The organism is Phytobacter cepae, from assembly GCF_054165735.1.
The window spans coordinates 3,667,725-3,893,276 of the sequence record NZ_CM135107.1 but is presented as its reverse complement, the minus strand read 5'-3'; the positions used below and the strand labels follow the sequence as shown (position 1 = coordinate 3,893,276).

General features: G+C 53.9%; 229 protein-coding genes, 1 tRNA gene and 1 pseudogene (2 of these 231 running past the window's edge). 116 read left to right on the top strand and 115 right to left on the bottom strand.

The window, feature by feature from the left end:
- Together ACUY4Q_RS18420 and tesA are read right to left on the bottom strand one after the other, a co-directional pair.
- On the bottom strand, positions 1-12 hold the 5' portion of the coding sequence (locus tag ACUY4Q_RS18420; protein ID WP_458044155.1) for an SDR family oxidoreductase. 756 nt of this gene lie to the left of the window's left edge; only the first 12 of its 768 coding nucleotides appear in the window; the start codon lies at positions 10-12; its stop codon lies off the left edge, out of view.
- Between the two features lie 28 nt (positions 13-40).
- Positions 41-664 carry a multifunctional acyl-CoA thioesterase I/protease I/lysophospholipase L1 gene (tesA, locus tag ACUY4Q_RS18415; protein WP_505335119.1) on the bottom strand — a complete coding sequence of 208 codons (624 nt, stop codon included), beginning with the start codon at positions 662-664 and terminating at the stop codon, positions 41-43.
- Here tesA and ybbA point away from each other — a divergent pair.
- The 6 genes from ybbA to ACUY4Q_RS18385 all read left to right on the top strand — a co-directional run bounded on the left by ybbA (position 635) and on the right by ACUY4Q_RS18385 (position 7,903).
- A complete protein-coding gene (gene ybbA, locus ACUY4Q_RS18410) occupies positions 635-1,321 on the top strand; it encodes a putative ABC transporter ATP-binding protein YbbA (protein WP_458044153.1) in 687 nt (228 codons plus the stop codon). The genes tesA and ybbA overlap by 30 nt on opposite strands.
- Positions 1,318-3,735, top strand: coding sequence for a putative ABC transporter permease subunit YbbP (gene ybbP, locus ACUY4Q_RS18405; protein WP_458044152.1), 2,418 nt, complete (start codon positions 1,318-1,320; stop codon positions 3,733-3,735). The genes ybbA and ybbP overlap by 4 nt, the downstream gene beginning before the upstream one ends.
- Positions 3,736-3,914: 179 nt before the next feature.
- Positions 3,915-5,060 (top strand): porin, encoded by a 1,146-nt coding sequence (locus ACUY4Q_RS18400; RefSeq protein WP_458044151.1) that lies wholly within the window; start codon positions 3,915-3,917, stop codon positions 5,058-5,060.
- 280 nt (positions 5,061-5,340) lie between these two features.
- Positions 5,341-6,177 carry a MetQ/NlpA family ABC transporter substrate-binding protein gene (locus tag ACUY4Q_RS18395; RefSeq protein ID WP_458044150.1) on the top strand — a complete coding sequence of 279 codons (837 nt, stop codon included), beginning with the start codon at positions 5,341-5,343 and terminating at the stop codon, positions 6,175-6,177.
- A gap of 57 nt (positions 6,178-6,234) precedes the next feature.
- Entirely contained in the window at positions 6,235-7,251 is a 1,017-nt protein-coding gene (sfbB, locus tag ACUY4Q_RS18390) for a virulence-associated ABC transporter ATP-binding protein SfbB (RefSeq protein ID WP_458044149.1), read from the top strand.
- Positions 7,244-7,903, top strand: coding sequence for a methionine ABC transporter permease (locus ACUY4Q_RS18385; RefSeq protein ID WP_458044148.1), 660 nt, complete (start codon positions 7,244-7,246; stop codon positions 7,901-7,903). The genes sfbB and ACUY4Q_RS18385 overlap by 8 nt, the downstream gene beginning before the upstream one ends.
- A 127-nt stretch (positions 7,904-8,030) precedes the next feature.
- Here ACUY4Q_RS18385 and purK read toward each other — a convergent pair whose 3' ends face one another.
- The 4 genes from purK to ppiB form a co-directional block, all read right to left on the bottom strand.
- Positions 8,031-9,098 carry a 5-(carboxyamino)imidazole ribonucleotide synthase gene (purK, locus tag ACUY4Q_RS18380; RefSeq protein ID WP_458044147.1) on the bottom strand — a complete coding sequence of 356 codons (1,068 nt, stop codon included), beginning with the start codon at positions 9,096-9,098 and terminating at the stop codon, positions 8,031-8,033.
- The gene (gene purE, locus ACUY4Q_RS18375) at positions 9,095-9,604 is read right to left on the bottom strand and encodes a 5-(carboxyamino)imidazole ribonucleotide mutase (RefSeq protein ID WP_458044146.1); all 510 of its coding nucleotides are present in this window, start codon (positions 9,602-9,604) and stop codon (positions 9,095-9,097) included. The genes purK and purE overlap by 4 nt, the downstream gene beginning before the upstream one ends.
- Before the next feature lie 166 nt (positions 9,605-9,770).
- Positions 9,771-10,493 (bottom strand): UDP-2,3-diacylglucosamine diphosphatase, encoded by a 723-nt coding sequence (lpxH, locus tag ACUY4Q_RS18370; protein WP_458044145.1) that lies wholly within the window; start codon positions 10,491-10,493, stop codon positions 9,771-9,773.
- Positions 10,494-10,495: 2 nt separating this feature from the next.
- The gene (ppiB, locus tag ACUY4Q_RS18365; protein WP_458044144.1) at positions 10,496-10,990 is read right to left on the bottom strand and encodes a peptidylprolyl isomerase B; all 495 of its coding nucleotides are present in this window, start codon (positions 10,988-10,990) and stop codon (positions 10,496-10,498) included.
- Between the two features lie 173 nt (positions 10,991-11,163).
- Here ppiB and cysS point away from each other — a divergent pair, with 173 nt between their 5' ends.
- A complete protein-coding gene (cysS, locus tag ACUY4Q_RS18360) occupies positions 11,164-12,549 on the top strand; it encodes a cysteine--tRNA ligase (protein ID WP_458044143.1) in 1,386 nt (461 codons plus the stop codon).
- Between the two features lie 474 nt (positions 12,550-13,023).
- Here cysS and ACUY4Q_RS18355 read toward each other — a convergent pair whose 3' ends face one another.
- The 5 genes from ACUY4Q_RS18355 to folD all read right to left on the bottom strand — a co-directional run bounded on the left by ACUY4Q_RS18355 (position 13,024) and on the right by folD (position 17,685).
- Positions 13,024-13,548 (bottom strand): metal-dependent hydrolase, encoded by a 525-nt coding sequence (locus ACUY4Q_RS18355; protein ID WP_458044142.1) that lies wholly within the window; start codon positions 13,546-13,548, stop codon positions 13,024-13,026.
- A gap of 208 nt (positions 13,549-13,756) precedes the next feature.
- Positions 13,757-14,773: a Mal regulon transcriptional regulator MalI gene (malI, locus tag ACUY4Q_RS18350; RefSeq protein WP_458044141.1), complete on the bottom strand. Its 1,017-nt coding sequence runs from the start codon at positions 14,771-14,773 to the stop codon at positions 13,757-13,759.
- 91 nt (positions 14,774-14,864) lie between these two features.
- Positions 14,865-16,364: a PTS transporter subunit EIIC gene (locus tag ACUY4Q_RS18345; protein WP_458044140.1), complete on the bottom strand. Its 1,500-nt coding sequence runs from the start codon at positions 16,362-16,364 to the stop codon at positions 14,865-14,867.
- A gap of 240 nt (positions 16,365-16,604) precedes the next feature.
- Positions 16,605-16,817 carry a ribosome-associated protein YbcJ gene (gene ybcJ, locus ACUY4Q_RS18340; RefSeq protein ID WP_458044139.1) on the bottom strand — a complete coding sequence of 71 codons (213 nt, stop codon included), beginning with the start codon at positions 16,815-16,817 and terminating at the stop codon, positions 16,605-16,607.
- A 1-nt stretch (position 16,818) separates the two neighbouring features.
- On the bottom strand, positions 16,819-17,685 hold the full coding sequence (folD, locus tag ACUY4Q_RS18335; RefSeq protein ID WP_458044138.1) for a bifunctional methylenetetrahydrofolate dehydrogenase/methenyltetrahydrofolate cyclohydrolase FolD: 867 nt from the start codon (positions 17,683-17,685) through the stop codon (positions 16,819-16,821).
- 221 nt (positions 17,686-17,906) lie between these two features.
- Between folD and ACUY4Q_RS18330 the strand changes: the two genes are divergently transcribed.
- Positions 17,907-17,983 (top strand) — tRNA-Arg (locus tag ACUY4Q_RS18330).
- A 15-nt stretch (positions 17,984-17,998) separates the two neighbouring features.
- On the opposite strand, the gene ACUY4Q_RS18325 is transcribed toward ACUY4Q_RS18330, so the two are convergent.
- The 18 genes from ACUY4Q_RS18325 to ACUY4Q_RS18240 all read right to left on the bottom strand — a co-directional run bounded on the left by ACUY4Q_RS18325 (position 17,999) and on the right by ACUY4Q_RS18240 (position 27,375).
- A complete protein-coding gene (locus tag ACUY4Q_RS18325; protein ID WP_458047384.1) occupies positions 17,999-19,156 on the bottom strand; it encodes a tyrosine-type recombinase/integrase in 1,158 nt (385 codons plus the stop codon).
- Positions 19,039-19,374 (bottom strand): helix-turn-helix domain-containing protein, encoded by a 336-nt coding sequence (locus tag ACUY4Q_RS18320; RefSeq protein WP_458044137.1) that lies wholly within the window; start codon positions 19,372-19,374, stop codon positions 19,039-19,041. Before ACUY4Q_RS18320 ends, ACUY4Q_RS18325 begins: the two co-directional genes overlap by 118 nt.
- 552 nt (positions 19,375-19,926) lie before the next feature.
- Positions 19,927-20,871, bottom strand: coding sequence for a hypothetical protein (locus ACUY4Q_RS18315; RefSeq protein ID WP_458044136.1), 945 nt, complete (start codon positions 20,869-20,871; stop codon positions 19,927-19,929).
- A gap of 282 nt (positions 20,872-21,153) precedes the next feature.
- The gene (locus ACUY4Q_RS18310) at positions 21,154-21,567 is read right to left on the bottom strand and encodes a hypothetical protein (RefSeq protein WP_458044135.1); all 414 of its coding nucleotides are present in this window, start codon (positions 21,565-21,567) and stop codon (positions 21,154-21,156) included.
- The gene (locus tag ACUY4Q_RS18305) at positions 21,564-22,322 is read right to left on the bottom strand and encodes a hypothetical protein (RefSeq protein WP_458044134.1); all 759 of its coding nucleotides are present in this window, start codon (positions 22,320-22,322) and stop codon (positions 21,564-21,566) included. Before ACUY4Q_RS18305 ends, ACUY4Q_RS18310 begins: the two co-directional genes overlap by 4 nt.
- On the bottom strand, positions 22,319-22,834 hold the full coding sequence (locus ACUY4Q_RS18300) for a hypothetical protein (RefSeq protein WP_458044133.1): 516 nt from the start codon (positions 22,832-22,834) through the stop codon (positions 22,319-22,321). The genes ACUY4Q_RS18305 and ACUY4Q_RS18300 overlap by 4 nt, the downstream gene beginning before the upstream one ends.
- Positions 22,831-23,004, bottom strand: coding sequence for a DUF2737 family protein (locus ACUY4Q_RS18295; RefSeq protein ID WP_458044132.1), 174 nt, complete (start codon positions 23,002-23,004; stop codon positions 22,831-22,833). Before ACUY4Q_RS18295 ends, ACUY4Q_RS18300 begins: the two co-directional genes overlap by 4 nt.
- A 12-nt stretch (positions 23,005-23,016) precedes the next feature.
- Positions 23,017-23,223: a hypothetical protein gene (locus tag ACUY4Q_RS18290; protein ID WP_458044131.1), complete on the bottom strand. Its 207-nt coding sequence runs from the start codon at positions 23,221-23,223 to the stop codon at positions 23,017-23,019.
- Positions 23,204-23,782, bottom strand: a complete 579-nt coding sequence (locus tag ACUY4Q_RS18285) for a hypothetical protein (protein ID WP_458044130.1) — start codon at positions 23,780-23,782, stop codon at positions 23,204-23,206. The genes ACUY4Q_RS18290 and ACUY4Q_RS18285 overlap by 20 nt, the downstream gene beginning before the upstream one ends.
- Positions 23,782-24,603 (bottom strand): PD-(D/E)XK nuclease-like domain-containing protein, encoded by an 822-nt coding sequence (locus ACUY4Q_RS18280; RefSeq protein ID WP_458044129.1) that lies wholly within the window; start codon positions 24,601-24,603, stop codon positions 23,782-23,784. Before ACUY4Q_RS18280 ends, ACUY4Q_RS18285 begins: the two co-directional genes overlap by 1 nt.
- A complete protein-coding gene (locus tag ACUY4Q_RS18275; RefSeq protein ID WP_458044128.1) occupies positions 24,600-24,896 on the bottom strand; it encodes a host-nuclease inhibitor Gam family protein in 297 nt (98 codons plus the stop codon). The genes ACUY4Q_RS18280 and ACUY4Q_RS18275 overlap by 4 nt, the downstream gene beginning before the upstream one ends.
- A 91-nt stretch (positions 24,897-24,987) precedes the next feature.
- Positions 24,988-25,134, bottom strand: coding sequence for a host cell division inhibitory peptide Kil (gene kil, locus ACUY4Q_RS18270; RefSeq protein ID WP_458044127.1), 147 nt, complete (start codon positions 25,132-25,134; stop codon positions 24,988-24,990).
- Positions 25,125-25,253 (bottom strand): protease FtsH-inhibitory lysogeny factor CIII, encoded by a 129-nt coding sequence (locus ACUY4Q_RS18265; protein WP_458044126.1) that lies wholly within the window; start codon positions 25,251-25,253, stop codon positions 25,125-25,127. Before ACUY4Q_RS18265 ends, kil begins: the two co-directional genes overlap by 10 nt.
- 85 nt (positions 25,254-25,338) lie before the next feature.
- On the bottom strand, positions 25,339-25,611 hold the full coding sequence (locus tag ACUY4Q_RS18260; protein WP_286583339.1) for a hypothetical protein: 273 nt from the start codon (positions 25,609-25,611) through the stop codon (positions 25,339-25,341).
- Between the two features lie 44 nt (positions 25,612-25,655).
- Positions 25,656-25,820: a hypothetical protein gene (locus ACUY4Q_RS18255; RefSeq protein WP_458044125.1), complete on the bottom strand. Its 165-nt coding sequence runs from the start codon at positions 25,818-25,820 to the stop codon at positions 25,656-25,658.
- A gap of 14 nt (positions 25,821-25,834) precedes the next feature.
- On the bottom strand, positions 25,835-26,086 hold the full coding sequence (locus ACUY4Q_RS18250; protein ID WP_458044124.1) for a transcriptional antitermination N peptide: 252 nt from the start codon (positions 26,084-26,086) through the stop codon (positions 25,835-25,837).
- A gap of 394 nt (positions 26,087-26,480) precedes the next feature.
- Positions 26,481-26,726, bottom strand: coding sequence for a hypothetical protein (locus tag ACUY4Q_RS18245; RefSeq protein WP_458044123.1), 246 nt, complete (start codon positions 26,724-26,726; stop codon positions 26,481-26,483).
- A 16-nt stretch (positions 26,727-26,742) separates the two neighbouring features.
- Positions 26,743-27,375 carry a LexA family protein gene (locus ACUY4Q_RS18240; RefSeq protein ID WP_458044122.1) on the bottom strand — a complete coding sequence of 211 codons (633 nt, stop codon included), beginning with the start codon at positions 27,373-27,375 and terminating at the stop codon, positions 26,743-26,745.
- Positions 27,376-27,468: 93 nt separating this feature from the next.
- Here ACUY4Q_RS18240 and ACUY4Q_RS18235 point away from each other — a divergent pair, with 93 nt between their 5' ends.
- The 44 genes from ACUY4Q_RS18235 (at position 27,469) to ACUY4Q_RS18020 (ending at position 57,369) form a co-directional block, all read left to right on the top strand.
- Positions 27,469-27,696: a transcriptional regulator gene (locus ACUY4Q_RS18235; protein WP_458044121.1), complete on the top strand. Its 228-nt coding sequence runs from the start codon at positions 27,469-27,471 to the stop codon at positions 27,694-27,696.
- A 109-nt stretch (positions 27,697-27,805) separates the two neighbouring features.
- Positions 27,806-28,087 (top strand): CII family transcriptional regulator, encoded by a 282-nt coding sequence (locus tag ACUY4Q_RS18230; protein WP_458044120.1) that lies wholly within the window; start codon positions 27,806-27,808, stop codon positions 28,085-28,087.
- Between the two features lie 34 nt (positions 28,088-28,121).
- Positions 28,122-28,922, top strand: coding sequence for a ParB/RepB/Spo0J family partition protein (locus ACUY4Q_RS18225; protein ID WP_458044119.1), 801 nt, complete (start codon positions 28,122-28,124; stop codon positions 28,920-28,922).
- Positions 28,919-29,047, top strand: a complete 129-nt coding sequence (locus ACUY4Q_RS18220; protein WP_458044118.1) for a hypothetical protein — start codon at positions 28,919-28,921, stop codon at positions 29,045-29,047. Before ACUY4Q_RS18225 ends, ACUY4Q_RS18220 begins: the two co-directional genes overlap by 4 nt.
- On the top strand, positions 29,040-29,846 hold the full coding sequence (locus ACUY4Q_RS18215; protein WP_458044117.1) for a replication protein: 807 nt from the start codon (positions 29,040-29,042) through the stop codon (positions 29,844-29,846). The genes ACUY4Q_RS18220 and ACUY4Q_RS18215 overlap by 8 nt, the downstream gene beginning before the upstream one ends.
- Complete coding sequence (locus ACUY4Q_RS18210; protein WP_458044116.1) at positions 29,843-31,216, top strand: replicative DNA helicase; 1,374 nt, start codon at positions 29,843-29,845, stop codon at positions 31,214-31,216. Before ACUY4Q_RS18215 ends, ACUY4Q_RS18210 begins: the two co-directional genes overlap by 4 nt.
- Positions 31,213-31,554: a DUF7740 domain-containing protein gene (locus tag ACUY4Q_RS18205; protein WP_458044115.1), complete on the top strand. Its 342-nt coding sequence runs from the start codon at positions 31,213-31,215 to the stop codon at positions 31,552-31,554. Before ACUY4Q_RS18210 ends, ACUY4Q_RS18205 begins: the two co-directional genes overlap by 4 nt.
- 20 nt (positions 31,555-31,574) lie before the next feature.
- Entirely contained in the window at positions 31,575-31,862 is a 288-nt protein-coding gene (locus ACUY4Q_RS18200) for an XkdD/Y8K6 family phage-associated protein (RefSeq protein ID WP_458044114.1), read from the top strand.
- Positions 31,859-32,245, top strand: coding sequence for a phage protein NinX family protein (locus ACUY4Q_RS18195; RefSeq protein WP_458044113.1), 387 nt, complete (start codon positions 31,859-31,861; stop codon positions 32,243-32,245). The genes ACUY4Q_RS18200 and ACUY4Q_RS18195 overlap by 4 nt, the downstream gene beginning before the upstream one ends.
- A 226-nt stretch (positions 32,246-32,471) precedes the next feature.
- Positions 32,472-32,711 (top strand): hypothetical protein, encoded by a 240-nt coding sequence (locus ACUY4Q_RS18190; protein WP_458044112.1) that lies wholly within the window; start codon positions 32,472-32,474, stop codon positions 32,709-32,711.
- A 206-nt stretch (positions 32,712-32,917) separates the two neighbouring features.
- Positions 32,918-33,355: a DUF551 domain-containing protein gene (locus ACUY4Q_RS18185; protein WP_458044111.1), complete on the top strand. Its 438-nt coding sequence runs from the start codon at positions 32,918-32,920 to the stop codon at positions 33,353-33,355.
- Between the two features lie 10 nt (positions 33,356-33,365).
- Entirely contained in the window at positions 33,366-33,815 is a 450-nt protein-coding gene (locus ACUY4Q_RS18180) for a DUF1367 family protein (RefSeq protein ID WP_458044110.1), read from the top strand.
- 222 nt (positions 33,816-34,037) lie between these two features.
- Positions 34,038-34,226 carry a NinE family protein gene (locus ACUY4Q_RS18175; protein ID WP_458044109.1) on the top strand — a complete coding sequence of 63 codons (189 nt, stop codon included), beginning with the start codon at positions 34,038-34,040 and terminating at the stop codon, positions 34,224-34,226.
- Complete coding sequence (locus ACUY4Q_RS18170) at positions 34,204-34,593, top strand: hypothetical protein (protein WP_458044108.1); 390 nt, start codon at positions 34,204-34,206, stop codon at positions 34,591-34,593. Before ACUY4Q_RS18175 ends, ACUY4Q_RS18170 begins: the two co-directional genes overlap by 23 nt.
- Positions 34,580-34,768, top strand: a complete 189-nt coding sequence (locus ACUY4Q_RS18165) for a protein NinF (protein ID WP_458044107.1) — start codon at positions 34,580-34,582, stop codon at positions 34,766-34,768. The genes ACUY4Q_RS18170 and ACUY4Q_RS18165 overlap by 14 nt, the downstream gene beginning before the upstream one ends.
- On the top strand, positions 34,746-35,027 hold the full coding sequence (locus tag ACUY4Q_RS18160) for a hypothetical protein (RefSeq protein ID WP_458044106.1): 282 nt from the start codon (positions 34,746-34,748) through the stop codon (positions 35,025-35,027). The genes ACUY4Q_RS18165 and ACUY4Q_RS18160 overlap by 23 nt, the downstream gene beginning before the upstream one ends.
- Positions 35,024-35,386, top strand: a complete 363-nt coding sequence (locus ACUY4Q_RS18155; RefSeq protein ID WP_458044105.1) for a RusA family crossover junction endodeoxyribonuclease — start codon at positions 35,024-35,026, stop codon at positions 35,384-35,386. The genes ACUY4Q_RS18160 and ACUY4Q_RS18155 overlap by 4 nt, the downstream gene beginning before the upstream one ends.
- A complete protein-coding gene (locus tag ACUY4Q_RS18150; protein WP_458044104.1) occupies positions 35,383-36,048 on the top strand; it encodes a metallophosphoesterase in 666 nt (221 codons plus the stop codon). The genes ACUY4Q_RS18155 and ACUY4Q_RS18150 overlap by 4 nt, the downstream gene beginning before the upstream one ends.
- Positions 36,045-36,230: a protein ninH gene (locus ACUY4Q_RS18145; protein ID WP_458044103.1), complete on the top strand. Its 186-nt coding sequence runs from the start codon at positions 36,045-36,047 to the stop codon at positions 36,228-36,230. The genes ACUY4Q_RS18150 and ACUY4Q_RS18145 overlap by 4 nt, the downstream gene beginning before the upstream one ends.
- A 1-nt stretch (position 36,231) precedes the next feature.
- Positions 36,232-36,408: a hypothetical protein gene (locus ACUY4Q_RS18140; protein WP_458044102.1), complete on the top strand. Its 177-nt coding sequence runs from the start codon at positions 36,232-36,234 to the stop codon at positions 36,406-36,408.
- The gene (locus tag ACUY4Q_RS18135; protein WP_458044101.1) at positions 36,408-37,031 is read left to right on the top strand and encodes an antitermination protein; all 624 of its coding nucleotides are present in this window, start codon (positions 36,408-36,410) and stop codon (positions 37,029-37,031) included. The genes ACUY4Q_RS18140 and ACUY4Q_RS18135 overlap by 1 nt, the downstream gene beginning before the upstream one ends.
- Before the next feature lie 287 nt (positions 37,032-37,318).
- Positions 37,319-37,612, top strand: coding sequence for a hypothetical protein (locus tag ACUY4Q_RS18130; RefSeq protein ID WP_458044100.1), 294 nt, complete (start codon positions 37,319-37,321; stop codon positions 37,610-37,612).
- Positions 37,599-37,898 (top strand): hypothetical protein, encoded by a 300-nt coding sequence (locus ACUY4Q_RS18125; protein WP_458044099.1) that lies wholly within the window; start codon positions 37,599-37,601, stop codon positions 37,896-37,898. The genes ACUY4Q_RS18130 and ACUY4Q_RS18125 overlap by 14 nt, the downstream gene beginning before the upstream one ends.
- 7 nt (positions 37,899-37,905) lie before the next feature.
- Positions 37,906-38,376 (top strand): glycoside hydrolase family protein, encoded by a 471-nt coding sequence (locus ACUY4Q_RS18120; protein ID WP_458044098.1) that lies wholly within the window; start codon positions 37,906-37,908, stop codon positions 38,374-38,376.
- Positions 38,373-38,582, top strand: a complete 210-nt coding sequence (locus tag ACUY4Q_RS18115) for a DUF7940 domain-containing protein (RefSeq protein WP_458044097.1) — start codon at positions 38,373-38,375, stop codon at positions 38,580-38,582. Before ACUY4Q_RS18120 ends, ACUY4Q_RS18115 begins: the two co-directional genes overlap by 4 nt.
- Positions 38,575-38,862, top strand: a complete 288-nt coding sequence (locus ACUY4Q_RS18110) for a hypothetical protein (protein ID WP_458044096.1) — start codon at positions 38,575-38,577, stop codon at positions 38,860-38,862. Before ACUY4Q_RS18115 ends, ACUY4Q_RS18110 begins: the two co-directional genes overlap by 8 nt.
- A gap of 154 nt (positions 38,863-39,016) precedes the next feature.
- A complete protein-coding gene (locus ACUY4Q_RS18105) occupies positions 39,017-39,295 on the top strand; it encodes a DUF2829 domain-containing protein (protein ID WP_458044095.1) in 279 nt (92 codons plus the stop codon).
- A 34-nt stretch (positions 39,296-39,329) separates the two neighbouring features.
- Positions 39,330-40,034, top strand: a complete 705-nt coding sequence (locus ACUY4Q_RS18100; RefSeq protein WP_458044094.1) for a hypothetical protein — start codon at positions 39,330-39,332, stop codon at positions 40,032-40,034.
- A 9-nt stretch (positions 40,035-40,043) separates the two neighbouring features.
- Positions 40,044-40,208, top strand: a complete 165-nt coding sequence (locus tag ACUY4Q_RS18095; protein WP_458044093.1) for a hypothetical protein — start codon at positions 40,044-40,046, stop codon at positions 40,206-40,208.
- A gap of 27 nt (positions 40,209-40,235) precedes the next feature.
- Positions 40,236-40,799, top strand: coding sequence for a terminase small subunit-like protein (locus tag ACUY4Q_RS18090; RefSeq protein WP_458044092.1), 564 nt, complete (start codon positions 40,236-40,238; stop codon positions 40,797-40,799).
- Entirely contained in the window at positions 40,768-42,213 is a 1,446-nt protein-coding gene (locus ACUY4Q_RS18085; protein ID WP_458044091.1) for a phage terminase large subunit family protein, read from the top strand. The genes ACUY4Q_RS18090 and ACUY4Q_RS18085 overlap by 32 nt, the downstream gene beginning before the upstream one ends.
- A 3-nt stretch (positions 42,214-42,216) precedes the next feature.
- Positions 42,217-42,465: a hypothetical protein gene (locus tag ACUY4Q_RS18080; protein ID WP_458044090.1), complete on the top strand. Its 249-nt coding sequence runs from the start codon at positions 42,217-42,219 to the stop codon at positions 42,463-42,465.
- 1 nt (position 42,466) lies between these two features.
- On the top strand, positions 42,467-44,119 hold the full coding sequence (locus ACUY4Q_RS18075) for a portal protein (RefSeq protein WP_458044089.1): 1,653 nt from the start codon (positions 42,467-42,469) through the stop codon (positions 44,117-44,119).
- 10 nt (positions 44,120-44,129) lie between these two features.
- Positions 44,130-44,447, top strand: a complete 318-nt coding sequence (locus ACUY4Q_RS18070) for a Bbp19 family protein (protein ID WP_458044088.1) — start codon at positions 44,130-44,132, stop codon at positions 44,445-44,447.
- Positions 44,440-45,141, top strand: a complete 702-nt coding sequence (locus tag ACUY4Q_RS18065) for a hypothetical protein (protein ID WP_458044087.1) — start codon at positions 44,440-44,442, stop codon at positions 45,139-45,141. The genes ACUY4Q_RS18070 and ACUY4Q_RS18065 overlap by 8 nt, the downstream gene beginning before the upstream one ends.
- A 19-nt stretch (positions 45,142-45,160) precedes the next feature.
- Complete coding sequence (locus tag ACUY4Q_RS18060; protein ID WP_458044086.1) at positions 45,161-46,165, top strand: major capsid protein; 1,005 nt, start codon at positions 45,161-45,163, stop codon at positions 46,163-46,165.
- Positions 46,166-46,177: 12 nt separating this feature from the next.
- Positions 46,178-46,633, top strand: a complete 456-nt coding sequence (locus ACUY4Q_RS18055; RefSeq protein WP_458044085.1) for a Bbp16 family capsid cement protein — start codon at positions 46,178-46,180, stop codon at positions 46,631-46,633.
- Positions 46,634-46,670: 37 nt separating this feature from the next.
- A complete protein-coding gene (locus ACUY4Q_RS18050) occupies positions 46,671-47,276 on the top strand; it encodes a phage connector family protein (protein ID WP_458044084.1) in 606 nt (201 codons plus the stop codon).
- Positions 47,277-49,580, top strand: a complete 2,304-nt coding sequence (locus tag ACUY4Q_RS18045) for a phage tail protein (RefSeq protein WP_458044083.1) — start codon at positions 47,277-47,279, stop codon at positions 49,578-49,580. It begins immediately after the preceding gene.
- Positions 49,577-50,008, top strand: coding sequence for a hypothetical protein (locus tag ACUY4Q_RS18040; protein WP_458044082.1), 432 nt, complete (start codon positions 49,577-49,579; stop codon positions 50,006-50,008). Before ACUY4Q_RS18045 ends, ACUY4Q_RS18040 begins: the two co-directional genes overlap by 4 nt.
- Positions 49,996-50,505: a hypothetical protein gene (locus tag ACUY4Q_RS18035; RefSeq protein WP_458044081.1), complete on the top strand. Its 510-nt coding sequence runs from the start codon at positions 49,996-49,998 to the stop codon at positions 50,503-50,505. The genes ACUY4Q_RS18040 and ACUY4Q_RS18035 overlap by 13 nt, the downstream gene beginning before the upstream one ends.
- Before the next feature lie 3 nt (positions 50,506-50,508).
- Positions 50,509-53,118 carry a transglycosylase SLT domain-containing protein gene (locus tag ACUY4Q_RS18030; protein WP_458044080.1) on the top strand — a complete coding sequence of 870 codons (2,610 nt, stop codon included), beginning with the start codon at positions 50,509-50,511 and terminating at the stop codon, positions 53,116-53,118.
- 1 nt (position 53,119) lies between these two features.
- A complete protein-coding gene (locus ACUY4Q_RS18025) occupies positions 53,120-54,823 on the top strand; it encodes a hypothetical protein (protein WP_458044079.1) in 1,704 nt (567 codons plus the stop codon).
- Positions 54,823-57,369 (top strand): hypothetical protein, encoded by a 2,547-nt coding sequence (locus tag ACUY4Q_RS18020; RefSeq protein ID WP_458044078.1) that lies wholly within the window; start codon positions 54,823-54,825, stop codon positions 57,367-57,369. Before ACUY4Q_RS18025 ends, ACUY4Q_RS18020 begins: the two co-directional genes overlap by 1 nt.
- Here the strand turns inward: ACUY4Q_RS18020 and ACUY4Q_RS18015 are convergent.
- Positions 57,366-57,518 (bottom strand): hypothetical protein, encoded by a 153-nt coding sequence (locus ACUY4Q_RS18015; protein ID WP_458044077.1) that lies wholly within the window; start codon positions 57,516-57,518, stop codon positions 57,366-57,368. The two genes, ACUY4Q_RS18020 and ACUY4Q_RS18015, sit on opposite strands and share 4 nt — an antisense overlap.
- A gap of 110 nt (positions 57,519-57,628) precedes the next feature.
- Here ACUY4Q_RS18015 and ACUY4Q_RS18010 point away from each other — a divergent pair, with 110 nt between their 5' ends.
- Positions 57,629-60,109, top strand: coding sequence for a peptidase G2 autoproteolytic cleavage domain-containing protein (locus tag ACUY4Q_RS18010; protein WP_458044076.1), 2,481 nt, complete (start codon positions 57,629-57,631; stop codon positions 60,107-60,109).
- 247 nt (positions 60,110-60,356) lie between these two features.
- Complete coding sequence (locus tag ACUY4Q_RS18005) at positions 60,357-60,743, top strand: HumD family translesion DNA polymerase (RefSeq protein WP_458044075.1); 387 nt, start codon at positions 60,357-60,359, stop codon at positions 60,741-60,743.
- 613 nt (positions 60,744-61,356) lie between these two features.
- Here ACUY4Q_RS18005 and ulaA read toward each other — a convergent pair.
- From ulaA to tkt, 4 genes are read right to left on the bottom strand one after another with little or no spacing between them, the layout of a single operon-like run.
- Positions 61,357-62,724, bottom strand: coding sequence for a PTS ascorbate transporter subunit IIC (ulaA, locus tag ACUY4Q_RS18000; RefSeq protein ID WP_458044074.1), 1,368 nt, complete (start codon positions 62,722-62,724; stop codon positions 61,357-61,359).
- A 40-nt stretch (positions 62,725-62,764) separates the two neighbouring features.
- Positions 62,765-63,037 carry a PTS sugar transporter subunit IIB gene (locus tag ACUY4Q_RS17995; protein ID WP_458044073.1) on the bottom strand — a complete coding sequence of 91 codons (273 nt, stop codon included), beginning with the start codon at positions 63,035-63,037 and terminating at the stop codon, positions 62,765-62,767.
- A gap of 40 nt (positions 63,038-63,077) precedes the next feature.
- A complete protein-coding gene (locus tag ACUY4Q_RS17990) occupies positions 63,078-63,539 on the bottom strand; it encodes a PTS sugar transporter subunit IIA (protein WP_458044072.1) in 462 nt (153 codons plus the stop codon).
- A 33-nt stretch (positions 63,540-63,572) separates the two neighbouring features.
- Entirely contained in the window at positions 63,573-65,567 is a 1,995-nt protein-coding gene (gene tkt, locus ACUY4Q_RS17985; protein WP_458044071.1) for a transketolase, read from the bottom strand.
- Between the two features lie 444 nt (positions 65,568-66,011).
- Here tkt and ACUY4Q_RS17980 point away from each other — a divergent pair, with 444 nt between their 5' ends.
- Positions 66,012-66,746: a GntR family transcriptional regulator gene (locus tag ACUY4Q_RS17980; RefSeq protein WP_458044070.1), complete on the top strand. Its 735-nt coding sequence runs from the start codon at positions 66,012-66,014 to the stop codon at positions 66,744-66,746.
- A 622-nt stretch (positions 66,747-67,368) separates the two neighbouring features.
- Here ACUY4Q_RS17980 and ACUY4Q_RS17975 read toward each other — a convergent pair.
- Together ACUY4Q_RS17975 and ACUY4Q_RS17970 are read right to left on the bottom strand one after the other, a co-directional pair.
- On the bottom strand, positions 67,369-70,443 hold the full coding sequence (locus ACUY4Q_RS17975; RefSeq protein ID WP_458044069.1) for an autotransporter outer membrane beta-barrel domain-containing protein: 3,075 nt from the start codon (positions 70,441-70,443) through the stop codon (positions 67,369-67,371).
- Positions 70,444-70,649: 206 nt separating this feature from the next.
- Positions 70,650-70,964, bottom strand: a complete 315-nt coding sequence (locus ACUY4Q_RS17970) for a putative periplasmic lipoprotein (protein WP_458044068.1) — start codon at positions 70,962-70,964, stop codon at positions 70,650-70,652.
- Between the two features lie 179 nt (positions 70,965-71,143).
- Here ACUY4Q_RS17970 and ACUY4Q_RS17965 point away from each other — a divergent pair, with 179 nt between their 5' ends.
- The 5 genes from ACUY4Q_RS17965 (at position 71,144) to ACUY4Q_RS17945 (ending at position 78,072) form a co-directional block, all read left to right on the top strand.
- Positions 71,144-71,776 (top strand): LuxR C-terminal-related transcriptional regulator, encoded by a 633-nt coding sequence (locus tag ACUY4Q_RS17965; protein ID WP_458047383.1) that lies wholly within the window; start codon positions 71,144-71,146, stop codon positions 71,774-71,776.
- Positions 71,773-73,554, top strand: a complete 1,782-nt coding sequence (locus ACUY4Q_RS17960) for a hybrid sensor histidine kinase/response regulator (protein ID WP_458044067.1) — start codon at positions 71,773-71,775, stop codon at positions 73,552-73,554. Before ACUY4Q_RS17965 ends, ACUY4Q_RS17960 begins: the two co-directional genes overlap by 4 nt.
- Before the next feature lie 204 nt (positions 73,555-73,758).
- Positions 73,759-74,595, top strand: a complete 837-nt coding sequence (locus tag ACUY4Q_RS17955) for a PRD domain-containing protein (RefSeq protein WP_458044066.1) — start codon at positions 73,759-73,761, stop codon at positions 74,593-74,595.
- A 95-nt stretch (positions 74,596-74,690) separates the two neighbouring features.
- A complete protein-coding gene (locus ACUY4Q_RS17950; protein ID WP_458044065.1) occupies positions 74,691-76,583 on the top strand; it encodes a beta-glucoside-specific PTS transporter subunit IIABC in 1,893 nt (630 codons plus the stop codon).
- A gap of 61 nt (positions 76,584-76,644) precedes the next feature.
- Complete coding sequence (locus ACUY4Q_RS17945; protein WP_458044064.1) at positions 76,645-78,072, top strand: 6-phospho-beta-glucosidase; 1,428 nt, start codon at positions 76,645-76,647, stop codon at positions 78,070-78,072.
- A 61-nt stretch (positions 78,073-78,133) separates the two neighbouring features.
- On the opposite strand, the gene ACUY4Q_RS17940 is transcribed toward ACUY4Q_RS17945, so the two are convergent.
- Positions 78,134-79,027, bottom strand: coding sequence for a LysR substrate-binding domain-containing protein (locus ACUY4Q_RS17940; protein ID WP_458044063.1), 894 nt, complete (start codon positions 79,025-79,027; stop codon positions 78,134-78,136).
- Between the two features lie 153 nt (positions 79,028-79,180).
- On the opposite strand from ACUY4Q_RS17940, the gene ACUY4Q_RS17935 reads away from it, so the two are divergent.
- Positions 79,181-80,050: an MBL fold metallo-hydrolase gene (locus ACUY4Q_RS17935; protein WP_458044062.1), complete on the top strand. Its 870-nt coding sequence runs from the start codon at positions 79,181-79,183 to the stop codon at positions 80,048-80,050.
- An 838-nt stretch (positions 80,051-80,888) separates the two neighbouring features.
- Here ACUY4Q_RS17935 and ACUY4Q_RS17930 read toward each other — a convergent pair.
- The 4 genes from ACUY4Q_RS17930 to ACUY4Q_RS17915 form a co-directional block, all read right to left on the bottom strand.
- On the bottom strand, positions 80,889-81,917 hold the full coding sequence (locus ACUY4Q_RS17930) for an NAD(P)H-quinone oxidoreductase (RefSeq protein WP_458044061.1): 1,029 nt from the start codon (positions 81,915-81,917) through the stop codon (positions 80,889-80,891).
- 27 nt (positions 81,918-81,944) lie between these two features.
- The gene (locus ACUY4Q_RS17925; protein ID WP_458044060.1) at positions 81,945-83,150 is read right to left on the bottom strand and encodes an MFS transporter; all 1,206 of its coding nucleotides are present in this window, start codon (positions 83,148-83,150) and stop codon (positions 81,945-81,947) included.
- Between the two features lie 110 nt (positions 83,151-83,260).
- On the bottom strand, positions 83,261-84,181 hold the full coding sequence (locus tag ACUY4Q_RS17920) for a LysR family transcriptional regulator (RefSeq protein ID WP_458044059.1): 921 nt from the start codon (positions 84,179-84,181) through the stop codon (positions 83,261-83,263).
- 84 nt (positions 84,182-84,265) lie between these two features.
- Positions 84,266-85,828 carry a sensor domain-containing diguanylate cyclase gene (locus ACUY4Q_RS17915; protein WP_458044058.1) on the bottom strand — a complete coding sequence of 521 codons (1,563 nt, stop codon included), beginning with the start codon at positions 85,826-85,828 and terminating at the stop codon, positions 84,266-84,268.
- A gap of 426 nt (positions 85,829-86,254) precedes the next feature.
- Between ACUY4Q_RS17915 and ACUY4Q_RS17910 the strand changes: the two genes are divergently transcribed.
- Complete coding sequence (locus ACUY4Q_RS17910; protein WP_458044057.1) at positions 86,255-87,586, top strand: putative bifunctional diguanylate cyclase/phosphodiesterase; 1,332 nt, start codon at positions 86,255-86,257, stop codon at positions 87,584-87,586.
- Between the two features lie 7 nt (positions 87,587-87,593).
- Here ACUY4Q_RS17910 and ACUY4Q_RS17905 read toward each other — a convergent pair whose 3' ends face one another.
- Complete coding sequence (locus ACUY4Q_RS17905; protein WP_458044056.1) at positions 87,594-88,745, bottom strand: MFS transporter; 1,152 nt, start codon at positions 88,743-88,745, stop codon at positions 87,594-87,596.
- Positions 88,742-89,887: a serine hydrolase domain-containing protein gene (locus tag ACUY4Q_RS17900; protein WP_458044055.1), complete on the bottom strand. Its 1,146-nt coding sequence runs from the start codon at positions 89,885-89,887 to the stop codon at positions 88,742-88,744. The genes ACUY4Q_RS17905 and ACUY4Q_RS17900 overlap by 4 nt, the downstream gene beginning before the upstream one ends.
- A 111-nt stretch (positions 89,888-89,998) precedes the next feature.
- On the opposite strand from ACUY4Q_RS17900, the gene ACUY4Q_RS17895 reads away from it, so the two are divergent.
- The 3 genes from ACUY4Q_RS17895 to ACUY4Q_RS17885 all read left to right on the top strand — a co-directional run bounded on the left by ACUY4Q_RS17895 (position 89,999) and on the right by ACUY4Q_RS17885 (position 92,782).
- Positions 89,999-90,898, top strand: coding sequence for a LysR family transcriptional regulator (locus tag ACUY4Q_RS17895; RefSeq protein WP_458044054.1), 900 nt, complete (start codon positions 89,999-90,001; stop codon positions 90,896-90,898).
- A 128-nt stretch (positions 90,899-91,026) separates the two neighbouring features.
- Positions 91,027-92,079, top strand: coding sequence for a fatty acid desaturase (locus ACUY4Q_RS17890; RefSeq protein ID WP_458044053.1), 1,053 nt, complete (start codon positions 91,027-91,029; stop codon positions 92,077-92,079).
- Positions 91,991-92,782 (top strand): phosphate/phosphite/phosphonate ABC transporter substrate-binding protein, encoded by a 792-nt coding sequence (locus tag ACUY4Q_RS17885; RefSeq protein WP_458044052.1) that lies wholly within the window; start codon positions 91,991-91,993, stop codon positions 92,780-92,782. Before ACUY4Q_RS17890 ends, ACUY4Q_RS17885 begins: the two co-directional genes overlap by 89 nt.
- Before the next feature lie 691 nt (positions 92,783-93,473).
- Here ACUY4Q_RS17885 and ACUY4Q_RS17880 read toward each other — a convergent pair.
- The gene (locus ACUY4Q_RS17880) at positions 93,474-93,878 is read right to left on the bottom strand and encodes an H-NS family histone-like protein (protein ID WP_458044051.1); all 405 of its coding nucleotides are present in this window, start codon (positions 93,876-93,878) and stop codon (positions 93,474-93,476) included.
- A 371-nt stretch (positions 93,879-94,249) separates the two neighbouring features.
- Here ACUY4Q_RS17880 and ACUY4Q_RS17875 point away from each other — a divergent pair, with 371 nt between their 5' ends.
- Positions 94,250-94,648, top strand: a complete 399-nt coding sequence (locus tag ACUY4Q_RS17875; protein ID WP_458044050.1) for a hypothetical protein — start codon at positions 94,250-94,252, stop codon at positions 94,646-94,648.
- A 5-nt stretch (positions 94,649-94,653) separates the two neighbouring features.
- Positions 94,654-95,196 carry an RNA polymerase sigma factor gene (locus ACUY4Q_RS17870; RefSeq protein ID WP_458047382.1) on the top strand — a complete coding sequence of 181 codons (543 nt, stop codon included), beginning with the start codon at positions 94,654-94,656 and terminating at the stop codon, positions 95,194-95,196.
- Positions 95,197-95,245: 49 nt separating this feature from the next.
- Here ACUY4Q_RS17870 and ACUY4Q_RS17865 read toward each other — a convergent pair whose 3' ends face one another.
- The 9 genes from ACUY4Q_RS17865 to ACUY4Q_RS17825 form a co-directional block, all read right to left on the bottom strand.
- On the bottom strand, positions 95,246-95,467 hold the full coding sequence (locus tag ACUY4Q_RS17865; RefSeq protein WP_458044049.1) for a cupredoxin domain-containing protein: 222 nt from the start codon (positions 95,465-95,467) through the stop codon (positions 95,246-95,248).
- Positions 95,468-95,955: 488 nt separating this feature from the next.
- Positions 95,956-96,342, bottom strand: coding sequence for a 4-amino-4-deoxy-L-arabinose-phosphoundecaprenol flippase subunit ArnF (gene arnF / locus ACUY4Q_RS17860; RefSeq protein WP_458044048.1), 387 nt, complete (start codon positions 96,340-96,342; stop codon positions 95,956-95,958).
- Positions 96,342-96,677 (bottom strand): 4-amino-4-deoxy-L-arabinose-phosphoundecaprenol flippase subunit ArnE, encoded by a 336-nt coding sequence (gene arnE, locus ACUY4Q_RS17855; protein ID WP_458044047.1) that lies wholly within the window; start codon positions 96,675-96,677, stop codon positions 96,342-96,344. The genes arnF and arnE overlap by 1 nt, the downstream gene beginning before the upstream one ends.
- Positions 96,674-98,335: a lipid IV(A) 4-amino-4-deoxy-L-arabinosyltransferase gene (gene arnT / locus ACUY4Q_RS17850; RefSeq protein ID WP_458044046.1), complete on the bottom strand. Its 1,662-nt coding sequence runs from the start codon at positions 98,333-98,335 to the stop codon at positions 96,674-96,676. Before arnT ends, arnE begins: the two co-directional genes overlap by 4 nt.
- Positions 98,332-99,231, bottom strand: coding sequence for a 4-deoxy-4-formamido-L-arabinose-phosphoundecaprenol deformylase (arnD, locus tag ACUY4Q_RS17845; RefSeq protein WP_458044045.1), 900 nt, complete (start codon positions 99,229-99,231; stop codon positions 98,332-98,334). Before arnD ends, arnT begins: the two co-directional genes overlap by 4 nt.
- On the bottom strand, positions 99,228-101,210 hold the full coding sequence (arnA, locus tag ACUY4Q_RS17840) for a bifunctional UDP-4-amino-4-deoxy-L-arabinose formyltransferase/UDP-glucuronic acid oxidase ArnA (protein WP_458044044.1): 1,983 nt from the start codon (positions 101,208-101,210) through the stop codon (positions 99,228-99,230). The genes arnD and arnA overlap by 4 nt, the downstream gene beginning before the upstream one ends.
- Positions 101,207-102,190, bottom strand: a complete 984-nt coding sequence (arnC, locus tag ACUY4Q_RS17835; protein ID WP_458044043.1) for an undecaprenyl-phosphate 4-deoxy-4-formamido-L-arabinose transferase — start codon at positions 102,188-102,190, stop codon at positions 101,207-101,209. Before arnC ends, arnA begins: the two co-directional genes overlap by 4 nt.
- Positions 102,191-102,192: 2 nt before the next feature.
- Positions 102,193-103,332 (bottom strand): UDP-4-amino-4-deoxy-L-arabinose aminotransferase, encoded by a 1,140-nt coding sequence (arnB, locus tag ACUY4Q_RS17830; RefSeq protein WP_458044042.1) that lies wholly within the window; start codon positions 103,330-103,332, stop codon positions 102,193-102,195.
- A gap of 527 nt (positions 103,333-103,859) precedes the next feature.
- Positions 103,860-104,540, bottom strand: a complete 681-nt coding sequence (locus ACUY4Q_RS17825; protein ID WP_458044041.1) for a DUF2076 domain-containing protein — start codon at positions 104,538-104,540, stop codon at positions 103,860-103,862.
- Positions 104,541-105,245: 705 nt separating this feature from the next.
- On the opposite strand from ACUY4Q_RS17825, the gene ACUY4Q_RS17820 reads away from it, so the two are divergent.
- From ACUY4Q_RS17820 to ACUY4Q_RS17810, 3 genes are all read left to right on the top strand, one after another.
- Entirely contained in the window at positions 105,246-105,560 is a 315-nt protein-coding gene (locus ACUY4Q_RS17820) for a PTS sugar transporter subunit IIB (RefSeq protein ID WP_458044040.1), read from the top strand.
- A gap of 306 nt (positions 105,561-105,866) precedes the next feature.
- The gene (locus ACUY4Q_RS17815) at positions 105,867-107,312 is read left to right on the top strand and encodes an MFS transporter (protein ID WP_458044039.1); all 1,446 of its coding nucleotides are present in this window, start codon (positions 105,867-105,869) and stop codon (positions 107,310-107,312) included.
- Positions 107,313-107,585: 273 nt separating this feature from the next.
- Entirely contained in the window at positions 107,586-108,890 is a 1,305-nt protein-coding gene (locus tag ACUY4Q_RS17810; RefSeq protein ID WP_458044038.1) for a sensor domain-containing diguanylate cyclase, read from the top strand.
- A gap of 231 nt (positions 108,891-109,121) precedes the next feature.
- Here the strand turns inward: ACUY4Q_RS17810 and ACUY4Q_RS17805 are convergent, their stop codons facing one another.
- A complete protein-coding gene (locus ACUY4Q_RS17805) occupies positions 109,122-109,568 on the bottom strand; it encodes a winged helix-turn-helix domain-containing protein (RefSeq protein ID WP_458044037.1) in 447 nt (148 codons plus the stop codon).
- A 674-nt stretch (positions 109,569-110,242) separates the two neighbouring features.
- Here ACUY4Q_RS17805 and ACUY4Q_RS17800 point away from each other — a divergent pair.
- The 4 genes from ACUY4Q_RS17800 to ACUY4Q_RS17785 all read left to right on the top strand — a co-directional run bounded on the left by ACUY4Q_RS17800 (position 110,243) and on the right by ACUY4Q_RS17785 (position 116,137).
- Positions 110,243-111,040 (top strand): fimbrial protein, encoded by a 798-nt coding sequence (locus tag ACUY4Q_RS17800; RefSeq protein WP_458044036.1) that lies wholly within the window; start codon positions 110,243-110,245, stop codon positions 111,038-111,040.
- Positions 111,041-111,180: 140 nt separating this feature from the next.
- Entirely contained in the window at positions 111,181-111,813 is a 633-nt protein-coding gene (locus ACUY4Q_RS17795) for a fimbria/pilus periplasmic chaperone (RefSeq protein WP_458044035.1), read from the top strand.
- Positions 111,814-111,880: 67 nt separating this feature from the next.
- The gene (locus ACUY4Q_RS17790; RefSeq protein WP_458044034.1) at positions 111,881-114,541 is read left to right on the top strand and encodes a fimbria/pilus outer membrane usher protein; all 2,661 of its coding nucleotides are present in this window, start codon (positions 111,881-111,883) and stop codon (positions 114,539-114,541) included.
- A 363-nt stretch (positions 114,542-114,904) separates the two neighbouring features.
- Positions 114,905-116,137: a fimbrial protein gene (locus ACUY4Q_RS17785; RefSeq protein WP_458044033.1), complete on the top strand. Its 1,233-nt coding sequence runs from the start codon at positions 114,905-114,907 to the stop codon at positions 116,135-116,137.
- A gap of 10 nt (positions 116,138-116,147) precedes the next feature.
- On the opposite strand, the gene ACUY4Q_RS17780 is transcribed toward ACUY4Q_RS17785, so the two are convergent.
- From ACUY4Q_RS17780 to ACUY4Q_RS17735, 10 genes are all read right to left on the bottom strand, one after another.
- Positions 116,148-117,386 carry an EAL and HDOD domain-containing protein gene (locus ACUY4Q_RS17780; protein WP_458044032.1) on the bottom strand — a complete coding sequence of 413 codons (1,239 nt, stop codon included), beginning with the start codon at positions 117,384-117,386 and terminating at the stop codon, positions 116,148-116,150.
- A gap of 284 nt (positions 117,387-117,670) precedes the next feature.
- Positions 117,671-118,957, bottom strand: a complete 1,287-nt coding sequence (locus ACUY4Q_RS17775; RefSeq protein WP_458044031.1) for a Zn-dependent hydrolase — start codon at positions 118,955-118,957, stop codon at positions 117,671-117,673.
- 25 nt (positions 118,958-118,982) lie between these two features.
- Positions 118,983-120,431 carry a dihydropyrimidinase gene (hydA, locus tag ACUY4Q_RS17770; protein WP_458044030.1) on the bottom strand — a complete coding sequence of 483 codons (1,449 nt, stop codon included), beginning with the start codon at positions 120,429-120,431 and terminating at the stop codon, positions 118,983-118,985.
- Between the two features lie 152 nt (positions 120,432-120,583).
- Complete coding sequence (gene preA, locus ACUY4Q_RS17765) at positions 120,584-121,888, bottom strand: NAD-dependent dihydropyrimidine dehydrogenase subunit PreA (protein WP_458044029.1); 1,305 nt, start codon at positions 121,886-121,888, stop codon at positions 120,584-120,586.
- On the bottom strand, positions 121,881-123,284 hold the full coding sequence (locus ACUY4Q_RS17760) for an NAD(P)-dependent oxidoreductase (protein ID WP_458044028.1): 1,404 nt from the start codon (positions 123,282-123,284) through the stop codon (positions 121,881-121,883). Before ACUY4Q_RS17760 ends, preA begins: the two co-directional genes overlap by 8 nt.
- 236 nt (positions 123,285-123,520) lie before the next feature.
- Entirely contained in the window at positions 123,521-124,177 is a 657-nt protein-coding gene (locus ACUY4Q_RS17755) for a TetR family transcriptional regulator C-terminal domain-containing protein (protein WP_458044027.1), read from the bottom strand.
- Between the two features lie 39 nt (positions 124,178-124,216).
- A complete protein-coding gene (locus ACUY4Q_RS17750; RefSeq protein ID WP_458044026.1) occupies positions 124,217-125,233 on the bottom strand; it encodes an ABC transporter substrate-binding protein in 1,017 nt (338 codons plus the stop codon).
- Between the two features lie 38 nt (positions 125,234-125,271).
- Complete coding sequence (locus ACUY4Q_RS17745; protein ID WP_458044025.1) at positions 125,272-126,345, bottom strand: ABC transporter permease; 1,074 nt, start codon at positions 126,343-126,345, stop codon at positions 125,272-125,274.
- Entirely contained in the window at positions 126,342-127,223 is an 882-nt protein-coding gene (locus ACUY4Q_RS17740; protein ID WP_458044024.1) for an ABC transporter permease, read from the bottom strand. Before ACUY4Q_RS17740 ends, ACUY4Q_RS17745 begins: the two co-directional genes overlap by 4 nt.
- Positions 127,213-128,052 carry an ABC transporter ATP-binding protein gene (locus tag ACUY4Q_RS17735; RefSeq protein WP_458044023.1) on the bottom strand — a complete coding sequence of 280 codons (840 nt, stop codon included), beginning with the start codon at positions 128,050-128,052 and terminating at the stop codon, positions 127,213-127,215. The genes ACUY4Q_RS17740 and ACUY4Q_RS17735 overlap by 11 nt, the downstream gene beginning before the upstream one ends.
- 357 nt (positions 128,053-128,409) lie before the next feature.
- On the opposite strand from ACUY4Q_RS17735, the gene ACUY4Q_RS17730 reads away from it, so the two are divergent.
- From ACUY4Q_RS17730 to accC, 3 genes are all read left to right on the top strand, one after another.
- Positions 128,410-128,922, top strand: coding sequence for a cupin domain-containing protein (locus ACUY4Q_RS17730; protein WP_458044022.1), 513 nt, complete (start codon positions 128,410-128,412; stop codon positions 128,920-128,922).
- Positions 128,923-129,484: 562 nt separating this feature from the next.
- Complete coding sequence (accB, locus tag ACUY4Q_RS17725) at positions 129,485-129,952, top strand: acetyl-CoA carboxylase biotin carboxyl carrier protein (RefSeq protein WP_458044021.1); 468 nt, start codon at positions 129,485-129,487, stop codon at positions 129,950-129,952.
- Positions 129,953-129,962: 10 nt separating this feature from the next.
- Positions 129,963-131,312 (top strand): acetyl-CoA carboxylase biotin carboxylase subunit, encoded by a 1,350-nt coding sequence (gene accC, locus ACUY4Q_RS17720; protein WP_458044020.1) that lies wholly within the window; start codon positions 129,963-129,965, stop codon positions 131,310-131,312.
- 33 nt (positions 131,313-131,345) lie between these two features.
- Here accC and ACUY4Q_RS17715 read toward each other — a convergent pair whose 3' ends face one another.
- The 4 genes from ACUY4Q_RS17715 to ACUY4Q_RS17700 are packed head-to-tail and all read right to left on the bottom strand — an operon-like array spanning position 131,346 to position 134,311.
- Positions 131,346-132,110: a GGDEF domain-containing protein gene (locus tag ACUY4Q_RS17715; protein WP_458044019.1), complete on the bottom strand. Its 765-nt coding sequence runs from the start codon at positions 132,108-132,110 to the stop codon at positions 131,346-131,348.
- On the bottom strand, positions 132,104-132,520 hold the full coding sequence (locus ACUY4Q_RS17710; RefSeq protein WP_458044018.1) for a DUF1987 domain-containing protein: 417 nt from the start codon (positions 132,518-132,520) through the stop codon (positions 132,104-132,106). The genes ACUY4Q_RS17715 and ACUY4Q_RS17710 overlap by 7 nt, the downstream gene beginning before the upstream one ends.
- Entirely contained in the window at positions 132,513-133,094 is a 582-nt protein-coding gene (locus tag ACUY4Q_RS17705) for a SiaB family protein kinase (protein ID WP_458044017.1), read from the bottom strand. Before ACUY4Q_RS17705 ends, ACUY4Q_RS17710 begins: the two co-directional genes overlap by 8 nt.
- Positions 133,095-133,099: 5 nt before the next feature.
- Positions 133,100-134,311: a SpoIIE family protein phosphatase gene (locus tag ACUY4Q_RS17700; protein ID WP_458044016.1), complete on the bottom strand. Its 1,212-nt coding sequence runs from the start codon at positions 134,309-134,311 to the stop codon at positions 133,100-133,102.
- Between the two features lie 388 nt (positions 134,312-134,699).
- Here ACUY4Q_RS17700 and ACUY4Q_RS17695 point away from each other — a divergent pair, with 388 nt between their 5' ends.
- Positions 134,700-134,999 (top strand): chorismate mutase, encoded by a 300-nt coding sequence (locus ACUY4Q_RS17695; protein WP_458044015.1) that lies wholly within the window; start codon positions 134,700-134,702, stop codon positions 134,997-134,999.
- A gap of 152 nt (positions 135,000-135,151) precedes the next feature.
- Complete coding sequence (locus ACUY4Q_RS17690) at positions 135,152-135,769, top strand: hypothetical protein (RefSeq protein WP_458044014.1); 618 nt, start codon at positions 135,152-135,154, stop codon at positions 135,767-135,769.
- 173 nt (positions 135,770-135,942) lie between these two features.
- Here ACUY4Q_RS17690 and ACUY4Q_RS17685 read toward each other — a convergent pair whose 3' ends face one another.
- The gene (locus ACUY4Q_RS17685; protein WP_458044013.1) at positions 135,943-136,344 is read right to left on the bottom strand and encodes a winged helix-turn-helix transcriptional regulator; all 402 of its coding nucleotides are present in this window, start codon (positions 136,342-136,344) and stop codon (positions 135,943-135,945) included.
- 99 nt (positions 136,345-136,443) lie between these two features.
- Here ACUY4Q_RS17685 and ACUY4Q_RS17680 point away from each other — a divergent pair, with 99 nt between their 5' ends.
- Positions 136,444-137,175: an SDR family NAD(P)-dependent oxidoreductase gene (locus tag ACUY4Q_RS17680; RefSeq protein ID WP_458044012.1), complete on the top strand. Its 732-nt coding sequence runs from the start codon at positions 136,444-136,446 to the stop codon at positions 137,173-137,175.
- Between the two features lie 145 nt (positions 137,176-137,320).
- Here the strand turns inward: ACUY4Q_RS17680 and ACUY4Q_RS17675 are convergent, their stop codons facing one another.
- Positions 137,321-138,172, bottom strand: coding sequence for a nitroreductase family protein (locus tag ACUY4Q_RS17675; protein ID WP_458044011.1), 852 nt, complete (start codon positions 138,170-138,172; stop codon positions 137,321-137,323).
- A 129-nt stretch (positions 138,173-138,301) separates the two neighbouring features.
- Between ACUY4Q_RS17675 and ACUY4Q_RS17670 the strand changes: the two genes are divergently transcribed.
- Complete coding sequence (locus ACUY4Q_RS17670) at positions 138,302-139,195, top strand: LysR family transcriptional regulator (protein WP_458044010.1); 894 nt, start codon at positions 138,302-138,304, stop codon at positions 139,193-139,195.
- Positions 139,196-139,382: 187 nt separating this feature from the next.
- Positions 139,383-140,003, top strand: a complete 621-nt coding sequence (locus tag ACUY4Q_RS17665) for a LysE family translocator (RefSeq protein WP_458044009.1) — start codon at positions 139,383-139,385, stop codon at positions 140,001-140,003.
- Positions 140,004-140,238: 235 nt separating this feature from the next.
- Here ACUY4Q_RS17665 and ACUY4Q_RS17660 read toward each other — a convergent pair whose 3' ends face one another.
- The 4 genes from ACUY4Q_RS17660 to ACUY4Q_RS17645 all read right to left on the bottom strand — a co-directional run bounded on the left by ACUY4Q_RS17660 (position 140,239) and on the right by ACUY4Q_RS17645 (position 142,640).
- On the bottom strand, positions 140,239-140,613 hold the full coding sequence (locus tag ACUY4Q_RS17660; RefSeq protein WP_458047381.1) for a cell envelope integrity TolA C-terminal domain-containing protein: 375 nt from the start codon (positions 140,611-140,613) through the stop codon (positions 140,239-140,241).
- Between the two features lie 331 nt (positions 140,614-140,944).
- Positions 140,945-141,439 carry a glutathione peroxidase gene (locus ACUY4Q_RS17655; protein ID WP_458044008.1) on the bottom strand — a complete coding sequence of 165 codons (495 nt, stop codon included), beginning with the start codon at positions 141,437-141,439 and terminating at the stop codon, positions 140,945-140,947.
- A 225-nt stretch (positions 141,440-141,664) separates the two neighbouring features.
- A complete protein-coding gene (locus ACUY4Q_RS17650) occupies positions 141,665-142,213 on the bottom strand; it encodes a GNAT family N-acetyltransferase (protein WP_458044007.1) in 549 nt (182 codons plus the stop codon).
- Positions 142,214-142,304: 91 nt separating this feature from the next.
- Positions 142,305-142,640, bottom strand: coding sequence for a nuclear transport factor 2 family protein (locus ACUY4Q_RS17645; RefSeq protein ID WP_458044006.1), 336 nt, complete (start codon positions 142,638-142,640; stop codon positions 142,305-142,307).
- A 448-nt stretch (positions 142,641-143,088) separates the two neighbouring features.
- Between ACUY4Q_RS17645 and ACUY4Q_RS17640 the strand changes: the two genes are divergently transcribed.
- Entirely contained in the window at positions 143,089-143,574 is a 486-nt protein-coding gene (locus ACUY4Q_RS17640; RefSeq protein ID WP_458044005.1) for a hypothetical protein, read from the top strand.
- An 87-nt stretch (positions 143,575-143,661) separates the two neighbouring features.
- Here ACUY4Q_RS17640 and codA read toward each other — a convergent pair whose 3' ends face one another.
- The 7 genes from codA to ACUY4Q_RS17605 form a co-directional block, all read right to left on the bottom strand.
- Positions 143,662-144,900: a cytosine deaminase gene (gene codA / locus ACUY4Q_RS17635; RefSeq protein WP_458044004.1), complete on the bottom strand. Its 1,239-nt coding sequence runs from the start codon at positions 144,898-144,900 to the stop codon at positions 143,662-143,664.
- Complete coding sequence (locus ACUY4Q_RS17630; RefSeq protein WP_458044003.1) at positions 144,897-146,126, bottom strand: PucR family transcriptional regulator; 1,230 nt, start codon at positions 146,124-146,126, stop codon at positions 144,897-144,899. Before ACUY4Q_RS17630 ends, codA begins: the two co-directional genes overlap by 4 nt.
- Positions 146,127-146,128: 2 nt before the next feature.
- Positions 146,129-147,391 (bottom strand): cytosine permease, encoded by a 1,263-nt coding sequence (gene codB / locus ACUY4Q_RS17625; protein WP_458044002.1) that lies wholly within the window; start codon positions 147,389-147,391, stop codon positions 146,129-146,131.
- A 240-nt stretch (positions 147,392-147,631) separates the two neighbouring features.
- The gene (locus tag ACUY4Q_RS17620) at positions 147,632-148,639 is read right to left on the bottom strand and encodes an alpha/beta hydrolase (RefSeq protein WP_458044001.1); all 1,008 of its coding nucleotides are present in this window, start codon (positions 148,637-148,639) and stop codon (positions 147,632-147,634) included.
- 208 nt (positions 148,640-148,847) lie between these two features.
- The gene (locus ACUY4Q_RS17615) at positions 148,848-149,324 is read right to left on the bottom strand and encodes a nuclear transport factor 2 family protein (RefSeq protein ID WP_458044000.1); all 477 of its coding nucleotides are present in this window, start codon (positions 149,322-149,324) and stop codon (positions 148,848-148,850) included.
- Positions 149,325-149,805: 481 nt separating this feature from the next.
- On the bottom strand, positions 149,806-150,372 hold the full coding sequence (locus ACUY4Q_RS17610) for a TetR/AcrR family transcriptional regulator (RefSeq protein ID WP_458043999.1): 567 nt from the start codon (positions 150,370-150,372) through the stop codon (positions 149,806-149,808).
- Positions 150,373-150,490: 118 nt separating this feature from the next.
- Positions 150,491-151,066: a CGNR zinc finger domain-containing protein gene (locus ACUY4Q_RS17605; RefSeq protein WP_458043998.1), complete on the bottom strand. Its 576-nt coding sequence runs from the start codon at positions 151,064-151,066 to the stop codon at positions 150,491-150,493.
- Positions 151,067-151,156: 90 nt separating this feature from the next.
- Between ACUY4Q_RS17605 and ACUY4Q_RS17600 the strand changes: the two genes are divergently transcribed.
- A complete protein-coding gene (locus ACUY4Q_RS17600) occupies positions 151,157-152,029 on the top strand; it encodes an alpha/beta fold hydrolase (protein ID WP_458043997.1) in 873 nt (290 codons plus the stop codon).
- A gap of 41 nt (positions 152,030-152,070) precedes the next feature.
- Here the strand turns inward: ACUY4Q_RS17600 and ACUY4Q_RS17595 are convergent, their stop codons facing one another.
- On the bottom strand, positions 152,071-152,877 hold the full coding sequence (locus ACUY4Q_RS17595; protein WP_458043996.1) for an AraC family transcriptional regulator: 807 nt from the start codon (positions 152,875-152,877) through the stop codon (positions 152,071-152,073).
- Positions 152,878-152,980: 103 nt separating this feature from the next.
- Between ACUY4Q_RS17595 and ACUY4Q_RS17590 the strand changes: the two genes are divergently transcribed.
- Positions 152,981-153,697, top strand: a complete 717-nt coding sequence (locus tag ACUY4Q_RS17590) for a type 1 glutamine amidotransferase (protein WP_458043995.1) — start codon at positions 152,981-152,983, stop codon at positions 153,695-153,697.
- 16 nt (positions 153,698-153,713) lie between these two features.
- Here the strand turns inward: ACUY4Q_RS17590 and ACUY4Q_RS17585 are convergent, their stop codons facing one another.
- Positions 153,714-154,727, bottom strand: a complete 1,014-nt coding sequence (locus ACUY4Q_RS17585; RefSeq protein WP_458047380.1) for a malate/lactate/ureidoglycolate dehydrogenase — start codon at positions 154,725-154,727, stop codon at positions 153,714-153,716.
- 380 nt (positions 154,728-155,107) lie between these two features.
- On the opposite strand from ACUY4Q_RS17585, the gene ACUY4Q_RS17580 reads away from it, so the two are divergent.
- The 8 genes from ACUY4Q_RS17580 to ACUY4Q_RS17545 all read left to right on the top strand — a co-directional run bounded on the left by ACUY4Q_RS17580 (position 155,108) and on the right by ACUY4Q_RS17545 (position 164,668).
- Positions 155,108-156,103, top strand: a complete 996-nt coding sequence (locus ACUY4Q_RS17580) for an ABC transporter substrate-binding protein (protein ID WP_458047379.1) — start codon at positions 155,108-155,110, stop codon at positions 156,101-156,103.
- Between the two features lie 21 nt (positions 156,104-156,124).
- On the top strand, positions 156,125-156,967 hold the full coding sequence (locus tag ACUY4Q_RS17575; protein WP_458043994.1) for an ABC transporter ATP-binding protein: 843 nt from the start codon (positions 156,125-156,127) through the stop codon (positions 156,965-156,967).
- Complete coding sequence (locus ACUY4Q_RS17570) at positions 156,939-157,805, top strand: ABC transporter permease (RefSeq protein ID WP_458043993.1); 867 nt, start codon at positions 156,939-156,941, stop codon at positions 157,803-157,805. Before ACUY4Q_RS17575 ends, ACUY4Q_RS17570 begins: the two co-directional genes overlap by 29 nt.
- Positions 157,806-158,189: 384 nt before the next feature.
- Complete coding sequence (locus tag ACUY4Q_RS17565; protein WP_458043992.1) at positions 158,190-159,275, top strand: YncE family protein; 1,086 nt, start codon at positions 158,190-158,192, stop codon at positions 159,273-159,275.
- A 50-nt stretch (positions 159,276-159,325) separates the two neighbouring features.
- Entirely contained in the window at positions 159,326-161,524 is a 2,199-nt protein-coding gene (locus ACUY4Q_RS17560; RefSeq protein ID WP_458043991.1) for a TonB-dependent receptor, read from the top strand.
- A 283-nt stretch (positions 161,525-161,807) separates the two neighbouring features.
- Positions 161,808-163,997: a TonB-dependent siderophore receptor gene (locus ACUY4Q_RS17555; protein WP_458043990.1), complete on the top strand. Its 2,190-nt coding sequence runs from the start codon at positions 161,808-161,810 to the stop codon at positions 163,995-163,997.
- A 120-nt stretch (positions 163,998-164,117) separates the two neighbouring features.
- Positions 164,118-164,357 (top strand): type II toxin-antitoxin system CcdA family antitoxin, encoded by a 240-nt coding sequence (locus ACUY4Q_RS17550; RefSeq protein WP_458043989.1) that lies wholly within the window; start codon positions 164,118-164,120, stop codon positions 164,355-164,357.
- A 2-nt stretch (positions 164,358-164,359) separates the two neighbouring features.
- Positions 164,360-164,668 (top strand): CcdB family protein, encoded by a 309-nt coding sequence (locus tag ACUY4Q_RS17545; RefSeq protein WP_458043988.1) that lies wholly within the window; start codon positions 164,360-164,362, stop codon positions 164,666-164,668.
- 12 nt (positions 164,669-164,680) lie between these two features.
- On the opposite strand, the gene ACUY4Q_RS17540 is transcribed toward ACUY4Q_RS17545, so the two are convergent.
- The 3 genes from ACUY4Q_RS17540 to ACUY4Q_RS17530 all read right to left on the bottom strand — a co-directional run bounded on the left by ACUY4Q_RS17540 (position 164,681) and on the right by ACUY4Q_RS17530 (position 166,253).
- Entirely contained in the window at positions 164,681-165,148 is a 468-nt protein-coding gene (locus ACUY4Q_RS17540; RefSeq protein ID WP_458043987.1) for a helix-turn-helix domain-containing protein, read from the bottom strand.
- Between the two features lie 165 nt (positions 165,149-165,313).
- Positions 165,314-165,643: a hypothetical protein gene (locus tag ACUY4Q_RS17535; RefSeq protein WP_458043986.1), complete on the bottom strand. Its 330-nt coding sequence runs from the start codon at positions 165,641-165,643 to the stop codon at positions 165,314-165,316.
- A 67-nt stretch (positions 165,644-165,710) separates the two neighbouring features.
- On the bottom strand, positions 165,711-166,253 hold the full coding sequence (locus tag ACUY4Q_RS17530; RefSeq protein ID WP_458043985.1) for a hypothetical protein: 543 nt from the start codon (positions 166,251-166,253) through the stop codon (positions 165,711-165,713).
- A gap of 220 nt (positions 166,254-166,473) precedes the next feature.
- Between ACUY4Q_RS17530 and pheP the strand changes: the two genes are divergently transcribed.
- From pheP to ACUY4Q_RS17500, 6 genes are all read left to right on the top strand, one after another.
- Positions 166,474-167,862: a phenylalanine transporter gene (pheP, locus tag ACUY4Q_RS17525; protein WP_458047378.1), complete on the top strand. Its 1,389-nt coding sequence runs from the start codon at positions 166,474-166,476 to the stop codon at positions 167,860-167,862.
- Between the two features lie 169 nt (positions 167,863-168,031).
- Positions 168,032-169,270, top strand: a complete 1,239-nt coding sequence (locus ACUY4Q_RS17520; protein WP_458043984.1) for an MFS transporter — start codon at positions 168,032-168,034, stop codon at positions 169,268-169,270.
- A gap of 14 nt (positions 169,271-169,284) precedes the next feature.
- The gene (locus ACUY4Q_RS17515) at positions 169,285-170,349 is read left to right on the top strand and encodes a sugar phosphate isomerase/epimerase family protein (protein WP_458043983.1); all 1,065 of its coding nucleotides are present in this window, start codon (positions 169,285-169,287) and stop codon (positions 170,347-170,349) included.
- Entirely contained in the window at positions 170,346-171,494 is a 1,149-nt protein-coding gene (locus ACUY4Q_RS17510) for a Gfo/Idh/MocA family protein (RefSeq protein ID WP_458043982.1), read from the top strand. Before ACUY4Q_RS17515 ends, ACUY4Q_RS17510 begins: the two co-directional genes overlap by 4 nt.
- Positions 171,495-172,061: 567 nt before the next feature.
- Entirely contained in the window at positions 172,062-173,042 is a 981-nt protein-coding gene (locus tag ACUY4Q_RS17505; protein WP_458043981.1) for a LacI family DNA-binding transcriptional regulator, read from the top strand.
- Between the two features lie 189 nt (positions 173,043-173,231).
- Positions 173,232-174,101, top strand: a complete 870-nt coding sequence (locus ACUY4Q_RS17500) for a DMT family transporter (RefSeq protein WP_458043980.1) — start codon at positions 173,232-173,234, stop codon at positions 174,099-174,101.
- A 6-nt stretch (positions 174,102-174,107) separates the two neighbouring features.
- Here the strand turns inward: ACUY4Q_RS17500 and ACUY4Q_RS17495 are convergent, their stop codons facing one another.
- A complete protein-coding gene (locus ACUY4Q_RS17495; protein WP_458043979.1) occupies positions 174,108-175,529 on the bottom strand; it encodes an MFS transporter in 1,422 nt (473 codons plus the stop codon).
- 107 nt (positions 175,530-175,636) lie between these two features.
- On the opposite strand from ACUY4Q_RS17495, the gene ACUY4Q_RS17490 reads away from it, so the two are divergent.
- Positions 175,637-176,509 (top strand): helix-turn-helix transcriptional regulator, encoded by an 873-nt coding sequence (locus tag ACUY4Q_RS17490; protein ID WP_458043978.1) that lies wholly within the window; start codon positions 175,637-175,639, stop codon positions 176,507-176,509.
- On the opposite strand, the gene ACUY4Q_RS17485 is transcribed toward ACUY4Q_RS17490, so the two are convergent.
- The 3 genes from ACUY4Q_RS17485 to ACUY4Q_RS17475 all read right to left on the bottom strand — a co-directional run bounded on the left by ACUY4Q_RS17485 (position 176,502) and on the right by ACUY4Q_RS17475 (position 178,322).
- Positions 176,502-177,299, bottom strand: a complete 798-nt coding sequence (locus ACUY4Q_RS17485; RefSeq protein WP_458043977.1) for a PhzF family phenazine biosynthesis protein — start codon at positions 177,297-177,299, stop codon at positions 176,502-176,504. The genes ACUY4Q_RS17490 and ACUY4Q_RS17485 overlap by 8 nt on opposite strands.
- A gap of 74 nt (positions 177,300-177,373) precedes the next feature.
- Positions 177,374-177,742 carry an MmcQ/YjbR family DNA-binding protein gene (locus ACUY4Q_RS17480; RefSeq protein ID WP_458043976.1) on the bottom strand — a complete coding sequence of 123 codons (369 nt, stop codon included), beginning with the start codon at positions 177,740-177,742 and terminating at the stop codon, positions 177,374-177,376.
- The gene (locus ACUY4Q_RS17475) at positions 177,732-178,322 is read right to left on the bottom strand and encodes a TetR/AcrR family transcriptional regulator (RefSeq protein ID WP_458043975.1); all 591 of its coding nucleotides are present in this window, start codon (positions 178,320-178,322) and stop codon (positions 177,732-177,734) included. The genes ACUY4Q_RS17480 and ACUY4Q_RS17475 overlap by 11 nt, the downstream gene beginning before the upstream one ends.
- Positions 178,323-178,517: 195 nt before the next feature.
- Here ACUY4Q_RS17475 and ACUY4Q_RS17470 point away from each other — a divergent pair, with 195 nt between their 5' ends.
- Positions 178,518-179,618 (top strand): MBL fold metallo-hydrolase, encoded by a 1,101-nt coding sequence (locus ACUY4Q_RS17470; RefSeq protein ID WP_458043974.1) that lies wholly within the window; start codon positions 178,518-178,520, stop codon positions 179,616-179,618.
- 33 nt (positions 179,619-179,651) lie between these two features.
- Positions 179,652-179,993 carry a RamA family antibiotic efflux transcriptional regulator gene (locus ACUY4Q_RS17465; protein WP_458043973.1) on the top strand — a complete coding sequence of 114 codons (342 nt, stop codon included), beginning with the start codon at positions 179,652-179,654 and terminating at the stop codon, positions 179,991-179,993.
- Between the two features lie 45 nt (positions 179,994-180,038).
- Here the strand turns inward: ACUY4Q_RS17465 and ACUY4Q_RS17460 are convergent, their stop codons facing one another.
- The gene (locus ACUY4Q_RS17460; protein WP_458043972.1) at positions 180,039-182,195 is read right to left on the bottom strand and encodes a TonB-dependent siderophore receptor; all 2,157 of its coding nucleotides are present in this window, start codon (positions 182,193-182,195) and stop codon (positions 180,039-180,041) included.
- Between the two features lie 152 nt (positions 182,196-182,347).
- On the opposite strand from ACUY4Q_RS17460, the gene ACUY4Q_RS17455 reads away from it, so the two are divergent.
- The gene (locus tag ACUY4Q_RS17455) at positions 182,348-183,940 is read left to right on the top strand and encodes an alpha/beta hydrolase-fold protein (RefSeq protein WP_458043971.1); all 1,593 of its coding nucleotides are present in this window, start codon (positions 182,348-182,350) and stop codon (positions 183,938-183,940) included.
- Here the strand turns inward: ACUY4Q_RS17455 and ACUY4Q_RS17450 are convergent.
- The 3 genes from ACUY4Q_RS17450 to pdxR form a co-directional block, all read right to left on the bottom strand.
- Positions 183,902-184,147 carry a DUF1158 domain-containing protein gene (locus ACUY4Q_RS17450; RefSeq protein ID WP_458043970.1) on the bottom strand — a complete coding sequence of 82 codons (246 nt, stop codon included), beginning with the start codon at positions 184,145-184,147 and terminating at the stop codon, positions 183,902-183,904. The genes ACUY4Q_RS17455 and ACUY4Q_RS17450 overlap by 39 nt on opposite strands.
- 71 nt (positions 184,148-184,218) lie before the next feature.
- On the bottom strand, positions 184,219-185,337 hold the full coding sequence (locus ACUY4Q_RS17445; RefSeq protein ID WP_458043969.1) for a YbdK family carboxylate-amine ligase: 1,119 nt from the start codon (positions 185,335-185,337) through the stop codon (positions 184,219-184,221).
- 191 nt (positions 185,338-185,528) lie between these two features.
- Positions 185,529-186,992, bottom strand: a complete 1,464-nt coding sequence (gene pdxR / locus ACUY4Q_RS17440) for a MocR-like pyridoxine biosynthesis transcription factor PdxR (RefSeq protein WP_458043968.1) — start codon at positions 186,990-186,992, stop codon at positions 185,529-185,531.
- 233 nt (positions 186,993-187,225) lie between these two features.
- Between pdxR and ACUY4Q_RS17435 the strand changes: the two genes are divergently transcribed.
- Genes ACUY4Q_RS17435 through ACUY4Q_RS17420 form a run of 4 tightly spaced genes read left to right on the top strand, consistent with a single transcriptional unit; the run spans position 187,226 to position 190,193 of the window.
- Complete coding sequence (locus ACUY4Q_RS17435; RefSeq protein WP_458043967.1) at positions 187,226-188,074, top strand: transporter substrate-binding domain-containing protein; 849 nt, start codon at positions 187,226-187,228, stop codon at positions 188,072-188,074.
- Between the two features lie 43 nt (positions 188,075-188,117).
- Entirely contained in the window at positions 188,118-188,759 is a 642-nt protein-coding gene (locus tag ACUY4Q_RS17430) for an amino acid ABC transporter permease (RefSeq protein ID WP_458043966.1), read from the top strand.
- A 14-nt stretch (positions 188,760-188,773) separates the two neighbouring features.
- Positions 188,774-189,439: an amino acid ABC transporter permease gene (locus tag ACUY4Q_RS17425; RefSeq protein WP_458043965.1), complete on the top strand. Its 666-nt coding sequence runs from the start codon at positions 188,774-188,776 to the stop codon at positions 189,437-189,439.
- On the top strand, positions 189,432-190,193 hold the full coding sequence (locus ACUY4Q_RS17420) for an amino acid ABC transporter ATP-binding protein (RefSeq protein WP_458043964.1): 762 nt from the start codon (positions 189,432-189,434) through the stop codon (positions 190,191-190,193). The genes ACUY4Q_RS17425 and ACUY4Q_RS17420 overlap by 8 nt, the downstream gene beginning before the upstream one ends.
- A gap of 459 nt (positions 190,194-190,652) precedes the next feature.
- Here ACUY4Q_RS17420 and ACUY4Q_RS17415 read toward each other — a convergent pair whose 3' ends face one another.
- A complete protein-coding gene (locus tag ACUY4Q_RS17415) occupies positions 190,653-191,420 on the bottom strand; it encodes an SDR family NAD(P)-dependent oxidoreductase (RefSeq protein ID WP_458043963.1) in 768 nt (255 codons plus the stop codon).
- 181 nt (positions 191,421-191,601) lie between these two features.
- Between ACUY4Q_RS17415 and ACUY4Q_RS17410 the strand changes: the two genes are divergently transcribed.
- Positions 191,602-192,942: an aspartate aminotransferase family protein gene (locus ACUY4Q_RS17410; protein ID WP_458043962.1), complete on the top strand. Its 1,341-nt coding sequence runs from the start codon at positions 191,602-191,604 to the stop codon at positions 192,940-192,942.
- A gap of 46 nt (positions 192,943-192,988) precedes the next feature.
- Here the strand turns inward: ACUY4Q_RS17410 and ACUY4Q_RS17405 are convergent, their stop codons facing one another.
- The 5 genes from ACUY4Q_RS17405 to ACUY4Q_RS17385 form a co-directional block, all read right to left on the bottom strand.
- Entirely contained in the window at positions 192,989-193,693 is a 705-nt protein-coding gene (locus tag ACUY4Q_RS17405; protein WP_458047377.1) for an ABC transporter ATP-binding protein, read from the bottom strand.
- Positions 193,680-194,516 (bottom strand): ABC transporter ATP-binding protein, encoded by an 837-nt coding sequence (locus tag ACUY4Q_RS17400; protein WP_458043961.1) that lies wholly within the window; start codon positions 194,514-194,516, stop codon positions 193,680-193,682. Before ACUY4Q_RS17400 ends, ACUY4Q_RS17405 begins: the two co-directional genes overlap by 14 nt.
- Positions 194,509-195,342 carry an ABC transporter permease gene (locus ACUY4Q_RS17395; RefSeq protein WP_458043960.1) on the bottom strand — a complete coding sequence of 278 codons (834 nt, stop codon included), beginning with the start codon at positions 195,340-195,342 and terminating at the stop codon, positions 194,509-194,511. Before ACUY4Q_RS17395 ends, ACUY4Q_RS17400 begins: the two co-directional genes overlap by 8 nt.
- Positions 195,342-196,364 (bottom strand): ABC transporter permease, encoded by a 1,023-nt coding sequence (locus ACUY4Q_RS17390; protein WP_458043959.1) that lies wholly within the window; start codon positions 196,362-196,364, stop codon positions 195,342-195,344. Before ACUY4Q_RS17390 ends, ACUY4Q_RS17395 begins: the two co-directional genes overlap by 1 nt.
- Before the next feature lie 80 nt (positions 196,365-196,444).
- Positions 196,445-198,013, bottom strand: a complete 1,569-nt coding sequence (locus ACUY4Q_RS17385; protein WP_458043958.1) for an ABC transporter substrate-binding protein — start codon at positions 198,011-198,013, stop codon at positions 196,445-196,447.
- A 388-nt stretch (positions 198,014-198,401) separates the two neighbouring features.
- On the opposite strand from ACUY4Q_RS17385, the gene ACUY4Q_RS17380 reads away from it, so the two are divergent.
- A complete protein-coding gene (locus ACUY4Q_RS17380; protein ID WP_458043957.1) occupies positions 198,402-198,827 on the top strand; it encodes a hypothetical protein in 426 nt (141 codons plus the stop codon).
- Between the two features lie 391 nt (positions 198,828-199,218).
- Positions 199,219-199,803, top strand: coding sequence for a helix-turn-helix domain-containing protein (locus tag ACUY4Q_RS17375; RefSeq protein WP_458043956.1), 585 nt, complete (start codon positions 199,219-199,221; stop codon positions 199,801-199,803).
- A gap of 8 nt (positions 199,804-199,811) precedes the next feature.
- Here ACUY4Q_RS17375 and ACUY4Q_RS17370 read toward each other — a convergent pair whose 3' ends face one another.
- On the bottom strand, positions 199,812-200,267 hold the full coding sequence (locus ACUY4Q_RS17370) for an acetyltransferase (protein ID WP_458043955.1): 456 nt from the start codon (positions 200,265-200,267) through the stop codon (positions 199,812-199,814).
- A 158-nt stretch (positions 200,268-200,425) separates the two neighbouring features.
- Between ACUY4Q_RS17370 and ACUY4Q_RS17365 the strand changes: the two are divergent.
- Positions 200,426-200,614: pseudogene (locus ACUY4Q_RS17365) on the top strand (VOC family protein); the annotation flags it as partial.
- Positions 200,615-200,769: 155 nt separating this feature from the next.
- Here the strand turns inward: ACUY4Q_RS17365 and ACUY4Q_RS17360 are convergent.
- The 4 genes from ACUY4Q_RS17360 to ACUY4Q_RS17345 are packed head-to-tail and all read right to left on the bottom strand — an operon-like array spanning position 200,770 to position 205,537.
- On the bottom strand, positions 200,770-202,281 hold the full coding sequence (locus ACUY4Q_RS17360) for an FGGY family carbohydrate kinase (protein ID WP_458043954.1): 1,512 nt from the start codon (positions 202,279-202,281) through the stop codon (positions 200,770-200,772).
- A 31-nt stretch (positions 202,282-202,312) separates the two neighbouring features.
- On the bottom strand, positions 202,313-203,731 hold the full coding sequence (locus ACUY4Q_RS17355; RefSeq protein WP_458043953.1) for an L-fucose/L-arabinose isomerase family protein: 1,419 nt from the start codon (positions 203,729-203,731) through the stop codon (positions 202,313-202,315).
- A gap of 35 nt (positions 203,732-203,766) precedes the next feature.
- Positions 203,767-204,714 (bottom strand): transketolase family protein, encoded by a 948-nt coding sequence (locus ACUY4Q_RS17350; RefSeq protein ID WP_458043952.1) that lies wholly within the window; start codon positions 204,712-204,714, stop codon positions 203,767-203,769.
- A complete protein-coding gene (locus ACUY4Q_RS17345) occupies positions 204,707-205,537 on the bottom strand; it encodes a transketolase (RefSeq protein ID WP_458043951.1) in 831 nt (276 codons plus the stop codon). Before ACUY4Q_RS17345 ends, ACUY4Q_RS17350 begins: the two co-directional genes overlap by 8 nt.
- Positions 205,538-205,855: 318 nt before the next feature.
- Here ACUY4Q_RS17345 and ACUY4Q_RS17340 point away from each other — a divergent pair, with 318 nt between their 5' ends.
- Positions 205,856-206,812 (top strand): sugar-binding transcriptional regulator, encoded by a 957-nt coding sequence (locus ACUY4Q_RS17340; protein ID WP_458043950.1) that lies wholly within the window; start codon positions 205,856-205,858, stop codon positions 206,810-206,812.
- A gap of 46 nt (positions 206,813-206,858) precedes the next feature.
- Here ACUY4Q_RS17340 and ACUY4Q_RS17335 read toward each other — a convergent pair whose 3' ends face one another.
- The 6 genes from ACUY4Q_RS17335 to ACUY4Q_RS17310 form a co-directional block, all read right to left on the bottom strand.
- Entirely contained in the window at positions 206,859-207,947 is a 1,089-nt protein-coding gene (locus ACUY4Q_RS17335; RefSeq protein WP_458043949.1) for an ABC transporter permease, read from the bottom strand.
- Between the two features lies 1 nt (position 207,948).
- Positions 207,949-209,475 (bottom strand): sugar ABC transporter ATP-binding protein, encoded by a 1,527-nt coding sequence (locus tag ACUY4Q_RS17330; RefSeq protein WP_458043948.1) that lies wholly within the window; start codon positions 209,473-209,475, stop codon positions 207,949-207,951.
- Positions 209,475-210,083 (bottom strand): DUF2291 family protein, encoded by a 609-nt coding sequence (locus ACUY4Q_RS17325; RefSeq protein WP_458043947.1) that lies wholly within the window; start codon positions 210,081-210,083, stop codon positions 209,475-209,477. The genes ACUY4Q_RS17330 and ACUY4Q_RS17325 overlap by 1 nt, the downstream gene beginning before the upstream one ends.
- A 12-nt stretch (positions 210,084-210,095) precedes the next feature.
- Positions 210,096-211,037 (bottom strand): D-ribose ABC transporter substrate-binding protein, encoded by a 942-nt coding sequence (locus ACUY4Q_RS17320; protein WP_458043946.1) that lies wholly within the window; start codon positions 211,035-211,037, stop codon positions 210,096-210,098.
- A gap of 117 nt (positions 211,038-211,154) precedes the next feature.
- Positions 211,155-211,817: an enterobactin synthase subunit EntD gene (gene entD / locus ACUY4Q_RS17315; protein ID WP_458043945.1), complete on the bottom strand. Its 663-nt coding sequence runs from the start codon at positions 211,815-211,817 to the stop codon at positions 211,155-211,157.
- Positions 211,818-212,333: 516 nt separating this feature from the next.
- Positions 212,334-214,586: a TonB-dependent siderophore receptor gene (locus ACUY4Q_RS17310; protein WP_458043944.1), complete on the bottom strand. Its 2,253-nt coding sequence runs from the start codon at positions 214,584-214,586 to the stop codon at positions 212,334-212,336.
- Positions 214,587-214,845: 259 nt separating this feature from the next.
- Here ACUY4Q_RS17310 and fes point away from each other — a divergent pair, with 259 nt between their 5' ends.
- Genes fes through entF form a run of 3 tightly spaced genes read left to right on the top strand, consistent with a single transcriptional unit; the run spans position 214,846 to position 220,176 of the window.
- Positions 214,846-216,057 carry an enterochelin esterase gene (fes, locus tag ACUY4Q_RS17305; RefSeq protein WP_458043943.1) on the top strand — a complete coding sequence of 404 codons (1,212 nt, stop codon included), beginning with the start codon at positions 214,846-214,848 and terminating at the stop codon, positions 216,055-216,057.
- A 29-nt stretch (positions 216,058-216,086) separates the two neighbouring features.
- Positions 216,087-216,290 carry an MbtH family protein gene (locus ACUY4Q_RS17300; RefSeq protein WP_458043942.1) on the top strand — a complete coding sequence of 68 codons (204 nt, stop codon included), beginning with the start codon at positions 216,087-216,089 and terminating at the stop codon, positions 216,288-216,290.
- A gap of 10 nt (positions 216,291-216,300) precedes the next feature.
- The gene (gene entF, locus ACUY4Q_RS17295; RefSeq protein ID WP_458043941.1) at positions 216,301-220,176 is read left to right on the top strand and encodes an enterobactin non-ribosomal peptide synthetase EntF; all 3,876 of its coding nucleotides are present in this window, start codon (positions 216,301-216,303) and stop codon (positions 220,174-220,176) included.
- Between the two features lie 426 nt (positions 220,177-220,602).
- On the opposite strand, the gene fepC is transcribed toward entF, so the two are convergent.
- From fepC to fepD, 3 genes are read right to left on the bottom strand one after another with little or no spacing between them, the layout of a single operon-like run.
- Positions 220,603-221,403, bottom strand: a complete 801-nt coding sequence (fepC, locus tag ACUY4Q_RS17290) for an iron-enterobactin ABC transporter ATP-binding protein (protein WP_458043940.1) — start codon at positions 221,401-221,403, stop codon at positions 220,603-220,605.
- Positions 221,400-222,350 (bottom strand): iron-enterobactin ABC transporter permease, encoded by a 951-nt coding sequence (gene fepG, locus ACUY4Q_RS17285; protein ID WP_458047376.1) that lies wholly within the window; start codon positions 222,348-222,350, stop codon positions 221,400-221,402. The genes fepC and fepG overlap by 4 nt, the downstream gene beginning before the upstream one ends.
- A gap of 38 nt (positions 222,351-222,388) precedes the next feature.
- Positions 222,389-223,393, bottom strand: a complete 1,005-nt coding sequence (gene fepD / locus ACUY4Q_RS17280) for a Fe(3+)-siderophore ABC transporter permease (RefSeq protein ID WP_458043939.1) — start codon at positions 223,391-223,393, stop codon at positions 222,389-222,391.
- A gap of 110 nt (positions 223,394-223,503) precedes the next feature.
- Between fepD and entS the strand changes: the two genes are divergently transcribed.
- Entirely contained in the window at positions 223,504-224,739 is a 1,236-nt protein-coding gene (entS, locus tag ACUY4Q_RS17275; protein ID WP_458043938.1) for an enterobactin transporter EntS, read from the top strand.
- Here entS and fepB read toward each other — a convergent pair.
- On the bottom strand, positions 224,736-225,552 hold the 3' portion of the coding sequence (fepB, locus tag ACUY4Q_RS17270; protein WP_458043937.1) for a Fe2+-enterobactin ABC transporter substrate-binding protein. Its footprint extends 143 nt past the window's final position; the window shows 817 of its 960 coding nt (coding positions 144-960); the start codon falls outside the window, past its right edge; its stop codon occupies positions 224,736-224,738. The genes entS and fepB overlap by 4 nt on opposite strands.

Sequence of the window (225,552 nt, the reverse complement as noted above, 5' to 3'; positions counted from 1 at the left end):
CGTTTTTTGCATAACTTTACCTGAAAGCGTCCCTGATAAATCAGGAGTCGTGATTAACTAATGGAGCCAACCGGGTTGCCATCCAGTCAGCAATAAAGGGCTGAGCATCGCGGTTCGGGTGAATACCGTCATCCTGCATCCACTGGGGTTTCAGATAGACCTCTTCCATAAAAAAGGGCACAAGAGGAATATCAAACTCTTTGGCGAGCTTAGGATACACCGCGCTGAAGGACTCAGTATAACGGCGACCGTAGTTAGCAGGCAGCCGGATTTGCATCAGCAACGGCTGGGCGTTCGCCGCTTTCACCGCCTGTAAAATGGTGCGCAGCGTGGCTTCTGTTTGCTGCGGAGCAAATCCACGCAAGCCGTCATTACCACCGAGTTCCACCAGCACCCAACGCGGCTGATGCTCTTTGAGCAGCGCAGGCAGACGTGCCAGCCCCTGTTGTGAAGTGTCGCCACTGATACTGGCGTTGACGACCGGCGGTTTTTGCTGCCATTTATCATTGAGTAACGCAGGCCAGGCGGTATTGGCCGCCATACGATAGCCCGCGCTCAGGCTGTCTCCCAACACCAGTAACGTGTCCGCCGCCGCGGCGCGCAGGCTAAACAGAAGCAGAAACAGGAAGGGCAAATGCCAGCGGAAAACATTGTTGAAGTTCATCATCTTAAGAAGTCCGTCGGTCAGGGGGAGCATGAACTTCCCATCCTTACCGGAGTTGAGCTTGTTGTCAAACGGGCGCAGACCCTTGCCCTGATTGGTGAGTCCGGTTCGGGGAAATCGACGCTGCTTGCGATCCTCGCCGGGCTTGATGATGGTAGCAGTGGTGAAGTAAATCTGCTCGGTAAGCCGCTGCATGCAATGGATGAAGAAGCGCGTGCGAAGCTGCGTGCCGACAGCGTTGGCTTTGTCTTTCAATCCTTTATGCTGATTCCCACCCTCAATGCGCTGGAAAACGTCGAACTTCCGGCCCTGCTACGGGGGGAAAACAGTGCTGAAAGCCGGGCGAGCGCGAAAGCCTTACTGGAAAACCTGGGGCTGGGTAAACGTCTGGACCATCTTCCGGCACAGCTGTCCGGCGGCGAGCAGCAGCGCGTGGCGCTGGCCCGCGCCTTTAATGGTCAACCTGAATTACTTTTTGCTGACGAACCCACCGGCAACCTCGACCGCCAGACCGGCGACAAAATTGCCGACCTCCTCTTCTCCATGAACCAGCAATATGGCACCACCCTGATTCTGGTGACGCATGACCCGGCGCTTGCGGCACGCTGTGACCGCCGTTTACGTCTGGTGAATGGCGAACTGCAGGAGGAGGCATGATAGCCCGCTGGTTCTGGCGCGAGTGGCGCTCGCCTTCACTGCTCATCGTCTGGCTGGCGTTAAGTCTGGCGGTGGCCTGCGTACTGGCGCTTGGCAATATTAGCGATCGCATGGAGAAGGGGTTAAGCCAGCAGAGTCGCGATTTTCTGGCCGGCGATCGGGCGCTGCGTAGCTCCCGTGAAATACCGCAGGCCTGGCTGGATGAAGCGCGTAAAAATGGCCTGAAAGTCAGCGAGCAGATCTCTTTTGCCACCATGACGTTCGCCAAAGATACGCCCCAACTGGCAAACGTGAAAGCCGTAGACGATAGCTATCCGCTGTACGGTGAGTTACAAACCACCCCGCCGCAGGTCAAGCCCAGGGCGGGCACGGTACTGCTGGCCCCACGCCTGATGGCGCTGCTGAATCTGAAAACCGGTGACACTATCGATGTGGGCGATGCCACGTTACGCATTGCTGGTGAGGTGGTTCAGGAGCCGGACTCCGGGTTTAACCCGTTTGAAATGGCGCCGCGTCTGCTGATGAACACCGCTGATGTGGCGAAAACCGGGGCGGTGCAGCCGGGCAGTCGTGTGAGCTGGCGGGTAAAGTTTGCCGGCACGCCTGCGCAACTTGAGGCGTACGAAAGCTGGCTGCTGCCGCAACTCAAACCGGAACATCGCTGGTACGGGCTTGAGCAGGATGAAGGCGCGCTTGGTAAGTCTTTACAACGCGCGCAGCAGTTCCTCCTGCTTTCGGCGCTGTTAACGCTGCTGCTGGCGGTCGCCGCCGTTGCGGTCGCCATGAACCACTACTGCCGCAGTCGTTACGACCTGGTGGCAGTTCTCAAAACGCTGGGGGCGGGCAGGGCGCAACTGCGCAAATTGATCGTCGGTCAGTGGCTGATGGTGCTGGCGCTGTCGGCCATCGCCGGCGGCATTATTGGGCTGGGGTTTGAAAAAATCCTGATGGCTCTCCTCAAGCCCGTTTTACCGGTCTCGCTGCCTGCCGCCAGCGGCTGGCCGTGGCTGTGGTCGATTGGCGCGATGGTTGTTATCTCATTGCTGGTGGGGCTGCGCCCTTATCGTCTGCTGTTGGCAACGCAACCGCTGCGCGTGCTGCGTCGCGATGCCGTTGCCGATGTCTGGCCGCTGAAGTTCTATCTGCCGATGATTAGCGGCGTGGCCGTGCTGCTGCTCGCCTGCTTAATGGGCGCAAGCATACTGTTATGGTCGGTGCTGGCCGGGGCCGTGGTGCTGGCACTGGTTTGCGGCGTCGTGGGCTGGCTGCTGCTGAGCGTGATGAAGACGCTGACGCTAAAAGCCTTACCGCTGCGCCTTGCGGTGAATCGCCTGCTGCGCCAGCCGGGCTCAACGCTGAGCCAGCTGTCGGCGTTTTCCCTCTCCTTTATGCTGCTGGCCATGCTGCTGGTGCTGCGTGGGGACTTGCTCGACCGATGGCAGCAACAGTTGCCGCCGGAAAGCCCGAACTATTTCCTCATTAACATCGCGCCGGAGCAGGTGGTGCCGGTGAAGGCGTTCCTGTCTGAACATCATGTGATCCCGCAGACGTTCTGGCCTATCGTGCGTGCCCGGCTGACGCAGATTAACGGCCAGACCACCGACGGTAACAGTGATGAGTCGCTCAATCGCGAACTGAACCTCACCTGGCAGGGAGCAGAAGCGAATCACAACCCGGTCACCGCAGGCACCTGGCCGCCGAAAGCCGGCGAAGTCTCTATCGAACAGGAGCTGGCAAAACGCCTTAAGCTCAAGCTCGGGGATACCGTGACCTTTACGGGAGATACTCAGGAATTCAGTGCTAAAGTGACCAGCCTGCGTAAAGTGGACTGGGAGAGCCTGCGCCCGAACTTCTTCTTTATCTTCCCGCAGGGGGCGCTGGACGGGCAACCGCAGAGCTGGCTGACCAGTTTCCGCTGGCAGAATGGCAACGGCATGCTCACCCAGCTTAACCGCGAGTTCCCGACCATCAGCCTGCTTGATATTGGCGCAATTCTGAAGCAGGTCGGTCAGGTGCTGGAGCAGGTCAGCCGTGCGCTGGAGGTGATGGTGGTGCTGGTGACGGTCTGCGGCATATTGCTGCTGCTGGCACAGGTGCAGGTGGGCATGCGTCAGCGTCATCAGGAACTGGTGGTCTACCGCACGCTCGGGGCAGGCAAACGGCTGCTGCGTACCACGCTATGGTGTGAGTTTGCGCTGTTGGGGTTTGTCTCGGGGCTGGTGGCGGCGATGGGTGCGGAGACCGCACTGGCGGTGCTGCAAACCTACGTCTTTGACTTCCCGTGGCAGCCGGACTGGCGATTGTGGGTGATACTCCCCGTGTGTGGCGCACTGTTGCTCTCTTTATGTGGCGGTTGGCTGGGCACCCGCTTGCTGAAAGGCAAAGCGCTTTTCCGTCAGTTCAACCTCACATAATAAAGCCATTTCATTACACGTCGGCTAAACAACCGGCGTGTGATTTTTAAAGTGCACGAAATGCTAAATACCTGATTTTTAAGCGCACATTCCACCAAAAACCCAGCAACACGACATGTTTAATCGGCGTTAATATTCAGCGGGCAACAATTTGGCTGCTTATTAATCCAGGAAAGAGCATGGCACATAATATAAAAGCGCTGGCGATGACGATCGGCGCAGCACTGGCGCTGACTTCATTTGCAACGCATGCAGAAATCACGCTGCTAAAACAAGATCCGCAAGCGGGCGATCCGCTGAGCCGTCTCAATCTGACCGTAGGCGGCAGTATCCGTCCGCAGTTCAACATGATGACCGGCGATGGCGATAAAGGCTCTTACAAACGTAACGGTTTTGATGGCGGTACGCGTTTCCGCTTTGCAACCGACTACTATCTGTTTGATGACATCAGTTGGATCAACTACTACGAGCTGGGCGTCAATATTCCGGCAGTCTTCGACTGGGATAACCACCATGCGGAGGGGGCGAATGACACCTCGCGCCGTATGCTTTACACCGGTCTGAAAAGCAAAACCTGGGGTATTTTGACCTACGGTCAGCAGAACAGCGTTTATTACGACGTGGTTGGTGCGAAAACTGATATCTGGGACTACGACATGATTGGCCAGGCACCAGGTAACGGCATCAACGGCGACTATGACGGCTCATACCGTTCCCGCAATATGCTGAAATACAAAAACAGCGTTGGTGATGCAGATGTCTATGCCTCTTATCTGTTTGATGACAGCGAATATTTACCGGGTAATGGCCTGCGTTATAAGCGTAAAGGCGGCGGCTCGTTGGGTCTGGATTATCATCTGACCACCGACCTGACGCTGGGTGCTGCATGGAACTATACTCGTGCCGAGATGCGTAATCCGAACAATGGTGACAGCAAAACCTGGGACCAGAATATCCTCGGTACTGCGCTGAGCTGGACGCCGGATAACTGGACCTTCTCCGCAGGCGGCGGCTGGTATCAGAACTTTATGACCAGCAAAAAAGTATCGGTGAACGACTACTTTGCGGGCGATGCATGGGGTATTGAGTACTTCGCCGGTTATAAAATCCCGGTAGGGCAGTATGCACTGAAATCTGTTCAGCCTTACGTTATGGGCGATCGCATTGAGACCATGAATGGTCGCAATTATCAGCGTATCGACAACGGTGTGGGCGTGAGCTTCCAGTTGGATTATGGTTTCCGCGTCGATTACGAACACGTATTTACCTCCAGCACCGACGAGCTGGGCGACATGAACTTAGTGCGTCTGCGCTACGACTTCTAACGACCCAGAATTGATGTTTGATACCTCCACTATTAGCAAAGATCTGACTTTGCTAAGCTAAAAAAAGCATAAAGAGAGGCGGGCGTGTTTCGCTTTTCTTTATGCTTCATCGCGTTACCCTGCTAAATCTCCCCATCATTCAGTGACATACTTCACACCAACATGAATTTTTTTCAATTACCGCTGCGCTGTCTTTGTGCCATCTTATTGCGTGATATGAAAATGGAGCGCGCCGCGTGGACGGTGCGCCACACGCAACACACCTCGTTAGGGAGAATGTATGGGACGTCGTCTCGGTTTTCGTGCCGCCTTTGGGGCACTCCTTCTGGCCTGCGGTTTGAGTTCCGCCCTGGCCAACAGCTCACCGCACACCATTGTTTTCGGCGTTGCCCCTGGGCCGTACGGTGACATGGTCAAACAGGCCATAGCGCCGTCATTAAAAGAGAAAGGCTACAAAGTCGTGGTGCGCGAATTCAGCGATTATGTACAGCCGAATATGGCGCTGTCTAACGGCAGCATTGACGCCAACCTGTTCCAGCACTCGCTCTATTTCGATAAATTTACCGCCGATAAAGGGCTGAAGCTGACCAAACTGATCGCCGTGCCGACCGCGGGCATGGGCTTCTACTCCCACAAAATTAAAAGCCTCGATGAGCTGAAAAAAGGCGACATCGTGACGCTCTCCAACGACCCGACCAACCTGGCCCGTGGCCTGCGTTTCCTGGCCTCATTGGATCTCATCACCATCAAAGAGAATATCGATCCGACTAAAGCCTCGGAGCGTGATATTGCCAGCAACCCGAAAGGCCTGGTGTTCAAGCCGCTGGAAGCCGCGCAGCTACCGCGTACGCTGGACAGCGCCACCGCTGCGCTGGTCAACGGTAACTTCGCGATTGCGGCCGGGCTGGATCTCTCTACCGCTATCAAACAGGAACACCTGGACGAGAACCTCAAAAACATCATTGCGGTCCGCAGTGAAGATGCGGACAAACCTTTCGCCAAAGATATCGTTGAGGTGGTGAAATCCCCGGCCTACCGTGCGGTAATTGACTCGCCGGACCACGTCTATGGCGCCTTCCAGAAACCAGACTGGATGACCGCCGCTGATAAGAAGTAAGCGTCGGACTGAGTTAACAGGCAGGCTGCGGCCTGCCTTTTGCCGTTTGAGGGAATCATGATTGAGATAGACAAGGTCTGCGTAGACTTTCCGGCCGTGCGCGGAGCCACGCCGACCCGTGCGGTCGATGATGTTAGCCTGCGCATCGCCGCAGGCGAGATTTTTGGCATTGTCGGTACCAGTGGTGCCGGGAAAAGTACGCTACTGCGCACCCTGAATGCGCTGCAACGCCCGAGTGAAGGCAGCGTGAAAGTGAACGGCGTGGCGATATCGCAAATGGAAGGCGTGACGCTACGCCAGGCGCGCCAGCGCATTGGCATGATCTTCCAGCACTTCAACTTAATGCACACCCGCACCGTGGCACAGAACGTGGCCTTCAGCCTGAAAGCAGCAGGCTGGGAACGGGCGAAAATCGCTCCGCGTGTGGCGGAAATTCTTGCGCTGGTGGGGCTGAGCGACAAAGCCAACCGCTACCCGGTTCAGCTCAGCGGCGGGCAAAAGCAGCGCGTCGGCATCGCCCGCGCTATCGCCAACCACCCGGATATGCTGTTGTGTGATGAGCCGACTTCAGCGCTGGACCTGGAAACCTCCGCCACCATTCTGGAATTGCTCAAGCAGATCAACGTGCAGCTGGGGATCACGATCGTGCTGATCACTCACGAGATGAACGTGATCAAATCCATCTGCGATCGGGTGGCGGTGATGTCCGGCGGCAAAGTGGTGGAGAGCGGCGATGTGTTTGATATCTTTGCGCATCCGCAGCATGCGTTTACCCAACAGCTGGTATCACGCACCCTCAATCTGACCCTGCCGGAGCGGTTGCGCGAGCACCTGCCGGGTCAGCTGTTGAAGATTTTGTTTATCGGCGATTCCGCCGAGCAGCCCGTTCTCTCTGATGCGGCCATCAACTTTGGCGTGGCGGTGAACATTCTGCACGGCAAGATTGAGTACATTGGTGAGCGTGCGCTGGGCATTCTGGTGGTACAACTGACCGCAGAGGATCCGACTGTAGTGACGCAGGCGGTGGACTATATTCGTAACCGGACCGCACAGGTGGAGGTGATCCGTGGATGATTTACTGGCTGACCTGAGCCTCGCCTTTGGCGAAACCTTCCAGATGCTGAGCATCTCCACGGTGCTGGCGATTATCGGTGGCCTGCCGCTGGGCTTTCTGATCTTCGTTACCGACCGAAACCTCTTCTGGCAAAACCGTGCGGTGTACCTCATCAGCTCCGTGCTGGTGAACATTATCCGCTCGGTGCCCTTCGTGATCCTGCTGGTACTGTTACTGCCACTGACCCAGTTCCTGCTCGGTAACACCATCGGCCCGATTGCGGCATCGGTGCCGCTGTCCGTGGCGGCGATTGCGTTTTACGCGCGCCTGGTCGACGGAGCGTTGCGTGAAGTAGACAAAGGGATTATTGAAGCGGCGGAGGCTTTTGGGGCCAGTCCGATGCGTATCATCTGCACGGTACTGCTGCCGGAAGCCAGCGCGGGCCTTCTGCGCGGTTTGACGATTACGCTGGTCAGCCTGATTGGCTACTCGGCGATGGCGGGGATCGTGGGTGGCGGCGGTGTCGGCGATCTCGCGATCCGCTACGGCTATTATCGCTATGAAACGCAGGTGATGATCGTCACCGTTATCGCGCTGATTGTGCTGGTTCAGGTGGTACAGATGCTCGGCGACTGGCTGGCGCAACGTGCGGATAAACGCGACAGGCACTGAGTTGGATATAGCTTAACGCGAGCACGGACAGTTCCGTCAGCCCGAAGGGGCGAGGGAACTGTCCGTGCTCGCATTTATTTGTGGGGATCGCTCAGCCTTTGGGAAAAGGGTGAGCGAGAAGTAAACCTTAAACCAGCTTCGCCTGTGCCCAGGCAATGCCGCTCGCATACTCCGGTGGCAGCAGCGGGACCAGCGCTTCCAGAGTGGCGCTCAGGCGGCCGTTGTCGTCATCATTCAGGTTCAGGTGACCCACCTTACGACCCGGACGCACCTCTTTGTCGTACCAGTGCAGATGCACCAGCGGCAGCTTCAGCCAGTCATAGTTCAGGCAGCTACCAATCAGGTTGATCATCACCGACGGGCTGTTGACCACCGGCTGTGGCAGGGGTAAATCCACCACCGCGCGCAGGTGCAGCTCAAACTGGCTGATGGAGGCGCCGTTCTGCGTCCAGTGGCCGCTGTTGTGGACGCGTGGCGCCAGTTCGTTAATCAGCAGGCCTGCCGGAGTAATAAAGCACTCCATCGCCATCACGCCAACGTAGTTCAGCGCATTCATGATGGCCGTCAGCATGCTTTCGGCTTGCTTCTGCTGCTCTGTATTGGGTTTCGGGAAGACCACGCTGGTGCGCAGAATACCGTCCTGGTGCAGGTTATGGGTCAGTGGATAAAACACCGTCGTGCCGTCGTGCCCACGAGCGCCCACCAGCGAAACTTCGCCAGAGAAGTTAATCCCCTGCTCAACGATACATTCGCCGTAGCAGTCATCCGGTAGCTGATCGGTTTCACCCGCGCGCAGACGCCACTGACCGCGACCGTCATAACCGCCAACGCGGCGTTTCACAATCGCCAGTTCGCCGAGGGTATCGAAGACGGACGACCACTCGCTTTTATCTGCCAGTAGCTGCCAGGGCGCAGTGGCAAGGCCGAGTTTGTCGAAAAGCTGCTTTTGCGTCAGACGGTCCGCAATGATCGGGAAGACGTCACGGTTCACAAACGCCGGATGACGCGCCAGTTCACGCGTTAGCGCGGTTTCCGGCCAGCGTTCAATTTCGGCAGTGATAACGCTTTGGGCAAACGGCACGGCTTCCGGGTCGGCATCCAGCCCGACGGGCCAGACGGCAATGCTCAGCGGCTCGCCCGCCTGGCGCAGCATACGGCCCAGTTGACCGTTACCTAAGATGCAAACCTGTTTCATGCAGCACCCCGTGGGTCTGGATTCTCCAGCACCTCGTCGGTCTGCGTACGGCGGAATTCAGTCAGACGCTGATGCAGTTCGGCGTCATGCTGCGCGAGGATTTGTGCGGCCAGCAGGGCGGCGTTCGCTGCACCCGCTTTGCCAATCGCCAGCGTGCCGACCGGAATACCACGCGGCATCTGAACGATGGAGTAAAGGCTGTCGACACCACTTAAGGCTGCGCTTTGTACCGGTACACCCAGCACTGGCACCAGTGTTTTCGCTGCAATCATGCCCGGCAGATGCGCCGCGCCGCCCGCACCGGCGATGATCACCTGAAAACCGTTCTCTTCCGCGCTTTCGGCGAAGGTGAACAGCTTATCGGGAGTGCGGTGTGCGGAGATGACTTCAACATGGTGCGGGACATTCAGGGTATCGAGGATTTCGGTGGCGAACTGCATGGTCGCCCAATCGCTTTTCGACCCCATGACAATGGCGATACGCGCCGGTTGGTTAGCAGAAGACATGCGTTTAGAAAACTCCTGTGGAGGTGACGACGGACAGCTTTTGAGGGCACAAAGAATAACACGGAAAAACCGCAAGGAAAACGGTTGCGTAGTGATGAATACAGGCTATGGTTGCGAACTTAACAGACGTCTCTCCTGCGCGCGCAGACGCGGGAGAGGCGCTACCTCAGAAGGGGAAGTGGCTGAGTTCGACGTCGTCAGCGGTGACGCGAACCATAGAGCCTTGTGTGTGCCAGGCACCGAGTACGACGCGGATGGCGGGTTTGCCATCAACAAGGAGTTCGTGAACGTCCGGGCGATGGGTATGACCGTGGATCAGACACTGCACATGGTGTTTGCCCATGGTAGCCGCTACCGCATCGGGATTGACGTCCATGATTGCAACTGACTTATGCGTATTGGCCGCTTTGCTGCTGGCGCGCATTTTGGCGGCGATACGCTGGCGAACAAACAGCGGCAGCGCGAGGAACAGCTTTTGTAGCCAGGGTTTGTGCACTTTAGCGCGGAATGCCTGATAGCCTGCATCGTCGGTACAGAGCGTGTCGCCGTGCATGATCAACACTTTGCGACCATAAAGATCAAGCAACTGTTCTTCCGGCAGCAGTTGCATACCGCTTTCACGGGCAAAGCGTTTGCCGAGCAGGAAGTCACGATTTCCGTGAATGAAATAGCAGGGGACACCGCTGTCGACCACGGCTTTGATGGCGGTGGCGATCTCCCGGTGCAGCGGGGTGGGGTCGTCGTCGCCAATCCACGCTTCAAACAGATCGCCCAGAATATAGAGCGCGTCCGCCTTGCGGGCAACGCCGTGTAGAAAATGCAGAAAACCGGCGGTGATCGCCGGTTCTTCTGTTTGCAGATGAAGGTCTGCGATAAAGAGTGTCGCCACGATTACGCGCTAACGGTCACGCTTTCAATCACAACATCTTCTTTAGGAACGTCCTGGTGCATGCCGCTGCGACCGGTCGCAACCGCTTTGATTTTGTCGACCACGTCCATACCTTCAACCACTTCTGCGAAGACGCAGTAGCCCCAACCCTGCAGGCTTTCGCCGGAGAAGTTCAGGAAGTCGTTGTCTGCTACGTTGATGAAGAACTGCGCGGTAGCGGAGTGCGGAGCCTGAGTACGGGCCATTGCCAGCGTACCACGGGTGTTTTTCAAACCGTTGTTGGCTTCGTTTTTGATCTGGTCTTTGGTCTCTTTCTGATTCATGCCCGGCTCAAAGCCACCGCCCTGAATCATAAAACCGTTAATAACACGGTGGAAAATGGTGTTGTTGTAAAAACCTTCGCTGCAGTAGTCCAGGAAGTTTTTAACTGTTTCAGGCGCTTTATCATCAAATGTTTTGATTACGATATCGCCGTGATTAGTGTGGAAAGTAACCATTTTTGCATCCTGTTCCGATAGTGTGGTGCGCAAACCCCATCAGGGGTCAGAGATAGTCGCTTGTTATAGCATAACCGGGAGGTGGGATCACCTTGCAATCGGTGCTGCTTCCGTTACGAATTATGGGTATCATACGGAACAAACTGTTCACACACGTCTACATGGAATCTTCGATGTTAAAAATTTTTAATACACTAACGCGCCAAAAAGAGGAATTCAAACCTATCCATGCCGGGGAAGTCGGCATGTACGTGTGTGGCATTACGGTTTACGATCTCTGTCATATCGGCCATGGCCGTACCTTCGTCGCGTTTGACGTTGTTGCCCGCTATCTGCGTTTTATCGGTTATAAGCTGAAGTACGTGCGCAACATTACCGATATTGACGACAAAATCATCAAACGTGCTAATGAGAACGACGAAAACTTTGTGACCCTGGTCGATCGCATGATTGCTGAAATGCACAAAGATTTTGATGCACTTAACATTCTCCGCCCGGATCTTGAACCGCGCGCAACCCACCACATTCATGAAATTATCGAAATTACCGAGCAACTGATCGCCCGTGGGCATGCGTATGTTGCGGATAACGGTGATGTGATGTTCTCCGTGCCGACGGATCCGAACTACGGTCAACTGTCGCGTCAGGATCTCGATCAACTGCAGGCCGGCGCCCGCGTTGACGTGGTGGATGTAAAACGTAACCCGATGGACTTCGTACTCTGGAAGATGTCCAAAGCCGGAGAGCCAAGCTGGCCGTCGCCGTGGGGTGAAGGTCGTCCGGGCTGGCACATTGAATGTTCCGCCATGAACTGCAAGCAGCTGGGCAACCATTTTGATATTCATGGCGGCGGTTCCGATCTGATGTTCCCGCACCATGAAAACGAAATCGCCCAGTCGACCTGTGCGCATGACGGGGAATACGTCAATTACTGGATGCATTCCGGCATGGTCATGATCGACCGTGAGAAAATGTCCAAATCGCTGGGCAACTTTTTTACCGTGCGCGACGTGCTTAAGTATTACGACGCCGAGACGATTCGTTACTTCCTGATGTCGGGCCACTATCGCAGCCAGTTGAACTACAGCGAAGAGAACCTCAAGCAGGCACGCTCCGCGCTGGAGCGTCTGTACACCGCACTGCGTGGGACTGACACTTCGGTCGCCGCGGCAGGTGGCGAAGCCTTTGAAGCGCGTTTCATTGAAGCGATGGACGACGATTTCAATACGCCGGAAGCCTACTCGGTATTGTTCGATATGGCGCGTGAAGTAAACCGCCTGAAAACCGAAGACGCGCAGGCCGCGAACGCGATGGCCTCTCATCTGCGTAAGCTCTCTGGCGTACTGGGCTTGCTGGAGCAGGAGCCGGATCAGTTCCTGCAAAGCGGTGCGCAGGCGGATGACGGTGAGGTCGCGGAGATTGAAGCGTTGATTCAGCAGCGTCTGGACGCGCGTAAAGCCAAAGACTGGGCGGCGGCAGATGCGGCGCGCGATCGTCTGAACGAGATGGGCATTGTGCTGGAAGACGGGGCACAGGGTACGACCTGGCGTCGTAAGTAGTTTTTTCCCCTCTCCCCTTGCGGCTGAGGAATCCCCACAAAAAAATGCGTGCACGAGCGGTCCCCTCGCCCCACCGGGGAGAGGGTTAGGGTGAGGGGGAAAATGCGGCGCTGAGGGTCATTCCGTTCACCTTATGTTCCTTGCTTTTCTTTCACACCAGAACCCGTGAACGTGCCAGGGTGGTTCACCGCCACCACCCTGGCGACCCGGGCTCCCGGCCAGGAAAATCGCCGCTGGCGCGGTCCACTTAGCGTATTCCTTCAGGCTAATCGGGGACGGGCGAAGGAAACGTCCGTGTAAAGTCGCCCTCGCCGCGCATCCCTGCGCGGCGCCCCGGCCTTACGGATACGCTTCGTCGATTTTCAGCCGGACCCAGTCATCGCGGTGACGATTTTATTCTCATGGCACGATGTTATCGCTGCAAAAAGTAATATTACTGGGGTTCCCTCTCCTCTTGCGAGGAGGGGGCATCCCTCAGCGCCGACGCAACCAGATCATTACAGCCATAAAAATCACTCCCGGCACCCATACCCATAATAGCTCTGACATGATCACCTGATGCCCATAGGGCGTGGTGTACTTTGACAAAGCAAAAGGCGCGACCTTAATCACCTGCCAGGGCGCAAAAAAGCGTTCATCCGACCACGGCCATAGCCAGCCGACCCCTTTACCGCCGGTCGTCACCGAATCCAACAAACTATGTGACAGCAGCGACACCGTCAGAAATGCCCAACAGCGCATCAGGCTTGCCTTAAACCAGCGTCTTCCCAGCCAGAGAACGAGTATTGGCACCACAAAAGCAAAGATCAGCGAGTGGGTAAACCCACGATGGCCGAATACGTTGCCGTAGGCCACCCCGAGTTTAAAGGAGAGCACATCGGCATCGGGCAACATCGCCAGCGCAATGCCCGCCAGCAGTAGGCCGCGGGGGATCGCTTTGCTGCCAAGCCCGAGCCCCAGGCAGAGCGGTACGGCGGCGTGAGTAATAATGGTTGGCATCGTCAGTCCTTGAACAAAAGAGAGCAGTATAAACGAGGCGACGCCATCACCGGTTACCTGTTTTCTGAAAGTCAGCGCAGAGGTAAACATTCATTCTGATGGGGCGTGAACATCGAGCGGGCCAACAAAGCCGATGGCACAGAACAGCCGTTTTTGGTCTATCGGCAATGGCAAAACAAAATGGTCGGGCGGAGGGGAAAAGGGAGTATCAGGCCGACTCCTGGGTAATCAACTGCCCGGAAAGGGTAATGCGCTGAGTCTGTAATTCAGGCTCTTTTAGCTTACGCATCATCAGGCCCGCCGCCTGTCGCCCGGTCTCTTCACTGGCAGAGGAGACGTAGGTAAACGACGGCGAAGTGAGGTTCACATGCAGCATATCTTCAAAACCAATCAGCGCGACCGACTGGCTCAGGAATACGTCCTTCCCCACGGTGCGCCCCACCTGATGAATACCGTTTATTGAACCAATAATCGCATTCGGTGAATGGCAGAGCAGGGCGGTAATGGTGTTGTTCTTTTCCAGCAGATGACGGGTAGCCAGACTCACCGAGTCGGTACTTTCAAAACAGGCGGGGGTGAATTCATCGCGCAACGTCATTCCGTACTGCTTGAGCGCACTATGCATGCCGAGCAAGCGCTGGTGGCGCACCCGATCGTTTTCCATACCGCCAACATAGGCAATATTGCGATGGCCGCGTTCAATCAGATAGCGGGTGGCAAGGCTGGCGGCCTGGCGATTATCACGCATTACCAGATTGCACGGGTCATCCACAACAGACTGCGAGACGACGACCAGCGGCATGGGGCACTGGCGGATTTTTTCCGGCAACTGCGCGGTCGTGGCGTCACTGGCGAGATAAATCACCCCCGCCACACCTTGCTGTTTGAAGGAGAGCAGGCAGCGTTCGAGATGATCGTGCTCATCAAGAGGCTGCCCGAGGAAGACCATGTAGCCCTTACGCTCCAGTTCCTGAACAATGCTCGCCATCACCTTGATGGAAAAGCTGTCGCTGAAATCGCGTAAAATCAGCCCTATGAGGTTAGAGGTATTTGAACGAAGGTTAGCCGCCGCCACGTTATGCACATAGCCCAGCTCGTTGATGGCCGAATGGACGCGTTCGATGGTTGCTTCCGAAATCTTGCCTTTCTGGCGCAACACCAGCGACACGGTTGAGACGGAAACGCCCGCCAGTTTAGCGACATCAATGATGCTGACCTTTTTCAAACCTGCTCCCTGAAAGTACAAAATAATCAGTCAGAAATAGTAAAGCCTCCTGTACGAATACAGGAGACTTATTTACCTTTTGAGCACAAGGTTATTTGCCAAGCGTGGTCGCCATAGACTGAGCGATAAACTGCGCACGCGCGCCGAATATAACCTGTACGCCTTTGTCACCGACGAAGACCACACCTCGTGCGCCGACGCCGTTAAGGCCTTCTTTATCGACATTGTCGCCGTTGAGCACTTCAACACGCAGACGAGTGATACAGGAGCCCACGGTATCAATGTTTTTCGCCCCACCCAACAGGCCAATGATTTCCGTGACCAGCTCTTCGTCGGTCTTATCGCTTGCATCCGCTGAAACTTCAGTACGGCCCGGCGTTTTCACATCGAAACGGCGGATCACGAAGCGGAAGGTGAAGTAGTAGATCAGCGCCATCGGCACGCCAATGAAGACCGCGCTGAGGAAGTTGGTCTCATAACCGTTAAACGACGGCAGGATACCGAAGGAGATATAGTCGATAAGCCCGGCGGAGAAGGATTTAGCGATATGCGCATGCATCAGATACATGCTCATGTAGGCCAGGCCCGCCATGATGGCGTTGAACACATACAGGATCGGCGCCACGAAAATAAAGGTAAACTCGACCGGCTCGGTAATGCCTGTTAAGAAACAGGTTAACGCGGCGGAGAAGAGGATACCTGCGGCGATTTTTTTGTTTTTGGTGTGGGCTTCATGGTACATCGCCAGACAGGCCGCAGGCAGCGCGAACAGCATCAGCGGGAACTCGCCCTGCATGAACTTGCCAGCGTTCTGGTAGGTATTGCTGCTGAAGGTCTTGGTCCCTTCTTCCAGCATTTTGAACCAGATTGTCTGGTCGCCGTGAATCACCTGGCCTGCCTGGGTGGTGTAGTCACCGAAGGAGTACCAGAAGGACGGATACCAGATATGGTGCAGACCGAGTGGGATCAACGCGCGTTCCGTCAGACCAAAGATAAAGGTTGAGGCCGCCTGGTTATCACCGTTGACGATAACCGAGAGCGCATCAATACCAGACTGGATATGTTCCCAGACGTACGGCAGCAGCAGCCCCAAAATAAACGACATGAACGCTGTCGCAATGGCAACAAAACGCTTACCCGAGAAGAAGCCGAGGAATTCCGGCAACTGCATGGTGTGGAAGCGATTGTAGCACCAGGCAGCAAGAATACCGCAGATAAGCCCACCAAAGACGCCCATTTGCAGCGTTGGAATGCCGACGACCATGGCGTATTTGCCGCCCTGCGAGGCCATTTCCGGTGTGATGGACAGCACGGTACCGATGGTGATGTTGGTGATAAACACCGATACGGCAGCCGAAAGGGCAGCGATACCCGATTCAGACGCCAGGCCCACCGCAGAACCGATGGCGAACAGCAGCGGCAGGTTATCGAAGATAACCCCGCCGGCATTCATCATCAGCGGTAAGTGGAACTTATCACCGAACGCCAGTAACAAACCTGCCGCTGGCAGCAGTGAAATTGGCAGCATCAATGCGCGACCAATCATCGACAGCTTTGATAACGATTTAATAAACCCTGATAACAGTCTCATCCTGATTTCCCCCGAGTGCCGACCATTATTCTGCACACATAGTGCGCTATTATTGTGAGTAGAACGTTTTAGTAGAACGTTCTACCTATCGTGAGAGAGGAAACTCTCCGGCGCAACAGAAATAATGATTCCGGGCATAGGAATTTGTGATTATGCGAAGGTGATCAAAAGTCACCATGCAAAGCGAGGGGGAATTTAAGGGGGGTGAGGCCCGATTAACGGGCCTGGGGTAGAGCAAAATCAGGCGGTAACGGTCACGCTTTGTCCTTGAAAGACCACCGTTTGGCCCGCTACGATTTTGCACCGTTTGCGGGTTTCAACGTTACCATCGACCTTCACCAGCCCTTCATCAATGGCGATTTTGGCCTGCGCGCCACTTTCGCTCCAGCCTTCGAGTTTCAGCAGGTCGCACAACTCAACGTGCGGGTGTTTACCCAGGGAAAAGGTTGCCATCTTATGCTTTCTCCACGTCGTGATACTCTTCGCATGCCTGAAGTGTGTTTTGAATCAGCGTTGCCACGGTCATCGGGCCAACGCCTCCCGGAACCGGGGTAATATAAGCTGCGCGCGCAGCGGCCTCTTCGTAGACCACATCGCCGACCACTTTGCCATTTTCCAGACGGTTGATGCCGACATCAATTACGATCGCACCCTCTTTGATCCACTCGCCCGGGATAAAGCCCGGCTTGCCCACGGCAACGACCAGCAGATCGGCGTTTTCCACATGGTGACGCAGATTTTTGGTGAAACGGTGGGTAACGGTGGTGGTGCAACCCGCCAGCAGCAGTTCCATACTCATCGGGCGACCGACAATATTGGATGCGCCAATCACCACGGCGTTCAGGCCGTAAGTGTCGATGTTATAGCGCTCAAGCAGCGTGACGATGCCACGCGGCGTGCACGGACGCAGGCGGGGTGCGCGCTGGCACAGGCGGCCAACGTTGTACGGGTGGAAGCCATCGACGTCTTTGTCTGGCGAGATGCGTTCCAGCACCTTCACATAATCGATGCCCGCAGGCAGCGGTAACTGCACCAGGATGCCATCAATAACGCTATCGGCGTTGAGCTTGTCGATAAGCGTCAGCAGCTCGGCTTCGGTTGTGGTTTCCGGCAGATCGTAGGAGCGGGAGAGGAAGCCTACTTCTTCACACGCTTTACGTTTGCTGCCGACATAAATTTGCGAAGCCGGGTTGCTGCCAACCAGCACAACCGCAAGACCAGGGGCGCGATATCCTGCTGCGACTCGGGCTTTCACCTTATCAGCAACCTCAGAGCGCACCTGCTGCGCAATCGTTTTACCATCAATAATCTTTGCTGCCATCAGAGAGAAGATTCCATCTGTAACTAAAAAGAAAGGGGGATGTGTATATTTTGTCAGAAGTGCGCCGCGCTGTCAGTTACCGTTTCTGTTTCGTGCGAAAAGACGCCGTGAAGAAAGTGCGGTTGAGTGCTCACTTCGCGAGCATACGACTGCAAAGCCATTGACTCGACTGGTGTTGACCGTATAATCCCTGTCCGCAACGCTCCCGAAAGGGAATCAGTGCGCCCTTAGCTCAGCTGGATAGAGCAACGGCCTTCTAAGCCGTAGGTCACAGGTTCGAACCCTGTAGGGCGTACCATTTCAAATCAAGAAGTTATGCTAACTTCAATCCAGCCTGATTTTCTCCTTGTGTCGTATTTGTGTCGGTGGTGCCAAAAATGGCATCTATTTTCCTTGCATGCTCAGTAAGATGATTAGGTGCCAAGTGAGCATAACGGCGCACCATCTCAATGCTTTCCCATCCGCCCATTTCCTGAAGAACCGATAGTGGCACCCCGGATTGTATTAACCAACTTGCCCACGTATGTCTCAGGTCATGAAAACGGAAGTCTTCAATTCCAGCCTTCTTCAGACCGGCATTCCAGGCGTTATTGTCGTCCACACGCATCTTCCTTACCTGAGGGGTTAAAGTCCCATCTGGTCGGTGCTTTGCTTTGGTGTGTACGAAAACCCACTTTGAATGCTTTCCTATCTGATCACGCAGTACCTTGCATGCGGTATCATTCAGAGCGACGCCGATAGCTTTGCCCGCCTTCGCGTTCTCAGGATTTACCCATGCAACCTTTCTCTGCATATCGACCTGCTGCCACTCCAGATCAATTATGTTGGAGCGGCGTAGGCCGGTTGCCAGTGCGAAAATAACCACCGGCTTTATGCTCTCTGGCATGCACTCAATCAGGCGTTCAGCCTCATCCCTGGTTAACCATCTAATTCTCTTGCTTACCGGCTTCCTTGTCTTGATTGCTGGGTGAGACTTTATCCATCCCCAGTCGTTGGCTGCCGCCTTCAGCAGTGAACGCATGAATGAAAGGTGCTGGCTCTTCGTTGCCAGGCTTACCGGTTTGGCTGAATACGGCGGTGGCTCTTTCCCTCTCCTTATTGCCGCATCCCTGCGAGACTCCCACACCTGAATATGCTTGCGGTTAACCATCCTGGATACGGCCTCATGAACCTGTTCAGCCGTTATCGTGGAAACGTCACGCCCGGAGAAATGACGAAGGAAATATTCAATCTTCGTCCTGTCATCATCCAGCGACCGCTTGTGCTCCTTCTCCTTTATCCAGCGTATGCAGCACTCTTCGAATGTTCGCGCCGGAAGTTCCCCGATTTTATCCACTCTCCATGCATCAGACTTCAGCTTGTCGTGCAACTCCTGAGCTTGCTTCTTGTCCCCCGTACCAAGAGACTGTCTAATTCTTTTCCCTGACGGCGTAAAGAAATGACAGTGCCATACTCCGCCCCTGAGGGTGATGGACATAATTTACCTCCTTTATGCTCACCCGCGCTCGCAGCAACAGGATCACGCGGGTTATTCAAATACGCAATACAAGCCGCATCAGTAGTCCGATATTTGTTGCCGACTTTTTTACCTGCAAGCTCACCGGAGTCGATAAGGCGGTAGATGGTTCTGGGAGAGACGATCAGGAGTTCCGCCGCCTGCTGCGCGGTAAGTGGCTTTTCTGAAACCATTGGTTATCTCCGAGCAATAAAAAAACCGCCTCAGTGGGCGGTTAGTGGTGGTGCAATAAAAAAGGCCGCCTTAGCGACCTATTGATTGTATTTCGTTGAGCATCTTCCTCTCCATTGCCGCAATCCTTTGTTGCCTCTTAGCCTCTAAGATGATTGCGGCCTCTATCATAGCTTCCTTTTCAACGCCAAAGAGAATGGCTAGTGCCCGGTAAACCTTCCGCATAACAACCTCCAGTTTCGGTAATTATCAAACTATACCCTAATCCATAAAACAAAACCCGCCGCAGCGAGTTACCAGAGTTTAATTTCACTGAGTGCTGCCACGGTGAGCAGCACGAATATCACCGCTACGAAGGGAGAGGGCATGGTGAGCCCATCATTGCATTACCCTGCATGAATCCGAGCGATGAAGCTTGCCGTCCGTAAGCTACATTCGTGCCAGGCCAATAGAGCTGGATATCGGCGTCAGGGCATACGGCCCACACGCCGCGATAGAGTTTTTCAGCCATCTCTTTGCTGTTTGCACGTATCACGATTGTTTGCTTTTCCACATCACACCCCCTTTCCGTAGCTTCGCAGTTTCTTGTCTCTTTCTTCCCACTCTGCGACATGAGGCTCACATTTTCGGCAGTACAGTGCCGGGCGTGGCGGATAGCAGGAAAGCTGCATGAACGGATGTTTGCGCAGCGCTACGCCCGGATGTTTCCTGCATGTTGGCACTTCCATTTTCCTCTCGTCAGATGTGCAAATCAGGCCGGATATCTTTAATGTTACATCCTGCTTCGGTGCTGCCGGATACGCACTTCCTTCCTGACCTGGTTCATTGCTTCCACTGCAAGCGTTTCGGTGGTTATTGGCCTTCGGGCAGCGCTTATTGCCGCAGTCAGGGCAGACTACAAAGCGCATGTCGCCCATGGTTACCTGGCGGCAGGTGTGGCACCAACAGCCATTGCTTGCCGGTTGCTTGATTTCTCCGCCTACAGCCGCAGCCGTAATGACCTGGTTGCTTGATTGGTGGTTGAGCATGGCGGAAATACGAACACGCAAAACTTCTTCGCCAGGCAATGGGCCGGCTTTAAGAAATTCACGAGCTTCTGAAAAATCTTCCTCAGGAAGACAATTTAAAGCTGTCCTGAGGAAACAAATTGCCTGCATGCGATGCCCATCGAACTGTAACGCCAAGTCTCGCCACTTTATTTCCGTTTTTCCTTCCTCCGGCACCGCTGCCGGGATTGATGGCGCGGGGTGGGTGTAAATGGGTTGTACGCTGAACCCGCGCTTCAGCCATTCCATTTTTACAGTGTCGTCCCATTGGCAAACTCCATGAATCGCGCCTGAATCGTAGTAGGCGATATACGCCACCGGCTCTTGATCATGCGCCGCCAGGAGTGCGGTGGCCATCGCTTCGATTTCATCGTGAGACGGCGGCAGCGTCATGGCGCGGTGGAAGTTAGCGATATGCGCCAGGCGCTCTTTGCTCGGTAATTGTGTTGTCATAGCCCTCGCTCCTCTCTTGTTTGTGCGCCAATGGCGGCTGATATTCCATCTGGAGTTAATGTTACGCGGTAATGCAGCGCATCGAATTTTCGGCATTCCCGGTTACGCCAATACACAAGCCCTTCTCGAAAAAGCACTGGCAACGATGGGCAATTAACACGATGCGAACCTTTATCCTGTATGCCTTTCTCCATATCACCACGCATGAAGTAGCTGGTGCCGTAATGAATGCGGCGAAGGGTATACACTTGCGCATCGGTTAGCCTGATTCGTCTGACATCTTCACTCCCCTCCCACGGTCAGGGTGATGCCAGCGGCGTCAGCTAATACCTTAAACGCCTCTCGCCATGAATCTTCGCACTGCGCGATCGTCATAGTTCCAGTTGTCGCCGGGAGTTTGCTATTCGCCCATTTACCAAACCCAAAAGGTTGTCCGTCTTCATCTTCCGGCAAGTTAACGGTGAGCGCCCTGGCCTCCAGTTCGGCGATACTTTTCGCCTGCTCAGCAATCAGCGCCTTATCCGCTTCCTTCTCTGACAATAGCGCCTGTATTTTCTGAGCCTGCATTTCAATGACATTCACCGGGCATAATCCGGTGATAACCGAATACTCCCTTGGACTTCCCCGCAACGAGTGCGCTTGTTTCTCCACGTTTGCATACAGCGCTTTGAGTGCCTGAATCTTTTCGTTGGTCATGCTGCATCCTCTCTCATGCAAATAACACCGCAGTCGAAGCTCTTCATTTTTCGTCCGACCGCATCTGGGGACAACTCATCCAGAAATATGCGCTCACCTTTAACGCGAACAAGCCTCACGCCCAGGCGTCTTGATTGCTCGGCACGCGCTGCAAAAATCGCCGGGAAGTGCGTCCTGACCAGGTTCCAGTAGGTTGGGGATGTTGATTTGACGCATCCTATGCAGTTGGCGTTTGGGAAACCCAGGCTGTAGATATATGGAGCAGCGATTCCTGCTGCAGACAGAACATCGAAGCAGTCCTGCTTCGAATATCCTGCATCTGCCAGAACTGAAATCATGAGAGGGTCTTTTTCGGTTCGACCTGCGTTGAAGTTTTCAATTCGCCACTGCTCTTCCTCTGTTAATCCGATAACGAGATATTCGCACCGGTTATATTTTTCCCACAAAAGGCGAGCCTTCCTTTTCAGGGTATCCGTGCACGGAGCTCCATGAACGCCAGACATATATCGCTGATGGTCCCAGACCTCTACAGCGCTGGCCGACGGGAACAGCGGGTGAGTAACTGACTCAACTGTCACCCCAAGCCACTTTTCAACATCGTGCAGGAATCTGACGTTATCAGGGTGTTCCTCGGCTATCGGGTTGTTCAGCACGCGAATATCGTGAGTCTGGCTGTATTTCTCGATAGTCAGTTTTGCGGCCACGGCGCTGGCGGCACCACAAGAGAACCAGACGGCAATTACGGGCCTGCTCATGACTGCGCTCCTTTGCTCTCGCGAAGCTGGCGGCGCACGTATGCAGCGTAGTTTTCGGCGCGTTCTGCGGTGAGGTTGTAACTGCTCTTCATGTTGCAGGAGCAAACATCCTCATTGGCCCAACCACGGTATGTTGCAGCCATTTCGTCCAACACATCTGCTTTCGCTTCTTCTCGCAGGGAATCGAGGATGGCGGATGTGGCGGGGGTTTTGATGTTTACCAGGCGATTCATTACTATCTGCACCTTTTGCGTTGAGCCAAAGAAAAAATCATCATCCATGAAGGTGATATCCAAAATGACTTCTTCCAACTCAGTCATCTCCGCCACCACTGCGTCGCGCTGCTCAGTCAGCTGGCGCACCTGCTCGGATTGTGCTTTCCATCCTTCCCACATTGCAGCCATCATCATGAACCAGACATTTCCACATCCTTCTTTCTTGTTGTCGAAAAACCAGTTCACGAAATCGATACTCATGTCATTTTCTTTTGCTAATTGTTCGCGCTGGTTCATCTCTGCATCTCCTTTAATCGTGCAGTGAGGTAGGGATTGTTAGCGAGTCGATGCTCGTTATCGAATGAGTTGCGTTTGAGTAATTCAGAGCGTGGAGGGTAGGGCTTGATGCGACAGCGGATGATGAGGTCGCCGGGCGTAATGTCCGGATCATAGGTGCCGTTTCTCATGATGTTTTCTCTCTAAATTCGGCGCAGACTTATCCCTTCACGCTTTGCCATCTGGCGAAGAGATTCGTAAGAGCGGTTAATTTGGCGAGCGATTAATTTGGTGTGGATGGTTCCTGCGAGGCGCTTAACTTTGGTGATTTCTGATGGTGTCCATGGCCTTCCCTGGCTTAACTGATTTGAGCGCACCGCATAAATTTCTTTATGCTTGTACTTCACCATTCAGTTCCTTTTTCCTGATTCCATAAACACTGTCGAGCTTCGATTTAAGGTCGGAATCACCACCGATGGCGCTGGATGCTCGCGAATATGCCGCTTCAAGTTTCGGCAGGTCCATCGTCAGTGCGTTTTCTGAGAACCACAAAAGTACTGATTCTGGCGTTTGCGCAGCCTTTACGACGAGCTTTCTGACGCGATGCTCCTGGCGCTTACCGCGAGACACTGAAAGCATCATTGAAAAGTCGGCTTCAACATCGCTCATCGCAAAAATCTTAATACCGCCAACCGCTACACCACCGAATCTCACGGATGGGTCTCCAGTGATTGTCAGCGACCGCCCGACCCATGAATGACCATCTGCACCCCAGCCGCCAATCAGCACGCGACGCATGGATTTAGAAGGCTTGTATGGGCGGCCTTCATAGCCTTCCAGGTCGATAAACACCGGCTGTTCTGAATTCCCGGCGCGAACTGCTTTGATGACTGCCGTTATGGGCTGGCTTTGAACATCCTCAAAATTGAGCTGGTCTGACTTGGGAATAATTGTGCGTGAAAGGTCCATCAGAGAATTACCTCATCGTCATATTCATCATCCAGCAAATATGCCGGAACGTTAATTTCATTGGATGGCAGGACAATGCCTTCGTATTTCAAGGATTCATCTTCCATGCATTCTTTTATTTTCCAGAGGGCGGCAAACATTTGTTCGCGTCCCAGTTTTAATGATTCCTCGCCGATGTAATACATGCAGTTGCGATATGGAGCGGTATTTTCGATGGCGAAAAATGCAAACTGATTGCGCTCAATGCCAGTGGCGAGCTTGAGAACATAAAGATAGAAGGCCGCCTGTATGTGGTAGCGGTAATGACCAAAGGCGTTACTGAAACCGCGCTCTGTTGCATCCCTGCAACTCTTCACATCCAGCGGGTAGGGTGTTGTTTCTGACAACCGGTCAAATCGACACTTGAGGTCTAATCCTGTTTCAGGGCAGGTCACAAACATAGAAACCTCTGATTCCCCTTTCGTGTTCATATAATCCATGAAGTCTTCATTCATCCGTGACGACTCAAACATTCGGTTTACTGTCTCCACCTCGCTACCGACCAGGATATATTCAGGATTGGTCCAGGCCGCAGCGGTTTTGTATTCTTTCAGGCTTCTGGACGCCACGTCCGGCATCAACAGATAGTCTCTTTCGAATAAACCTGGCTCCAGTAGGGCTGAGTGAATTGCACTTCCCAGGTGAGCCGACCTACTGCCTTTGAATGGGTTAAAATACAGGTTTGCAGGGCTGACGCTTACCGCCTTGACCGATGTCGATCCGATTGCGTTATCGGCGTGGTATTCCTCATTGGGCATGCCGTAGTAGATGCCTGGTTTCATGCTTCATCCTCAATATCAATCTGGTGCTGCGCGATGACTTCTGCCACAAGATGAAGAAATGCCGCGGCGCGCTCCTGGAAGAATGTGTCATCATCAAATGCGCGAGAAATTGCTTGTTTGCTTGCACCCCGGCGCTGTAACTCAGACAGGCAAACGCCCTCAAGAAGGTGCTGCTTTAGTCCCTTCTCCAAATCCTCTGCCAGCTCATTTACCCGCGCCGCCTTCCCAACCTGCATCTGGTAATTAACCCAGCTTTGTTCTTCAATCCGGTCCTGTACGTGATAGGCGTTCATGATTACTCCTTCTGAGGCTCAGGTAATTTGACTGGTACGCCGAGGTCTTTCATCAGGCGAGCGAATTGCTCATCGGTCATATCGCGGCAACTCATTTCACACCCCGGCGATACCACGGCATGCTCACTGCTGCCTTCATCTGCTCGTTTGCAGCAATCCACATCTCAGCATTTCCGAGATAGCGGGCGATGACGGCCTTAACCTGAGCCGCCCGAAGTGCGTGATGGTTTATTTGCATAACAACCTCCATTGTTGAGCTGCGGCTTTAATCAGCCGGCGAACACGGCGCTGTAGTTCTGATTCAGGCGGGTAATAAGCGGACATGACGCCGCTACCCGCGAGCCTTAAGTGCATCATGGGGTAGGTTCCTTTGGTTGTGTGATTGCATAACTAAGCCGCCTCGGTGAAGCGACTGAGGTATGAAAAAACCCGCCGGAGCGGGTTAGTCGTCTTGCTCGCCTAGCAACTGGCTTAATTCCTCTGGCGTCGGTTTTTTCCAGTTAAGGATTTGACCGGTCTCGATATCGATATCAAGCTCCAGATAATCTCCATAGTGCTGTCCTGGAAAGCAGTCAGGAACATACTCATCCTCAATGCTTCGAACAGTATTCCCTGTCTCATCGAGAACATCTGCCGTAAACCTGTCGCACACCTTGATGCAGGTTTTTATGCGTTTAACATTTACCTCTTTTTTGAAGCTGACTTGTACTTCCATCCCCTTACCTCTGTTTGTATCGTGAGCCAATAAAAAGGCCGCCATTAGGCAGCCTCGAATCCCGTAACTTCTACCCGGCATATCGGGTACTTGTAGAGCTTGTTCTCATGAATGATGCGTTGTGCATCCTCCATCGTTTCAGCGTCATCGCAGAACTTAATGTTCTCTTCGCCGTCATCGAATTTTCCCGCCAGAATTGTGTAGACCATTTCCTCACCTCAAATTAACGAGCCGTTACCTGTTTAGATTTACGATGTCCCGCCGCAAATAACGCTATCTCCGGCAGGCATTGCCCTGACTCACCTGCTACGTAGTCACGAGGGAAATCAAGCGAAGTGGCTCGGTCTACCCTTGTGCTTTTCCGTGATTCTTGCTGTAACGCGTCCTGAGAAGCTTCAGCGCGTCGTTTAGCCATCAGCTCACCACGTTTCAGATAACGCCGTGTAACGCTGTTGTGTGCGATAAAAGTGGTCATACATCCTCCAGTGGTTGCTTTGGTGGTGTGCTGGGCTATTGCTTTTCTGCGCTCAAAGCAGCTTGGCGAGTCTTGCTTGCTTCCGTCTTGGTTAAGCGCACTCGCAGCGCTACTCAGGTGGCTTAGCTCGCATCTCATATGGCTCACCCAGCCACACCCCAAAGCAACTTCCTTTGGTCTCCCACAAGGGCGGGAGAAGTAACCCCATCAATGTTAAAGAAGCAGCCTGACATCATGTCTGGCGCGGCTGACTTCCGGTTGCCGCATCGATGTTTCGTTTCGATGGGATTAGTTTAATAAACGATAAACTTCCGCGTCAAGTAAATACTAAACAAAAAGGTAAACAAATCACTAAACATTTGAAGTGTCTAGTAATTTATATATTGAATGGGGGTTATCTAAAGAGGAAATTGATGGCGGACCCTACGAGTCCTATGGCTGTTCCAGTGATTATGGTGGCTTGAATGGCTCCGATGATGGTTGGCCAGCGCATCATGCGATGATAGTCATTAATTTGCTGGCTCCCCATGCCCATTTCTTTCATGCTGTTTACTGCCTGATGGGTTCTTTGCCCCAAAAAGAAAATGGCCACAAGAAACGCTAGCCCATAAGAAATCATGAATACATATTTATATTCCATGTAATTCAATGCTCCTTTAAGGAAGATTGGCTATTTTTGCGTCCACTACAACGCCAACGATCCGGCAATTTCCGTTTATCTCTGTCATAGGGTATTGCGGATTAAGTGGCTTCAAAAACCTACGTCCTGAGTCGATTACTAATTTCTTAAACGTTACTTCGTTTTCGCTATCAATCTTAGCCACGACGAGCTTTCCATTGCGAGGCTCCACATCTGGATCAACAAGAATGACAGTGCCCTCAGGGATGCTAAGCCCTGCTATGGCGGTCATGGAGTCGCCCTTAACATCAAGCCAGAAAGCCCTAGATGAGCAATCAACTGTAGTCTCAAGCCATCGCTCTATTTCTTGGTATTGGTAAGGCTCCACTGCTTCTGTCCATTGTCCCGCGCTAACCCAACTTATGACAGGGAATGCACCTTTAGGGTGATGAGGTGCAAACCCGGATACGTTACCTGGGGTTTCGCTGATTGGCTCTGAAAGGAATCCTGGCGACATGCCATACTCCTTCTCCAGCCTGGCTGCCCCCTTTTCTCCAAGAGAGCTTTTCCCGGTGATGATCTGGGATATGTAGCTCTTGTCTTTCGCTGGTAGCGTCCTCGTTGAGAACCACTCCTGCAAGCGCTGCCGCCGCGTGTCTTTGATATTCATTTCTTCATGATGATTAGCAATAACTAAATAAGCAAATACTTGACGAAGAGTTTAGTATTTAATAAACTCGTATTTGTACATAAGAGGTGACACATGGAATTAAAAACATATATCGACAGCTTGGAGCGAGGTAAGGCAAAGGAGCTGGCTGCATCACTTAGCATCTCCAGTTCATACCTCTCTCAAATGGCATCAGGGAAAACTGCCATCTCTCCAACTCGTTGCGTAGAGATTGAAAATGCAACGGGTGGCGAAGTTAGCAGGAAAGACCTGCGCCCGACTGACTGGTTCAAAATCTGGCCTGAATTGCAGGCCGCTTAGTAACACCGCTCTTTAACACTACTGGCTCACTTCTCCGCCCTTGTGGAGATAACAAAAGCGCATCAACGAATGCGCATAACTATCTATTTCACCAAGGAAAGTATCAACGATGGAACACGCAAGTAATAGCAAACCAACTCAACGCGATATCGACCGCGCCGAAACCGATTTACTCATCAACCTGTCTGCGATTACTCAGCGCGGCCTGGCAAAGATGGTCGGCTGTCATGAGTCGAAGATAAGCCGCACTGACTGGCGCTTTATAGCGTCGATTCTATGCGCATTTGGGATGGATTCTGACATCAGTCCGATAAGCCGGGCGTTCAGATGTGCACTGGAAGGAATTACCAAAGAAAAAGCCCCGATGAGCGGTAACTCATTCGAGGCCTGATGCAGAAAGACTGGATCAATCTACAGGAGTAATTATGAGTTCTCTATCGCAGCTTTACAAGTCCAAAGATAAAAACGGTACCGAGACGACAGTGAAGAAAACCTTCCTGGTGCCGCTGGCGGAGATTTACGTCGAACCCGGTTTCAACGTCCGTGAAATTGACCAGGTGCACGTCGAAGAATTCCGCGATGCGTTTATCGCCGGTGAGTATGTGCCGCCACTGGCGGTGCAGGTAACAGAGCAGGGCGTGAAAATCATCGACGGTCACCACCGGTATTACGGTGCGCTGGCGGCGCAGCAGTCCGGTACCGAAATACCGCGGCTGGAGTGCAAAGACTTTGTCGGCTCTGACGCCGATCGCATTGCCTTCATGGTTACCAGTTCCCAGGGTAAACCACTTACCCCTCTGGAACGTGCCGCCGCCTACCAGCGCCTGATTAACCAGGGCTGGGAACCGGCAGAGATTGCCAAGAAGGTTAAGCGCTCAGTGGCTGATGTCGATCACCATCTCCAGTTGCTGACCTGCGGTGACGAGCTGATTGATATGGTTCGCGCCGGAGAGGTTGCGGCGACAACAGCCGTCGCACTGTCACGCGAGCACGGCCCTCAGGCTTCCGCTGTAGCCGTCGAGCAGATGGGTAAGGCAAAGGCTGCGGGCAAGTCGAAACTAACGCGTAGCGCGGCGCTGCCGCAGTTTAACGCAACTAAGGCGCGAGAGTTCATCCAGCTAATCGCTGATATCGAATGGGAAATCACCATTCCAGATAACGCGAAAAAAATCCTCACTGAATATCGTGAGTTCATGAAAACAGCGGGGTGGGAGAGTGGGTCATGATCACACCAAAGGAACACAAAGCTATCACCCGGTTTCGGTTCATGAAATCGATAAACCCGAAGATAGGCGCAAAACTCCGCGCCATCCTGGAAGAGCTGAAACGCAAGGAGGCTAATCGTGGGTAACCTGGCAGAAGTAGTGCAACTGAGGCCGCACGTTGCGGCGGTGGAGCATAAAGTGGCTGAACTCGATGACGGGTACGCCAGACTGTCAAACACGCTGCTTGAAGCATACTCCGGGGCGGACCTGACCAAGCGTCAGTACAAAGTTCTCCTGGCAATCCTGAGAAAGACCTACGGATGGAATAAGCCGATGGACAGGATAAGCGATTCTCAACTTTCTGAGATAGCAAAACTGCCCGTCAAACGGTGCAATGAAGCAAAGTTGGAGCTTGTCAGGATGGGGCTTATCAGGCAGCAAGGCGGCATGTTTGGACCCAACAAAAACATCTCAGAATGGCGCATCCCTCAAAATGAGGGAATATCCCTCAAAACAGGGGATAAAACATCCCTCAAATTGAGGGAGTCGTATCCCTCAAAACAGGGGGACACAAAAGACACTATTCAAAAGAAAGAAAGACAAGTAAACACATCGTCATCTTGCGATGACCGTGAACCGGTTAAACCTGAAAGACGAAAAGCAGTTCGCATCAACTACGAAGAGTACCTTGAAGCCTACAACGAAATCGTTGGTGACAAGCTACCCCATGCTGTCGAAGCAAATGCGGAACGTCAGCGCAAACTCAAAAAACTCATCGACTCCCTCGCTACCAAAAACATCGACGGCTTCCGGGCTTACGTAGGAGCATTCATGCGCGCTGCCAGGCCATTCCACTTCGGAGACAACGATCGCGGTTGGGTGGCTAACTTCGACTACCTGCTCAGACCAAAGGTTTTAACTGACATCCGGGAGGGAACTCTATGAGACAGGATATCGAGGCCAGCGTTATCGGCGGGCTGCTGATGGGCGGACTAACTCCGGCAGCGAGTGAGGTGCTGGCGACGGTGCCTCCAGAAGCATTTTCAATCCCCTTGTACCAGACGGCATTCCGGGTCATCCAGAAACAAGCCGCTGTACGAAACCTGATTGATGGCCTGATGGTTGCCGAGGAATGCGGTGACGGACATTTCGCCGACATCATGGAGACTGCCAGGGCATGTCCGAGTGCGGCAAACCTGAGGGGCTACGCCGGGATGGTGACTGATGCCTACCAGCGCCGCCTTGTTTTGCAACTGATGGACGAGCTGAGAGGCCCCATAAGCAACGGAACGCTTGACCAGTCAACTCAGGCAATGGACGAGCTATCGAAGCGCCTGGGCGTCATCAGGAAGCCTCAGCAGCAGGTTCAACCTGTACGGCTTGGCGATCTGCTCACTGACTACACTGACACGCTGGAAAAAAGACTCACCAACGGCGAAGAGTCGGACACGATGAAGACGGGGATCGACGAGCTTGACGCCATTACCGGCGGCATGAACTCGGAAGACCTGGTTATTATCGCGGCCCGTCCTGGCATGGGTAAAACAGAGCTGGCGCTAAAAATCGCTGAGGGCGTGGCAAGCCGGAAGATACCTGGCAGTGACACGAAGCGCGGAGTGCTGATTTTCAGCATGGAGATGAGCAAACTCCAGATTGCTGAGCGAAGCATAGCCGGTGCCGGAAATCTGTCGGTGAGCGTTCTGCGTAACCCGGCGAAGATGGACGATGAAGGCTGGGCCAGGGTGTCGAATGGAATATCACACCTGCAGGACCTGGATGTCTGGCTGGTTGATTCTTCAAAGCTGACCGTCGAGCAAATCCGCGCGTTAGCAGAACGTCACAAGCAGGAGCATCCGCAACTGTCGCTAATCATGGTCGATTACCTGGGCCTGATTGAGAAGCCAAAAGCTGACCGCAACGACCTGGCGATAGCCCATATCTCCGGCAGCCTGAAGGCGCTGGCGAAAGACCTGAAAACTCCGGTCATATCGCTAAGCCAGCTTTCACGAGATGTTGAGAAGCGACCCAACAAGCGCCCTACCAACGGCGACCTCCGTGACTCCGGCTCCATCGAGCAGGACGCCGACTCAATCATCATGCTCTACCGCGAGGCGGTGTATGACGAGAACAGCCCGGCAGCAAAATTCGCAGAAATCATCGTGACTAAAAACCGTTTCGGCTCGCTGGGTACTGTCTACCAACGCTTCCACAACGGCCATTTCCTTCCATGTGACCAGGAAGAAGCGCGAGGGATGTGCACAAAATCCAACGAGCCGGCACGTGGCAAGAGATACTCCAAAGGAGCAGACGTATGACACCTGCAATGCAAATCATCATGAGCAGCAAATACCGTGAATTTCCCGACACGCTATTGACGCTGGAACTATGTCGGGCCATGGCACGGACAGAGCGAAGGAAAATTGGCGAGGCATTACGTCAATGCGCCCGGGTTAAAGCGCCTGAAGTTGCCAACAAAAACCTGCGCAGCACATTACAGGAAATGAGTACGAGCCTGTTTCCTGAGACCCAGATAACCCGCATCCGTGGATGTATCCAGAAAATGGAAACGGAATTAACACGGGAAATTGGCGACGTGGAAATCACCGAAGAAAACCTTCGCGAACTGGCCGCAATTGACGGTCGAGCCATTTAATTACTGAGAGGGATAGAGAGATGAGAGAGTTTAAAGGTACGCCGGGGCCGTGGGTTGCTTCAACTTCTGACAGAAGCATCGGCCCGGTGAGCAAAGATGATGACCAGTCATACGGGATGATTATTCCTGTTGCGTGGGTGGAATTCGATGGCAAGCCCGGACATCACCAGGCAGATGCTAACCTCATCGCCGCCGCGCCGGAATTGCTGGAAGCGTTGCAAGCAGTAGTGAGAGTTGCTGACCGTGAGACCGTAGAGTTTGATATGGCTCGCGCCGCAATAGCCAAAGCACTTGGGGATAAATCATGAAGATTAAAACAGCAGAGCTGAGCGGCAGGGCGTTGGATTGGGCGGTGGCTATTGCTGACCGGCAATTGGACGATTGTAGCGCGGAGGGAATGTCAATTCTTATTGATCGACAGAAGGCCTATCGCCCCGTTTTCGATTACTCAGGGAACTGGGAGAAGTGCGGGCCGTTGATTGAGAAGTTCAAAATAAGCTGCTATGCATCCGTCGACCCAGAAAATGGCAAGTTATATCACTGGGTGGCAGTCAATGAAAAATTGCCATACGCCAAACGCAGAGGGCACACCGCAGACGACCCAAAAATCGCCATCTGTCGAGCTGTAGTCGCCTCTAAGCTGGGTGATGAGGTAGACATTCCTGACGAGCTGATGGAGAGCCAGCAATGAACGAGGCGTACCTCCACTACGACCATGAGACACGAACCTATGTCCTCAGGCAGGGAGAAAGCAGGCAAGAATTCACCCCTGAACAATGGCGTGTGCTTTGTATGGCCGTTAACACCGTTCTGTCTAATTCAGTGTGGGATTTGCAGCACCTGCTCAAGTTCAGGAACTCCCGCATTGAAGAAATGAGAGGCGAATTAGAATTGCTAAAAGCTAAGCTGGGGGGCGCGTGATGAGCCGCGAATGCATGACGGATGAAAAAGAAATGGCGAAATTAAAATATGAAGTGCTGGAGGCACGCTTTCAAGCTTATTGCAAGCACGACGGCGGTCGCACTGGCAAGGGAGACGAATTCATGAGAATTTGCGCTATTTGTGGATGGGACACCACGAAGTGTCAGCACCGTAAAGCAGATGCATGGGATAAGCACTGCCGCGAGTGCGGGGCGAAGCTGATGGGGGATGCGTGATGTGGGTGCTTTTAATAACAATTGTTACATATACCGGAACTGGGGCTGCTAGTGCTGAATTCGTGAATAAAGAACTCTGCGAATCTGCTGGGGCTGCTTACAAAGAGAGCCAAGAGACCCAGTCACGGCGTGAGGTAAGCTACATATGCGTACCTAATAACCTGAGCGGACAATAACCGTCAGCCTACGCTGGCACTGGAGGGGATATGGAAGAGAGCAGAAAACAGTTTGAAGAAGCGTACTGGGATGAGTTTGGTCAATTTGAAGATGAGGAAAGGAGAGAAGTTTTCAGCATCTGCGAATGTGAAGGCGGCAGTTACTACAGGCTTGGTACTCGCACGGCGTGGTGGGCATGGCAGGCAAGCAGACAGGACGTCACTGAAGACAAATGGATTCCAGTGAGTGAGCAAATGCCGCCAGATGGTGAGTACGTCTTATGCGTAGATGACGAAAAAGCCAACGAGCACATTCCGGCGCATGACGATATTTACACTGCTGCGTGGGACCCTTTCCTGGGTAGTTTCACAACAAAATACTGGGGAGACTACGACTTTCTGAGTAAGGCTACGCCGACGCACTGGCACCCGCTGCCGGGAAGAAGTGAGGTCATCCGCGCCGCTGGCCTCCGCATTAAAGGGGAATAGGAGAGTATAATTGCAATTCGACCTGGTTAAACACCCAGGCGGCACTTTTACTCCAGCACATGACAGCGACCTCGAAAGGCTCCAGCGATTCAAAAACGGCGAGATGTACACCGCCGAAATCAAGTTATCCCGTAATCCCGCACATCATCGAAAGGTCTTCGCTTTCTTCAACTTCTGCTTTGCTCACTGGTCAGCCGAAAGGGCCGGGCTTGAGAGCATGGATGAGGTTAGCCAGTTCGATCGCTTCCGCAAGGACTTAACCATCCTCGCCGGATTCTATGAGCAGACGATGCGGCTTAACGGTGAAATCAGGACGGAGGCGCAAAGCCTCGCATTTTCAAACATGGACCAGGAGCAATTCGAGCGTTGTTACTCAGCGCTGATAAACGCCGCCATTAAACACGTGTTCGGTCGCACGAAAGACCCGAACATCCTCAATCAACTACAGAACTTCTTCTGAGGCGTATATGACACTGAGAGTTAGAGACATACCTCCCGGGGTTAAATTCTGCCTGGTGAGAAATGGGCATAAATTCACGATGATTAATCAGCATGAGGACCTGCACTATCTGTACCGAGTAATAGCTCATCCGTGGCATGGCAAAAAAAGCAGCTTATTAACGGAGAGAGAGTGGACTCTGAACGGGCAGAGCTATGTGAAGCCAGTCGTGAGGGTGCATTCATGACCCGACGAAGCCCGATAGAGCGAATTTGTGAGAACTGCATCTACCGCGTCACCCACCGCAAGAAACGCAAGCCAGAAGTAAAACCATCCGACATTCCCAGTTTCAATTACACCGCGCACCTGACCGACATCCGTTGGCTGCGTGAACGAGCACGGAGGAAGCATGGTAATAACCCGATACGGTGAAATAACATTCACTCACTTCATGGATAACCCATCATGGGCTGCGGCAGCTGGATATGATTTTAATTTTATCGACTGCATATCAGCCTCCGTGCATTGCACGTTCAACATTGGCAGCAATATGAAGGATGACCTCCTTGAGCTTCCTGATACCGAGGTTAGAGACCTCCCTGCATTTATGGTCAAGCTGCTTATCGGGCTATTTCTCCTAGGGGCAATGTTGTTTTGTTATCCAATATTTGCGATTGCGATTTTCATCAGATGCAAAAGCATGAGGAAAAAATACAAAGACGATTTCAATGAAACCGTAAGCCATAACCTGCGCACCTGGGCAGCCCGGGTTTATCGGAGGTCATATGCAAACACCTGACCCCTATCGCCAGTGTGAGCGAGACCTCGTTAACGCTGCTGGTTACTGCTGCGGATGCACAAAGCAACTCCACCCCAGCGAGACATACATCTGCGAACGTTGCGAGAAAGAAATGGCTATGTATCACGACCCGAACGGACTGATGAAGGAGGATGAAGATGTTCAGGAGCAATAAGTGGTTGAAGGCAGTAAGGGAAATAGAGTGCTGTGTGCTTTGCGGTGCTTATGGGGTGCAGGCTGCCCATCGTAACGAAGGCAAAGGAATGGGTATTAAAGTGGATGACAGCCTTACGGCGGCATTGTGTGAGGCGTGCCATAGCAGAATCGACAACGGCAAGGACATGAGCAGAGAAGAGCGACGCTCAGAAATGGATCGCGCTATCGTCCTCACCATTCAGAAGCTAACCAGAGACGGGAGGCTTTCAGTGCGATGAACGAATACAACCTCAAACTACCCTGGCCGCCCAGCGTTAACAGCTACTGGCGACGACGAGGAAGCCAGTACTACATCAGCAAGAAAGGCCAGCAGTACCGCAAAGAAGTTATCCAGATTATCCAAAGCAACAACCTTGATATTCAGACCGAATCCCGCTTACGCATCAAAGTCATCGCCGCAGTTCCCGACTCCCGGCGCAGAGACCTCGACAACATCCTGAAGTCACTACTCGATTCTCTCATCCACGCAGGGTTTGCGCTGGACGATGAGCAATTTGATGACATTCGCGTAATCCGTGGGCAGAAGGTTCGCGGCGGCAGCCTGGATATCAAAATCACTGAACTGGAGACAGCATGAATATTTACGAAAAGATAGACGGTAGCAAATACCGAAATATCTACGTAGTTGGCGATCTGCACGGATGCTACACGCTGCTCATGAAAGAGCTTGATGAAAGAAAGTTCGATACCAGGCAGGACTTGCTTATCTCTGTAGGAGACCTGGTTGACCGCGGCAGTGAAAACGTTGAGTGCATGGAGCTTGTAACTTTCCCATGGTTCAAAGCGGTGCGTGGCAACCATGAGCAAATGATGCTGGATGGGCTATCTGAGCATGGCAACGTCAACCACTGGATAGCGAATGGCGGCGGCTGGTTCTTCTATCAGGACTATGACAAAGAGCGCCATGCTAAAGCACTTTTGCACCTCATTCATGAACTCCCTCTGGTTATTGAACTTAACACTGCTGATAAAAAATTCGTCATCTGCCATGCAGATTACCCACGAAGCGAATATGAGTACGGTGCCCAGATTGATACCGAGAAGGTTATCTGGAATCGCGAAAGAATCAGCGAATCGATGGATGGAGAACTGAAAGAAATAAAAGGTGCTGACCTGTTCATTTTCGGGCACACCCCAGCTCGCGAGCCTTTGAGGTTTGCCAATCAGTATTACATCGATACCGGCGCAGTTTTCTGCGGAAACCTGACTATTCGCCAGCTGCAAGGGGAGGGAGCATGAACCATACAGTCAAAACCATTCCTGATTACCTGGTAGAGAACTATGGCAATCAGACAGAAGTAGCCAGGAAGCTCCAGTGTCATCGTAGAACGGTGAACAAATACGCATACGACAGAAAAGGTGAGCGCCATGCCGTAGTCAACGGCGTTCTGATGGTCCATCCAATGGGAAGAGGGCGCTGATATGGGCACCGTCACTACATTCGAAGCAGCTCAGCAACGTCAGTTCGATCGCAATCAACTTCAGCAGATAGACGAAGCCCTGGCCACAAACGAAGAAACCAGAAAACGACTGGAGATGATGCGAAGAGAGGTAATCAACCGACTGGGACTGAATAAGCCTGATGGAGATGCTGCCTGATGAGACTGGAATCTGTCGCCAAATATCACTCGCCAAAAAGCCCGATGATGAGCGATTCACCACGGGCTACGGCTTCTGACAATCTCAACGGTACTGATGTGATGGCAGCCATGGGGATGGCTCAGTCACAAGCTGGTTTCGGTATGGCTGCTTTCTGCGGGAAACATGAACTCAGCCAGACCGAAAAGCAAAAGGCGATCAGCTATCTAATGCAGTTTGCAAACAAGGTATCGGGGAAATACCGCGGCGTTGCAAAGCTTGAGGGAAATACTAAGGCAAAGGTGCTGCAAGTGCTCGCAACATTCGCTTATGCGGATTACTGCCGGAGTGCTGCGACGCCTGGCGCCAGATGTAAAGACTGCCACGGAACAGGCAGGGCGGTTGACCAGGTGAAAACAGAGCAATGGGGAAAGCTTGTTGAAAAGCAGTGCTGCCGGTGCAAGGGTGTTGGTTATAGCCGAATGCCAGCAAGCGCTGCGTATCGTGCTGTAAGCGTTTATATCCATGACCTGACACAACCTACATGGTCAAGGGCGATAAAGCCGCTGTACGACGCCATGGTGGCTCAATGCCACAAAGAGGAGTCATCTGCTGATGATGTCCTGGCTAAAGTTACACGATAGTAGCGCAATCGCCACGGATGGCATCATTTTAGCTGCATGATGTTGACATATTGAATAACATTGGGTAAATTTGACACTAATGATGGATAACTGTCATTCATTAAAGCCAGAGGCCAAAACCTTGGGCTTTTTTATTGGCAAATTCACAACCAAATTCCCATACCAGCAGCTGTATCTTTGGCTTAAAAGCCACTTCCCCCTACCAGCTTCGGCTGGTTTTTTTATTTCTGAGTCTGATGTTTATCCGGCTCTGTATTTCTCAGCCACCGCATGGTGGAGACTACGCAATGGCAAACACGGAACTGATTCCGGTGTTGCTGGTCGCGCTCATCATGACGGTGCTTGGCTCTTTGGCGAAGTTTCAGACAAGGCCAATCAGTGAAAAGGTAAGTCTGTCCAGTCATATGACCGTGTCGATCTTCGCCGGAATGATGATGGCTCTCTACGGGCTGGATAAACAATGGTCGCTTAACCTGATGGGTCTGGCCTGCGGCGCTGCCGGATGGCAGGGCGCTGCAATATTGAAAAGGCTGCCGTGGTTTAGCCAGACCGACAACGGTGACAATTATGGCAAGAACTGAAATCAGAGTCGGGCGATACATTATCGACTTCGTCCCGCTCTTATTCCTCGTGATAACCGCAATCCTATGCAACCAGCTGAATGACTCGGTAAAGACCAGTCATGAGGCTGTCAAGCTTGCAAACGACATGAACCGACAGCGAACAGCAGCAGAAATGCGTGCTCAGAAAGCAGAGCAATCACCTGCTGACGGTAGTTCGCTGAATGTGATCGTGATTCAGCCTGATGGTAAGCAGCGAGCCAGTTACACCGAACCAGCGTTTGCTGACGTAAACAAACCACTCTGAGGTACCCATGAGCCAGATTATTTCCATCCTCAATTTCGAAGAGGGTTACAGGTCTGCGCCTTATATCGACACTGAGGGTTATCCGACAGTTGGTACCGGGTTCAAGATTGGGCCAAAAGGCGTGGCGTTATCGAATTACACCTTCACGCTTCCGAAAGAAGTTAGCGATGTGTGGTTGCAGAGCCTGGTCGATACCACGATAGCGAAGATGAACTCGACTCCACTTATCCTGGCGGCTCTGAAGCAATGCAACCCACCACGCCGAGACGTGTTAATCAGCATGGCTTATCAGATGGGAGTTACTGGTTTGTCAGGGTTCAAGAATACGCTGGCTATGATTGCGGCTGGTAACTATACCGGTGCTGCTTCCGGCATGCTTGCAAGTTTGTGGGCTAAACAGACACCAAACCGCGCTGCTCGTCACGCAGAAGTTATGCGGACTGGTGAAATGGGCGCATACGCAGGGCTGCTGAAATGAAACTCGTCAACAACTGGAAGAGCGCCTGGCGCTGGTTCAGCATTCACTGCCTCTGGATAGCAGCCGCAATCCCTAACGTGTGGGCTGAACTGCCTTCTGACCTTAAATTAAGCATCCCTCCCGGCACAATGGGGTCTATCGCTGCGCTGGTAGCAATATGCGGGATTATCGGTCGTCTGGTAGACCAGGAGAAAAAGAATGGGTGAGTTAATCGGTTCATTCGGTAGCTACATTGCCGGTGCTGTAGCAATCGTGATAGGCCTGTTTCTGGCCTGGTCTGGAGGTAAGAGTAAAGGCACCACTGAGACCCAGGCTAAAGCCGACGTGAAAGCGGCCAATATCGAAACCCAGCAGGCCCAGCAGATTACCCAAAAGACGCAGGAAACAATACGGGTGGTGAAAGATGTCGAGCAAGATAACCAATCTCTGTCTGATTCTGCTGCTCGTGAGCGCATGCGTTCCTCAAAGTACCACTCAGCAGATTAGATACGTCGACAATTCCTGCACTGCATTCAAGCCAATCATCACGCACGGAAACGACCCTGATGTGATGGATGTGCGAACAGTCCGCGCCATCAACGCCCACAACGATACGTGGGACAGGTTGTGTGGCGAGCAAACTAAATAACCCGGAGACAACATGAACTTTGGTGATGCACTCGAAGCAGTAAAGAGCGGAGCGAAGATTTACCGCGAAGGATGGAACGGCAAAGGTCAGCATGTGTTTTTAGTGAAGCCACCTCAGTCAGCCGAGCCGAATGAGCCAAAATACGAAATGAATCTGGATGATACCTACGCCCCAGCCAGCAACCTGACTCCTTTCCTTATGCTGCGTAACTCCCAGGCAGCATATTGCGTGTGGGTTCCGTCTACAGGCGATTTGTTCGCCAATGACTGGCTGGCAGAACCAATCCAGTAGCCATTACAAAGCGTCCTATCCCGGGCGCTTGATAATGTCTATCTCAGGAGAGAAAGAAATGGCAATGTCAGCATGTCGTGTATTGCAGGCCAATGACTATGGCGCGATGAATCAGCAGTTGACCTCATCAATGAGCCAGGGCTGGAAGCCATTCGGACGCCTTATTGTTACCGACTCACCACGCGACTTCTATCAGGTCATGTATCAGGGCAATGACATCGACCTGGAAACCTACCAGAGCATTGTCTCTGACGGCGGCACAACGGCTGTCAGGAATAGTGCGGGCACAATCACCGATACGGGCACATTCTCTGTTTCGCAGAACGTCATTACTGCGGTAACGCTTCCGGCTACATCTACCATCGTCAAAAACAGCGACGCAAACATCACTGTACTGCCAGCATCCGGATCAACTCCGCTGCTATCAGCGCAGACAGCTGATGTGAGTGTTGGTGCACTGAATGGTGTACGCCTGGCGGCTGCTAACTCGGTGGTCAAGAACAACGATGCAGTAACGGTAGCTAACTCTGCCAACTCAGTGACAGCAAGCGGCACCGCTACTGTATCCACAAACGCAGTACAACGCGTCAGCCTTCCAGCCACTAACGCAATCGTATCCAACAGTCAGGTGCTGTCGATTCCTGTTACTGCTGGGATCCTGGTTGCTATTGGCACTGCGACACGAACAGTCACTCTCACGGTATCCGCCGGGGTGCCTACTGCAATCTCAATCAGCTAAGAGGTAAACATGGCAGGCAAAGATACTAAAGACCAATACGCAGAGCAGAAGCAGCAAGCTCTCCTTGATGCTGCGGTGACGCTGGCAAAGACGCCGGGGTTTGATGCTGACCAAATCAGCTACACCGTGCAGAAGCTCAAAGAGACACTGAACGATATCGTGTTCATCGACTGATTTATAAAGTTCTGCAAAAGGCATTCAATGAGTGCCTTTGACAGAATAAAAACACTGAATCCTGATGTGTTGGTATCGCCTCACACGGGATGGAAACAAACAACCCCAGCAGGAAATTCTGATATGGCAGGAACATCCACATACGATGCCGAAATCGCTATGGCTATATGCGAGCGAATCGCATCAGGCGAAAGCGTTAGACGTATCTGCATGGATGAGAATATGCCAGCGCAAAGTACCGTCTATAAATGGCTTGTTGAGAACGAGACATTCTCGGAGAAATACGCGCGCGCACGAGAGGTTCAGGCTGAATTTCTGGCAGAAGAAATCATTCACATTGCTGATGATTCATCTGGTGACCGGGTCGCTGATGAAGATGGCAATGAAAGAATGGATGCTGAGTTTGTCGCCCGTTCTCGCCTGCGTGTTGACGCCAGAAAATGGTACGCGTCCAAGGTTGCGCCGAAGAAGTATGGCGACAAGGTTACGCATGAGCAGAACATTACGATCACTGATTTGACAGATGCAGAACTTGATGCGCGGCTGAAGGAGCTAACCAATGCACAACCTCAGCCGGGAGCAGAAGATTGAGCTAGTCAGGCTCCTTGAAGAGAAACAGCGCCGCAAGAACGTTTACCGGTATCGCAACTTCTACCAGTCTCGTCATCCATGGCAAAAGAAATTCATCGCCAGCACGAAAGACTATTCCCAGTCAGCGCTTATCGCTGCTAACCGTGTTGGCAAGACGGAGACGGCTACCTATATCGACGCCATCCATGCGATGGGTGATTACCCTGACGAGTGGGCCGGACACAAATTCGACCACGCCCCGCTGATATGGGTGCTTGGTTACTCCGGTGAAAAGTGCCGCGACCTGTTGCAGACGCCAATTATTGGCAGGAAGACAGATAATGGATGGGAAGGCGGGCTGATACCCGGTGAGTTAATCGTCGGTGTTGAGGCGATGACCGGTACGCCAAACGCAGTCCGCTCTGTCTACGTTAAGCACAAGTCAGGTTCGACATCAAAAATACAGTTCTGGTCGTACTCACAAGGCCAGCATGCATTGATGGGAGACAGCGTTGACTGGTTTCACATCGATGAAGAACCAAAAGACCCTGACATATTTCCCCAGGTGCTGACGCGTACCGCTACTGGTGACAAAGGTAACGGCGGTCGCGGAATTCTGACGTTTACGCCTGAGAACGGGCGGACTGATTTGGTTATCGGATTCATGGATAACCCGAGCGTGGCCCAAACCTGTATGAATGTCGGCTGGGATGACGCTCCACACCTCAGCGAGAAGATTAAAGCTGAGCTTCTCGCTTCCTTCCCTGCTCATCAGCGCGATATGCGAACAAAAGGTATCCCGATGCTTGGACATGGTCGCATCTACGACATCTCTGATGACGAGATTATCTGTCAGCCATTCGCTTGCCCGGATCACTTCTTCATCATCGACGGCCAGGACTTCGGATGGGATCACCCTCAGGCACACATTCAGCTTTGGGAAGACCGTGATGAAGATGTCATCTACGTCGCTCACGTCTGGAAAGCCAGGCAGAAGAAAGCTGATGAGGCGTGGAGAATCGTTAAGCCCTGGGCAAAGGATGTTCCCGTCGCATGGCCTCACGATGGAAGCCAGCATGAGAAGGGCGGCGGCCAGCAGGTGAAAGAACAGTACAAGGCTGAAGGGTTCAAGATGCTTGGCGAGCACGCAACCTGGCCTGATGGCAACAACAAGGTTGAGCCCGGAATTCATGAAATCCGTGAACGCATGCTTGATGGCAAGTTCAAGGTGTTCAGCACCTGCACCGACTTCTTCGATGAGTTCAGAATGTACCACCGTGATGAGCACGGGAAGATTGCAAAAACCAATGATGACGTACTCGATGCGGTTCGCTATGCGTACATGATGCGCAGAATGGCAACACCTAAGTACCGAATCGCCTCACCTCGCAACAAGCCTCGCATGGCAAACACCGAATACAACCTCTTTGGGTGAAATATGAGTGAAGCACTGAAACCAATTACGCAGGTCATCGGTGGCGTAGGCAGTGTGCTGGGTCTTGGCAGCACCGCGACACCGACAATCAAACAGGCTTCTTCAGTAAACACTGAGGATGCCATTAACCAGGCTGATGACCTGTTGCGACGCCGTTCGCGTCAGGGCGTCAATGCGAACATCCTTTCCGGCGGTAGCTCGAACACAATCTCAGCTTCCTCTACAGGTCAGAAAACACTACTCGGTGGATAAGATGGATAAAAGCCAGGAGGAGATGCTGAACCAGATTATGCGCGATCAGTCCTCCATGGAGACATCGCGTAAGACCTGGGAGCAGCATTGGGAAGAGGTTGCAGAGCGATGCCTGCCGCGAGCATCAGGATTCACCAGCAAGAAGCAGGACGGCACCAAGCGCAACGAGAAGGCTATTGATTCAACGCCAATCCTCGCCCTTGAGCGTTTCGCTGCGGCGATGGAGTCTGTTATTACCCCGCGTACGCAGACGTGGCACGGCCTACAGAATGAGCGCTTTGCTGATGACAATGAGGTGCAGCGGTATTACGAAGAGTGCACCAAAATCCTGTTCCGCATCCGCTACGCCCCGCAAGCAAACTTTGCCAACCAGATGAGTGAGAACTACGTCTCCATCGGTGCGTTCGGCAATGGGTGTGTGTTTGTCGATGAGGTTCCTGGCAAAGGAACCAGGTACATTACCTATCCGCTGCAGGAAATCTACTTCGAGGAAAACTATCAGGGTCTGGTCGATCTGGTTCATCGCAAGTTCTGTCTGACGGCGCGCCAGGCGGTGCAGCAGTTCGGTAAAGACAACCTGCCTGAATTCATCAAGACAGCGTCTGAGAACTCACCGCTGACCAAGTACGAGTTTGTTCACCGTGTCTGGCCTAACGATGACATCCGCTATGCCAATGGTGAGCCGGTATCCGGGCCAGATGGCATGCCGTGGAAATCGGTATACATCAGCATTTCAGGCAAGAAGATAATCCGTGAGAGCGGTTATCACACGATGCCTTACTGCATTGCCCGGTATTACAAATCACCGGGCGAGACGTACGGTCGCGGACCAGGCATGACGGCGCTGCCCGATATCAAAGTCCTGAATGAGATGAACAAAGAGACGCTAATCGGCGCTCAACTGGCTAACCGTCCACCGGTGCTGGTTGCTGATGATGGCGCTCTCGATGCGTTCTCTCTGGTGCCTGGTAGCATCAATTCTGGTGCAGTGAGCTCAAGCGGTAGTCCTCTGGCGGTGCCATTCAATACTGGTGCTCAACCGCAGCTTGGCCTTGAGATGATGGACCAGAAGCGGCAACTGATTAACGACATCTTCCTGGTTACGCTGTTCCAGATTCTGGTGCAGAACCCGCAGATGACAGCAACAGAGGCAATGCTTCGCGCTCAGGAGAAAGGACAACTACTTGCGCCGACCGCTGGTCGCATTATGTCCGAGCAACTCGGCCCGATGATTGAGCGTGAGGTCGATATCTGCGCCCGAATGGGTCTATTCCCTGACCCGCCTCAGCAGTTGATTGATGCCGGTATGGAATTCGACATCGACTACAAATCACCGCTTATCAGAATGCAGATGAGCGATGAGGCTTCTGGTATCGCTCAGACATTGCAGATGGCTACCAGCCTGGCTCAGTTCAAGCCGGACGTAATGAACCTGTTCAAATACGGCGACATCATGCGTGAGTTTGCCGACATCAATGGCATGCCTCGTTCACTGGTCATCGACGCAGATGAAGAGCAGCAAATGCAGGCAGCCCAGGCTCAGCAGCAACAACTCAGCAATCTGTTACAGGCAGCACCTAACCTGGCAACTGCGGCAGATCGCCTTGCATCAGCAGAGCAGAAATTCAACACGCCTCTCCCGGCCCCTCAGTAAGAGATAACCCATGTCGATTAAAGACCGTCTGTTTCAGAACAGGCGCGACCTGCTTTTGTCTCGCGCTTACCGAAACGTCTTCGGTGTGAGTGGCAGCAGGAGCAAGGAGCAGGAGGCGGTCATCGCTGACCTGATGAACTTCTCAAAGCTGCTCGCAAGCTCTGTCGCCATCTCAAAGCAGTCAGGAACGGTTGACCCGCTGGCAACAATGCTGAGCGAGGGTCGCCGGGAAGTGGCGCACCGAATCATCAACTTCACGACGCTGGACGATACGCAAATCCTCCTGGCGATTTCGAAACTAAACGAGGCACTAAACGAGAATGTTTAAGCTATCCGATTACTTTCACATCAAGTGCGATCTGGCTGGAGCTGAAGGAGCACCAGGCGGAGAGCCAGCACCGGCGGCAGCGCCTGGTGCATCATCTCCTTCACTGCTTGGTGGCGACCCTGCGCCATCGTCAGAACCGGCTCCTGCTCCTGCGGCAGTCGAGCCATTCCTTAAGGAGTTGCCCGGCGCTGAAGACAAGGACGGATGGAGCGCGCTGTACGCGAAACTTGGCCGCCCTGAGACAGCAGAAGGCTACGAGCTACCGGTACCAGAAGGTGACGCGGGCGAGTTCGCCAAAACCTCTTCCGCCTGGATGCATGAGGCGGGGCTGAACAAAGCCCAGGCCCAGTCGCTTGCTGGTAAGTGGAATGAGCACGTTGCCGCACAAAACGCCGCGCAGCAGGCAGCCATCCAGAAGCAATCCGAAACGGACATGGCCTCTGTTAAGCAAGAGTGGGGCGCTAACTTCGAAGCGAACAAAGCGATCGTATCCCGCGCCGTAAACGAGTTCGCGCCGCCTGAGTTTGTGGAAATGCTCAGCAAGTCAGGCCTCATCAACAGCCCAATCATCACAAACATGTTCCTCAAAATCGGCAATGCCATTGGCGAGGACAAATCAGTTTCATCACCAAAAGGCTCTCCGCAGGACGGCGAGCAATCACTTGCTCACCGACTCTGGCCGGGCATGAGTTAACACAACTGGAGAAACATCAATGGCTACACTTTCTGGAAAGTACACTCTTCTGGATGTGGCAAAAACTCTTGACCCGAATGGCAGCACTGCTGCGGTGGCTGAGTTGCTGTCACAAGAAAACGAAATGCTGATGGATATGCCGTGGTACGAGGGCAACCTCCCTACCGGGCATCGCATTACGACTCGCACTGGTTTGCCTGACGTAATCTTCCGTAAGCTCAACGCCGGTGTGCCGCCAAGCAAGGCGACTACCGCGCAGATTGATGAAGCGTGCGGCATCCTGGAAGCACGCTCTGAAATCGATAAAGACCTGGCCATGCTGAATGGCAACACCGGTTCATTCCGTCTCCTGCAAGCTAAAGGCTTCATGGAAGCGATGAACCAACGCATGCAGCAGACCGTTCTTTACGGCTCAACTGAAACCACCCCGGAAGCATTCCTGGGCCTGGCTCCTCGCTTTGGCTTTGCGCCGACCAACTCAACGGCTGCGCCTAACAAGGTCAACGTTATCGATGCTGGCGGTACCGGCTCAAACAACACCTCCATCTGGCTGGTAGGCTGGGGCGCCAACACTGTTCACGGCATCTACCCGAAAGGCTCTCAGGCTGGTCTGATTCACAATGATCTGGGTGAAGGTGATGCGTTCGATGCTAACCAGAACCGCTACCGTGCATTCATGGATCAGTATCAGTGGAAGTGCGGTATTGCTCTGCACGACTGGCGCTATGTTGTGCGCATCGCGAACATCGACGTTACCGCGCTGACTAAAAACGCCGCGACCGGCCCTGACATCATCGACCTGATGACCCAGGCCGTTGAGAAAATCCATAGCCTGACTGGTGTCACGCCGTCTTTCTATGTCAACCGCACCGTTCGTTCATTCCTGCGTCGCCAGACCGTGAACAAAGTTGCAGCCAGTACGCTCGCCTATGACGAAGTCGGCGGCAAGCCAGCTCTGCGCTTTGGTGAAGTTCCTGTCCGTCGCGTTGACGCCCTCAACATCGCTGAAGCTCGCATCGTCTAATAAGGAGCAATCATGTATCTCGATAAGCAAGCTGAGTTTTCTGACACTCAGGCGGTGACTGCGACAGCAATCTCCACCAACGTTATGGACCTCAACACGGCATTCAACTACAACACCTCTGTCGATATTGGCACTGGTGAGGATGTCTATCTGGTAATTCAGTCTGACGCCGCTGCCACCGCTGCCGGTGCTGCAACAGTTGTCGTTACTCTGGAATCCTCTGCGGCCGCAGGGCTGACAAGCTCTAACGTCCACTGGACAAGCGTTTCCTGGGCGCTTACTGACCTTACCGCAGGTAAAACCCTGGCGGCTATCAAGCTGCCAAGTGGCATTAACCTGCCGTATCTGCGCTACCTCGGCGTCCGCTACACGGTATCTACCGGACCACTGACCGCTGGCTCTTTCTCTGCGTTCCTGGTCAAAGATATCCAGGCGTGGCGCGCATACTCTCGCAACTACACCGCGTAACCAAAGGGGCTTCGGCCCCTTCTTTTTTTGGTGAGATATGGCTACCAGAATCGGAATCATCAACAGAGCGTTAACAAAACTCGGAAGTGATCGGCTGTTGAACGAGGGTGACGATAACGCCGCATCTCGCGCAGTAGAGGCCATCTATGACGGCGTGCTTGATAGCCTGCTTCGCTCATATCGCTGGTCATTTGCTATCAAACGAAAACAACTGGCTCAACTGACAGAAACACCTGTCTATGGATACCAGTTCGAATACCAACTACCTGCTGACTGCATCAGGATTGATGCGATCACCGACTATGCGCACCAGGAATGGAGTTGCCACGGCTGGGAAAGTTACAGCCTGCCGGTGCCGAGATATCAGGTGGAAGGTAGAAGTATCCTGACGGACATGGACACCGTGTTTATTAGATACGGTGCGCGCATGCCAGACCCTACAACATACGACGAAGCGTTTACTGAGGCCTTCGCATGCAAGCTCGCTGTCGAGCTTTGCGAAACCATCACGCAGTCGTCAACGAAGAAACAAGCCGCGCTGCAGGACTTTGACATGGCTCTCAAGGCGGCTCGCTCAGCCAGCGCCATTGAGCGCCCACCAATTCAGCAGCAGGAAACATCCTGGTTTACCGCGAGGTTATAAATGCCATCCACATCTCCCGCCATCAACAGTTTTAACGCCGGTGAGTTTTCCCCGCTGATGATGGGGCAGACTGATTTTGTTAAGTGGAAAAGCGGCTGCAAGAAGATGCTGAACTTCATCCCCCGATCTCAGGGCCCGGCAGAGCGCCGCGGGGGGACATACTTTGTCAGCGAGATTAAAAACTCGGCTAACAAGGTGTGGCTGGCTCGGTTTGAGTACAACACCACCCAGGCATTCATCCTGGAGTTCGGGCCAGGTTACATTCGTTTTTTCTCCAATCATGGTGTAGCGCTGGATGGCAGCAGCAACCCGCTTGAGGTTGCTTCGCCTTACTCAGCATCCGACCTCACCAATGGCGACGGCGGGTTTGGCCTGTCGATGGTGCAGAGCGGCGATGTGATTTACATCTGCTGCCACACTGGCAATGTCCCGCCGTACAAACTGTCTCGCATCAGCAATACCAACTGGACAATGCAGCCGTTCGACTATGCGGCGGCCATGGGGCCATTTGCTAACATTAATTCAGATCGCACCGCGACGGTTTACACCGACCAGTATCTGATTTGGTCAGCAGACGGCGCAACCAGGCCAGACGGAACACCAACGACAACCAGCCTATGCACCATCACCTCCAACACGTCAATTTTTGAATCCGGCCATGTCGGCTCGCTGTTTTATATCGAGGTATCGACTGACGTCACCGATGATGCGGTGGTTGGATACGAGGGGCGCATTCAGGCCTGGCAATCAGACACCGATTACAACACCGGCAGGTTTGTCCGCTCTGACGGTAAATATTACGAGGCTCTCAACTCCAGAACCGCCGGGAGCACTCAGCCAACATGGACATTTGGCGCGCACTCTGACGGCAACAACGGCGTGAACTGGCGATTCTCTAATGGAGGCTGGGGCGTTGTTCAAATCACCGCAGTCAACTCAGCTACTGAGGCTGTCGGGAAGATTGTCAGCGAGCTAACCCCATCGGTGCGCACAACTACTGGTAAGACATTCAAATGGGCATTTGGCGACTGGTCATATGCCAAAGGCTTCCCGACCAAGGTTGGCTTTTACAAAAGCCGCCTGGTGTTTGCCGGTCGCCAGAAACTCTGGTTCTCAGTGGCATCTGACTTTGAGAACTTTACCCCGATGTCTGACGGGTTCCAGGTGCAGGCAGATGACGGCATCAACGTACAGATTGAGGCTGATGCAACCAACACGATTCAGTGGCTGGCCGCGAGTAGCTCTCTGATTATCGGTACCGCGAGCAGTGAGTTTTCATGCTCACCTTCAACCACCACCAGTGGGTTCGGCCCGGACAACATCCAGATTGTGCAGGAGTCGCATTACGGCTCGAAGGGCATTAACTCTGCGATAGTGGGTGACACTGTTATGTTCGTTCAGCGCGCAGGACGTAAGGTTCGCGCTGTCACTGCGGACGCCTCCAGCGGCTCTTATAGCTCGGTGGATTTGTCTGTCATTGCAGAACACATCACGTCAACCGGCATAGTCAATTTCGCCTGGCAGCAAGAGCCTGATTACGTGTTGTGGGTAGTGCTGACGGACGGAAGCCTGGTCGGCCTGACGTATAACGCTGAACAGGAAATCACTGGATGGCACCGGCACACGGTGAGCGGATTTGTTGAGGCTGTCTCAACCATTCCTGACCCTGCTGGCGAGCGAGATGATTTGTGGCTGGTTGTCAGGCGCACCATTAACGGCGTGCAGCGCCGCTATGTTGAGTATTTGCATGCAACATGGGATGCGAACACTCAGCCTCAATCGCAGGCCTTCTATGTGGATTGCGGGCTGTCTTACAACGGCGCTGCGGTAAGCACTCTCAGCGGATTGTCACACCTTGAAGGGCGCACGGTATCCATTTTGACAGACGGTGCTGTTCATCCTGATCGCGTTGTTTCCGGCGGCGCGGTGTCTCTCGAATGGACGGCAAGCGTTGCGCACATCGGCCTTAGTTACCGGTCTGAAATCGTCACGCTTCCCCTTGAAGCTGGCGGCACCGCAGGCACTGCGCAGAGCAAAACCAAGCGAGTAAACGAACTGGCAATCCGGTTTGTGAACACGTTGGGCGGAAAGACGGGGATGGAGGGAAGCATGTTCCTCGACACAATCCCTTCGCGTGACTTCCATGACCTGATGGACCAGGCACCAGGGTGGTTTACGGATGATCGCAAGATGGTTATCCAGCCGCAGTACGACACCAACGCCTGCATACGCGTGGTGCAAGACCAGCCGTTGCCGATGACGGTATGCGCAATCTACCCACGTGCATGGACATCAAGCGAATGAAGATAATTGATTTCGAACCAGAGCATGTCCTGAAAATTAAACCGCAGAAAACGCAATCATACATGAACCTCACCCTTGAGTATGGACAGTACCTGGCGACGGGTAACTGCTTTACCGGGGTGCAGGACGGAAAGATTGTCGCCATCGGCGGGATACTTCCTGTTTATGCAGGGCGTGGGTATATGCACATGATCGTCTCTGAAGATATCCCTCACCAGTGGATAAAGCTATACAGGGCGGCCCGCAGGCTGATAGATGCCGTCTCTGATGATTATGTGAGGCTTGAGACGATGAGCGCTTTCGGTGATGCAGACAGGTGGCTCGAGCTTCTCGGCTTCGAATATGAAGGCGTCCTGAGGCGTGTCATGCCTGATGGGTCAGATGCAAAATCATACAGCATAGTGCGGGAGGAATCATGCAGGCTTTAGCACCGGCAGCAACAGCCATTGGCTCAGCGCTTCCAGCTGCTTCTACTGCATTGCCATGGCTGGCCGGTGGTGCAGCAGCTCTAGGGGCAATCAGCAGCATTACTCAAGGCTCAGCGCAGGCAAAGCAAAGCAACATAAACGCCAACCTGCTCGACAAGCAGGCGCAAAGCGTCGCACTTCAGACAGGATCTCAGGTTGGGCAGATTCGCCGCCAGGGTGCAGAAGTAGCAGGGCAGCAGGCGGTGGCATTTGCAGATAACGGTACCGGCACCGGTGGAACCAATGCCCTGATACAGCGTTCGTCAGCTATCGACACTGAGCTTGATGCGGCCAACGCCGATTATAACGGGCGCGTTCAGATTGCAGACCTTGGCAACCAGGCCAATGCAATGCGCCTGAGTGCGAAGAATCAGAAGCCTGGTCTGCTCAGCCTGGTTGGTGGGGCTGCGAATACGGCTGGCGCTTATTACGGGACAAAATCACTCTTAAAAGGTTAAGAAATGGCAAGAATCCCCGTATATCAGAGCCAGGTAGGCATACGCGCTGGCGGAAATTCACCGGTGCGCTATCAGACAGAATCGACTGATGCGCAGATATTCCAGCAGGGAGTGGGCAGCATTGTTGACGCTGGCACACGGCTTGCCAGACAGCAGCAGGCGGTTCTTGATACAAAAAATTTAACTGACTTTGCAAACGCTCAGTCTGCTTTGTCTGATTCCCTGAACACCGCCAGGCAGCAATCACGCACTGGTGTGGACTACATCCCGGCGGCGTCCACGATCGCGAAGCAGCACGAAGAGGATTTCTATACTGCTCACCCTGATATGTCAGAGCAGCAGAAGTCAGAATATGCATTGCGCTGGGCTCAGTTGCGCGGCAACGTCCAGACAGAGGCGATCAACTGGGGTCAGGGTCAGGCCAAATCCATTTCGGTAGCCAACCTGGAGGATAGCGCGGCGGCGGTCGGAAATACCATCCTGCAAAACCCTACCCAGGCCCGTTCGCTTGCCGATGCTCATCTTCAGGCTATTGACCAGAGTGACCTTGACCCGGCGACAAAGGCGCAGTTAGCCAGCCGATCGCGCAATATGTGGGCCCTGGCGGCGGCGCAGTACGGTATTAACAGCAACCCTCAGCACGTCATTGATCAGGAAAGCTCTTTCAAGTCTGCGCAGTCCGTTGGCGCTGGAGACGGCGCATCTTTACCAGGTGGCTCACCGGGAACCCTTGCAGTACGCAACAACAACCCGCTGAATATCCGCACCGGTAATAACGCATGGGCTGGCAAGGGCGCAGACAACGGCTCAGGGTTTGAGAACTTCGACACTGCAGACCATGGTTTTCGTGCTGGCATCAAGCTGATTAAGAACCACATCAGCAACGGTGACAATACGTTATCTTCGTTGATCAGGACGTGGGCCCCGGCATCGGACAACAACAATCCGGCTCAGTACGCTCAGGCGGTTAGCCGTGACACTGGTATTCCTGTCGATGCGCAACTCAATCCAAATGATCGGCAGCAGATCACCTCTGTCGCCAGAGCGATGGCAAAGCAGGAGGGTTACAACTCGCCTGTATCTGACAACCAGATAAACCGGGCGTGGGATTCGGTTAATGACCCAAGCCTGCTTGCTCCCGGCGTTCCGTGGGGACAGTTAACCCCTCAACAAACCCAAAGTGTGATTAATCAGGCGCAGGCCAAAGTTGACCAGCGTAGCGCGCAAACACGGATGCTCATAGAGCAGCAAATGCGGAATGACGCAGCGCAAGTTGAGCAGGGAATCCCGGTTAATAACCCGGTGTCGCGCGAGTCATGGATGGCGACAGCGCCATCTGATGCCACGCCGCAGCAGATTGAATTGCTTGGGCGGCAGTATGACAACTATCAGCTTCAGATGGGTTTGCAGGGCGTCTATTCCGACATTAACACGAAGTCGGCGGCAGATGGTCTGGTCTCAGTGCAGGCGATCAAGCCGGTTGGCGGAGAGGAAAACTTTGCCACTAAACAGCAGGCATATCAGCAGGCTCAGCAGCGATATCAGCAAGTGATTAGCGCGCGAGAGAAAGACCCTGGCGGCTGGTTGTCGCAAAACTCACCTGATGTTAAATCTGCCTATGCTGCCTATGCGCAAGACCCATCCCAGGGCGCGGCTCTCGCTCAGACGATCATCGCCGCAAAAAACAGTCTTGGAATTCGCAGCAAGGACATTCTGCCTGACGTGATGACCAATTCTATTTTGCAGGAGATCGACAACAGCAAAGAGCAGAGCGTGGCAACTATCCAGTCTGTCGGCGCGCAGTTCGGTCAGTATGCGCCTCAGGTGATGGAGCAGATTCAGAAGAAGGCAGGCCCTGTATTGCAGGTGGTCATGGCCACGGCGAATCCTCGGGCGGCAAACGCCTTGTGGCAAAGCCGCAATGTCAAAACCACTGACCTGCGCGGTGGCATTGAGAAGCCTTCTGCTGATAGCGCTGATTCAGCCTGGAGCGAGCAGTCGAAAGACTTCGCCGGCACGATGACTCTGCAGCCAGGAGGCACATCAGTGTGGAACAACTTCAACGAGCAGGGTAAACGCCTCACGTACATCAACGTTCAGCGCGGCATGTCTCCGTCCGATGCGGCCAAGCAGGCTTATCAGGATGTTCTCGGCGAGCAGTATCAGACCGGCGGCACATGGCGCATGCCGAACAAGTACGGGCTTGATTTGCGCGATGTCAGTGATGGTGCTGACAAGTATCTCGATTCGCTTACTGCTGAGAAAATCATGCCACTCATCGGCGACCCTCGCTTACCTGCTGAAGTAAACCAACAGCAGAGCATATCGAGAGTCAAGGATAACGCTCAGTGGGTGACGAACAGTGATGAGTCCGGGCTGACCCTGACGCTGAATGGCCTTCTGGTCAACGGAGCAGACGGCCATCCCATCACCGTTTCGTTTACTGACCTTTCCAAGCTTGGCGCTGAAAACCGCTCAGGATGGAACAGTGTTGTTAAGTTCTCACAAACACCAGTCACCTACACACCAGGCCAGTCCAAAAACTACTCTGTCGAAAGCCAGAGAAACCGTTTAATCGACATCATTCAGGGCGGACAGCAATCCGGAAGGTAAGATGACAATTTACACCGAAAGCCCTGGGCAGGGCATTAACCAGCCAATCAGTAACGTACCATCAGGGCTTGGTGAGTCGCTTTTATCTTCTCTTGGCCAGGGCTTTGATGAAGGCCCGGTAATGTCAGGCATTCGTTTTGCGCAGGCGGATGTGCTTGCTAACGACACAAACGCAAAGGTTGTGAGTAAAAGCGATGCCGACGCTCAGTTAAAGGAATATGGCGTAAAGAGCATTACTGTTCCTGACACCGGTGTAACGCAGACATTTTTGGATCACGTCATCGGCGAGCGAAAGGATTCGCTGGCAAAGCAGCAGGTGGCATTATCTGCACCATCTGGGTGGGTGGCGACACCGCTTAACTTTGTGGCAAGTCTGGCCGGTGCAATGGCCGACCCTGGCAACGTAGCACTGGCGTTTGTTCCGCTGGGTGGCGAAGTCAGGGCGGCCAGTACGCTTGGTAGATTTGGGGAAAGGTTGGCGGTGGGGGCGAGAGTAGGCGCAGCTCAGGCGGTGGCTACTGTTCCGTTTACCGCGCAGGCGGCAGCGGCAGAAGGCAGTGATTTCACATACGGTAACGCGCTGGAGAGTACATTCTTCAACACGCTGGCAGGTGGGCTGATGCATGCCGGTGGCGGTCTTATCTCTGACGCCATCAGGGCCAGGCGTCCGGCGGCTAATGAGGCTTTAAGTTCTGAGCCTTTATCTACCGCCAGTGAGGCTCAACCTACTCCGGTGATGACTCCTGACAACGTTCCAGAAGGCGTGAACATCCCTGAGGAAGGAACTACAGCAGACCTTGCGACAGCCGTATCCAGGGATGCTGAAAGCTATGCTTATAGCCGTGCCTACAATGACGTGGTGCCAGAGTACATCACCAGGCAGCAGGAGTTGCAGGCGGGGCTACTGGATAATGTTGCAGACCTTCGCAGGGAGATCGCATCGAACTCCCGCGCGGCTGACGCATTAGACGCAACTCTATCTGATCGCACCTCTCAGTATCAGTCTCGACGAATGAAGTATCGCGATGCTCGTAATGCCGCAATGCGTGATATCCAGGCAGAGAAGGATGCTCTGGCATCCAGGAACCAGGAGATCAGTGATTCACTTCAGCAGCATGCGCAGGCTGAGCGAGCGCGTGGCAATGAGGCCGCTATCTCTCGCGGAGAAATCCCTGACGAGTTGAGAGTGAGCATTGATGAACGGGCTCAGAAAATACGCAGCGGACTTCAGTTATCACCGGTATCTGGCGCTGTCAGAACGGCGGCCGCCGCAATAAGAGAAGCTGATTGGGTAGTTAACCAGCAGGCATATCGTGCTGCGCTGGCTCACATGATGGATGGCAGATCTCCTGATGTCGAACCGTTCTATGACCTGCACAAGCCTGCGTTGCGTGAGCGCTCCATACAGCGCATTCAGAACCCGGTTCGCGCTGCGGATGAAGGCGGCAGGTCGGTGAGTGAAAGCGCTGACCGTGTATGGCGAGACACTCAAAATCCCGACCACGAAATCACGGCCGCCATTGATGACCTCGATAATGAGATCAACATTAGCGATGCGCTGCTGAACGACATTGCAACCAACAACCCTGAGGCAGCGGCCAGCATGCGGGAGAACATCACCGCAATCCGAGCTGAGGCTAACGATGATTCACTTGGTAAAGCCTTCCGCGCTTTTGCTTCATGCATGATTAACCGGGGTCTTTAATGGCTAACGAATTTCTTACTCAGTGCGAAGTGGCGGTAAACACCGCCGCCGGGCGCAAGCTCTCCGAAGAGGAAATGGAATCCCTCGTTCGTGACATGAACGACACTACCAATCGCATCCTGGCTGGTAATGAAGCACTGTCACTTGAAGAGGCGGCATTGCGCGCGGCAGATGAACTGACCAACGCCGATAAGCTTGCCAAGACCATTGAGGCGCGCAATAAGGCGCTTAATACCCGCATCGCCGCCCAGCGCCTGAGCGAACTGCGTACTACATGGAAAGACCGACCTGATATTGGCCTTGAATCCCTGCTGGTAGGCCGAAATGATGCACGTACCGGTTCCCGCCGCTCGGTGGCATCGGAGGTTGCGCAGTTGCGCGGCAAGTATCACGCCGGTATCAACTACGATTTCGACCAGGCTGGAGTGGTGAAGTTTATCGCCAGCGGCAGCAACGATCGAGAAATCGCAGATGCAATGTGGCGTATTGGTCGTGACCAGTCGACAGACGGCATGACAAAGCAATCCGTTGACGCGGCCAAAATTATCATGAAGTGGCAGGAGTCTGCGCGTATTGATGAGAACCGCGCCGGTGCCTGGATTCGAAAAGTGCCCGGGTACATTGTCCGCCAGTCGCACGACATCCTGAAAATCCGCGCAGCAGGTTATGACGCCTGGCGCAATTCAATCCTCCCTAGCCTGGATGATGTCACCTTTGACGGCGTTACCGACAGAGAGCAATTTCTGCGAAACGTCTACAACGGCCTGGCCTCTGGCGTCCACCTGACCACTGAAAAACCAGACTGGATGACTGGTTTTAAAGGGTCGCAAAACGCCGCCCGGCGCGCCAGCCAGGAGCGCGTGCTTCACTTTAAAGACGGTGTGTCATGGCATGAGTACAACCAGCAGTACGGAACCGGCAGCCTGCGTGAGTCCGTGTTCGGTGGGCTGAACAGCGCTGCTCGAACAACGGGCATGATGAGAGTGCTGGGTACCAACCCGCAGAACATGTTCAAGTACCTGACCGATTCAATATCAGAAGACCTGCGTGGAAGCGCATCACCATCAGCGCAGGCTGACTTCCAGACAAAAGTGCGCCGGCTAAACCGGGTCACGATGCCTCAGATTGATGGCTCGTTGAACATTCCTGGTAGTGTTGGATGGGCCAACGCCTCTGCAAACGTCCGTGGGTGGTTGCGCATGAGTCAGCTTGGCGGCGCGGTCATATCATCTTTCAACGATATTCCCATAGCGGCAACGGAAATGCGCTACCAGGGGCAGAACTTCATGGGTGCTGTTCTTGGTGCAATGAAGGGTAGATTCAGCCGTTACAACAGCGCGGAACAGAAGGAGATCCTCTCGTCTGTCGGCGTGTACTCGGACACGATGACGCAGGAGATTATCCGCAGAATGTCAGGAGATGACAGCCTTAGCGGTAAAATGGGGCGCGCTCAGCAGTTGTTCTTCAAATATAACCTGATGAACTTCTGGACTGAAAGTGGCCGCAACTCCAACGCCATGATGATCACAAACTGGCTTGCCAAAAACTCTGAGCTGTCTTATCCGCAGTTGAGTGAAGATTTGCGGCGGGTTTTGAATATCCATGAGATAGGCGAACCTGAATGGAACATCTATCGAAGCATGGATATGGCAGACAGCGAAGGCCGCAAGTTCATGACCAGCAGTGGCGTTCGCGGGGTGCCTGACGATGTAATTGGCGCGTATGTGGAAAGCAAAGGGCTGAAGGTAACTGATCGGTCTATCGCTGACGCCAGGGAGGAGTTGGAAGGAAAGTTGAGGGGATACACCCTTGACCGACTGAACATTGCCATGTCAGAGCCAGGGGAAAGGACTCAAGCCTTTATGAAGTTCGGTACCGTGCCCGGCACCGTCGCTGGCGAGGCATTCAGGTTTGCAGGGCAGTATAAGTCGTTTACTGCCAGCTTCATGCAGAACGTACTTGGCCGCGAAGTATTTGGGCGCGGATACACTCCTGCCGGCCTTGGTGAATCAAAGACGTCATCTCTCACCAATGCGCTTCTCAATAACGGAAAGGGTGCATTCCTCGGGGCGGCCAACCTGTTCGTTTGGGCCACCCTGTTTGGCTACGTATCCATGCAGTCAAAACTTCTTCTCAAAGGCCAGACACCTCGGCCTGCTAATGGGAAAACATTCCTTGCGGCGGCCACTCAAGGCGGGGGCCTTGGGATATTGGGCGACTTCATGTTTGGCGAGGTTAACAGGATGGGTGCTGGCCCGGTCACATCTTTACTTGGTCCGGCAGCGTCAAATGCAGATTCAATAATCAGGCTGCTCCAGCAAACATCTCGTGGCGATGCAGACCTGGGTGACTGGTACCGAACGGCTCTCGATAACACACCTTTCCTGAATGTGTTTTGGCTGAGGACGGCAATGAATGGGCTTATCCTGAACAGGATTCAGGACGGGCTTGACCCTGGGTCCCTTGAGCGATACCAAAGGAGAGTTGAGCGTGAACAAGGGAATGAGTTTTTAGTTCCACCATCTCAATTTATGCTGGGGCGTTAAAGCATCTTGTAAATAAGCCATAAAATAAATGGCCCACCACTGCACAACATAAAGCCTTTAAAAGCTTCGCTGTCAAAAGATTTATATCTGAAGAAAATCATATAAATCCAAAAAGCTAAAGCTCCACCAATAAGTATTCCAGTAAACATATTTCCTCCTGATTTTTCATTGAGAACATAACCCGCTTCGGCGGGTTTTTCGTTTCACAACACATACCGCTGCAATGCAGTGGGGATTACTCGCGCCCGGAGATCGGCAGATGACAGTATCCAGCCAGCAGTCATATGTAGAGTACAACGCAGACGGCTCTACAACCACCTTCACGGTTCCATTTTATTTCCTTCAGGGTTCGGACCTTGGCGTTACCATCCGCTATTCTGACAACACAACCACCGACCTGACGTATGGAATTAACTTCTCAGCTTCCGGTGCCGGAAACCCAGCAGGCGGCAGCGTAACACTCAATGCTGCGTACCCGGCAGGGAATAAAGTTCTCATTCTGCGAGCGCCTCCGGCCACTCAGGAAACTCAGTATGCAGAGAATGGAAAATTCCCGGCCAAGTCTCACGAGAAGGCCCTGGATAAACTGACCATGCTTATCCAGCAGTGGGGGTACTGGTGGGATAATCTGGCTCTGAAGCGCCCAAATTTCTACGCTACTTACTACGACGCCAAACAAAACAAAATCAGCAATCTGGCTGACCCAGCCGCGCAGCAAGATGCCGTCAACAACCGCACCATGCGTGACTATGTTGATCGGGCTGTAGCCGGTGTTGTTGGTGGTTTTGGATGGTTTATTCAGTATGGTTCTGGCGCTATTTATCGTACCTTCCAAAACAAAATGCGTGATGAAGTGTCAGCGCTGGATTTCCAGATGTTTGCTGATGGCGTCAACAGTGACACTCCAGGATTTGCCGCCCTGGAGGCAGCATTTACAGGGAGAGTGGTTAATCTTGCCGGAAAAACCTACAAAGTTGACGGTCTCCCGACCCTCAACAACTACGTAAATGGCTACTTCCTCACAAACTCTCTGGATACCGGACTTCCTGTAACGCTTCGCGCACCTACATCACCTGCGACGATTTCTGCAGCAACAGATACAGGGCAATATGAGCCTAAATATCAAAACCCGCTCACTGGCGATTACCAGATGTCGGGGCGAACCACGCCAGACCTGGCCGGGTTATGGTGCTCTCAGAACTCATATGCTGGCGGCGGGTTCCCTCGCGCAGTAGTGATGGGATCAATTTATTCCTATTCGGTTGGTAACGTATCTGGCTGCTACTCTGCGCGACAATGCCGATCCACCGTGCCTCAGTCGGTTAACATAGGCTCAGAAGACTGCCGCGTTGATAAGGGCTTCCGAGGAGGAAACTACAGCTCAATAACTTCGCATTGCGAGGGTGAAACTGGCGTAAACGTGGCATCGCGCCGTGGCTGGAACAATGGCTACCACACTGCAAACATTGCCTCTGTTGACGCCTACGCAGGGGGCGGTTTCGGCGCTGAGTTTTATCTGACAGTCAGCGGTGGCGTGATTACCAGTATCGGTATTGTTTCTGGCAAGGCAGGTCTGGCCTATAACACTCAATGCACTCTGGTATTCGCTGACAGGATGGGGCAGGGAACGGGTGCGGCTGCAACATTCACGCTTAACTCGGACGGCAGCTTTGCATCTGTCACGCTAACCTCAGGAGGCAGTGGGTACAGCAGTGTTGTACAGCTTTATGTGCTTGGCTCTGGCTCGTACTGCGGAAACATATTCACCGCGAACGGCTGCGTTGCGTACCAGGAATTGTCTTTCAACATTGGTGCTAATAACTGCTCAGCAAAAGCCGGCCGCTCAGGAAATATTGCCGCTAACGGCTCGTCAACGTCCGGGCTGTACTCAGTTAATATTGCCTCCAATATCTGCACCGCAACGGCGGACAATGCAGCAACTCTCGCATCCGGTTCTTCTGATGCAACAGCCGCATCGGCTCTGGTAATGAGCGGCACGTCTTCAAAGGCCAGCGCAGTAGGCGCAGTCACTATTGGGCGCAGAACAGAGAACAACGTGGCGCGGTCCTTCGCGTTTGGTGATGGAAGTACGGGTGGAGCGGCAACCTCAAACCGTAAATTCCATATTTTCCCATCCGGCGCATTGCAAATTTCTGGTGCGCTGACGCAAAACCAGGTGTTTACAGACATCGCCAAGATGTTCGAAAACATTGAGGAAGTTGCAATACCAGTTGGCTCCCTGGTCGCCTGGGAAGGGCGTAAGGTTCGCCTTGCAGTACCTGGTGATGTCGCTGTCAGCGCCCACTCCAGAACCTATGCCATGCTCCTTGGTGACAGCACATTCACATGGTCTGGCCGCTACCTGGTAGATGATTTTGGGGAAAAAGTAATGGGGCAGATTTGGGATGAAGAGGCCGGTGGCTGGGACCCTAAAGCTAACAACGGTGAAGGCGGATATGTCGGCGCTTACGTCATCGGGCAACTGGAGAACCCTGATTACGACCCAACCATTGAGCAAATACCACGCTCTGAGCGTCGCAATGAATGGACTCCGGTTGCACTCACTGGAGAGGTTCACGTAAGAGTCGACCAGCACGTTGGCGTCGATGACTACATTGCGCCGGTATCGCCTGGTCTGGGTGGTGTGTCTGAGACGCCTACCAGAATGCGCTGCATGGAAATTCGCAAGCCGTATGATGTCACCAAAGGCTACGCTATCGCACTCTGCCTACGCGACTAATAGTCATCATCAATATCCTGAAGATGTGACCTGACGATAATCGCGACCAGAAGGACGAACACGGCAAGGATGCCAATCAGCCACCACATACATTCACCCTGCAAATGGAATGGACATACATCATCCGCTGATTGTGTGCTTTTTGCTCATTGTTACTATCGATCGAAATAGTGATATCGATCGGTTGTGGCGATCAGCCACTCATGCTTATACTGTATATATAAACAGTAATAATGAGGGGTGATTCATGGGTTTCCCATCGCCTGCAACAGATTTTGAGGAAGACCGCATTTCTCTTGATAGCCGGATAATCGAAAGGCCGGCATCGACGTACTTCATGAGGGCAGGCGAGACGTGCTACCGCGAGGGGATAATGGGTGGCGCATTGCTCGTCATCGACTCGTCACTCACTCCCTGCGATGGTTCACTGCTGATTTGCAGTGTTGATGGAGAGCTGAGGATTAAACGGTACCGGACGCATCCGTATCCGCACCTGGTGAATATCCAGAACGGGCGGCAGGAGAGATTGCCAGACGCAAGCAGCAACGGAGTCGAGTCGCCGGTGTTCGGAGTGATCACCTATGTGATAAACGATGCGCGCCTGGGGGAGTTCGACGACTGCCCGGTGATGTGAGGTATGTGTCGCCTTTGTGTCGGAACACATGGGTGCAATTGGTATCGAAAGTATTCGTTAAGACACGATAAGACACAAATCCGAATGCGAACGCGGAAAAAACATTGTTTAACAGTGTCTTAATGAACGCTCTACGTTCTTCTAAGCCGTAGGTCACAGGTTCGAACCCTGTAGGGCGTACCATTTCAACTCAAGCCGTTATCCGTTTATCTTCATCTCCATGTTTTCTTCGTGGGACATGTTTGGGACATCATCGTTAAAGAACGCATCAATTTGGCACACATGCTCGGTTAAATGGGTTCCTGATGTTGTGAACGCAGAAATTAATAATCCTGGGGCGTCAGCGTACAGCTTTATATTAACCGCTGCCTTCAATATGCATCTTTTGGTGTTATCGGATAAGTAAAGTATCCTTCCAGTGTGCAGCCTTTATGTGAATAAAAATCTATTTATTGCTCTTATCTGTGCCGATGAGAAATACATTTTATAATGAATGGATATTGACTGTTTAGTATTGCGGATAAAGTCAACAGTTGTTGTTGGGTATTGGAGGATTTATGAAAGCCCTCATTGCATGAGCAAAGAAGGCTTAGGCTGTAATAAAGTAAGATACTTATTGTTCTTCAATAATGACTTTCTGTTTGGCCGTAATATTATAGATGACCATCAAGGCGAAAATGCCAGTAATAACTGCAGTAATGATGCCCGGGGTCATAAATCGAGCCATATTACCAAGGATAATACCTGCAACGCCAAAGTCTGTATCAGAGAAAGTGGTATTGGTTAAACCAATTGCACCTAGTACAGGTAACAGTGCCACTGGCAGGAAAGTAATTAATATACCGTGAGCAAAAGCTCCCAGAATCGCTCCGCGTTTACCTCCTGTCGCATTTCCGAATACTCCAGCAGTTGCACCGCAGAAGAAATGTGGTACGACCCCCGGCAGAATTAAAACCCAGTGAAGTTGGCCTAAAATGAAAAGCCCTACTAGCCCACCGATAAAACTTGAAATAAACCCGACAAGAACAGCATTAGGTGCATACGGGAACACAATTGGACAATCTAGCGCAGGTCTTGCATTCGGTACCAGCCTTTCAGAGAAACCTGTGAATGCAGGCACGATTTCAGCAAGGATCAAACGTACACCTTGTAGTATTATAAATACTCCCGCCGCAAATGTAATGGCCTGGATGAACGAGTATACCAGGTAATTTTGTCCGTGGCTGAAATTAGCCTCTACATATTCTTTACCCGCTGATATCGATAAAACAAGGTAAATAATCATCATTGTGAGCGAGATAGAAATTGTACTGTCGCGCAAAAAACTCAGGTTTTTTGGCATGTTCATTTCTTCGGTTGATTTTGATCCTTTACCCACTAAAGATCCAATCCAGCCGGAAAGAACGTAGCCAACCGTTCCTGTATGCGCCAGGGCGACCTGATCATTACCAATGATTTTACGCATATAAGGTTGCGCAATCGCCGGGAAAAAAGCCATTAATATACCTAGAGTCAGCGAACCGGTGTAGATGAGCTGCACACCTTCAAACCCTGCAACTGAGAGAATAATGGCGACCATACAGGCCATATAGAATGTCACATGCCCTGAGAGGTAGATATATTTGAGGCGAGTGAATCGCGCCACGATGATATTCGCAACCATACCAAAAGCCATAATTAGTGTGGTGGGTGCGCCATATTTTGCCAAAGCAATTGACACCATCGCCTCATTGTTAGGGATGATCCCTTGAACATCAAACGCCTGTTTAAAAATATCGCCCAACGGTGAAAGAGACCCTACCAATACTGTGGCACCACCCGATAACACAAGAAAGCCAAGTATAGTTTTTACCGTGCCCTTGATAATATCAGGTAACGATTTTTTTTGAGCAACAAGTCCAAACAATGCCACCAACCCGACCAGGATGGATGGCACTTTCATTACATCGACAACAAACTGTAAAAGGTTTTGTGTAAACATATTAACCTCAGTGGTAGGGTGTAAATTTTCATTTGATTAATTATTGTTTATCAAAAAATGCTTTGATTTTTTCCTCAAGTTCTTTGATGTCAATGAGGCTGTTAATCACAATGATTTTTTCTTCAGGTAGGTTTGCACTAAAAGCAATGTCTTTACCCATAACAAAAACATTAGCCAGTTCCGGAGTAACAGATCCTAAATCTGAATGCTCAACTTCTGCCGTAATATCGAGTTTTTTGAGCACCTTTTTTATATTCATTTCCATCATGAAACTGCTACCCAAACCTGCGCCACATACCGCCATAATTTTCATAATCTGCCTCATTAGTTATTTGTTTCAAGTGATTGTGTAATTACTGAGCAGCAGGGCTGCCCATTAATATATTATGTAGTTCTTGGGCATTGCTTACGTTAAAAATCCTGCCCATGATTTCTTCATCAGATAATACCTCGGCCATCTGCGAAATCATCTCAATGTGGCTATTACTGTCAGGAGCAGAGAACATTAAAACAATAGTCACCGGATCATTATCTTCTGAGCCAAATTTTACCGCATGCTTAATTTTTACTATTGAAAGACCGAGAGAAAGAGCTCCCTCCTCAGGACGAGCGTGAGGCATTGCAATGCCGGGTGCGATGACAAAATAAGGACCTATCGCTTCTTTTTGCCGAATAATCGCATCAATATAGTTCTGAGATATTGCCCCATCTTTAATCAGCGGCTTTCCTGCAATTTCAATGGCTTCTTTCCAGTCGGAAACTGATTCAACGAACTGAATCCTATGGGTATTGAGCCATTTTGATAAATGTGACATGTCGTATTCTCTTGGTGAAATTATTAGTGTTAATCAGCCCAGCATGCTTCGAGCGACGTCGAGGACATTTTCCTTTGTAAAACCAAAATGTTTAAACAGCACGTTTGCCGGTGCTGACTCACCAAATGAAGTCATACCGATGACTTTGCCATCAAGTCCGGTATAACGTTGCCAAAACCCTTCAATACTCGCCTCAACAGCAAGACGCTTACGAACATTTTTCGGCAATACGGACTCTTTATACGTTTCCTCTTGCTTGTCGAAACGCTCTGTACAAGGCATAGATACGACACGAACCTGATACCCTTCCTCTTTCAGAGTGGCGGCTGCTGCAACGACTAGCTGAACTTCTGAACCGGCTGAAATAAGCACTATTTCAGGCTGTCCGTCGCAATCAACCAGAACATAACCGCCGCGGGTAATATTGTTCAGTTGCTGCGTGTCTCGGTGTTGCTGCTCAAGCGGCTGGCGGGTAAGAATCAGCGCAGATGGACCATTCTTGCGTTCTAAGGCCTGCTGCCAGGCGACTGCGACTTCAACCTGATCGCATCCACGCCAGGTTTCCATATTTGGGGTTAAACGAAGGGAAGCGAGTTGCTCGACAGGCTGATGAGTGGGACCATCTTCTCCTAACCCAATGGTGTCATGGGTATAGACAAATATTGAACGGATCTTCATTAAGGCGGCCATGCGTACCGCATTACGGGCATATTCCATAAACATCAGAAAGGTTCCCCCATAGGGGATGAAACCACCATGCAATGCCAGACCATTCATAATGGCCGACATGCCGAATTCACGGACTCCAAAAGAGATATAATTTCCCGCAGGGTTTGCCGGGCTGAAATCAACTGAGTCTTTATGACGAGTCAGGTTAGAAGGCGACAGATCTGCAGAGCCCCCCATCAACTCAGTGAGTGTTTCAGCAAAGTGGCTCAGACAGTTCTGGCTGACCTGACGTGTTGCCAGACTTGCAGGGTTGGCTTGCAATTTTTCGATATAAGTAGAGATATTTTCCTGCCAGCTATCCGGTAACTCCCCACTCATCCGACGGATATACTCATTCGCAAGCTCTGGCCATTCCTGCTGGTAATGGGCAAAGAGTGTATTCCACTCTTCTTCTGACTGGCGGCCTTGCTCTGTAGCATCCCACGCCTGGTAGATGTGCTCCGGAATTTCAAAGGGCCGATAAGGCCAGTTGAGTGCCTTGCGTACCCGTGCAACTTCGTCAGAACCAAGAGCGGAGCCATGACATTCATGGCTGTTAGCTTTATTTGGGGAACCAAAACCAATAATCGTTTTGCAGCACAGAAGGCTGGGTTTGTCAGTTACCGACTTCGCTTCACGTATTGCTGCATCAATAGCCGCCGGGTCATGGCCGTCTACACCTTCAACAACATGCCAACCATAAGCGTGAAAACGCTCAGGAGTATTTTCTGAGAACCAGCCTTCCACGTGACCATCAATAGAGATTCCATTGTCATCCCAGACTGCAATGAGTTTTCCAAGTTTTAAAGTTCCAGCCAGACTACAGGCTTCATGACTGATGCCCTCCATCAGACAGCCATCACCGAGGAATAACCAGGTATGGTGATCAACAATGTTGATACCAGACTTGTTAAAGTGTGCGGCGAGCGCTTTCTCCGCAATTGCCATGCCTACCGCATTGGCAACACCCTGACCCAATGGACCGGTTGTTGTTTCCACACCAGGGGTGTATCCATATTCAGGGTGTCCTGGTGTACGGGAGTGAAGTTGACGGAATGCACGAAGATCATCGGTGGAAAGGTCATATCCGGTGAGATGGAGTAACGCATAAATCAGCATGGAGCCATGACCGTTTGACTGAACATACCGATCACGGTTGACCCATTTTGGGTTTTTCGGATTGTGGCGAAGGTGACGGCGCCAGACAACCTCTGCAATATCGGCCATACCCATCGGTGCACCAGGATGACCGGAATTTGCATTCTCAATCGCATCGATACTGAGAAAACGAATCGCGTTTGCTAACTCTCTATTGAACATTCTCTTCTCTCTTCACGTCGTTTAAATGTCAAACATGTCCAGTCAAACTATGTTGGTCGAATGAATAACAATGACATTACCCGGGCAGGCATGCAGCATGCCTACCGATAAAAACAAACCCAGGTATAATTATTTGTTCTTTAAAAACAGTAGAATAATATGTTTCTTATTCATGCCGTAAATTACTGGTTTCTCATTCATATCAAATAATATAAGTATAGACATGTTTAATGTGTATAGTCATCTTGATGATGCACCTGGACGTGTACAGATACAATATGTAAAATTGAAATATAGCTAGACATGGTGCTGATTAGTATAAATTCGTTAACTTGATCACATAATGCTATGAACGAATCAGTAGACAGAAAAGAAAGTCGTGCAAACATGCTCACATTTGGGCTCAGATGAGCCATACATACCCACTTATCAGGAAAAAAAGAGATGATCGATGGCATTACAGAGAAGCAGAAAGAGGTTGTCGATTACATCCTCAGGAAGATTAAGGAGGATGAGTTGCTTCCTGGTGATAAATTGGATACTGAAATTGCGATAGCAAAGAATATCGGCATTACCCGAGCAACAGTAAGAGAAGCCACGAGGATTCTGATTGAGCAGCAACGGATTTATCGGGTGAAGGGCTCTGGACTCTTTGTTGGATCTATAGGCAAGAGCAATCATTCTGGACGATTTCACGCTCTTTCACCTTTTGACTATCAGGCACAAAAGAATGGTCATAAAGGGGTCAGGAAAATCATAACGGTAGGTATAATGAAAGTGCCTTCAGCGGATATGGCACAAGCCTTACGAATTAAGAACAGCGATCAGGTATATAAAATTCTGAGGTTAATGTGCTTTGACGAGACTCCCGTTGCACTTGAGTACATTCATTTGCCTGTAAACATGTTTAGCAGCATGGAGTTCAGTCAGCTTGAAATTTCAAAATATACTTATATTGAGCAACTTACGGGGAAGAAAGTCCAACGTAGGGATCAAAACCTGACCGCCGTACATTTATCTGATCCTGAGGTTATACAATTACTCGGTTTAAAAGAAAATGATGCGGTTATGGAGATTAACGAAACGGTTTATCTGGATGATGGCACGCCATGTGAGGTGAACATCGCAATAATTAATACTCGTCTTTTTCCACTCAGGCAAAATACAGAAAGAACATAACTATTTTTTAAAACTCCAAATTGCATTCGGCAAGTTAAAATGATTCTTTGTTTAATTTGCCAAAAGCATACTGAACCAGTATCTTACTGGCTGATGTTTTTTAATTAATAGATTCAATTACTTACACTTGAAATTTCAACACGCAGCTCACAATTCCAGTCTCAATTTTTTCAAGCAATAAACAGATTCCGATATTCCTAAAATTTCAGTAAGTAAGTTCTGTTTTACGAGTGCTGTTCCATTTTACAATTAAACCGCACACACTCAGGCTCGTTTCATTGTTCCCTGTATATATTCTCAGTATGGTGGTTTTGCGCCTGCAAAATCAGGCTTCGGGATTAGCCTCCTGAAAAGTCCATACTGGCGACAGATGAAAATGTGTCGTGCGAACGGCGTGGGCCGGGCGAGGGCGTCGCAAAGTGCGCAGTGCTCAAAGAGCAGGTGAAAGGTATAAAAAAGAGTGTCTTCGGCGTGATTGAAGTGAGTGAAAACCCGGAAATCAAACGCGAAAAATGGTTACGTGACTGGCGGGGCTGTTTCAGAACCGCAAAATAATCGGTTTGCTCAAGAAGTAAAAAAGCCGCCCGTTGCGGGGCGGCGTGTTGCTAACGCGTTATATCACTCAGAATGTCCAGCGGAGGTTGGCGTTCACCGCGTTGACGCGGGTATCAGAGCCGATTTGCCCTTTATAACCCACGTTCAGCGTCGCTGAGTTCGGCAGCGCGAAGCTGACGCCCACATCGCCGACCAGCATATCCTCGTCAACCGGGGTACCTTCGGTGGTGAAGCCATCGCTGCCGGCAAATGCCATGCGCGAGGAGGCTTTTTTATCACCGTAGGCATGCTGCCAGCCTAACGAGCCGTAAAGGCTGACGTTTTTCGGCAGTTCGGTTACGGCACGCGCACCCAGCGTAGAGAAGAAGGTATCGGTGGTTTCATTACGCACGCTCAGCGCGGCGGCACCGCCTTTCTCTTTAAAGTCATCCGTATTCAGGCGTACATAGCTCAGGTTGATGAACGGTTCGACGTTCTGCTCTGCCTGGCCGAAGCGATAACCGGCTTCGGTGAAGGCCAGCAGCGAGTTAGCGTCATAGTCCGCGTTCAGGCGATCCGAGTAACCGCTGAAATCGACCTTACGTTCGGCGTCAATTTTATGCCAGGTATAACCCACCGATCCGCGCAGGGAGAAGGCTTCCTGACGCGCTGCCGCGTACAGGCCGAGATGGTAGTTATCGATATCCATTGAGGAGCGACGGCTGTCGATGTCGTAGTTTCCACGGCTGTAGCCGAAGAAGCCACCCAGTCTCACGTTCTGCCCATCCAGCTTGCGGTCGCCGCCCAACAGGAAGCCCGCGGTATTACCATCCAGCTTACCGGTATTACCGTCGCCGTCGGTTTTCACCCAGGAGCCGAACGTCTGACCCCAAACGCCATTACTCTGTTCGACCGGCGACTGCGCAAAGGACATCGCCAGCGGCGGTATCGTCTGCATGTCATCATCGAAGGCGCCCGTCATTCGCTGATTCAACACATTAAACAGCTGACTGCTGCCCGCGATCAGCGTGGACTGAACCGAAGGGTAAGCCTCGCCCGACAGTTGATTAAATGCCTCGCGTGCCTCCGGTGCGCTTAACATCAGCAGGGAGTTGTAAAGGGCAAGCGATGGGCCGCTTTGCGTCAGGGTAGAGAGCGCGCCTGCGGTATTCCACTGGTTACTCGTCTGGGCGACGGTCTGGAAAATGCCCGGCTTGCCGCTGCCTGGGTTGCCCGTGCCAGGATTACCCGGGTTTTCAGGGGTGCCCGGATTCTCAGGATTGCCTGGATTCTCAGGATTGCCTGGGTTCTCAGGATTGCCCGGATTCTCAGGATTACCTGGGTTCTCAGGATTACCTGGGTTCTCAGGATTGCCTGGGTTCTCAGGGTTGCCAGGATTCCCACCCGTGTCTTTCTGCGCGATGCTCAGATCAACGGCATTCGCGCTCTGGTTCAGTGCCACATCCAGGAAGGCGGATTTTGAGACTGCTGACGCGAACTGACCATCAATGCCGCCTGCCGAGTTTAGAATGCGGTAGGTCTGGCCTGTCTGGTAGCTGGTCTGCGGATCAAGCGCTGTAACCTGTACGGTGGCCTGGTCGCTGATGGTGGTCTTACCTTCGACGTTGAGCAGGTCACTGCGTCCGTCACCGGTAATGTCGACGTCATAGAACGATTCGCCGATAAAGTTCAGGTAGCGTTTCAGCGTCAGGGTGCCGATGCCGCCATCGCCCGGAGAAATATGACCGCCGGAGAGAATTTCGGTCTGCCCGAGGGTGCCGGTGCCTCCTAAGGTACCGCCCGCTTTAATTGACGCAGCGCTACTGTAGCCAAGGCCGTTGCTGACGTCGCTCCCGGCGGTGGCGTTGAGGATCAATGTGCCGCCGTTTTCCGCGCTCAGGGTCTGAATATCAAAAATATCGGTTTCAGGCTGCGTGTTGATATCACTGGCGATAATAATCTTACCGCTGCGGGCGAGGACGTTTGCCTTCAGTCCGGTCAGGTCGCCGCTGAGCGTGGTTTGCCCGGCAGTGTTGATGACATCACCTTCACCACTCATCGTGTTGGTGAACTGATAGTTTTCATCCGTGTGGTTGAAGTAGACGTAGCTGCCGAACAGCCCGCCGCGCAGGTTAATCGTCGTCTGCGCATCAATAGTCCCTGCGCCGCCGGCCTGGCCCAGCGTCGGCTCAGTGAGACCGGTGCCAGTATCGAAATTGCCGCGGCTGCCGATAACCAGTGCGCCGCGATTAGAGCCTGAACCCGTATCGCCAAGTACGATAGCGTTGCTGCCCGCAGAGACCACGCCGCCATCCACAGCTGACACAACGCCGTTGCCGTAATCACCGACGAGAATGTTGCTACCGCTGGTAAAGCGGGAATTGCTGCCTTCAACGTACAGTTCGGCGGTTTTGCGGGAACCGGAAACGCCTGCGACCTCGATGCTGCCGACCGTGACCGCGCCGCCGTTGAGCACGTCCATATCGCCGTTAAGCGTCAGTAACTGCGCGACGTTCCACTGAGAATTTGCCCCCGTCACCGTGGCTTTTGGATTCCCTTTGTCGGTTTCATCTGGATCGTAGCCATCGCCGATCCGCGCCTGGTTGGCGATGGTAACGACAGCGCCATCCTCAATCGACAGGGTAGATCGTGAGCCTGATGTGGTGCCTACGCTCAGATAGTTACTGGTCACGCGGGAGTTCGCACCGGTGGCGATGAGATGACTGTCGTAGCCACGGGTGGTGCCGACCACAATCTCTTTCGCGCTGGCCAGCGCACCGTTTTCAACCCGAAGCGTACCGAGGCCAAGATCCAGACTGCCGTGCAGTACAGCCTGATCGTTCAGGGCGTTCAGCTCGGCATCCGGTCCGCTGACCGTTACCGTGCTTTCAAAAATCTGACCGTTATAGAGCCTGCCGATATTCACGTTGTAAGCGGTAATTTTACCGTTATCGATCAGCACATTGCCGCTTTGCGTGCGGCCAACGTACACATCGCCGGTATAGACCAACGACTCCGTGACCGTGGAATCGCCGTCGTAAATGGCGTCGGCGGCCAGGGCATCAACGGGTGTAAGTAACATCAGCGGGGCAGAGAACAGAGCGAGGTAAAGTTTAGAAAGTGATGTCTTCACTTTTAATTGGTGCGAGAAATTGTCATTCACGTGCTATCTCCAGATTGATTAACGTGATGTCGCGAAGGCCATTATTTTGTAGAAATAGAATTCCGGATACTGACTTGTATGACGCTTTATTTCGCGAATTCAGGCGTGCAGGTAAATTAACCGACGAAGCGAAAATCTGTGACTCCCTGATTATTGCGCTTCGTCGAGTGAAAATAGAGAACGCTAGCCGCGGTCTCTTTGACAAATTATTTATGGGTCACGATTGGCGTACAGGTCGGTGCGCTCAGCGATGGCGCAGAGCCCAAAATGCCCGGCATCATCATGGATGAGCAATCGAAAATACGGCCCTTTTCGGTGGTCGCGCGGTAGGTAAGTTTTTGGCCGCCCAGCGCATCGGGCTGAGCACCATTCACTTGGGTAACGGTAATTTCATCTGAAGATCCGAGACCCAGCATTTTTGCCGTTTCTGCCTGAAGCAACGGAATAGCCTGATCGGTTTTCAACGTCGAACAACCCGCTACCAACATAGTAATAGCAAGTGCGATGAGTGGTCTTTTCATAAATTATCCTTGTAACCAGGCAGTATCGATTGCTGCATGGCAATACGTTTCACTTTTTAAAACCCTGAAATAAGATATTTCGCTTTCCCGGAATAAAAAACCCTCCTAAAGTAGGGAGTGTCGATAAAGGGAAAATTGGCAGAATATTGCTGGTGCAACTCACAAAAAAGGAGAAACCGTTGGGAAAAAATTATGCATTGGTTATTGACGATCACCCTCTGGTAGGCAGCGGAATAGCCAATTTTCTGTCGACCCACTTTGCATTCAAATCAGTTTTGGTGGTGACGGATGAGGAGAGCTGTTACCGGCATATCCGCGACAATGGCCCGCCGGACCTGCTGGTCATCGACTTCTGGCTTTCATCCTCTACTGCCCTGAAATTACTTAAAGAAATTAAAAACCGCTTTCCAAAGATGCGGTTACTGGTGGTGAGTGGCGACGAAAATAATGATATCTGGATGAAAGTGCAGAGCGCTGGCGGCCATGGTTTTGTTCTGAAAAATGCGGCACCGGAATTATTTGGTGAGGCAGTTCAAGCGCTTATGAATAATCAGTCATGGTTCCCTGAAGCCAGTGTGGATATTTCGGCAAAAACCAGCAACGCATTGCAAAAATTTAACTTAACGCCTCGTCAGACCGAGGTTTTACAGATGATGATGCGTGGCCTACCAAATAAGAGGATCGCCTCGCAGCTTGCAATTTCAGAACCTACGGTTAAAGAGCACATCAGCAATATTTTAAAAAAGCTTGGTGTTAATACTCGCGTGGAAGTAATAACACTCCTTCATGGTAAGCAGGGAGAGACGCCATGAAATGGGTTGCCGAAACCGAAGAGGGTGGCATTTCCTCTCGGGCACAGATCCGCTTGCTGAATAATACCTTTATCCGCCTGGTGTTCAGTTTTACCGCCGTGCCGTTTGTCGGCATTCCGTTTGCAATCTGGCTATATTGGTTGGGTGCTGACACTGGGCCTACGCTGGTCTGGATCGGTATTTACCTGATTTGTGCAGTAATAATCAGAATATGGCACCACCGCTATCAGCGGGAGGTGAAAGAAATTAACGAAGAGGAGGTCCTGCGCCGCTGGCTTCCGCATATTAATAAAGTCGCCCTTGCCCATGGGTTGGGTATTTCCTCGCTCTATTGGATTACGCCGCCGGGCCAAAATTTTGATTTTTTCCTGCTTCTGAATATCAGCATCGCTGCGATCGTCGCCGCTAACGCGACCCATCTGACACCCGTTATCAGCACCTTTAAACGCTTTTTCATCGCCTCCTGGGGAGTGTTAAACATTGGCATCATCTGCCGCATGGACAATGTCATGCTGATCGTACTGATGCTGAATTTACTCTATGCCCTTGCGATTTACCGCCATGCGTTAACGTCACACGCCTTTTTCATTCAGCAGGCCAGGCTTGAAGAGGAGAGCGCCCGCCTTGCCGAGCAGTTTCGTCAGGCAAAGGAAGAGGCCGAGCAGGCGCTGCTGGATAAAAATCAGTTTTTGACCACCGCCAGCCACGATTTGCGCCAGCCGGTGCACGCCATGGGCTTTCTTATCGAGGCGATTATCCATAAAAACAGCAACGACGCGCTGATGCCACAGTTGCTGGATCTGCAACAAAGCGTGCGCTCCGTTCAACTGATGTTCAATTCACTGTTGGATCTGAGCAAGATTGAATCCGGTAATATGACCACGGCCACCACCCATGTGGACATTGGTGCGTTGCTGGATTCGGTTATCACACTTTTTCGCGAAGAGGCTAAAAGCCGGGGGTTGAAGCTGCGAACCTGGCGACCAGGGCGGCAGATCCATGTGATGGGCGATCCGTTACTGGTGCGCCAGTCGCTGATCAACCTGATTCAGAATGCCCTGCGTTACACGCAAAAAGGGGGAGTGCTGGTCGCGATTCGCCCGCGCGGCGCAGAGTGCCTCATTGAGGTGTGGGACACCGGGGTAGGCATTGCTGACGGCGAGAAAAGCAAAATCTTCTCCCCCTATTACCGACCCGAACTGGCGTGGAAAATAGACAGTGCCGGTCACGGCCTTGGGCTTGCCGTGGTAGCCCGTTGCGCAAAACTGATGAACGTGAAATACGGTATGCAATCCATTGAGGACAAAGGTTCCCGCTTCTGGATGCGTTTTCGGCAGTATACCGGCGATGTCACGGTGGCTGACCCCGCGCCGGCCAGTGACGCCGTGGCCCCAGTCAGCCGCCGCGCATCGCTGAAGGGGTACTGCCTGGTAGTGGACGACGATCCGCTGGTCACCTCTGCCTGGGAAAGTCTGATGAGCAGCTGGGGTATTACGGTGCGCTGCGCTGACTCCGCAGAAGAGGCTTTTGCCATTGTTGACGGGGGATTCACGCCCAGCGTTGTGTTGTGCGATCAGCGGTTACGCTCGGGGGAGAGTGGGTTTGATATTCTGAAAGCGCTAATTGAACGCCTGCCCAACGTCAGCGGGGCGATGGTCAGCGGTGAGTTCAACTCTCCGGTTCTGCGTGAAGCCGAGGAGGAGGGCTATCTGGTTCTGCGCAAACCCCTTGAGCCCGCGACCCTTCACGCGCTGTTAACGCAGTGGTCGACCCACTAGTAAGCAGAATGAGGTGCCCGGTGAAGGCTTTTTTGTGAATCGAGTCACAAATCATCGGGACAGGAATTGCGTTTGACTGCGGACTTCCCTATCAATAGCCGCAGAGGATCGTTACTGATAATGCAGGCGTGACCAATTTGTTCCCCTTACAGGGAATTAATTGGTCACGTTTTTTTTTACCTGAAGAAAACCGACGGCGCAGTCATGAAGATTTTAAAAGTATTTAATAACAATGTGTCTCTCGTTTTCAATGAAGCCGGTCAGGAAGAAATCGTCATTGGTAAAGGGCTGGGGTTTAACAAACGCGAAGGGGATTGGGTTGATGCTGCCCTGGTGGAAAAACGTTTTGTACTGGCGACGGCGGCGCTCAGTAAAACCACCCATTCTCTGGCATCGCATATCAATGCAGAAGAAATTGAGATAGCCATCGGCATCATTAAAAACGGCGAACAGATCCTGGGCTATCGGATTGATGAGGCGATTATTCCGGCGCTGGCAGACCATATTGGTTTTGCATTAAAGCGTTCGCGGGAAGGGGTCACCATCAGTAGTCCACTGAAGTGGGATATTAAACAGATCTATTTCAACGAATATCACTATGCCCTGCAGGCGCTACAAAAAATTCGCGATACTTTTGGTGTCGACCTGCCGGATGATGAGGCGGTGTTTATCACGCTGCACATCGTCAACGGTGGCATTCTCGAAAATGACATGCATGAGACCATGAAGGTCACGCAAATTATTAATAACATTCTGGATATTGTGAAGTACCACTATCAAAAGGAGTTTAATGAAGCGGCCTACGATTACACCCGGTTCGTCACTCATGTGCGTTACTACATCATGCGCCATTTAAAAACCAAAGCCATTGATGACAGCGATACGACGCTGGAGCGATTACTGACCGGGCGCTACAAAAACGACTATCTCTGTGCGATGAAAATAAAACGTTATTTAGAAAGTAAATACGACTGGTTAGTTACGCGAGACGATATTGTCTATCTCACGCTGCGACTGAATCGGTTGTCATTAAGCAACTAATTTAATTTATCAGCAGGCCAACACCAGGGAAATGCTTCGGCATTTTCTACGGCCCGCTATTACCTGAAGAAAAGTATCAGAGGCCAGGTGGCATCATGAAATATGAAAATGAGAGTAAAGAAATCGTCTCGCTGGTGGGGGGCAAAGAGAATATTGAAAGCGTCGTGCATTGCGCCACCCGCTTGCGTTTCTCCCTGAAGGACTCAGCCCAGGCCAACGGCGAGGCGCTGAAAAAATTGCCCTATGTGCTCACGGCCGTGGAGAGCGGCGGCCAATATCAAATCGTCATCGGCAGTGCAGTGGCGGAATATTACGATGCCATTCTGGCGGTGACCGGGAAAGACAAGCAGGCTTCACATGAGAGCCGCGATTCCGCGAAAAGTAAAAAATTCAGCATGGACGCGGTTTTTGAAATTATCTCCAGTGCGTTTAGCCCATTAATTCCGGCCATGGCCGGTTCCGGGATGCTGAAAGCCGTATTAACGGTGCTGGTCGAGGCCAAATTGCTTTCCGATGCCAGTGATACGTATGCGGTCCTGAGTGCGGCGAGCAATGCGATTTTCTATTTCCTGCCGGTTTTCCTCGGCATCACGCTCACCAATAAAATTGGTGGCAACATGTACGTCGGCGGCACCATTGGTGCGGCCTTAATGGAACCCACATTCACCGCGCTGATTGGCAAAGCAGATACCACCTTCCTCGGTATGGGGCTGACGGCGGTGAACTATTCCACCACCATTTTCCCGATCTTTATCGCCATCTTTATTTATTCGTGGCTCGACAAACTGCTTAAACGCATCATCTACAAAGAGATCCAGCTCTTTGCCGTTCCGCTCTTTTCTCTGATGGTGATGGTGCCCTTTACGGCGCTGTTCTTTGGCCCCTTCGGCACGGTGCTGGGGAACGGCCTCTCTCACGGTGTTATGTGGTTAATTAGCCAGAGCAAACTGCTCTCCGGGATTGTGATTGGCGGCGGCATGCCATTTATGGTGATGCTGGGGCTGCACTGGGGTTTCTCGCCGATCACGCTGGAAAACCTGCGTGTCTCCGGCGGCGATCCGATTGAAGGCATGGCCGTGGCGTCTGTCTTCGCGCAAATTGGCGTGGCCATCGGCTTCTGGCTGCGCTCCCGCAAACATTCGAAAATGCGCGCATTGACCGGGCCAATCATTCTGACCGGGCTGTTGGCAGGCGTGACCGAGCCTATCGTTTATGGACTTATCCTGCGTTACAAGAGGTTGATGGTCATTGTTGCGCTGGCAGGGGCCATCGGTGGCGCTATCTGCGGTGTCACCGGCGTAACCATGAATGCCTACGTCTTCCACAACGTCTTTTCCATTCCGGTTTATACCCCGAAACTCGGCTATTTCGCCGGCGTGCTGGCGGCAATGATTGCCGGTGCGGTGCTGGCCTGGTGTTTTGGCGTTAAAAAAGGTGAGGAGAGCGAACTGCTGCCAGAAGCCGCTGCCGCCGCACCACAAACACCGCTTGCTGTAGTAGCGGCCCCGGCGGCAGAAACGACGCCTATTAGCGATATTCTCTCGCCACTGCGCGGTGAAGTGATCCCGTTGAGTGAGATCCCGGACGATGTCTTCTCCAGCGGTGTGGTGGGGCAGGGTGTCGGTATTATTCCTCTGGAAAATGCGGTTTATGCCCCGTTTGATGGCGTGGTCTCATCCATGTTCCCTTCCCGCCATGCCATTGGTGTGACCTCAAATAAAGGGGATGAGGTGCTCATTCATGTCGGCATTAATACCGTGCACCTCAACGGTCGCTGTTTTACGCCCTGCGTGAACGTCGGCGATAACATTCTTGCCGGGCAGGTGTTAATGACCTTCGACATGGATGCGATTAAGCGTGAGGGGCTGTCACTGATTACGCCGGTCATTTACGTCGACGATCGCGGAACCGGGGGCGATGTGCATATTGAACAGGATGGTCGCGTCAGTGAAAAAGACACGCTGTTTAAAATTATCCGTCACTGTTAATTGTCCGTGTGCTGACGCCATTAAATATTGCAGATAAAGATCTTCAAACAGGAATCCAGACATGAAAAAAGATTTTCTTTGGGGCGGCGCGGTTGCTGCCCACCAGGTGGAAGGTGCATGGAACGTTGGCGGGAAGGGCATCAGTATTGCTGATGTGATGACGGATGGCACCAAAGAAAGGGCCCGCAAGATAACGCCGGGTATCATGGACGGTCATTTTTATCCGAATCATGACGCGATCGATTTTTATCACCACTATCCGCAGGATATTCAGTTATTCGCGGAGATGGGTTTTAAATGTTTTCGCACCAGCATTGCCTGGACGCGTATTTATCCGCAGGGTGACGAGTGCGCACCAAATGAAGAAGGGTTGGCATTTTACGATGCGCTTTTTGATGAGCTGCTGAAATATGGCATTGAACCTGTCGTCACGCTTTCGCATTTTGAGATGCCCTGGTCTCTGGTGGAGAGATTCGGCGGCTGGCGCGATCGGGCATTAATTGACTTTTTCACCACCTTTTCCGTGACCGTCATGGAGCGTTATAAGAACAAAGTTAAATACTGGATGACGTTTAACGAGATCAATAATCAGCAGATCCTCGATAATCCGATTTATGCCTTTACCAACTCCGGCATTATTTATGGCGAAGGAGAGGACCGTCAGGAGGTGGTGTACCAGGCGGCGCATTATCAGTTGGTGGCCAGCGCAAAAGTGGTGGAAGCGGGCAGGAAAATTAACCCGGATTTTCACATTGGCTGCATGATTGCGGCGACGCCGAACTACCCGCTCACCAGTGATCCGCTCGATAACCTGCTCGCTCAGCGGGAAAATGAAAAGCAGCTCTTCTTCACCGACGTGCATGTACGCGGGGCCTGGCCGTCATGGGTGCGCAAAGAGTGGGAGAACCGGGGCTATGAGATTGATGTGACCGAGGACGATCTCAGCGTGTTGAAGCGCGGCACCGTGGACTATATTGGCATCAGCTATTACCTCAGCAATACGCTCTCGGCCTGCGAACGAGGAGAGCGTCTGAAGGATAATCTGTTGGGGGATAATCATCTGGTGAAAAACCCGTATATTTCGTCAACGGAGTGGGGATGGTCGGTCGATCCCGTTGGCCTGCGCTATTACCTCAATATGCTTAATAACCGTTACGGGTTGCCCATTTTCATCGTCGAAAATGGTTTTGGCGCCAACGATGTGTTGACGCAGGATGGCGTCGACGATCTGGAGAGGATCGGTTTTTTGAGTCTCCACATCGAGGAGATGAAAAAGGCCATTGAGTGTGACGGTGTGGACGTGATGGGCTACACCATCTGGGGCTGTATCGATCTGGTGTCGTTCACCACCGGTGAGATGAAAAAGCGTTACGGTCTGATCTACGTCGATCGCGACAACGCTGGTAACGGCAGCGGGGCCCGTCGTAAAAAACGCTCTTTCGACTGGTATAAAAAGGTCATTGCCACTAACGGCGATACCGGGATTTAACGCTAACGACTGACCTTCTGGCGGCCCGTGGCAGCACGGGCCTACCTTTAGTCTTCAACCTTCAACCAGGCCGAACACTGGCTTCATCGTCTAACCAACCCTCAAAAACCGCCAGCGCCGCGTCGTTTACGCCGGTTTCTGCTGGCTTCACCAGGCAAAAGTGTTTGCTCAGACTATTGGCGACGGGCCAGGGAGCGACCAACGCACCCCGGCTCAGGTCATTGGCAATATAGACCTGTGGCACCAGCGCGACGCCCTGTCCTGAGAGCGCAGCGGCAATCGCCATTTCATGCAGGTCATAGCGCACGCCGAGCGCCGGATTATCCAGCGCGATGCCGCTCTCCCGCCCATAGTGATGCCATGCCTCCGGCGTCTGGCGGCGATGAATGCGCGGCAGTCTGTTCAACTGCGCGTTTACCGGCGCATCGGTGAGCAGGCTCGGGTGGCAAACCGGCACCAGTCGCTCATGAAAAAGAGAGCGCGTGCGCATACCCGCCCAGGCGGGATGATCGAAATGCACTGCGGCATCAAAACCGCTGCCGGTCAGGATAAAAGGGTCGGTTCGTACAGCAATATTGACCATGATGTCGGGATGCTTCTCCCTGAATTTCCCCAGCCTCGGGATCAGCCATCGGCTGGCAAAGGTCGGCGGGGCCGCAATCTCCAGACTTTTACTGCCGTCAGGTACGCCTTTCAGGTACTGAGTGTCGCGGTCGAGACGCTCCAGCGTTTCCCGAACCCGGTGCGCGTAGCGTGCGCCATTCGGATTAAGCTGCACCCGGCTGCCGGTGCGATCGAAAAGTTTGCAATCAAGCAGGGCCTCAAGCCGGGCAATCTGGCGGCTGATGGCCCCCTCGGTCAGAGAAAGCTCTTCTGCCGCCCGGGCAAAATTGCCGTGCCTTGCGGCGGCCTCAAAGGCCAACAGAGAGCGGTTGCTGGGAAGTTTTCTGCGCATCAGGACACCTTTTTGCACGCGGTCATGCTTGTGATTTAGTGACTTAATGTCACTGATGAATGAAATAATATCGATTCTTAGGCTTAACTTCAGCAGGTAGCATGAGGAAACGTCAAGAAGCAGCGCAGCCGCTGCCAGCAAAAGGTGCTCCCTATGTCTCAATCCATTTTTCCAACCTGCCAGATAGGTGATTTTCAGGTCACTGCGCTCAGCGACGGCACTATGTCTGTCAGCCTCGACTTACTCAGGGGTATTGAAACGGCCGAAGCCTGCGACATTCAGCACCGTGCAGGCATCCGTGACGCTGGCCAAATTCATATTTACGCTTATCTGGTTCGGGGCCAGGGGAGAACGGTTCTGGTGGATGCGGGAACGGGCGGAGCCAATAACGCGGGCGGAGATCTGCTCAGGAATCTGTCGGCCATTGGCGTTCGCGCCGGGGAGATCGATACCGTCCTCCTCACTCACGGCCACCCTGATCACCTCGGCGGATTACTGAATCTAAAAGGAGAGCGGGCCTTTACACATGCTCAACTCTACATTCATCCACGGGAAGCGGCTTACTGGACGGATGATGCGATGATGGCGCAGGGGAATGAGCGGCAGAAACGCAATTTCCACCTCGCACGTGCCACCTTCACCGCTTATGCAGAACAGTTGCATTATCTCGATAAAGATGACCCCATTGCGGATATTGCACCTGTTGAATTGCCGGGACATACGCCCGGTCACACTGGCTTTCGCATTGATGGGGCTGACAACAGCCTGCTTATCTGGGGAGACATTGTGCATTTCCCGCACATTCAGGCGGCACGACCCGCTGTGTCGATAGCTTTTGATGGCGACCCGGTTCTGGCGCAGCAGACGCGTGAGGCGATCATGGCGCAGGCGAGCCGGTACCACTGGCTGGTTGCCGGGATGCATTTTGGGAAACCGGGATTTGCGCATGTATACGCGACGGATAAAGGCTATCAGTTGGTTTATGTCGATGCGCAAACGGAAGGGGATTTTTCACGTCGGTGAGTTTACGAAGCAAATAAAAAAGCCCCAACGGTGAACGTCAGGGCTTTTTACGTTACGACTAACTCATTGTTTAACATTAATACACTTAATCGGTTCGTACTGCTATTTGTACAACCTTAAATGTACGCGTTTATCACTGATAATATTGGGTACTGAAAAGATAAAAAAATTCCTCCCACTAGTTATCGGTTAAACACTCCGCTGGCTTCGTTGATGCCTGAAAATACAGCGGACAAACAAGTACATCTCCCGGCGCGATATAAACTCTTTGATGCGTAGCCTGACAGCTGTTGCGATCTTTATTACCTGAAACTTACTCAACCCATTCGCAACAATATACAGTAAAACATGGCCTTACATCATCGCGCGTTGGTCCACACCCTCTGCGATTGTCTCGATTGTCGAGTTTGATTACGTGGCCTGAAAGCATTGTCACGCGGGGAGGTTACTTTTTCCCGCCGCGACTAACCCATACAAAATATACTTCGTGGCCTTTATCGCAGAATATTTAAAGAGCATTTAAACATCTTTACTACTAACAGCGAATTAATGTTGCGTGCTGTTAATATCTAATTTAGTCATTTTTATGACGCTGTCAATACTGTCTTTAATAACATGTCTTTTAGATCAAGATACACTTAATTAGACGAGTGAAATCAGTAAGATAGGAAAATAGGTCATGTTACCGTTTGGTTAAAATATAAGCGCGAAACGCAATTGCTGTCAGGCGATTATAACGAAGAGGCTCAAGGGGACTTTTTTCGTTCATTATTTGTTCTAAAACTGAACGATACGGACACGTATTTCCTTGCGCCTCTTAGACTTACCGGTCACCGCATCAGCGAATCGTTTCGTCAGCAATCAGGACAACCTTACCAATGTGCCCGCTGGCATCCATCAATTGATGCGCCTCGCCCGCTTTCTCCAGCGGGAAGGTTTTAAACACCTGTGGCTTCACCGCGCCGGTTTCGACCAGCGGTAAGACGTTATCGCTCAATGCTTTGATAAGCTCTGCTTTCTCTGCGGGTGAGCGTGAGCGCAGGGTCGAACCAATATGAGTGAGCCGTTTGCTGAGCATCGGGAACAGGTTCACCTCTTTCGCCACGCCGCCTATCACGCCGATCTGCACGATGCGCCCGTTCATCGCTGCCGCCGCATAGTTTCGCGCCACGTAGTCACCAGCCACAATGTCGAGAATGATATCGGCACCGTGCCCGTCAGTCGCCCGGTGGGTGGCATCGACGAAATCTTCCTCTTTGTAGAGGATGGCAACGTCCGCTCCCAGTTTCAGACTGGCCTGCTGGTGGGCTTCAGACCCGACGGTGGTTATGATTTTCCCGGCACAGAAGGCTTTGGCCAGCATAGTTGCCGTGGTGCCGATACCCGACGCACCGCCGTGGATAAGAATAATATCGCCTGCTTTAAACTGACCGCGTTCAAACATGTTTAGCCAGACGGTCATAAACGTCTCCGGCAGGGCGGCAGCTTCAATCAGGCTTAACCCTGGCGGGAGCGGTAACGTGTTGCTTTCATCCGCCACGCAATATTGCGCATAGCCACCGCCGGGGATGAGGGCCGCCACATGGTCGCCCGGTTTCACGTTTTGTACCCGCTCGCCGGTCTGAACCACCACACCGGAGACTTCGAGACCGGGGATATCCGATGCCCCGTCAGGCGGCGCATATTGCCCCTTGCGCTGCATAATATCCGGACCGTTAACCCCTGCCGCGGCAATGCGGATCAAAACCTCATTCTCTTTAGGTTGCGGCACAGGGCGGGTAGTGGCCTGTAAAACATCCGGCCCTCCGGGTTCCGTTATCTCAATCGCCGTCATGGTTGACGGCAGGTTTCCATATTGCTCAGACATGGTACTCCCCTTAAATTTAGTCAGACGTCAGGCATGCGTCGATGACGGCATGGCTGCAAAAGGTGTCATTAAAAGATGGGCGCAGAGTGCGGCGAGCGCAAACACAAACCCGGTTATTGCCAGCCCATGCCAGCCCCATATCGCCGCCATGCCTGCCCCGACGGCGGTTCCGGTGGCGCCACCGAGAAAATAGCTGGTCATGAATAACGTATTCAAACGGCTACGGGCGGTGATGCTGAGTGCGGTAATGCGGCTTTGGTTCGCCACCAGTCCAGCCCGGTTACCAATATCAATCAGTGCCATCGCCGCTAACAGCAGCCAAAGATGCGAGGCGCTGATACCGACCAGCAGAAATGCGATACTGAGAATCAATGCCCCTGCGAGCAGCATACGCCGTGAGCCTACGCGGTCGACCAGTCGGCCAATCATCGGTGAAGCGAGTAATCCGGCAATACCCACAAAGCCAAAAGCACCCACCGTATCAGGGCCAAAATGATAAGGGGGACGCGCCATAAGCATGGCAAGGGTTGACCACAATGCCGAAAAAGCAGCGAACATCAGAAAGCCGGTGACGCAGGCGGCACGCAGAACCGGTTCATTACGCAGTAGCGACCCCAGCGAGGCGAGCAGTGCCGTATAGGGCAGGGCAGTCACACGCTCGGTCTGGGGTAACTGGGCGATGACCACGGCCATGACGACCAGATCAATGGCGACAGCGAGAAAAAACATTGTTCGCCAGCCGCCCCATGCCCCCACGAACCCGCTTAACGTGCGGGCGAACAACAATCCAGCTGAGAGACCGCTCAACAGCGTACCCACGACCCGCCCACGTGTTTGCGGCGAGGCCAGGCCAGAAACCACCGGAATAATGATTTGCGCGGTAACGGCACTGGCCCCTACCGCAAAGCTTGCCAGTTTGAGTGGTCCAAATCCTGGCGCGAGCGCAACGGCCAGCAGGCTTGCCATATTGAATATCAGCAGAGTAAGAATCAGCTGTTTGCGATCCACTCTGTCGCCCAGAGGAACCAGCAGGAGCAGGCCGGTGGCGTAACCCAACTGGGTAAGCATAGCTATCTGCCCTGCATCGGCATCGCTACGGCCAAACGTTGCGCCGATGCTGGCGAGTAAAGGCTGGTTGTAATAAAGAGTCGATACGGCAAAGGCGCAGGCCACCGCCATGAGAAAAACCGTGGTGGAGGTGAGCGGGCAGGACTGCTTAGTGACGGTAATCATGATGACAACATTCCCGTATGAGGTAAGTGCCATCACTGTAACTGCGCACGGCCGCGCCGATAACGCCGTTTTTGACGCAATATCTTTGCGTAAAATGCAAAGATGTTGCGTCAGGGTCCCCAGACGGGAGGGCTGCCCACCGCCTGACGCAGCGCCTCAATGAAGACGCGAACTTTTGCACCGGGCTGCGGTAGCGCCCGGAGAAGATGAATACGTGATGCGTTAATATTCCAGCACTCGCTCTCTAAATTCAGGCGCTTCAACGTGCCAGACTGGATATCGTGACCCACCATCCAGGCTGGTAAAAAAGCAATCCCCATCGCCTCCAGAGCCGCACTACGTAAGGCTTCAAAATCATCACAGCGGAAAAAGACGCCTGCATTCTCTGCCGCCTCTGATGAAAAGCCCGGCAGATCTTTCCAGCCGAGTAAATCAGCGCCGTGAAGTTTGTCGATAAGCCGATGTCTGGCAAGCTCGTCTACCGAGACTGGTGTGCCTGCACGAGCCAGATAAGCCGGACTTGCCACCAGAAAGCGATGTAAGGGGGCAAGCGTACTGGCGATCAGCGTACTGTCGGGCAACTCGCCCATGCGAATCATCACATCAAGCCGTTCCGTCACCGGGTCGTAAAGGCGCTCGGTCAAATCCAGTTCAGCGCGCAAATGCGGGTGCTCCGCTTCCAGTTGGGCGATAACGGGCAGGACGTAGCGTTTACCGAACGAGGGTAGGCAGGCGATACGCAGCGTGCCTGCGACGGCAGTATCGAATGCTGAAACCTCGGCATGTACATCGGCGAGTTCATCAAGCAGGCGTTGGGCGCGCTGGTAAAGTTTCTGCCCGGCATCCGTTAGCATCAACGAGCGGGTGGAGCGTATAAAAAGCGTCGTGCCGAGGGATTGCTCAAGCGCATCGATTTGCCGTACCACGGCAGAGGGCGTTTGAGCGCGCTGGCGGGAGGCGGCGGAAAAACTGCCCGCACGCACGACATCGGCGAAAACAGCAAGGTATTCAGCAAATGCGGGTGTCATCATTTTTGCATGCTGCGCAAAGTATCGGAATGGGCATACCCTAGCACCCTGAAGGAGGCGGGTTAAGCAAATTCGTGTGGTGCCTCCCTATGACACCTGCGCCTCGCTGACCACGACCTGATTTCTTCCCGCACTTTTCGCGGCGTAAAGCGCCTCATCGGCCTGTTGCAGTGCCAGGTTTATGTCGTTGCCGTTTTTACGCACGCTCGCGACACCCAGTGAAATCGTCACGTTGCCGGTGTAAGGGAAATCTTCATCGTCGATATGTGAGCGCATGCCTTCTGCGACCGTAACGGCCTCGCTGAGCGGGGTGTCTGGCAGAAATACCACAAATTCCTCCCCGCCAAACCGGCAGATGATCTCGTCTTCAATACACACACTCTTTAATCGAGCGCTTAATGCAACCAGTACAGCATCACCGGCAGTGTGACCATATTTGTCATTAATCTTTTTAAAGTGGTCAATATCAATGGCAATGATGCAGTGTTCATGGGTGGTGGCATGGCGTTTAACCAGCACATCAAACCCTTTACGGTTATAGAGCCCGGTGAGGGGATCGGTCATGGCTTCATCGCTGAGCTTGTTCACTCTGCGCGTCACCATTTGTAAATGGAACATCACCGCCTCGCGCAGACGATCAGCTTCGTTATACCAGGCATTTATTTTTGAGAGCTTCTTCAGCGTAACTTCGCTGTCCTCTTCTTTGGCGAATTCAACCAGCCTTTCGAGTGGGAAAGATATTCTCGCTGAAAAGAAGGTGACCGTTGCTGCGGTCAGGACAATAATCGCGAGGGTAAACCAAAAGGCATTTATCACCGTTTGCAATAATATACGTGAAACGCTATCCGGTGCGCCGGAGATGATAATTTTCCAGTTCGCCTGGTTCATGCTCGCATAACCCACCAGTTCCCCGGCGTTACCATCGCTATCATAAAAATAACCATTGCGGTTTGAGTTTAATTTCTCTTTAAGCGTAACGCCTGGTTTGAAATTTTTGCTGATAAGTTTGGTGTCCTGGTTAAAGATAATTTTCCCGTTACTGCTCACGATGCTGACATCGGTTTTATTATCGTAAAAATGCATACTGAGTATTTCACTGAGTATGCCTTCTTTTTTGAGGTAAATAGTACCCCCTAAATAACCGAGATATTTCCCGTTTTTAGCAAATACAGGCTGCGAGACGAGAACAACATAATTACCTGCGGCAGAAGTAAACGGCTCGGAGATAAATGCTTTTTTTGCGTTGATGGCCTGTTCACTGGTTTGTGATTGTAACTTCAAGCCAATCAAACCTAAACTTTCCGGCGAGGCAGCGGTAATAACTGCATCTGCACTCACAATGACGACAGAATTGAAAAAACCTGACTGCAACCGTAAGCGATTTGCTTCCTGTTTCAACTGATTAGGGTCGTTAAAATTTTCAATCAAACTGGCGCTGTATGCCAGTTCTCTTTGTGCCGTCATAAGATAGCGGTCGGTGGTATCGGCAAGTTTTCGCGCATAGGCCAGGTTGCTTTCCAGCAAACTGTCTTCAATGTTGCCTTTTTGAAAAAGCGTTAACGCACTGAGAAGTAACAAAGAAGTGAGCAATATCCCCCCAACGGAGAGCGCCAGCATCAACGTGCGGAGATGGAATTTTCTTCTGAACATAAACATCCATGCAAATCAAAAAGACGACAACTTTTTATCCAGTCCTTGATCAAAACATAGACACCATTCAAAAGCAATTTTAATCAGGACAGGCCTGGCGATTTATCCTGCTACATCAGGTAGGGTAGTAAGGAATTTCCGAAAAGATAATCGCCATGCCAGCACGCGTCTGTTGTTGTATTAAAGGCAAATTAAAAGTAGCACTTTTTTTTGGCAAACTTCACATGCTAATATTCATTGAAATAAATTGGGTCGCCGTCACACTGTGACATCTCTGGATAACAGGAAACAGAGCGATAATATGTTTTGCTTCCTACGTTATCATGCATCTACGACCGGTTAACTGAATTTTTATATTCCTCTGCTGGTAGTTTTCAGACGAGCGTTTTATATTGAAATTCTGACTGTGTAAGGAGTGTTTATAAAATGCGTCATCGCTATCCCATAATGACTCCGGCATCTGAACACCTTGCTTTTCTGTGCCGTGTTGCGGCCTGGACCGGATTCGTGGTGTGTTTGGGATGGCTCGCATTTTTCATGTCGTTGCAGGATTGGGAACTGGCCTGTTCCTTACTTATTCTGGCCGTGGTGATTTTGCCCTGCTGGCGACTGGCATTAAAAGGACATTTTTCCACCGGGTTGATGGGCGCGCAGATTGCTTGTTTACTTTTTGTGGTGGTTTTTTGCTATCGGTATGATGTGTCCGACAGTACCGTTCAACGAACAACCCATCTTTATCTGCCCGTCATTGCCCTTGTCGGCTATATGAATTATCAGCGGTACCGCTCTCGCCTCCAGATAATCATTATCCTGGCAAGTTTGATTGCTTTCATTTTTTACTGCAGTAACCATAGCCTTTTTTCTATTGATAATCCTGTTTCACGAAGCTTTCGCGTCGTCAGTGCATGGCTGAATCCGGTGCTTGCGACCCTGTTTTTATTTGGTGGCATCGTGGCGATGCATACTGATTTTTCGCGAAGAGCGCAGAGAGCCAAAGCCATTCATCACGCGTTGTACAATGAGCAATTTATGCTTATGTACCAGCCTTTGGTTGATAGCACCGGCCAGGTGGTGGGGGCCGAAGCCCTGATCCGCTGGAATCATCCCACTTCTGGCTTATTGCTGCCTTCCGCCTTTATTCCTGACGCTCAGGATGCGGGATTGATGCCGATGATAGGAGAGTGGGTGATCACGCATGCCTTTAATGAGTTACTGAAATGGCAGGCCTCGGCAGACACGCGCCATTTATCCGTCTCTATCAATATCACTGCCGACCACTTGATGCAGCCTGATTTCGTTCGCAAACTCCTGAACCGGGTCAGTCAAGAAAATATTCCTTGTAAACAGGTACACCTGGAATTAACCGAGAGCGTTTTCGTCTCCGATCCGGATACTGTTGCCGCGCGAATGAATGAGCTGGCAGCCATTGGATTTATGTTCTCACTTGACGATTTCGGAACGGGATTCTCATCGTTAAGCACCCTGCGCGGATTGCCTCTGGAACAGATCAAAATTGATCGCAGCTTTATTTCCAGCGCCAGCGAAAATCAAAAAGGCGAGGTGATCGTCAGGAACATTGCGCGGCTGGGAAGCGAACTGGGGCTTGAGGTGGTCGCTGAAGGAATTGAAACAGAACAGCAGTGGCTCATGATGAAAGAGTACGGCTGTTCTGTTTTTCAGGGGTTCTATTTCTCTCCGGCGGTCAGTTCATCACAATTTGCCCACCTGGTTGCGCAGGGATTACCGGTTAAGCAGTGAGCGGTATTCAGGTTTGGCAGGCTGGCGACCGGGCCAGCCACATAGCCGCTATTAACAAAATAATCAGCCAGGGTGCGATCCCCGTGATGCCTGCGTTCTCTAAGATAAGCCCGCCCAGTATCCCCCCTCCTGCAATCGCCACATTCCACACGGTGACGAGCATGGATTGTGCCACATCGGTTGCTGGCTGCGCACGGATCACCATAGCGGTCTGAAACAGCGTGGCGGCGCCGCCAAAGGCCAGACCCCAGAGCGCCACGGCTGCCCTGATAGCAGGCGCACAGGTAATTTTCAGTTGCATCAACAGTGCCGCCATTAAAAACAGACCGATGCTCAGCAACGTCAGACGGCGGAGATGCCTGTCGATCAGCAGGCCGGTGAGTACAATGCTTAACAACGAACAAATACCAAACAACAACAGCACCGCATCGGTTCGTGCCGTCAGACCCGCAGGTGCCAGGAAAGGCGCGATCCAGGTGTACAGGAGGTTGTGAGCCAACACAAACGTAAGTACCAACAGTAATAATCTGCCTACGCCAGGTAATCGCAACACATCGCGTAATGTCAGACGTTGCTTAAGAGGCTGCCCTGCGATATCCGGCGCACTCAGCCGTAGAATAAGCATCAGGCATAACGACAGGGCGCTCAGAGCGGCAAAACAGAACCGCCAGCCGATTAAATTGCCCATAAATGTGCCAACTGGAACGCCAAGCGAGAGGGCAAGCGGTGTGCCTGCCATCGCGATAGCAATCGCTTTACCCCGTTTATGCGCTGGCACCATGGCTGCGGCATAACCCGCCAGTTGCGCCCACAGCACGCCGGCAGCAATTCCCGCCACTGCGCGCGCAGCCAGCATCGTGGCATAATCATGAGTTAAGGCCGTCACCGTATTGGCAAGGGTAAAACCCGCCAGCGTGAGGATTAGCAATCGCCGACGCCGCCACCCTTGCAAGAGAGACATTAATGGAATGGCGGCGGCAAAAGAACCGATGGCGTAGACGGTTACGCTCTGACCCGCAGCCGCCAAACTGATGGAAAGATCCGCGGACATCGGGATCAGCAACCCGGCAGGCAGCGCCTCGGTCAAAATAGTAACAAACGCCGCCAGGGACATTGCCAGCAGCGGCACGAGGGGTAACCGTTGGGCAACCTGGCTCATTTCATTCCCTCAATTCCACGGTACACCGCATCACGCAGGTCATTTACAAACTGCCCGGACATGCCTTCATATAAGGTATTGCTGAAGGCGACCACGCTGAGTTCTTGTGCACGGTCAACAAACCAGGCATGCCCGTAGGCACCTCCCCATCGCCAGGTACCGGGCGACTCCGGTGAGAGGGCTGAGTGTGGGTCGCGCAGCACAGAAAAACCAAGACCAAAGCCGACGCCAGGCGTATTTGGTATCTCAAGTGGCGCAATCTGGTCGCGGCCCATTTCCGCGACCCACTGTTCTGATAAGATTTCACCCCCGCCGATGCGTAACGTCTCTAACAGGCGCATAAAATCACTTACCGTTCCCACCATTCCGGCGCCACCAGACGGATAAGCCTGCGGGTTAAAAACACGCGCCGGGCTGTAGCAAACGCCGACAGTATTCTCGAAGGGAGCAACATATTCCCCCTCTTCCAGGGGATGGGGCTGCGGCTGGTCGTTTACATACGCAACGGCTACCTGCCGCTCGGGTGAGACAAAAAAGCCCGTGGCATGCATGCCCAGCGGATCGGTCACCAGTGTTTTTACCGCGTTATCCAGCCTCTGCCCCTGCACTTGCTCAATGACCGCGCCCAGCACATCGATCCCCAGTGAATAGCACCACGCGGTGCCAGGGGGAAAAAGCAGCGGCACCGAGGCGATACGCTGCGTATTTTCAACGAGCGTTAACGCGGAACTATCCATCCCATCTGAGACGCCTGCCCGGGCATAAGGGCCGTCAGCGCTCTCTTCCAGAAAACGATAACCGAGGCCCGACGTGTGGCTCATCAACTGCCGAAGTGTTGGTGACGCGGCGCGGCCCTCCGCCAGGCGTGGGCTGAAAACGGGTAAGTAATGGCTAACAGACGTATCAAGATCAAGCACGCCCTTTTTGACCAGCACCATTGCGGCGGTGGTCACAATGGGCTTGCTGACCGATGCCAGACGAAACAGGGTGTGGCGTGCCATCTGTCGCTGATTTTCCCGGTCAGCAAAGCCAGACGCGCTGTGGAAAACCGTTTTTCCGTGATGGTTAATCATCACTTCAACGCCGACCAGACGTTGTTCTGCCAGCGCCTGGTGGATGACATTCACAATAAAATCATGCATGGGCTTATCTCCTCTGATATCAACGCGTTCACAGTAAAGACTTCGTGATTACGGAAAAAGAGGGGTATATTTCATCTCTGTGCGGACAAAAATTCCGTAATAGGAGGGCAGGTGGAGAGCGTCAATGGGTTTATGGTTTTTGTGCAGGTCGCTGAAGCGGGCAGTTTTGTTGCCGCAGGCAGACACCTGGGGATTTCGGCGTCGGCAGTAGGGAAGAGCATCGCCCGTCTGGAGGAGAAACTGGCGGTGCGCCTGTTTCATCGAAGTACGCGTAGCATCACGCTCACCGCCGAAGGGCACCTGTTGTTGGAACGGAGTCGACGCATCCTGGCGGAAATCGATGCTGCCCAGCAGGAGCTTTCACAGGCCTCGGCGCGCCCGATGGGTAAACTGCGCGTGAGCCTGCCGCTGGTCGGGACACTGGTGCTACCGGTATTAGGGGAATTTATGCGGCAGTACCCGGACATTCAGCTGGAACTGGATTTCAGTGACCGGATGGTGGATGTAATAGCCGAAGGTTTCGACGCCGTATTACGCATCGGCCACCCCTCAGATTCCCGCCTTTCAGCACGCAAGCTCGGCCATTTTCGTTTTATAACCGTTGCCGCACCCTCGTATCTCGCCTTGCGTGGGGAACCGCAAACGCCCACCGCGCTTTTGGATCACGCTTGCCTGCAATACCGTTTTCCATCGAGCGGTAAAGTGGAACGATGGTTGATGCGTGGCAATGATGCGGAAGTCGAGTTAGCGTTGCCCGCGTCTATGGTTTGCAACAATATTGAAACCCGAGTCTGCTTTGCTCTGCGCGGGCTCGGCATCGCCTGGCTGCCAGACTTCGCCATCCGCGACAGGCTGGAAGAAGGTACGCTGCGCGAAGTGTTATCTGATTATGCTAATCATACCGGCGTCATGTATCTTCTCTGGCCGGCAAGCAAACACCCCTCTCCCAAGCTACGCGCACTGATCGACTTCCTTAGCGAACGCTTATTTCCCGCAGGAGACCTGACGTAAACAGGCACATGAATATAGGAGGTGTAAAAGCCATTTTCTTCATGAGCTAATCCATTTAAATACTTTGTTATTTCTGCGCTTTTCTCACATCGTCGCCAAAGCGTAATGGCCCAAAGGTGTACGAGTGAATGACAAAAAAGACAACGGCGTATTTGCATGAGCAGCAGCGGATATTCATTCAGAATCTGTCCCGCTCCTGGCGGTGGCGCACCGAATGGCCGACCTGGGGATTAATCGGCGTGGTCTACGGCGGCTGGTTTGGCACGCTGGCGTACTGGCAAACGGTGGGTCTGCTACCGGCAACGTTGTTACTGATCTGGTTCACCACATGGTATATGTCGTTACAACATGAACTTATACATGGTCATCCGACGCGCTGGCCCTGGGTGAATCAGCTCTTCGGCCTGATGCCGCTCGCAGTCTGGTATCCGTTTGGGTTATACCGTGATTCGCATCTGGCGCACCATCGCGCCCATAGCCTGACGCTGCCGGACGAAGACCCCGAATCCTACTATTTTTCTAGCCGTCACTGGCGGCGTTTGCCCCGCTGGCAACGTCAACTTATTCATCTGCGCAATACGTTTGTTGGTCGCCTCCTTATTGCACCGCTGCTCGATATCGTGGCAATGATGCAGGGGATTGTCGCGGACTTTCGTCAACGGAAGCCCAGAGCCCTCATGATGTGGATGGTCCACTTTATGTTGCTGGTGGTTACTTTTGTCTGGATTGCCCACTGTGATTTTTCGATCCTTTGGTTTGTACTGGCGGTCAGCTATCCGTCGCTGGCGCTTACCAAGATTCGCTCTTTCCTTGAGCATCGAGTTGCTGATGATCCGCTGGCACGCTCAGTGATCAATGAAGCAGCATGGCCATGGCGGGTCCTGTTTCTCAACCTGAACTATCATTCTGTGCATCATGATCTGCCAGGCGTGCCCTGGTATGGTTTACGATCCCTCTACCTGCTTTATCGTGCTGATTATCAGCGACGCAATCATGGGTTCGTGGTGCGCGGTTACGGTGAATGGGTAAAGCAATTTTTCTTCAGATCGGTGGAGGTCAATGCCCACCCCGGTTTTCATTCGAGCGAAGCACATGCCCCATCAGATAGCCTTTCCGATGTACAGTCTGCACCGACCGGACAGCGAAGCGTTCATACAGACACTACGTTCTCTGCTGGCTAAAAGAGGATTAACGGCAGAACCTTGCTGGCCGACGTCGAACCTTATTGACCACTGGCGCAGTGACGATCTGCTGCTGAGCCAGACGTGTGGTTTCCCGCTGATGACGCAACTGCCGGACCTGCAACTGGTGGGCGGTTTTCACTATGCCGCCCCCGGTTGTGAAGGGACTCATTATCGCAGTTTTATCGTGGCGCGCCGGGAAGAGCTCCCCCAGCAGTTTGCCGACTTCCGCGGCCGCCGCGTGGTTTGTAACAGCGCAGATTCGCAGTCCGGCTACAACGTATTACTAAAAATGATTACGCCACTGGCCGCGGACGGGGCGTTTTTCTCTCATGTTCTGTTTAGCGGCAGTCACCGTCAGTCGCTCATTGCGCTAAAAAAGCGAGCAGCGGATATCGCCGCGATTGATTGCGTGACCTGGGCACTGATCAAACGGCATCAACCCGCGTTGCTCGATGGACTGGTCATTATCGGCCAAAGCCCGCTGGCGCCGGGATTACCGCTGGTGACTTCGCCGTTAACTTCGCCACAAACCCTTTCGTTATTACGCGACGCTCTGCATGAACTGGTAAGTGACGCAGCACACCAGGCCGTTTGCGCCGCGCACGATATTGACGGTTTCAGTGAGGTCAGGCGAGAGGCCTACAGGGTGCTACTGGACTGGCGCGATGACGCGATAAGGCGCGGCGTGACCCGGTTGTAGCAGGGCAGCGAACTGCTCGCCTTTTTAGCTGGCTTGCTTTAACCCGGCGTAAGTACGTGTGGCCCGTCAGGGACAGATATTATTTCTGCACAGGGGACAGGCAGTTCATCATCCTGCCCCGGCTCGTGTGGTTAAATATGCATTAATACTGTCGGTTTATTATCACTGCGGGCAGACAGTATCCGCGATATTTTCCTCAATTTTCATTCTTATCGACTCAGGCGAAACGCGTTGAGTGGGTAATCTTAAACATCAGGCATCTTAAATACCTTTTTGAAAAAAGCAGAAACTGTGTTGGAAGTATTTCTGAATGCAACCGGGTATTTATCAGACAAACATTATTCCTGCTTTAAAACACGTGTTTGCCGAAGGGATAATAGTGTGAGGATGCGAACGCGTGACTGGCAGCTTTGTGGCAAATTTGTCAGTGTCGAAAGAAATATCATGCGCCTGGCTGATTAAATATTCAGGATACTTCTGAATTTTTATCAATGCGTGCGGCGATAATTTGACCGTGCTTATGGGATGAAGATGAAACGTAGCGTGAATGAATCATTAAGAAAAGCAATGCGTCTCAGGAGAGAGTCGGTTTGAATCGTACGTAAAAACGCACAAAAAACATGAGTAATGAAAATGGGTGGGGAAGTAAGGAAAGGGTAGTGGGGAGTCAGTAAACTCCCCACTAAAGAAATCAGATAGCGAAATCTTCGAGTTTTTTGCCTTGCTTAATAGCGGCAGTAATTGCTTTAGGGGTACGACCCTGGCCAGTCCAGGTTTTCTCGCTGCCGTCTTCATCAATATACTTATATTTAGCCGGACGCGGCTCACGCACTGACTTACGTTTAGTGGTGGTCGTTTTCAGAGAAGAGAGAAGTTCAGTCGGATCAATACCTTCATCAAGTAATTTCTGACGGAAGGCAGCCAGTTTGGCTTCTTTCTCTTCGAGTTCACGTTTCTGTGAAGATTCTTCTTCACGACGTTCTTCAACAATAACAACCAGCTTTTCGAGCATCTCTTCAAGAGTTTCAAGAGAAACTTCACGAGATTGTGCGCGAAGGGTGCGAATGTTGTTAAGGTTTTTTAGTGCTTCTGACATCACATTACTCCTTGTCCTGGAAATTAAAATCTAACAAAACAATTTTTAGTTATTATTGAGTAAAAATCAATACCGGAATAGAGAGTAATTTCGCGATAACGCATTATTTTTTAAAACGGCGCTCAGTTTTTAACATCGTGATATATTTTTCTGCACAGCGATTTCAGATATCACTTGTATAAATATGACGTGTTGCCCCAAAAAAGCGCAGCGTATCGCTTATATCCTGCAAAAACGTAGGTCTTTTCCGTCAGGCTGTGAGCGAGCAAGAAATTTTTTGCGCTTAAGGCAAAAATTTTTTGCGTTTTGTAGCAATATTTTTATTGCTGATTCGTCTACCTCGATACGACTAACGTAAGTGGAGAGAGACAATGAGACATTTTGGTAACCCCCGTCGCCGTCATCCCGGCAAGTTTGGATTACTGTTTATTATTATCACAGCGGTGATGACGCTGCTGGTAATGTCGCTATGGAATGCATTAATGCCCGAGCTGTTCGGTCTTAAAAGCATCAGTTTCTGGAGTGCGCTGGGTTTACTGGTGCTTTGCCGGGTTTTATTCGGCGGCATGGGAATGGGGCCAATGATGTTCAAAATGGCACGCGATAACCGGCAATTACATGAGCGCTGGATGAATATGAGCGAAGAAGATAAGCAGGCATTTTTTGCCAGGCGTCAACATCGTGGGCATCGTCATGGCTGGGGATGTCATGATGAAGATAAAACGCCTGACAAAAATAATGAACCGGCAAAACCTTTTGATAATGCGTAATCGTGATGGACAATGCCGATAACGCCTCCTCAGGACGAATCCTGGATGCCTTGTTAGCATGCCAGACAAAGCTCAGGGCATTTATCCGTCGTCGTATTCCCGTACGGGAAGATGTCGACGACATTCTTCAGGATGTTACGCTGCAATTAATAAATGTTGAGCAGCCTGTTGAGAATGTCTCTGCCTGGCTTTTTCGCGCCGCACGCAATGAAATGGTGGATCGCTCACGTAAAAAGCGGGAGTGGTTATTTTCTGATGATGAAAACATTGAGAATGATTGTCAGGCCATATTATTCAGCGAGGCGGGTAGCCCGGAAGATACCCGTTTAAAAGAACTTTTCTGGGATGAACTGGAAAGTTCGCTGGCTGCTTTACCACCAGCGCAGCGGGAGGTGTTTGAAAAAACCACTTTGCAGAATTACAGCTTTAAACAGCTTTCGCTTGAAACGGGTCTTCCAGTGCAGACCCTGTTATCGCGAAAACATAAAGCGGTACGTTATCTGCGTGGCCGACTGACATCACTTTATAATGACATCATGCTGCCTTAAGAGAGGGAACCTTTTACGCGAAGAGCGCAAGCATATTATCAGCTGAACGTCAGAGTTTTGACTTGCGCTGTTTCCAGACGGCGATGGCGTCATTGATGTTGTTGGTGACGATATCGCCGACTTTCACCTGATTGAGATAAACATCGTAACGATCTTCATTGTACTTAAAGACAATGATGTCGCCCTGAAAACGCACCCGCCGCTCTTTTACGGTGATGCCCCGACTGCGCATGGCAATTTTGGCGATGGGATCTACTTTCCTGTCTTTCATGTGGATATCTGTTAGCCTCTTATTATCTTTTGTTGTATCCAGGCTGACGCGCAGACGTCATGATATTAATTTTATATGCCCGGGAAGAAAAGGCCATCGGCTTAAAAAGAGTATGGCAGACAAAAATAATCCCTGGTGATGCCTTTCTTAAGGTTTTCTTAATGTTGTCGCGCTCTATATGCCGACGGCTAAAGGCGTATCGTATTTACAACGCAGGGGCTGAATTAAATTCGCACTATATTGTTGAGAATTGTTTAGATTCTCATTTCGTTTTTTATAAATAGCGAGTTGCGGAACTGGTGTCGTTAAGAGCATGTTTGCGCTTAAACATGCTGCGTAAAATCCGACCCTTTATTAAAGAGATAACCAGCAACATGGGTGGGATAGGCTGAATGAGCAGAAACGCCCTGATGTTCGTATTCACTGAACAGTAACCCGGTCAGCGAAATAAAAAAGCAGATTCATCATCGCAATCACAACCACACACCTTAATCCTGCTGACTTCTTCCTGGCAAAAAAATCACCCACACCCCGGCTGTAATCGTTAATACGCCGGCCAGCGATTGCCACGAAAAGACGCCCTCAAGCCCCGGTAAAAGCAGCGATGCCAGCCACACCAGCACATAGCTCAGGCTGAGCAGCGCATAGGCTTTACTCAACGCCAGGCGGTGCAGCGCCAGATACCAGACAAACATGGATGCCAGATACCCCCCCAGACCGGCCAGCAGCAGTGTGGTTTGCAGATGAACAGGCCAGAGCGCACTGGCAAAAGCGTCATACTCTGAAACCGGTGGCAGTGAGGACATGGCATAGCCCATGGCGAGCTGCGCGGCGCTGGTCAACAACACGCTGATTAACGCATAGACGATGCCCATCAGGCGATCCCTCCCAACATAATAATCCCGATGATGATGAGGCCCACCCCCAGCCAGTGACGAGCGCTTACCGGTTCCCGCCAGATCCCCCATGCCGCCAGCGTCACCCAGACAAAATTAAGACTGAGCATCGGGTAGGCCAGCCCAACGGGCACTTTTTGTAACACCCGCAACCAGAGCAGCATGCCGAGACCGAGAGAGACCAGCGCTAACCCCAGCCACAGAAGATGATGGCGGCGACGATCCGCCCCTAAAGGTGGGCGGGTGGCCTGTTTTTGACACAGCTGCCCGGCAACGCTGAGCAGGCTGGCGAGAATCAATAAGCTCCAGGTCATGGCAGAGGCGCATATTCAAGCAGTGCGATGCGTCCCTGGACGTACACGCTGGTGGGAGGCGGCAAGGCAAGATCGCTGACATCTTCGTTTTTAGCCAGTAGCACCACCAGTGAGGTGGTGCCGTCCTGACGGTGCGTTGCCAGCCATTCGCTGAAGTCGCGCGCTCTGATCAGTTTACCTTTCGCATCCGGGTAATCGAGACCATATTTCAGCTCTCCGCCAAAATTAAACAGCATGATATCGCTCCGTTTAAGTTCCCAGGCGAGGCCTGCGGCCAGCCCGACGTTGTCGGCGATGACATACTGACTGCGCTGAAGTGTTTCTCTGTTCATCTCCACCAGAAACTGCGGCTGCTTGGCTTCCATGATCCGGTTCGGGAGCATAAACCCGAGCAGCAGCGCCAGACCTAAAGGACAGAGCGCCGAAAGTACCCAGTTTTTTTCCGTGTTACGCAGGCTGTACCAACCCGCCAGCGCCCAGACAAAAAAAGCGATAGCCGCGCAAAAGGCTTTATAGATTTCAAGCGGCGCCCAGACCGGATGTTTCATTGGTCCCCAGGGGGAGGCAACAAAGGCCGCAACGATGCCGACAGCGCCAAAGCCGATGTTGATCCAGGCATTAATCCGTAGCGCCCGACATCCTCTCTCCGCCGCCCGCACCGCGTAATGTGCCATCAGCATGGCGAGTGGGGCAAAGCAGGGGAGGATGTAGGTCAGCAGTTTGCCCTTAGCGATGCTGAAAAACAGGAAAGGCATCACTATCCAGCACAGCAGATAAAGCGTCGCCCGTTGGTTATCGTGGTCACGCCAGGCTTGGCGCAGTGTACCCGGCAACAGCCCAAGCCACGGGAGGCTGCCCAAGACAATCACCGGGAGGTAATACCACAGCGGAGCCTTGTGCTGAGCGTTATCCTGGGCGAAACGCTGAATATGCTCCACCCAGAAGAAGTAGTGCCAGAAATCCGACTCACGCTGGGCAATCGCCAGACCCCACGGCAAAATAGCCAGCACGCAGCTGAAAATCGCCAGCCACCCCCAACTCAGCACTTCCTTCCATTTTTTCTCTACGATGACCCAGGGCAGTACGCTCAGTACCGGCACGGCGAGGGCAAGAAAGCCTTTGGTCATCACGCCCATGGCGCAGGCCACGCCGAGGGCAAAATAGCCCAATGCTTTACGTGAGCGGGTTTGCGCCTGCGTCGCCAGCCAGAAAACAGACATGGCGGCGATGAGCCACAGGGCAATCATCGGATCGAGCACGGCGTAAGTCCCGATGCCGTAAACTTCCAGCATCGTGAGGAAAATGGCTGCGGCAACCAGCGCGATGCGCTTATCGCGCCAGAAGCGCCATGAAAGCCCGGCCACCATACAAGCCACCAGGGCGGTGGAAAAAATCGCGCCAGCACGAACGGCAAAGTTGCTGCTGCCGAACAGCCATTGGCCCACGCTATTCAGCCAATAACCGGCGATGGGTTTTTCGAAATAGCGTAAGTCGAGGAAATGCGGCACCACCCAGTTACCAGAGGCGAGCATTTCACGACTGATCTCGGCATAGCGTGTTTCATCAGGTTGCCAGAGCAAGCGCCATTCCACTGGCACCAGATAATAGAGGGCGAAAAGCGCCAGAACGGCAAGGCCGTAGCGCGAAGATTTCGTCATTCTGTTCTCTCCATTTGCTGACAGCCAAGCCAGCCTTCACGACCTGCTATCTCGCCACGGACAATTTTGCCCACGGGCAGGGTGCGGACATGTTCCGGCAGCAGCTCACTTAACGGGCAAAAACAGATCCCGGCTTGCGCGGCCTGCGTCAGGAGATCGTTAAAGGTATCGCGCCAGGCGATGCCCTCGACTTCCGCATGGATGGTGTAAACCGGCACACCGGGATCGTCGAGCATTTTGCCGATGATAAAATCGTTAAATTCTGCGGCACTCACGCTACGCCCCACCACCTCATCCCAGGTCGGCAAGGTAACGGGAATTTGCACCGTGCCGGTTTTTCCTGTTCCGGTCAGAGGGGTAAAGGGTGAAATACCGCGACAGTCGCTGTTGTAGTGAAAGCCAAAGGCCTCTTTGGCCTTCACCACCCGCTGGTCAGCGCGCCAGCCCGCGACCGCAGAGCAGGTGACGGGAGCGTTGATGATGGCTTCCAGCTCCTGCTTACCCAGTGCAATTTGCTGTAAAAGCCGATCGTTATCCCACACCCCACACCAGGTTTGCCAGGCGTGGTGGTCCCAGGCATGCAGCCCGACTTCATGGCGTGCCGCCGCATCGCGAATAATATCCGCATTGGCGCGGCCAATATTCCTCCCCGGCCACGCCGTTCCGGCAAGTAAAATATCCCAGCCGTACAGCGAGGCGGCATTGGAGCGCAGCATCTTCATCAGGAATTTCGGCTTTATCAGCCGCCATAAATGGCGGCCCATATTGTCCGGTCCTACGCTGAAGAAGAAACTTGCCCGCACGCCATGACGCTTGAGCATTTCCAGAAGCCGCGGTACGCCCCGACGCGTCCCGCGAAAAGTATCAACGTCGATGCGCAGACCCACTTTTCTCATGGTTTCTGTTCCGTGACCTCAACGGTGCGCAGGAAGAAGTCCAGCGTCTCCTCAACCGTTTTGTGCATGTCGACCACCGGCTCCCAGTTCAGGCAACGGCGCGCATTGCGAATGTTCGGTTTGCGGTGCTCAACGTCCTGATAGCCCTTGCCGTAATAACTGCTGCTTTCGACATCACGGAAGCCGGCAAACGGCGGGAAATTAGCGCGCAGCGGGTGACGTTCAAAGCTGGCAAGCAGCATTTCGGCAAGTTCTTTGATGCTCGCTTCGTTCTCCGGGTTACCAATATTGATAATCTGGCCGTCGCAACGCCCATCTTTATTCTCGATGATACGGAACAGGGCTTCGATGCCATCACTGATGTCGGTGAAGCAACGTTTTTGCTTACCGCCTTCAATCAGCTTAATCGGCGATCCTTCTACCAGATTAAGGATCAACTGGGTAATGGCGCGTGAACTGCCAATACGTGCGGCGTTTAAGTTATCCAGACGCGGCCCCATCCAGTTGAAAGGGCGGAACAGGGTAAAGCGCAGCCCCTCTTTTTCGCCGTACGCCCAGATGACGCGATCCAACAACTGTTTTGATACCGAGTAGATCCAGCGCTGTTTGTTGATCGGCCCAACCACCAGGTTAGAACTGTCTTCATCGAAGTTTTTGTCTGTACACATGCCATACACTTCAGAAGTTGACGGGAAAATAATGCGTTTCTGGTATTTCACACAGTCACGGATAATTTTCAGGTTCTCTTCAAAATCCAGCTCAAACACGCGCAGCGGGTTACGGGTGTACTCGATAGGCGTGGCAATGGCGACCAGCGGCAGCACGACGTCACATTTCTTGATGTGATACTCAATCCATTCGGAGTGAATACTGATATCCCCTTCGACAAAATGAAAACGCGGATTATCGAGGAAGCGACTGATGGCGTCGGTGCCGATATCGAGACCAAAAATTTCGAAGTTATCATCGCGCAGCAGACGTTCGGTCAGGTGATTACCGATAAACCCATTCACCCCGAGGATCAGCACACGGGTACGGCGCTTAATGGTCGAAACCGGCTTGCTGCTGAGCAGGGCGCCCGCCACCAGGCCCAGCGATAGGGCCAGCTGCGAGCCCTGCATCCAGACCCCTTTATCCGTCTGCCCGGTAACGATTTCCAGCACCCCTTCGCCGCAGGCCACACGCAGCGGCGAAACAGAAACAACCGTGCCAGCGCGGGCAGGGGGGAGATCGTTGATAACCCGCGTTTTCCAGACGATGAATTTGTTGGTGCCCACAAAACTGAACGCCCCCGGCCACGGGTCAGAGACGGCGCGCACCAGGTTATGCAGCGCGGTGGCCGGTTTTTCCCACTCAAGATTACCGTCTTCCGGCGTACGGCGACCGTAACAACTGGCGTCGGCCTCGTCCTGGACGCGCTCTATAACGTCGCCAGACTGGAGCAGCGGCAGGCTTTGGTTCAACAATGCCCGCGCGGCGTCACACAGTTTATGGTGCAGAGTGAGCGCCACATCGTCCGGTGCGATAGCGACCCGCTGTTGCGCCACGATGCCGCCAGCATCGGCGCGGGCGGTCATGCGGTGCAACGTCACGCCAGTCTCAGTTTCGCCATTTGCCAGCGCCCAGTTGAGCGGGGCGCGACCACGGTATTTCGGCAGCAGCGAGCCATGCAAATTAAAGGCGCCGCGCGGCGCAAGTTCGAGGATCTCTCTGCAAATCAGGTTGCGGTAATAGAAGGAGAAGATAACCTCGGGGGCTTCTTTACGGATGCGTTCGATCCACAGTGGATGGTTCACGTCATCCGGCGCATAAACCGGGATTTCGCGCTCAGCGGCCAGGCGGGCGACCGATTTGAAAAAGGCATTTTCACCCGGTGCTTCAGCATGGGTGAAGATGGCAACGATGTCATAGCCCGTTTCCAGTAATGACTGGATGCCCACGCATCCCATATCGTGATAGGCAAAGACGACGGTTTTCATTGCGGTGTTTCCTCAGTTGAAGGCGAAGTATTCTGGCTAATGACGCGTTGGACAAAGTAGCGGGGGCGGGCACGCACATCGTTATAGATGCGCCCGATGTACTCACCGAGCAGGCCCATTCCGACAAATTGAGCACCAATAAAGGTGAACAGCAGAGCAAACAGGGTGAACACCCCCTCCGCCGACCACTGCGGGCCCAATATCAGGCGCATAATGATAAGCACGATGGACAGCGCAAAACCGGTGAGGGCGATGATGCTGCCAAACACGCTCAGCAGGCGTAACGGCGTGGTGGTCAGGCAGGTCACCAGGTCGTACATCAGGTTAATCAGACGCATAAAGCTGTATTTTGAGTCACCAAACTCACGTTCAGCGTGATGCACTGGTATTTCCGTTGCCCGACGGGCAAACATATTTGCCAGGATGGGAATAAAGGTGCTGCGCTCATGGCAGTGCAGCATCGCATCCACAATGTGCCGACGGTAGGCGCGCAGCATGCAGCCGTAATCGCCCATCGCTTTGCCGGTGGTACGCTGGATCAGATGGTTAATCAGGCGCGAGGCCGTTTTACGAAACAGGCTGTCCTGGCGGTTCTGACGCACGGTGCCAACCACATCAAAACCCTCTTCCGCTTTGGCGACCAGCGCCGGGATCTCTTCCGGTGGGTTCTGTAAATCGGCATCCAGGGTAATAACCAGGTCCCCGGTCACGTGGCTGAATCCGGCCATAATGGCCGAATGCTGGCCGTAATTGCGGTTGAGCAGCACTGCGACAATATGGCTGCCGGAGGCTTGCGCCGCCTCAACCAGCATGCTGGCGGAGTTGTCCTGACTGCCGTCATCGACCAGCAGGATTTCATACGCTTTGCCGATGGCATCGCAGGCGGCATGGGTGCGACGAATTAATTCCGGCAGGCTCTCCTGTTCGTTATAAACAGGGATGACCACCGACACTTTATGAATGGGCGTGGAGTCGAACATGGCTATCGTCTCGCAATGTGATGAAGTTCGGCGATAACACGGCTGACATCGTCATCGGTCATATCCGGGAACAGCGGGAGAGAACAGATGCGGGCACTGTTCCAGTCGGTATTAGGTAGCGACACATTCGGGAACTGTTCGCGGTAGAATTTTTGGGTGTGGGCCGCACGGAAATGCAGGCCGGTGCCGATGCCGCGCGCTTTCAGCCTCTCCATCAACGCATCACGGGAAAGGCCGCACCGTTCTTCATCGACACGGATAATAAACAGGTGCCAGGCGTGAGTGTGTGGCCAGGCAGGCAGCGCCAGGGGAGCAAAGGGCGTCTGCGCCAGTTCTCGTAAATAGCGCGCAGCGATCTCTGCCCGCCGCTGATTGGCCTGCGGCAACTTGCCCAACTGAACAAGGGCAAGCGCCGCGTTGATATCCGCCAGATTGTATTTGTAACCGGGCGCGATCACCTCAGCCTGAGGCGCGCGCCCGTGCGTCTGGCGGTCATAGGCGTCGACGCCCAGACCATGAAATTTCAGGCTGCGCGCATGCTGAGCCAGCGCCTCGTCGTCGGTGACAATGAGTCCGCCTTCAGCACAGGTCATATTCTTGATGGCGTGGAAGGAGAAAATCGCTGTGCCGCGCCAGCCAATGGGGTGACCTTTGTAACGGGTACCCGCGGCATGGGCGGCATCTTCAATGACCGGAATGCGGTGTTTTTCACCCAATGCATAAATGGGGTCAATATCAGCTGGTGCACCGGCATAATGGACGGGAATGATGGCCCTGGTGCGGGGAGTGATGGCGGCTTCAATGGACTCGGCGGCGACCATTAGGGTCTCCCGATCGACATCGATCATCACCGGTGTGGCGCCCAACAGCACGATCATATTTAACGTGGAAACCCAGGTCATGGAGGGGGTGATAACTTCGTCACCCGGGCCAATACCCAGCGCCATCAGCGTGACATGCATGCCCGCGGTGGCCGAACTGACCGCGATGGCGTGGCGGTTCCCCGTCAACTGACAAAAAGCCGATTCCAGTTCCTGATTTTTAGGGCCAGTGGTAATCCAGCCTGATTTAAGGACATCCTGAATCGCTGTTAATTCATCCTCGCCCATTGAGGGGCGAGAAAAAGGCAGAAACTCATGCATTATTTTTCCTTACCGATGCTGGCAATATGAAAACGCACTGTAATCAGAGGCGCGATATGCCCATAAAGTCGAAAACACATTTTTAGGTTATGAGTTGTTTATTAACTCAACCTTAAGAGAGTGCTAACTTCTTTTAATGTTCATTTAAAAAAAGAGTTGTTTAGGATGTGTTTATAAAATTAATAATGAATTGCTTTGTGATGTTTTATTTTTCTTTTGAATCAATACGTTGATTTGTATTGGGTGTTGGGGGGGAGATAGTTTGGAAAAGTTCATTATTCGCTGATTTATTTTTAACTATCACGATTTTGTTTAATTTTTGTTGAAGGTTTTATCTTTGTCATTAATTCGTCATTAAGATTTTATGTGGGTCATATTAACTATCCAAAATTCATTTTTTGGATTGCTTTTCTTTGACCCTGTCTGGAAAGAGATTGTTACGTTTTTAATGGGAAGGGAAATGAGATTTATATCAAGGTATTGCCCCATCCACGCAAACTGTCGGATAGGGCAGGTATTATTGGTGGTTAAATAAACCCGTCGTCATCGTTGCTGGTATCAAAGTCGTCGTCGCTCTGATCAAGGAAACTGTTATCGTCATTGGGATCGATAAAGCTCCGGTCCGAAGTGTCGATAAAATTGCCTTGGTTCAGATCGTTGAGCGTCGGATCGCTGGTGAAACTGGATACCGGTTCGAGTGGCTGCTCAATAATGTTCACAATCTCTTGCGGTTGCGAGTGATGGAACATGCTGGTGAGCATGTCGGCGATCACCACACCGCCTGCCACACCGGCAGCCGTTTGTAACGCACCTGACATGAACCCTCCCGCCCGAGATGCAGAGGCCGGTGGCTGTTGGGCATAATTGGGCGCAGGGGGTTGTTGCCCGCTGTTCCAGTTATTGGCTGGCTGTTGGGGCTGGCTTCTGGCGCCACCAAACAGGCTGCTAAGAAAACCGCCGCTGGCAGGTGGCTGGCTTTTTAGCGTCGCTACCTCATTTTCTAATTGCTGAACCTGCGCATGCAGGCGTTTCAGTGCTGCTTCCTGAATCAGCATCGATTGCGTCATGTAGTAAGCCGCAGCCGGTTGCTGGCGGACAAAATCACTAATCAGCCGATCGGCCTGTGCATCCCGTGCACCGCTTTGCTGTTCTGCCTGTTTCAGACGCTGAAACAGCCCTTCAATAAGCCGTTGTTCTTCAAGTTGCATAGCAAAAACCTCAAGTGCAGGAAGGGAAGTTAAGCGTACATGCCGCACGCGTCTCATCTGCAATAGTAGCCTGGCGCTTATGAAGGGAGTACAAACGGCGCATCAACAACGCAAAAAGCCTTTCGATGACCCTACGCGCTGAGAAATCACCAGTAATCTTACGTATTAAAGCGATAACACGGCGCCATAAGAACACAAAAGTTAAAGCGATGACTGGGTCCGGCTGAAAATCGACGAAGCGTATCCGCAAGGCCGGGGCGACGCGCAGGGATGCGCGGCGAGGGCGACTTTACAGGGACGTTACCTTCGCCCGTCCACGATAAGCCTGAAGGAATGCGCTGAGTGGACCGCGCCAGCGGCGATTTTCCTGGCCGGGAGCCCGGGTCGCCAGGGCGGTGGCGGTGAACCGCCCTGGCACGTTCACGGGTTCTGGAGCGATAGAAAAGCAAGGAACATAAGGTGAACGGAATGACCCTCAGAGCCGCATGTTTCCCCTCACCCTTGCCCTCTCCCCAAAGAGGAGAGGGGACTGTCCGTGCTCGTATTATTTTGTGGGGATTCCTCAGCCCTACGCGGGCAGCGGAGAGATGAGCAGACAGAAACGCAATGATAAATTGCCACTTTATTGGTGAAATAATGAACAGTTCCACATTTTTTCATTCAGGTAAGGCATAGTGTAAAAGCATCTTATAAGAGGACAGGACCATGAAAAGGTTACTTATATGTTGCTTGTTTGGTAATACGGCGATGACCCTCGCCAAAAAAATGCAGATCGTTGCGGATGCAAACAGGTATCAAATTCAGATCAGTGGCGTGGGTGTCGATGGTTTTGCAAGCGTGGCGCCTGCGTTTGACTGCTTCCTGGTTGCGCCACATATTCAGTACAAGTTACCTGAACTTAAAAAGCTGATAAAAGAAGGGCAATCGATAGCCATCATTGAAAGCTATCCATTTGCCTCGATGAATGCTGAAAAGGTGTTGTCTTACGCTGTTGATCGTCTGTCTGAATTAACGGATTAATGTTGAACGGTTCAATCCGCTATGCAAATTTTTGAATTCGCAGTTTCGTGACGGCTGCGCCATTTCAGGAGCAGCGGCGTAAAAGCGCCTGAATGCGTGCCACAAGTTCAATTAACGAAAAGGGAGGCAGATGACTATCTGCCTCCCTTTCTTGCGACTGGGCGGGTGAATATATTGCCCAACATCAAAGCGGGGGCAATCCGGGGCAAAAGAGATTATCCTGCTAACGGTTTTTTGGTATAACAACTTTTCAATCCTGTAAGACCTTTACGCATTCGTCGAGGTTATCCATGCTGAGGAAACTTTATGTCCTCGTCTGATTCAGCCCAGGCAGAAACGCCGCGGGAAGAGGTAAGCGGTTCCGGGCGTCTTTCCGGCCTGGCGCTGCTGGTGGCCAGCGCATTTTTTATGGAGTTCCTTGACGGTACGGTGATTGCCACGGCCTTGCCCGATATGGCGCGGGCTTTTGGCGTCTCGGCAGTCGATCTCAATATTGGGATCAGCGCATACCTGCTCACCCTGGCCATGCTCATTCCTGCCAGCGGTTGGGTGGCTGAACGCTTTGGCGCCCGGACAATATTCAGCCTGGCGTTGTTGATTTTTACCGTGGCATCGCTGCTTTGCGGACTGACCCATAACGTCACCGAATTTGTCCTCATGCGGATCTTGCAGGGCATCGGCGGTGCCATGATGGTGCCGGTCGGACGTCTGGTCGTGCTGCGCACTACGCCAAAAAACCAGTTGATCAAAGCGATTGCGACGCTGACATGGCCGGCGCTGGTGGCACCGATTATCGGTCCACCATTGGGTGGGTTTATCACTACTTATGCTAGCTGGCACTGGATCTTTTTCCTCAATGTGCCGCTTGGGATCGTGGCGATCGTCCTGGCGCTACGCATGATGCCGGGTCTGACTGCCGAAGAGAAACGGCCTTTTGATGTGCAGGGTTTTCTTGCCACCGGCATCACCATGATGTGCCTGGTGGCTGGTCTGGAAATGTTCAGCCAGCAGCATGTCAGCCTGACGATGGCGGCTGTTACCCTTGCGGTTGGCGTGCTGGCATTAGTCTGGAGCCTGCGGCATCTGCGTCGGGCACGCACACCGTTAATCAGTCTCACGGCGCTTTCCGTACCCTCATTTCGCATCACCATGCGCGGCGGTTTTATTCTACGTGCCACTATCAGCTCTGCGCCTTTTATGCTGCCGTTGATGTTCCAGGTTGGGTTTGGCATGAATGCCTTTGAAGCCGGGGCACTGGTGCTGGCGGTATTTGCCGGAAATCTGGCGATGAAGCCTGCCACGACGCCGCTCATCCGCCGCTTTGGTTTTAGAAAGCTGCTGATTGGCAACGGTATCGTCTGCGTACTCTCCCTCTTTTTCTGCGCATTTTTAGCGCCGGACTCGCCGCAGATGTTGACGCTTGCGCTGCTTTTCATCGGGGGGCTGAGCCGCTCAATGCAATTTACCGGCATCAGTTCACTGGCGTTTGCTGAGGTACCTTCCAACGAGATGAGCTCAGCCAACACCCTATTCAGCACGTCGCTTCAACTGGCGAGTGGGTTAGGTGTCACCATGGGGGCACTCAGTATCCGGGCGGGGGGCTTGCTGACCGACTGGATGGGTTATGAAGATATTCAGGGCATGGCGTTCCGGCTGGGTTTTGTCATTATTGCGCTGATAACCGCCGTGGGTTGGTATGACATGACGCGCCTTGAAGCCGGTGCGGGAAGTAATATTTCACGTAAACCCTGAGGGCCTCAATGCTTACCTTCATGATCCACGCCTGGGGGCCGATGTAACCAGTCATTATGGACGAAATGCGTGATTCTTTAGCGAAACAGCGTTTCGGGCTTGTCTTAGTTGCCATTGATGTGGTGAATAAGTAAAACTCTTACCTAAGCGGCATCCCCGATGGGTGCGCTGCCATGCAGTAGTGTGTGACAGGTGGACAAGCTCACCTGGCCCTGGCTGTCCGGGCGGATTATGGGCAGGCGGATAATAATGATGAATGATAAGAAAAAGCAGATGACACTGCAGAATGACGATGTTAATCACCTGTATGAATTATTGAATTACAACTCAGACTGGGTGTGGGAAGTCGACGCGCAGGGGCGTTATACCTGGTCTTCGGATGTGGTCACTGACCTGCTTGGCTACCCGACAGCAGAAGTGATTGGCAAAACGCCTTTTGATTTTATGCCGGCAGGGGAAGCAGAACGTGTTGGACGCGCATTTCTTGAAATCGTCACCGAAAAGCGGGCCTTTTCGGGGTTGGTCAATCGCAACAGGCGTGCCGACGGGCGTATTGTCGTACTGGAAACCAGCGGCATCCCGCTGTTTGATGAGAGTGGAGAATTGCGTGGCTACCGTGGGGTCGATCGTAACATTTCCAATTTAGGTGAGCGCGTACTCCAGCTCGAAACCATATATGAGACAACGCCAGTCGCGCTTTGCATGATTGACCGGCACGGGCATCTGGTGATGTCTAACAAAGCCATGACCCTGCTGTTAAGCAATGATTCTCAGGAACTGACCCAGCGGCATCTCTCAGAACTGATGCCGGAATTCTGGCATCTGTTTGAAGAAGATTTTGCATTAGCCGATATGGGCGAGAGCATTCCGGGGCGAGAAATCATCTGGCATGACCGGTGCTATGATACGCAGTCTGTTGCGGTCAGTGATGCCAGCAGCAATGTGGTCGGGCTCTCCGTGACATGGGTGGACATTACCGCTCGTCGCCAGGCAGAGCAGAAGCTGGCCGGGGCCAACCAGGTGCTTCAGCGGCATGCGCAGCACGATCATCTGACCGGGCTGTTTAATCGACGCTACATGGATGAATGCCTGCTGAGTGAGATCGCGCGTGCCCACCAGCTCAAATCCCCGCTTTCCATCTGTTTGCTCGATATCGATTTTTTTAAACTGTACAACGACAGCCAGGGGCATCAGGCAGGCGATGAGTGCCTGAAAACGGTGGCCCAGGCGCTGATCGCGTCATTAACCAGAAGTGATGATAATGTCAGCCGCTATGGCGGAGAGGAATTTCTGGTCATATTGCCGGACAGCAACAGAGCGGCCGCGCTGACGGTAGCAGAGCGTTTACGTGAAAAAATCAACGGCCTCAAACTGCCTCATTCCTCCAGCCCTTTGGGGTTTTTGAGTATCAGTATCGGTGTTGCTACGTTAGATTGTGAAAGCGCGTTTGCGGAAAATCTGCCGCAGCATATGATTGCCAGCACATTGATAAATAAAGCCGACAACGCGCTCTATGCAGCAAAAAAGCAGGGGCGTAACCGGGTGATAGCCGCCGGTCAGAAGACCATTGACGCCTGACCCACCATCACACTGTAAAAAATACCCCTTCTGAAGGGAAATCCCTCTCTTCAGAAGGGGAGACCACATGGCCATTCGTTACAAAAGCCCCTTCAATCTAGTGAGCCTGTAAGTAAATGCCACATGTATAAATAATTATCATGAATAACGAAGATGTGATCGATTACCTAATGGAATAAAAACCGGACGAATGCGCTGCCTGAACGTTACAGAAAAGACGGGTGCCGCAGGTCAGGCGGAGTGTTGCAAAGGCTTCATCATGACCTCAACGGGAGGAACATAGGTTTGCTGGATTTGTAAACGTTTCTCGCAATAAAGTGCCGTCACGATCTCCGTTTTTACCTGGTAACCTTTATTGTCTACCCGACTGATAAAGTCATCCTCAATACCCATCAAACTGAGCGTCAGTTTCAGGTCCTGCATCACTTGCCAAAGGCGCGGTGCCGAAGAGCGTAAGCCATATTTATCCCAGACATTGACCAGCAGCCGATGTGTGGTAATCACGCCTTTATCGCCATTCGCCAGCAAAAACATCAACAGACGCAGCTTGGTATCACGCAAAGGGATCCTGCTGCGTTTACCCGGTTTCACTTTTCCACCGGTGTTGATCAGATGTTTGTGAATAATGTCGAACTGAATGTCTTGACCTATATAGTAGCCGAATAATACTTTGTTCATTATTCTCATCCTTGATGTATTACGTCTGACGCAGTTGGCGAAATATACGCTAACTGCACAACGAGTATACGGCCTTCATGGAAACGGGAGAATATAATAAGTGTGTCATTCCATTTTTTCGGAAAAAACATATTTTCCGGAATTATAGGTTCGGCTTTTATATCCATTAAATATTTACGTTATCAATATTAATTATCCTTATAAGAAAAATCCTGCAACATAAATTACATTTACCTTACGAAAAAAGAATAACTGCCCCCGTAACGGAGCTGCTCTAATACGCTGTTTTTAAAGCGTAAAAATTTAGTTCGTTTTTAACGCGCTAAAAAAAGCGAAAAAAAATACGGAAAAAAAGGAATAGATGAATTGATTCCGGTCAATAATTTATTAAGTGAAAAATATTAAACACTGCCTATCTCCTTTGTGATTGGTTTTTTATGCTGATTTTTAAGCTTATTGTGGTTTTCCGTGTTTAGCATTGCAGGTGTTATGCACGTTTCGCATTTAAAGATAAATTTACCGACGAAAAGATGGCGTGTCGCGAATAAATCTCTTGCTGGTTCCGACTTGCCTGTCGCCGAAAGTGTTGATAACGGCACAGCCATCTTTATCTGCTTACTCATTAAGCAAATGGACGTTTGCATTTTTTTATCTCTATTATGGGACATCACAATATGAAAAAGCTTCTGATTGCATCATCTGTGCTGACTGCACTGACCATGGGTGTGGCGCATGCCGACCCCGAGACCCTGAACGGCGGTACCATTGAGTTTATCGGTGAAATTTCAGATACCACCTGCTATGCCGCTGTCGATGGCACGGCAGCAGGCACAGCGGGAACTCCTGGTGACACCAGTAACACTGTTATTTTGCCAGTAGTTGCAAAAAGTCTGCTTAACGGTGCGAAGGGTAAAACCGCGGGGTTGACAAAATTCAATATTGCCGTGAGAGCCGATATTACTTCGGGCGCTTCTGCGTGCACACTGGGCAAAGTTGCGGACAGAGATGCCAATGGCTTGCCGAAGAATACTTCACATACAGTGAACAAAGTCCGTGCAATTTTTGGCGGTACACTGTCCGATGCTAATAAGACAAACAACTATTACGCGCCGGGTAGCACTACAAGTACGACTTTCACCTCTGATACCTTCAATAACGTCGATATGACGACGGGTTACTTAAAAAACATCGCTGAAGTTGCAGGCGGTGCCGGTACCCGCACATTTCCTACCGATTTAAGTTCAAACCCTAATGGCAGTTCTAAAAATGTGCAGTTGCAACTGCTGAATAATGATCTTTCGGTTATTAAAGTGGGTGATGCCACAAGTCAGATGGCAAGTAACACCTCTGCTGCTCTGGCTACTCCCGACAAAACGTTGCTGCCTTACTACGTGCGCTACATTTCAACTGATATCACTGTTGACGCAGGTATGCTGCGCAGCTTCGTTACTTACGATCTGTATTACGAGTAATGTCTTAAGGGGCAGAGATTGCCCCTTTTCTTTTTCTGCTAACAGGAGTGCATATGGGATTGCGCCATTTATATAAATGCGCTGTGGTAGCCCTCATCGCTTTGGCGACCTGTGGAGTCCAACTGGCGCAGGCGAGTGTTGTGCTTAGTGGCACACGCGTAATTTATAACGGTAAGAAAAAAGAAGTCACCGTTACCGTTACTAACAGCAATAAAACACCGGTATTAGTGCAGAACTGGATGGATGCGGGAAAAGAAAAAGCCGTACCGTCTAAAATTGGCGTGCCCTTTGTATTAACGCCGCCCATTAACCGTATTGATCCGGGGAAATCCCAGACGTTACGTATTACCTATTTGGGTTCCCCACCTTTACCGCAGGATAAAGAGTCTGTTTTCTGGGTGAATGTGCTGGAAGTGCCGTCAAAAGCGAAAGGTGTCAAAGAAGATCAAAGTCGTCTGAATATTGCGTTTCGCTCGCGCATTAAATTGTTTTACCGCCCGGCAGGGTTAAAAGGCAATTCACTACAGGCTATTGGCCAGTTGAAATGGCAGCCAGCGAAAGACGGTGTCAATGTCACCAATCCCACCCCGTATTATGTCTCCTTGCAGGTGATTCAATATGGTGGGAAGATTATCGACGGGAAAATGATTTCACCGGGGGAAACACAGCATTATAAATTCCCCGGTATTGGTAGCGTAACTGATGTAACGAAAATAACCTATCACGCCATTAACGATTATGGTGCGTTAACGTCGGCTCAGCCGAAAAATTAATAAATAAATTATCAATACCTCTTTTTTTTGCAATTAATGGAATAACGGATTATTGCCGGAGTTGCTCATGGAATCTTCTAACGCCAAATCTAAAACATCGCCATTTCGTGGCCGACTGTCGCCAGTGGCGTTATCCTTATTAATGGCGTTCCCCGTCTGGGCGGAGGATATTGCCAATCAGGATATGGAAGAAATTGCCGCCGCGAACCCCGATGAATACTCCCGTAACGTGGTGGAATTTGAAGACGACCTGCTACGCATGTTGGGTCATAATAAGGTGGACCTCGATCGCTTCACCCGTGGCGCGAGTGCCACGCCAGGAAAATACCGTACCAGCATTTATGTCAATGACATGCCTATTACCAACGGTGAAGAGGTGGAGTTTAAAGAGGGCGCCGATAAACGCGTTTACCCCTGCTTAACTCCGAAACTGGTGCGCCTGATTAGCCTGAAAGAAGACCGTCTCTCCACCGAAGCCCGGGAAACAGTAGAAGCGGCGCACCCCTGTACCGACCTGGAAAGCCTCATTCCGCAGGCCAAAGTGGCTTTTGACAGCGGCGAGCAGCGGCTGGACATCACCATTCCGCAGGCGATGATGAGCCGGGTCATGCGCGGCGCGGTCAGCCCTGAACTGTGGGAAAGCGGTATTCCGGCACTCACCCTCGGCTATTATTTAAATGGTTATGACTCCAGCTACAGCGGGGGTTATGACTCTCGTTCAATGTTTGCCTCGCTCAACGCTGGGCTGAATATCGGTGCCTGGCAGTTACGCCATAACGGTTCCTACAACTGGGATAAAGATAATGGTGGCGAGTACAACGTCACCAATACCTATATTCAGCGTGATATTGCCGCCCTGCGCAGCCAGTTTGTCGCGGGTGAAAGTAACACCACAGGGCAAATTTTTAGCTCCTTACCCTTCACGGGGGCGAGTATTCGCAGTGACGAGCGTATGCTGCCGGATGCGCAGCGTGGCTATGCGCCAGAAATTCGCGGTGTAGCTAAAACCAATGCCAAAGTCACCGTCCGTCAGTTAGGTAATATCATTTATGAAACCACCGTCACACCGGGTGCGTTTGTTATTGATGATCTGTACCCGGCGGGTTACGGGGGCGATCTGGATATTACGATCACTGAAGCTGATGGCAGCGTTCAACAGTACACGATGGCCTACGCTTCTGTTGCCCAATTGTTACGCCCAGGCGTGCAGGAATACAGCTTTACGGCGGGTAAATTACGTGAAACTAATACCTCCAGTGAACCGATGTTCTACGAAGCCACCTATCAGCGTGGTCTGAATAACTATTTCACCGCCTATAGCGGCGTACAGTTCAGTAAACATTATCAGTCTGCACAGTTGGGTACCGCACTGGGGACTTTCCTTGGCGCGTTGAGTGCTGACGTCACCTATTCCGTCAGCGATGTGGGAGAAAAAGGTGGCGGTAAGCTCAAAGGGCAAAGTTATCGGCTTAGTTACAGTAAGCTTATCAACGAAACTGATAGTAATATCACCCTGGCAGCCTACCGGTTCTCCAGTAAAAACTATATGGAGTTCCTCACTGCCCTGCAGGCCCGTGATTATGTGAAAGAAGGCTACAGCGTTAACAGCGTCTTGCGTTCCAAAAACCGCTTTACACTCAGCCTGAGTCAGGGGTTACCGGAGGGCTGGGGTAATATCTATACCAGCGCGTCTATAGAGAACTACTGGAACAGTAAGCAGGGTTATAACAAATATTACCAGATGGGCTATTCCAACAATCTCTGGCGCGTTAATTACAATTTAAACGTCGGGCGCAGCAAATCGGCCTCCGGGCAGGAACAGACCAACTGGTACTTGGGTCTCTCGATGCCGTTATGGGAAAGTTATGAAACGCGCGCACCTTATCTTAGCTTGCGTTATAACCAGGATAGCAATGGCGGAAAAGGTGAGCAGGCAATGGTCTCCGGGACATTCGGGGAAAATAATAAATACAACTACAACATGACCGCCAGCCATGACAAATATAGCGGCACCTCCAGCAGCGTCGGTGCAGGCTGGCAGGGCAGCGCAGCGACCTTAAACGGCAGCTATAGCCAGGGGCGCGATTATAAAAGTACCTCCCTCAGTATGAACGGAGCGGCTGTAGTTCACTCGGGTGGCATCACCTTATCACCGTTTAACAGTGATACCTTCGCCTTGATTGAAGCCAAAGGCGCTAAAGGGGCTAAAGTGGCCGGTTATGCTGGTGCGGAAGTGGATATGTTCGGCTACGCGCTTTATCCGTCTCTGGTGCCATACAGCATGAACAGCGTGGGGATCGATCCGGAAGGTTCTTCGCTGGATGTCGAGTTCGAAAACACATCGCAAAATGTGGTGCCGCGTGCCGGGGCGGTGGTGAAAGTGAAATTTGAAACCCATCGTGGGACAGCCGTACTGATTCGCTCGATGTTCGGTGGCGAACCGGTTCCGTTTGGAGCGGAAGTCTTTGACGAGAAAAATGCCAACGTCGGTACCGTTACTCAGGGTGGGCTGATTTATGCCCGCGTTGAAGAAGACAAAGGTACGCTGGTGGTGAAATGGGGCGAAGAAATGCATAATCGCTGCCAGGTCAGCTATGTGCTTGCCCCTGAACCATTAGACAAAGAAATGCAGGGGCTACCACAGCAGTTCACCATGCCGTGTCAGACGTATCAGGCACCGGGGCGTACTGCAACACCGGGCGGTACCCTGGCGGCAGCGGCGCCTTAATTACACTCTTCTTCTCTTTTGTCATATTTCGGTGGCAATTTCTGATTGCCGCCTTTTTTATTTCTGATATTAAATAATCGGCTTTGCAAATTAGCTTATGATAATAATACTGCGCTCTGTCTTCCAAAATGGGCAAACTATTGCGTGAATATTACTAATGTAAACAAGTGGCATTTTCAATTTTTGGGGGGTGTAATTTGTAGTTTGTTCCATTTTACCCTCAAAAAGTTAAGTCGAAGTAATCTATTGAATCACGGATTTTTAAAAAAATTTTTAGGATTTGGAGTAGGTTGTAGGCATAAAAGTTAAACGTTAGTATTAACCTCTGGTTGGTAAGCTTTTTATCTCTTGCAAAGAGTGTTAATGACTATGAGGAAATATATTAGAACTATAATTTATCAGATCTTTTTATTGGCTCCAGTAAAAGAGGTGTTTTTTATGATATCTCTTTGTTTAAGCTATGGGGCAAAAGTAAATGCCGCAGAAATTACCTGCTCGTCAGGCAACAGTCCTACCCCTCTTAATGTTGAAATATCGCCTGTTAATATCACTATCAGTTCGCATATTGCTGACTACACCATTCTCTATACCTTACAACAGCGCATTGTGGGTGATGTTTCCGCTTATTGTTTTAGTTCACCAGCAGGCGGAAATGTCGCTATCACTGCTAATACTCTAACTAATGTGCTGGGGAGCCCGGATAGCTCACAGTCAGGTTATCTTATTTTTCCATCCAATATTAATGGTCTTGGTATTTCAGTGAACTCCACAAGTGCGGGTAATGCCGCTATTCCGGCCTGGCCATCTTATCAGGTTGCAAGTACTAGTCCGATGGGGAATACCTGGCGTCACCAGAATGTTATTATTCGGATCTGGAAAATACCTGGTGATATACCTGATTTAGCTTCGCCTGTTGGGATCGTCGGGCCAACGGTCTTACAGGGTATTATGCCCGCAAGTGGCAGCGATTATCTCAATCCCTCAATAATGACCGCTGATCGTGCACTTAGCCCTACTTTCTGGATAATCAGTCAACGCAGTCTCCTTGGTACGGCTAATTATTATATCGGTACCTGCAATCTCAAAAAAAGGAACCAAACGGTACTGCTGGGTAAGCATTTTAACTTCAATCGCTTTTCAGAGTGGCGCGACGCCAGTTTTGATGTGGAGTGTCCGGTTAAGGCCTGGGGCTATGGCGGAAACAATAATGTGAATAGCGGCAAAAATAACCCTAATCGCGCACCCTCAATAAAGGTGATTCCTTACTCGTCAACGATTGTGAGTGACTATCTCGCCAATGCGCTCAATGGCACGATTGCGCTGGATGCGGGTGGAGCTCAGGGATACGGCGTTCAGCTTGCATGGGGGGATTACAGTACACAAGGGACAGGCGTAAACCCTGCAAAACCGGTGACATTTAATATCCCAATTTCGCTGAACTCACTGGTCGCGGGCTACCCTGCCACCATTACTCCCATCGGTTCAGTTGCCAAACCTGCCACCATCAAAATGGCAGCCCGTTTTATCCAGACGGAAGCGATACCCCAGGCCGGCCCGGCCAGAGCGGCCATTGAGGTTATTGTTAATTACGAATAACGCAGCAGGGCTAATGTGCCCCGCCGGTCGGGATCTCATCCGCCCACTGGGTGGCGGTTTTCACCAGTTCGGCGATGACGCTACGATTCAGACCGAGGCGGTGACCCAGCGCGCTGACCTCTTCCCACTTATGATCTTCGTACAAAATAGCCAGATGCAAATAGGGGTAGAGCGGGCCGCGCTGCTCTTTTAGCGCCATCATGACGCTTGAGGAAACATCAATCTGACCAATCAGGTCCGCCATCGGCATTTCAAAAATGCTGTCCAGCTGGGAGAAAAGCCCCACAATAAAGGCATCATCGGAGGAGTGACGGCTAATGGAGCGCGCCGCAGCCAGCTCGCAAAACTTGCCGCGAATCAGGCTCTGGTGATAAATCTCATCTGTTTTGACCACGTTAACGGAGGTCAGGCAGGCAACCAGCACAAAACGTCGCAGTTCATTAGTACCGAGATAGAAGATGATGTCTTTCAGTGACTGGCTGCGGAAATTTTTAATGCCGCGTGCGTTAAACACAATGTTTTGCGCATAGCGCATCAGCTTGAAGGAGAGCGCCAGGTCTTGCTTCAGCAACGCTTCGATTTTGCCAAAATCCGGCGAATCCGCATTAGCTTCTTTCATCAGCTTCAGCGTAACGGTCTGGTTCTGAATCAGTTTGTTGCCCGCATGAATAACGGGTTTGCTGAAAAAATGCCCCTGGAAAAGCGTGCAGCCGACCTGGCGAAAGCATTCATACTCTTCAAGCGTTTCCACCTTCTCGGCCAGAAAGACCGTTCCCTCAAGCAGGTCGGCTTTGTCCTGAATATAATGTTTTATCTCTTCTGCGGTATTTACCCGTACATCAAACTTAATAATGCTGACGTAGGGTAAAAATTCATTCCAGGTATCGCCGAGTTCAAAGTCATCCAATGCGATGCGAAAACCGTGTTTGGACAGTTGCTTGACCGTTTTCAGCAGGCGTGGCGTCGGCTCTGCCGTTTCGAGAATCTCGACGATAACGCGATCTTTAGGCAGCGTCTCCGCCATGCCCTGAACCAGCAGTTCATAGGGAAAGTTAACGAAAATGGCGCTGTACTCTTTCAAACGACCGAGAGGCGCGCCAAGAAACTGTTCTACGATGATTTGGGCAGTGGCATATTCCGGAGTAACGTCGGGAAACCGGTTCGTCATACTGTCTCTGAACAACAGTTCGTAACCGACCGTGTTCATATTTTCGTCAAAAATCGCCTGGCGGGCGACAAAAGAAAACATGGGATACTCCATACAAATGCCTGCAAATATCAGGTCCGGTTACAAGTCGTGACCGGCTAGCCCTCGTCATTTTCCCTGAGCGGCGAAAAGAAGGGGAGCGAAATGCAACGTCGCAAGTGGGTCTTACAGAAGGCAGCATCTTTTGTAAACTTCTGAGGGACTTAAGTCAAATCCCTTATGCGTAAACAGAGGGTCATAAAGCGAAATATCTGTGAAAAATTGTCCAGCTAAATAGCGAAATGACCCGATTGCCTGTAACCGGGTCATCTTTTCATCAAATGAGACTACGGCCTCGACACGGCCCCGGCTTTTTCCAGCATAGCGTGTAATAAGACATTTGCCCCGGCCGTAACCTGTTCCGGTGACGAATATTCAATTTCATTGTGACTGATACCGTCTTTACAGGGAATAAAAATCATTCCGGTAGGTGCGAGCATGCTCATATAAACGGCATCGTGCCCGGCGCCGGAAACGATGTCCATCGATGAATAGCCCAGTTTCTGTGCTGCATTGCGTACGGCCTCTTTACAATCAGGATGGAAAGGCGCAGCAGGATAGTGGGAGACCTGTTGTAGCGCGATGCCCAGCCCGGTCTCTGTTTCGAGCTTTTGCAGGAAGGCTTTTAATGCCGCGTCCATGTCATCCACGTCGGCATCGGTCATATTGCGAAAATCGATGGAGAATTTCACGCTGCCCGGCACCACATTACGGCTGTTGGGATGCACCTGCACCATGCCGACGGTGCCACGACCATGAGGAGCGTGACGGCCCGCAATATTCACCACTTCCTGCATGATGCGCGTCGCAACCTGCAAGGCATCTTTGCGCATCGCCATCGGGGTAGGGCCAGCATGGGACTCCATTCCGGTGACGATGCAGTCATACCAGCGGATACCCAGCACGGCCTGCACGACGCCAATATCGATATTTTTATCTTCCAGGATCGGGCCTTGCTCAATATGCGCTTCAAAGTAGGCCCCGATGGGGTGGTCGCCCGGTGTTACATCGCCCGCATAACCGATTTTAGTCAGTTCATCTTTTACCGTTTTTCCTTCGGTGTCGGTCGCGGCATAAGCGACCTCAAGGGGAATCACGCCGGCAAACACGCCCGAGCCCATCATCACCGGAACAAAACGTGACCCCTCTTCGTTAGTCCAGAACACCATTTCAACGGGCGCTTGCGTTTCAATCCCTTGCTCGTTGAGGGTGCGGATCACTTCCAGCGCGGCGAGTACGCCGAAATTGCCGTCAAACTTACCGCCGGTTGGCTGGGTATCAATATGGCTGCCCGCCACAATCGGCAGCAGCGTGTTATCGCGACCGGCCCGCCGCATAAACACATTGCCAATCTTATCCACTTCGACGGATAACCCTTCGGCTTTGCCCCAACCGATCACCAGGTCGCGCCCCTGGCGATCAAGGTCGGTGAGCGTCAGGCGGCAAACACCGCCTTTCGGCGTCGCACCAATTTGCGCCAGTTCCATTAGCGACTGCCACAAGCGATCGCCATTAATTCGCAGGTTTTCGATATTGGTCGTGCTGGTCTTTAACGAAACGACTTCACTGTTCATGAGTGACTCCTTCTTTGAAAGATGATTAACGGATGACGGCTTTCGGGGCACGATGGCGTTCCCATACGGCAGCGGCGCTGAAATCGGGGCCGAAGGCCGGGCGTTTGATGTAACGCCCTGCGCCTTCACGCACCCGCAGTTCGCCCTCGGCCCAGACCACGTTGCCCTGGCTGACGGTAAAGGCCGGTACCCCCGTCACGGTGCGCCCTTCGAAAATATTGAAATCATTACGTGAGTGGTGGGTACGGGCGGAGAGCGTTTTGCTGCCCATCGGGTCCCACAGCACCAGGTCAGCGTCAGCCCCTGGCGCGATACAGCCTTTACGCGGGTAGAGATTGAACAACCGCGCGGTGTTGGCGGACGTAATGGCGACAAACTCGCTCGGCGTCAGGCGTCCGCTATTGACACCCGCATCCCACAGCACCGCCATGCGTTCTTCTACGCCGCCGCAGCCGTTGGGTATTTTGGTGAAGTTATCGCTGCCCGCCGCTTTCTGGCTGGTGCAGAAGGTGCAGTGATCGGTGGCGGTGGTGTGAAGCTGACCAGACTGCAACCCGTGCCAGAGTGCCGACTGGTGGGATTTATCACGGAACGGCGGGCTCATGACGTGGGCCGCGGCGATGTTGAAATCCGGGTGGCGATAAACGCTGTCGTCAATGACCAGGTGTCCTGCCAGCACTTCACCGTAGACGCGCTGCCCCCGACTGCGGGCACGCGCAATGGCCTCTGCGGATTCCCGGCAGGAAACGTGGACCACATAAATCGGCACCCCCATAATGCTGGCGACGGTGATGGCGCGGTTAGCTGCCTCACCTTCGACTTCGGGAGGACGGGAGAGCGGGTGGGCTTCCGGCCCGGTTATCCTCTGTTTCAACAGCTCTTGTTGCAGCAGCCAGACCATCTCGCCGTTTTCAGCATGTACGGTGGGCATGGCCCCCAGTTCCAGGCAGCGGCGGAAGCTGTTCATCAGGGTTTCGTCATCGCACATGATGGCGTTTTTATAGGCCATAAAGTGTTTAAAGCTGTTGACCCCTTCCTGTTGCACCAGCGTACCCATGTCCTGGCGCACGCTCTCATCCCACCAGGTGATGGCGACGTGAAAGCTGTAATCAGCGGCGGCGTTTTCTGCGAAGCCTCGCCATTGTTGATAAGCCTCCATCAGCGGTTGCTGCGGGTTTGGAATCACGAAATCGATAATGGTCGTGGTCCCTCCTGCGAGGGCCGCAGAGGTGCCGCTGAAGAAATCATCCACCGTGGTGGTGCCCATAAACGGAAAATTCATGTGGGTGTGCGGGTCGATGCCGCCCGGCATGACGTACAGCCCGCCCGCATCGAGGGTTTCGGTCGAGGCGGGGATGTCCCACTGAGAGGCGTCCCCGACAGCGGCGACCACGCCGTCGACGCATAGCACATCGGCGCGCCGTTGGTGGTCTGCGTTAACAACGGTGCCGCCTTTAATCAACAGATTACGCATGTGTCATGTTCTCCAGAGTGCTTATTATTGAATGGGGTGCGCCTTTCTCCCTCTCCCTGAGGGCTGAGGGATTCCCACAAAAAAATGCGAGCACGAACGGTCCCCTCGCCCCACCGGGGAGAGGGTTAGGGTGAGGGGAAAACGCCGCACCTCTATGCTGACCTCGCCATCGGGTTATTCGGATGCGTAGTCCAGTTGGCATACACGTCCGTCACCACCTTGCCGGTGCGCTTATCCACTTCACCTGGCTGCAAACTGCGCAGCGAGATGCAGTTCTCCACCGGGCAAATGGAGGCGCATAAGTTACAGCCGACGCACTCTTCCTCAAGAACGTCAAAGCGACGCTCGCCTTCGGTAATAGCTGCAATCGCCTGATGAGATGTGTCTTCACATACCAGATGGCAGCGTCCGCATTTAATGCAGACGTCCTGGTCGATGACCGCTTTGTCTACATGATTGAGGTTGAGATAGCGCCAGTCGGTCACGCTCGGCAGCGCCATGCCGCGAAAGTCATCCAGAGTGCGAAACCCTTTCTCATCCATGTAGTTTTCCAGCCCGCTGACCATGTCGCGGACGATCTGGAAGCCGTGCACCATCACCGCCGTGCAGACCTGCACGGTGCCGCAGCCGAGCGCGATAAACTCCGCCGCATCGCGCCAGGTTGATACGCCGCCAATGCCGGAGATCGGCAGACCACGCGTCTCTGGATCGCGGCCAATTTCGGAAACCATATTCAGCGCGATAGGCTTCACCGCCGGACCGCAGTAGCCACCGTGCGATCCCTTGTCCCCGGTATGGGGCGACATCAGCATCGTGTCGAGATCCACGCCGATCACCGAATTAATGGTATTGATCAGCGACACCGCGTCGGCACCGCCAGCGCGTGCTGCCCGCGCCGGATAGCGAATATCGGTGATATTAGGCGTGAGTTTGACGATAACCGGCAGGCTGCAGTACTGCTTACACCAGCGGGTGACCTGCTCGATATAGGCTGGCACCTGACCCACCGCCGCGCCCATGCCGCGTTCGCTCATGCCGTGCGGGCAGCCAAAGTTGAGTTCAATGCCGTCTGCGCCAGTCGCTTCAACCTGCGGCAGAATGGTGCGCCAGGCCTCTTCTTCGCACGGCACCATGAGAGACACCACCACCGCCCGGTCGGGCCAGCGCTGTTTAATGCGGGTGATTTCTTCGAGGTTGAGGGCAAGCGATCGGTCAGTAATCAGTTCAATGTTATTGAGCCCGAGAATGCGCCGGTCGGCTCCAGTCAGCGTGCCGTAGCGCGGGCCGTTGACGTTAACCACATGCGGGTCCTGACCCAGCGTTTTCCAGACCACGCCGCCCCAGCCCGCCTGAAAGGCACGCTCCACGTTGTACTCTTTATCGGTTGGCGGCGCGGAGGCCAGCCAGAAGGGGTTTGGACTTTTAATACCCAGAAAATCGGTCTGTAAACTAGCCATGAATGCGCTCCTGAAAAGCGGTGGCATTAGCGGCATCGGCGGCGGGTATCGCCAGCGCCAGTGCCATAGAGCGGGCAGCAAGTTTGCCCATGCGAACCGCATCAACGGTAAGATCGAGTCCACCGGCGCAGCAGTCGCCACCGGCCCACACGCCGGGCAATGCGGTACGACCGTTATCGTCAATGGCGATCCGCCCCTGCCTGAGTGGAACAGCATGTGCCACCGGGGTCGGGTCGAACGTCTGACCGATGGCTTTCAGCACCATATCGGCGGGCAGGGTGAACTGCTCGTCGCAGGATTCCAGCCCCGTAGGCCCCGGTTGCATCACGCTGAAGGTGACGCCGGTAAGCTGATGGTTACGGGTTTCAAAGCGCAGAGGGGCTGCCCAAAATCGCACGCTGACGCCACACTCTCTGGCCCACTGCCGCTCTTTTTCTGACGCTTTCATCTCAGCCTCGCCCCGGCGATAGACCAGCGTCACCTCCCGCGCACCGAGTTTTTTTGCCTGTACCGCGGCATCCACGGCGGTCATGCCTCCGCCAATCACCACCACGTCGCGCCCGACGGCGAACTGGCTGAGATCGTCGCACTGGCGTAGCCCGGCAATAAAATCCACCGCTTCGCACACGCCTTCCGGTTCTATGTCGATGCTGTCCAGTTGGTTCACGCCGCTCAGGCCCAGACCGAGGAACACCGCATCGTAGTCTTCACGCAGATCGCTAAGGGTGAAATCGCTTCCCAACGCGTTTTCGCAATGCAGCGTGATGCCGCCTATCGAAAGCAGCCAGTCCACCTCTCTGGCGGCAAAATCATCGGTGATTTTGTAACGGGCAAGGCCGTACTCGTTCAGGCCGCCGGCTTTGCTACGAGCATCGAAAAGGTCGATTTCATGCCCGGCAATCGCCAGATGATGGGCGACCGTCAGCCCGGCCGGACCGGCACCCACCACGGCTACGCGTTTGCTGGTCGCCGGCGCGCGGTTAAACAGCGGTTTGCCGGGCGCGGCAAAGTAACGATCGGTGGCGTGGCGTTGCAAAAGCGCAATATTAAGGGGGCGGCCGTCCTGAGCGTGACGCACGCAAACCTGCTCACACAGGGTTTCGGTAGGGCAGACGCGGGAACAGGTGCCCCCCAGGATATTGGCCCGCAGAATGATCTCAGCGGCTCCGCGTGGGTTGCCCTGGGCGACACGCTGTATAAAGCTGGGTACGTCTATCTCCGCCGGGCAGGCGCGGGTACAAGGGGCATCAAAACAGTAGTGGCAGCGTTCGGCCTCTACCACCGCCTGGGCTGCGTTTAGCGGAGGCGCGCAATCCGCAAAGGCGCGGGCATAGTCAGTGGGGGCACACCGACCTGGCTGGATCCCCGGCGTGCTGATAGGTGATTCATTGCTCATAAAGGGTTCTCCTGAAGCGTTAGCAGGGTGAGTGCGCCCTGGCGTAAAAATCCTGACCAGATGGTTAAGTTTTTGCGAAATAACCTTGCTATTTACGTGCCATTTTTGACGTTGCGCTTTGAAAGCCCCTTCGTTCAGGTATCCTCAACATAAATGAGACGGATCTGTCGCATTTTTTGCTTATTTTTGGTGCAATTCGCACCATGATCGTGATTTTTTGCCGCTTTACGGCAGGGTTACTGCTCTTCCTCTAAGCCACAAATCCGCCACAGGCAGTCAAATACGTGCGCCGTTGCCCGGGCCTGAGCATCTTTGGTGCGGGAATCACTCCCCAGCACGGCGGCAATCTGAATATCAAAATCGGCGTAGGTCTGGGTCATCGACCAGACGGTAAAGAAGAAGTGCGTGGTATCCATCTGACGCAGCTTTCCGCCAGCGATCCAGCAGTCGAGAATGCGCGCCTTTTGTGCCACCAGGTCGTGCAACTGCGTTTTTAGTAGCGGCGAGACTACCGGGGCACCCTGTAAGATCTCGTTGGCAAACAGCCGTGAGGCTTCAGGGCGCTCAAAGCTGAAGGCAATTTTCTTGCCGACATAGTCTGCCAGTGATGTTTTTGGATCGGCGCTGGCACAAAGGCTTTCCAGCGGCGCCAGCCAGTCCTGCAGGATCTCTTCAAGTACGCGCAGGTAGAGGGTCTGCTTATTGCCAAAGTAGTAATGCAGATTGGCTTTCGGCAGGCCGGCCGCATCGGCAATTTGCTGCATGGTGGTGCCGCGAAAGCCGTAGCGGGCAAAGACCCGCTCGGCAGCAGAGAGGATAATGGCCTCGTTGTCCTGACGAATACGCCCTTTATCCAGTGATTCTGCGACGCTGCTAAGCAGTCCCTCGTTCATGGCTGGCTCCTGTTGAAGTTGCCGTCCCTGGCATGGGGATTATTTCAGTTTTGCTGCGGCATCCCAGACGCTGTGGGTCATGGCGCTGTCACCGGGATCTTTCTTGATGACCGGCGTGTCGCCGCCGCTATGAAGCAGCACATCCACGGTGCGACGGTAGGCCGACGGATCGAGATAGCCGATTTTTGGCGTGTTGGCGTTGGTGATGAGCTTCGCCACGTTCTCCATCTGGCGCGTTTGCACTTCTTCGGTCGCGGAACCGGACGCATCTTCCGCAACCACGATTTTGGCTGCTTCTTCCGGGTGCTTCACGGCATAGTCCCAGCCCTTAAACGAGGCTTTGAGGAATTTGGCCATTTTGGCGACGAAGGCCGGATCTTTCAGATTAGATTCCAGCACATACAGCCCGTCTTCCAGCGTAGAGACGCCCTGATCCTCATAAGGGAAGGAGATCAGATCCGCTTCTTTTAACCCGGCGTCGATCAACTGCCAGTACTCGTTGTAATTCATGGTCGAGATACAGGCTGCCTGATCCTGGAGCAACGGATCGACGTTAAAGCCCTGTTTGAGGATGGTGATGTCTTTGCCCGGCTTCAGGTTGAGCTTGCTCATCCAGTTAAAGAACGGGTACTCGTTGCCGCCGTACCAGACGCCAAGGGTTTTGCCCTTGAAGTCCGCCGGGGTTTTAATGCCGCTCGATTTTTTACAGGTCAGCATCATCCCGGAGCGGTCGTAAACCTGGGCGATGTTGACCAGCGGAACCCCTGCTTCGCGCGAGGCCAGCGCATCCGGCAGCCAGTTGACGATCACATCCGCCGATTTCCCGGCAATCACCTGCACCGGGGAGATATCCGTCCCACCGGGCTTGATGGTGACATCCAGCCCTTCCTCTTTATAAAACCCTTTTTCCTGCGCCACGTAATAGCCCGCAAACTGCGATTGCGGCAGCCATTTTAACTGCAACGTCACTTTCTCTGCGGCCTGGGCAGAAAAGGCAAAAGAGGCTGACATTGCCGCCAGCAACAACCCCCGGCAAAAAGCAGAACGTTTCATCATTGGATAACTCCTCGGGTTAATGTGCATCACCATGTTTTTTACTTCGCAGCAGCGTCCCCTCGCAGGGAGGGGTGCCAGAAATTGACCCGGCGGTCTAACCGCACCAGCAGGGCATAAATGAGTGAACCGGCCAGGGAAGAGACCAGAATGGCGGACCACACTACCGGCATATGCATGCGTGCCGATTCGGTTGAAATGCGAAAGCCCAGCCCTGCGGTGGGTGAGCCGAAATACTCCGCGACGATAGCGGTGATCAGCGCCAGCGTGGCATTGACTTTCAGGGCGCTAAAAATAAACGGCAGCGCAGCGGGCAGGCGCAGCATCAGTAAACGCTGACGCGGTGTGGCGGCGTAGCAGTACATCAACTCCTGCTCCAGCTTGCCGCTGGCTTTTAGACCCGCCAGGGTGCTAACCAGCGCCGGGAAGAAGGTGACAAGGATCACCACCGCCGCTTTTGACGGCCAGTCAAAACCAAACCACATCACGGCGATGGGGGCGACACCCACCAGCGGGATGGTGCTGGTGAGGCTGGCGACGGGTAACAGGCCACGTTGCAAAAAGGGAACACGGTCAATCAACAGCGCCACGCCAATGCCTAAGCCACAGCCCAACAGATACCCGATGAGTACCGACTTAACCACCGTCTGCACCAGGTCCCCTGCCAGCAACGACATGCTGTCCACCAGCGCGGCAAGAATATCGATGGGCGCAGGCAGAATGACCTGCGGGACGGCGTAGCCGGTCACCAGAATCTGCCAGAACAAGATGAACCACAGACCGAGCAAAGCGGCGACGGCCCCGGCAGGCGTGCTTGCCTGAGCGAGGCGCTGCACGCTGACCATGGCGAGCAACGCCAGAACAGCCGTACTCAACGCATGGTAAGGCAGCGAGATGAGCCAGGCGGCGCTCACTGCCAGGCTTACCGCGAACAGCATTGAGCACAGACGGCGGGTGGAGCAGGCGAGTAGCGTAGTGACCACCAGCAGTAAAGCGTTGGCTGAGAGGGCGGGTACGGCGTGGGGCATCAGGCTCAACTGAATCAGCGCCAGCACCGCCAGCACAAAGGCGCTCACCACGAAAAACGTCCCCGGTATCGCTTTGGTCTTCATCATGCCCCCTTACGCTGGCGAATCACCAGACGCTCCGTTAAGGTCACCAGTCCGGTCAGAAAAAGGCCGAGGAGTGAAGCCATCACCAGCGCTGACCAAATCTGCAGGGTGTTGCCGTAATAAGACCCGGTCAGCAAACGCGCGCCGAGTCCTGCCTGTGCCCCGGTGGGCAATTCGGCGACCATCGTGCCCACCAGGCCACTGGCAATGGCAACGCGAAAGGCCGGAAAGAGATACGGCAGAGAGGAGGGCAGACGCACCATCCAGAAGGTGTCGAGGCGGCGAGCGGCATAGGTATACACCAGCTCCATCTCCATTTTTTGCGGCGAGCGCAGCCCCTGTACCGTGGCAATGGTGACCGGGAAGAAGCAGAGATACATGGCGATGGTCGCTTTGGGGAGCAGGCCGGTGATGCCCACACTGCCGAGAATAATCAGCACAATGGGGGCAATGGCCAGTACCGGAATAGTTTGCGACGCGACAATCCAGGGCATGAGCGCTTTATCAAGGGTGCGGGAGTGGACGATACAAATGGCCAGGAGCACGCCGAGCACGACACCCATCGCAAAGCCCGTCAGCGCCGCACTGGCAGTCACCCAGGTATGCAGCAGCAGATTACGTGGCGAGGTCACAGGCCACCCGGTGACGCTATTCCAGATATCAACCATTAACTGATGTGGAGCGGGCAGTAACGGGCGGCTGGCGTTTAGCGAGGCGTAGATCAGATCACCGCTTGTCCAGGGCCCACGGGGGGCCAGAACCCGGTCAATAACGCCGGACGCATTAAGCGCAAACGCCAGCAGGTACCAGAGCATGAACGCCGCCAGCAGCACGGTACCAATGGGAAGGGCATGGAGCTGTAAGCGACGGTTAATGGTCATGATGCCCCTCCACCAGCGCCTCGCGCACCTCTGCGGCCAGTTGCAAAAACGCCGGCGTATCGCGGATATCGAGGGTGCGCTGGGCAGGGAGCGGAGAGTCAATCACCTTCACGATGCGCCCTGGACGCGGCGACATCACGACGATTTTGGTCGACAGATAAACCGCTTCGGAAATGGAGTGTGTGACAAACACCATGGTGCGCTGCGCATTGAACCATAGCTGTTGCAACTGCTGATTAAGATTGTCTCGGGTCAGCTCGTCCAGGGCGCCAAATGGCTCATCCATCATCAGAATTTTCGGCTCAAACCCGAGCGCGCGGGCAATGGACACGCGCTGTTGCATCCCGCCGGAAAGCTGCCACGGGAACTTCTTCTCAAATCCCTTTAACCCTACGCGAGCCAGCTGTTCGCGGGCAATCTCGTCGCAGCGCTCCGGCGGTACGCCCTGAATTTGCAGCGGCAGCATCACGTTCGTGAGTACGGTACGCCACGGCAGGAGCACCGGTGCCTGAAACACATAACCATAGGCGCCCGCCTGGCGGGCCTCTGAAGGCGTCATGTCGTTGACCAGCACTTCGCCGGAAGTAATGGGTTCGAGATCGGCAATGGCGCGCAGCAGCGTGGTCTTACCGCAACCGGAGGGGCCAATAAAGGAAACGAACTCACCCTGGCGAATCGTCAGATTGATATCTTTCAGCGCGTGAACAGGCTGATCGGCTGCCGGGTAAATCACATTGGCCTGATTTACCTTAATGGCAGGCCGTGCGGTGGACGCCGTCGGTTTCAGTGTTACGACGGCGGACGTTGGCGCGTACATTATCTGGCTCATTCCCCTGCACCCCTGATTGTTGACTAACTGGTTAGGTTTGTTTTTGTTATGCCATTTTTGTGCCAGGTGCGAAAACAAGGTTTTTTGGGGCTTTTAGCTGCACAATGCATCATTTTGATGGCTATATTGGTGCAAATGTCGACAGGTGTGCTTGCTGGTGGGGCAGGGGGAATAACGAACGTGCGCAGAAAATGGCAGCGCGAAAGCGCCAGCCCGTAGAGTATCTTTTCGCGCATCCCGCGGGCAGTGACAGTTAACGCCCGGCGTTGTGTCAGGCACGCGTTCAGGCAAGCGAACAGGTGTACAGAGGGAAACTCTTCTACCCTAAAGAGACACGAGGCATTGAAAGGAGGTGTTATGGTCGATGATTTCCCGGCGCCGACAACCCAGGCGTTTCTGTTAGCGCCGCATCAGTGGGTGCCCAATAACCCCAGGCTGCCTGTTTTACTCTATTCGCAGGGTATTGCCGCGCCGGTGAGCGTAAAGGCGGCGCAGACCCTGTTCGCCAGTAACGGCTGGCCTCCCCAATGGGTAGACGGCGTGTTTGATTATCACCATTACCACAGCAATGCCCACGAAGTGCTGGGGGTGGTGGCCGGTGAGGCAAAACTGATGTTGGGTGGCCCGGACGGACGGGTGGTGAACGTCAGGGCAGGGGATGTGCTGCTGCTTCCCGCTGGCACCGGACACTGCAATTTAGGCAGCAGTGCGGATTTTTCAGTGGTCGGCGCCTATCCACCGGAGCAGGACTTCGATCTTTGCCGCCATGCCGCCACCCCGCAGATGCTTGAGGCCATTGCCCGTGCGCCTTTCCCGGCCAGCGATCCGGTCTTTGGGGCGGAGGGTCCTTTACTTGATGAATGGTTGTAGCCGTTTCGCTCGGAATTTTCTTGTTTTACAGCAGACAGTTACTTTCGTTTCTATTCTCAAAAGGCATGAGGAATGCAAACTCTCTGACACTGCTAAACAGTGCCTTCTCTCCCGGGAAGGTAATGGAATAAAAGGTATTGTGCATGTTGCCGCCAACTCGTTTGAGTTGGCTTTTTTTTGCGTAAATGTTAACCATTTTTTGACGCCTTCTGGAAATTATGATCGCGGTCATAAATCCTGAAATCCGGTCCGATCAGGTTATTGATCGGACTAATCCGATAGACTATGATGGCCCTACCCCAGACAGAGCTAACGCCACAATATAGTGAGTGCCGGAGATAAGCGCCGGGGGGCCAATTTAGATTGAATGACTTGCTTTACTTAATACACCAGGCCCTGGCATCTGCCGGGGCTTACTGTTTTTAGCGTACCGTCGCTCCCCACTTTCGCGTTCCATCCTCTCCCTCTTTCCTGATGCGCTTTGTCCTAACCTCTTCTACACTCTGGCTTAATTAATTACAGGCTGACGTCGTCAGCAAGAAAGCGAAACGCAGAGAACCCCATGGACATCGATAAAATTAGAAAACTGATTGAGCTGGTTGAGAAATCAGGCATCTCCGAGCTGGAAATTTCCGAAGGTGAAGAGTCATTACGTATCAGCCGTGCCACGGTTGCCCCCGCTTACCCGATGATGCACCAGGCGTATGTCCCTCCCGCGCCGCAAACGGCTTTGTCCGACGCCATTGCGCCTCCCAGCTCGCCGGTAATGGAAGCGCCTGAAACCGCAGAAATAAAAGGGCATGTTGTCCGTTCCCCAATGGTTGGGACTTTCTATCGCACCCCGAGCCCGGACGCGAAAGCGTTCTGCGAAGTGGGCCAGAAAGTCAACGTGGGCGACACGCTCTGCATCGTTGAAGCGATGAAAATGATGAACCAGATCGAAGCAGATAAAGCAGGTGTGGTGAAAGCCATCCTGATCGAGAGCGGTCAACCGGTTGAATTCGACGAGCCGCTGGTCATCATCGAGTAACGAGGCGAACATGCTGGATAAAATTGTCATCGCCAACCGCGGCGAGATTGCACTGCGTATTCTTCGTGCCTGTAAAGAGCTGGGCATCAAGACTGTCGCCGTGCACTCCACTGCGGACCGCGATTTAAAACACGTATTGCTGGCGGACGAGACGGTCTGTATTGGCCCGGCTCAGTCCGTGAAAAGCTATCTCAACATCCCGGCTATCATCAGCGCTGCTGAGATTACCGGGGCGGCTGCCATTCACCCCGGCTATGGTTTTCTCTCCGAGAACGCCAACTTTGCCGAGCAGGTTGAACAGTCCGGCTTTATTTTCATCGGCCCGAAAGCTGACACCATCCGCCTGATGGGCGACAAAGTGTCGGCCATTACCGCCATGAAACAGGCCGGCGTGCCGACCGTACCGGGCTCTGACGGCCCGCTGACGGACGATATGGAGGCTAACCGTGCCCATGCAAAACGCATCGGCTACCCGGTTATCATCAAAGCGTCCGGCGGCGGCGGCGGTCGCGGTATGCGCGTGGTGCGCGGCGACGCCGAACTGGCGCAGTCCATCTCCATGACCAAAGCGGAAGCCAAAGCGGCCTTCAGCAACGACATGGTTTACATGGAGAAATACCTGGAGAACCCCCGCCACATCGAAATTCAGGTGCTGGCAGACGGTCAGGGTAACGCCATCTATCTGGCAGAACGTGACTGCTCCATGCAGCGTCGTCACCAGAAAGTGGTTGAAGAAGCACCGGCGCCGGGCATCACCCCGGAACTGCGCAGCTTCATCGGTGACCGCTGCGCGAAAGCGTGCGTGGACATCGGCTACCGTGGCGCGGGCACCTTCGAGTTCCTGTTCGAAAACGGCGAGTTCTACTTCATTGAGATGAACACCCGTATCCAGGTGGAGCACCCGGTTACCGAAATGATCACCGGCGTGGACCTGATCAAAGAGCAGCTGCGCATCGCTGCCGGTCAGCCGCTGTCCATCAAACAGGAAGACGTGGTGGTGAAAGGCCATGCGGTGGAGTGCCGTATCAACGCCGAAGACCCGAACACCTTCCTGCCGAGCCCGGGTAAAATCACCCGTTTCCACGCGCCGGGCGGTTTTGGCGTGCGCTGGGAGTCGCATATCTACGCCGGTTACACCGTGCCGCCGTACTATGACTCCATGATTGGCAAGCTGATTTGCTTTGGCGAAACCCGTGACGTGGCGATTGCCCGCATGAAGAACGCCCTGCAGGAGCTGATCATCGACGGCATCAAAACCAACGTGGATCTGCAGGCGCGCATCATGAACGACGAGAAATTCCAGCAGGGTGGCACCAACATCCACTATCTGGAGAAAAAACTCGGTCTGAATGAGAAGTAACACGACGCCCTGACGGCTACCGGAACGGCAACGCTATCGGGCGAACACCGTTCCGGCATGCGATGATATTGGCGGGCGATAGAAATCCTCATGCAGTACAACCTGATTCCGCCCCCGTTTTTTGGCCGTATAGAGTGCGGCATCGGAGGCGCTGTACAGGGTCTCAAAATCACTGTCTTTCGCCCCGAGGCTGACGCCAAAACTGGCGGTAACCCGTTGCTGAGGCAGGACATCCAGCGGCGAGGCATTCAGCGATGAATGAATATAGCTCGCAATAATCATCGCCTCTTCAATGCGCGCCTCTGGCAGTAAAATAGTAAATTCCTCGCCGCCGACACGACCAATGGCGGCGCTCTCAGGGAGTGCGCGGCGAATGCGTGACACCAGCGCGCAGATGACCCGGTCGCCCGTTGGATGCCCGTACTCGTCATTGATGCGCTTGAAATGGTCAATATCCAGCAGGATCAGCGCAACATTGGCCTGAGTCAGCGATTTATTGATCTGGTTAATGATCGCGCTGCGGTTAAAGACGGCGGTGAGCGGATCGTGTGTGGCCTCATACTCAAGCTGAGCCGCCAGTTTTTGAAGCTGCTCGTTCATGCGGTTGAGTTCACGCTCGGCGCGATCGCTACGGGTGATCAAGCGATACGATTCGCGGATCAGGCGCTGATAGTGTTTCGCCACCGTCCACAATTTCTCGCGACAGTCGTCTGCGGGAAGCTGGGCGTCCGCTGCCGCCAGCCGAGTCTCTTCGAGTACGGAATATTCATCCTTGAAAAGCTCGTTAATATCTAGCATTCGTTGAGATCCGGGATGAGAACAACCGCCAGAGAAGTGAAGTCGATGCGTAACTCTTCACCGAATTCTTCGGAAATATCGTCTTCTGCGTCGTAGTACCAGTAGAGTTCGCACGGGGTGCCACGTTTGGCAAAACCGTTCATAGACTCGAACAGTTCAAACAACATTTTGGTGCTGGAGCTATTGAAGTAGCTCAGGGCCACATGCAAGCGGACCGGTTCGCTGCTGGCCGGCTTTTCCTGCAACCAGTTTTCTATCGCCTGCAACAGAGGGCGGAAAAACGCTGCCGCATTTTCGGGCCAGGCTTCACCTTTAAGGACCAGACGCTGCGCTGAAAAATCGAAATTCACTTCCGGCGTGGCCTGCGTCGCAGCCTGTTCAATGGAAGGAGTCAGTGTCACTTCAGTCATGGCAGAAAGTCGCCTTTAAATGAAAGGCGGACAACGAACTGGCCGCCAGAGGATGAATGCGATACTCCAGCGGTACACTGGTATCCCGCGCCATGGTCAACAAACCGATGTTCGCCCCTTTGCTGGTGGCAGGCGCTTCGCTACGCAAACCCTGCTTCCAGGCGTCACGGATTTCCGCCTGGGTCATGGTGCGTAGCACTTCAAGGTTTGTCTTTAGCAGTGAGGATTCTTCCGGGCCCACCAGATTGGCGGTTTCGAGATAATAATTCCCGTTGTCGGTGTGGAAGCAGAGCGAGCCGAAACGTAGCTCCTCATGGCCGGTGCACATAAAACGCTCGTCAGAGGAGTAGCGCACAATATTCTGTCCCATCTCAATGAAGACGGAGAAGAGTTTGCGGCGGGTCACCGATGAGGATTCGTTTTTATCCAGCCAGGCGCGAATCACCCCGCCCATCGACATGATGTTCTGCTGTGAAAAATAGCCGGTGTAAAACAGCTCAACAGCGCTTTGACGCTGAAGCGTAAAAAGGGGTAACAGTACGGCTTCTTTGACCTGCAGGTCGTTAATTTCCATTGTGTTCATCGCCAGCTAAAACCAAACCATGTCATGTCGTCGCGCGACGGTTGCTTGCCCTGCCATTCGGTCAACGCGGCCTGAAGCGCCCCGGAAACCGCAGACATGGGCTGCCCACGCTGCTCGCTCAACAATGACTGAATACGTTTCTTCCCAAACATAATGTCGCGCGCACCGCCAATCTGATCCGTCACGCCATCGGTCACCAGCAGAAGCTGGTCGCCGGGGCGAAGCGGACGTTGATGGCGACGCCACTGATAATCGGCAGGGGTGTCGGTATAACCAATCCCCTTGCGATCGCTATCAAGGGTGTAGACCTCTTCATCATCGACGCCGAGCATGAAGGCGTGCATACGGGCACTGGACCAGATGACCTGCGCATTTTGCGCATCGACGAACAGGGCAATGGCGTCACAGCCGTCATTGGACTGGCTGGAGTCGTCGGTTGGATGCACCTGGCTCAGGGTCTGTTTGATGTAGTCATTGATAACCGCCAGCAGGCGCTCTGGCTCGCTGGCCGGCGCCACGCTGAGCGCTTTTTCCAACGCTGAGGAGAAAATAAAGGTCATAAAAGCGCCGGGAACGCCGTGGCCGGTACAGTCTGCCAGCACCATCAACCAGCCATTCTCACTGCGCTGAAACGCATAAATGTCCCCTCCGACGCAGTCGCGGGGGTGCCAGTAGAGACACCAGTCCGAGAGGCTTTGCTCAATGCTCTGACGAGAGCGGCTCAACATGGATTCCTGTATCACTCGTGCATATTCAATGCTTTGCATGATTTGCAGGTGCTGCCTGGCATGCAAATCGGAGACGGTACGGATCAAATCGAGACCCAGGCCAATGCCCTTATACTGGTCGTTTTCGGTCAGAATAAAGCCTTCGGTAATGGCCTTATCACCGGTTTCGATGACCCGTTCGGCGAGAAAGTCCAGCCCGGCGTTGGCGTCGACGACCAGCGGCGTTTTATCCATAAACGCGATACAGCTTTTTTGATCGTAAAGTTCATGGAAAAACGGACGACTCATCTGCGAGAGGAAAATGTGGCGATTAATCATGCCAATCGGTCGATTTTGCTCAAGCACCGGCAGGCCAATTAACGATTTATGTTCATTGAACAGGGCCATCACCTGCAGGTTGTTAGCATCCGCCGTTACGTGAGGAACGGCAATGCGCAGCACACCCGCATTGAGTTGTCGCGATGAGAGAGGTAGGTCCATGATCCTGATATCGTTCCTGGATAAGAATAATCTTAGGATAAAGACTGATTGTTGCGGTTTTATTTCAACAGGTTACAGCCAGCAACTACGGAAGATTATCATTCCTAAAGACAAACCATGACCGCATCTCGCAGGCAAAAAAAAGCCCGCACATAGTGGCGGGCAAATAATACTGGAAGCAATGTGAGCAATGTCGTACCGAATACCTGAGTGATTCGCTCAACTATTCGGTAATGAGAAAGATAATCTTTATCATCTTAACGATCAACCCCAAATTTTGTGTTATTGCCAAAAAAGTGTGTTCGGTACCCACTAAATATGTGAGCTGGAAAAAGTAAACATTACCGGTATCCTGCTGAACCCGTGTACTAGTTTGAGAGTTCGATAAATGACATTTACCTCCCTTGATGCCGTCAGAAAGCAGATTGACCAGATAGACAGTGAGCTGGTCAGCATTATTGCCCAGCGTGCTGAATGTGTTAAAGCCGCTGCTGCCTTTAAAACCGACAGTGCAGCCGTTCGTGCGCCGGATCGCGTGCAGCAGGTCATTGATAAGGTGCGAGTGAAGGCGGCAGAGGCAGGGCTGCCCGGCGAGATTATCGAGAAAATCTACCGGGCGATGATAGACGCATTCATCGAGTATGAGCTTGAGCAGCATGCCCGGTCAGCGCAGAACAAAAAGGAGTAATCCGAGAAGAAAATGACAAAAAAAGGTGATGTTCTTCATACAATTAGACATATATGTTAAAATATTTAACAATGTTTCTCATTGTGGAAGGATGACCACATGTCAGATCTTGAACATGGACGTCGCGATCAATCAATCTCAGAGGAAAGAAGATGAAAAAATATTGGTTTGGATTGCCTGCTGCCCTTTTTGTGGCGTTGCCTTGCATCGTTACTCCCGCCCATGCCGTGCCGCCAGTACGCGCGGTAGACGTGACGCCCTTCGACGTAGGCGGTGTAAAAACCGGTATGAGCGTTGAAGAAGCCCGCGCGGCAATGCAGAAAAACTTCGGTATCTCTGCCGACCAGATTCGCGTCTCTAAATACAGAAAGGACCAGGTCGCTTACCTGGTGACCAACAGTGAAGAGGTTTCAACGCTTGTCTATGACAACAATGGCACCCGGATGCAGGTGAATTTTGAACCCCGCATTCCTTATAACAAGAGCAACCCGATGGCGGTGGATTCAGTCAGCTATGAGATCCCCTGGACCAAAGACAATGAAACGTCGATGAAGGAAGCGGCGATCGCAAAATATGGCCCGATTTCAACCGGCGGTATGATGGCCCCGCTATGGTGTAACAAACCCCTGCCTACGTCAGGTATGGGATGTGAATCCGATTCGCCCAAACTCTCATTGGGCGGCACAAAGCTGCAGTTGATCGATCCGGCCTGGCAAAACGCGCGCATGAAGTTCATGGACCAGCAAAGAGCGACCAAACCACAGTTCTGATTCGGTAAGGGGAAGGGATCCTCAGAAAAAATGCGTGCACGAGCGGTCCCCTCTCCCCACCGGGGAGAGGGTTAGGGTGAGGGGGAACATGCGGCGCTGAGGGTCGTTCCGTTCACCTTATGTTCCTTGCTTTTCTAAAGCGAAAGAACCCGTGAAAGTGCCAACCGTAGTTTTTATTCGATTCCAGATTTATCTTCGCTGTGACTTTCTCCATGAGCACTGTCGTATTCAGCCTGAGCGATTGCCAGAGCTGGACCGAATTCCTGTGCCCAATTCGCCAGAGCAACAAAGGGCTGCTGAAGGGACTGCGCCAGCGGCGTGATCGTGTATTCCACACTCACAGGGTGAGTGGCCAGTACTTGACGATGAATTAAACCGTTTCGCTCCAGCCGTTTAAGCGCATCGGCCAGCGCTTTATGGGTAATCCCATCCAGGCGTCTGCGAAGTTCATTGAACCGGCAAGGCTCCGTACACAGCACTGTAAGAATTAATATCGACCATTTGTTGGTGATATGTTCTAACACTAATCGGGTATTTTTCAGGTCTGGCAGGCAGTTAGCGTGATTTTCTTGCATGGCGATATCGTCAGTTATAGTTGGTATAGTAAAAGTGCGTAATTGATATTAAGTATAGAATTTATATCATCTGTTTTCGACTTAAATCGGAGAGAGCAGATGGGCAACATTGAGAAAAAAATCGCGGTGGTTCTTGGCGGCGCGAAAGGCATTGGTCTGGCTATCAGCCAGCGTTTGGCCGCCGAGGGCGCCGTTACCTGGTTCACGTCGCGACGTGAAGAAGAGCTTGCGACCGCCAAAAGCAAGCTATCCGGGACCGCTATACCACTGCGGGCGGATGTCAGTCAGAAGAATGAACTGAGCCGTATCATGCAGACCATTTCAGAAACATCGGGTCAGATAGACATCCTGGTGATCAATGCGGGAATGTCGGAATACGCCACGCTTGAAGAGGTCAGTGAGCCGCATTTTGACCAGACATTCGGCCTGAATGTTCGCACGCCCGTCTTTGCCCTGCAGGCAGCATTGCCATTAATGAAACCCGGCAGCAGTGTCGTGCTCATCGGTTCCATTGCGGATGTTATCGGCACGCACGGCTATGGCGTCTACTCGGCCAGCAAAGCCGCACTGCGCTCTTTTGCCCGCACCTGGACTCGTGAACTCGCTGCGCGTGGCATCCGTGTGAACGTAGTGGCGCCCGGTCCAATAGACACCGATATGATGGCCGCGACGACGGATGAAGTGCGTAACGTGCTGACCAGCGCAATACCCCTTGGCAGAATGGGCCAACCTGAAGAGGTAGCAAACGCTGCCTTTTTCCTCGCAAGCGATGAGAGTCGCTATATTGCAGGTGCTGAGATTTGTGTGGATGGCGGCATGACACAGGTTTAAACGTTAGCCCGACGGCCATCCCAGGATGGCCAGTCAGAAAAAATTTGCAGGAATATTGCAGGAATAAAGTGCAGCCGCGTTTTGAGAGGATATGGGCGAAGAGCGCTAACGGCTCTCTTCCATTTTGGAAGGAGTGCCATGAGTTCTACTTCAACTTGAAACCTCGCTCTGTAAGCGTTTCACGCAGCTGTTCACGTCCTCCCATATAATCAATGCTGGTTGCTGATTCGATCACCGCTCCAACCCAGGTTTTAGTGCTCATATTTTGACTGTTACGAAAAGCCTTATAGGCATTCTCATAATCATCAAGATAGTCGCGATATCGCCCCTGTTCATACTGATTGTGATGCAGGACCATCGGCTGTGCAGGGCGTGGACGAATACCGCTGGTTCTGCTTGTATCTGGTCGCCCTACAGCCATACCAAAGGTGACAAAGCTGTGTGGAGGCAAATTGATCATCTCAGCAATATCTCTGGCAATATTGCGCATTACTCCAAGATAAACGATGCCTAACCCCATCGATTCCGCCGCAACTGCTGCATTCTGGGCGGCAAGAGAGGCGTCAATTGAAGCCATCAGCATTGAATCAAGGTAATCAAATACAAACGGGACTTCTCCTGCTTCTTTAGTGATTTCGGCTCCGCGTGACAAATCACCTACCCAAAGCAGCAATGCGGGGGCTTCTTCAATCCAGGGGATTCGAGCCAGCGGTACCGAACGAGCAACCTTGTCTGAAATTTGCTGTTTAAGCTCAGCATCCGTAACGGCAACAACGCTCCACTGATTAAGGGCGGAAGAGTTTGAGGCAGACTGAGCTGCCGCGATCATTGTCTCCAGAGAACCATCAGGCAGCGAATCAGGCAAGAACGTTCTGACAGACTTATGGCGAAGAAGGGTTTCGACTTCCGGCGTCCAGATAATGTTGTCTGGCTTCTGCTGTGCTGCCCCATATCGTTCTTCAAGCAATGCGCGGTGTTCGGTTTGGCTGGCGGTCATGATGTCGTTGTCCTCTTACAAATAAGATGACCGCAGAATAGCGAGACTATCAATAATGATAATCCCTGAATTTTCGACTTCAGTTTTCATGTGTGTGCACAATCCATTAGCCTGGGTTAGAATTAATGAATGGATCATCTACTTTCAATACGTATATTCCAGCGCATCGTTGAAACGCGCTCATTCACCAGGGCCGCCGCACACCTCGCATTACCGCGCTCTACGGTCAGTAAATTTCTCAAAGAGCTAGAAGAACACCTTGGCATCAAACTTGTACAACGTACCACGCGCACCGTTACGTTGACCGCCGAGGGCGCTGAGTATTATCAGAGAATCAGCAAACTCGTTGCGAAGCTGGATGAGACTGAAGCGGCTATGCGCGACCGAGGAGCAGCGGCTAAAGGACGATTACGCATAGATCTTCACTCCTCACTTGCCAATTTTGTGTTGATACCGGTTCTTGATGAATTTCGCGAACGCTATCCACATATTCAGCTAGCGCTTGGCATTGGCGATAGGCCAGTTAACCTCATTGAAGAAGGGGTGGACTGCGTCATTCGTGCAGGCGAGCTGGCGGATTCATCTTTGATAGGCAGAACATTATATAAGGATCGTTTAGTGACCTGTGCGAGTCCTGACTATCTTGAGCGTTTTGGAACCCCCTCCCGCGTTAGCGATCTTGAAAATGGGCATCAAGTGGTGGGTTACTTTAGCGCTGCCACAGGAGAAGCCTGGCCTCTTCGTTTTCGTCATCGTACAGGTGAACAGCAGGTGCTTAACTTCGACATAGCCACTAATGACAGCGCTGCTCTGATTAATCTGCTTGTACAGGGTAGTGGCATCGGGCAGACCCATGCTTCCGTAGCAAAGCGCTTTATTGAATCCGGTGAACTCGTTTCTATACTTGAAGACGCAACCAACACCTCCTTCCCTGTTTCCATTATTTATCCTCCTACTAAGCAGTTGAATGCACGTTTGCGTCTGTTCATTGACTGGATTGTAGAAAGACTCTCCGGGTTTTAATCGTGGAAAGATTCGCGTTCTGTGCCAGAGATGTTTGAATAAAATGCAACGTTACAAAATGCGGCAGTTGATAGTAAAACCGGCCGGACTTCTGCAGCGTTTTCTTATCTCCCTGGCGCCCCTGTTTTTCGCCAGGCTTGAAAGGTAAAGGTTAAGTCAGTAACATCCACGCTTTCGGATAAAGAAAATGTCTGTAACCGATTCCCTTCTCGCTTTCTCTTTTGCTGCACTTCTGCTTACTCTCACGCCCGGTCTGGATACTGCCCTCATTCTTCGAACCGCCTGCGCTGAAGGTGGGAAAAAGGCTTTTCAGGCGGCGCTGGGCATTGATGTGGGCTGCTTCATATGGGGCGCGCTGGTGGCGCTGGGGCTGGGTGCTCTGCTGGCAGTCTCTGAGCTGGCGTATACGGTGCTCAAAGTCTGCGGCGCTGCCTGGCTGAGCTGGCTGGGTTTACAACTGCTGATGCGCCCCCGTTCCTCGTTTAGCCAGGGGGATGGCGATATAGCGGGGCAGGGCAACTGGTTTGTCAGGGGCATGATGGGAAATGTGCTTAATCCCAAAATGGGCATTTTCTACGTCTCATTTTTGCCGCAGTTTATACCTGCCGGACACTCCCCCCTCATCTGGACCTTTATCCTGGTCAGCATTCACGTGGCCATCGGGACAATCTGGTCAGGCACGCTCATTCTGTCCACGCATTTCGCCTCTGCCATACTTAAGAAAAGCAGCGTTATCAAGGTAATGGACAGAGCCACGGGCGGCTTGTTTTTATGCTTCGCGGCGAAACTTGCGCTCAGCACAAGGTAGGACGGTAAAAGCGGAGGTCACCTTACCTGATGCATGACGAAGCCAGTATAAAAGCGGGTGTGGTTGGGGTGTCATCTACACCTCTTTCATGCTGCGCTGCAACGTCATATGTTGAAAGGTCAGAGCTGAAGTGTGCCCCAAGGCTATTGCTGTAGTCAGGAGAACAGTCGGAGTCTGTTGACGCGTTGTCGCCCGCTTTGAGCGTAAAGCGGGCATGTTAATGACCGTGAGGTGGCTAACCGCGCATATCGAAGCGGGATTTTTGAAAATCCTGATAAACATCCGGGTTTGTGAAAGCGGGGAATTTGGCTCTCTGAGCTGCTGATTTCAGCGCTTCACAATAGGCTTTATTACCATCGCTGGTGGATATTTTCGACACCGTACCATCCTGCTGAAATTCTAAATGCAACCTGCATTTTTTTCCCTTCCAGTTTACTGGTTCAGCAAGTTTGGCGTTTATTGCAGCCCGGATTGCGCGCGCTTGTGCACCCCATTCATCCTGATCCTCCCAGCGGCCAGAACCGCAATTTCCCATAGCGGTGGTCTTGTGACAACCGGGAGGATGTAACGGCGCGCAAGCCGAAATCAGGGAGCCTAAAACTGCCAGCATCAGGATTTTTTTTACTCTTGCAGACTTTCCCACTTTCAACCCCATAGGTTTCATAAAATTGTCAGAAACAACGACATATTCTTCCGCCATTTCGGACACATTTCAATCTGTATCGATTTTATCAACCTCATGATTCAATGGCTTTTCAGAGCAGAAACAGGGGAGATGAATCTGTGATTTTCCCAAATGTTTCGCGTAAGCGGTGTTGAGACCGACTTTGGGTACCAAAGGTAATGAATGAAAATCGCCGCCTTAAAAACGCGTTTCGTGCGGATATTTTCTGCCACATAGAATGCGTTTTCGGCCGCGCGTTAACACTGAAGCGTTCGACTTAACGAAACACGTCGACTTCAAGTGCGGCAAGGATTGCGGATTCCATCTTCTCCGGGGGAGTGAAGGGGGCAAAACGCGTGAGCGGTTTACCGTCGCGTCCGATCAGAAACTTTGTGAAGTTCCACATGATTCGACCACCCAGCAGGCCGGGCAATTCGCTTTTCAGATAACGAAACAGCGGATGTGCTGCGGTTCCGTTGACCTCAACTTTTTCGAACATCGGGAAGCTCACACCATAATTAATGTGACAGGTCTGCGCGATTTCATCCGCGCCGCCGGGTTCCTGCTTACCGAACTGGTTGCAGGGGAAACCCAGCACCACCAGGCCCTGAGCGGCATACTTCTTATAAAGCGCTTCAAGGCCGCCGTACTGTGGCGTAAAGCCGCAGTGGCTGGCGGTATTCACGACCAGAATCACCTTACCGGCGTAGTCGGCCATAGAGAGAAGCTTGCCATCCAGACGCGTGGCGGTAAGTTGATGAAAAGCGGACATAGCGGAATCCTCAAAGCAAAACCCGTTCGACTCGATTGAGTAAGGTAGCCTGTTGCTGCCGGTAAAACACCTGAGCGGGTGATTTCCTTGACGTTATCACGAAGAATCAGCTCAAGCCATTTCCTGTCATAAACGCTGATGACAATAATAGAGCGTTGATGAAATATCTGCTCCCGGCGGGTTTCACATCATCCTGTGCTCGATCCAGACATCGCTCAGAGACGCTTAGCCCAAATGACGCGCATTCCACTCTTCGCGGGTAATTTCCCACAGTTCGGAATCAAGCAGGCCGCTGACATATTCTTTCTTTTCCGTTCTGATAAGCCGCATACCGCTACTGGCAGAAATACGCTGGGATCGGGTATTAATGGCTGCTTTTGGCGCTCGCAATACCGGTTTATTTAAGGTATTAAACCAGAAATCGGTTGCAGCAATACTCGCCTCACGCATGTAGCCCTGCCCCTGATACTCAGGCGCCAGCCAGAATCCGCGGTTATTATCTTCTACATCATAAAGGCAGATCAGACCCATGAGATCGTCAGGCTTTTCACGACGTCTTATTGTCCAAAACCAGGCAATGCCTTTTGCCATATCAGGCAGAGCAACGTTATTGACGTAATGCTCAGCACCATTATCCGGGTAGGGCCAGGGTACCGAGGCGACCATGTAACGAACAATCTCCCAGTGCGGATAGCGCTTTTGAATCTGAATGGCATCTTCTGCGATCAGCGGTTTAAGTACCAGGCGTTCTGTTTCGAGCGTGGGGAGTGTCATCAATTACGTTCCTTATACGTATTCCGTCTGTTCATCCCCAGCGTGCAGTATCTCTCAGGCTGGGGCTTATTAAGGATGGGTGAACGTTTAACTATGGCAAATAAAACCATGCTGTCGAAATCAGGTTATCTTTTACTTCAAAAACAGCCACCGTTTCCAGAGGCTCAGGAGACAAGCCGTGAATCAACTCGTGATCGAAAACCTTATTACCCAGAACAATTCTGGAAATTAACTCAGCTTTAAGTGCTGGGTTGTTAAAGCGATGGTTAACGTAGAATTCGCGTAGTGATGCTTTTCCTATGGTAGAAGGCGTTTCGGTTGGCATCCGATAACCTTTAAACTCATCTGAAAAACAAGACATGAAGGCTTCAATATCATGCGCATTATAGGCTTCAAATTGCGCCTGAACGGAGGACTTTACGGACATGTGAACCTCTTCCTTTTGTGTTTTTATGCATTATTTGTGCATATAAAATCACAATGCAGTGATGCGCGCAAGTCAATACCGTATCTGAATGAGACACTGCACGCCATTCGCTTTTGCGACTAAACAGGGTTATGCAACATGACTGTTCATCATAAGAATCTGAGTGGAGAATAGCTAAAAATTAGTGTGATTATATTTAGTCTGCTACTTAAGCGGGTATATTTAAATACTCGCTCTGCCTGATTGGTTGAGATATGTCTTATTCTCTACAGCCACATGCAGCTTTCATGTTAAGAATAAGTCGCTGACAATCATGATTTATTTCTGTTTTTCAAAAATTACACCTGACGCTGAAACTGGATAAAGGGAATATAATAATGCTATCCTCTGCCAATGTTTCTTCAAGACAAGATTTCATTTTAGAATGCCTTTACGCCAGAATTTTTGCATGCTTGCCGCAGCTTCCGCCCTGATGATTTCTTTTGCCCCGGCTGCCGAAACCCTTTCCTTTAATACCGGCTCCTTTGTCTATCACTTGATTGGTAACCATGGCCTTTATACGGAGAAATTTGATAATGAGTTTTATTCCGTTGAGAAGAGGCTCTCTGACAACTCCGATTACAGCCTGCTCGTTGGCACAATGCGCAACAGTTACGGGCACCGCTGCCTTTCTCTGGGCGTCAGAAAAGACTGGGCCGAACAGGGCAATATTGTTTATAAGGGAATATATGGCTATACCGGTGAATTCTTTTTTGATGAATTTAGCCAGTGCGGGAATGAAGGCATTTATCACTCTTTCAAAAAAATAACGCGGGTAGGCTTCGCACCCTATATTTATCACGCGGCACAATATAATTTCACTCATTATTTTGGCGTCGAGGCAGGGATTATTTTACCCTCGGTTTTTGTCGTCAGCCTGAACTGGCGATTTTAATTCCCTTTTTTACCATGGTCGGCAGTTCCTCCAGGGCAGAGCGGGGGAATGTCGCCCGGCAGTCTGGTCCGCCGGGCGCATGAAACATCAATTTGAATAGTGAATCTGTTCCGGCTGGCGCTGCAAAATAACCTTGCCGTGACGAATGGAGGTCAGCACTTTGGCCTGGCGGCACACCGCATCATAGTCATCTTCCGCATCAAGGATAATCAGGTTCGCCGGGCGTCCTTCGGCGATCCCGTAGTTATCGCCGAGGCACATCGCGCGGGCGCTGTTGTCGGTTATCAGATCGAGGCAGCGCTGCAAATCTTCATAGCCCAGCATATGGCAGATATGCAGCCCGGCATCGAGGATGCGCATGATGTTGCCGTTGCCCAGCGGGTACCACGGGTCCTGAATGGAGTCCTGAGCAAAGCAGACGTTGATCCCGGCGCGGTCCAGCTCCGCCACCCGCGTCACACCACGGCGTTTCGGCCAGCTGTCAAAGCGCCCCTGCAGGTGAATGCTTTCGGTCGGGCAGGAGATAAAATTGATGCCCGATGCTTTGAGCAGGCGGAACAGTTTCGAGCAGTAGGCATTATCGTAAGACCCCATCGCGCAGGTATGGCTGGCGGTAACCTGTGCGCCCATGCCGCGCACCCTGGCCTCTTCCGCCAGCACTTCCAGAAAGCGCGACTGCGGGTCATCGGTTTCATCGCAGTGTACGTCTACCAGGCAGCCGTGGCGCTGGGCCAGATCCATCAGAAAAATCAGCGAACTGACACCTTTATCGCGGGTGTTTTCGTAGTGAGGAATGCCGCCCACCACGTCGGCGCCCATCTCAATGGCGCGGGTCATCAGCTCGCGTCCGCCGGGGAAGGACTCGATGCCCTCCTGCGGGAAGGCGACGATCTGCAGGTCAATAAGATGAGCTGCTTCTTTCTTCACCCTCAGCATCGCTTCAAGGGCCGTCAGGGAAGGGTCGGTAACATCAATATGGGTGCGCACGTGCTGTACGCCGTTGTCGCGCAGCATACCGATGGTTTTCAGCGCCCGCTGGCGCGTATCTTCCACGGTGACGCTCGCTTTACGCTGGCCCCAACGGGCGATGCCCTCAAACAGGGTACCGCTCATATTCCACTCCGGCTCGCCCGCCGTCAGGGTGGCATCGAGGTGGATATGCGGCTCGACGAACGGCGGGATAACCAGCTTTTGCCTGGCATCTATGTCGCTGGCGTCAGCCGCCAGCGCGGCGGCCTGTGGGGTGATGCTGTTGATCAGGCCATCCTGTAAGTCGAGGGTATAAAGTTCTTCTTGATGGCGCAGGCGCGCGTTAATAATTTTCATGGTTGTTCCCGTAAATGGTTTTGCGACATACGCCAGATAGCCAGGGCGACCGAAGCGTTGAGATGAAATTGCGGATGGCTGACCGGAGAGTGGGTCAGCTTTACAATGCGCTGGATACGCTGATGCAGCGTGTTGCGGTGAATCCCCAGCCGTTCAGCGGCCCGGACCACGTTACCGTTCTCCTGAAGCAGCGTTTCCAGCGTCTCCATTAGCAGCCACGGGCTTTTGCGATCCGGTTCGATCAGGCAGCCGAGGGTGTCGTGCATAAAATCGCTCAGTAGCCCAGGGTCGCCGACGGCGGAGAGCAGTTTGATAAAGCCCAGTTGTTGATAGTCGCTGATGCGTTGGGCCGGGCGCAGATTATCGCTAAGATCCAGTGCCTGACGCGCCTGCGACAGCGCGCGCGGATACGCCTGTAGCTGCTGCACCGGTGCCGACAGGCCACACAGCATCGACAGCCCGCTTTCCGCCTGCGCCAGCAACCACGCCTGAAGCCACGTTTTCTGCTGATAAAACTCGCCTTCTTCATCCGGCAGCAGGAAAAGAAACATATTGCTGCGCTCGGCCACCGGAAAAGGATTGCCCTGTTGATTGAGCTGCTGCTGCAGGCTCTGGCGCACGGTGCGTCGGGCCTGCTGGAGCCAGGCTTCGGCCTGCTCCGGTGGAAACTGGCGGAACAGGCGCTCTATCCCTTCCAGGCGCAGCGCCGCCAGTCGCAGCGGGCGGGTAAAATCCAGCTGCTGATGGATGGCGCGTTGATGCAGGATTTGCAGGTCGGGATAGTCCCCGGTTAACAGCTGTAACAAGATATCGCGCTGCGATTGCAGGGCGTTTTCGCTGCGCACCAGTGCGGTACCGATGCGTTCGGTCACGAGCACCATCTTCAGCAGATAGGGCTGTTCGATCAGCGGAATACCCAGCTCGTCGGCGAGCGCGATCAGGCGCGGCGGGATCGTCTGGATGTAGGCGTCACCGGTGAGAATCACCATGCCGGCGATCCCGCGCTGCTTGCCCTCCATCAGCAAATGGGTAAGGTTGTCTTCATCGCGAGGATGATTGATCCCGGTGATAAACACCAGCTCCCCGCCCATGATCCACTCGGCGATATTTTCATTTTCCGCCACGTAGTACCAGCGAACCGCCAACTGGAGTCCCTGTTGACCGGCGCGCAGGCGCAGGGCGGAGAGTTCCTCAAGTGCGAGGATTTCGCTGACCGTCAGACTCACGGCTACTGCTCCATGGCCGAATCAGCGGCGGGCTGGCGTTTGCCGAGGCGGGTCAGGGCGATATACACCAGCGCAGACACGGAAATCCCCACCAGCGGGGCTACCCACGGCGACAGGTACGCCAACACGGCACCCACGGCGTAGGCGCCAAGACCCAGCCAGTTAAAGCGCGGCAAACGGACGGTGTGCAGCAGTGGGTAGCGGCCGCCGCGATAAAACCAGTAGTCGGCGAGGATCACACCGCCGATGGGCGGGATGATGCTGCCCAGCAGCACGAGGAAAGGAATCAGCATTTCATACATACCGCCGATGGCCAGCAGAATGCCAACGCCAGCGGCGACCACGGTCAGGGTGCGGCGACGCTCGCTGCGCAGCAGGTGGCAGGCGGCGGCAGAGACGTTATAAATCGTCGGCCCCTGAATGGTCAGCAGATTGAGGCACAGCATCACCACTGCGGCGACTGATAGCCCCTGCAAAATCAGCACTTCCACGATATCAGCCTGCTGGTAGACGATAGCGCACCAGGCGCCGGCAACAATCATTAGCCCGTTGCCGACGAGGAAGCTGCTCATGCTGGCGACGATGGCCGTGCGGCTGGAGTTGGCGAGCCGCGTCCAGTTGGTCGCCTGGGTCGCGCCGCTGGCAAAGGTACCGAAGACCATGGTGATGGCCGCCGACCAGGTCATGGTTTCACCCGGTTCGATTTTGGTCATCGCCTGCCAGCCGCCAGCATGATGGGCGGCAAGGTACATCGAGACCACCAGCAGAATAAACATCAGCGGCACCGACACGCGCGACAGCGCATCCAGCCCCTTGTAGCCCACCAGCGCGGTGACGCAGAACAGGATGCCGAACAGGATCATCAGCGGAACCGTCATTGCCTCGGGCAGGGCGAGAATTTTGACCAGCGAGATGGCGACCGTCGCCGTCCCCCAGGCGTACCAGCCCAGCTCGGCGAAGCCGAGAATAAAATCAGCGAGCTTGCTGCCGATTTCGCCGAAGCAAAAGCGCCCCATCAGCACGGTGTTCAGCCCGCTGCGCGCGGCAATCCAGCCAAGCGAGGCGGCGTACAGAGCCAGCAGAAAGTTACCGATAACCGCAATCCACAACAGGTTAACGATGGAAAAAGAGACGCCCAGCTTGCCGCCTGCGAACATCGTGCCGGTAAAAAACGTAAAGCTGAACAGAACCATGGAGATGGAAAATACGCCTTTACGCCCGGAGGCTGGGGCTTCGACGAGCGGGAAATCATTGCTGTTTGACATGGTGGAACCTCTGATTGGCTATCCGAAGAGCGATGTCAGAGAGATAGCAAGAGGTATGCCAAAAATATCAGGGCAGGGGCAACACAACAGAGTGGGCACTCTGCACATAAATTTTCATGAATCGCCGGATACAGGTTCGCGAATTGTGCAGGGTGCAAATTTCCGCACCAGCGTGGAGCAGCAGATCGTAGAGCATAGAAGAAGGCGGCCAGCCGGTAGACCCGACCGGCCACCCGTGCGTTATTTAAGATGCTCTTTCAGTTGACCCGCCGCCTGACCGATGGCTGCCCGCACCGCAGGAACATCACTCAGCGCATTGAGCAAGCCAAAATCATGAATCAAACCGTTATAACGGGTCACCGTCACATCGACGCCTGCGGCATCAAGCTTACGGCCGAACGCTTCTCCCTCATCACGCAGTACGTCAAATTCGGCGGTCTGGATCAGAGTAGGCGGTAGGCCCTGCAATTGCTCACGCGTTGCGCGCAGCGGAGAGGCGAGAACATTATTACGCTCACTCTCGTTTGTGGTGTAGGCATCCCAGAACCACTTCATCATGTTCCGTGACAGGAAATAGCCGGTTGGATACTGGTTATATGAACCGGTACTGAAATTCGCGTCCGTGACGGGCCACAGCATGACGTCATAGCGAATCGCAGGGGATTGATGTTGTTTAGCCTGTAGCGCTACGGCAGCAACCATGTTTCCCCCCACGCTGTTACCCACCAGTGCTAAACGTTTGCCATCAACCCCAATTTCACTGCCGTGCTCAGCGACCCAGCGGGTAGCCGCATACGCCTGATTTATCGCAACAGGGAAATGCGCTTCTGGCGAGGGGGTATAGTTGACAAAGACTGCGGCTGCGCCGGACTCACTGACAAGGTCACGCACGAGGCGCTCGTGCGTCTGGAAATCGCCCAGAATCCAGCCGCCACCATGAAAGAACATGAAAACGGGCAGGGTCCCGTGCGCGTTATGCGGCTTAACGATGTTCAGCGTTATCGTCTGGCCGTCAACATTGATCGTTTTTTTGCTGACGTCAGCCGCAGGCAGCGTGACGCCTTTCTGCGCATCGATCAAGACCTGGCGTGCAGCCTGTGGAGACAGTTGCTCAATGGGTTTTCCCCCACTGCCGTTCAGCGCATCCAGGAATTGCTGGACATGACGTTCCGGTGCAGATGCATCAGCAAAACAGTTGAGTGAAACGGCTGCCATCGCGGCAGAGAGTAATGCAGATTTGATAGTCATGATGTTACCTTATTAAAGTTGCTTGCAATTAAATTGCGCGCTATTTATATAATTAAAAAAATAATATTTTTCAGCTGCTTAATAGAAATAATTCTCTTCTCTCATCTGAAAGCTGCCTCGCCTTCACGGGCACGTCTCGCATCACAAGGAGGAGATAAGCATCCAGCCAGGACAGTCGCCAGACGCTTACAGGAAGTGACCAGGAAACTCAGAGGCCCAGCTCAGATAAACCCGGATGGTTATCCGGACGGCGCCCCAACGGCCAGTGGAACTTGCGTTCGCTTTCTTTAATCGGCATGTCATTGATGCACGCATAGCGATGATGCATCAGGCCATCTTCACCAAATTCCCAGTTTTCATTGCCGTAAGAACGGAACCAGTTACCGGAATCATCGTGCCATTCATAGGCGTAACGAACGGCAATACGGTTGTCAGTAAACGCCCACAACTCTTTGATGAGGCGATACTCAAATTCTTTTTTCCACTTGCGCGCCAGGAAGCCTTCAGCTTCTTCACGGTTGGTCGCGAACTCGGCGCGGTTACGCCATTTGGTGTCCAGCGAGTAGGCCAGCGATACCTTCTGCGCATCGCGACTGTTCCAGCCATCTTCAGCGAGGCGCACTTTCTCAATTGCCGATTCGCGGGTGAAAGGAGGAAGCGGCGGACGAATTTCTGTATGGGACATGTTAAAGACTCCTGTGTTGTTAGGTGCACCCGTAAACCGGGTTCTTGATACTCAGACATGCGATTTCAGCCACTGCCCTACAACGTCCCTTACGCGAAGGTCGGAGCGGCATTCGCCTGTCTCATCCGACCCGGCGATCGACTCCCCACTGCGTTAACAATCGTTTGGCCAGAGGTATGATTTCGTGTCCATGCATTCATGGTAGAACGATCGTTCTACCTTCGTCAAGCAGCAGTTTAAAAAGAGGATAAAAAAACGAACAATGGCGTTCGGTTGCGCCATGAGGAGGTTTTACAGGAGTAGGGGAAAATAAAAGGGCGTTAGGGTTGAGGGTATAATGCTATGGCTTTACGACTACCAATAATGACTGTCATGGCAGGGTAAATAGTGATGGGGTCTGGATGACGCAATGAATCCCCAAAGCGCTCTACTCGTGGGGATTCTGCGGAAAAGAAAGGTAAAACGCTTGCCGATGTTGCTATTACGATGCCTGTTCCAGTAGCAGTTTAGCCATCTCTCTGGCATCGTCGGCGGCGCTGTAATCCCCCATCACACATGACATGGTGATAGCGCCTTCCACCAGTATCAGCAACTTTCTGGCAAGGGGTAAGGTGTGCTCAATATTCAGTTGCCCGGCAAGCTCAAGGGTGTAATCGAGTAATTTCTGTTTATGGCGTTTGGCTATCAGGCGAACAGGATCGTTACTGTCGCTCACTTCACCTGCGGTATTAATAAACGCGCAGCCACGATATCCCTCAGACTCAAACCAGCTTTTAAGCACGGTGAAGATATTCAGGATGCGCGCCTGCGGGGTATCCGCCTTGTCGCATTCTGCCCGGAACCATTCCATCCAGCGTATATCACGTGCATCCAGCGCGGCGGCCGCCACTTCGTCTTTATTGGCGAAATAACGATAAATACTTTTGCGGGCCACGCCTGATGTCTTAACCAGCAGATCCATACCGGTGCCATGAATACCGTTCTGGTAGATAAGTTGCTCGGCGGTTTCGAGAATTTTTTCTCGGGTGTTAGTGGTATTTTTGTTCATAGAATTAGGGTAGAACTGACGTTCTCCTTGGTCAAGTCATCGACAGCATGCCTTCTCATTTTACGTCATCATCACTGCATGCGCGGTGATGCCAGGCCTGCCCCCATTAAGTGAATTGCTACGATCTCGTTCTGTTTCTGAAGGCCGCCACTTTCATCCGATTGCCACAGGTTGCCATACTGCACCAGCGGCGGCGATGTGATTTGCTCAGGTCGTGGAACAGTAAAACACAGTCGTGTGCTTCACACTGACGCACAAATTCAAATTTATTGCCGGTGACCAGTTTCACCAATGCATCGGCCACGGGCCAGAGAAGGCTTTCGGGGCGGGTGCTGACGGAATGCGTATCGACACGATAATGCTGCCCATCCTCGTCCCATTGCAGTCTCGTCAGCGGATGCCCTTTCTCAAGAATTCGGTTAATCACACCCAGGTCAACCGCAACGGCGTTCATCGCAGCATGCACGACCGCGCTGGCGGCGCTGCGTAGCTGCCTCGCTTGTGCGTGTAATCCGGGCGGCGCCGGCGTGCCTGCTTCTGCAACGCCTGCCGTTATAAGCCAGTCTATGACACTGCGATCGTCTTCCAGACAATCCTGTTTTGCGTCGCCTGTCCCGTATTCAGTGTTAATAAAATCCAGTGCGAGGTTATCTGCGAGAAAGAGAGGCTGAGGAGCTGTTTGCCTGGTATCCATAATTTTCCGTAACCCATAAATTGATTTTGACAGGTTACCAGATTTGTGTGTAACCTTCAATTTCATGTTTTAGTGGTTACAGAGGTTGTTATGGCATCTTTAGCAAAGGTTCATTACCGTTACCAACAAACGGGCAATGTTAAGGTCTTCTACCGGGAAGCAGGCGACCCACAAGCGCCCACGCTGCTTATGCTTCACGGCTTTGCAGGCTCATCATTCATGTTTCGTGACCTTATTTCTCAACTGGCCGATCGATATCATCTGATCGCGCCGGATTTACCGGCTTTTGGGTTTACGAAAGCGCCAGAGAGAGGCGACTATGCGTACACCTTCAGCCAGCTTGCAGAGACAATAGGCCAGTTCACCGAAGCGCTTGATCTCGACAGCTATGCGCTGATGGTCCACGACTACGGCGCTCCCGTCGGCTGGCGTCTGGCGCTGGCGCATCCTGAACGGGTGACCGCTATCATTTCCCAGAATGGCAATGCGTATGAAGAGGGGCTGGCCGACGCCTGGGCACCTATCCAGGCATACTGGCGCGAACCGACGCCGGAGAACCGCCATGCACTGCGCGAATTTCCGACGCCCGCCTCAATCAAATGGCAGTATCTGGAAGGTGTCGCCGAGAAGAGTCAGGTTTCACCTGATGGCTATACGCTCGAAGGAATGCAGATAGTGCGGCCAGGCAATGCGGAGATTCAGCTTGATCTGCTGCTGGATTACGCCTCAAACGTGCAGATGTATCCTCGCTTCCAGCGCTATTTCCGTGAGCATCAACCGCCGTTTTTAGCCGTATGGGGCAAAAATGACCCGTTTTTCCTGGCGGCGGGCGCGGAAGCCTGGAAGCGCGATATTCCCGAGGCAGAAATACATTTTTTTGATACCGGGCATTTTGCGCTGGAAACGCATTGTGACGAGATTCAGCCGGTCATTCGCGACTTTCTTGACCGGCATATCCGTTAACCGGATAACCACCCGCTAACCCGTCCGCAGGCCGCGCATCGTTAAGAGGAGGCCGGTGTAATAAGGCCTGCGGACGACGGCAAAAAATGGCGTGGCGTTAAACCCAGAATGGAACGGAAAGCGGCGGTAAAGGCAGCCGGGCATGAGAAACCCAACTGGTAAGCCACCTGCTTGATGGGGATCCCATTGGCGAGGAGATCCAATGATGCGCAAATCCTGGCTCTTTGCTTCCAGTTTCTGAAGCTAAAGCCCGTATCCTTAATAAACAGGCGTGAAAACGTGCGCTCAGACATTGAGGCAATAAACGCCAAATCACTGAGGGAGGCTTCCCAGCGATGGCCGACCAGCAGCTCTCTGGCGGCACAAAATAAGCGCTCATCTTTCGGCATCGGCAGCTCCGCCGCTAAAGGAGACGCTTCACTGAGTATCTCCAGCAGTAACAAGGCCATTTTTCGTTGATTCGCTCCTCTGTACTCCGCACTGAATAACCCGGCTATCAGCTCCTTCACCAGGGCAGTCGCGTGGATGACGTGGACCTGGTCACTCTTCGTGAAGTTTGTACATTCAGCCATCAGGCTGGTGCTGAAATAGACGGCCCGCAGGTCTGTTTGTGACAACAGGGTGTAACTGTGGATGTGAAGAGGCGGTAGCCACAAGGCACGCTGGGGAGGGATGACCCAGCGGTGGCCCTCTGTTTCAACCAGCATTACGCCCTTGGTTGCAAAGAGCAATTGCCCTTCAATATGATGATGCTCCGGGTCAGTGTCCCCGCGCTGATAGCGCAAAGCGGTACTTGACCAACCTGTTGCGTCATCATGCCTTGGCGCTTTATCTATACTACCTGGCATTTCAGATTTAGCTCCTGCCCTTATGATAGCGAAATCGACCTCCCCGGAGTTGGCCTGGCGGGAGGGGATGCAGTCAACATCACATTGACAGGAGCCTATCGTAATGCGAGTTCACTTTATCGTACATGAAAGTTTTGAAGCCCCAGGCGCGTATGAAACATGGGCAAGAACGCGGGGGCATGAGGTCACTTTTTCCCGCGTTTATGCCGGTGAGAAACTGCCAGAAGAGGTCAAGGGCATTGACCTGTTAGTCATTATGGGCGGGCCGCAGGATCCGGCTGTTACCGTTGAGGAATGCGCGCATTTTGATGCAAAAGGAGAGCAGGCCGTCATTGCTTCTGCAATCAACGCCGGCAAAGCTGTCATCGGAGTTTGCTTGGGCGCGCAGTTAGTTGGCGAAGCGCTCGGCGCGCCGTTTGCCCATAGCCCGGAGAAGGAGATAGGTAAATTCGTCATTACCCTGACAGACGCGGGAAAGAAAAACGAACTGTTCGCCCATTTTGGGCAGGGGCTTGAAGTAGGGCACTGGCATAACGACATGCCCGGTCTTACGGCTGACGCGAAAATCATCGCCTTCAGTGAAGGTTGTCCGCGTCAGATTGTGGCCTACTCAGAACAGGTTTATGGATTCCAGTGTCATATGGAGCTCACTCCAGACGTAGTTGAACAGCTTATCGCCCATTCAGAGAAGGATTTGAGCCGTGCTGCACACTACCGCTTTGTTAACACCCCGGAAGTGCTTCGTGCGCATGATTACAGCGAAATGAACGCAGCATTGTTCACTTTTTTGGATAAACTGCAGGCCGCCTGCGCGCATTAACCGGGGCAAGCGGACATCACTGCGTCAGCGCCTCGAACTGTTGCCAGCTTACTTCGTCTACATAAATTCCCTCTACCACGCGCTGCTCGTACGCGCGGGCTTCCGGCTCGCCGGGCAGCATCACATCGCGACCCTCTTGTCCGTGGTGCACCCAATCAAGTTGCGCCAGCACTTCGCGGGCATACGCTTCTCCTGCCCCCAGGCGAGTGGGGTCGATAATGATCGACAACATATTATTGATGATCCCAGGCCGTGGCTGAATCTGATGACTCTCCGTTTCGCCGCCGCTCAGCGCCGCCCCCAACAGGCTGCAAATCAGCGACAGTCCGGCCCCTTTATGACCGCCGAAGGCCAGCAGTGCGCCACGTGGTTCTTCCATTAACCAGCGGGGTTCCGTGGTGGGGTTCCCCTCAGCATCCACCGCGCACCCTTCGGGAATAGGACGGCCTTCGTTCCAGGCTATACGCGCCTTATTGCCGGCAATGGCGCTGGTGGCGAAATCGAGAATCACCGGCCTGCGCCCCGCAACCGGTACTCCTACGCAGAAGGGATTGGTGCCCAGGCGTGGATGACGGCCATCAAAAGGCAACACCGCAGACGGTGCCGCCACGTTGGCAAAATGAATCGACACCAGTCCGGCATCCGCCACCTGTTCCGCCCAGGCGCCGATGCGCCCGAGATGGTGGGAGTCGGCAAGCGTGATAACCGCCACGCCAAACTGCTGTGCACGCGCAATGCCTGCGTCCATCGCCTTCTGTCCCAACACCTGGCCGAATCCGTGCTCACCATTAAACGCAAGCAAGGGGCCAGCATCACGCACTACACGCAGTTGCGCAGTGGGGTTCAGGTCTCCGGCCAGAATGGCATCAATATAGCGGGGCAGTAGAGTAACGCCGTGCGAGTCATGGCCTTTCAGGGAAGCCTCGACCAGATTGTTAGCGACCAGACGCGCACTTTCCGCCGGGGTATTCACACGCACAAGATGCTGCTCCAATAAGGTGCGTAATTGCTGGTGGGATAATAAGGGCATCATTAATCTCAATAAAATAAAGGATATTTATAGCCTATCCCATTAGGCTATTTTATTTGTCAGTTTGAACCCGGGCAGTGCTCGAATTCCTCACGTACTACGTGTACGCTCCGGTTTCTCCGCGCTGTCCGTGTTCAAACTGCCTGCAACAATTACGCCTGGTGGGATAGGCTCTTAGAGGACTATAACGAGGATGCTTTTTTCACATAACCATAAAAATTGATATTGCTTTGCCAGTTTTTGATTAAGCCTGCAAAGAAGAATGCATAGTGAATATTCGGCAAAGCATAGCGAATAAAATCATTTCCTTTTTCTGTGCCGCGCGGCCAATCATTTTGCCCATATTGACCGCATACTTTTGGGATAATGAGATGAATAAAATGAAAAGGGTTGCCAGCGCCATGCTTGCCGTCGCGCTGAGCGGCCTTAGCACGGCTGCACTGGCGGAAGGGAAAATCAGTATTGCACAGCAGTTTGGTATTGGTTATTTAATTCTTGATGTGGTGCGTGACCAGCAGCTTATTGAGAAAGAAGGCAAGAAAGAGGGGATCGATATTGAGGTCGACTGGCGCACGATTTCCGGGGCAACAGGCATGAACGAAGCCCTGCTTTCCGGCGCGCTGGACGTGGCATCCGCAGGCGTGCCGCCGCTGCTGACCTTGTGGGACCGCACCAAAGATAAACAGAACGTGAAGGCCATTGCCTCATTAGGCTCAATGCCCAACTATCTTTTAAGCAATAATCCTGACGTAAAAACTATCAAAGATCTGACCGATAAAGACAGAATTGCGGTGCCTGCTGCTGGGGTCGGTTTCCAGTCACGCACATTGCAAATCGAAACGGCCAAACTATATGGCAACAACGATTTTAAACGTTTTGATAAAATAAGCGTCAGCTTGCCCCACCCTGATGCCAGCGCAGCATTAATTGCCGGCGGTTCGGAAATAAGCACCCATTTTTCCAGCCCGCCGTTCCAGTATCAGGCGCTGGAACACAGCAACGTTCATAAAATATTGAGTTCTTATGATGTATTAGGCGGTCAGGCAACCTTTAACGTGCTTTATACCACGCAGAAATTCCACGATGAAAATCCAAAAACCTACAAAGCGTTTTATCGTGCCCTGGGTGAAGCGGCAAAAATCATTAATGCAGATAAAAATGCGGCGGCTGAAACCTATATTCGGGTCGAGAAATCCCGGCTGCCTTTACCGCTGGTACAAAAAATCGTTAACGATCCGGAAATCAGCTTCACCATTTCCCCGGAAAGAACCGGTGTGTATGCCGAAAAACTCCATGAGCTGGGCGTGTTGAAAAACAAAGCCGCATCCTGGAAAGATTACTTCTTTAGCGAAGCGTGGGAAAACCCAGGCAGTTAGGCCGTGATACGGGAGAGACTGATGGCACAAGCAACCACCGACGGGCCGCTTTTACAGGTCAGAAACGTTGATATTGAATACCGTACCCGTGAGCGTCAGGTACGGGCCACCCATGATGTGAGCTTTGATGTCTGGCCGGGGGACCGTTTCATTCTGCTGGGGCCATCGGGATGCGGTAAATCCAGCCTGCTGAAAGCGGCAGGGGGCTTCCTTGCGCCGCACAGTGGCGAGATGCTGCTGGAAGGGCAGGTGATTCGTACGCCCGGACCAGAGCGCATGATGGTCTTCCAGGAGTTCGATCAGCTTCCTCCGTGGAAGACGGTGCTGGAGAACGTCATGTTTCCGCTGCTGGCGAGCCGCAAAGCGAACAAAGCGGAAGCACGCGAAACGGCTTTGCACTTTCTGCATAAAGTCGGGTTAACCGAGTTTGCCAACGTCATGCCGCACACGCTCTCCGGTGGCATGAAACAGCGCGTGGCGATTGCCCGTGCGCTGGCCATGAAACCGCGCATTCTGTTGATGGATGAACCCTTTGCCGCGCTTGATGCGCTCACTCGCCGCACCATGCAGGAAGAGCTACTGGCGCTGTGGGAAGAAGAGCGTTTTACGCTGCTGTTTGTCACCCACTCTATTGAAGAGGCGCTGGTGGTCGGCAGCCGCATTCTGGTGCTTTCACCCCATCCGGGCCGGGTACGGGCCGAGCTGAACTGCCACCAGTATTCGCTGGATGATTACGGCAGCGAGGCGTTTCAGCACGCTGCCCGCCACATTCATGATTTATTGTTCCCGACGACGGCGACTGAACCGCGTCCTGAGCAGAAAAAGGAGCGGGCCTATGTCGCAGCCACCCTACATTCGTCCTGAGTTTGAGCGCGAGCTGCCCCCGTTACGCGACCTCGCCGTTGAAACCCCGCTGCCAGTAGGCCAGCGTATCTGGAACCAGACGTGGTTGCGCAAATCACTGATTTTAGTACTGGTACTGGCGCTATGGGAACTGGGGGCGCGAATTGCACAAAACGATTTGATGCTGCCGGGCGTCGTGCAGACGCTGCATGCGCTGGTGGAGGATATGCGCAACGGTGAGCTTCCGCATAAGGTCATCAACTCTTTCAGCACGCTGCTCAAAGGTTATGTGATAGGTAGCGTTCTGGCGCTGGGGGCGAGCGCGCTGGCGGTCACCACCCAGTTTGGCCGCGACCTGCTTAGCACCCTGACGGCAATGTTTAACCCACTCCCCGCTATCGCACTTTTGCCGCTGGCACTGCTGTGGTTTGGTCTGGGCAACATCAGTCTGGTATTCGTGCTGGTGCATTCGGTGATGTGGCCGATTGCGCTGAATACCTGGTCGGGTTTTAGCAGCGTGCCAGAAACCCTGCGCATGGCTGGACGCAATTATGGGCTCAGTGGCCCACGCTATGTCCTCACCATTTTGATCCCGGCCTCATTGCCTGCGATCCTCTCAGGGTTAAAGATCGGCTGGGCTTTTGCATGGCGTACGCTGATCGCCGCCGAACTGGTATTTGGCGCATCCAGCGGTGAAGGGGGGCTTGGCTGGTACATTTTCCAGAATCGTAACGAGCTTTTCACCGACCGCGTCTTTGCGGGGCTGGTGACGGTGATTGCGATTGGCCTGTTGGTAGAGGGCGTGGTGTTTGCCACACTGGAAAGAATCACCATTCGCCGCTGGGGGATGCAGCGTTAGCAGGCAGGTCGCGCTTACCTGTAACGCACCGGCGGTGCAAGAACAGCTAATTTTTTGTTCAAAACGCTGGGTTTTCTGCGAGGATTATGTGCAGATGCCCGGCGCTTTTTATTTTCGGTCCTCCATTTCACTTTTCTAAAAATCCTGTCGCGTAATAACGCTTGATTGACCATAAAGAATGCGTATAGTTCTCATTCTCTTTAGTGTTATCGGGGCAAGCAGGAGAGATTCACCCGTATAAAGTGGGCTTCAAGGCGCACAGGGAACACTGAACAGGAGTGGCGAGCGCACCGGGTCTACATCCCGCCAATAACAACGTTCACGTCACCTGCGTGATGCGCTTTTCGCCTGCCTTTTTGACGTTACTGGTAAAGGATCCTCCCGATGAAAATGAAAACCTCCGCCCTGGCACTCATGGCTGCCATGATGCTGGCTGGCTGTACGGCTCAGTCTGCGCATCAGGCTAAAAATGATGCCCACGTGCAGAAACCTGCGGCCGCAGAAACGGCGGTCAACGTACAAAAACGAGACCTGGCAAGCGGCCTGTATGAAATGGCGCTGAGTCCGAAAGGGGACGCGTTGTATGTGGCGAGCGCGGAAGGCTTCAAAGATGTGCAGGGCGGGATGATTTATAAACTCGATCCGACCAGCCTGAAAACCCTGGGCGCCACGCACACCGACCTGAAAAACTTCGGCATGGTCATCTCTGAAGATGGCAAAACCGTTTATGTGACCAACTCGCTAGACGGCGGCGTCAGTGCGGTCGACACCGCGAGCGGTAAAGTCCTCAACCGTGTGCTGTTCCCGGAACGCAATAAAGAAGGGTTCCCGTTCGGTGCGCGGGAAATCCTGCTGCACAACGGCCTCCTTTACATTGGCGCGGTCGGCGATCCCGCGCTGGTATGGGTGGTGGACGCCACAACCATGAAACTGAAAACGCGCATCAAAAATGCAGGCAAGTGGGTCACCGGTCTGCACTGGTCTGAACAAACCCAGCGCATTTATGTCGCCAACGGCGGCGGTGAAATCCTGGTGGTCAACCCGCGCAACAACCGTATTGAACAGCGTTGGCAGCCGCTGGGCGACAAACCAGCGCTGCTGCTGAACATCGCCGAAGACAAAGAGACGGGCCGTCTGTTTGTGACCGAAAACTCCAAAGCCAAAACCACGCTGGTGCTGGATATTCATACCGGCAGCATCATCAAAGCGCTGCCTGGCGACGCGCTGGCAGTGAAATTCAATCCAACGCGCCATGAGATTTACCTCACTCAGCGTGAGTCCGGCAAGCTGCTGAGCCTGGATGCGACCTCTTATGCCGTGAAGAAAAGCTGGGATCTGAAGCCGCATCCGAACAGCCTGCTGCTCTCTGCTGATGGGCAGACGTTGTACGTGACCGTGAAGCAGTCCTTTAATAAAGATCACTCCACCAATGGGCCTGACAGCCTGGTGCGTATCCCGCTGAATCAATAAAAAATCTGGCCCGGAAACGGGCCCTCTTTTGTTTCAACCACGAGTTAATCATGAACGTTAAGACATACACCCCTTTGCGCAAGACCTTACTCGCGCTGGCAATAGGTGCAGCCACGCACTCCGCGACCGCTGCCACCACGGACGCCAACAGCAAACCCTCACCGGACGACACCATTGTTGTGCAGGCAACACCTGCAAGCGATTTTAAAGCCGGTGGCGATGCGCTGGTCCCCGCTTATCTCGATGGACAGGTGGCGCACGGTGGCCGTCTGGGCATGATGGGTGAGCAAAAAGCCATGGATGTGCCGTTTAACGTTATCGGCTACACCGCAAAACTGGTTCAGGATCAGCAGGCGAAGACCGTTGCGGATGTGGTCAGCAATGACGCCGGAGTGCAGACTGTTCAGGGCTACGGCAACTTTGCCGAAACCTATCGCATCCGTGGCTTTAATCTGAACGGCGATGACATGCTACTGAGTGGCCTGCCGGGAGTGTTACCGCGTCAGGTGGTCGATACGCAGATGATTGAGCGTGTGGAAGTGTTTAAAGGGGCTAATGCCCTGCTAAACGGTGCGGCATCAAGCGGCGTCGGCGGGATGATTAACCTTGAACCAAAACATGCTGAAGAGACGCCGGTGACGCGCGTGGGTGTGGATTACGGCACCCGGTCTCAGGTCGGAGGAACTCTGGACGTCGGGCGTCGCTTTGGCGATAGCAACCAGTTTGGTGCCCGCGTTAACCTGGTGCATCGCGAAGGTGAAGCGGCAGCCGAGGACGATAAACGTCGCACGACCCTGGCGTCACTGGGCCTGGATTACCGCGGCGATCGCCTGCGGTCCTCACTGGATGTGGGTTATCAGAAAAAAACCTTCCATGGCGGTTCCACCGGGCTGAATATCAGCGGCGTGGACTTCATTCCTGATGTCCCCGACCCGCGCAAAAACTTCGCCCAGAAATGGGGCTACAGCAATATTGAAAACGAATTCGGGATGGCGCGCGCAGAGTACGATCTGACGGATAGCTGGACGGCGTACACGGCATATGGCGCCCAGCACGCGCATGAAGAGGGCATTTACAGTACACCGAAGCTGCTCAACAAAGAGGGCGATGCCACCGCCGGGCGGCTGGATACCAACCGCATCATGGACTCATCCAGTGGCATGGGCGGCGTGCGCGGTCGCTTTGATACCGGCGTTGTCTCGCATGACGTTAACGTGGGGTATTCTGCAAACATCAAGCGCGATAAAACCGCGTGGCGGATGGCAGGAAAGGGGGCATCGGTCAATATTTACGACAATGACGATGTCTCTATTCCAACCAATACGCTTTTTGGCGGCAACTATCACGACCCGCTCACCACCAGTCGCACCCGCACCCAGGGCTGGCTCTTCAGCGACACCCTCGGGGTGCTGGATGACAGCCTGCTCTTTACCGCCGCTGCCCGTTACCAGAAGGTATGGGTACGCAACTACAGCAATGCCACGGGCGCAGAAACGACCTCTTCTCGCTACACCGAAGACCGCTGGATGCCGACCTTTGGCGTGGTCTACAAACCGCTGGAAAGCGTCTCACTGTACGCCAACCATACCGAGGCGCTGCAACCGGGCAGCACCGCACCGCGAGGCGCAGCGAACCAGTTCGAGGCCACCGGGATTGCCCACTCCAAACAGAATGAAGTGGGTGTGAAGACCGATTTCGGACGCGTGGGCGGCACGCTGGCGCTGTTTGAAATCAAAAAGCCGACCGCCATTCAGAACAGCGACACCAATATTTACGCGCTCGATGGTGAGCAGCGTAACCGGGGCATTGAGCTGAACGTCTTCGGTGAGCCAATGCTCGGCCTGCGTCTGAACGGTAGCGCCACCTGGCTTGACGCTGAACTGACCAAAACGCAGAACGGTGTGAATAAAGGCAACAAGCCGATTGGTGTGGCCAACTTCTACGCTGTCGTTGGCGCGGAGTACGATATCAAACCGGTTGACGGTCTGACGGCGACCGCACGCGTGAACCACACCGGTTCGCAGTACGCTAATAACGCCAACACCAAGAAACTGGACAGCTACACCACCCTCGATCTGGGCATGCGTTATCGTATGCGTCTGAATCAGCAGCAGAATGAGATGGTCTGGCGCGTCGGTATGGACAACGTCACCAATGAGAAATACTGGGCCAGCGTCGAAGACAACGGTTCTTATATCTTCCAGGGGGAGCCTCGAACCCTGAAAGTCTCGATGAGTTACGACTTCTAAGTTCTACGCCGTTTTGCAGTCCACTTGATGCGTTGGGCAAGGATGCCCGACCACACCTCTTTTACTGCTTTTCCTCGCTCATTTACCTTCCTCTTGCCGATGATTTTTTCGGCAGTGTGGCGAAGCCTTAAGCGAAATTCTCTGTCAGGTTAAGTAAAAGTGTGGAGATTTGAAGGAGATTTTCGCAAGAAAAATGAAGTTCCTTCTTCACAATATGAAGATGTAATGCAAATCATTATCATGCTCATTCTCGAAATATGACATAAAAATGGAGAAGCGTGACATGGTGGTAAATCCTATTTTCAGGAAACGTCCTCTGGTGTGGGTACTGGCCTCCTGTCTGAGTGCTGGCGCGTCTGCCGCTGAGACAACGCCCGGATCAGATGAAGACGAAATCCTGGTGCAGGCTACGGCGGAGCAGGAGTTAAAGCAGCAGCCCGGCGTGTCTATTATCACCGCCGAAGACATCAAAAAAGAGCCGCCGGTCAACGACCTTTCCCAGATCATCCGTAAAATGCCAGGCGTCAACCTCACCGGTAACAGCGCCACCGGTAACCGTGGCAATAACCGTCAGATCGACATCCGTGGGATGGGGCCAGAAAACACCTTGATCATGGTGGATGGCGTGCCGGTGACCTCACGTAACGCAGTGCGCTATAGCTGGCGTGGTGAACGCGATACCCGTGGCGACAGCAACTGGGTGCCGCCTGAACTGGTGGAGCGCATTGAAGTGATTCGCGGCCCGGCCGCAGCACGCTACGGTTCGGGTGCCGCAGGCGGGGTGGTGAACATCATCACCAAACGACCGACCAATGACTGGCACGGCGCGCTCTCTCTTTACACCAACCAACCTGAAAACGACAAAGAGGGGGCCACCCGACGCGCCAATGTTGACTTAAGCGGTCCGCTGGCCGGTGACGCCTTGACCATGCGCCTGTACGGCAACATCAACAAAACCGATGCTGATGATGCCGATATCAACCAGGCGCAAAATGGCTCTTATGCTGCCGGGCGCGAAGGTGTGCGTAACAAAGACATCAACGGCCAGCTCTCCTGGAAAATTACCCCCACGCAGATTGTCGACCTCGATTATGGCTACAGCCGCCAGGGCAATATCTATGCGGGGGATACGCAATACAGTAATGGCAATCTGAGCCCGAACGGCCTGGTCTCCTCGCTCTACGGTGAAGAGACTAACCGTATGTACCGTCAGAACTATGGCCTGACCTGGAACGGCATCTGGGACTGGGGTCAGTCCAAAGCGGGGGTTTACTACGAGAAGACCAACAATACCCGTCTGCAGGAAGGATCTACCGGGCGCGTGGAAGGCATGATCAACAGCGACACCTTTGATACCAGTCGGCTGGAAACCTGGCGCGGCACCGGGGAAATCAGCCTGCCGCTGACCCTGTGGGTCCCCAATATGCTGACCCTGGGCGCCGAGTGGGAAAGTGAAAAACTCGACGATCCGGCGTCGATGTCTGCGACCTCAGCGGCTGATGGGGTGATCAACGGCATTTCCGGCGATCCGGCCGGGCGCAGCAGCAAGAACAGTGCAGAGACCTCCGCCTTCTATATTGAAGACAATATTGAGGCTTTCGCAGGCACCTTTGTCATTCCGGGCCTGCGCATGGACTACCACAATAAATTTGGCACCAACTGGAGTCCGTCGCTCAACCTTTCCCAGGACCTGGGCGAGATGTTCAAACTGAAAGCCGGTATTGCCCGGGCCTATAAAGCGCCGAACCTCTATCAGTCCAGCGAGGGTTACCTGCTGGCGACGCGTGGTAATGGCTGCCCGAACAGCATTGAGAGCGGCAGTTGCTACCTGCTGGGTAACCCGGACCTTGATCCGGAGATCAGCATCAATAAAGAGGTAGGTCTGGAGTTCAATCACGCAGGCTTTGTGGCCGGTATTACTTACTTCCGCAACGACTATAAGAACAAGATTGTCTCCGGCACACACGTTCTGGGTGTGACCGCTAATAGTTACAACATACTACAATGGGAGAACGGTGGGAAAGCGGTGGTTGAGGGGCTGGAAGCCAACCTGAGCGTACCGGTGATTGAAGACACCCTGACCTGGCGCACCAACGGGACGTACATGATTGAATCGAAGAATAAAGAGACCGGTAACCCGCTGTCGATTATTCCCGAATATACCGTCAACACCATGCTGGACTGGCAGGCCACGGACAAGCTCTCAGCCAACGTCAACTGGACGATGTATGGCCGCCAGAAGCCGCGTGAATATGTGGAGTCGCGTACGGACGTCACCTCGATGTCGTCGAAAGAGGTGGGGTCGTACTCCATCGTTGGCGTTGGGGCGAACTATCAGTTGAGTAAAAACCTGCGTCTTAACGGCGGGATTTCCAACCTGTTTGATAAGCGTCTCTACCGTGAAAACGACGGTGCATCCACTTATAACGAACCGGGCCGCGCGTACTACGCAGGCGTCACTATGTCTTTCTAAACCCACGGGCTGACACTCCGGCAGCATGCCGGGGTGTTTTTTCTTGTGACGGATTGCCGTTTCACCTATGGTTGCGGATAATAACATGTGTATTAGACACGTGTAATTTCAGGAGTGAGCATGCCATCAACAGGTATTCGACATAAAAAGACGGTCAGTGTGACGCTGGAACCGATGCTTTTGCAGCAGGCGCGTGACGCGGGGCTTAACCTTTCTTCTCTGCTGGCTGACGCCGTACAAAAGGAGATCCGCTTGCTGGAAACGGAAACCTGGCAGCGCGAAAATCGTTTAGGCATTCAGGCGCTCAATCGTATCACCGACGAACAGGGACTTTTTTCTGACGATTACAGGACGTTTTAACGATGCAATATGTGGTTTATCGTAATAAAGGGAACAGTGCGGCCTACCCCTACTTGCTTGACGTGCAGAGTGACATCATCGGTGAACTGCATACGCGGATGGTAATCCCGCTGTATCCATTAACTAAATTCACCGCCGACCCGGTGCTTCGACTGACGCCTGTTCTGGATATTGAGGGCGAAGAGTATCTGATTATGACGCATGAGATGGCAAGCGTGCGTCAGTCACAATTGGGGGCGGAAGTGGCGGATGTCCGTCATCACCGACAACGTGTAAAAGACGCACTTGATTTTCTGCTGGACGGTTTTTAAGCCAGTACTGCCTTACTTACGCAGCAATTTTTGCAGCCGTTTCTTTTGCCAGTCGGCAATCAGCGTGGCAAAGATAAAAATACGCAGCCCACGCAGCAGAATCAGCGCGCCCCAGATGGCGGCGACCCACAGTGACCAGTCGCTTTGTGGTGAGGTGGTGCGATTGAGCAAATACAGCAATGCGCAGACAATCACTGCTGTCAGCAGGCTGCGCCAGAAGCGACTCTCAGCGTTAACCTTCTCTCGTGCGGCAATAATGCGCTGATCCACGGCCTCGTCAGATTCACTGTCACCGTTTCCGGAAAGCTCTGTGACGCTCACCTCAAACACCGCGGCTAACGCACTCAGCGTTTCCAGACTGGGCTGTTCCTGATTCTCAATGCGTTGCACCGTGCGAACGCTGATAGCGGCCATTTCGGCCAGTTGCTCCTGTGACCAGGCGCGGGCAAGGCGGTAGGCTTTAACTCTGTTGGTACTCATGTTGGTCTCTCCGTTTTGAACAGGATCATAGCGTCGCTCAAATCGTGAAACAGCAACACGACACGGACCCGACAGCAGGCTGACACGGACCTGACAGCGCGACTGGCGCGGCTAAGCGCCAGAATTGGCCTGCACAAAATGACCGTCTCCCTGCGACCAATAACGTTACTGCTCGTCAGCCTCCAGCGTACCGCCAAACAGACGCAGGGTGTTGAGATCGTCAATAGAATAACGTTTTGAAACCCATTGTCTGGCAAACTCCTCCACCCCAAAGGCTTCATGATTAATACCATTGATGGGCGTGATGCTGCCATTAAAAAGCTCAACCTGATAGTTAGGTCTCACACCCGTCCCGGATAAACCAATACGCAGGAAAATTTTCTTATCATCTTCCGGCTGTTTTTTCACTTTCGCCAGCATGCGTGCTGCACTTTTCATCTTTTCAAAATGATCTAATGGAATATCACGAAAATTGCCGTCCCAGTCTTTGCGCACTCTCTCTTCCTCTTTTTATTTTTACTATCAGTTAATTAATCTGCTAATGGCTACTGGTGCCGACGTGCTAGGCCCGGATAATAATTTCGATACACTCTTCGGAGACTTCATATTTTTGGGCCAGCAGCTTTTTTGCCTGCTGGATGGTAATGCCGCTCAGGTCGGGTTCTGACGCTGGCGCTTCGACAACGTTGGGCGGTGCAATTTCAACCGCAGGCATCTTATTGAAAGTCAGCTTGTCTTCTTGAATACCCAACGCTTTTAAAGAGGAGTAGGCCACCGGGTTTCTGGCGCCATCCCACATATCGGGAATGGCAACACGGGCATATTCACTGACCTGAATAAGCCACTTCTTCGGGCGCGTACCGTCCCAGGTTGGGGAAGGGACGATGTCAGCGATTTTGCCAATGAAGAAGGCATTTTTATGCGGGTCGGAGGCATCCCCCCAGTCATTATGCTGGTTATCCGCAGGGTCCCGATTCTGAACGCAGACCACGTACTTACACCCTCTCGCACGCTTTTCGCTGAGTACCCAGGCTTGAGACCCCCCCTCTTTGAGCATTCTTTCAAAACCCCGGGCGGTATACACAACGATGGCTGAATCTGTCATTTCATCCTCACGATTTATTAAAAGTATGGTGAAAGTATATAAATAAAAAATAGAATGTCAATAACATCTATAAAAAGTATTAAAATCTATCCTGACTATCCTTCAGGCCTGGATGACGAGCGCTGCGCAGAGAGACTGGGAGGCTATTTCCCTGGCCTTGCTACACCCTGCCGTAAGTGTTAAAAGGTGCGGCTTCATGACAACAAGAAAGGGGAAAGACGTGAAAAACGCGTCAATGGCATCTGAGCACTCCGCAGATGCCGCGTCGGAAACAGGGCCGACGCTGCAACGAGGACTTAAAAACCGCCACATTCAATTAATCGCCCTTGGCGGCGCGATTGGCACCGGATTGTTTCTCGGCATTGGTCCGGCAATCCAGATGGCGGGACCAGCGGTGCTGCTGGGCTACGGTGTCGCAGGCATTATTGCCTTCTTAATTATGCGTCAGCTCGGTGAGATGGTCGTCGAAGAGCCGGTGTCCGGGTCGTTTGCCCACTTCGCCTTTAAATACTGGGGGCCGTTTGCCGGATTCCTCTCTGGCTGGAACTACTGGGCCATGTTTGTGCTGGTGGGGATGGCGGAGCTGACCGCTGCCGGGATTTATATGCAGTACTGGTTCCCGGACGTGCCGACGTGGATTTGGGCCGCAACCTTCTTCATTATCATCAATGCCGTGAATCTGGTGAACGTGCGCCTGTACGGCGAAACCGAATTCTGGTTTGCGCTGATCAAAGTCCTCGCCATTATCGGTATGATCGGCTTTGGCCTGTGGATGCTGTTTAGCGGCAACGGCGGGGAGAAAGCCAGTGTCGAGAACCTCTGGCGTTTTGATGGTTTCTTTGCCACCGGCTGGAACGGGCTGGTGCTGTCGCTGGCGGTAATCATGTTCTCCTTTGGCGGACTGGAGCTTATTGGGATTACTGCAGCCGAAGCCAGCGATCCGCATAAATCAATTCCGAAAGCGGTTAACCAGGTGGTTTATCGCATTCTCCTCTTTTATATCGGTTCACTGGTGGTGCTGCTGACGCTCTACCCGTGGGTTGATATCAAGGCCGACAGCAGCCCGTTTGTGATGATTTTCCACGATCTGAACAGCAACCTGGTGGCATCGGCGCTGAACTTTGTCATTCTGGTGGCGTCATTGTCGGTCTACAACAGTGGTGTTTACTCCAACAGCCGCATGCTGTTTGGCCTGTCAGTGCAGGGGAATGCGCCCGCATTTTTAACCCGCGTCAGCCGTCGCGGTGTCCCGGTGAATTCGTTGTTCCTCTCCGGGGCAATCACGTCTCTGGTGGTGCTGGTGAACTATCTGCTGCCTAAAGAGGCCTTTGGTCTACTGATGGCGCTGGTGGTCGCAACACTGCTGCTGAACTGGATCATGATCTCGCTGGCGCACCTGAAATTCCGTGCCGCGATGCGTCGTAAAGGCCGTGATACGCTCTTCAAGGCGCTGCTTTACCCGGCGGGCAACTACCTGTGCATCGCTTTTATGCTGATGATCCTGGCGCTGATGTGCACCATGGACGGGATGCGTACCTCGGCCATTCTGCTGCCGGTGTGGATCGTGTTCCTGTTTATTGCGTTCACCCTCTCTCGTCGTAAAGCGTAACGCGCTGACCTTGCGTCCCGCTGGTTCCGGCGGGACGGTATTCCAGTAAAAATTTATCGTGACCGATCTCCCACTCTTATTTCATCAAACAGGAAAATTATTTTGTAATCGATTACTTTTCATTTGAGTTCATTTGTAATCGATTACTTTTTAAGGGTGAGGCAAAAAAATGGTGTCAACAACCGAAAGTAGTGGAAACAGAGTAGTGCACCGGCTGCTGGTCCCCCGGCTGTCGTTGATGATGTTTTTACAGTTCTTTATCTGGGGAAGCTGGTCGGTCACCTTAGGTCTGGTGATGACGCAGCACAACATGTCGCTGTTAATTGGTGATGCCTTCTCAGCGGGGCCTATCGCCTCGATTCTGTCGCCGTTCGTCCTCGGGATGCTGGTGGATCGCTTCTTTGCTTCGCAAAAAGTGATGGCAGTGATGCATCTGGCGGGGGCGGCAATCCTGCTGTTTGTGCCGCAGGCGCTGGTGGCGGAAAACGGCTCGCTGCTGATTGCACTGCTGTTCGGCTACACGCTGTGCTACATGCCTACGCTGGCACTGACCAACAACATTGCGTTCCATAGCTTATCGAATATCGACAAAACCTTCCCGGTGGTGCGCGTGTTTGGCACCATCGGCTGGATTGTGGCAGGCATCTTTATTGGGGTCACCGGGATCGCGTCCAGCGTCACCATCTTCCAGGTGGCAGCGGCGTGTTCCGTTCTGCTGGCGATCTACAGCCTGACGCTGCCTCATACGCCAGCCCCGGCAAAAGGGCAGCCGGTGGCGTTGCGCGACCTGTTCTGTGCCGACGCCTTTGCACTGCTCAAAACCCGCCACTTCTTCGTCTTCTCGCTGTGCGCCATGTTGATTTCGGTGCCGCTGGGCACCTATTACGCTTACACCGCTTCCTACCTTGCGGATGCCGGCGTCGCCGATGTCAGTACCGCCATGTCGTTTGGTCAGATGTCTGAAATCTTCTTTATGCTGGTCATTCCGCTGCTGTTCCGCCGTCTGGGCGTGAAGTACATGCTGCTTATCGGCATGCTCGCCTGGTTTGTGCGTTATGCCTTCTTTGCCCTTGGCGTCAGTGAAGAGGGGCGCTTCCTGCTCTATCTCGGCATTTTGCTGCACGGCGTCTGCTACGACTTCTTCTTCGTGGTGGGCTTTATCTACACCGATCGCGTGGCCGGGGAAAAAGTTAAAGGCCAGGCGCAGAGCATGATTGTGATGTTTACCTACGGTATCGGCATGCTGCTGGGCTCGCAGATTTCCGGCGCGCTCTACAACCGCATCGTGGCGGGTCAGGCTGTCCCGCAGGCGTGGGTCACCTTCTGGTGGATACCGGCCGTCGCGGCTGCCGTTATCGCACTGATTTTCCTTTTCTCGTTCAAATATAACGACCGCGAGCACGCATAGTGTTGGGAGATGTGATGAAAACCATTCAGGGGCCGGGTATTTTCCTGGCGCAATTTATCAGTGGGCAACCACCGTTCAACTCGCTGGCCGGGCTGGCGGGTTGGGCATCCGGGCTGGGGTATAAAGCACTGCAAATTCCCTGTAATCATCCGGCAATTTTTGATGTTGTGCGCGCCGCGCAAAGCCAGACCTATTGCGATGAAGTGACGGGGCTGTTGGCAGAACATGGACTGGTGATAAGCGAACTCTCTACCCATCTGGAAGGGCAGTTGATAGCGGTGCATCCGGCCTATGATGCGGCCTTTGATGGCTTTGCCCCTGAGGCGCTGCGCGGTAACCCGGCGGCGCGGCAGGCGTGGGCAGTGGAGAAAGTGAAGCAGGCGGCGGTGGCGTCAAAAAACCTCGGCCTGAAGGCGCATGCGACCTTCTCCGGGGCGCTGGCCTGGCCCTATCTTTACCCGTGGCCGCCGCATAATGCGCTGTTGCTTGAAGAGGCTTTTGACGAGCTGGCCCGCCGCTGGCTGCCGGTGCTTAACCACTTTGACGAGCAAGGCGTGGATCTCTGCTTTGAGATTCACCCAGGTGAAGACCTGCATGACGGCGTCACCTTCGAGCGTTTCCTGGCGAAGGTCGACCACCATCCACGCTGCAACATTCTCTATGACCCCAGCCATCTGCATTTGCAGCAGCTTGATTATCTGGCGTTTATTGACATCTATCATTCACGCATTAAAGCGTTCCACGTCAAAGATGCGGAGTACCGGGCGAACGGGCGCAGTGGTGTCTACGGCGGTTATCAGAACTGGGGCGACAGGCCAGGGCGTTTTCGTTCACCGGGAGACGGGCAGATCGACTTTGGCGCCGTGTTCAGCAAGCTCACCCAGTATGGCTTCGAAGGCTGGGCAGTGCTGGAGTGGGAGTGCTGCCTGAAATCAAGTGAAGAAGGGGCGCGCGAGGGCAGTGAATTTATTCGCCGCCACATTATTCCGGTCTCCGCCCATGCGTTTGACGATTTTGCTGCCGGTGCGGAAGACAGGGCGAGCGTGCGCAGGATGTTAGGTTTGGGAGAGGATGCATGATTCAGGTTGGGATTGTTGGCACCGGGTTTATTGGCCCGGCGCATATTGAGGCCCTGCGTCGGCTGGGGTTTGTTGAGGTGGTGGCACTGTGCGATGCGTCGCTGGCAGATGCCACGCAAAAGGCGCGTGCGCTGGGGGTGCCACATGCCTACGGCAGCGTGGATGAACTTCTCGCCCATCCGGGGTTGCAGGTGGTGCATAACTGCACCCCTAACCACTTACATGCGGCGATTAACCGCCAGATTCTGCGTGCCGGAAAACACGTGTTTTCTGAAAAACCGCTCTGCATGACCTCAGACGAGGCCCGCGAGCTGGTCGCACTGGCAGAAGAGGCAGGCGTGGTGCACGGCGTCAGCTTTGTCTATCGCCAGTTTGCAATGGTGCAGCAGGCCGCAAGCATGAACCGCAGCGGGAAAGTGGGGCGGCTGTTCTCTGTTTATGGCAGCTATTTGCAGGACTGGATGCAGCTTGAAACCGACTACAACTGGCGCGTGGATGCGGCCGTGGGGGGCGCATCCAGAGCCGTGGGGGACATCGGTTCCCACTGGTGCGATACCCTGCAATTTGTCACCGGGAAACGTATTACCCAGGTGATGGCGGATTTATCAATCGTCTGGCCGACCCGTAAGGTCAACCCGTCTGCCGCCACGTTTTCCTCAGCCAGCGCGAGTGAGGCCCGCGAAGATCGACCGGTCACGACCGAAGATGCGGCCTCAGTGTTAATTCGTTTTGAGGATGGCAGTAAAGGCTGTTTCAGCGTTTCGCAGGTGAGCGCAGGGCGTAAAAACCGCCTCAGTTTTGAGATAAATGGTAGTGAGTGCTCACTGGGTTGGGATCAGGAGATACCTCAGCAGCTGTGGATTGGGCATCGTCAGCAGCCGAACCAAACTCTCACCGATGACCCTGGCCTGATGTCCCCGGATGTCGCCGCCAGCGCCCACTTCCCCGGCGGTCATATCGAAGGCTGGCCGGACGCTTTCAAGAATATGATGCTTAATTTCTATTCAGCAGTAAAAGTCGGGAAGATGCCTGCGCGCGAGGAGGCCCGTTTTGCCTCGTTCCACGACGGCGCAAACGTGATGTTTATTATTGATGCGATTTTGCAGAGTCACGCTCAGCAAAAATGGGTAACGGTGGAATATTGAGATGGATGTGCCTGCGAGCACGGACGGTCCCCTCTCCCTTGAGGGCTGAGGGATGCCCAGTAATATTACGTTTTACAGCGATAATACTGCGTAATGGGAACACAACAGTTAAAGCGATGGCTGGGTCCGGCTGAAAATCGCTGAAGTGTATCCGTAAGGCCGGGGCGGCGCGCAGGGATGCGCGGCGAGGGCGACTTTACAGGGACGTTGCCTTCGCCCGTCCCCGATAAGCCTGGAGGCATACACTGAGGGCACCGCGCCAGCGGCGATTTTCCTGGCCGGGAGCCCGGGTCGCCAGGGTGGTGGCGGTGAGCCACCCTGGCACGTTCACGGGTTCTGTCGCTACAGAAAAGCAAGGAACATAAGGTGAACGGAATGACCACAAGAGCTGCATTTTCCCCTCACCCTGGCCTTCTCCCCAAAGAGGAGAGGGAACTGGAGTGACTCCGAATGAGCCTATCGCCCTAACCCCCACTCTCTCCCTAATAGCAAGGGAGTCCATCGTGCATGCCCTCCGGCAATGTGATAGCCTGCTAACTACCGCTAACCGCAGGAAATATCAACGTTATGTCCATTCAGAAAATCGCCAGGCTGGCTGGCGTATCCGTTGCCACGGTGTCACGCGTTCTCAACAACAGCGAATCCGTCAAAGAAAAAAACCGTGAACGTGTGTTGAAAGCCATAGCGGAGAGCAACTACCAACCCAACCTGCTGGCGCGTCAGCTTCGTACCGCCCGCAGCTCCATGATCCTCGTGCTGGTCTCAAATATTGCCAACCCCTTTTGTGCCGAAGTGGTGAAAGGCATTGAAGAGGAAGCTGAACAGAACGGCTTTCGCATCCTGCTTTGCAACTCGGGTTCTGATATGGAGCGTTCCCGCTCCGCGCTCAAACTTCTTTCGGGTAAAATCGTTGACGGCATTATCACCATGGATGCGTTTGCCCGACTGCCGGAGCTGACCACCCTGATTGGTCGCGCGCCCTGGGTGCAGTGTGCGGAGTATGCCGACGAAGGCGACGTCTCCTGCGTGGGCATTAATGACGTCGATGCAGCCCAGTGTGTGATTGAGCATCTGATTGCACGCGGATGCCAGCGCATTGCCCTCATCAACCACGATTTGAGCTACAAATATGCCCGCCTGCGCGAGCAGGGTTACACCCATGCCTTGCAGGAAAAACAGCGTACCTGGCAGGCCGTTGAATACGCGCAGGACCTGAGTTTCAGCGCCGGAAAAGCGGCGATGGAAAATTTGTTACGCGCGAACGAACGTCCTGACGCAGTGTTTGCGGTGTCCGACACCCTGGCCGCCGGGGCGTTGCTGGCGATTCACGAAGCCGGGTTATCCATGCCACAGGACATCGCTGTCGTCGGGTTTGATGGTACGGAGCTGGCAGAAATGGTCACGCCGCCGCTCAGTACCGTGCAACAACCGTCGCGGGAGATTGGTCGTCAGGCGGTAGGGTTGCTACTCAATAAAATCGACAACCCGGAAGCACCAGCCGAAAGAATCATGATGGACTGGCACTATATTTCTCGCGCCAGCGCCTAATCTACCCGTCATATTTCGGGCTACAGGTGTGTTGGCTACACTCGTTCACCCCCAGTCACTTACGGCAGTAAGTAACTGGGGGCCACTCACTTGCCGCCTTCCTGCAACCCGAACTATTTAGGGTATTATTAAGCCGATAATTTTTTGCCAGCGATCTTCGCTGGTTTTTTATGCTCAGGGAGCTTTGCCATGAACCGGCAACGACAAGCAGAACTCTTTCTCGTTTTAACCACGCTGATTGCCGCCTGCGGGTGGATTTTTTCCCGTGAAGCTATCTCCGGCATGCCGGTCTTTGCCTTTCTGGGGCTGCGCTTTTTAGGGGCGGCGCTGGTACTGCTGCCCTTTTGTCGCGGGCAGGCGATCCCCCGTGCTCAGCTTCGCCAGGTGGTGACGAGCGGTTTCTGGATGGCGACCAACATGTGTCTGTGGATCTGGTCCGTCTCCACCACGCCATCGCTGGGTGAGGGGGCATTTATCATGAGCCTCTCCATGCTTTTTGTGCCGCTGGTGGCCTGGGCAATGATGGGCGTCAGTCCGGCCCGCGCGTACTGGGAGTGTCTGCCGGTCGCCATTATCGGGCTGGCACTGTTGAGCTTGCACACCCCCATTGTGTTTCACCCGAGCCAGGGCTGGTTTCTGCTGACGGCGTTTGTCCAATCCATCTCGTTTTGCTACACCAGTCGCGTGGCGCGCGAGGTGCCGCTCATTCCACTCACCACCGTGCAACTGGCGGTGACAGGCGCGGTGGGGGTGCTCTTCTCGCTGCTGTTCGAACACTGGACCCAACCGTTTACCGCCTCGACTGCGATGTGGCTGGTCGCCAGTATTTTCATCGCCACCAGCCTGCGTTTTGGCCTGCAGATTCAGGGGCAAAAGTATGCCGCCGTCGCCAGCGCGGCATTGATTATGGTACTGGAGCCGCTGCTCACCGTGATTGCTGCCTCCCTCTGGTACAGCGAACGCCTGCCGCTGCAAAAAATCCTCGGCGGTGTACTGATTCTGCTGGCCCAACTGTGGTTCCGCTGGCGACTGGTGGCGAAACTGCCCTCAAAGGTCTGACGCCGTTCAGTTCGCCGGGCAGCGGGGAGCCAGTTGCTGTCGTGCGCCAATGGCCGCGACGGCCAGCAGGAGCATCATCACGGCTTCGGCAATCAGCATACCGGCCAGCGCCTCACTGTAATTTCCCTGCGTGCGGTTAAGTACGTGCATAAACAGTCCGCCTAACAGCGCCGGGCCCAGTCCCAGCGTTGCCTGTTGCAGGGTGCTCAGAATGGCACTGCCCGCCCCGGCGTCACCGGTGGTGATATCACGCATCCCGATGCGATAAAAACTGTTCACGATCAGCGCCTGACCGTAGCCGATAAGCGCAGTCGACGGGGCAAGATTTAGCGCACTCAGTTTTCCATGGGTGAGCCAGAGGGTGGCGAGTAACGCCATCAACCCGCTCATTTGAATGGCAATACCGCTCAGCAGAATAGAACGCATGCTGTGGCGGGCGATCAGTTTTGGCGCATACCAGGCGGAGGCGAAATAGGTCACGCCGAGCACCACAAAGCTGTTGCCGGACTGCCAGGGCGCCATGCCCACGCCCGCCTGTAACGTTAAGGCCATGCAGAACATAAAACCGGACCAGACCGTAAAGAACAGCAGGGCAATCAGCATGCCAAAGCGAATGCTATGCAGCTTCAGCAGGCGCGGTGGCATCAGCGGGTGCAGACCGCGTTTCTCCTGACGTAATGCCCCGGCGCGCATCCAGAGTCCGAGCGGAATAATCGCCAGCAGCGCCGCCTGGCTCTGCCACGGCCAGTGCATTTCCGGCCCCAGAGCGAGCGGAAATAACAGGCAGCATAACATCAGCGCCAGCGTAAACGTGCCCTGCCAGTCAATGCGGGTGCGGGTGTCACTGCGGGTTTCAGGTACGTAGCGCGGGCTTAATGCCAGCACCAGCAGGCTAATCGGCACGTTAATGAAGAAGGCGTTGCGCCAGCCGAGTCCGGCAATATCGGCTGAGACCAGCCAGCCGCCGCCCATCTGGCCGATAATAAAGGCCACGCCGCCGATGCCGCCGTAAAGGCTGATGGCGCGGGCATGGTCCGGGCCTTTTAAGGTCACATGCAAGGTGGCGAGAATCTGCGGCATGATCAGCGCAGCACTCATGCCCTGCAACGTGCGGGCAATCAGCAGGGCGGAGATAGAGTTCGCCAGCCCGCAAAGCAGTGACGCCAGACCAAACAGCGCCACTCCCCACATAAAGAGTTTACGACGACCAAAGTTATCCCCCAGTTTGCTGCCCATCGCGAGGCAGACGGCAAAGGCCACGCCGTAAAGCGCAACAATAAGCGCCAGTTGCGTTGTGGAGGTATGCAACGACAGGGTGATGGAGTCGAGGGCGACGTTGGTGATTGAGGTGTCAATCAGCGGCAACATCTGGCCGGTCAGCAGCAGTATCAGGGCCGCACGACCGGATGAAACAGCAGACGTATTCATGGTTACTCCATTGCGTCATTCATCAGATGGACGTAGCATCGCTGATATGAAAAACGGGTACCAGTTCTTGCTTATACTGGTACTGGCACTACCCTGCTGGAGGTGGTATGTCGGTGATGTCAGAGCGCGATCCTGTATTGAACATTCAGGATGAGAAACGCAAACAACTGGGCGCATTTTTACGCTCACGCCGGGAAAGTCTGGATCCTCAACGTCTCGGGCTACCGCGCAGTGGGCGGCGACGCACGCCGGGCCTGCGTCGGGAAGAAGTGGCGTTGCTCGCCGATGTGGGGGTAACCTGGTACACCTGGCTCGAGCAGGGCAGGGAGGTAAATCCCTCTGCGAGCGTGATGCAGGCGATAGCCCGTGCCCTTGAGTGTTCACCAACCGAAACCCGCCACCTGTTTTTACTCGCCGGATTAACCCCCGCAGAACCTCTGCTGGTGCCGCAGTGCGAAGGTATCAGCCCCGGTACGCGCAAAATGCTCGACAGCCTGCTGCCACAACCGGCCAGCATTCAGAAGTCGAACTTTGATATTGTCGCCTGGAACGAAGCATTTTCCCGGATGATGGGCGTGGATTTCGCTGCGATGCCGGAAGATGAACGCAACTGTATTTATCTCTATCTGACTAACCCGACCTGGCGCAGCCGCATTGGTCGCCGCGAGTCCGTCCTGCCAACCTTTGTCGCCTATTTCCGTGCGGCGATGGCAGAGCACCGGGGCGACCCACAATGGGAAGCCAAACTGGCGCGCTTTTGTGCGGCCTCTGAGGAATTCGCCTCGCTCTGGCATAAAAGGTACGACGTGCGTGGGGTGGAAAATCAGGTGAAAACCTTCACTCACCCGGAGCTGGGTGAGTTTTCATTGCAGCAAATGTACTGGTATTCCGCACCGCGTAACGGCTCGCGACTGCTGGTCTATTTACCGATAGATGAGCAGGGCGAGCGCGCGTTAGCCTGGTTCGCAGAACCTAAATAAACAGTGTGCCGGCAAGCACCGTATGGGATTTGCCGGACAGCAGCACCCGGCCTGAGTCGGTGAGTGCAATGTGCAATTCGCCGCCCCGCCCGGAAGCCTGCCAGGCCCGCAGTGAACGTTTACCCAGACGTTCGGACCAGTAGGCGGCGAGGGCGCAGTGGGCCGAGCCGGTGACCGGATCTTCGTTCACTCCCACCCAGGGGGCAAAATAGCGGGAGACAAAGTCCCAGTCTCCGTGCCCTGGTGCGGTCACCGCCACACCCCGCCCCGGCAGCGCCGCCAGCGCCTGGAAATCCGGTTTAAGACGGTCAATGCGCTGTGCATCTTCAACAACCAGCATCGCTTTAGCCCCGAATTTACCGCAGGCCACAATCTCACGCTCGTGCAAACCCAGCGCTGCCAGAATGCGTGCATCCGTAACCTGGCGCATGTCGGGTTGCGCCAGCGGAAAATCAAGCTCAATGGATTCTTCGCGCGCAGTGGCAGTGAGTGGGCCAGAGAGCGTGGTAAATTCGATGCTTTCTCCCACCTTTAGTTGACCCGTCTGGCGCAAAATATGGGCGGTGGCGAGGGTGGCATGGCCGCAAAGGTCAACTTCAGCAAGAGGGGTAAACCAGCGTAACTGCCGGTTGTTGAGGGTCAAAAAAGCGGTTTCCGACACCGCCATCTCAGCGGCAATCTTCTGCATTGTGCTGGCAGCCAGAGCGTCGGGGGTGATACACACTGCGGCCGGGTTACCGGAAAAAGGCCCCTTACTAAAGGCATCAACTTGATAAATCGCCAGTTCCACGCATGTTACTCCTGTCAGTCATCGAACCGCTACGGTAACGCGTTTTGACGGTGGCGAACAGGAGAGCGGCGGGATTAGCGTGGGCGCAGGCGCTGTTGATCCTTACGAGAAAGAGTATCGATCACCAGATTGCGCGAGTCGTTAATCAGGTCGTTCAGTAAGGCTTCGCTGATATCGTCCCCGGCATAAACCGAGATCCAGTGCTTTTTGTTCATGTGATAACCCGGCTCAATGCTGCGGTAAATCTGCTGATTGAGCAGCGATTTTTGTGGGTCGGATTTCAGCGTCACCATCGGTCTGCCGTGGGCGGTGCTGGTCAGCATGAATACCTTGCCGCCCACTTTGAAGACGTCATGTTCCGGGCCAAACGGCCAGCAGTGGTCGGTAAAAGGCAACTCGAGCGCAATGCGGTGGGCAAGGCCCTGCAGGGTTTTACTGTCCACGGGCTTCCTCGCAGGTCAACGCGCGCCACATCGCTGCAAAGCCTAAGCGTTTGGTCTCTTTCGCTTTGTTGGGGTCGCGACTGGCAAAGTCCATGGTGGTCTCCGCAAGCGTCAGGAAAATGGCATCGCCAAACGGCGAGTACTCTTCTGACAGAAACTCCGGGGTGATGGAGCGGTGGCAAATGTCGTGCAGCTCCGGGAACATCTCCTGAACCTGCTGGCGCGTTTCGGGGGTGATTTTCTCACTCACCGAAATCTGACGAATGGCGTTATGCCCGGTCGGATGGCGAATCCCCCAGTCGATGTAGCTGTTCCAGATAGACTGGGTATGCACTTTGGGATCGGTCACTGAGCGGTCAAGGCCGTCGATCATGGTGCGACACAAATCGGATTTCAAATACAGGTAGAGTGCGTTGAGCAGGTCGTCTTTGGTGGCAAAGTAGCGAAACAGGGTGCCTTCTGCGACACCTGCATTACGGGCAATCACCGCCGTTGAGGCCGCAATGCCAGCTTGACCGATAGCGACGGCAGCCGCATCCAGTAATGCCTGTTTTTTGTCTTCACTCTTAGGACGAGCCACTTCTCACTCCCTCATCGGATTTTAAAGACCGCAATTGGAACATGCCCATCGGGGCGCTGCAACGTTCAATATCAAACTTCGAAAATCATCTTGACGACTTTCTATTCATTTCTATAATGAGTGCTTACTCACTCATAATCAAGTCTAACACATTTTGGCGTTCCAACGGATGGGAACCGCTTTCAGGAAGGGAAGATGAAACGTCTTTTGCTTAGCGTGGTTCTCATTATGCTCGTTGTTTCAGCCGCCAGTTTGCCATTTGTGTTAAACGCCGGGTTCGGTCAGCCGCCTCAGGGTGAGCAGCGCACGCGTGTCGAGCAGTCGCCACACTACCGTGACGGTGAGTTTCAGAATCAGTTGCCCACGCCCAACTACACCGGGCAGAAAAATATGCTTGCGGCAATGTGGGATTTTCTCGTTACCCGCCGTGAAAACGCGCGCCCACAGCAGCCCTTGCCGCTGGTAAACACCGATCTGGCAAGCTTACCGCTGGCACAAGATACCGTGGTGTGGCTGGGGCACTCCTCCTGGTACATGCAACTGGCGGGCAAACGTATTCTGATTGACCCGGTATTAAGCAATTACGCGGCGCCGTTCTCCTTCCTGAACAAAGCGTTTGCCGGTGAGTATCCGTGGACGGCGCAAAGCATGCCGGAAATCGATTTGCTGGTGATCTCCCACGACCACTATGACCATCTCGATTACGCCACCATCAAAGCGCTGATGCCAAAAATCAAACATGTCATCACCCCGCTGGGCGTCGGTTCTCACCTGCGCTATTGGGGCATGAACCCGGAGATCATTCAGGAAGCGGACTGGCAGCAAAAAATCACGCTCGCAGACGGTGTTGACGTGCATGTGCTTCCGGCGCGGCACTTCTCCGGGCGCGGGCTCAAGCGCAACCAGACGCTGTGGGCCAGTTTTATGTTCGTGACCCCTGAGCGCACGCTCTATTACAGCGGCGACACCGGATACGGACCGCATTTCAAAGCGATTGGCGAGCAATTTGGCAAGGTGGATTTGGCTATTCTGGAAAACGGCCAGTACGACGAGGACTGGAAGTACATCCACATGATGCCTGAGGAGACGGCGCTGGCAGCACAAGAGCTTCATGCTCAGGCAATTTTGCCGGGCCACGCCGGACGTTTTGTGCTGGCAAAGCACACCTGGAACGATCCTTACAAACGACTGGCGGCAGCAAGCCAGGGTAAAGGGTATCGATTGTTGACCCCCACGCTGGGCGAGCCGGTTCTGGCGGCAGACAGCACACAAGGCTTCCGGGCCTGGTGGGAATAACGGTTTATTTCGAAGAGCAAAGGGGAGCGTAACATGACTATTTCCGCTCAGGTTATCGACACCATCGTCGGGTGGATCGACGATAATTTGCATCAACCATTACGGATTGACGATATTGCCCGCCATTCGGGCTACTCAAAATGGCACCTGCAACGGCTATTTTTGCAGTACAAAGGGGAGAGTCTGGGGCGCTATATTCGGGAAAGAAAGCTCTCGATGGCGGCGCAGGATTTATTGAACACCGATCAGAAGGTTTACGATATCTGCCTCAAGTATGGCTTTGATTCGCAACAGACGTTTACGCGGATCTTTACCCGTACCTTCCATCAGCCTCCGGGCGCTTACCGCAAAGAAAACCACCCGCATACGCATTAATAAAAAACCGGCTGTCACCCAGCCGGTTTTTTTGTTAGCCAGTGGTTACCAGGAATAGTTCACGGTGGCGGTCAACGTGCGGCCCACGCCGTAGAAGCAGGCGGTGTCGCTGGCACAGGATGCCACATACTTGGTGTTCGCCAGGTTATTAACGTTAAACTGTACGGTTGCCCCTTTCAGATTGCCGTTCAGCTCGCCGAGATCGTACCCCAGCATCGCGTCATACAAATCCACCGACGCCACTTTGAAAGTGTTTTTCGCATCGCCATAGCTGGTGCCGATGTAGCGCATGCCCACACCGGCGGTCAGACTCTTGAGCGGGCCAGAGGGCAGGGTGTAGCTGGTGAAGGCAGAGGCCATATGCGTGGGAATGCGCTGCGGCACTTTACCTTTTACGCCTGCGACCGTGGTGCTGGTCACTTCCGCATCGGTATAGGTGTAAGACGCAATCATGTTCCAGCTATCCCACAGGGTAGAGTGAATTTCTGCTTCCACCCCTTTTGAGCGGATCTCACCGGCGTTTTCAAACCAGCCTTCCGTGCTGTTGTAGGTCGGTACGTTGGTCTGGCGCAGATCGTATGCGGCAACCGACATCAGCGTGTTATCCATTGGCTGGTACTTCAGGCCCACTTCCGTCTGCTTACCGGTGGTCGGTTTGAACGGTGCGACGCCCGGTGCGCGGTTGGTTTGCAGGTTCGGCTCAAACGAGGTGCTGTAGCTGACGTACGGCGACAGGCCGAAATCGAACGCGTAGAGCAAGCCGGTACGCCAGGTAAATTTGCTGTCATTCTGCTGGGTAAGTGCATCCGAGGCGGTGAAGTCCATGGTGCGCACTTCTGACCAGTCATAGCGGCCAGACAGCAGCAGCTCCCAGTTATTCCAGCTCAGCTGATCCTGTAAATAGACCCCCATCTGATCCAGATTCTGCTGCTCGTCGGTGAGCGTTGCGAAGGTGCTCTCATCGACGCTCACGCCGTAAGTTGGCTTCGTCCAGTCGAAATCATATTGCGTGCCGGCACCGCGCTGCAGTAACTGCTTATCTTTACTCTGCTTGTAATCCAGACCACCCAGTACGGTGTGGTTGACATCGGCAGTTGCGAACTGCGCTTCAAGCTGGTTATCCAGACCGAATTCGTTGGTGGTACGCGCTTCGTGCTGCGCACGGCGAGTGAGCACGGTACTGTTCGCGGCACTGTTAGCGTAAACCAGATAGCGGTATTTTTGCTTGATGGTGGCGTAGCGGGCGTTCTGGCGGAAGGTGAAGACATCGTTCAGTTGATGCTCAAATTCATAGCCAATCATGGTCTGCTCGCGCCAGGACTGATTGTAGTCCGGATCGCTGATATTCATGTTCCACGGCAGGTACTTGCCGTTGGCGCTCACCACGGTGCCGTAGTACGGCAGGAAGTTACGGTAGCCCGCGTCCGGATCTTTCTGGTAGCTGGTGAGCAACGTGAAACGGGTCTGATCGTTCGGGTACCAGGTGATCGCGGGCGCAATGGCCATTCGCGTCTCTTTGTAATCGCTCATCTGATTGTTCTGGCTGCGAGCGATGCCGTTCAGGCGGTAGAGCACGCGGCCGTCGTCGCTCAGTTTACCGCCGAAATCAAAAGCACCTTCCGCCAGATGGTTATTACCCGTACGGAACTGAACGTTATGCAGGGATTCGCTGGTGGGGCGTTTACTGGTCATGCTGATAAGGCCGCCCGGATTAACCTGACCAAAGAGCACGGAAGCCGGGCCACGCACCAGTTCCACTCGCTCCAGCAACCACGGATCGACGGTGCCGGTTTGCGAAGAAGCGGTCGCACCGAAGCTCAGGCCGTCGAGGAATTTCGGCACATAGCTAAACCCACGGACAAACACCTCATCATTACGGTTGGACGCGCCACGGTATTCGGTGAACGTGCCAGCGGTGTAGCGCAGCGCTTGCGACACTGAGGTGGCATCCAGCGCTTTCATCTGGTCGCGGGTGATGACCGAAACGGACTGCGGCGTTTTCACCAGTTCGGCGGAAGTCTTGGTCGCCGACAGGGTTTTGGTCGCGACTATCCCTTTAACCGGCGCGGTAGGGTCTTCAGCCGCACCTGCCGTGACGATCAGGGTCTCTTCGCCGCCGGTTTTCGCCAGCGCTGGAGAGCTTGCCCCTGCCACGGCCAGACTCAGCAGCCAGAGCTGCATTATTTTGTTCTTTTTAAACATTATTTTTATATTCCCGTTGTTGTTACTTGCCATCCACGCTCCCCAAAACATACCCAGACGCTGCGGAGAGCTATCATTAACGTGGTGAATGATATTGCAAATTATTACCATTTGCATTAGCGTCGGTGGCACTTTTACAGGGAGCAACGCTGATGAAGATGGTATGGGGCGGGTTACTGGTAGGATTTAGCGCAATGTCCGGGATGGCGGCACCCTGTGACTCTTCGTCCGTTCAGGGCGAGCAGCAGGGAAAGTTCGATGCCAGCGGTGAAGTCTGTTTCCAGCTTCCCGTACTCAGTGAAAACTATGTCCAGGCGACTCTGAAAGGGGTGACCGATGCGCATCTGCTTGATGGGCAGAATCGCCACCTCCGCGCGCTGCTTGAAGGGGGGCCTGCTGATGGTGAGCAGTCACTCCTCTTTTCTCTGCCGGTAAAACACCCTTCCTCGCTGGTCCTTCACGGCAATGAAGGTGTGCGCTGGTCGTTTAGCTGGCGGATGAAAGAGGCGGAACCGCTCTCCCGCGCGCTGGTCCTGGATCCCGTGAGTCCAACGCTGCAACGGCTTGCCAGAGAGCTTGCGGCAGGGGGCACAACGGAAGCCTTCTGGGCCGCCCGCCAACAGAGCGGTACGCCGCTGGTCGAGCCGGTGGATGCTACCCACAAGCGTGTCACCTTCCTCTGGCGAGGTGCGCGCAGCAACGTCTTTATTCTTGGCTCCCCGGCAGGCGATCACGATCCGCTGTTTAAACTGGCTGATTCGGACGTCTGGTTTCGCAGCTACGTTGTTCCTGCAGACACCCGCATGCAGTACAAACTTGCACCGGATGTGCCAAAAATCGATGGCACGGCACGCGAGCAGCGCCGTGCCATTCTGGTCAGTGCCCAGGCCGATCCCCTTAACACCGATACCCTCAGCCGCCCTGATGCCGACCGCTGGAACCGCGCTTCATTGCTGGACTTAAGCCCGATTCGCTATTTTTCCAGCAAAGCCATGGCCCAACCCATTCAGCATGGTTCGCTGATACGAAAATCCTTATACAGCGCGCGCCTGGGGAATCGTCGGGAGATTGTGATTTATCGTCCCCACGCTGCCCAACCGGCACGCTGGACGCTGTTCCTGTTCGACGGGCAAATCTGGCAGGACGATTATCATACCGCCAACGTGCTGGATGGACTGATAGCGCGTCACCAGTTGCCTCCTGTCAATATTGTCTTTATTGACAGTCTTGACCACGCGCGGCGGTCACGGGAGTTACCGCCAAACGCCGATTTCGCCGATTTTATGGCGCACGACCTGCTTCCCTGGCTGCGTCAGCAGGGCATCACGGTGACGCGCAAGAAGGCGATAGTGGCAGGGGCCAGTTACGGTGGTCTGGCATCTTCCTGGGTGGCGCTGCGTTACCCGCGCCTGTTCGGCAATGTGCTCAGTCTCTCTGGGTCCTACTGGTGGGCGCCATCAGGGGAAAAAGCGGGATGGCTAACCCGGCAGTATGCGCAGTCTCCGCGCTACCCGGTGCGTTTCTGGATCCAGGCCGGGCGTTTTGAATCGCAGGGAGCAGACGGCGGGATTTACCGTAACAGCGTGGAGTTTGACAGCATGTTGCGGGAAAAAGGCTATCACACCCGCTTCCATGCGTGGTCGAGCGGTCATGATTATGCGGCCTGGGTCGAGGCGCTGGTACACGGACTGCGGGATATGACGGGCCTACGCCAGCGAGAACCAGCGACGCCAGATAAAGCGTAAAACCAAGAATTCAACGGCACCCAGCAACAGGAACCAGAGGCAAAATAGTACGGTATAAAGCTGATTCAGATCCTGAAAATGAAAGGTATCTATCAGCTTTTGTGCCAGCACTAGCCCCAGCGACGGGGCGGGCAGCAGCAGGACGGAGACGAACGCCATCCCGAGGATACCCGCAGCGGTGATCAGTGTTTCAAGTGGGTGCTTCATAAGAGTTAATCGCGTGTTAAAAGAAGCATTGTCAGGGAAAGTGCAGCAAGGTGCAATCTCCCTGCCACAGCTTAGCTCGCGGCCCAGATTTCCGTATGCTTCTGCACCAGGCCAATCAGCGAACCCCCGTCGGCGACAAAGTCCCGCATCAACTGCGCTTCACTTTTCCCGCGTTTTACAAAATAACCCAGTTCGGTAATCGCGCTGCCAGCGTTCAGTTTATCTGCCCACGGAGCCACTTTTTCCAGCATGCGTTCAATGTCATCGGCAATCCGGCGTTGTTCGCCGGTATGGACGTCGGTAATGAGACCATCCAGCCCGAAGCGACAGGCCTGGAAACGGTTAAATTTATACAACAGGTAATCGCGCTCCTGATGTTTGAAAGGGCGTTCTGCCAGTAACCAGTGGGCAATAGCCTGAATAAACCCGGTCATATTAATGGCGTGAGAGAGCGTCAACGGCGTATCCATCACCCGCACCTCTACGGTGCCAAAGCGGGGGCTGGGGCGAATATCCCAGTGCAAATCCTTGATGCTCTCAATCATGCTGGTGTAGCTCAGACGACGAAACAGTCCTTCAAATTCCTGCCAGTTGCTGACCCAGGGCATCGGGCCGTTGTCCGGGAAGGAGGAGAAAATATTCAGCCGCGACGATGCAAAGCGGGTGTCGGTGCGCTGCATATAGGGCGATGCCGCGCCGAGGGCAATAAAGTGCGGCACAAAACGTGACAGGCCGTGTAGCAAATAGATAGCATCATCGCCGTTAGGGCAGCCCACATGCACGTGCTGACCAAAGACGGTTGCCTGCTGCATCAGGTAGCCGAACATCTCCAGCGTGCGGGAATAACGTTCGTCTTTGCTGATCTCCTGACGCTGCCACTTCTGAAACGGGTGGGTGCCGCCGCCGCAAATCTGCACATGATGTTCGCTCGCCGCCTGCAAAATGATCTGCTGCATGGCCGAAAACTGGTTGGCGACCTGATTGATGTCTTTGCATACGCCGGTGGCAATTTCCAGCATGCTCTCGGTGATGTCATGTTTGACTTCACCCGCCTTAACCTGGCTCTTTACGGCATCAATCAAGCGTGATGAGTCCTGGCTAAGATCGTAGCCCGGCGGGTTTACGACCTGCAGCTCAAGCTCAACGCCCAGGGTAAAGGGGTCAGATACGTGAAAATCGGGTAATGGCATACTCTCTTATCCTTTCCATGTGAGGTTCAGATAAGTATACCCGTCATACTTCAAGTTGCCTGGGCGTTGGCTCTCCTCGCTCACCCCAGTCACTTACCAGCGTAAGCTCCTGGGGATTTGCTGCGTTGCCGCCTTCATGCAACTCGAATTATTTAGGGTATATACCCGTCATACTTCAAGTTGCCTGGGCATCAGGCGAGCTGCTGCAACTGGCCGCGCAGCACTTCCACGCCCGGCATAATGGCATCCGGGTTGATGGCATGAAAACCCATGCGGAAGAAATTATCCGGCGGAGCGCCGTCAAGAAAATGTCGCGCACCGGGTTCAATCAACACGCCGGCATGGGCCGCTCGCCAGGTGAGTTGTTGGGTGCTGATGTGCGCAGGCGTACTGAGCCAGAACGCATTGGCGTGCTCACTGCCGCCAACGGTTTGGCACTCCGGCAAAAACGTACGCAGCGCATCATGGAGTCTGTCCCAGCGCCGCGCAGAGTCATCATGATAGCGGCGCAGATGGGTTTCATAATGGCCCTGCGCCAGAAAATGGGCCATCTGGTACTGAATGTTGGTGGGCGGATGGCGATAGACCAGGCGGCGCAGGGCACGGGCTTCGTCAATGATTTCCGGTGCGGCGACCATGTACCCCAGCCGCAGGCCGGGCGATAACGCTTTCGACAAACTGCTGACATAAATCACGCGTCCGCTGCGATCGCTGGCTTTGAGGGCGGGGAGGGGATTTTGCGTAAAGTTGCTCTCCGAATCGTAATCGTCTTCGATGATCACCGCATCGTGACGCGCCACATAATCCAGCAGTTGCATGCGTCGCGCTTTGCTCATGGTGACGCCGGTGGGGACCTGGTGACCTGGTGTGACGTAATAATAATCACAAGGGCTCTCGCCGAGCACGATCCCTTCTTCATCCACAGGGTGAGGCACAATCTGCGGTTCGCTCAGCAGAAAGGTGTTAATCGCCTCGCGAAAACCTGGGTTCTCCACCGCCACGCGAGTCTGCCGCGACATCAGCAGACGTGTCAGTAAGTAGAGCGCGTTTTGTGAACCCAGGGTTATCAGGATTTCGTCAGACGCAGCGAAAATTCCCCGTTTGGGCAGAACGCGCGTGCGGATCTGTTCAATCAGCATCGGCACATCCTGATCCACATGATCCACCACCCACGCGGGGTCACGCACGCCACCGTGCAGCCAGTTCGCTGCGGCACGCCAGGTGGCCAGCGGAAATTGTTGGGTATCGGGCTGACCGTAGATAAAGGGGTAGCGATAATTCATCCAGCCGGCGGGTTTCAGAATAGACTCCTGCTGACTGGGGGTGATGTGCAGGCGTTTGCCCCAAAGTGGTGCGCCGCTTTCGCATTCAGGTGCACTTTGAGAGACGTTTTGCCCCGCCCCGTAGTAATCCGGGTGCAGGTAATAGCCACTGCGCGGCCGACTCACCAGATAGCCTTCGTTGACCAGGCTTTCGAAAACCAGCGCAGTGGTGTTGCGCGACACGTTAAGTTGCCCGGCCAACTGTCGGCAGGAGGGCAGTGGCGTTTCTGCGGGGAAAATGCCGCTCAGAATGGCGTTAATCAGCGATTCACGGACCTGCTCCTGTAACCCACGTTGGCCGTCGAAATTGATATGCATCAGGTGACGAATCATGGTGCTCCCCCCAGCGATTTTTACATGAGGGATATTCAGCAAATTCCATACCAGCTCTTCTTCATCTGACACATAAATTGCGCAAAGCTGGCTCTATTCAGAATGCAAAAAGGCTCCCTATTGTAAAAACGCAGTCACCGCCCCGGACGAGAAACTCATTCGGCATATTTATTGCAACGATTCCAGCACGGCGGGAATGAACCTGTTTCGCCTATTGAATGAAGGGTAGAGAAATGAAAAAAGTATTCGGCAAATATTGTCTTGCAGCCATGTTCTCTTTGGCTTTTTCTTTACACGCAGTCGCAGCGGATTTACCCGAAATCGAAAAGTCCGGCACGATGAAAGTAGCCACGGAAGATGATTATGCCCCGTTTAACTTTATGACCAACGGACAGGCCGACGGGTTTAACAAGGACATGCTCGATGAATTTCGCAAATATGCGAAATTTAACGTTACGCAAAGTATTTTACCCTGGACTGGGCTGCTGGCTTCCGTCTCCACCGGGCAATATGACATGGCCTTAACCGGAGCCGTTATTACCGACGAGCGCCTCAACGTTTTTAATTTCACGCCACCCTGGGCGTCCGCTCAGCATTATTTCGTTAAGCGTGCAGACGATAAAACCTTAAATACCATTGCCGATCTCAGCGGCAAAAAAGTGGGCGTCCAGGCGGGAAGCGCATTGCTGGCGCGGCTGCCGGAACTGAAAGCCATGCTGGAAAAAACCGGCGGTAAATTGGGTCCGGTCGTTGAATACCCTTCCTACCCGGAAGCCTATGCGGATCTTGCCAACAAACGCGTGGATTATGTGATCAACGTGGTCATCTCGGTGAACGACCTGGTGAAAGCGAAACCGAAAGTCTTCGCCAAAGGCCTGGCGGTTTCCGGCCCCGGCTATATGGCATGGCCTATCCCGAAAAACTCCCCGGAGTTGCTGGCCTACATGACCAAATTTATGAACCACATGACCGAAACCGGCAAGCTGGCTGAACTGCAGAAAAAATGGTTCGGTGAAACTTACGATATGCCGAAAGAGCCTATCACCTCTGCCGATCAGTTCCATAAGTTAGCTGGATTCTAAGATTAATGCGGCGGGCAACCGCCGCCTGTAAAAAGGAGGGGTTATGGATGCAATGGCCTGGCAGTTGCTGATTGAAGGCGCATGGACGACCCTCTGGATCTCGGGCGTGGCGATCGCGTTCGGGGTGGTAATAGGGCTGGTGATCGCATTCATCCGCATGATGAAAATCCCCGTTGTCGATCAGATTCTGGTGGTTTATATCAGCCTGGCGCGTGCCACACCGCTGGTCACGCTGGTGCTTTTCCTCTTTCTGTCTCTGCCGACGCTGGGCATCAATATGGATAAGACGCTGGCGGCGATAGTGGCGCTGACGTTAAACACGTCGGCCTTCAACGCCGAAATATGGCGCAATGCCTTTCGTAACTTTCCACGTGAACAGCGTGAGGCCGCGGAGTCCGTTGGCATGCGGCGCTGGACCTATTTTCGTTGCATCATGCTGCCGCAGATGTGGATAGAGAGCCTGCCTGCGTTGGTCAATGAAATGTCTTTTCTCATCAAAGGAAGCCCGGCAATTGCGGTGATCGGCGTGGTGGATTTGACCCGCGTGACCAATCGTATCTCGTCTGTTACCTATGAGCCGCTGTCGCCCATTCTGGCGGCTGGGTTGTTGTACGTCGTTATTATCGGTCTGCTGCTGAAATTGCAGAGCATGGCGGAACGCAAAGCGAAGCGCCTGGCGCGGTAAATGCAGGAGGATTTATGAATCAATGGGGCATTATCTGGGCAGCGCGTGAAAGCTTTTTTAACGGCCTGCTGGCAACGCTTGAACTCTTTATTATCGCCGCTGTTGTCGGGTTAGCGATCGGTATTTTTCTGTGCTACGTCATGGAGTACCAACAGCGCCTGGTGGACAGAATGATTATTGGGTTTGTAAGTCTGATGCGCGCGGTACCTTTTTTGATCCTCGCCTATTTACTTTATTACGGATTACCTGAGGTTGGGATCAGTATGGAAGCCTGGACTGCCGGGCTGTTGGCGCTGATTATTTATCACGGTGCTTACTTCTTTGAAATATTACGCAGCCAACGTCGGCTCTTTTCTGCCGGTTATATAGAAGCGGCCGTGTCGCAAGGTTTCCCGCGCTATAAAATATTTAAACGTATCGTATTGCCCAATATTTTTTCCTCCGCGCTGCCGCTTTTGGGCAACCAGCTTATTATCTGCCTGAAAGACACGGCTTTCCTGTGCATTATTACCGTTCAGGAGATCACCGCTGCAGCCAACGGTGTGCAGTCCACTTATTTTATTCCCTTCAACGCCTTTATTGTCGCGATTGCGTTGTACTGGGGCATCAGCATTTTGCTTGAACTCATGATTAAACGTCTGAGCCACTATGGCGCGAAACGAGGAATGACCCATGCCTGAACCCAGTGCGGTGAGCATTAAAAACCTGTCCAAGCAGTTTGATAATATCGAAGTGTTGCGTGACATCAACCTGACGGTAGAAAAGGGCACCGTCGTCAGCATTCTGGGCTCATCCGGCTCGGGGAAATCGACGCTCCTGCGTTGTATGAACTGGCTGGAACAACCGGACCGCGGCGAGGTGCACATTAGTGGGCAACGTATTGGCGTGGACGCCAGCACCGGTAGAGCCATGTCGCACAAAGATCTCTCTAAAGTGCGCGAACGTGTCGGTATGGTTTTTCAGAGCTTTAATCTTTGGCCGCATTTGACCGTGCTGCAAAACGTGAGCGAAGCGCTGGTACAAGTGAAAGGAATGAAGCGCGATGCTGCGGATGACATTGCCCGTGTGCAACTGGAAAAGGTCGGCATGAGCCATAAAACGGATGTCTACCCGATTACCCTTTCAGGTGGTCAAAAGCAGCGTGTCGCTATTGCCCGCTCGCTGGCGATGTCACCAGAGGTTATTTTGTTTGATGAACCGACTTCGGCGCTGGATCCGGAACTGGTCAGCGAAGTGCTCGGCGTGATGAAAAACCTTGCTGCGGAGGGTTATACAATGGTGGTGGTGACCCACGAGATGGACTTTGCCCGTCAGGTCTCCGATGAAGTGGTGTTTTTAGAGAAGGGATTGTTGATTGAGAAAGCGCCGCCGGAGAAATTCTTCACTCAGCCTGATTCAGACAGGGTAAGAAAGTTTTTGCAGTCGAGTCGTTGATACCCTCACCCCGGCCTTTTCTGCAAGTTCAGACACTGCTTTTTGCAGCCAAAAAGGTGTTTCATGGTGATGAATATATAACAGCGATACCCTTGTCCGGCTGAAAATCGACGAAGCGTATCCGCAGGGCCGGGGCGACGCGCAGGGATGCGCGGCGAGGGCGACTTTACATGGACGTTACCTTCGCCCGTCCCCGATAAGCCTGAAGGAATACGCTGAGTGGACCGCGCCAGCGGCGATTTTCCTGGCCGGGAGCCCGGGTCGCCAGGGCGGTGGCGGTGAACCGCCCTGGCACGTTCACGGGTTCTGGAGCGATAGAAAAGCAAGGAACATAAGGTGAACGGAACGACCATCGGAGCTGCATTTTCCCCCTCACCCCGGCCCTCTCCCTGAAAAGGGAGAGGGAGAAAGGCATGGCCCTCGCCCCTTTGGGGAGAAGGACAGGGTGAGGGGAAACCCTCAATCCCTGTCAATCGCAAACGGCTGCCAGGCCTGGCGTACCGGCATCACTTCCACACGGTTAATGTTCATATGATCCGGCAGGGTGGCGATGTAGAACATCTGCCCGGCGATATCCAGCGCGCTCAGTGGCGTGGTGCCACGGTACAAGTTATCTGATGCTGCCTGGTCGCCTTTGGTCCGCACCAGCGTAAATTCTGTCTCGGCAATGCCTGGCGCCAGGTCCGTCACGCGTACGCCGGTGCCCAATAAATCGCAACGCAGGTTGTAGCTGAACTGCTTCACAAAGGCCTTGGTCGCGCCATAAACGTGGCTGCCTGGATAGGGCCACTGCCCGGCAATCGAGCCGATGTTAATAATACTGGCCCCGGCACCGTGTTTTATCAGCGTCGGCAGCAGCGCGTGGGTCACGTTGACAAGCCCGGTGACGTTGGTGTCGATCATCGTCTGCCAGTCTTCCAGCTCGACTTTTTGCGCAGGCTGCGGCGCCAGCGCTAACCCGGCATTGTTAATCAGCGTGGTGATATCGGCAAATTCAGCGGGAAGGTCGGCAACGGCCTGCTTTACGCTGGCGTTATCGCGCACATCCAGTTCGATGATATGAACGGGCACGCGTCCTTGCAGAGCATCTTTTAACGCTTCCAGGCGCGCCAGACGACGCCCGCTCAGCACCAAAGACCAGCCTGCGTCAGCAAAAACATGGGCGGCGGCTTCGCCGAACCCGGAGGTTGCGCCGGTAATAAAGACCACTTTGTTTACATTCGTCATTTCATGCTCCTGTGCGGGTTTCGCTCTCACTATAAAAACGCGCGCGCGCCCGACACAGAGCCAGTTAATCGACCAGGGTGTGACACCCGTGTCACACGCCGCGAATCAGACTGGCTCTACCTCATCACAAAGGCCCCACCGCATGATGATGACAACAACAACGGTAAGAGAGGAGCAGGAGATGAAACTGGCACTTCAGAGCGAGATGGCGATAACCAATGATGATGTACGTCAGCTGGACCGTTCCTATGTTTTTCATTCGTGGTCAATGCAGGGCAACCTAAATCCTATGGTGATTGCCGGTGCGAAAGGGTGCGAGCTTTGGGATTACGACGGCAACACGTACCTGGATTTCAGCAGCCAGTTGGTTAATGTCAATATCGGCTATCAGCACCCGCGCGTACTGGCCGCGATGAAGGCGCAACTGGAAGCCTTAACCACCATTGCTCCGGCCACGGCAAATCTGGCGCGTGGTGAAGCGGCAAAGCGTATCGTTGACCTGGCCCCGGAGGGGTTCAGTAAGGTGTTCTTTACTAACGCAGGCGCTGATGCCAATGAAAACGCCATGCGTATGGCGCGCATGTACACCGGTCGTGACAAGATTTTCTCGGCCTATCGTTCTTATCACGGCAATACCGGCAGCGCCATTGTCGCAACCGGCGACTGGCGTCGTGTGCCGAATGAATATGCCCGTGGGCATGTGCATTTCTTCAATCCGTATCTTTATCGCAGCGAATTTAATGCCACCACGGAAGCTGAAGAGTGCCAGCGCGCGCTGCAACATCTGCGCCGCATGATTGAATCTGAAGGCCCGACCTCGATTGCCGCCATTTTACTGGAGTCAGTGCCGGGCACCGCAGGGGTGCTGGTGCCGCCGACAGGCTATATGCAGGGTGTGCGCGCACTCGCTGACGAATTCGGCATTATGCTGATTGTCGACGAAGTGATGGCGGGCTTTGGCCGTACCGGCAGTTGGTTCGCCTTCGAACAGGATGGCATTGTGCCGGACCTCATTACCTTCGCCAAAGGGGTTAACGCAGGTTATGTGCCGGCGGGCGGGGTGATCATCTCTGAAAAAATCGCCCACTATTTTGACGACCACTTCTTTGCAGGCGGGCTGACCTATTCTGGTCATCCTCTGGCGATGTCGGCGATTGTTGCCACGCTGGACGCAATGAAAGAGGAAAAGGTGGTGGAAAACGCGGCGACCATCGGCAATGGTGTTTTACGCTCAGGGCTTGAAACACTGGCCGGGAAACATGCACTGATAGGTGAGGTTCGCGGTCGCGGCATGTTCCAGGCCCTTGAGCTGGTGACCAGCCGCAAGAGCAAAACCCCGGTTGCCGCCGCCGATATGGGCGCCATCAAAAGCGCGCTGATCAATGCGGGTCTGCTGCCTTTTGTGGTGGAAAACCGCATCCATGTGGTGCCGCCATGCACCATCAGTGCCGCTGAAGTACAAAAAGGGTTAGCTATTTTTGACAAGGTGCTGGGGCAGTTTAGCGATCTTGCGAAGCTATAGATTTTCATTTCTGAGAATTTGGCGGCATCAAGAGATGCCGCATTTTTCATCCCATTCGGTGCTCACCGCGCACCAGTGCATCGCGGTCAAAAAAGCGCTCAATTCTGCCGTTAGCCATAAAGGCCGCCCGGTCAGACATATGGGCAATCACATCGGCATCGTGGCTCACCAGCAGATAACTCATACCATGCTCTGCTTTCAGGCGATTAAGCAGGTTAAGGATCTCCGCCTGCACTGACATATCCAGCGCCGAAGTGGGCTCATCAAGCAGCAAAATCTGCGGGTGCAGTAACAGGGCGCGGGCAATCGCCACGCGCTGACGCTGACCGCCAGAAAGCTGATGCGGGAAACGACGTGCCGCATCTGCCGGTAAGCCAACCTGCGCAAGCGCTGTATTTACCTTTTGCTCAATCGCGTTCTCACCATGAATTTTCAGCGGTTCGGCAAGCGTTCGATACAAGGTGTGATTCGGGTGCAATGAGGCATACGGGTCCTGGAACACCATCTGCACGTTACGCCGCAGGCTGCCCTGAAAGCGGGTTTGCGCTTTTATCGGGCTGCCCAGCAGCGACACCTCACCCTGCCATTCTCGCTGTAAGCCTGCCAGCACCCTCAGCAGAGTGGATTTACCACAGCCGGAGGCCCCGATAAGACTAAAGGTTTCGCCTTTTTCGATGGCAAAATGGGCATCTGAGACCACGGTTTTCTCACCGAAGCTGACCCGCAGGCCACGAATATCAACGACGGCCATCATTCACCTCGCTAAAAGACTGACGGCGATCGAGTGTCGGCAGCATTGTTCCATAGGTCTCTGCGCCTGGTCGGCAGGTCCACAGCGTGCGCGTGTAAGGGTGCTGCGCGTCCGGCAGCGCGGGGGCGGGCATGGCGTCCACACACTCTCCCTGATACATGACCATCACACGGTGGCAGTGCTGCGCCACCAGCGGCAGGTCATGGCTTATCAGGAGCATCGCCATATGCCGCTGTTCGCACTGGGCCACCAGCAGTTCCAGAATCTGGTTACGCAGTTTTGCGTCGAGCGCTGAGGTAGGCTCATCGGCAATCAATACTTTGGGATCGTTGACCAGGGCGATGGCGATCATCACGCGCTGCCCCATGCCGCCAGAGAGTTGACCGGGGTAGCGTTGCAGCACCGCGGGTTCGAGTTCCACTGCGCGCAGCACCTCGTGAATCTTCTCCAGCCGCTGCTTGCGGCTCAGGCGTTGATGCAGGGTCAGAGCCTCATCAAGCTGAGATAAGACGGTTTTAACTGGATTGAGCGCATAGCGCGGATCCTGCAAAACCATGGCAATGCCGTTACCGCGCAAATTTCGCCAGCCTTTGGCCTGCAGGGTGCGCAGATCGTGCCCCAGCACGTTGAGTTCTTCAGCACTCACCTTTCCCGGCTGACGTACCAGACCCATCAGAGCGCGGGCAGTCATTGATTTCCCGGAGCCCGATTCCCCGACCAGCGCGAGGCGTTCGTTGCCCAGCGTAAAGCTCAGATTTTTCACTACACGGGCAGCCGGATAATCAATGTTTAATCCTGATACCTGAACACGTGTCTCAGTCATGATGCGGCTCCAGTACGTCACGCAGGCCATCGCCCAGCAGGTTAAAGGCCAGGCTTGCCAGCAGGATGACCGCACCGGGTGCGGCGGCAATCCACCATTGATCGAAAATGACCTGCATACCGTCGGCAATCATCGCCCCCCATTCCGCCATCGGCGGGCGGGCGCCGAGTCCTAAGAAGCCCAGCCCGGCGGCCGCGAGAATAATGCCTGCCAGGTCGAGCGCCAGGCGCACAATCGCGGAAGGTAAACAGAGCGGCAGAATGTGGCCGATCAGCAGGCGAGCGCCGCGTATGCCCATCATTTCTGCCGCCGCCAGATAATCACTATGGCGCAGACGCTGAATTTCACTGCGTGCCTGGCGTGCGTAAGCAGGCCAGGTGGTGAGCGCTAATGCCAGCGCACCGTTCACCAGGCCTGGGCCGAGCATAGCGACAAAGGCAAAAGCCAGAATCAGGCGCGGCATCGACATCACCACGTCGGTAAAGCGCATCAGAACACGTTCCAGCCAGCCACCGTAATAACCCGATAGAATCCCGATCAGCAGGCCCGCAGGCAGCGTAATCACGGTGACCAGCGCCACCAGACCGAGCGCCGGGCGGGTGCCGTAAATCAGTCGCGAGAGCAGGTCACGCCCATAGCTGTCCGTACCGAGCCAGTGGGCTCCATTCGGTGGCTGCAGGCGCGAGGCGGCATCCTGCCAGTTCGGGTCGAGCGGCGCTAACCAGGGGGCGAAAAGGGCCAGCAGCAGAAAGAGCAACACAATCAGCAGCCCAAGAGAGGCGGCGGGGGAGCGGCGCAGACGGCGCAAAAAGAGAGACGTCGGCATCAGTGCACCCTCGGGTCAGTTAACCGCACCAACAGGTCGGTCAGGTTATTGATCAACACAAAGCACACGCCAATCACCAGCGTGCCGCCCATGATGGCGGTGGTGTCTCCGGCGAAGAGGGCGGTAGTCAGGTAGCGACCAATGCCAGGCCAGGAAAAGACGGTTTCCGTTAGCACCGCGCCTTCGAGCATGCCGGTGTAGGCCAGCGCAACCACGGTCAACAATGTGCCGCGAATATTGGGCAGCACATGACGCAGCAGGATGGTCATCTCCCCGGCACCCTTAGCGCGCGCCAGCAGGATGTACTCCTTATTCATCTCGCCCAGGCAGGCTGAGCGGGTGAGGCGGGTGATACTGGCCATGGAGTAATAAGCTAACAGCAGAACCGGCAGAATCAGGTGGCTGATGGCGTTTTTAAACGCCTCACGATCGCCGGAAAGCCAGGTATCAATTAACGCGAAGCCGGTTTGCGGCGTGACCGTGTACTGATAAATATCGTCCAGCCGCCCGGGCCCCGCGCTCCACTGCAGACGGGCATAAAACAGCGCCAGCATCAGCAGACCCAGCCAGAAAATAGGTACCGAGTTACCGAGCAGGGTAAAGGTACGCACCGCCAGATCCCAGGGCGAACCGGCGAAACGTGCGCACAATACACCAGCGATAACGCCGAATACGGTACCAATAACCAGCGCCAGGGTCGCCAGTTCAAGCGTGGCCGGGAAGGCAGAAAGCAAATCCTGTAGCACTGGCTGCCCGGTTGAACTGGCTGTGCCTAAATCGCCATGGAAGAGATTAAGCAGGTAGTGCCAGAACTGCACCGGCAGCGGCTGATCCAGCCCAAGCTGGTGGCGAACCTGGTCGTAGGTGGACTGACTTGCGTGATCGCCAACGATCTGCAGCACCCGGTCAACGGGCGAGAAAGCGGACAGCGAAAAGGTGACCAGTAAGAGGCCGAGCAGCGTCAGGGCGAGAGTGAGAAGGGCCTGGAAGGCGCGCGTCAAACGGGGCGAAATAGCGGGCATGTATAACTCATTGATAGCGTCTGTCTGGAAAGTGCCCCTCGTCCTCTCCCATTGGTAGAGGGTGAGGGGCCAAGTAAAAATTATTTGGTTACGCGGTCATACCAGACCATATCCGCATTCAGACCCTGCTGGTAGCCCTTCACGTTATCGCGCACCACGATCTGGGTCTTGCCCTGATCGACAAAGATGTACGGTGATTTATGCTGCAATTCCTGCTGGATGTTTTTGTAGAGATCCAGACGCTTCGCGGCGTCCGGCTCAGCCACTGCCGCCAGTGTGGCTTTGCTCAGTTCCGGGATCTGCCAGCCGTTAAGACCTGCCACGGTGCTGGATTTACCGTCGTTATAGGCGAAGGCGCTGGCATTGGAGTGGGCATCAAAATAGTCGGGGATCCAAAGACGAATGGCCGCCTGGTGCTGTTTGGCACGAACGCGGGCATACACCTGGCTACCGGCAGCCGGTAACAGATCCACTTTGACGCCACCCTGCGCAAAGCTTGCCTGCATCGACTGGGCGATGGTGATGAACGGCGGTTTGTTCTCCACGTCCAGCGTGAAATGGGCGTCTTTAATCCCGGCTTTCGCGAGGATTTCTTTGGCTTTTGCCGGGTCGAATTTAAACGGATTGTCTTCCAGGGCACCCGGCAGACCCACCGGCAGGAAGCTCTGATGAACGAAATACTGGCCTTTCAGCAAGTTTTTGGTGATGCCGTCGTAATCGACCAGCCAGCGTGACGCTTCCCAGAAGGCCGGGTTATTGAGCAGCGGGTTAGCGCTGTTGCCAGCGTTAAACACCAGGTAGTTCTGCTCAGCTGATGGAATGCTCAGCACTTCAATGCCTTTTTTACCGGTCAGGGCGCTTATCTGATCGGCACCCAGGTCACGCGCCACGTCCGCATCACCCTGTTCAATCAACAAACGACGTGAGGCCGGGTCCGGGACGTTCTTAATGATGATGTTTTTGACTTTTGGCGCGCCGCCCGGTGAGGTCGGGTTAGCGTCCAGCACAATGGCCTGATGCGGTTGATAAACGCGCATTTTGAAGGCGCCGCTGCCAGCGGAGTGCATTTTGAGCCAGGCATTGCCAAAGTCATTGTCTTTCACATTGGCGCTGACCAGTTTCTCGTCGACGATCGAGGCAATGGGCGTGGAGAGAATGTTCAGGGCCACCGCCGGGCTGACATCCGCCGTCCAGTGTAACTGAACCGTGTGGTCATCCACTTTCTTCAACTGGCTGGCGATGTTGTCAGCCTGCCAGCCCAGCACATTCAGAATAAACGCCGGGGATTTGTTCATGGTGACGGCGCGGGTGTATGAGAAAATCACATCGTCGGCACGCAGCGGGTTGCCAGAGGCAAATTTGGCGTCGCTTTTGAGCTTGACGGTCAGGGTCTTCGCCGCCGCATCGGCCTGCCAGCTATCCGCCAGCACCGGGTTAATTTTTTCAGGGTTCTCACGATCCGGCTGAACCAGGCGCTCATACAGGCTCGGCACGGTCTGAATGCTGGAGAGCTCATTGGCCTCTGCCGGGTCCAGGCTGACGATATCATCCAGCCCTTGCGCGACTACCAGCGTATCGGGCGGTGTCGCCGCATAGCTGGTGGCAGAGAGCAGCGTCATGATGACGAGGGGCAGCAGTTTTTTGGTCATATGAGATCCCTGTAAAGTATGCGTGTATATAGAAATTATTTTGTCTGGCTAAAGTAGGCTGCTTCCGATTTTTCTTAAAGTTTAAATTCGTCTTTGTTTATGCACTTACGGCATAAGCCAGACGTTTTTGGCATGAAACGGACGCGCGGGTCGCGAGCCCGGAATAGAGAGCGGGAGGGCGAAATTTCTGTTTCGTCATCAAAGACCGATTACGCCATGATAAAAGGCTGATTTAAAGATACTATTTAGTTACTGAATTTGCTGGAATGTTCTTTACGCACGCGACCATGCAGGGACAGCGTGTAGGACGCCTGTTTTGCGCTGAGACTTACGCCGAAAGCGTCAGCGTGTTTGCCCCATGAGATATCGCCGCTCAGACATAGAGGAAATGATGCCGAAAACTAACGATGACAATTTGGTTATAAAATCTGTGATATCAGGAATTTTTAGCGGCATAGTTGGATCATTGGTGGTTTTAATTTATATATCATTGAGTAAGAACAACACATCCACAATGGATATGCTGTCTCTGATTTTCATTTATACCTTCACCGCCATGACGAGCTTTACCGGGACCATTGTGGGCTCTTTAATGGTCAGCATGCCATTAGCGATGATTGCCCGGAAAGTTTATCCTGAGGCTTTCATTAAGGGCAGCCTGTTTATCGTCTTTTCTACGCTCTTCATTTGGCTGGCTGCACTGGCATGGCCTGTTATCTGGATATTTGGCATTCGTTATTCGGAAGTTTTGCTTTTAAGCCCTTATGTTTTCTTTTCGGCTGTCGCGCTGACTTATCAGGTATACCGAAAATGATGCGTATGACATTCATCATGTTCGGAGTACAAAGAGCAGAGAAAAGTACGCGTAGGGCGCATTAGCTGGCCTGAACGATATTCAGGATTACTCGAGTGGTTTAAACCCCTGCAAAAACGCGTCCTACCAGGCCAGCGCGTCCTCATCATCCCTGTCGTCAAAACATTGCAAAAGGCTTCGCTCCCCACCACCGATGGATTGGGCCAACAAGGTAAAGTAAGCGCCTTGATGGTCAGAAATTTGCGCACCTAAGTAAATTTTTTCGAGATACTCATTATTGTGAAGAGCCCTGTAACCGGATTGCAGAGCAAATCTACCCTGCGGAGGCTGTTTATTTGGTGTGCGGAAGTGGAGTAATGGCATAATCAGGCTGGCGAAAGTGAGGACTAAAATGGATAAAACATCTAAAAATCAGATAGTAGATAGCGACATTGCGCGTTTATTGCTTAAGCACAGAAAGGCTCGCAACTTGACTTTAACAGAGCTTGCTAAGCGATCGGGCGTCAGTCAGGCCATGATTAGCAAAGTTGAACGAGGCGCCTCCAGCCCCAGTGCAACGATACTGAGTCGGTTAGCGAGTGCGATGAATATTACATTATCAAAGCTTTTCGCAGAGCTTGAGTCACATCAGAATTCACTTGTGCGCTTTGCCGATCAGCAGCAGCACTGGATTGATGAACAAACAGGCATTACCCGCTGGTCTCTCTCCCCGGCAGGGGCATGCCCGGAACTGATAAAAGTTGAAATTCCTGCTATGGGTCAATTGACGATACCCGCCTCTGCGAATGAGCATCTTTCCGGGCAAACACTTTGGATGTTGAGCGGTAGCCTTGATTTTCGGGTTAATGATCGGACCCATCATTTACAAGCTGGTGACTGCCTGGCGCTTACCTTTGCAAGCGAGTACCTAATGACCAATCCTGAGAGCGATCGGAGCTGCTCTTACATCGTCGCTTTCAGTCAAAAAAATCAATGACATTTCCCCTACTTGCAGGGTGACATCACATTTGCCTTGCTTAGATGTAACAGGGGATAGGGCCTTCCCTGATTGTCCTGCCCGGAACGCCCTGAAACCTGAAAGCCCATATGCTGATAAAACCCTACAGCTTGCTGGTTTTGTTCATTTACATCGACCCGTAAATCAGGATGCAGATCCAGTGCATATGAGATCAACCGTTTTCCGACGCCAAGTCCGCGAGCAGAAGCATCGACAAAAAGCGCCTCCAGATGGCCCTCATGTAAAAACATAAATCCCAGCGGTTGGTCTTCCTGATTTGTGGCAACCCAGACAGGGGTTTGTGAAAAAAAACTGACAACTTCTTTTTCGATCTCTTGTCGGTCATAGGCTGTCAGAAAATCGTGCGTAGCATCTACAGAGTTTTTCCAGATTTGGATAATTTCTGACGTTTCAGATGGGCGTGACATTCTGATTTTTAACATTTTTTCTACCTTAACGTGCCATTGCTTTATGTATTAACACACAAAATGAATATGCGTAAATTTACTATAGTGAAATTATATTCACAATAGTAAGTCAATTGCGACGCCTTATGATTCCCTACAGGAAATGCTAACGCACTGTTTAGTCAGGTCTTCTCAAGGAGGATTTGCTCGTTCTTTATTATCCGGATGAAAATGAATGGGCGCATGGCTGCGAAAGAATGATCAATGCGGGTTTCAGAATGACCGGGTCATTCAACCCTTACAGGGATGTGAACGGAAGGACATTTGTTGACCCTGACGGCTACAGAGTGATTATCCAAAACAAGGCATGGGCATCAGCCTAAAAATATTACTACATTGGCACCGTCTTGCGGCAAGCGTCCGTAACAAACATCACCTTCTTACCTTTGCAGCGGGTACGTGTTCAGGCGGTAATCAACCGGGCTGAGGCCGTTAAAATTCAGACCGTTCGGCACTGACCCCACGTACCCACACGTTTTCAACTTGCCTGCGTTTTCTGCGAGCGCGCCAGCTGTACCGCGCTTTGCCACTCATGCCAGCGCTTTTGCAGTCTGCCGTGGCGCTGAGCATCGGGGGCAAAGGTGACATGTTCAGGTAGATACTGGCGTAACTCTTCGCTATCGACTTTCAATAACGCCTTACGCGCCAGCAAAGCGGCGCCCATTGCTGAGAGTTCCGCCACGTCGCTGCGCATGACCGGGCAGCCAAGCAGGTCAGCCTGATACTGCATCAGCCAGTCATTTTTGGTCGGGCCACCGTCGACCATCAGGGCTTTCAGAGCGAAGTCACCGTGCTGGCGCATTGCGACCACCACATCCGCAATCTGATAGGTGATGGACTCCAGCGCCGCGCGCACCAGATGGGCTCGCTTCACGCCACGGCTCAGACCATGAATCAGGCCACGTGCGTTTTCATCCCACCAGGGGGCGCCAAGCCCGGTCAACGCCGGCACAAAATAGACGCCGAGCGTGGAGTCCACCGAGGCCGGTAGCGTATTCAGCGCCTGGGCGAGTTCCGCTTCCGGCAATTCATTCAGACCCGTACTTTCTGCCATCCAGGCCACCGCATCACCGGTGTGCGGAATATTGCCCTCCAGGCCGTACACCAGTGTGTCGCCGTCATGCCAGGCCACGGTGGTGGCAAGCGATTTCACGTCACACTGCGCCGATGTCACCGGTGCCATCACCGAGGAACCCGTGCCATAGGTCGCTTTGACGCAGCCCGCCGCGCCCAGTCCGTGGGCAAAGAGGGCGGCATGAGAATCGCCGATCATCGCCATCACGGGGAGGCCATCCGGGATGCCGTCTAGCCCTTTGGTGTGACCAAAAAGTCCGCTGGAAGGGCGAATCTCCGGTAATGCCTGACGGGGGATCTGGAACAGCGCCAGCATGTCGGCATCCCATTCGGCGGTAATCAGGTTCAGTAGCTGGGTACGGGAAGCATTCGAGTAATCGCAACAGAACGCCTCGCCGCCGGTCAGGTTCCACAGCAGCCAGCTATCGACAGTACCCAGGCAAATTTCGCCCTGTTCAGCCAACAGGCTGCCGTTCGGCACGGACTCCAGCAGCCAGCGCATTTTAGAAGCAGAGAAGAGCGGGGCGACCGGCAAACCGGTCACCGCTTTAATCTGGCTTTCCTTCCCCTGCGCCCGCAGCGCATGGCAAAAGTCGGCGGTGCGTGAACACTGCCAGGTAATGGCCGGACCGAGCGGTTGACCGCTTGCCCGATACCAGCCCATCGCGGTTTCCCGCTGATTGCTGACAGCCAGCGCAGCAACACGTTCACCTCCCACCCGCGCAACGACTTCCCGGATAACCTCCAGCGAGGCGTCGAGCAGCCTTTCACCCGACTGCTCCACCCAGCCTTCGCGCGGCGTCTGGATGGTCAACGGACGGGAGGCCTTCGCCACCACATGACCGCTTGCATCCAGCGCAACGGCTTTGGCGTTGGTGGTGCCTTCATCAAGTGCAATGATAATCTCTTTCGACATTCCCTTTCTCCATCAGGCCCGGCGACGTGCATTACCGATGCAGGTAGGTGTCAACGTTGAGGTAACGGGTGAACGCTTCGTGAAGCACTTTCCCGCTGGCGGCATGGTTCATGGCGACATGGTGCTCAAAGCCGTTACGGCAAATAAAGGAAAGCAGCTCTTCCAGGCGGGGAACCTGAATAACGGCGCGACAGCCAACGGTGTCGAGCGGATCGTTCACCGACTGACCTTCACCGACATAGGCTTTAATTTCGCCCGTTAAGTCATCGGTACTCAGGCGGAAATAGGTGAGGGAACCGGCTTTGAGGCGACCATGCACAGCCCCGCAGGTGTTCTCTTTGCCGACGGTGGTGCCGATGATGTCGGCGGTGCCCATATGCGGGGTGTCGAGGCTGGCCGAAGCGAAGTTGCCGCAGTGGAACAGCACGCATTTATCACGATCGTCGCCGAAGTTATTGTTCCAGTCCGCAATGGAGGCCGGGCTCATATTGGCGCTGGCCAGGGCATACATCGACAGCGCGCCCATCACATCCACTTCGCAGGCGGACGGCATCAACTGACCGGACATCACGCTCATAATGGAGCAGACGTTAATACCGAGGTTTTCCTGGAGCGATGTCCAGCACTGAATGGCGGTGGTATCGATATCGTTAGCCATCACCCACTCGCTGATAACCACAAACAGCTTCGCCATCGTGACCAGTTTTTCCGGCGGAATGCCGCTGGCGTCGGCGTTGTCGATCAGCAGACGGCGTTTTTCATCGACGCGGATGTCATCGTCACGCAGGGTTTTGATGCGGGTAAAGACTTCAGAGAGATCGAGCGTTTCAACGGCGATGCCCAGGCGCTCCAGCAGTTTTTCACTGTAACGCACGGTGTTAAAGCCCGCCGGGCGCGCACCAATGGCCCCGACACGCACTCCGCGCATGCTGCTCACCACACGGCAGACCTGCTCAAAGCGCTTGAGGTCTTGTTCGAAGACGTCACCGCTGAGGGCACAAACGTGTTGAGTGGTTAATGTAAACGGAATGCCGTACTGGCGCAGGTTGTTGCACAGGGAGATTTTGCCGCAGAAGCTGTCGCGACGGGTCGCCAGCCCCATCTTGTCCAGATTATCCTCTTCCGCCTGCACCAGCACCGGCACGTTCAGGCCGGAAAGGCGCAGGGTCTCGGCGATGGCTTTCTCATCGCCAAAGTTGGGTAACAACACCACCACGCCGTGGATCTCGTCGCGGTGTGCACGGAACAGTTCGGCGCACACTTTTGCATCCTGACGCGTCTCCACGCCGCCCAGTTCCGTTTGCGTCTCATCAAGCATGATGGTGTTGATACCCAGGCGGTCGAACAGGGCGACGGCTTGCTCACGGGCTTCAGCCACCAGGTAGCTTGGGAAGAAGCCACGGTTGCCGATGATCACCGCCATGGTCAGTTTTTGAGGGATTCGGGACATTGCAATTATCTCCAGTAAGTTGTTCTTTATTATTTTTATTGCCGGTTCAGTAAGATCTGCCGGGCATTTTTAACGACACCTGCGGCATCAATTTCATGGCGGGCGCGGGTCGATGCGCGGTCAGCGGCGATGGCGTACTGACCATCCTGAATACCAAGACGGCGCAGGGGAATCGCGCAACCCGCTTCAGCCAGCACCTCTGCCACCAGGCTACCGACACCGCCGTTCACGTTGTGCTCTTCCACGCTCACCACTGCGTTGCAGGTTTTGAGCGCGTCCAGCAGCTGTGATGTATTGCAGGGACGAATAGACGGTACACTGATAACACTGGCCTCAATACCTTGTGCTGCCAGTTGTGTGGCGGCTTCGACAATTTCATGGACCGTTGACCCCATCGCCACCAGAGCGACATCGTTGCCCTTGCGCAGGACGTCAATATTGCCGGGGGCGAACTGGTAGTGTTCATCATGCAGTTCCGGCAGTGCTTTGCCGTCAAGGCGGATGTAGACCGGGCCAACGTGTGCGAGGGCGTAATCGATAATCTGTCGGCATTCAACCGGGCAGGAGGGGGCATAGATTTCGATATTGCCAAACCCGCGCAGCACCGAGATGTCATCAATACTGTGGTGCGTACTGGCAAGCGGGCCGTAGCTGGCCCCCGAGTTCAACCCAAACAGCTTCACGTTGGTGTTGTTGTAGCAAATGTCGACTTTGATCTGTTCGTTAGCGCGGGAGATCAAAAACGGCGCCGCGTTACAGGTCACCGCCACTTTGCCGCCAATTGCCAGCCCAGCGGCTGCGCCCACTAAGGTTTGCTCGGCAATACCCACATTGACCAGGCGGCCGGGAAATTGCTTGATAAACGGCGCAATTTTGGCCGTGGAGGTGGAATCGGCCACGACCGGTACCAGATCCACGCCACGTTCGACCGCATCAATAAAGGCATTCACCATCACGGTGGCGAGATGTTCGCTATTACGCATCTTTCAGTTCCTCCAGCGCCAGTTCAACTTCGTCACCTTTTGGCACACGGTGGTGCCATTCCGGGCGTCCCTGAATAAAGGAAACGCCAGCGCCTTTGGTGGTATGAGCAATCACAACGTGCGGTTTACCGCCAGGCTGTAATCCTTCCAGCGTCGCCACCACGTCGGCCATGTCGTTACCTTTACACTCGGTGACCTGCATGCCGAAGGCGCGCCATTTTTCATCCAGCGGATCGGTATTCATGATCTCTTTGGTTGAGCCTGCCAGCTGTAAGTTATTCTTGTCGTTGATAATAATGAGGTTGTCGAGCTGGTAGTGAGCAGCGACCAGCGCGGCTTCCCAGTTACTGCCTTCGGCCAGTTCACCGTCACCGGTAATCGCAAACACACGGCGCTTGCTGTTGCTGCGTTTTGCGGCCAGTGCAATGCCCACCGCAACAGGCAGGCCATGGCCCAGTGCTCCGGTATTCAGCTCAATGCCTGGGGTTTTATGTTTCACCGGGTGCCCCGGCAGATGTGAGTCAGCATGCTGATAGGTAGAGAGCCAGTCGACGGGGATAAATCCGGCTTCTGCCAGTACGCAGTAATAGCCGCCGACCGCATGACCTTTCGACTGGATGTAGATATCGCGCTCGTCGCTCTCTTTCGTTTCCGGCGAGCAGTTCAGAATGCGGAAGTAGAGGGCGGTAAGGAGTTCCACCTGTGATAAATCAGCGCCCGTGTGGCCGCCGGCCGGACTTTCGGCATTAAGCACAATAATGCGACGGCGAACGGCGCGTGCTTTTTTTTCAAGCTCCTCAACGGAGAGCGAAAACGGATTCATAGTACACCTCTTGAATGTATAATCTATCGTGAATAAATATTCAATCAGGGTGAAAAAGTGCACCTGAAGGTCTCGATGCGTCGGTTAACGCAAGGTTTTAAGACAGGCTTGATGGCACTTGGAATAAATATTCACTACTGATTTATTATTCATGATTAAAGATATGCTCTGAAAAGCGCTTTGTCTACGCTTTGAAGAGGCCTATTTGGAAGAAAGGAGAAAACGATCACATTTGGATCGTGCAGGGAGCGACGTGATTGGCTTGTTATCTATTCAGGTATGAATAAAAATGACAGGAGATGAATTAAGGGGAAAGCTATGTCGAAGCAGGATGAACAGCGGCTGCTGGTGAAAATTGCCACGCTCTATTACAACGAGAACAAAAAACAGTCAGAGATCGCCTCCCTGATGAATTTGTCTCAGTCATTTGTCTCACGCGCCCTGACCCGTTGTCAAAAAGAGGGGCTGGTGAAAATTACCGTGGTTCAGCCCACCAATATCTTCGTCTCGCTGGAAAAGGCCATTGAGCAGCAGTATGGCATTCGCCAGGCGATCGTGGTGGATGTGGGGGAAGACCCGACCAATGCGCAGGTGAAACACGCCATCGGCAGCGCGGCGGCGCACTATGTCGAAACCCGCGTGCGCCCGGAAGACCTGGTCGGCATTTCAGCCTGGAGTAGCACCATTCGCTGCATGGTGGATGAGATGCACCCCCAGAACATTCGTGCCGCAGGCGTCATACAGTTGCTGGGCGGCGTGGGGCCAAACGGCAACGTGCAGGCGACCATTCTGACGCAACAGCTTGCAGCGCACCTGGGCTGCCCGGCAGGGTTACTGCCTTCTCAAAGCATTGAACACTCCGTTGAAGAGCGTTCCCGGCTGGTGAACAGCCCGGACGTGGCGGCGGTCGTGGCAAAGTTTGCCGAAGTGGATGTGGCGATTGTCGGCATCGGCGAACTGGAGCCGTCGCAACTGCTGAAAAATTCCGGTAACTACTACAACGAAGACATGCTGAATCTGCTCGCGGAACGCGGTGCGGTCGGTGATATCTGCCTTCACTACTACGATGCGGCGGGAAAACCGGTGCTGAGCCAGCAAGAAGATCCGGTCATTGGCATGGAGCTGGAGCAAATTCGCGCCTGTAAGCAGGTGATTGCCTTAGCGGGTGGGCCGGAAAAGCGCAATGCGATTCGCGGCGCGCTACAGGGCAACTACGTGGACGTGCTGATAACCGACTACCCCACCGCACGAAGCCTGGTGGGAAAAGCGGAATAAAAAAAGGCCTGAGCGAACTCAGGCCAACATGCACTTACCGGTAGATCTATTTTTTCTCCATGACGGCTTTTTGTGCCACCACTGCCGCCTTCTGCTGCATACGGTTTTGCATCTGATCGATGATGACGGCCACGATAATCACGATCCCTTTGATCACCATCTGCCAGAACTCGCTCACGCCCATCATTACCAGCCCATCGGCGAGGAAACCAATGACAAAAGCACCAATTAATGTGCCGAGTACGGTGCCACGACCGCCTGCCAGCGAGGTCCCACCGAGTACCACCGCGGCGATGGCGTTCATTTCAAACGCTGTGCCGTTGGCCGGGTGGCTCGCCAGAAGCTGGGCAGAAACCACAATACCGGCCAGTGCGGCGCAGAAACCGGAAAGGGTATAGACCCAGATTTTGACCTGTTTCACCTTTACGCCGGACAATTCTGCCGCGCGTTCGTTATCGCCAATCGCATAAACGTGACGTCCAAAGGGCAGGCGGCGTGCGACGTAGGCGATGACCAGCGCCAGTACAATCATCAGCCAGATGGCCCAGGGAATGCCGAACAGCGTGCCTGCACCGATTTCGTCAAACCCGGTGTTGCCAAGCTGCGGATTGCCCGCAAGGCCAGGGAACGTCTGCCCGTCTGAGGTCAGCATGGCCGCCCCACGCAGCACGTACATGGTGCCCAGGGTGCAGATAAAGGGCGCAACGTTATAGCGAGTGATTATCCAGCCGTTCACCGCGCCTATCGCCCCGCCTATCAGCAGAACCAGCGGTACGATCACCCAGACGCTCGGGAAGATGGCGATGCCAAACATCGGCAGCACAATCCCTTTGGTGATCATCCACCCGGCCATCATGCCGCACAGACCCAGCGTGGCGCCGATGGAGAGATCAATCCCTGCGGTGATGATGACAAAGGTGATGCCGAGCGCCAGGAAGGCGTTGATGGCAATGTGTTTGATCATAATGACCAGGCTGCCCGTCGATAAAAAGCCCGGTACTGTCGCGGTAAAGAAGCCCACGATCAGGAACAGCGCGATAAAGGTTCGCAGCTTCAACAGTAAAAGCAGAATACTTTCGCGTGACAATGAGGCACCCGCTCGCGGGGCGACAGCCACAGATTGTGTAGTTTTCATATCAGAACCCCTGAGCACTTGCCGTTACCAGTGCCGACTCTTCGGCCCGATCGCGTACGATATCGGCGGTCAGCTTGCCGCCGGACATCACCAGAATGCGGTCAGACACCGCCATAATTTCTTTGAGATCCGAGGTGGAAAAAACCACCGCGATCCCCTGTTCCGAGAGTTGCACCATCATGCGAAACACATCGGCTTTGGCACCCACGTCGATGCCACGCGTCGGCTCATCGAGAAACAGCACCTTCGGGCTGGTCAACAGTGAGCGGCCAATCACCACTTTCTGCTGATTGCCGCCGCTCAGCGCCTGAATTTCGACCTCGGGCGTGGAGACCTTAATGGACAGGCTGCCGATGGTGCTGGCGACCACCGCCTGCTCATCTTTTTCCGAGATGGTGAAACCGCGCTGCAACCGTCGCCATAAGCTGGCGATGGTCAGGTTGGTCGCAACCGAGGAGATCGGGAAGATGCCGGTGCGTTTCCTGTCTTCCGGTACCAGGCTCATGCCCATCCGAATGCGGTCAGCGGTAGCCAGCCGCTGCGGCACCGGTTTGCTGTCGAGCCACAATTTGCCCAAGTAGTTGCGTTCAGTGCCGAGCATGCATTCAAACAGCTCCGTACGTCCGGCCCCCATCAGGCCATAAATGCCGACAATTTCCCCGCTGTGTACGTTGAATGTCACATCGTCGACCACCGTGTTGCCCGCGCTGTTGACACAGGTGATGTGCTCAGCCTCCAGTATCGGTGCGCCGAAGGTCCGGCCCGGAGTCAGGAAATTGCTGACCGGATCGCTGCCGAGCATTTCGCGCACAATCCACGGCACGTCGATATCACACACTTTCGCTTCGGCCTGAAATTTGCCGTCGCGCAAAATCGTGATGACATCGCCAATCGCCATCAGCTCTTCGAGGCGGTGCGAAATATAGATAATCGACACCCCCTGACGGGTCAGTTCGCGGATGACGCGAAACAGAATCTCCACTTCTGTTTTACTCAGCGCGGAGGTGGGTTCGTCGAGGATCAAAATATCCGCGTCTTCCGCCAGCGCTTTTGCGATTTCCACCAGCTGCTGTTGCCCCACCTTCAGGCTCCCCACCAGCGCTTTAGGGGAGATGGGCTGATCGAGGCGTTTAAGTAGTTCAGCAGTGCGCTTCTCCTGCTCGGCTTCGTTAATGGGGCTGACCCCTTTTTGCAGCTCACGTCCGAGGAAAATATTTTCGGCGACGTTGAGGTTTTCAAACAGATTCAGTTCCTGGTGAACCATGCCAATACCGAGTGCCGCAGCGGCACGGGTACTGGAAATTTGCACGGGCTTGCCGTTCAGTTCGATGGCGCCGAGGCTCGGTTGCTGCACGCCGGCGAGGATCTTCATCAGGGTGGATTTCCCCGCGCCGTTCTCGCCGATAATCACATTCACTTTGCCGCGCCAGACGTTGTAATCCACGTTATCCAGCGCGACCGTGCCGGGAAACAGCATCGAAATGCCGCGCGTGCGCAGAATGATGTCATCCACAGGTACATCGCTCATCACTGCCCCTCCTGTTTCAACTCCAGTGCCACGGCGTCTTCGGTCTGACCCGCGTTAATTGTCACCGCCATCACAACGGTTGCGGGTTTTCCTGCCCAGCTTGCGTCAATTTTTGGCAGATTTTTCACAGCTAGACGGTTGTAAGCACGTGAGAGCTGAGCGAACTGAACCTGGTTGGTAAAGTCTTCAAATTTAAAGCCGGTGGCATCGCGAATGGCATTGCCCCGCACCACCGGGCCCACCTGAATCGTCAGCGGTTTCCCGTTCAACGTCATCACCAGTTTCTGTTCGCGTTCATTGCTCACATCGACGCGTTCAACCTGACTGGTCAGGTGGACAAACACGCTATGGGGTTTGTCGTTAGTAGTTTTCAGTTGTGTGGTAAGCGCGGTGGCATCCAGCGCATGTTTATGAGCCGCGTCAATGACGCGTTCTTGCCAGGTTTGTTGCGCGATCTGCTGTGGGGTCTGATTGTCGAAGCTGGCTTTCGCATTCGGATCGGCAGGCAGGATTGGCTTGCCGTTTTCATCCAGATCCACCACGGTGCAGGCCGTCAGCAACAGGGTGGTGCAACCTATAAATGCAGCACCCCATTGTTTTAACGACATAACGTCTCCGGATTACTTGCTCAGGTTGAAGAGTTTCAGTTTGCTGGCGTTGCTGTCGTCGATCAGCATGCAATCCATCAACTGTTTTTCATCTTTCTGTGCTTTGCCGTTTTTCAGGAAATAGTCTGCCTGTTCAACGGCCATCTGGGCTTGCTGCCAGCCAGGTTGCAGAACCGTGGCTTTGATATTGCCTTTATTGATGATGGAATCACGCACGTAATCGCTGCCGTCAAAGCCGACGACAATCACGTTATTTTTACCTGCCGCTTTCAGCGCCGCTTCGGCACCGAGTGCCATGGTGTCGTTACCGGAAATCACCCCGACGATGTCCGGGTTGGTTTGCAAAATGGCTTCCATACGGGTGAAGGCTTCAGTCTGACTCCAGTTGGCGGTCTGTTGCGCCACCATTTTCATGTCCGGGTAGTCATCAAGAATGTCGTGATAGCCCTGCGAACGAACGCTGGCGTTGGTGTCAGACTGACGGCCCAGCAGCTCAACGTATTTGCCTTTGCCATTTAACAGCTTGGCGAATTTCTCGGCACCCAGTTGCGCACCCTGGTAGTTGTTGGAGACGATTTGCGCGACGGCGACGCCGGTTTTGTTAATTTCGCGGTCAATCAGGAAGGCCGGAACCCCTGCGGCTTTGGCTTTTTCCAGCGGCCCTACGGTGGCATCGGCCCCGGCGTTATCCAGAATGATCGCTTTGGCTTTACGGGCTATCGCCGTTTCAATCAACTGGTTTTGTTTGTTCACGTCGTCATCGTGTGAAGCCACCAGCGTGGTGTAGCCAAGCTCTTTTGCTTTTGCCGCCGCGCCGTCCGCTTCTGCTTTAAAGAACGGATTGTCGTGTGAGGGGGTAATTATGGCGATCAGTCCGTTATCTGCGGCGAACAGCGAGCCGGAAGCGGCGATCAGGGAAGCCAGTACAGCCGATTTCAGTAGGGTCGTTTTCATCTTTTTCTCCACATTGAATATTTATTCAATAATGATTTATTATTCAAATTAACGATAAATCGGCAAAAGCAAACTGTCTACGGTTTGCTCAGCTAATTTCTTAAAAGGAGAAAAGGATCACGATCCTGAGGGCGATTCACCTAACAAGGTTATGATCTGCTGTTCATGCGTCATCCATGCAATATCAACACATTTACCCGCATGTTCAGCGCTGAATGTGGCATCTATTCGCAGGCGAAGAGCACGCTGATCGAGGGCGATGACGGTGGCGCTATGAAAGCCCGGGAAGGGAAGGGCAGCAGACGACAATGCCTTAAAAAGGCTCTCTTTCGCGGAAAACGCCAGCGTCAGTGCGAGCGGAAACGGCAGAGAAGCGTTGACCAGAATCCGCTGTTCTGCCGGGGTGATAATGCTCGACGTTAACGTCTGGCTCAGCGCATCGGTGAACAGCGTTTCAATGTCTACGCCTACAGGTGAGTGAGCGACAACCGCCAGCGCATTGCTGCCGCTGTGACTGATGCTGCCATATAAACCTGCGGGCCAGCGCGGTGCCCCTGTTTCACCAATGCCCGGCACGGCTTTGATAGCCTGTTCGCGCAGGGCATGCACGGCAGCAATGCGCCCGGCCAGATGCTCGGCTTTCCGCTTACGGCCCGCATCCTGCAACAGCTGGTGATGAGGAAGCCATAGCAGATCGTTATCGTTAAACGTAGCGAGATCGAAGCGGATGAGATGCAGAGGGTGGGCATTCAGCGTGAGCAGTGTGTGGTGAGTGTGCATGGTAAACCTCATGTGTGCATGGTAAATCTCATGCAGCCCTCTCCCCGCAGGGTTGAGGAATCCCCAGAAAAAATACGTGCACGAACGGTCCCCTCGCCCCACTGGGGAGAGGGACAGGGTGAGGGGGAAATGCAGCTCTGGTGGTCATTCCGTTCACCTTATGTTCCTTGCTTTTCTATAACGCCAGAACCTGTGAACGTGCCAGGGTGGTTCACCGCCACCACCCTGGCGACCCGGGCTCCCGGCCAGGAAAATCGCCGCTGGCGCGGTCCACTCAGCGCATTCCTTCAGGCTTATCGGGGACGGGCGGAGGTAACGTCCCTGTAAATCCGCCCTCGCCGCGCATCCCTGCGCGTCGCCCCGGCCTTGCGGATACGCTTCGTCGATTTTCAGCCGGACCCTGTCATCGCGGTAACTGTTTTATTCTCACTCAGCAATGATATCGCTGCAAAACGTAAGATTACTGGGAATTCCTCTCCCCGCAGGGAGAGGAGGGTTGGTACGTTCGGGGCGACCTTAGAAGTGGGTGTTTACACCCATATACCAGGTGCGACCGGATTCATTATAGGTATTGGCGCCCGCGCCATACATATAGCCCGTCGTACCGCCGGTGGTCTGGGCATTGCCCATGCGCCAGTGACGTTTATCAAACACGTTGTCGACACCCGCCGTCAGGCTCACGAATTTGTTCACATCCCAGGTACCGCTCAGGCCCACAATGCTGTACGGACTGACTTCATCTTTCGCAGAACCGGTCACCGGTTTGCCCTGATAGTCATATTTCTTCGGCTCTTGCTTGCCGTACCAGGTGAAGGTGGACTGCACGGAGACATCCTGCACAATCTGCCAGCTCAGGGTGGAGTTCAGCGTATATTCCGGGATGATCGACAGACGCTCGCCGGTGGTTTTATTCTTACTCTGCAACATGTAGGTGACGTTGTTGCTCAGGGTGACCGCATCGGTAACCGGAACATTCAGCGTACCTTCCAGACCTTCAACGACCGCCTTAGGCACGTTTTCCCATTGATAGAGGTCGGTCTTCAGCGCGCCCTGAGAGGTCTGGTTCAGCGGTGAGTAACCCGCTTCAATCTTGTTACGGTAATCGTTACGGAACCAGGTCACACCGGCAAGCCAGCCGTCGCGTTTAAACTCAAGGCCAATCTCTTTGTTGATGCTGGTTTCGGCTTTCAGGTCGTCATTCCCCTGCATATAACAGCCAGTACCGGTGGCGCTGGCGTAGCAGCCCTGACCGCGGCTGTAGAGAATGTAGCTGGTGTTGGTCTGGTAGAGGCTCGGTGCTTTATAGGCGCGGGCGATCCCCATTTTCAAAGTGAAGTCATCCCCCAGCCCCTGCGACAGGTTCAGAGACGGGCTCCAGTTGTTGCCGACCACGGTGTGGTGGTCAAAACGCAGACCCGGCGTCAGCATGGTGCTGTCGGTCACTTCGATATTGTCTTCTGCAAACAGAGAGAAGATCTCCGCGCTGGAGTAGGGGCTACGACCGGTGCTGTCATAACCTGGAATCGGCCCACCCTGCAGCGCCTGAGTGTTCGAGGCACGATCCTTGAGACGCTGTTGATTCCACTCGGTGCCCACGGTCAGGTTCTGGTTCACCAGCAGCTCGAACGGCACGCTGACTTCGCTATGCAGCATCAGGTCAGCAAGATCGGTGTCGGAGAATTTATCGCTATTGAACAGGCCTTCCAGCCCGCCGGCTAACCCTTCACCGAGGCGGGAGTTGCGTGTGTGTTCGTACTGCACCCAGTTGCTGGTGGTGATGCCGTTATCCCAGCCGCCGTTCCAGGTGACGGAGTAGTTCTGGCGATAGAGACGGTTGGTCTCTTTGCCGTAGTTTTCCTTCACATAGTTGTTGCTGCTGCTGTCGTTGTTGGTGTTCTGGGTGTCACCTGCGTACAGGTTGCCCTGACGGCTGTAACCGGCCTGGAACTCCAGCGCCTGCATCGGGGCAAAGTCCCAACGTACGACGCCATTGATATCTTTATTCTCAACGCCTTCCCGGCCTGCGGCGAGGGTGTTGGAATAGATGCCGGTGCGCTCGGACTGATGATCCTGGTTAATATCCCAGGCATCGGCCTGGGTTTTATTCAGGTTACCGTACAGACGGAAGCTGACATCGCCGCCCAGCGGCCCCATCAGGCTAAAATCAGTGCGTTTAGTGGAGCCTTCCTCTTTATGCTCTGGGGCATTGAAGTAGCTGTTCCAGGAGCCATGCCATGCCTGATCCGTGGATTTTTTAGTGATGATGTTCACCACGCCACCTGCCGCGCCGTTACCGTAACGGGCGGCTGCCGGGCCACGCAGGACTTCAATGCGTTCGATCATATCCGCAGGGACCCAACTGGTATCGCCACGGGTATCACGCTCACCACGCCAACCCTGGCGCACGGAGTTGCGGCTGGTCACTGGCTTACCGTCGATCAGAATCAGGGTGTTTTCCGGGCCCATACCGCGAATATCAATCTGGCGATTGTTGCCACGCTGGCCGCTGGTTGAGTTACCGGTCAGGTTGACACCCGGCATGGTGCGAATAATTTCAGAAACGTCACGGGCGGGGGGATTCTTGCGGATTTCATCGGCGGTGATGGTGGAAACCCCCGGCGCCTGCAGATTCTGCTGCGCTGCGGTCACCACAATGGTGTCTTCGTTGCTGGATGCGTCAGTGGAGGTCTCTGCTGCGAAAGCGGGCAGAGCCACACCATAAATTCCCAGGTTGACCAGTAAGGTCAGGGAACGAATTTTATTTTTCATTGTAATTCCTGCTTTTCTTCGCCGCTCTCCCCGGTCGATCCTTTCCCAATGGGGTAAGGAAAGCGGCATGATGTCGCCAGCTTGCTGCGAAGGGCGCTCGTTCCTGAGAAAAATCGCGACAAGTGACACGTTACGAGTGAAAGACGCGCCGGTGCAGGCGCGGGCAATACGCTATTGCAAATGCAAATAATTATCAATAATATTATCAAGAAATTTGATTGAGCAGGCAAAATTTCCACAAGTCATTTGGGGTAACGCAGTGGTGCAAGAGACAGGAAGTGATGCCTGGTGGGCATCAAAACAGGGGCCAGAGTGGGAGCGGGAATCAGCAACGCATTATCGGGTCACCTTCTGGTGGCGTGACCCGGCGGGCACCGAAGCGACCTCCACCGTTGAGCGCGTCTGGCTCTATATCACCGGCGTCACCGATCATCATCAACAGTCCGCGCCGCAATCATTGCAACGCATTGCGGGCACCGACGTCTGGCGCTGGCAAACCCGCCTCGAAGCCGGATGGCGTGGGAGCTATTGCCTGATCCCGTCGACAAAACGGGACGATTTTCCGCCGCAGGCTTTTACCCAGACACCGCCTGACCGTGCCGCACTGCGCGAAGGCTGGCGCACTCTTTTCCCTCACGCGATAGCCGATCCGCTCAATGCCCAGCACTGGCGGGGCGGACGGGGGCATCCGGTTTCCCCTCTCTCGCTGCCGGGCGCACCGGAACAGCCTGGCTGGGGCGCGCCGGATGCGGAATATACCCCGCCGGTTTGCTTCGAATGGCAGAGCGACCGGTTAGGCAACCGCCGCCGCGTGTGGGTCTATACCACCGGGGATGACAACGGTGCAGAACGCCCGCTAGCGGTGCTGCTCGACGGGCAATTCTGGGCGGAAAGCATGCCGGTCTGGCCTGCGCTTGCCGCGTTAACCCACGAGGGCAAATTGCCCCCGGCGGTCTATGTGCTCATCGATGTGATTGATACCGCCCACCGCAGCCGGGAGCTTCCCTGCAATGAGGATTTCTGGCTGGCGGTCCAGCAGGAATTATTGCCACACGTTCAGTCAACAACGCCGTTCAGCGACCGCCCCGAACGCACGGTCGTGGCCGGGCAGAGCTTTGGCGGGCTGGCATCGCTGTATGCCGGGTTGCACTGGCCGGCGCGTTTTGGCTGCGTGCTGAGCCAGTCGGGCTCTTACTGGTGGCCGCATCGCGGGGGCAGCCAGGATGGCGTGCTGACGGAGGCGCTCAGGCGCGACGAGCTTTCGGCGCAAGGACTGCGCATTGTGCTGGAAGCAGGGGTGCGAGAGCCGGTTATCTTTCGGGCCAATCAGGCGATGCTTGCCCAGTTGCAACGCACGCAACCCGCCGTTTTCTGGCGTCAGGTTGACGGTGGGCATGATGCGCTTTGCTGGCGCGGTGGGCTGACCTCAGGGCTTATCACCCTCTGGCAACCGTTGCTGCGCGCTGAGTAACGCGCACTTTTTCACCACAGGAGTCCGGTATGGAATTCAGCAATCCCTTCGATAATCCCGAGGGGCACTTTTATATTCTGCAAAACGCCCAGCAGCAGTACAGCCTGTGGCCGGAGCCATGCGCATTGCCGGAAGGCTGGCAGGTGGTTTGCGCCCCCGCATCGCAGGACGCCTGCACCGCATGGCTGGCACAACACTGGCAGACATTAACCCCGGCGCACCACGCGCAATAAGGAGAGGCGGATGACCACTCGATACCCCCTGGTTGCCGCACAGCCGGGGATCTGGATGGCAGAAAAACTCTCCACGCTGCCCAACGCCTGGAGCGTGGCGCACTATGTGGAGCTGGAAGGCATGCTGGATGCCCCATTACTGGCGCAGGCGATTGTTAAAGGTATGCAGCAGGCGGATACCCTGCGGCTGCGCTTCGTTGAGGACAACGGAGAGGTCTGGCAGTGGGTTGATGACACGCAGACCTTCCCGCTGCCGCAGCGTGTCGATTTACGTGCTGAGCCTGATGCGCACGCGGCGGCCCTGGCGCTGATGAACGCGGATCTGGCGCAAAATCTGCGCGTGGACGGCGGTAAACCGCTCGCCCATCATGCCCTTATTCAGGTGACCGACACCCGCTGGTACTGGTATCAGCGCTATCACCATTTACTGGTCGATGGCTTCAGTTTCCCGGCTATTACCCGCCAGATTGCCGCCATTTACCGCGCTATGCGCCACGATGCCCCCCTGCCAGATTCCCCCTTTACCCCGTTTGCTGAAGTGGTGGACGAATATCAGCGCTACCGCGATAGCGACGCCTGGCAGCGGGATAAAGCCTTCTGGTCTGAACACAAACGCACACTTCCCGCCGCTGGTTCGCTCTCGGGTGCGCCGCTGCCGGGGCGTGCTGCGACCACCGACATTTTGCGTCTGAAGCAGGACCTCGACCCATCGGCATTTCGTCGTCTGACGCAGGCTATACCTGGCTGTCAGCCTGCCGATCTGGCGCTGGCGCTGGTGGCATTGTGGTTAGGCCGACTCAGCAGCCGCCCTGACTATGCCGCCGGGTTTATTTTTATGCGGCGGATGGGCTCAGCCGCACTGACCGCTACCGGCCCGGTGCTCAATGTGCTGCCGCTCGGTGTGCACATTAACCCTGGCCAGACCCTGGCGGAACTGGCGACAAGCCTTGCCGGGCAACTGAAAAAGATGCGCCGCCATCAGCGCTATGATGCGGAACAAATTCTGCGCGACACCGGACGCGCGGCGGGAGATGAGCCGCTGTACGGCCCGGTATTTAACGTCAAAATGTTCGACTATCTGCTGGATGTGGACGGGATTGCCGGGCAAACCCATACGCTGGCGACCGGACCGGTTAACGATCTGGAAATCGCGCTTTTCCCGCACGAGGAGGGCGGCCTGACTCTGGAAGTGCTGGCGAACCGCAGTCGCTATGAAGAGGCCACGCTTTCGGCTCACGCGGCACGTCTGCCCGATTTACTCCGCCAGTTTGCCGCGAACCCCCTGCTGCGTTGCGGCGATGCCCGGCTGGTTTCGGTGCAGGATGTGCAGCAACTGGAAAAAATTAACGCCACCGGCGTCATGCTGCCAGTGACCACCCTGAGTGAATTAGTGGCGCAGCAGGCGGCGAAAACCCCGAATGCCCCGGCGCTGGCCGATGCGCGCTGGCAGTTCAGCTACCGCGAGATGCGTGAACAGGTGGTGGCGCTGGCAAACCTGTTGCGTGAGAAGGGCGTCAGGCCGGGCGACAGCGTCGCCGTCGCGCTGCCGCGCTCGGTCTTTCTGACGCTGGCGCTGCACGGCATTGTGGAGGCCGGTGCAGCCTGGCTGCCGCTCGACACCGGTTACCCGGACGAGCGGCTGCGTACGATGCTGGAAGATGCAAAACCGCGCTTGCTGATTACCTCTGAGGATCAGCTTGCTCGTTTCAGTGATATTCCACACCTGGCGTACCTGTGTTACGGCGCGCCGCTTGATCTTAAGGGCAGTGAACCCCTGGCGCTGTCCCGCCCGGAGCATACTGCCTACATCATCTTTACCTCCGGCTCGACCGGGCGACCGAAAGGGGTGATGGTCGGGCAGACCGCCATCGTTAACCGCCTGTTGTGGATGCAAAATCACTATCCGCTGAATGCGCAGGATGTGGTGGCGCAGAAGACACCGTGCAGTTTTGACGTCTCGGTGTGGGAGTTCTGGTGGCCGTTTATCGCCGGGGCGCAACTGGTGATGGCGGAACCTGAAGCGCACCGCGATCCGCTGGCGCTCCAGCAGTTCTTCGCCCGCTTTGGCGTGACGACCACCCACTTTGTGCCCTCGATGCTGGCAGCCTTTGTGGCTTCCCTCACCCCGGACAGCGCACGGGAAACCTGCCACACCTTGAACAAGGTATTCTGTAGCGGCGAAGCGCTGCCCGCCCAACTCTGCCGGGAGTGGGAGCAACTGACCCACGCGCCGCTCCACAACCTGTATGGCCCGACGGAAGCGGCGGTGGACGTGAGTTGGTACCCGGCCCACGGTGAGACGCTGGCGGCGGTAAGCGGCACCAGCGTGCCGATTGGCTTCCCGGTATGGAACACCGGGCTGCGTATCCTTGACGGCATGATGCAGCCGGTTCCGCCAGGCGTGGCCGGGGATTTGTACCTGACCGGCATCCAACTGGCGCAGGGGTATCTGGGGCGGCCAGACCTCACCGCCAGCCGCTTTATCGCCGATCCCTTTGCCCCCGGTGAGCGGATGTACCGCACCGGTGACGTAGCGCGCTGGCTGAACAACGGCGCGGTGGAATACCTTGGCCGTAGCGACGATCAGCTTAAAATTCGCGGTCAGCGTATCGAACTCGGTGACATTGACCGGGCGTTGCAGGGCCTGCCGGATGTGGCCCAGGCGGTCACCCATGCCTGCGTGTTCAATCAGGCATTGGCCGGGGGCGGCGATGCGCGTCAACTGGTGGGCTATCTGGTCTCTGACTCAGGCCTGCCGCTCGATGTCACCGCACTTCGCGAGAAGCTGGCGCAGCAGCTTCCGCCACATATGGTGCCGGTTGTCCTGTTGCAACTGAGTGAGTTGCCGCTCAGCGCCAACGGCAAGCTGGACCGCAAAGCCCTGCCTTTACCGACGCCGGTACGTGAAAAAGCTGCCCGCCCGCTGGCCGTGGGTGCTGAAACCGAAGTGGCAGAGGCGTTCTCAGCGCTGCTGGGCTGCGAAGTACGTGATGCACAAGCCGATTTCTTTGCCCTCGGCGGCCACTCGCTGCTGGCGATGCGCCTTGCGGCACTGCTCAGCAAACGCTTTGAACGCCATGTGACGCCGGGGCAGATCATGGTGGCCTCCACCGTGGAGAAGCTGGCGCATTTGGTGACGCAGGATGCTCTCGACAGCCGTATGGGGCTGGAGACGCTGCTGCCGCTGCGCGAAGGAAAGGGGCCGACCCTATTCTGCTTCCACCCGGCTTCCGGCTTTGCCTGGCAGTTCAGCGTGCTGGCGCGTTATCTCTCGCCCCGTTGGGCGATTTCCGGCATTCAGTCGCCACGCCCCGAAGGGCCAATGCAGCAGGCAGCGAACCTGGACGACGTGTGCGAGCACCATCTTGCCACCTTGCTGAAAGCGCAACCGCACGGGCCTTATCACCTGTTTGGTTACTCGCTGGGCGGCACGCTGGCGCAGGGGATTGCCGCCCGACTGCGGGCGCGTGGTGAAACGGTAGCATTCCTGGGGCTGCTGGATACCTGGCCGCCGGAAACACAGAATTGGGCAGAAAAAGAGGCAAACGGCCTCGACCCGGAGGTGCTGGCAGAGATTGAGCGCGAGCGTCAGGCGTTTATCGCCGCTCAGCAAGGCCAGGGATCGAGCGAGATGTTTGCCACTATTGAGGGCAACTATGGCGACGCGGTTCGCTTGCTGACCACCGCACACAGTGCGCACTTTGCCGGCAAAGCGACGCTGTTTGTCGCCGAACGCACGCTACCTAAAGGAATGGACCCTCACACCGCCTGGTCACCGTGGGTAGATGAGTTAGAGGTGTACCGTCAGGATTGCGCGCATGTGGATATCATTTCTCCGCAGGCGTTTGCGTCCATCGGCCCGGTGCTGCGGGAGTTGTTGGGGTGAGGGGAACGTGTCATGGTTAGGAGCAACATGCTGCTCTGAGGGTATTTCCGTTCACCTTATGTTCCTTGCTTTTCTGTAGCGCCAGAACCCGTGAACGTGCCAGGGTGGCTCACCGCCACCACCCTGGCGACCCGGGCTCCCGGCCAGGAAAATCGCCGCTGGCGCGGTCCACTCAGCTTCTCCTTCAGGCTTATCGGGGACGGGCGAAGGTAACGTCCGTGTAAAGTCGCCCTCGCCGCGCATCCCTGCGCGTCGCCCCGGCCTTACGGATACGCTTCGCCGATTTTCAGCCGGACCCAGTCATCGCGGTGACTGTTGTGTTCTCATTGCGCGGTGTTATCGCTGGAAAACGTGAGGGAGAAACGTACTGACAAACCGCACTAAACGGTTCCCTCTCCCTGAGGGAGAGGGTTAGGGTGAGGGGGCTCACCCCGCATATTTACCCAACGGCACCACCAGTGGCGTATGCGCCACCGGGTCCTCAATAATCAAACAGCGCAACCCATACACCGCTTCAATCAGCTCTGGGGTAACAATCTCTTTCGGTGCCCCCTGGGCCACAATCTTGCCGTCGCGCAGCGCAATCAAATGGGTGGCGTAACGGCAGGCCTGGTTGAGATCGTGCAGCACCGCCGCCAGCGTATACCCCTGCTCACGGTTGAGGTCGCTTAGTAGCTCCAGTAAATCAATCTGATAACTGATATCGAGCCAGGTCGTTGGTTCATCCAGCAGCATAATGGCGGTTTCCTGCGCCAGTACCATTGCAATCCAGGCGCGCTGGCGTTGACCACCGGAAAGCGTATCCACACTCTGGGTTGCCAGACTGTCCACGCCGGTTGCACGCATGGCGCGGGTGACCGCCTCTTCATCTTCTTTTCGCCAGCGGGTAAACAGCGGCTGATGAGGGTAACGCCCGCGCGCCACCAGCTCCTGCACGGTAATATCTCCCGGGGTCGTCGCATTCTGCGCCAGCAGACCGACACGGCGGGCGACCTCTTTGCTGGCATAGCGCTGGATCTGCTCGCCATCAAGATAAATATGCCCCTGTTCCGGCGCCATCAGGCGGCTCAGGGTGCGTAGCAGCGTCGATTTCCCGCAGCCGTTAGGGCCGATAATGGCGGTGAAGTGCCCATTGGGGATAGCCACGCTTAAGTCCGTGGCAACAATTTTCTTACCGTAGCCCAGGGTTAAGGCTTCGCCACGCAAACGGGCTGCTGTATCGGTCATTTTTTGCGGGACTCCTGAATCAACAAGGCGATAAGGTAAATGCCACCGAGGCTGACGGTGACGACGCCCACGGGTAACTGATAAGGGATAAACAGCCGCTGCGCGCAGATGTCTGCCAGCAACAGCAGCACCGCACCGCAGAGTGCCGACTGGGTCAGCCCCCAGCGCGCGGTGGCGCTCAGACGGCGGGCAATGTGCGGCGCGACCAGCGCGATAAACGAGATGGGGCCGGCAAGCGCGGTCGAGGCGGCGGTCAGCATCACGGCGACCAGCATCAGCAGCAGGCGCGAACGTTCCACGCTCACCCCCAGCGCACAGGCGCTGTCATCCCCCATCTCCAGCAGGCGCAGGCGGCGAGAAAGCAGGGTCGCAAAAACAAACATCGCGATAATCACCGGCACCGAGGGCAGCGTTTTCGCCCAGGTCAGACCGTTAAGCGAGCCAGCGTTCCACAACCCGGCGGAGAGCGCGGTCTCCAGTGAGGCATGCATCAACAGCCAGGTGTTGAACGCCACCAGCATGGCGCGCACCCCGATGCCGACGATGATGAGACGAAAGGTCTCGATGCCGTTGCGCCACGCCAGCAGCCAGACGATAACCGAGGTGATAATCCCGCCCCCCATTGCCGCCAGCGCAATCGCGGTAAGACTCTGCCCGTAAAACACCATCGCCACCAGCACGCCGCTCCACGCGCCGGTGTTAAAGCCCATCACATCCGGGCTGCCAAGCGGGTTACGCATCAGCGACTGGAAAATCGCGCCACTGACACCCAGCGCGGCACCCACCAGCAGGGCTATAAACACGCGCGGTAAACGCCATTCGGTGACCACCCGTTGCATGGCGCGGGGGGCGTTGCCTCCCAGCGCGTCCATAACCTGGCTGACGCTGAGCATCACTGCACCGCTGCGCAGCCCCCAGACGGCCAACGCAACACTGACGAGGATCATCAGCAAACAGCTCAACAGCAGACGGCGGGAAGGGGAGGTCACAGGCCACCTCCGCGGATGCGCCGCACCAGCACAATCAGCACCGGTGCGCCGATAAAGGCGCTGACCACCGAGACGCGTAACTCGCCCGGCACCAGAAAGCGACCCAGGATATCGGCAAACAGCAGTAACGTTGGCGTGGCAATGAGCGTCACCGGCAATGACCAGCGGTGGTCGGCTCCCACCAGCCAGCGTGCCAGATGCGGCATCATCAGACCGATAAACGCAATCGGCCCCACCACCGCCGTGGCGCTGCCGCACAGCACGGTAATGGCAATCAGCCCCAGCAACTGCGTGCGGGCGACTTTACTGCCGAGTGCGGTGGCGGTGTCGGTGCCCAGGCTCAGGCTGTTCAGCGCGCGGCTTGACAGCAGTGCCGCCCCCGCCGCCAGCAGCACGGGAATCAGCACGATTTTGAGCGTTTGCAAGGTGCGAATGTCCAGCGAACCGGCCTGCCAGAAACGCAACTGGTCATAAACATCGGCATTGAGTAATGAAATACCGCTGGAGAGCCCTTCGAGTACGGCTGCCAGCGCCACGCCCGCCAGGGTCAGACGCACCGGACTGAGCTGCCCGCCGCCCGCACTGCCGGTGAAGGCCACCAGTAACGAGGCGCTGAACGCGCCGCAAAAGGCCAGCCCAAGCTGTTCGACCGGAGACGCCGCGCCAAACAGCGCTGCGCCCACCACGATGGCGAAGCTGGCGCCGGAATTCACGCCCAGCAGGCCCGGATCCGCAAGCGGGTTGCGCGTCAGGGTTTGCATTAATGCGCCAGCGATGCCCAGTGCCCCGCCTGCCAGTAACCCGGCAAGGGTGCGCGGTAAACGGGCATCACGAATGATGGTGCAGTCAGCGCTTTGACAGGTGCCAGACAGGGCATCCAGCACCACGGCGGGAGTCATGGCCTTTGCGCCAAGAAAGAGGCTGAGTGTCATTGCTAAAACCAGCAATATCAATAACCCGACCACGGTAAGCACGCGCGTCGGGGAAGGGGAAGACGACATAATACGTTCCTGACTTGATAATGATAGTAATTATCGTTATCGATCTTGTTTGTGTATGTTACCATGCACGCCCTGGAATGAATAAAAAAAGTTCATGTTAAGGCGTTGTAATGAAGCAACAATCCTGGCTGCTGAACGTCAGCCTCTTGCGAACGCATCCGGCCTTCCGCGCCGTGTTTCTCGCCCGTTTTATCTCCATTTTATCGCTGGGTTTACTGGGCGTTGCCGTGCCAGTACAGATTCAGGCAATGACCCATTCAAGCTGGCAGGTGGGCCTTGCCGTCACCCTGACCGGCAGCGCCATGTTTGTGGGGTTGATGGCGGGGGGCGTACTGGCTGACCGTTACGAACGTAAAAAATTGATTCTTATTGCCCGCAGCACCTGCGGGGTGGGCTTTATCGGCTTATGGCTCAACGCACTGCTGCCTGAACCCTCGCTGCTGGCGATTTACCTGCTCGGCGTGTGGGACGGTTTCTTCGCCTCGCTTGGCGTGACAGCCCTGTTGGCGGCCACGCCTGCGCTGGTAGGGCGTGAAAATCTCATGCAGGCCGGGGCGATTACCATGCTGACCGTGCGCCTGGGTTCGGTTATCTCCCCGATGTGCGGCGGTTTACTGCTGGCTACCGGCGGCGTGGCATGGAACTACGGTCTGGCGGCGGCGGGGTCGTTTATTACCCTGATTCCGCTGCTCGGTTTGCCGCTGTTGCCACCGCCACCGCAGGCGCGTGAACACCCCTTCACCTCGCTGGTGGCAGGCTTTCGTTTTCTGCTCAGCAGCCCGTTGATTGGCGGGATTGCGCTGCTTGGCGCCCTGCTGACAATGGCCAGCGCCGTGCGCGTGCTCTATCCGGCGTTGGCGATGAGCTGGCAGATGTCGGCGGCACAGATTGGCCTGCTGTACGCGGCTATCCCGCTCGGCGCCGCAGCGGGGGCGTTAACCAGCGGGCGGCTGGCGCATCATTTACGGCCTGGCCTGCTGATGCTGGGCGCAAGCGTGGGAGCATTTATCGCCATCGGGCTGTTTAGCCTGATGCCTCACTGGACGTTGGGGGCGCTGTTCCTGGTGCTGTTTGGCTGGCTGAGCGCCATCAGTTCGCTACTGCAATATACCCTTATCCAGACGCAAACCCCGGAGTCGATGCTCGGGCGTATTAACGGTCTGTGGACGGCGCAGAACGTCACCGGTGACGCCATCGGTGCAGCGCTGTTAGGTGGGCTGGGCGTGGTGATGACTCCGGCGGCGTCCGCCAGCAGCAGTGGCTTCGCGCTGGCGGTAGTCGGGGCACTACTGCTGCTGGTGCTGAGCGAGCTGCGCCGTTTCCGGCAGCAGCCCGTAACGTCTTAACCGAACAGAGCTGACAGGCGCTGCAACACGCGGGTCGCGCTGTAGTAATCCAGACGGAAGGTTTCTGACCCCAGCGCATAGACCCGTTTGTTCTGCACGGCAGTGAGATGGGCGAGCAGCGGGTTGGCATTGAGTTCGTCCGCATCTTTCTGATCGCTGGCGAACAGGAACAGGGCTTCACCGTTCAGGCCGCTGGCGAGGTTTTCGCCGCCCAATTGCACGATGTCATGGCGCTTGCCCTGGCTTTTGCTGGTGTTAAGCCCTTGCGGCAGCGTGGCGAGCGTAAAACCTAATTGAGCCAGTAGCTTGCCCTGCGCCGAGTCCTGGGTCCAGAGGTTGGCATTGTGCGCACCCGGATTGTAAACCAGCGCGGTAACTGGCTGTGGCGGCAGGGTCATTTTCGCCTTCACCTCTGCCAGTTGCTGATTAAATTCAGCCACGCGCGCGGCGGCCTGTTTTTCCTGGCCGGTGATGGTGCCCAGTTGGGTCAGCAACGCTTGCCAGCTTTTGTCGTCGTAGTTGATGACCAGCGTCGGCGCGATGGTTGAGAGCTGATCGTAGAGCGAGAGCGCGGAGTCGCCGCCGGTGGCGCTGATGAGGATCAGGTCCGGCATTTGCGCGGCAACGGCTTCCGCATTGGGTTCACCGATGTAGATGCGTGCAACGTTGCGTTTTTTTGCCACCTCGCTCCATTGGCGCAGGAAGCCCTGATCGTCGGCAAAACGGTTATTCGGCGTGGTTGCCCCGCTGGCAATAACCGGCGCGTCAATCGCCAGCAGCGAACCGGTCAGCGTGACGCTGGTCGAGACGATA

Excerpts from the sequence above, each read along its gene's own strand:
- ybbA (WP_458044153.1), top strand. The coding sequence starts at position 635 with ATGCCAGCGGAAAACATTGTTGAAGTTCATCATCTTAAGAAGTCCGTC.
- tesA (WP_505335119.1), bottom strand. The coding sequence starts at position 664 with ATGAACTTCAACAATGTTTTCCGCTGGCATTTGCCCTTCCTGTTTCTG.
- ybbP (WP_458044152.1), top strand. The coding sequence starts at position 1,318 with ATGATAGCCCGCTGGTTCTGGCGCGAGTGGCGCTCGCCTTCACTGCTC.
- ACUY4Q_RS18400 (WP_458044151.1), top strand. The coding sequence starts at position 3,915 with ATGGCACATAATATAAAAGCGCTGGCGATGACGATCGGCGCAGCACTG.
- ACUY4Q_RS18395 (WP_458044150.1), top strand. The coding sequence starts at position 5,341 with ATGGGACGTCGTCTCGGTTTTCGTGCCGCCTTTGGGGCACTCCTTCTG.
- sfbB (WP_458044149.1), top strand. The coding sequence starts at position 6,235 with ATGATTGAGATAGACAAGGTCTGCGTAGACTTTCCGGCCGTGCGCGGA.
- purK (WP_458044147.1), bottom strand. The coding sequence starts at position 9,098 with ATGAAACAGGTTTGCATCTTAGGTAACGGTCAACTGGGCCGTATGCTG.
- purE (WP_458044146.1), bottom strand. The coding sequence starts at position 9,604 with ATGTCTTCTGCTAACCAACCGGCGCGTATCGCCATTGTCATGGGGTCG.
- ppiB (WP_458044144.1), bottom strand. The coding sequence starts at position 10,990 with ATGGTTACTTTCCACACTAATCACGGCGATATCGTAATCAAAACATTT.
- cysS (WP_458044143.1), top strand. The coding sequence starts at position 11,164 with ATGTTAAAAATTTTTAATACACTAACGCGCCAAAAAGAGGAATTCAAA.
- ACUY4Q_RS18355 (WP_458044142.1), bottom strand. The coding sequence starts at position 13,548 with ATGCCAACCATTATTACTCACGCCGCCGTACCGCTCTGCCTGGGGCTC.
- ACUY4Q_RS18345 (WP_458044140.1), bottom strand. The coding sequence starts at position 16,364 with ATGAGACTGTTATCAGGGTTTATTAAATCGTTATCAAAGCTGTCGATG.
- ybcJ (WP_458044139.1), bottom strand. The coding sequence starts at position 16,817 with ATGGCAACCTTTTCCCTGGGTAAACACCCGCACGTTGAGTTGTGCGAC.
- folD (WP_458044138.1), bottom strand. The coding sequence starts at position 17,685 with ATGGCAGCAAAGATTATTGATGGTAAAACGATTGCGCAGCAGGTGCGC.
- ACUY4Q_RS18320 (WP_458044137.1), bottom strand. The coding sequence starts at position 19,374 with ATGGTTTCAGAAAAGCCACTTACCGCGCAGCAGGCGGCGGAACTCCTG.
- ACUY4Q_RS18315 (WP_458044136.1), bottom strand. The coding sequence starts at position 20,871 with ATGACAACACAATTACCGAGCAAAGAGCGCCTGGCGCATATCGCTAAC.
- ACUY4Q_RS18310 (WP_458044135.1), bottom strand. The coding sequence starts at position 21,567 with ATGACCAACGAAAAGATTCAGGCACTCAAAGCGCTGTATGCAAACGTG.
- ACUY4Q_RS18305 (WP_458044134.1), bottom strand. The coding sequence starts at position 22,322 with ATGAGCAGGCCCGTAATTGCCGTCTGGTTCTCTTGTGGTGCCGCCAGC.
- ACUY4Q_RS18300 (WP_458044133.1), bottom strand. The coding sequence starts at position 22,834 with ATGAACCAGCGCGAACAATTAGCAAAAGAAAATGACATGAGTATCGAT.
- ACUY4Q_RS18295 (WP_458044132.1), bottom strand. The coding sequence starts at position 23,004 with ATGAGAAACGGCACCTATGATCCGGACATTACGCCCGGCGACCTCATC.
- ACUY4Q_RS18290 (WP_458044131.1), bottom strand. The coding sequence starts at position 23,223 with ATGGTGAAGTACAAGCATAAAGAAATTTATGCGGTGCGCTCAAATCAG.
- ACUY4Q_RS18285 (WP_458044130.1), bottom strand. The coding sequence starts at position 23,782 with ATGGACCTTTCACGCACAATTATTCCCAAGTCAGACCAGCTCAATTTT.
- ACUY4Q_RS18280 (WP_458044129.1), bottom strand. The coding sequence starts at position 24,603 with ATGAAACCAGGCATCTACTACGGCATGCCCAATGAGGAATACCACGCC.
- ACUY4Q_RS18275 (WP_458044128.1), bottom strand. The coding sequence starts at position 24,896 with ATGAACGCCTATCACGTACAGGACCGGATTGAAGAACAAAGCTGGGTT.
- kil (WP_458044127.1), bottom strand. The coding sequence starts at position 25,134 with ATGCAAATAAACCATCACGCACTTCGGGCGGCTCAGGTTAAGGCCGTC.
- ACUY4Q_RS18265 (WP_458044126.1), bottom strand. The coding sequence starts at position 25,253 with ATGATGCACTTAAGGCTCGCGGGTAGCGGCGTCATGTCCGCTTATTAC.
- ACUY4Q_RS18260 (WP_286583339.1), bottom strand. The coding sequence starts at position 25,611 with ATGGAAGTACAAGTCAGCTTCAAAAAAGAGGTAAATGTTAAACGCATA.
- ACUY4Q_RS18255 (WP_458044125.1), bottom strand. The coding sequence starts at position 25,820 with ATGGTCTACACAATTCTGGCGGGAAAATTCGATGACGGCGAAGAGAAC.
- ACUY4Q_RS18250 (WP_458044124.1), bottom strand. The coding sequence starts at position 26,086 with ATGACCACTTTTATCGCACACAACAGCGTTACACGGCGTTATCTGAAA.
- ACUY4Q_RS18245 (WP_458044123.1), bottom strand. The coding sequence starts at position 26,726 with ATGGAATATAAATATGTATTCATGATTTCTTATGGGCTAGCGTTTCTT.
- ACUY4Q_RS18240 (WP_458044122.1), bottom strand. The coding sequence starts at position 27,375 with ATGAATATCAAAGACACGCGGCGGCAGCGCTTGCAGGAGTGGTTCTCA.
- ACUY4Q_RS18235 (WP_458044121.1), top strand. The coding sequence starts at position 27,469 with ATGGAATTAAAAACATATATCGACAGCTTGGAGCGAGGTAAGGCAAAG.
- ACUY4Q_RS18230 (WP_458044120.1), top strand. The coding sequence starts at position 27,806 with ATGGAACACGCAAGTAATAGCAAACCAACTCAACGCGATATCGACCGC.
- ACUY4Q_RS18225 (WP_458044119.1), top strand. The coding sequence starts at position 28,122 with ATGAGTTCTCTATCGCAGCTTTACAAGTCCAAAGATAAAAACGGTACC.
- ACUY4Q_RS18220 (WP_458044118.1), top strand. The coding sequence starts at position 28,919 with ATGATCACACCAAAGGAACACAAAGCTATCACCCGGTTTCGGTTCATG.
- ACUY4Q_RS18210 (WP_458044116.1), top strand. The coding sequence starts at position 29,843 with ATGAGACAGGATATCGAGGCCAGCGTTATCGGCGGGCTGCTGATGGGC.
- ACUY4Q_RS18205 (WP_458044115.1), top strand. The coding sequence starts at position 31,213 with ATGACACCTGCAATGCAAATCATCATGAGCAGCAAATACCGTGAATTT.
- ACUY4Q_RS18200 (WP_458044114.1), top strand. The coding sequence starts at position 31,575 with ATGAGAGAGTTTAAAGGTACGCCGGGGCCGTGGGTTGCTTCAACTTCT.
- ACUY4Q_RS18195 (WP_458044113.1), top strand. The coding sequence starts at position 31,859 with ATGAAGATTAAAACAGCAGAGCTGAGCGGCAGGGCGTTGGATTGGGCG.
- ACUY4Q_RS18185 (WP_458044111.1), top strand. The coding sequence starts at position 32,918 with ATGGAAGAGAGCAGAAAACAGTTTGAAGAAGCGTACTGGGATGAGTTT.
- ACUY4Q_RS18175 (WP_458044109.1), top strand. The coding sequence starts at position 34,038 with ATGACCCGACGAAGCCCGATAGAGCGAATTTGTGAGAACTGCATCTAC.
- ACUY4Q_RS18170 (WP_458044108.1), top strand. The coding sequence starts at position 34,204 with ATGGTAATAACCCGATACGGTGAAATAACATTCACTCACTTCATGGAT.
- ACUY4Q_RS18165 (WP_458044107.1), top strand. The coding sequence starts at position 34,580 with ATGCAAACACCTGACCCCTATCGCCAGTGTGAGCGAGACCTCGTTAAC.
- ACUY4Q_RS18160 (WP_458044106.1), top strand. The coding sequence starts at position 34,746 with ATGAAGATGTTCAGGAGCAATAAGTGGTTGAAGGCAGTAAGGGAAATA.
- ACUY4Q_RS18155 (WP_458044105.1), top strand. The coding sequence starts at position 35,024 with ATGAACGAATACAACCTCAAACTACCCTGGCCGCCCAGCGTTAACAGC.
- ACUY4Q_RS18150 (WP_458044104.1), top strand. The coding sequence starts at position 35,383 with ATGAATATTTACGAAAAGATAGACGGTAGCAAATACCGAAATATCTAC.
- ACUY4Q_RS18145 (WP_458044103.1), top strand. The coding sequence starts at position 36,045 with ATGAACCATACAGTCAAAACCATTCCTGATTACCTGGTAGAGAACTAT.
- ACUY4Q_RS18140 (WP_458044102.1), top strand. The coding sequence starts at position 36,232 with ATGGGCACCGTCACTACATTCGAAGCAGCTCAGCAACGTCAGTTCGAT.
- ACUY4Q_RS18135 (WP_458044101.1), top strand. The coding sequence starts at position 36,408 with ATGAGACTGGAATCTGTCGCCAAATATCACTCGCCAAAAAGCCCGATG.
- ACUY4Q_RS18130 (WP_458044100.1), top strand. The coding sequence starts at position 37,319 with ATGGCAAACACGGAACTGATTCCGGTGTTGCTGGTCGCGCTCATCATG.
- ACUY4Q_RS18125 (WP_458044099.1), top strand. The coding sequence starts at position 37,599 with ATGGCAAGAACTGAAATCAGAGTCGGGCGATACATTATCGACTTCGTC.
- ACUY4Q_RS18120 (WP_458044098.1), top strand. The coding sequence starts at position 37,906 with ATGAGCCAGATTATTTCCATCCTCAATTTCGAAGAGGGTTACAGGTCT.
- ACUY4Q_RS18115 (WP_458044097.1), top strand. The coding sequence starts at position 38,373 with ATGAAACTCGTCAACAACTGGAAGAGCGCCTGGCGCTGGTTCAGCATT.
- ACUY4Q_RS18110 (WP_458044096.1), top strand. The coding sequence starts at position 38,575 with ATGGGTGAGTTAATCGGTTCATTCGGTAGCTACATTGCCGGTGCTGTA.
- ACUY4Q_RS18105 (WP_458044095.1), top strand. The coding sequence starts at position 39,017 with ATGAACTTTGGTGATGCACTCGAAGCAGTAAAGAGCGGAGCGAAGATT.
- ACUY4Q_RS18100 (WP_458044094.1), top strand. The coding sequence starts at position 39,330 with ATGTCTATCTCAGGAGAGAAAGAAATGGCAATGTCAGCATGTCGTGTA.
- ACUY4Q_RS18095 (WP_458044093.1), top strand. The coding sequence starts at position 40,044 with ATGGCAGGCAAAGATACTAAAGACCAATACGCAGAGCAGAAGCAGCAA.
- ACUY4Q_RS18090 (WP_458044092.1), top strand. The coding sequence starts at position 40,236 with ATGAGTGCCTTTGACAGAATAAAAACACTGAATCCTGATGTGTTGGTA.
- ACUY4Q_RS18085 (WP_458044091.1), top strand. The coding sequence starts at position 40,768 with ATGCACAACCTCAGCCGGGAGCAGAAGATTGAGCTAGTCAGGCTCCTT.
- ACUY4Q_RS18080 (WP_458044090.1), top strand. The coding sequence starts at position 42,217 with ATGAGTGAAGCACTGAAACCAATTACGCAGGTCATCGGTGGCGTAGGC.
- ACUY4Q_RS18075 (WP_458044089.1), top strand. The coding sequence starts at position 42,467 with ATGGATAAAAGCCAGGAGGAGATGCTGAACCAGATTATGCGCGATCAG.
- ACUY4Q_RS18070 (WP_458044088.1), top strand. The coding sequence starts at position 44,130 with ATGTCGATTAAAGACCGTCTGTTTCAGAACAGGCGCGACCTGCTTTTG.
- ACUY4Q_RS18065 (WP_458044087.1), top strand. The coding sequence starts at position 44,440 with ATGTTTAAGCTATCCGATTACTTTCACATCAAGTGCGATCTGGCTGGA.
- ACUY4Q_RS18060 (WP_458044086.1), top strand. The coding sequence starts at position 45,161 with ATGGCTACACTTTCTGGAAAGTACACTCTTCTGGATGTGGCAAAAACT.
- ACUY4Q_RS18055 (WP_458044085.1), top strand. The coding sequence starts at position 46,178 with ATGTATCTCGATAAGCAAGCTGAGTTTTCTGACACTCAGGCGGTGACT.
- ACUY4Q_RS18050 (WP_458044084.1), top strand. The coding sequence starts at position 46,671 with ATGGCTACCAGAATCGGAATCATCAACAGAGCGTTAACAAAACTCGGA.
- ACUY4Q_RS18045 (WP_458044083.1), top strand. The coding sequence starts at position 47,277 with ATGCCATCCACATCTCCCGCCATCAACAGTTTTAACGCCGGTGAGTTT.
- ACUY4Q_RS18040 (WP_458044082.1), top strand. The coding sequence starts at position 49,577 with ATGAAGATAATTGATTTCGAACCAGAGCATGTCCTGAAAATTAAACCG.
- ACUY4Q_RS18035 (WP_458044081.1), top strand. The coding sequence starts at position 49,996 with ATGCAGGCTTTAGCACCGGCAGCAACAGCCATTGGCTCAGCGCTTCCA.
- ACUY4Q_RS18030 (WP_458044080.1), top strand. The coding sequence starts at position 50,509 with ATGGCAAGAATCCCCGTATATCAGAGCCAGGTAGGCATACGCGCTGGC.
- ACUY4Q_RS18025 (WP_458044079.1), top strand. The coding sequence starts at position 53,120 with ATGACAATTTACACCGAAAGCCCTGGGCAGGGCATTAACCAGCCAATC.
- ACUY4Q_RS18020 (WP_458044078.1), top strand. The coding sequence starts at position 54,823 with ATGGCTAACGAATTTCTTACTCAGTGCGAAGTGGCGGTAAACACCGCC.
- ACUY4Q_RS18015 (WP_458044077.1), bottom strand. The coding sequence starts at position 57,518 with ATGTTTACTGGAATACTTATTGGTGGAGCTTTAGCTTTTTGGATTTAT.
- ACUY4Q_RS18010 (WP_458044076.1), top strand. The coding sequence starts at position 57,629 with ATGACAGTATCCAGCCAGCAGTCATATGTAGAGTACAACGCAGACGGC.
- ACUY4Q_RS18005 (WP_458044075.1), top strand. The coding sequence starts at position 60,357 with ATGGGTTTCCCATCGCCTGCAACAGATTTTGAGGAAGACCGCATTTCT.
- ulaA (WP_458044074.1), bottom strand. The coding sequence starts at position 62,724 with ATGTTTACACAAAACCTTTTACAGTTTGTTGTCGATGTAATGAAAGTG.
- ACUY4Q_RS17995 (WP_458044073.1), bottom strand. The coding sequence starts at position 63,037 with ATGAAAATTATGGCGGTATGTGGCGCAGGTTTGGGTAGCAGTTTCATG.
- ACUY4Q_RS17990 (WP_458044072.1), bottom strand. The coding sequence starts at position 63,539 with ATGTCACATTTATCAAAATGGCTCAATACCCATAGGATTCAGTTCGTT.
- tkt (WP_458044071.1), bottom strand. The coding sequence starts at position 65,567 with ATGTTCAATAGAGAGTTAGCAAACGCGATTCGTTTTCTCAGTATCGAT.
- ACUY4Q_RS17980 (WP_458044070.1), top strand. The coding sequence starts at position 66,012 with ATGATCGATGGCATTACAGAGAAGCAGAAAGAGGTTGTCGATTACATC.
- ACUY4Q_RS17970 (WP_458044068.1), bottom strand. The coding sequence starts at position 70,964 with ATGAAAAGACCACTCATCGCACTTGCTATTACTATGTTGGTAGCGGGT.
- ACUY4Q_RS17960 (WP_458044067.1), top strand. The coding sequence starts at position 71,773 with ATGAAATGGGTTGCCGAAACCGAAGAGGGTGGCATTTCCTCTCGGGCA.
- ACUY4Q_RS17955 (WP_458044066.1), top strand. The coding sequence starts at position 73,759 with ATGAAGATTTTAAAAGTATTTAATAACAATGTGTCTCTCGTTTTCAAT.
- ACUY4Q_RS17950 (WP_458044065.1), top strand. The coding sequence starts at position 74,691 with ATGAAATATGAAAATGAGAGTAAAGAAATCGTCTCGCTGGTGGGGGGC.
- ACUY4Q_RS17945 (WP_458044064.1), top strand. The coding sequence starts at position 76,645 with ATGAAAAAAGATTTTCTTTGGGGCGGCGCGGTTGCTGCCCACCAGGTG.
- ACUY4Q_RS17940 (WP_458044063.1), bottom strand. The coding sequence starts at position 79,027 with ATGCGCAGAAAACTTCCCAGCAACCGCTCTCTGTTGGCCTTTGAGGCC.
- ACUY4Q_RS17935 (WP_458044062.1), top strand. The coding sequence starts at position 79,181 with ATGTCTCAATCCATTTTTCCAACCTGCCAGATAGGTGATTTTCAGGTC.
- ACUY4Q_RS17930 (WP_458044061.1), bottom strand. The coding sequence starts at position 81,917 with ATGTCTGAGCAATATGGAAACCTGCCGTCAACCATGACGGCGATTGAG.
- ACUY4Q_RS17925 (WP_458044060.1), bottom strand. The coding sequence starts at position 83,150 with ATGATTACCGTCACTAAGCAGTCCTGCCCGCTCACCTCCACCACGGTT.
- ACUY4Q_RS17920 (WP_458044059.1), bottom strand. The coding sequence starts at position 84,181 with ATGATGACACCCGCATTTGCTGAATACCTTGCTGTTTTCGCCGATGTC.
- ACUY4Q_RS17915 (WP_458044058.1), bottom strand. The coding sequence starts at position 85,828 with ATGTTCAGAAGAAAATTCCATCTCCGCACGTTGATGCTGGCGCTCTCC.
- ACUY4Q_RS17910 (WP_458044057.1), top strand. The coding sequence starts at position 86,255 with ATGCGTCATCGCTATCCCATAATGACTCCGGCATCTGAACACCTTGCT.
- ACUY4Q_RS17905 (WP_458044056.1), bottom strand. The coding sequence starts at position 88,745 with ATGAGCCAGGTTGCCCAACGGTTACCCCTCGTGCCGCTGCTGGCAATG.
- ACUY4Q_RS17900 (WP_458044055.1), bottom strand. The coding sequence starts at position 89,887 with ATGCATGATTTTATTGTGAATGTCATCCACCAGGCGCTGGCAGAACAA.
- ACUY4Q_RS17890 (WP_458044053.1), top strand. The coding sequence starts at position 91,027 with ATGACAAAAAAGACAACGGCGTATTTGCATGAGCAGCAGCGGATATTC.
- ACUY4Q_RS17885 (WP_458044052.1), top strand. The coding sequence starts at position 91,991 with ATGCCCCATCAGATAGCCTTTCCGATGTACAGTCTGCACCGACCGGAC.
- ACUY4Q_RS17880 (WP_458044051.1), bottom strand. The coding sequence starts at position 93,878 with ATGTCAGAAGCACTAAAAAACCTTAACAACATTCGCACCCTTCGCGCA.
- ACUY4Q_RS17875 (WP_458044050.1), top strand. The coding sequence starts at position 94,250 with ATGAGACATTTTGGTAACCCCCGTCGCCGTCATCCCGGCAAGTTTGGA.
- ACUY4Q_RS17870 (WP_458047382.1), top strand. The coding sequence starts at position 94,654 with ATGGACAATGCCGATAACGCCTCCTCAGGACGAATCCTGGATGCCTTG.
- ACUY4Q_RS17865 (WP_458044049.1), bottom strand. The coding sequence starts at position 95,467 with ATGAAAGACAGGAAAGTAGATCCCATCGCCAAAATTGCCATGCGCAGT.
- arnF (WP_458044048.1), bottom strand. The coding sequence starts at position 96,342 with ATGGGCATCGTCTATGCGTTAATCAGCGTGTTGTTGACCAGCGCCGCG.
- arnE (WP_458044047.1), bottom strand. The coding sequence starts at position 96,677 with ATGACCTGGAGCTTATTGATTCTCGCCAGCCTGCTCAGCGTTGCCGGG.
- arnT (WP_458044046.1), bottom strand. The coding sequence starts at position 98,335 with ATGACGAAATCTTCGCGCTACGGCCTTGCCGTTCTGGCGCTTTTCGCC.
- arnD (WP_458044045.1), bottom strand. The coding sequence starts at position 99,231 with ATGAGAAAAGTGGGTCTGCGCATCGACGTTGATACTTTTCGCGGGACG.
- arnA (WP_458044044.1), bottom strand. The coding sequence starts at position 101,210 with ATGAAAACCGTCGTCTTTGCCTATCACGATATGGGATGCGTGGGCATC.
- arnC (WP_458044043.1), bottom strand. The coding sequence starts at position 102,190 with ATGTTCGACTCCACGCCCATTCATAAAGTGTCGGTGGTCATCCCTGTT.
- arnB (WP_458044042.1), bottom strand. The coding sequence starts at position 103,332 with ATGCATGAGTTTCTGCCTTTTTCTCGCCCCTCAATGGGCGAGGATGAA.
- ACUY4Q_RS17825 (WP_458044041.1), bottom strand. The coding sequence starts at position 104,540 with ATGCAACTTGAAGAACAACGGCTTATTGAAGGGCTGTTTCAGCGTCTG.
- ACUY4Q_RS17820 (WP_458044040.1), top strand. The coding sequence starts at position 105,246 with ATGAAAAGGTTACTTATATGTTGCTTGTTTGGTAATACGGCGATGACC.
- ACUY4Q_RS17815 (WP_458044039.1), top strand. The coding sequence starts at position 105,867 with ATGTCCTCGTCTGATTCAGCCCAGGCAGAAACGCCGCGGGAAGAGGTA.
- ACUY4Q_RS17810 (WP_458044038.1), top strand. The coding sequence starts at position 107,586 with ATGACACTGCAGAATGACGATGTTAATCACCTGTATGAATTATTGAAT.
- ACUY4Q_RS17805 (WP_458044037.1), bottom strand. The coding sequence starts at position 109,568 with ATGAACAAAGTATTATTCGGCTACTATATAGGTCAAGACATTCAGTTC.
- ACUY4Q_RS17800 (WP_458044036.1), top strand. The coding sequence starts at position 110,243 with ATGAAAAAGCTTCTGATTGCATCATCTGTGCTGACTGCACTGACCATG.
- ACUY4Q_RS17790 (WP_458044034.1), top strand. The coding sequence starts at position 111,881 with ATGGAATCTTCTAACGCCAAATCTAAAACATCGCCATTTCGTGGCCGA.
- ACUY4Q_RS17785 (WP_458044033.1), top strand. The coding sequence starts at position 114,905 with ATGACTATGAGGAAATATATTAGAACTATAATTTATCAGATCTTTTTA.
- ACUY4Q_RS17780 (WP_458044032.1), bottom strand. The coding sequence starts at position 117,386 with ATGTTTTCTTTTGTCGCCCGCCAGGCGATTTTTGACGAAAATATGAAC.
- ACUY4Q_RS17775 (WP_458044031.1), bottom strand. The coding sequence starts at position 118,957 with ATGAACAGTGAAGTCGTTTCGTTAAAGACCAGCACGACCAATATCGAA.
- hydA (WP_458044030.1), bottom strand. The coding sequence starts at position 120,431 with ATGCGTAATCTGTTGATTAAAGGCGGCACCGTTGTTAACGCAGACCAC.
- preA (WP_458044029.1), bottom strand. The coding sequence starts at position 121,888 with ATGGCTAGTTTACAGACCGATTTTCTGGGTATTAAAAGTCCAAACCCC.
- ACUY4Q_RS17760 (WP_458044028.1), bottom strand. The coding sequence starts at position 123,284 with ATGAGCAATGAATCACCTATCAGCACGCCGGGGATCCAGCCAGGTCGG.
- ACUY4Q_RS17755 (WP_458044027.1), bottom strand. The coding sequence starts at position 124,177 with ATGAACGAGGGACTGCTTAGCAGCGTCGCAGAATCACTGGATAAAGGG.
- ACUY4Q_RS17750 (WP_458044026.1), bottom strand. The coding sequence starts at position 125,233 with ATGATGAAACGTTCTGCTTTTTGCCGGGGGTTGTTGCTGGCGGCAATG.
- ACUY4Q_RS17745 (WP_458044025.1), bottom strand. The coding sequence starts at position 126,345 with ATGATGAAGACCAAAGCGATACCGGGGACGTTTTTCGTGGTGAGCGCC.
- ACUY4Q_RS17740 (WP_458044024.1), bottom strand. The coding sequence starts at position 127,223 with ATGACCATTAACCGTCGCTTACAGCTCCATGCCCTTCCCATTGGTACC.
- ACUY4Q_RS17735 (WP_458044023.1), bottom strand. The coding sequence starts at position 128,052 with ATGAGCCAGATAATGTACGCGCCAACGTCCGCCGTCGTAACACTGAAA.
- ACUY4Q_RS17730 (WP_458044022.1), top strand. The coding sequence starts at position 128,410 with ATGGTCGATGATTTCCCGGCGCCGACAACCCAGGCGTTTCTGTTAGCG.
- accB (WP_458044021.1), top strand. The coding sequence starts at position 129,485 with ATGGACATCGATAAAATTAGAAAACTGATTGAGCTGGTTGAGAAATCA.
- accC (WP_458044020.1), top strand. The coding sequence starts at position 129,963 with ATGCTGGATAAAATTGTCATCGCCAACCGCGGCGAGATTGCACTGCGT.
- ACUY4Q_RS17715 (WP_458044019.1), bottom strand. The coding sequence starts at position 132,110 with ATGCTAGATATTAACGAGCTTTTCAAGGATGAATATTCCGTACTCGAA.
- ACUY4Q_RS17710 (WP_458044018.1), bottom strand. The coding sequence starts at position 132,520 with ATGACTGAAGTGACACTGACTCCTTCCATTGAACAGGCTGCGACGCAG.
- ACUY4Q_RS17705 (WP_458044017.1), bottom strand. The coding sequence starts at position 133,094 with ATGGAAATTAACGACCTGCAGGTCAAAGAAGCCGTACTGTTACCCCTT.
- ACUY4Q_RS17700 (WP_458044016.1), bottom strand. The coding sequence starts at position 134,311 with ATGGACCTACCTCTCTCATCGCGACAACTCAATGCGGGTGTGCTGCGC.
- ACUY4Q_RS17695 (WP_458044015.1), top strand. The coding sequence starts at position 134,700 with ATGACATTTACCTCCCTTGATGCCGTCAGAAAGCAGATTGACCAGATA.
- ACUY4Q_RS17690 (WP_458044014.1), top strand. The coding sequence starts at position 135,152 with ATGAAAAAATATTGGTTTGGATTGCCTGCTGCCCTTTTTGTGGCGTTG.
- ACUY4Q_RS17685 (WP_458044013.1), bottom strand. The coding sequence starts at position 136,344 with ATGCAAGAAAATCACGCTAACTGCCTGCCAGACCTGAAAAATACCCGA.
- ACUY4Q_RS17680 (WP_458044012.1), top strand. The coding sequence starts at position 136,444 with ATGGGCAACATTGAGAAAAAAATCGCGGTGGTTCTTGGCGGCGCGAAA.
- ACUY4Q_RS17675 (WP_458044011.1), bottom strand. The coding sequence starts at position 138,172 with ATGACCGCCAGCCAAACCGAACACCGCGCATTGCTTGAAGAACGATAT.
- ACUY4Q_RS17670 (WP_458044010.1), top strand. The coding sequence starts at position 138,302 with ATGGATCATCTACTTTCAATACGTATATTCCAGCGCATCGTTGAAACG.
- ACUY4Q_RS17665 (WP_458044009.1), top strand. The coding sequence starts at position 139,383 with ATGTCTGTAACCGATTCCCTTCTCGCTTTCTCTTTTGCTGCACTTCTG.
- ACUY4Q_RS17660 (WP_458047381.1), bottom strand. The coding sequence starts at position 140,613 with ATGCTGGCAGTTTTAGGCTCCCTGATTTCGGCTTGCGCGCCGTTACAT.
- ACUY4Q_RS17655 (WP_458044008.1), bottom strand. The coding sequence starts at position 141,439 with ATGTCCGCTTTTCATCAACTTACCGCCACGCGTCTGGATGGCAAGCTT.
- ACUY4Q_RS17650 (WP_458044007.1), bottom strand. The coding sequence starts at position 142,213 with ATGACACTCCCCACGCTCGAAACAGAACGCCTGGTACTTAAACCGCTG.
- ACUY4Q_RS17645 (WP_458044006.1), bottom strand. The coding sequence starts at position 142,640 with ATGTCCGTAAAGTCCTCCGTTCAGGCGCAATTTGAAGCCTATAATGCG.
- ACUY4Q_RS17640 (WP_458044005.1), top strand. The coding sequence starts at position 143,089 with ATGCTTGCCGCAGCTTCCGCCCTGATGATTTCTTTTGCCCCGGCTGCC.
- codA (WP_458044004.1), bottom strand. The coding sequence starts at position 144,900 with ATGAAAATTATTAACGCGCGCCTGCGCCATCAAGAAGAACTTTATACC.
- codB (WP_458044002.1), bottom strand. The coding sequence starts at position 147,391 with ATGTCAAACAGCAATGATTTCCCGCTCGTCGAAGCCCCAGCCTCCGGG.
- ACUY4Q_RS17620 (WP_458044001.1), bottom strand. The coding sequence starts at position 148,639 with ATGACTATCAAATCTGCATTACTCTCTGCCGCGATGGCAGCCGTTTCA.
- ACUY4Q_RS17615 (WP_458044000.1), bottom strand. The coding sequence starts at position 149,324 with ATGTCCCATACAGAAATTCGTCCGCCGCTTCCTCCTTTCACCCGCGAA.
- ACUY4Q_RS17610 (WP_458043999.1), bottom strand. The coding sequence starts at position 150,372 with ATGAACAAAAATACCACTAACACCCGAGAAAAAATTCTCGAAACCGCC.
- ACUY4Q_RS17605 (WP_458043998.1), bottom strand. The coding sequence starts at position 151,066 with ATGGATACCAGGCAAACAGCTCCTCAGCCTCTCTTTCTCGCAGATAAC.
- ACUY4Q_RS17600 (WP_458043997.1), top strand. The coding sequence starts at position 151,157 with ATGGCATCTTTAGCAAAGGTTCATTACCGTTACCAACAAACGGGCAAT.
- ACUY4Q_RS17595 (WP_458043996.1), bottom strand. The coding sequence starts at position 152,877 with ATGCCAGGTAGTATAGATAAAGCGCCAAGGCATGATGACGCAACAGGT.
- ACUY4Q_RS17590 (WP_458043995.1), top strand. The coding sequence starts at position 152,981 with ATGCGAGTTCACTTTATCGTACATGAAAGTTTTGAAGCCCCAGGCGCG.
- ACUY4Q_RS17585 (WP_458047380.1), bottom strand. The coding sequence starts at position 154,727 with ATGCCCTTATTATCCCACCAGCAATTACGCACCTTATTGGAGCAGCAT.
- ACUY4Q_RS17580 (WP_458047379.1), top strand. The coding sequence starts at position 155,108 with ATGAAAAGGGTTGCCAGCGCCATGCTTGCCGTCGCGCTGAGCGGCCTT.
- ACUY4Q_RS17575 (WP_458043994.1), top strand. The coding sequence starts at position 156,125 with ATGGCACAAGCAACCACCGACGGGCCGCTTTTACAGGTCAGAAACGTT.
- ACUY4Q_RS17570 (WP_458043993.1), top strand. The coding sequence starts at position 156,939 with ATGTCGCAGCCACCCTACATTCGTCCTGAGTTTGAGCGCGAGCTGCCC.
- ACUY4Q_RS17565 (WP_458043992.1), top strand. The coding sequence starts at position 158,190 with ATGAAAATGAAAACCTCCGCCCTGGCACTCATGGCTGCCATGATGCTG.
- ACUY4Q_RS17560 (WP_458043991.1), top strand. The coding sequence starts at position 159,326 with ATGAACGTTAAGACATACACCCCTTTGCGCAAGACCTTACTCGCGCTG.
- ACUY4Q_RS17555 (WP_458043990.1), top strand. The coding sequence starts at position 161,808 with ATGGTGGTAAATCCTATTTTCAGGAAACGTCCTCTGGTGTGGGTACTG.
- ACUY4Q_RS17550 (WP_458043989.1), top strand. The coding sequence starts at position 164,118 with ATGCCATCAACAGGTATTCGACATAAAAAGACGGTCAGTGTGACGCTG.
- ACUY4Q_RS17545 (WP_458043988.1), top strand. The coding sequence starts at position 164,360 with ATGCAATATGTGGTTTATCGTAATAAAGGGAACAGTGCGGCCTACCCC.
- ACUY4Q_RS17540 (WP_458043987.1), bottom strand. The coding sequence starts at position 165,148 with ATGAGTACCAACAGAGTTAAAGCCTACCGCCTTGCCCGCGCCTGGTCA.
- ACUY4Q_RS17530 (WP_458043985.1), bottom strand. The coding sequence starts at position 166,253 with ATGACAGATTCAGCCATCGTTGTGTATACCGCCCGGGGTTTTGAAAGA.
- ACUY4Q_RS17520 (WP_458043984.1), top strand. The coding sequence starts at position 168,032 with ATGGTGTCAACAACCGAAAGTAGTGGAAACAGAGTAGTGCACCGGCTG.
- ACUY4Q_RS17515 (WP_458043983.1), top strand. The coding sequence starts at position 169,285 with ATGAAAACCATTCAGGGGCCGGGTATTTTCCTGGCGCAATTTATCAGT.
- ACUY4Q_RS17510 (WP_458043982.1), top strand. The coding sequence starts at position 170,346 with ATGATTCAGGTTGGGATTGTTGGCACCGGGTTTATTGGCCCGGCGCAT.
- ACUY4Q_RS17505 (WP_458043981.1), top strand. The coding sequence starts at position 172,062 with ATGTCCATTCAGAAAATCGCCAGGCTGGCTGGCGTATCCGTTGCCACG.
- ACUY4Q_RS17500 (WP_458043980.1), top strand. The coding sequence starts at position 173,232 with ATGAACCGGCAACGACAAGCAGAACTCTTTCTCGTTTTAACCACGCTG.
- ACUY4Q_RS17495 (WP_458043979.1), bottom strand. The coding sequence starts at position 175,529 with ATGAATACGTCTGCTGTTTCATCCGGTCGTGCGGCCCTGATACTGCTG.
- ACUY4Q_RS17490 (WP_458043978.1), top strand. The coding sequence starts at position 175,637 with ATGTCGGTGATGTCAGAGCGCGATCCTGTATTGAACATTCAGGATGAG.
- ACUY4Q_RS17470 (WP_458043974.1), top strand. The coding sequence starts at position 178,518 with ATGAAACGTCTTTTGCTTAGCGTGGTTCTCATTATGCTCGTTGTTTCA.
- ACUY4Q_RS17465 (WP_458043973.1), top strand. The coding sequence starts at position 179,652 with ATGACTATTTCCGCTCAGGTTATCGACACCATCGTCGGGTGGATCGAC.
- ACUY4Q_RS17460 (WP_458043972.1), bottom strand. The coding sequence starts at position 182,195 with ATGTTTAAAAAGAACAAAATAATGCAGCTCTGGCTGCTGAGTCTGGCC.
- ACUY4Q_RS17455 (WP_458043971.1), top strand. The coding sequence starts at position 182,348 with ATGAAGATGGTATGGGGCGGGTTACTGGTAGGATTTAGCGCAATGTCC.
- ACUY4Q_RS17450 (WP_458043970.1), bottom strand. The coding sequence starts at position 184,147 with ATGAAGCACCCACTTGAAACACTGATCACCGCTGCGGGTATCCTCGGG.
- ACUY4Q_RS17445 (WP_458043969.1), bottom strand. The coding sequence starts at position 185,337 with ATGCCATTACCCGATTTTCACGTATCTGACCCCTTTACCCTGGGCGTT.
- pdxR (WP_458043968.1), bottom strand. The coding sequence starts at position 186,992 with ATGATTCGTCACCTGATGCATATCAATTTCGACGGCCAACGTGGGTTA.
- ACUY4Q_RS17435 (WP_458043967.1), top strand. The coding sequence starts at position 187,226 with ATGAAAAAAGTATTCGGCAAATATTGTCTTGCAGCCATGTTCTCTTTG.
- ACUY4Q_RS17430 (WP_458043966.1), top strand. The coding sequence starts at position 188,118 with ATGGATGCAATGGCCTGGCAGTTGCTGATTGAAGGCGCATGGACGACC.
- ACUY4Q_RS17425 (WP_458043965.1), top strand. The coding sequence starts at position 188,774 with ATGAATCAATGGGGCATTATCTGGGCAGCGCGTGAAAGCTTTTTTAAC.
- ACUY4Q_RS17420 (WP_458043964.1), top strand. The coding sequence starts at position 189,432 with ATGCCTGAACCCAGTGCGGTGAGCATTAAAAACCTGTCCAAGCAGTTT.
- ACUY4Q_RS17415 (WP_458043963.1), bottom strand. The coding sequence starts at position 191,420 with ATGACGAATGTAAACAAAGTGGTCTTTATTACCGGCGCAACCTCCGGG.
- ACUY4Q_RS17410 (WP_458043962.1), top strand. The coding sequence starts at position 191,602 with ATGAAACTGGCACTTCAGAGCGAGATGGCGATAACCAATGATGATGTA.
- ACUY4Q_RS17405 (WP_458047377.1), bottom strand. The coding sequence starts at position 193,693 with ATGGCCGTCGTTGATATTCGTGGCCTGCGGGTCAGCTTCGGTGAGAAA.
- ACUY4Q_RS17400 (WP_458043961.1), bottom strand. The coding sequence starts at position 194,516 with ATGACTGAGACACGTGTTCAGGTATCAGGATTAAACATTGATTATCCG.
- ACUY4Q_RS17395 (WP_458043960.1), bottom strand. The coding sequence starts at position 195,342 with ATGCCGACGTCTCTCTTTTTGCGCCGTCTGCGCCGCTCCCCCGCCGCC.
- ACUY4Q_RS17390 (WP_458043959.1), bottom strand. The coding sequence starts at position 196,364 with ATGCCCGCTATTTCGCCCCGTTTGACGCGCGCCTTCCAGGCCCTTCTC.
- ACUY4Q_RS17385 (WP_458043958.1), bottom strand. The coding sequence starts at position 198,013 with ATGACCAAAAAACTGCTGCCCCTCGTCATCATGACGCTGCTCTCTGCC.
- ACUY4Q_RS17380 (WP_458043957.1), top strand. The coding sequence starts at position 198,402 with ATGATGCCGAAAACTAACGATGACAATTTGGTTATAAAATCTGTGATA.
- ACUY4Q_RS17375 (WP_458043956.1), top strand. The coding sequence starts at position 199,219 with ATGGATAAAACATCTAAAAATCAGATAGTAGATAGCGACATTGCGCGT.
- ACUY4Q_RS17370 (WP_458043955.1), bottom strand. The coding sequence starts at position 200,267 with ATGTTAAAAATCAGAATGTCACGCCCATCTGAAACGTCAGAAATTATC.
- ACUY4Q_RS17360 (WP_458043954.1), bottom strand. The coding sequence starts at position 202,281 with ATGTCGAAAGAGATTATCATTGCACTTGATGAAGGCACCACCAACGCC.
- ACUY4Q_RS17355 (WP_458043953.1), bottom strand. The coding sequence starts at position 203,731 with ATGTCCCGAATCCCTCAAAAACTGACCATGGCGGTGATCATCGGCAAC.
- ACUY4Q_RS17350 (WP_458043952.1), bottom strand. The coding sequence starts at position 204,714 with ATGCGTAATAGCGAACATCTCGCCACCGTGATGGTGAATGCCTTTATT.
- ACUY4Q_RS17345 (WP_458043951.1), bottom strand. The coding sequence starts at position 205,537 with ATGAATCCGTTTTCGCTCTCCGTTGAGGAGCTTGAAAAAAAAGCACGC.
- ACUY4Q_RS17340 (WP_458043950.1), top strand. The coding sequence starts at position 205,856 with ATGTCGAAGCAGGATGAACAGCGGCTGCTGGTGAAAATTGCCACGCTC.
- ACUY4Q_RS17335 (WP_458043949.1), bottom strand. The coding sequence starts at position 207,947 with ATGAAAACTACACAATCTGTGGCTGTCGCCCCGCGAGCGGGTGCCTCA.
- ACUY4Q_RS17330 (WP_458043948.1), bottom strand. The coding sequence starts at position 209,475 with ATGAGCGATGTACCTGTGGATGACATCATTCTGCGCACGCGCGGCATT.
- ACUY4Q_RS17325 (WP_458043947.1), bottom strand. The coding sequence starts at position 210,083 with ATGTCGTTAAAACAATGGGGTGCTGCATTTATAGGTTGCACCACCCTG.
- ACUY4Q_RS17320 (WP_458043946.1), bottom strand. The coding sequence starts at position 211,037 with ATGAAAACGACCCTACTGAAATCGGCTGTACTGGCTTCCCTGATCGCC.
- entD (WP_458043945.1), bottom strand. The coding sequence starts at position 211,817 with ATGCACACTCACCACACACTGCTCACGCTGAATGCCCACCCTCTGCAT.
- ACUY4Q_RS17310 (WP_458043944.1), bottom strand. The coding sequence starts at position 214,586 with ATGAAAAATAAAATTCGTTCCCTGACCTTACTGGTCAACCTGGGAATT.
- ACUY4Q_RS17300 (WP_458043942.1), top strand. The coding sequence starts at position 216,087 with ATGGAATTCAGCAATCCCTTCGATAATCCCGAGGGGCACTTTTATATT.
- entF (WP_458043941.1), top strand. The coding sequence starts at position 216,301 with ATGACCACTCGATACCCCCTGGTTGCCGCACAGCCGGGGATCTGGATG.
- fepC (WP_458043940.1), bottom strand. The coding sequence starts at position 221,403 with ATGACCGATACAGCAGCCCGTTTGCGTGGCGAAGCCTTAACCCTGGGC.
- fepG (WP_458047376.1), bottom strand. The coding sequence starts at position 222,350 with ATGATCCTCGTCAGTGTTGCGTTGGCCGTCTGGGGGCTGCGCAGCGGT.
- fepD (WP_458043939.1), bottom strand. The coding sequence starts at position 223,393 with ATGTCGTCTTCCCCTTCCCCGACGCGCGTGCTTACCGTGGTCGGGTTA.
- entS (WP_458043938.1), top strand. The coding sequence starts at position 223,504 with ATGAAGCAACAATCCTGGCTGCTGAACGTCAGCCTCTTGCGAACGCAT.